Raw genomic sequence first — 214,760 nt, 5'->3', positions numbered from 1 at the left:
CACCGCAAGCTCGCCGCCTAACATCAACCCCCAGACGAGGCCCGCACTCCGCTAATCTACGCCGCGAGTTGTGCCGAATGTTCTGACGACGAACAGCGCGAAGAATCTGGGAGACGTGATCGACCTTAACCTCAAGCGCGATTTCGGTCGCGAGTTGGTTGCCCTGGCGATCGCAGAGCTCAATGACGGGGCCATGGAGCTGCTGCGAGAAGATTGCATCTCCTGTTTGGAAGCTGCCGTTTTTTACTCATTCAGTGGGCATAAGGCCTGGGCGAAGGCAGGAAACCGATGGCTGACTCCGTTCGTCGATACGTGGCTGGCGGACTGGCTGCGCCAGCGTCCCGTGATCGAAGAGTTCGCCCGGCTTTTGAGGGTCCTTAGGCCCTCGGCTGCGACTTGGTTGAGAGCTTAGAGGCTGCTCGTCATGGCCAAGGCACAAGACAAGGGCATCGAGCTCGACGAGGGCAAGTCGATCCTCGGGGCCGGTAACCAGAAGCAGGTCGAGCGCCTCCTGAAGAAAGCTGCGGACCAGGCCACCAAGGCGGCCAAGCGCAGATGGAAGCGTTCAGGCGGCAACCCCTTCTCAAACAACGCCCACGCGCGCATGGGTGGCATCGAGAGGGCGCTGACGAACGCGCTCACGGGTGCCCTGACGTTCCATAGCAACAACTCGGGACAGCGCCCCTCAATTAGGATGACCGCCCCCGACACGGGCGGCAGGCCGTTCCACTTCGACCACACCGCGGTGTCCTCGCAGACGATAAAGCTGAAGCCGGGCGAGACGGCCAAGGCCGTGCGCAAGTCGGGTAAGTTCGAAGCCAGGCCCAAGCGCCACACCAGCAGCAGCAGCGCGCACATGGCCTACCTCGAGCGCGACGGCGCAGCCGAGATGATCGAGGTCGACCTTGAGGACGCGGCTAGGATCCGAGCCGCGATCGGGGCGGCTGGTCGCGAGATCGCACCGGGTGGCATGCAGGGGTACCTTGAGGACCCGTCCAAGGCCGAGGACCTCGAGCAGCCGGCCGACGTCAAGCCACCGAAAGCGCTCGTCTTCTCCTACGGGACGCCGGAGATGGGCAAGACGCTTGAGGAGCGAATGGCCTTCTGGGACCTCGTCGAGGAGCACGCCAAGGGCGAGAGCGGCACGATCCAGCACCGCTTCATCATAGAGCTGCCCCACGAGGCGTCGCCCGAGGATCGACTGGCGATCATGGAGGCCTTCACCGCGAAGTTCGAGGCGGACGGCATCCCCTTCTATGCGGTGCTGCACGCGCCGACGGCTAAGAACGACAGCCGAAACTATCACGGTCACATCGTCATGTTAAACCGGCCGGCCAAAATGATGAAGTGGCCCCTCGGAGGCAAGGTCAAGGTCGGCCCGGAAGGCCCACTGGTGGACACCTGGGACTTCGCCGCCAAGAGCTTCCTGCCCGACGATTTCCGCGTCACGAAATGGCGCTACCCCAAACGCCAGACGATCCTCCCCGAATATCGAGCGACCTTCGTCAAGGACCAGCGCAAGCGCTTTTCCGACATCGTAAACGAGAGGATGGCCGCCGTCGGGAACCCCGTCCGCTACGACCACCGCAGCTACAAGGCGATGGGCCTCGAGGTCGACTCGATGAAGTCCATCTCCCGCATCATCAAGGACAAGGCCAAGGCGGGCGACCGCGTCGTGCTGGACTACGCACAGACCAAGAGAGACGTCCAGGCGGAGATCCAGAGGCTCGCTCGTGAACGCGCGCCGGACTATTCCGAGGTTTCGCAGATCCGCGCCGCTGTCAGGGCTGGCGACCGAGAGCTGCGCCAGCTCGAGAAGGAGGGCGACTTCCTCAAGAAGAAGCCGATCCTGCGGCGCGGCGCGCACGCGGTGAAGACCTTCGTCAAGCGCAAGGCGCTCGACTACGCCCGCACGCGGGCGCTGCACGTCGAGCGCTCGATCGAGGCGGCCCAGGAGATCCGCTCGGTCGAGCGCGTCGTCGAGGCGACGAAGCCCGAGATCGTCGCGCTCCTCCAAGCCAGGCTGGCGCGAAGCCTCCTCGACGCCCGCGCCAAGGGCAACAAGAAGGAGGTCGCCCGCCTCAAGAAGGAGATGGCGGTCGTGCCGAAGACCGCGCTCGCCGCGCTCCTCAACGACGTCGCCCGCTCCGAAGTCGAGATCCTCAAAGCGCGCCACGAGCGCGCCAGCGCCTCGAGGATGGCACGCGTGCGCCAGGCGATGCGCGACTGGCGCGCCGCCGCGCTGGGCGCCAGGCCGGACCTGACGCCGACCGCTTGTGTTTCGGACCTTTAATTGCGGAGAGCTGTCAACCTCGGATTTCGCGCCGTCATCGCCGGGGTCATGGTCCTTTCCGAGGTCAAGCGCCTCATGATGATGTTCGGGTCGGGTGCCTCAACGTGTGCAACGACGTTCCAGTGGACGTCAGCCGAAACAACGAGGTCACCACAACCGCCGTCCCGGCGGGGACATCGCGAGTACCGAGATTGGCACCCGTGAGCGGGAATGCAGGAAGCGCCTACGCCGTCTTTTCGCTCCCCCATTGGAAGCTGGTGCCGTCGACCCAGATGCAGTGGAGAAGCACGGCCATTTTGCGTGCGACGGCGACCTTGGCCTTCTTCATCCCGATCCGCTTGGAGAGACGAATGCCCCATGCTTTCAGCGCTGACCATTTCTTGGTTCGATGCATCAGGACACTGGCTGCCTCGTAGAGATATGTTCGCAGCAGGCGATCTCCCCAATGCGAGACACGGCCGCTGACATCCGTTTCCCCGGATTGTTTTCGCCGCGGCGTCAGGCCCAGGTAGGCACCGACATCGCTGGCCGAGGAAAAGCGCGAGGGATCATCGATCGTGTGGCGGTAGGTCAGCGCCGTCACCACGCCGACGCCGGGAACCGTCATCAGCCGGCGCGTAGTGCAGTCGCCATGAGCGAGACGCCGGACCTGACGATCAAGTTTTTCCTGTTCCTCGCAGGTTTGCTCATGGACCCTGAGGAGCGTCCCGATCACGGATCGGAGCGGATGATCCTCGGCAAGCAGCTCCAAGACCTTTCGCCGGAACTGTGATCCAATCGATCGGCTGAACTGTAGCCCATGCTCCTTCAGCATCGAACGGACTTGGTTCTCCAGATCGCGGCGGATGGCGACAAGCCTGGAACGCGCGACGAGCAGGGACCGGGTTGCCTGACTCTCCGGACTCTTCACTTTGACTTCTCGGTACCAACCGACCCGAACCAGCTCCGCCAGGCCTTGGGCATCGTTCTCGTCGCTCTTGTTCATTCGAACCGACAGCACTGCCTTCGCGTGACGGGCATCGATGCACACGACGGGCAGACCGATCCGGTTGAGTTCATGCCACAGCCAGCTCGACATGGCGCCGGTCTCGAAGCCGATCCGCTCGGCACCCGGCGCGCGCTTGCTCAATAGTTCCGCCAAAGCGCCGGGATCGGATCTCGCGCGGCCTTGAAAAACGACCTTTCCAGATTCATCGACGACGCAAACGCTGGTCTCTTTCTGCGATACATCCAGACCGACATACTGTTTCATGACGACCATCCCGTGCTCAGGCCGGCGCCGCTGCCGGCCGTCCATCAATCTGATGTCACGCCTCGACGGCAGCAATTACCTCATCGTGTGCAAGTTTGACCCCTTGAGGCGGGGGATCGGCGTCCAACTTTGGGTCTGACTCAAATCTGCTGCAGGTCGGGGCTGTTTTGATGCTGGTTTCCAGAAGGAATCAGCGCGATGAAGCAGCGATTTCGACCAGCCAGCTTGGTTCCCGCAGGTTTGATTGTCGACGGTATCACGATCGAAGGCGATCGCGTTGTTGTCCGAACCCGGTCCGCCGTCAGCGCCTGTCCATGTCCTGACTGCGGGGCGTTCTCGCAACGGATCCAAAGCCGGTATTTCCGGCGTGCAAAGGACCTGCCGCTCAGCGGCCGACGCGTCGAGCTCCAGGTCCTCGTTCGGCGCTTTCGCTGCGATGCCGTCCTGTGCGGCCGCCAGATCTTCGCGGAGCGCTTTGGTGACCGCGTCCTCGCGCCGCGAGCGCGTCGGACCGATCGTCTCGATCATATCGTCCAGCATCTCGGCCTCGCCTTGGGTGGCAGGCCCGGAGCAAGTTTTGCCGCGAGGATGATGCTACCGGTCAGCAACGACACGTTGCTGCGCGTGGTCCGGCAGCGTGCCAGGGTGCCGAGCGAGCCGCTGCGCGTGATCGGCATCGATGACTTCGCCTGGCGGCGCAATCACCGCTACGGCACGATCGTCTGCGACTTGGAGAGGCGTCGGCCGGTCGCGCTTCTTTCCGACCGGGAGCCAGCAACATCGGAAGCTTGGCTCCGCCATCAGCGGCTGGTCCATACAGTCGCTCGTGACCGTGGCGGTGGCTATGGAGAGGCGGTGGCACGGGCCCTGCCGCAGGCCGTCCAGGTTGCCGACCGCTGGCACCTGATGGAGAATGCCAGCCGCGCTTTCCTCGATGCCGTGCGCAAGTCGATGCGCCAGATCCGTAGCGCCATTGGTGCCACCGTCGTCAATCCTGCGCTCCTGACGGCGGCGGAGAAGCTGCAATACGATGGATATCTGCGGCGGGAAGAGATCAACGCGGCGGTCCTCGCCCTCTGGCGGGAGGGTGTGCCGATCAAGCAGATCGTCAAGCGCACCGGCCATCACCGCCAGACTGTCAGGCGGATCGTCCGCGGCGAGCGCAGCGACGTCTTCCGACCTCGCCAGAGTTCGTTGGATGCGCATCTGCCCTGGCTCGATGCGCAATGGGACGCGGGAACTCGGAACGCAGCTGCTCTCTGGCGCTCGATGAGGACGAAAGGCTTCCGGGGAAGCCTCAGGGTGATCTCGGAATGGGCGACACGCCGCCGCCGCGCGGAGAAAGCGGACGCAAGCAGCCTCGCGCGTGTCCCGTCGGCCCGGACCATCGCGCGGTTGATGACCACCGGTCGCGACAATCTCACAAAGGCTGAAACCGTCACGATCGCGGCGATCGAGGACGGCGTGCCGGCATTGGTCGAGGCTCGCGAGATCATCGCCGACTTCCATGCCATGATTAGGATGAAGCGGGCCGAGCCCTTGTCATCTTGGATCGATCGAGCCTCCCAAAGCCTGGTCGCCTCCTTGGCCAATGGCGTCCGACGAGACGAGGCCGCTGTGCGAGCAGCAATCCTCTCGACTTGGTCGAACGGTCAGACAGAAGGCCAGATCACCCGCCTCAAGCTCGTCAAACGCCAGATGTACGGCCGCGGAAAGATCGATCTTCTCCAGGCGCGTCTGATCGGCGCGCAATGATCTCAAATGTCAGCGGGATTGCGTCAGACCCAATATTGGACGCCGATCTGGAGTGCGCCCCTGCGGGTAGACAGGATCAGGCTGCGGATTTGACCGCTAGCCGGGCGTGTTGATCCTCGAACTGCTGCGGGCTGAGATAGCCGAGAGCGGAGTGCAGTCGGTTGGCGTTGTAGACGTGATCGATGAAGCGTGGAAGGTCGGCGGCGATATCCTCGAAGGTGTCATATGCCATCGGATAGACGGCTTCGACTTTGAGCGTCTTCATGAAGCTCTCGGCCTTGGCGTTATCGTAGGGGTTGCCGCGGCGCCCCATCGATCCGACGAGACCGTGTTCGGCCAGAGCGTGCCTATAACGCCCCGCAGCATATTGCGATCCGCGGTCGGTGTGGTGGACGCAGCCGGGCGGCGGTTTTCGCTTTTCGATGGCGGAGTGCAGTGCGGCCAGTGTCAGCCGGACGTCGATCGAGCGGCCGATGGCATACCCGACGACCTTGCGCGACCAGGCGTCGAGGATGACGGCAACGTAGACGAAGCCCACGGTGATCGCGACGTAGGTGATGTCGGCCACCCAGAGCTGGTTCGGCCCATCCGGCACGATATCCTTCGCCAGGTTCGGGAAGATCGGCAGTTCATGATCGCCATTGGTGGTGGCGACGTAGCGCCGGCGCCGACGCGGTTGAAGGTCATGCTCGCGCATCAGGCGCCTGATTTTCTTGTGGTTCCGGCGGCTCTGGCGCGGTCGGTGCCGCGACGGGCTTCTCGGGCTGCGGCGCGGGTGGCGTGGGCGGTCGGGTTGGTTCCTCGGCGGGGCGGGGCTCCGGCGCGCGCCCGGCTGCGACCCTGGCCGCGAACTCGGCCCGCTGGGCCCGGACGACCTCAGCGGCACCCCTGGGGACGCCGGCGAGCGGGCTCCTGTCGCGGGGCCCGAGCGTGAGCGCGAGCTCGCCGTGGGCCGGGCCCTGCTTGAAGGCCGCGACGAGGGCCTTGACCTCGTCCATCACGACCTCGGCGGTCTCCTTGCCCGGGACCTTGATCTTGGCGGCCTCCTGGATGTGGTCGCTGATCCGGTTGGTCAGCTCGAGGGCGATCCGGGACTGCGGCGTGTTGAACATCTGGTCGATCATGTCGTGCGCCGACTCGGGGTAGTGCCGGTAGAGGCTCTTGGGGGCCTCCGGCTCGTCGCGCGGCGCGTAGTTCGGCACGGGGGGCGCGCCGGCGTGCTCGGTGTGGGCCGGCAGTTCGACGGGCGCCGGCCTCTCCGCCAGCACGCCCCAGGCCCGTAGGGCCCGCGCCATGCGCGATTCGGTGCGCGCCAGGGCCTCGGCGTGCTCGCGCTCCGCGCGCTTGAGCTCGGCCTTGGCCTCCCTGTGGATGAGGGTCACGATCTCCGGATCCGGGAGCGCGTCGAGTTGGGCCGTGAGGCCCTCGACGACTCTCTCCGTCTTGCGCTTGGGGCGCTCGGCCCCTTCGGGGGCCGGCTTGCGCTTGGGATCGGCCGCGTCGCGGGCGGCGGCCTCCTCGTCGGCCTTCTGGGCGGCCTTCAGGCCCCTCTCGATCTTCTCGCGCAGGGGCGCCGACGCCTGGGGGTCGGTGGCCTCGACGTAGCGCCTCAGGTTGAACGACTCGAGGCGCAGCTCGATCTCGCGCTTGACGTGGGCCTGCTTTGCCAGCGCGTAGCGCAGGGCGGCGTGGGCGTAGGCCTTCTTGAGCGCGTGGCCGGCGTGCCTGACGAGGCCCTTGCGGCCGAGGTGGCGCGCCTCGCGGTCGAGGTGCGTCAGCCGCGTCGTGCCGCTGCGGACGGCGCGCTTGATCCGCTCGACCTCGGAGAGGTCGACCTGGCGCTCGCGAGCGATGCGCTCGATCTCGAAGTCGACGAGCCGCTTGGTCTGGCCGGAGTCGAGGACCAGGCGCTCGCCTGCCTTCGCCTTCTCGAGGATCATGCCCTTGACGGACTTCATCGCCTCGACCGGCAGGCCCATGGCCTTGTAGCTGCGGTGGTCGTAGCGGACCGGGACGCCCGACGCGATCATCTGCTCGTTGACCGCCTGGGCGAAGCGCTTGCGTTCGCTGGCGACGAACTTGCCCCTGTAGTCCTCGAGCACGTTCTCGCGAAGCGGGTACTGCGTGGGGTAGTTGTCGTGCTTGTCGCGGATTTCTTCGGTCGCGGCGAACGTCCAGGTGTCGACCAGGGGCCCGTCCTCCCTGCGGAAGCTCTTCCCGCCTTCGGGGAAGGGCTCCTTCCAGGCGGGCCGGTTGAGCAGGACGATGTGGGCGTGGAAGTTCCTGTCGTCGTTCTTGCCCTCGACGGGGGCGTGGAGGACGCACCAGTAGGGGACGCGGTCGTCCTCGTACTTCTTCGTGAACGAGCGCATGACGGCGAGGCGGTCCTCGGCGGAGCACTCGTGGGGCAGCTCGACGATGAGGCGGTGCTGGATCGTGCCGTTGCCGCGCTCGGCGTGCTGCTCGGCCAGATCCCAGAAGGCCATGCGCTCCTCGAGCGTCTCGCCCATCTCAGGGGTGCCGAAGCTGAAGGCGACCTCGCGCGACGGCCCCAGGCCATTGGCCTTGTCGTTGGCGGCGAGCTTCTCCTCGTCCTCGAGGTAGCCCTGCATGCCGCCGGGCGTGCGCCCCCGCCCGCCCCGGCCCATGGCCGCGTCGAGCTCCTTGTCGAGGTCGAAGGCCTCGGCGGCGCCGTCGCGCTCGATGTAGGCCATGTGCGCCCCGCTCGTCGTCGTGTGCGACGTCGGCTTGGCGAACTCCTTCCTGCGCTTGCCGTAGGTGTTGGTCGCGGGCGCCGTCTCGCCCTGCTTCAGGGCGATCGACTTCTTCGAGACGGCGGTGTGGTCGAAGTGGAACGGGCGCCCGCCGGTGTCGGGCGCGGTCATCCGGATCGAGGCGCGACCGCCCTTGGCCTTGGCCCCGTGGTTCCTCAGCGCCTTCGAGAGCGCGGCGGCGAACGCTGATTCAGTGGTGTGCCCGAGGCCCTTGAAGGGATTGCGCTTGACGGCGTTCTCGACGCGCTTCTGGGCCTGCTTGGCTTGCCTGTCGGAGGCGCGCTTGAGCATCCGCGCAATCACGTCGGCGTCGGGCGAATTCATCATGAACCCGGCCACCCGTCAGTGTTCCGGGTCTTCGTGTAACTTTCGAGAACGTGAGCCCAACACTCGGCAACGCGCTTGGCGCGTTGAGCCCGAGGGAATAGCGACGCGCGCATCGATGCCGATTTGGGAGGAATGATTTTAAACGTGCGTATTATGGGGATATGTCGAGAATATGACCGGAAGTCTCGCAGCAACGCCAAAATAATGACAGCCAACGTCGAACAATCATATTGTATCAATTTACCATTTCTTGTTGAACGAAAACTCAAATTAAAATCAAATTGTTCGTCATCTCCAAAGTTGCCGAGCTCGACAAAAATATCGTCGCCTCTTTCAAGCGCCTGACTCAGAAATTGATCGTTCCACGCAAGCGCTTCTACCAACGGCTCCACAAACTGATCAAAATCCTGAAGTGGCTCAAATAAAGGGTGCGGCCACCGCTCCCCTTCCAAGCCACTCATCAAATGAATGCCGGGGTCATTATAGATTGAAGCCAACTCAGAGAACGCAGTAATATCTGATTTTTCTGTAGAATCCGCAGAGAAAGATCGCTTATATCCTGGTATCAAAGCGATTTTGGCTAAATATCGAAAGTATGATGCCTTTTTGATGGCATCGCGAGGATCATTCGCCCAGATCACCCAACGGTCATATTCCTCGTGAGATACAGAATGTAAAAACGTAACGCAGGACAAGAATCGGGGAACGCTGCTCGCGGTGCCGCAGTCATGCCCAAAATAATACATAGCGCTCTGGCCTCAATCCGTTTCTGCACCGGACCCTCGCCAGAGGTTGGGGAGACCCGCCGCTCTGGCGAGGGTCTCAACCTCATCACGTCGATTTCCAGGACCCAGTCGGCCCGAGGCTATTTTTGCCCATCGACATAGTCAGGGGTGTCTGATTCGGTTCGCTCGATCAACCCAAGAGGCGCGGTCGCCGGCCTTGGTCGCGCTTTTGGAGCGCTGAGCCAAAAGTCGGAAACAGGAAAGCTTCGACGTTGGTCTCTCGGCGCAATGTCGGAACAGGCTGGCTGTCGAATGGAAAGTAGGCTTGGCGCCAGGTCGGCGCCCCATCGCCAACTAAACGAGAGCGCTTGATCCTTACCGTTCGAAATGCACCGCGCGACGCACACCTGACGCCCCGTGGCTTGCGAGCGCAAGTGGGGGAAGTCGTCAATCATCATGAGCGAACGGCGTTCGGCCGTCGTTTCTATCGATGTCGCCACCAATTTGAGGAATTTGAATCACGTTGCTTGACTATTGTGAGCGGCATGGTTTATGTTACTTTTCGTATGCTGAATAGCGGCCGAGTGCTTGAGGTTGTCAGCATGGCCAGTCTCGCCTCTCACTCAGGCGCGATCAGGGGCAGGTGGAGTCCGCCCTCATGGCACTGCCGTGATGCGCGCCAGACGATCTGGCAAGGTGGCGACATACGCTGCGCTAGAAAGTCGGCTGGGATCCTAGGGGGTCTCGTTCTCCACGTTCACAGATCCGGTGAATGCAGACCCCTGGGAGAACCGCTATGGCCACGACGATCGGTGTTACCGCGAATAAGAAGGCTGAGAAGTCGCAAAAGCTGCAGAGTTTCCGTGTAAACCTTTACGGAGACCACAGTCGCGTACTTTTCCAGTGGTCTGGAAAAGCCGTCTCCGCAGACGCTGCAGAGGCATTGGGCTACAATGCCTACAAGCTCGCGGTGCGCGCGCTGTGCCAGGCACAGAGCGTGTCGGCGCAACTTAGTCAGCTCGATCTGGACATTAAATCATCAGAGGTCCAGGCATCGTCGGTACAGGACGGCTGGCGCATAAGCTTCGTCGTGCCACAACTGATCGCAAACTCCGAGGGCGCCTCCCTTGCGAAGCTGCCAGTCGAACAGCTGAGAGCGCTCGTCGCAAGTGCAGCGCTGACTGACCCGGCATCCCGGGAGGCGGCGCGCAACCTTGAGCCTATGCTCATTGGTTTTTGGTTCTGTCACGAAGGCCAATATGGGGGCAAAGGCAAGGGACTTAGGGAGGTCGGCACGTGTCTTTTGATCAAGCGCGAGAACAGGGAAGTCCGGCACTATTTTATAGATGCGGCGCTCCGGGACGCGCTCCGGCTCGTGACCTTACGCACTAGCTTGCCCTTTCGCGGGACCGCGCTACCCCGTTATCATCCTTTCGCAGGGCCAACCACAGAGTTATTGTTGCCCGCCAGCGCAACTATCAGGACCATCGTCCTGACGGATCCGCCCCAACCGCCGCTGCTCTTGCTTAACTGGCTCGACAGTGAAGGGTACGGCTCGGTGGCGGACCGGCTTCGCGCCAGATTCGAACCTGCTGTGGTGAAATAAGATCGAAGGATGTGGCTGTCGTCAGCATGCCAAGTACGAAATGCGCCAGAATTCCCCGTTGAAGGTTGGAAAAGAGAGAAGCGATCGGAGCTCTCGACCGAGTACCCCTGTGAGCTTTGTCCGGAGAGGGCGGCTGCGGGCCTGATCCTCCGACGGAATATGTCTCATGACCAGTTCGAACATGGGCGGCGACACCGCCTTGCCCGATGACGAGGAGCTGCGGCTCTATCAGCGCGCCTATCTCGCCCAGCAGCAGGCCGACACGCTTTATCTGCGCTGGGAGGCGTGCATGGCGCATGCAGTTCTGCTCGAGCAGAACCCCGGCAAGATCTACCACGATCATGCGGGGTTGAACGGGCGCCAGTTGGGCGAAGGCGCGCGGGCGGCCGCCCGTCGCTTTGCGCTCCTGCTTGCCGAGCCGCCGGCCTTTGCCGAAGAGATCCTGGCGCTGAAGATCGCAGTGTATGAGGCGATGGCGCGCGACGACGACGAGATGCGCCGCTCTCGCGCGGCGCCGATGATCGAGATGGCGATGCATGCCGATGCGAAGGATCTCGGCATCGTGCTGACGAAGGTTCCGATCGGCATGGACCCCGGCCAGGGAACGCACTGATGGCCGGGTACATCTTCTACGATCTGGAATGCACCGGCTTGTCGCCGGCCTTCGACGTTCCCGTTCAGGCCGCCTTCGTTCGGACCTGCGACGATCTCGTCGTTCAGGACGAGTTGGTCCTGCGGGCGCGCCCGCCCGATCACATCGTGCCGTCGCCCGAAGCCTTGTTGGTTACGGGCCTGCGGCCCAGTGACCTGATCGAGGCCCCGCTCGACCAGCTTGGCATGATGCAAGCCATCGCCGCGTTCATCGAGGCCGCGGCGCCAGCCACGATCATCGGCTTCAATAGCCTGAAATACGACGAGGAGATGCTGCGCCAGGCATTTTTTCAGAATCTGCTGCCGCCGTATCAGACCTCGCTTGGCGGTCACCGGCGCGCCGATGTGCTCGTGATGGCGCGGGCCGTGGCCGCGCTCGATCCCGGCGCGATCCGTGTTCCCGAGCAGAAGGGCAAGCCGTCCTTTCGGCTCGGCGAGCTCTGTCGTCTGAACGGCATCGGCCTCACCGAAGAGGACGCGCATGACGCGCTCGCCGACGTGCACGCGACGATCGAACTGTTCAGGCTGCTGCGGGAACGCTCGCCGACCCTGATGGCGGCGCTCTTGGAGAATGCCGACAAACGTCACGTCCAGGCGCGGCTCGATGCCGGCGGACTCCTCGGCTTGTTGGCATTTGGCACGATCATACCCGTCACGGGCCTGATGACGGCGCCCGCCAACCCCTCGAGCATGGCGGTCGCTGATCTCAGCGTTGATCCCGCCAGCTATCTCGATCTGCCGCCGGCCGAACTTGTGGCCGCGATGAACGCGCGGGGCGAGCGCCCAATCCGAATGGTTAAGCTAAACGCCCAGCCGGTTTTGCTGCCATGGAGTCTGTTTCGTCACGCTGCTGCACCGTGCGAAACCGACGCGGTCCATCTGGAGCGCATCCGGCAGATCAGCGCTCATGATGATATCTGGTCGACTCTGCCAACGGCACTCGAGATGCGTTTTGCCGACCGTGCGCCCAGCCCATGGCCCGAAGGCCAGCTCTACGATCACTTCATCCCCAATGGCGATGCCCGGGCCTGTGTCACTTGGCACCGGCTTGACTGGGATCGGCGAACTGCATTCGCCGCGGAAAACTTTTCAGACGAAAGGTTGCGCGCCTTCGCGAACCGTCACGCTTTCCTCACCGCACCGCAGACTCTCTGCGACAACGGTCGGCGAAAAGGGCAGGACTGGTTGCTGCACCGTCTGACGACGTCAGAGGACGTTCCCTGGTTGACGCTGCCGCGTGCGCTCGCGCGCTGCGTCGAGCTGAAGGTGGCCAGCAACAACGATAGCGAGCGTTCGCATCTCGACGAGATCGCGCTGTGGCTAGCCGAGCGCTTGAAGGCAGCCCAGACCTCGCTCTGACCGGCACGGCATCGGCACGGTTCCGAGACGGCGTTCTAACGGGAGTTCCCGTGCCGCGCCCGTCCCGGTGCCGTCTCGCTGCGGTCGGGCGCAATCGGCACGGCTCCGGCACGGAGTTCTAACGGATTTTGTGGTGCCGGGTCCGTCAGGGCTCCGACCCGCGGCGGTCGGACGCAACCGGCACGGCAACGGCACGGCTGCGGGACGGCATTCTAACCAAATTTCCCGTGCCGAGCCCGTCCCAGTGCCGTGCCGGTCTCGTGTTGTTGTTGGAAATAGCGGGTCCAAGGCGGCCGGGCTCGGCCGGTCGGGAGGAGAGGAAGGCGTGATGCCAGGAGGGAATGACCCCTCGGGAAAAAGGAAACACACCATGTCGAACACCATCGCCTCGCTCGCAGATCTCGAGCTCGAACTGCCGCTCCGCCCGATCACCGACGACCTCTCCGCGTTCACACGCAGCCTGTCGCTGTCTGGCAGCGCCGAGCAGGGCTATGCCGCCTTTGCGGCCCAGACCTGTGCCGTGGGTGACGTCGCCTCGCGCGCGCGGGGCTATGCCGAGGAGATCATGCGCTTCCTCGCGCTCGCCGACACTTCCAGCAAAAGCCAGGTCGCACTCTTCCTCGACATGCTGATCGCGCTCTCGCTGCTCAACACCGCATCGACAATCGCCGTCGCCCTCGCGCCGCCCCGCAGTGCTGCCGACTTCGCAACGCGCCAACGTGTCCTCGTCGACGTCCTCGCGGCAATAGGCGATGACGCGGGGTTCGCTAACCTGGCTCGAAAGGCATTCTTCCATGGAGGCGATGATGACGCTTCCGGTGGCCGTCACGACCTCCGCGCCGCCAGCGTTCCGGGGATCGAGGATACGCGAGACCGTATTCCCGCGGCGGTCGGCCTCGAACAGGGCATGAGCCTCGCCGCCTTCCTGAAGGATCAGGCTCCGGCGGGTACGCTGATCGAACGGGCCGCCCTGCAGCTCGACGACGCCGACGGCTTCGCGCGCGAAATCGAAAGTGCCGATCTCGATCAGGAGCGGCTCGACCGGCTGCAGCGCGCGCATCAGGGGGCCTGCCTCCTGGCAACCGCCGATCTGGCGCGCGCCTGCCTGATCGCCGCCGTCTCGAGCCGCAATGATCACCTGGGGGATCGCGTGGCGGATCTCTCTCGCCGCCTCGGTGAGGCGCGCCTGCGCGATATCGTCGCCTTCGCCGCCCAAGCCGCCGATCGCCTGAGCGATCTCCGGCGGATGCAGCACGAGGCCGCCGGTCGCTCCAAGCTGCTCTGAACCCAGGCATCTGTCGATCCTCCAACGCTCGCCGAGCTTGCGAAGGGCGCCGCGGACCGCGGCGCCCTTCGCGTTTCCAGGAACAGACGAGGGACAGCGTGGCCGCAAGGGCCATGACCCACGTGAGAACGAAACCGAAAATGACTGAACACGACCCTCAGCGCCCCATCACGCCGCATGACGGCGATGCGCACGACCGGCGGATCGGACCAATCCGCGATCCGCTTGCCTCCATTTCGGAGGCGATCGGCGACGACCCTACGATCGCCGAGCTTGTCGCCTTGCGCGCCAGCGCGCCGGATCTGAAAGAGGCCGCGCGCGACGCCAAACGCTGCGCCGACGAGGGCACGCGCGTGCAATTGGGTGGACCTCATCCCCACATCGTCTGCAACGCATCTGTGGCGCTGAAGCTCGCTGGCCTGTCCTGCGCCGCACTCGTCGCGATCTGGCCGTCTGATTCTCTGCAGGAGGCCGAAGCCAAACTGGCCTTGGCGGAGCATGGCGGTCCCTATGGCGCCGATACCGACCGGGACACGGCTGCGATGCTGGAGCCCGACACGGCCATCCGCATCCGTCATAAGCGCGCCGCCTTCGACCCGGGTTCGCTGATGCTGCAGCCAGGTCCCGTGGCTCCCACCAGCGGCGACCGTGGTCTCGCGACCTGGCCGCTGAAGCGCTTCGATCTCGTCGATCTGACGCCCCAATCTGGCGGCGAGGTTCTGCTCTCATCTCGTCAGATCGCGCGCTGGGGCGCGTTCCTCACGGCCGAGCCCGACTTCGAAAAGCTCGAGGCGCGTGTCGAGACGATGATCACCACGGCCGATCGTCTGAAAGCGCTCGCTCGGCAGACGATCGAGGATGCGACACATCTGCGACGTGCATCGGAAGCGGCGCTGATCCTGGCCTATCTCGCCGCGGCGCAGATCGCGATCTGGCCCGCCTTCAAAGGCTCGACCGGTGCAGCCGTTAAGCAGCGGCTGGTCAAGATCATCAATGACCGGGCATCCCGCAACGATCCGCTGCCCATGCAGGCGACGATCCGGCACCTCTATTCGGAGGCGATCTGGCCAGCGAAGCAGTGGCGGTATGGCGTGACCATCGAGCTTGAGCCTGACTGGCTGCCGATCGTCTGAAACAGGCCAACACAGCCGAGAAATCAAGGAAGGGCGGCGCCGTGAGGTGTCGCCCTTTTGCATGCCGAAGCGAGCGGGAAGGCGCTGCGAGGAGCAGATCACCCCTCCTGAAAACGGAACGAAGTCCATGAATACCAATACCGAATCGACGATCTGCGCCGACGACAATACGCTGAAGCGGTCGACCGAACTGGTCGGGATCTGCGACGAATTGGAAGCTCTTGAGTTCCTCATCGACGATGACGAGCCCGGGCTCCGTCGTGTCGCTGCAGTATCGCGCGATCGTCCCGCGCTGGTCCAGATCCGGGCGCGTGCGCAGTTCCATACGTCCGAGATCTCCCGCACGCTGGGTGACGTCCGAGACGGCACGGTTGCGCCGGATGAGGCTATTCTCGATAGCACAACGGCTCTGACCCTGCTGGTCGACAGCGCCAATGTCGCGTCGCTGCTGGTCGTACCTCGGGACTACGACGATCATCGCGCGCTCGCCGACCTGCGGCGCGCCATGCGCAAGGTGGCAAGTCGCTCTCGCGACCCTGACGTTCGTGCTCGCGTGACGCGGATCTGCGGCGGCGAGTTCGTCGCGATGAGCGAGCAGGGGATGAAGCCGCCGAGGCTGCCGTCACGCGTCTGCCAGGAGAGTGACGCGACGCCGGGCCAGCCTGGGGCATATCCGATCTCGACGACGCCATCGCTTCGGCTCTGGCTGGAGACAGGAATCGATCCCGCCGACCTGCTCGACGGCGCCCGCAGCCTTCTCGCGCAGCTCGACGTCTGGCGGCGGGTGCAGGGACGGATCTCTGAGCCGGGCCTGCTGGCAGATTCAATCCGGGGCGCCGAGCTTCTCGCCTACGCGCGTCTTGCTCGGATCTGTCTATGGCCGGCCCGCGATCCAGAAGAGGTTGCCATCCGGCAGGCGGCGCTCGCGGTGATAGCGCCGCGCTACCGTGACCCGGATCATCTACGTGCTGTCGTCGAGTGGGCGTTTGAGATTGGCGAGGCCCGGCTCCATCCAGGCTGACCCCGAGCCAATCCGTCATCGCTGTACTGGCCAAAAAGGCGCGACTGCTTCGTCGCGCCTTTCGTCATGACCGATTCCCGGGGGGGCAGCTCGACCGAGCCCGCCCACGGGATCAAGACCATGAACGATGAGATTTTTGATAGTGCCTATGCCGATGCGGACAAGACAGCGCTTCGACCCCACCTCAATGGTTCCAGAGGACCTGGGGAAGGTGATGGTGTACCAGCGCCAGGGCCATCAATAGAAGCGGAACCTCCGCATCACGTCGCCATCTTCGACCCCGGGGCGCTGCTGATCCAGCTCGAGCGCTGTTACGGCCGGGCCTATCAGTTCGAGGCCGAGACTGAACTAGGTCTTCCTCAGCCCAACCTTTCAACCGAGGAGCAGGTCCGGCTTGATAAACTGCGCTGGCTGGCCGACGACGAGCGCGGCCCGGCACGGCCGCTTCTGTTCGGATCGCAGGCGACGCGCGACCGGTTGGCGAAAGCCCGTCTGGCGTGCCCCGGTTTCGCCGTGGTCATCGACCTGGTCGATCGCTGCGTGGCGCTCTCGATGTTGTCCGGCGCCGCGCTCTCAGTTCCGCCTATCCTGATGCTCGGGCCACCTGGGATCGGCAAAACGCACGCTTCGAAGGCAATCGCGAAGGCGCTCGGGGTCGCCTCGCATGCTTTCTCCTGCGCGACCAATAGTGACGCTCAACAGCTTGTCGTTGGCCATCCGACCTCTTGGCGCGGCTCGCGCATGAGCGTCGTGAACGAGGCCCTGGTTGGCGGCGACACTGCGCAACCCGTCATCATTCTCGACGAAATCGACAAGTTCCAGACCCATCGCGACGAGCAGCCCTATCACGTCCTGCTGAATCTATTCGAGCCGGAAAACAGTCGGGCTCTCGAGGACGAGTACCTGCGCATTCCCTTCAACCTATCGTATACGATCGTCGTCGCGACGGCGAACGACGCATCGCGCCTGCCAGACTACATCTTGGACCGGCTGGCGGTTTTCGAGATTGCGCCACCGTCGGGCGATGAGCTCCTGGCCATTACCCGCCTGATCGTCGCCGCGGCCCTTGCCGAGGCGCGAGGGGCAATCGTTCCACCTGGAGACGATGTCCTCGCGCGGCTCGCCCGCGCCAATCCCAGACGCATCACGCGCATCGTCAGGCTTGCCCTCGGCTACGCCGCCGCCGCCGGGCGTGACCATCTCAACCTTGCGGATGTCGAGGCGGCCGATCGCCTGACCGCCGGGGCGGCGAAGCCGGAGGCGATCGGGTTTCTCGGCGCCGGCCGTGACGGCTGATGAGCCTCGGCGGGGATGGAGAGCTGAAGTGAGAAGGGAATCGCGAGGCGCTGATGCCTCACCCCACGGGACTTAGAGGAACTGACGATGACGACGAACACGAATGCCAGCCAGACCAGCAGCAAGCGCAGCTCCATGGCTCCGGGAACGCAAATCCTTCCCGATGGCTCTGCCGGCGTCGTAAGCCACTGGTGGGAAGTCCAGTGGCCACGCGTCGGGGGAACGATCTCCTGCCGCTCGCGGAGGACGCCTTCACCTCGGTGGCCTTCGAGATCCGGTATCAAGCGGGAGAGCTGGTCTTCATCTACGTCGCCGGCTGCCCGGAAAATCATCGCAACCCCTCGGTCGAGCGCGGGCTGCGTGGCGTGGCGGAGCGGCTCTACGCCTGTCTGCACAAGGTCTCGGTGACCGCCCAGGTCAATATCCGCAGCCGGCTGCGCGAGCTCTCCAAGGACCGGTACGGCTGTCAGACCCTCTCGGTCGATGGGTATGTCTGTAGCGACAGGGGCTTCGACAACTGGACCGCCCAGATGATCCTGCCTCACGGTGGGCCGCTCGAGGGCTCGCCGGTTCGCGTCGGTGACCGCTGTCTTCACGTCAGGCTGCCGCAGGATATGTCGAAGGACGAGTTCGATGAGCGCCTGCACGCGGCGATGCGCAACGCGTCACTCAACGACTGGCTCGATTCGGTAGAGGGGCAGGCGCATTGCGCCCAGATCGGGCGCAGTCCAGACGAGTTCCGACGGCTCACCGGCTACGGCTTCGCGAGGGACCAGCGCGTCTCGCTCGCAAAGGAGTTCTACTTCTTCAGGCCCAAATCGCGCGATGCCGACCGCCTCGTGCGCATCGCCGAGGTCATCATCCACGACTGGTGCACGACGCCGCCTAAGCAAAGGTCGCTCGCGAGCTACAAATCCCGGGGGCAGGGGTACTACGGCCAGGAGTCTGCGGCTGTCGGTGGTCGAATCGCGTAGGCGGCAATCGGTCGACGACGACCGGTGAATACGGCGTTACAACGCGCCGTATCTCATAGCGACGTTGGCCGGTCGGGTTGCCGCGAGAATCACCCCCGCGCAGATAGTCCGTCGCATAGGTGATTCGCTGCCGTTCGAAGACGATATCGCGGAGGCTTTCGCCGATGAGATCGGTCTCGCCCAACAAGCGGAACGCCGCTCCGGGCTCGGCGACGAACACCAGACCCTTAGCCTCGACGACATTGCCGGTCGGATCGGATTGCCAGCGCACCGAGACCAGAGCGAGCTTGCGGCTGTCGCCCTCCGCAGAGCCGTAGTGGACGTCGGCGTTGACGGCGTTGACGGCGAGCGCGCAGCGGGTCGGCTTGAAGTCCATACCGGTGCAAGCTTGCGCCCTCGCGGTCAAAGCCGCCCGGATCTCGGCTGCGGCAGGGCCCCGGGCGACGCCGAGCGCGTCATCGGTGTCGGCATAATGCTCGCCGACCTCGGCGCGCGCTGTGGCGATGGCCAGCATCAGGCCAAGCGTGGCCAGCCCGTATCGCTTCAGGTTCATCGCAGCGTGGCTCATCGGGCCGCCTCCAGCCAGCGCAGCTTGGCGTCGCGGCATTCGAAGGTGGTCATCCCGCTTCCGTTGAACAGATCGGCAAGGGTGACGACCGCCCCGGTGGCGAAGCCCACGCCGCGGACAACCGGCGTCGGGTCGTTGCGGTCGAGCGTGGTGGCCAGGCAGCCGACAAGGTCGGAGGCGGTGGTCAGCGGCGCCTTGCCCTCGAGATTGCCGAGCGCCCAGACCTCGACGCCGCCTTCGCGCGAAGCTTTGCGCAGCTTCAGGTTCACCGAGACTCCGCCCTGCGCTGGCCCGATCGTGATCGAGGGTGAGCCGAACCAGGAGGTCGTGGTCGTGACCGCGAACCCGTCGATCGTGGCAGCGCAGACCATGGTGTTGTAGTCGACCGGCCCCAGTGTCCCGTTGGCACGCGCAACCGTCATCAGCTTCGGCCCGCCCAGCGTCTCGATGCCGGCCTTGTCGAGCGCGTTCTTGCAGGCACGCTGGATGAAGGAAGCTTCCATGCTCTTGCAGGACGTGTCGATGGCGCGCATGCCGTCGTCCTGGCTGGAAAACAGAGTCTTCGACCAGACCTCGTTGCACGCCTGACGCGCCGTGCGGATCAGCTTGTCGGCGACGATCTTGTTGCCATACGCCTCTTCCAGGTTGTCAACGATCTCGTCGGTCACCTGCCGTCGGATCGGCAGGACCGCGGCCTCGTAGCGCTCCTTCGCGCTGCGGGCGAGCGCCGGGTCGCCAATCCCGAGATTGGGCATCGGCAACCACTTGGCAGCGACCATGGCTTCCAGCGTCCGATCGCTGCGCTCGGCTGTCGCAATCGCAGTCTGGAGCCGCGTCTCGGCCGCCTTGGCCAGCACGGCGTCGGCCCGGGCCGTGCAGCCGGCGATGACGGCATTGATCAGGTCGTCCGGATAGAAGCTCCGCAGCGGCCACCAATTGTCCTGCGCGCCGTAGCCGGTGCACCAGCCTCGCGCCGTGCCGATGCTTTCCTTCGCCGCCCTGATGGCGATCCAATCGAGCATGCCGCTGACGAGGACGTCCTTATTGGCAAGAAGATGCGCGTTGACGGCATTCCAGCAGCTGATGGTCAGGCCGCGCGCCGCGCGGGTCCGGGCATCGACCGGCGCCGCATTGGTGTCGAGCAGCGGCGGTCCGGCCGAGTACCACGGCCCAAGGAGTTCGGAGCAGACCTGGCCCGCCTTCGGGATCGCCGGCCGCGACAGGTCGAGCAGCGCGATCAACCGCGCGACCTGGTCCGATAGTCTGGCCGCCTGCGCGGGAACCTCGGCACCACGATCGCTGCCGAGCTGCTAGAAGCGCTGCTGCAGCGCCTTGGCCTGCACCGCCGCCCCATCGTCGCGGAAACGCAGGCCCGCATCTGGATAGGCTGCTGTCGCCGTTGCAACGAGGCAGAGGCTCGATGCGATCAGGAAGCGGGATAGGGTTTGCCGGATCATGCAGGTCTGCCCTCAGGCGCTGTCGTTCGACAGCTCGTAACATGGGACTATAGGCATCTTACTAATTGACGCTGAAACCGGTGTCGCTGGAGGCATCACCGGCACTGGGACTTGGGATTGAACTTAATAATGGGTCTAATTACCGTGGATAAATCGACCCTGATCCGTTGGACATCGCGCGGTGGACGCGCGCGAACTCCTTGCCTGGAACATGAGACGGCTGCGGGTCGAGCGCGGCCTGTCGCAGGAGAAGCTGGCGCTCGATAGCGCCATCGACCGAACCTATGTCAGCCGGCTCGAGCGGCGGATCGAAAACCCCTCGATCGCCATCGTCGAAAAGCTCGCGCTGACGCTGGATGTTCCGATCGCGCAGATGTTCGCCGAGCCCGGCCATGACGACCCTGCCCCGCAGCCGCTGCGGGCTGGCCGTAAGCCGAAGAGCTGAACGGCCGGACCTCGGCCGGAGATATCAGAGAGAAGGGCTCTCCCGCTCCAAACGGAAGGGAACCCCCATGAATCCAGCAAAGCCTTTGCCGGCCGCCGCGCTGCTCGCCCGCAATCTCAAGCGCCTGCGTGATGAGCGCGGCCTGAGCACCGAGGATGTCGTCCGCCTCTCCGGCATCGCCGCGATCCGCCTTGAAGCGATCGAGGCGGCAACCACTCAGGCCCACCTTGACGAGGTGGGCCTCCTCGCGCTCGCGCTCGGCGTGCGCATCGCGACACTCTTCGCCGCAGAATGAAGCAAACCGAACCGAAGCGCCCGACAGGTGCTTCGTCATCGGGAACCCAGAGGCAGCGCCTTCGCCGGCGCTGCCTTTTCGATTCCTGCAACGCCGGGCAGCGGCAAGCCATCAGGAGAAAGGAGAAAACCGACGGAATGACACCGTCACCCCCATGGATTGAAGGACAAGATCATGAATACCAAGACCCGCCGCGACGAGCTGCTCAGCACCATCGCCATCGACCCGAACCGCTATCCCGTCACCGACGATCTCGCGGGGCTGGAGGAGCTTGTCCCCGCTGCGCCAAGCGAGGCGGAGAGCCTCGCCATCTTCCGCAACCAGCTGCCCGGCCTGCTGGAGATCAGGGGTCGCGGCCAGGCTCACACCGAACAGGTTCGGCGCCTGATCCTGCTCCTCGCCCGCGAGAAGGGGCAGGTCGAGCGCTGGATCAATGTGGCCAATGCGCTGACGATCCTGACCAATGCGTCGAACCTCGCCCTGCTCCTGCTGCCGGACCGCTCGGCGGACGACGTCTGGGCGCGAGAGCAGTTCGGCCGCAACCTGCTGCGCCATGCCCGCCGGAACGGCGATGGCGAGGACATCGCCCTGGCGCGTCGTGCGGTCGGCGATCTCCCGCAGCGCCCCGCGCATCTGGCGCTGCCGACCAGCGCCAATGCGGTCGCCGAGATGATCGAGACCATGGCGCGACGGGTCGGCGCGCTCCAGCTGAAGCCGGGGGATGTGACCGAGGCCGGCGCGCCCCGCGCCTGGACGCTCGAACAGGCCGGCAGCCTGAAGGCGTACTTCGCCGCTGCGCCCGATCTCGGTGAGCTTCTAGACGGCGCCCGTCACCTCCTCGCACTCGTCGATGAGCTGCGCCGTGGTGACCAGCCGACCGGGATGGACGACGCCGCGATCGAGGGCGGGCTGATCCTCGCCTACGCCCGGCTGCTGCGCGTCGCGCTCTGGCCCGCCCGCAATGCGACGGATGTCGCCGCCAAGATCGCCGCCCGCGATCTCGTGCGCTCCCGCGATGCCGACCCCGACAGGCTCGGCGCGCTCTGGGAGATCGCCTTCGGGCAGGGCGAGACGGTGGCTGGCCAGAGCACCCGGTTCCTCAACATCGACGAGATCGACTGACGGCCGGATTGCAGTATCCGTCGCGGACTATGCGGAGGGGCGCGCCTGCAAGGGCGCGCCTTTCGTCATGGCGATGAGGAGGAGGTGAAAGGGCGGATAGGCCGACCCCTCAGGACAATCCAGATCATGACCGACAACACTGCACCGTCCCTGCGCGACCTCGTCTTCACAACCGATAGCGTGCCCGTCATCGACGAGCTCGCCGCGCTCGATACGCTTCTGCCGGAGCTGCCGGACGCGCTGGAGTGCCATGCCGCGCTGCTCGAGCGGCTCCCGCCGATCCTCGACCTTCGCGGCCGCGCACTGGTGCATACACGAGAGTATGAGCGCTTCCTCACCCTCGCGGAAGCCGATCCCTCGGCATTGGAACATCTGGTTGATATCGGCAACGCGCTCGCAGTCCTCGCCCATGCCGGCGGAATCGCGATGCTGCTCGTTCCGCCCGGCTCGGCCGAGGACCGCTTCGCGAAGGCCATGCTCGCGAAGGAGCGGGACCAGCAGTATCGCAACGGCGGCGGTGTTCATGATCCGAAGCTGATGGAGCGCGCGCTGCGGCGGTCTTTCGCCGACAGCGATTCGCGTCTCGTCATCGGCGCGCGCATCCTGGCCGGCATGGGCGAAGCCGCCCGGCACTTCAGCGGCGCCGTCCTGCCGCAGCCGGGTGCCGGCGACGGCACCGCACCCGACGTCTATCACCTCGAACATGGGCCGGCGCTGGAGGCCTGGTTCGACGATCCGCCCGATCTCGCTCTCCTGCTCGGCGAGGCGCGGGACCTGTTGGCGAGCGTCGAAGCCTGGTCGCAGGCCGAGCCTCCATCTCCCTTCTGGTACGGCGCCCGGCGGGGCGCGCTCATTCTCGCCTATGCAAGACTCTGCCGGATCGGGCTTTGGCCGGCGCGCACATCGGCCGATCTCGTCGCGAAGATGGAAACGGAGCGCCTGATCAGCGAGCGCACTGAGGACCCCGATGCGATGCGAGCCCTGGTCGAGATCGCGCTCGGCGTCGGGCGCCGCATCGCCCGGCAGGGCGGGCGCTTCGTGAGCGTCCTCGGCGGCGTCGAGCTGTGAGGTCGGTCATGAACACGATCCCGTCCTACGACGCCGAGTTCCTTGAGAACCGGCGCTATCTCGAACTCCAGGTCCAGCTCGGTCATCTGCGTGACCAGCGCCCTGATGGCGCACGCACTGACACGGACGCGGACGGTGCCAGTGAAGTCGGCGCCGGCGGCACCATCGAACCCGTCGGGCCGAAAATCGAAATCTATGATGCCGAGCGCTTGGCGCGCCGTCTCGGACACGGCGATGGCTTCGTCGGAGATCCTGCTGAGGCCAATAACGACGAGGATGCCGGTCAGGCCCGTCAGGTCAGGCTCTGGACCAAGATGCATGCCGACGAGCGCGGGCCCTGGCGCCGACTCGTCGTCCCCGACGAGGCCATGATCGCGCGTGTTGCCGGCCTCAACGCGATCTGTCCTCACTTCGGGGAGATCACGGCCTGGATCGTTCGGGCGGCCAATCTGGCCCAAGCCACCGGCACTCCGCTGCGGCTGGATCCCGCCGTGGTCGTCGGGCCACCCGGTACGGGCAAGACCTTCTACGCCCGAAAGCTCGCCGAGGCGATGGGCGTTCCCTTCGAGGTCATCGCCATGAACCTGATGACGGATCGCGGTTCGGCCTTCTCCGGGTTGACGCCGGTTTGGCGGGCATCCGGGCCCGGTAAGGTTGCAAAGCTTTTGATCGAAGGCAGCCATGCCTGTCCGCTCATCGTCATCGACGAGATCGAGAAGGCCTCGCCGATCAATCCGCGGGAGACCCCGGAGAATGTCCTGCACTCGCTGCTCGAGCGCGAGAACGCCGCCCGCTTCGTCGACGAATTCGTCGATCTGCCGATCCGCGCCGATCACATCTTCTGGTTCGCCACGGCGAACAGCCTCGATCCGCTGCCGACGAGCATCGTTGACCGGATGATCGTGTTCACGATCGAGCCCAAGCCCGCCGAGATGCTCGCCATCCAGAGAAGCATCTTCCATGAGGCGAATCTGCGGGTCGGCCAGAGCTTCGCCGAGCCCGGGGCGGAACTGTTTCGGGGCACCGCCAGCCACAATCCGCGGACTCTCTCGCGTCTCTGGGACATCGCCATGGGTTTTGCCTGCGAGGCCGGGCGGCGACACCTCGTCGCCGCCGACATCCGCGGGGCCGAGCAGGTCCTGCTCGCCGGGAGAGAAGGCGCGAGGAGGCCGATCGGGTTCATCCGCCAAGCCACCAAGGGAGAGAGGGGAGGAGAGTGAGGCGAGAACGGGAGTACCCCCGGGAAGCCCGAGACCGACAGGAAACGAAAACTATGATGACCAGGACGAACAGCGATGGCCAGACCATCCCGGCGATGCCTCGCCGCATCCGCGAGGAGGGCAGCACGGCCGCCGTCACGCACTATGTCGAGACGCGCTGGCCCGCCATCGGCGGCAAGGATCTCGTGCCGCTCCCCGAGGGCGCCTTCCTCGATCCCGAGTTCGCCGATGCTTACCAGCCCAGCCACGTCGCCTATGTCTATGTCGCCGGCTCCGGCGACACGCTGAAGGCGCCCGACCAGCCGACCGGTCTCCATGGCCTGGCGCGGCGCTTCGCGCTGCCGCTGTTCAAGATCTCCGCGACCGCCTCGGAGAACGCGCTCGCCCGGATCGAGGACATCAATCTCGAGCGCTACGCCGGGATGTACGAGGCCGAGGCCGGCCTCGCCTGTGATCCGGGCTACGACAACTGGCGCCTCGTCCTCATCCACCCCTCGCGCAAGCCTCTCCTGGGAGCTCCCGTCGAGGCGCGCCCGCGTGTCATCCGCGTCGTCCTGCCGAGCGGGCTCTCCCTGATCGGCTTCGAGAAGGAACTCCATGAGCGGCTGAGCCCGGCTGCACTGCGCGGCTGGATCGCCTCGCCGGCCGGACGCCGGCACTGCGCCGATCTGCGCCTCGACCCGCGCGAGGCCATCCGTCTCACCGGCTACAACACCGGCGAAGGCGAGCGCGTCAGCCGGGCCGATGAGATCTACATCTTCAAGCCTCGGCTCGATGGTGGGCGCCTGCTGACGATCATCGAGCGCATCGTCCATGAATTCGTCGTCCGCGACGCCGCCAACGATCGCCCGAGCTGGGGCTGGGTCGCCCCGAACCAGGGTCTCGGCGTCAGCCGCTTCACCCAGCTCGCGCGGAACGCTTCGCCGGTCGCCTGAACAGTCAGTTCTCGGACGGCTCGAGCCGAGCCGTCCGCATCTGGATGAGGCTGCCGTTGTTTCCCAACGCCGCGCCAGCTTCAGAAGAACACCCGTTCACGTCCTGGGAGGAGCCGCCTGAGAGCCGTGATGTGAGCCATACCTGCGACACAGAGATTTTGGCCGGCCTCCTGACCTAGGACACGTCCTGCGCTTTTTTCCGGCGCGCTGGAGGCCGCTCCGGCCGGATCAGAACCAGTTCTCCTCGATCCGCTCTCTCCTTGGCCAGCATCAGGATACCGCGCATTGCTTCGATGAGCGGCGTCTCGATACCCGTGATTTCGCGCAGTTCGCTGGTCGAGAGGAGGCCTTTCCGGCCGTAGTTTCCGGCGGCATTTGCGGCATGGGAATGCCCGAGGACCCGATCGCGCGTCCTTTGCGGCAGCCGGAGTTGATCGATCATATCCGCCATCATGTGGCGTGTGCTGTATAGCGTCACGTCCTGACGCGTGACGATTTTCTTCTGGTTCTTGAGATACTGCCAGCTCTTGGTGATGGCCTGGCTCCAGCGCATCCGTCCGTCCGGTTTTTGATAAGGCTCGAGGTCGGGCAGCAGGCGCGTCTTGCCGAGTTTTCTCATATGGTCGCGATGGTCGAGAAGGCCGAGCTCGATCAACAGCGGGTGGAGCGGCACGATGCGTGCCGAGGCCCCGGTCTTGAGGTCGCGCATCTCAGCCAACGTGACGCGTCCTTTGCGGGCGTCGAAGGGGCGCAGATCAAGATAGGCGAGGCCGTCGGCTTCCCCAATGTCATCAAGCGCGAGAGGGCCGACTTCACCTGGCCTCATGCCCGTCAGCAGGAGGATCAGATAGGTCCAGTAGAGGGACCCCTGGATGAGGTATTTGCCTTCCGTCCAGATGCGTTCGTGGCTGTGGCAGCCGGTGAACAGAGGCAGGCGTAGGATGGCGAGGACCTCGTCATCGTCGAAGCTGTCGCGCGGCAAGCTGGCCCGGTTCTGCTGAGTCACCATGTTCAGCGCCGGCTTGATCGTCATCAACCCATTCGCATGCAGCCAGCCGAAGAACCGATTGAGTCCGGAATGATAGTTGTTTCTGATGGTTGTTTTCGTCGCCTTTTCCAGAGGCGTCAGCGGGTTGTTCAGCGCGTGGAGATAGCGTGCATGGAGGGAACGTCCGATGGCGTTTGGGATGTTCTTTCGTGTTGGGATATTCGGAATTTCCAGATTGAGGGTCCGGAACTCTTCGTGACTGTAGGCCGCCGGGCGCTTGTTCCCGAGAAGGTCGAGCATGAAGGCGACGATCGGTCCGGTTTCGCTGCGGGCGCGATCATCGCCGTGGCGCTTGCGCTCATCGTCAAGGAACCTTTCGAAGTAGTCTCCCATGAGGTGCCCTCCGCCGCTACTCGCAACTGGAAGCTCGATCGGCGCAGTGGGCGTGGGGGAAGGTGTCTGCTCGCTCGTCGTCGACAAAGTCGGAACGAGAGACCAGGCGGTTTCGGCCGAGGAGGCGTGGATGTCGGGCTCGGTGGCGAACGGGGAAGTCTCAGGTGTCGGCGGGTGGGGCGTCAGCGCCGCAAAGCGGCGGTCCCGCGCTGCCCGCCACGCGCTGGCCCGTCCGGCTTCATAGGCCTCGGAGACATCGTCCGTCCGTTTCAGCGACCGTTCCGCGCTCAGGTTCCGTTCGCAGAAGTTCATCCAGAGCTCATTGAAGATCGGGTCCCGGTCGAGCGCAGGCATCTCGTCGATAAGCCGACGTACGACATGCTCGTAGGCCCGACGCCGCTCGAGCTTGTCCATGATCTCGCTAGGAGCGTCGAGGCGGAACATCCTCAACTGGGCCATCACGGCTTCGCGGCGCTCGGCCAGGTTGGTTGCGTTCTGCAAGGGAACGAGCCTCGTCAGATCATCCGCCAGGGCACGGCGGGCAGTCCGATAGTCGCTCGTTCCGAGTGAATATCGAACTAAGCGGCTGGATGAAGCCCCGGAGAAGGCCTTCAGTCGAATCTGCAGGTAGTAGCGACCGCCTTCGCGGCGGGTGAGATGGGAAGAGCGGGCCACGCGACGTCTCGCCAGCAAGCGGAATCGGTGTGAGACATCCCTGTGAGATGTCTCACAGTCCGCAGGTGTGAGGCGCTCGAAAAGAATCGATAGATTTCAAAACCTTGAACGCTGTCGGAGGTTCAAGGGAAATGGTGGTAGCGGGAGAGGGACTTGAACCCCCGACACGCGGATTATGATTCCGCTGCTCTAACCAGCTGAGCTACCCCGCCACAGGGTCCGGCCGCCGGAGGCGCCCGTCACAGGGGCGCGATATAGGCGGCGCCCCTTGTCCTCGTCAAGCCTCGCGGCGGGAATATTCCGTGTTCAAGAGGCCAGAGACGCCAGCTTGCGCAGGCGCACCACCTTGAAATAGCCGCGCCCGACATGGACCGTCTCATAGCGTCCGCTGGCCGCGGCCCAGTTGGTGAGACGGCTGACCTTGAAGTCGCTGCTCCAGCCGACGGCCTTCGCAAGCGGCGCGACGGCCGCCCAGAACGGCGCCAGGAGACCGCCATCGTCGACGAGGCGGCTGGAGATGATGATTTCGCCGCCGGGCTTCAACACCCGGTCCATCTCGGCCAGCGCCTGCTCGGGCTTGGGAACCAGCGTGATGACGAACTGGGCGGTGACCGCGTCGAAACGCTCGGCGGCGAAGCCGAGGCGGCAGGCATCCATGACGGTGAGCCCACGCACATGGGCGAGCTTCTGCCCGGTGACCTTGCGCTGGGCGACGCGCAGCATGTCGAGCGAGAGATCGGCCCCGACGACCCGGCTGCCCGGATCGAAATAGGCCAGGGTCAGCCCGGTGCCGACGCCGATTTCCAGGATCTCCGGTCCGCAGGCGCAGGCGGCGGCCACGGCCTCGCGCTGCGGGCGCGCCAGCATGCGCTGGTAGATCTTGTCGTAGAATTTGGCCCAGGTCGCATAGACGCGCTTCTGGCTGTCGAGGTCGTAAGTCACCGGCATCGGCGGTTCCGCATAAGAGAGACGCGCGGCTGAGCGCCGTCAGGACAGGGCGAGCGCGGCGGGGGAAACCGCATGCGGGATCAACGCCGGACGGCGCAGGATCGTACCGCCGCCGAGGACCCGGGCGCCGGGGCCGGCATCGGCGTAGATCACGCAGGCCTGGCCGGGCGAGACGCCCTCCTCGTCGTCGGCGAGCTCGACCCGCAGGCCATCCTCGTCGCGCGAGAGCCGCGCGGGGCGCGGGGCGCGGGTGGAGCGGACGCGCACAGCGACGTCGATCCCCTCGGCGGGCAGCGCGTCCAGAGCGGTTTCGCCCAGCCAGTTGACGTCGCGCAGCCGGATCTCCCGCACGCTGAGAGCCTCGCGCGGACCGACGATGACACGGGCGCCGTCGGCATCGAGGCGCAACACATAGAGCGGCTCGCCCGCGCTGATTCCCAGGCCCTTGCGCTGCCCGACCGTGTAATGCAGCACGCCGTCATGGTGGCCGAGCACCCGGCCGTCGAGATGGACGATCTCGCCCGGGCGGGCTGCACCGGGCTTCAGCCGCTCGATCACGTCGGCATAGCGGCCGTTCGGGACGAAGCAGATGTCCTGGCTGTCCGGCTTGTCGGCAATGGCGAGGCCGAGTTCGGCGGCGAGCGCGCGGGTCTGCGCCTTATCGATGTGGCCGAGCGGGAAGCGCAGCAGGTCGAGCTGCTCCTGCGTCGTGGCGTAGAGGAAATAGCTCTGGTCGCGGTTCATGTCCGCCGCGCGGAACAGGCCACGATGGCCGTCGCCAAGATCGCGGCTGACGACGTAATGGCCGGTGGCGAGCGCATCGGCCCCGAGCTCCTTCGCCAGATCGAGCAGATCGCGGAACTTCACCGTCCGGTTGCATTCGACGCAGGGGATGGGCGTCTCGCCGGCGAGGTAGCTCTCGGCGAAGCGCTCGATCACGGCGTCGCGGAAGCGGCTCTCGTAATCCAGCACGTAATGGGGAATGCCGATGGCTTCGGCGACGCGGCGCGCATCGTGAATGTCCTGCCCGGCACAGCAGGAGCCCGCCCGGTGAACCGCGGCGCCGTGATCGTAGAGCTGCAGCGTGACGCCGACGACGTCGTAGCCCTCGCGCTTCAGGAGGGCCGCGACCACCGACGAGTCGACGCCGCCCGACATCGCTGCGACGACGCGGGTCGCAGCCGGCGGCTTGGCGATGTCGAGGGAGTTGCGGGGCGTGGTCATCGACGAAAAAGGGTTTCCGGGGCGCGCTTGGATCTTCCAGGGCGCTCTTGGCGCCGATGGCGGCTTCTATACCGGCTTTGGCCGAAGCCTGCCAGCGCGATCGGCAATTCCTGCCGGGGGAGGGTCCGCGCCGAGCGATTCCTGCCGCTGGCGGAACCGGAGCTCTCGTCTAAGTCATTGCATTCCTTGAAAGCGGACATGGCTTGCAACTTGCTGCATCAGGGGCGGGCCACCTTATCCGGCTCGCCTCGCGGACCTGTCCATGGCTATCGATCCGGTGTTTTCCTCCCCCTCCGCAGCGGACCCGCCTCCGCAGCGCAGCCGTGCGCCCCAAACGGCGCGCGAGAGCCGGGACTTCGCGCTGCCGGATGCGCAGGACGAGAAGCGTCCCGCGCCGGACAAGAGCGCCGCCACGCGAGATTCATCGGCCCCGGCCGATGCCAAGACGCCCGATGCCGGCAAAGGTGACCCGCCGGCGGCGGAAGCGAAATCGCCCGGAACGGCGGTGCCCAAGCCCTCCGACGGTTCGTCCGCACCGCCGGCTGCACCGACGGGCGGACAGGTCGCGGCCGGGCAGAAGCCACAGGTTCCGGCCACCGATATCGGCGCCATTGCGAGCATCCTCGCGGCTGCCGAAGAAGCGACCGGCAAGGGCACGGGAACCCAGGCCGCCGGCGCCGAGGCTGCGGAAGCAGGGACGGTGCCCCTGGTGGTCAAGCCGGGCAAGAAAAAGGCCGGCGATGAGGCCGAGGTTGCCGGCCCCGCCCCGGAGCCGGCCTCCGCCCCTGCGCAAGCGGCGGGGACCGTTGCGGCCGCGCCCGATCTCGCGATTTTGCCCGGCACCGGAGCAACGGCCGTTGAGGGGCAAAGCGGTGCCGAGGCGCAGGGCGAGGCGGGTGCGGTCCCCGTGGGGGCGAACACGCGCGGCGCAACTGCGACCGTACTCCAGCATATCGGCAAGGGTACGCCCGGCATCGCTGTTGCGGGCGGACAGCCGGCGGAGGCAGGCAAGGTCGACGATAAGTCCGGCGGACTGCCCGCTGCGCAGCTGGCGGCCAAGGGTCATGCGGGACTCGGGGCCGCCGCTCCTGCCAAGACCGATGCCGGCCCGGCTCCCCTGACGCAGCCGAGCGGACAGCCTGCACAGGCTGAAAGCAAGCTGCCCGAAACCCTCCAGCAGGCGCTGGCGCCGATCGATCTCTCGGCGCTGGTCGCGCAGGCATCGGGCAAGCCCGCGGCCGCCCATCCGCAAGCGGCCGCCCTCCTGGACCCGGCCGCAGCGCAGGCGCAGCCTGCGCCTCAGGCACAGGCGAACGGCACTGCCGTGCCGACGCCGCTGCATCTCGTTCCCATCGAGATCGGCATGCGCGCTCTGGCCGGCGCGAAAAGCTTCGATATCCGGCTCGACCCGGCCGAGCTCGGCCGCGTCGACGTCAATCTCTCGATTTCAGACAAGGGCGAGGTCAGAGCGAGGCTCGTGGTCGACCGGGTCGAGACCCTGCACCTGCTGCAGCGCGATGCACGCACGCTGGAGCGCGCCTTCGAACAGGCCGGCCTGAAGCCGTCCGACAGCGGCGTCGATATCACGTTGCGGGACAATTCCGAGCAGGCCTTCCGCCAGCAACGGCAGCAGGACGAGGCCCCGCAACGGCAGCGGCACGCCCCCCAGAGCGACGAAGCCGATGCGATCGGCGGCGTGGCCGCCGTCGCGCCCCAGTCTTCACGCCAGATCGTCCGCCTTGGCGGCGTCGATCTCAGCATCTGAACGAGGACCGTCCCATGGCGATCTCGAACGTCTCCAACTCATCCTCGTCCAGCGGCACGAGCAGCTCGTCGAGCAGCTCCAGCAGCGCGAAGGGCATCGCCAACAATTTCGACCAGTTCCTGACACTGCTGACGACGCAGCTGAAGAACCAGTCCCCGCTCGACCCCCTGGATACCAACCAGTTCACGCAGCAGCTCGTTCAGTTCGCCGGTGTCGAGCAGCAGCTCAAGGCCAACGATACGCTGAGCTCGCTGCTCAGCCTGAGCGCGGCCGGAACCGCAACCAATGCGGTCGGCTTCATCGGCTCGACCATCACCGCGGATGGGGCGACGGCCCAGCTTTCCGGCGGCGCGGCCGCGTGGAAAGTGAACTCCTCGGCCGCCGGCAACGCCACGGTTACGATCAAGGATGCCAATGGCAGCGTCGTGCAGACGATGACACGCAGTCTCGTGGCCGGCGACCAGACCTTGACCTGGGACGGCAAGACCTCGATCGGCACCGCGGCGCCGGACGGGGCTTACACTGTCACAATCGACGGCCGCAGCGTGTCGGGCGATGCGCTGACCGTGAAGACGCAGATCGGCGGCGTGGTCGACGGCGTCGACTTCACCTCCTCGATCCCGACCCTCAAGATCGGCGCGATCAGCGTCCCGATCGACAAGGTCAAGGGTGTGGTGCGCACCAAGTGACCCGTCCGAATCACTCTCGGACATCCCGAGCCATCGTTTTAGCCAAATCTTAAAACCGCATGGATACGCTCATCTCCAGTAGGTCTGTTGAGTTGTGTGAGAGTATCATGACCGAGCCAATGCGACCGCGGGTGAAGTACGTGATCGGACCGGACGGAAGTCCGCTGACGATCGCGGACCTCCCGCCGATGAATACGAGGCGTTGGGTCATCCGGCGCAAGGCCGAGGTGGTCGCCGCCGTTCGCGGCGGCCTGCTGAGCCTGGAGGAGGCGTGTCAGCGCTATACCCTGACGGTGGACGAATTCCTCAGCTGGCAGATGTCGATCGATCAGCATGGCCTGGCCGGTCTGCGGACCACGCGCATCCAGCATTACCGTCAGTAACACCTGATTTCATTGCCGTTTCGGCGGACGCCGGTCTCATCGAGGCCGGCGTTTTCGCGTTTGCCCCTGCCACTTCCCACCGAAAGTTAACGCCGCGCCGGGAAAAATTAACCGGGCGCTAACCATGCACCGGGAAAAACTTGCCTAGTGGACCGTGCCGAACGCGCGGGAGCCACGGTCTTGTGGAACGGATGGCGGCGTGAACGCGGTTATCGAGCAGTTTGCCAGGTTCGGCGCGGCGCGGCTGGCGGCGATGCTGGCTGTCACGCTCGCGCTCGTGGGCTTCTTCGCCTTCGTGATGGTCCGCATGTCGCAGCCGTCGATGAGCGTGCTCTTCGCCGACCTGTCGAGCCAGGACGTCAGTGCGGTCGTGAAGGACCTCGACACCCGCGGGATCAAATACGAGCTGCGCGGAGACGGGCAGACCATCCTGGTGCCGAAGACGGACGTGACCCGGTTGCGGATGGACCTCGCCGGCAAGGGCATTCCCGCCGGCGGCGGCGTCGGCTACGAAATCTTCGACAAGGGCGACGCCTTCTCCTCGACCAGTTTCGTCCAGAACATCAATCACCTGCGCGCGCTCGAGGGCGAACTTTCGCGCACCATCCGTTCGATCAGCCGGGTGCAGGCGGCGCGCGTCCATCTCGTGATCCCGGAACGCCGGCTGTTCGAACGCGACCGGGAGCCGCCGCGGGCCTCGATCGCCTTGAAGCTCGCCGGCGAGCTCGACGCCGCGCAGGTGCGCGCCGTGCGTCATCTCGTGGCGTCGGCGGTCGACGGTCTGAAGCCGGAGCGGGTCTCGATCGTCGACGAGCGGGGCCGCCTGCTCGCCGATGGGGCCCAGGGGGATTCCGGCCTGGCGGGCCTCGGTATCGAGGAGCGCCAGACCGCGATCGAAAAGCGCCTCAAGGCGCAGGTCGAGGATATCGTTGCCAGCGTCGTCGGCTATGGCCGGGCGCGGGTGCAGGTCTCGGCCGCGCTCGACACCAACCGCATCGAAAGCCGGTCGGAGAGCTTCGACCCGGAGAGCAAGGTTCTGCGCTCCAGCCAGAACCGCACCGAGGCCTCGACCACGACCGATGGTAACGGCACCGTGACGGTCGGCAACGAGTTGCCCGGCGCACAGCAGGCGCAAGGGGCGCAGCAGAACCAGCGCGAGAATTCCCAGAAGAACGAGGAGGTCGCCAATTACGAGATCTCCAAGACCGTCCGCACCGAGATGCAGGAGGGCGGCCGGGTCAAGAAGCTCTCCGTCGCGGTGCTGGTGGACGGCGTCTATACCCGTGCGCCGAATGGCGAGGCCTCCTACCAGCCCCGCAGCAACGAGGATCTCGACCGGATCGGCGAGCTGGTGCGCACCGCAGTGGGCTTCGATCAGAGCCGGGGCGACAAGGTCGAGGTCGTGAACCTGCGTTTCGCAGAGGCTCCGGCCGCGCCCAGCGATCTCGTCGAGCAGAGCTTCGTGCAGCAGCTCATGTCCTTTACGCGAGAGGATCTGGTGCGCTTTGCCGAGCTCGGTGTCATCTCGCTCATGACCCTGGTCGTGCTGATGACGGTCGTCCGGCCGCTGCTGAAGCAGGTTCTCGCCTCGGACAACAGCGGCGGCATGCGCCCTCTGCCGAGCTTCATGCGCACCGGCGCGATCGCTGGCCCGGCGGATGGGACGGGCGATCCGGCTGCCGCGCCTCGTCCGGCCACCAGAGAGGTCAGCATGGCCGACTTCGAGATGCCGTCCGAAAAGATGCTCGCCATCGCCCAGGTCAAGGGCCAGCTCAAGGCGCAGTCCGTCGAGAAGATTGGTGCGCTCGTCTCGCAGAACCCGGCGGATTCGGTTGCGGTCCTGCGCAGCTGGATCCACGAAAAAGCGCCCGCGTAACCGGCCGGTTGAACCATGGCAGAACCCAACCCCATCGCAACCCGCAACACCGGCATGATCGACGGCATCGAGGGCTATGCCGGCGGCGTGACCACCGTTGCCGAGATGACCGGCCCGCAGCGCGCGGCGGTCATCCTGCTCGTGCTCGGGGAAGAGCACGGCCGCACCATCTGGCAGCAGTTCGACGACGACGAGATCCGCATCATCACCCGCTCCATGGCCGAACTCGGCACCGTCGATGCCGACGAGGTCGAGAGGCTGATGCTCGACTTCGTCGGCAAGCTCTCCAGCGCCGGCGCCGTGACCGGCTCCTTCGACCGCACCATCTCGCTGCTGGAGAAGATCCTCCCGAGCGATCAGGTTGCGCTGATCATGGAGGAAATCCGGGGTCCGGCCGGCCGCAACATGTGGCAGAAGCTCGGCAATATCGATGCCGTGGTCCTCGCCAACTTCCTCAAGAACGAGTACCCGCAGACCATCGCCGTCATCCTCTCGAAGATCCGGCCGGAGCACGCCGCGAACGTGCTGCGCAACCTGCCCAACGACCTTTCGATCGAGGTTGTCGGCCGGATGCTGCGGCTTGAATCGGTGCAGAAGGAAGCGCTCGACCATATCGAGAACACGCTGCGCACCGAATTCGTCTCGACGCTGACGCAGACGCGGCGGCGCGATCCGCACGAGATGATGGCGGAAATCTTCAACGGCTTCGACCGGCAGACCGAGATGCGCTTCCTCGCCGAGCTGGACGCCTCCAACCAGGAGGCGGCGGAGCGCATCCGCGCGCTCATGTTCACGTTCGACGATCTGGCAAAGCTCGACCAGGCCGGCCTGCAGACGCTGGTGAGCCAGGCCGACAAGGACGCGCTGGCGCGCGCGCTGAAGGGGGCGAGCCAGCCGATGCGCGACTTCTTCTTCGGCGCGATGTCCCAGCGCGCCGCCAAGAACATGCAGGACGACATGGATTCGCTCGGACCCTTGCGCCTCAAGGATGTCGACGAGGCGCAGACCAAGCTGGTGCAACTCACCAAGGAACTCGCGGAGAAGGGCGAGATCGTGCTCTCCAAGGGCGGCGCCGACGACGAGCTGGTGTACTGATGGCGGCTGCGACGAAATTCATGTTCGGCACCGATTTCCGCGAGGGCAGCCGCAAGGCGGCCGGCGAGGCGGAGGTGGCTGCGGCTCGGGCGGAAGGCTTCCGCCTCGGGCATGAACAGGGCCGCAACGAGGCGGAGGGGCAACTGGGCGGCCTGGCCGCGCAACTCGCCCGCTCGGCCGAGCGGCTCTTCGCGCTGGAAGAAGCCCGGGTGGCCTCGCTCGAGGAGCAGGCTGCAGATATCGCGATCGCGGTTGCAAAGGCCATTGCCGGCGCGGCGCTGGACGAAAAACCGCTGGCGACGCTCGCTGGAGCCGTGCGCGAATGCCTGAGCCACGCCCGGCAGGCGCCGCATCTGGTGGTGCGCGTCCATGAATCGGCGGTCGAAGCGGCCGAGGAACTGGTGAAGCGGCTGTCGCTCGAACACGGCTTCTCGGGCCGCCTGATCGTGCTCGGCGAACCCGACATCACGCCCGGCGACGGACGGATCGAATGGGCGGACGGCGGCTTCGTCATGGATCGCGAACGGCTCTCGACCCTGATCGAGCAGGCCGTCGCCACTGTTTTTCCTGCCCGCGCGGGTCATTGAAGGTCTGAGCCATGAGCCAGGACAGCGATCTCAACCTGCCGCCGCTGAACAATGCGGATCTCTCCTTCGATCACGAAGGGTCCGTGGCGCGGTCCGGCCCCGTGCCGGTCAAGACCGCCGAGGACCTCGAGCAGGTCTTCGACGTGCCGGTCACGGTCTCGGCCGTGCTCGGCTCCTCGAAGGTCGCGGTCGGCGACCTGCTCCAGATCGTGCCGGGGGCCGTGATCGAGCTCGACCGGCGCGTCGGCGAGGCCATCGACATCTTCGTGAACGAGCGGCTGGTGGCGCGCGGGGAAGTCGTCGTCGTCGAGGACCGCCTCGGCGTGACCATGACTGAAATCATCAAGGCGGACCGGTGAGAGCCGTGCCCGCCTGTTCTGCATCGCATGAAAGGACCTGAGCCATGCGCCTCATCATCGCCGGCGGTCTCAAGGGCCAGATCATCGCAGCGGCCAAGATCGCGATGTCGAAGGGTGCCGCGGTCACCCATACCGAGTCGCTGGACCAGACGCTCGCCGTGCTGCGGGCGAAGGGCGCCGACCTGCTGATGATCGACGTGGTGCAGCCGATCGCGGCCTATGTGGCGGCGCTCGAGGCCGAGCGCATCCGCACGCCGATCATCGCCTGCGGCACCTCGACCGATGCGCGGGCGGCCGTCGCGGCGATCCAGGCCGGCGCGCGCGAATACGTGCCGCTGCCGCCCGATCCGGAGCTGATCGCGGCGGTTCTGGAGGCGGTGGCCTCCGACCAGACGAGCCTGATCTGGAAGGATCCGGCGATGGAACGCGTCGTCCAGCTCGCCACCCAGATCGCGCGTTCGGAGGCGCCGGTGCTGGTGACCGGCGAGAGCGGAACCGGCAAGGAGGTGATCGCGCGCCATCTCCATCAGAAATCAGGCCGCAAGGACAAGCCCTTCGTCGCGGTGAACTGCGCGGCGATTCCGGACAACCTGCTGGAATCGGAGCTTTTCGGACATGAGAAGGGCGCCTTTACCGGTGCCATCGCCCGGCGCATCGGCAAGTTCGAGGAAGCGAACGGGGGCACGCTGCTGCTCGACGAGGTCTCGGAGATGGATGTCAGGCTGCAGGCCAAGCTGCTGCGCGCCCTGCAGGAGCGGATGATCGACCGCGTCGGCGGCACCCAGCCCGTGAAGGTCGATATCCGCATCATCGCGACCTCCAACCGCAACCTCGGCGATGCCGTCCGGGACGGCCTGTTTCGCGAAGACCTGTTCTATCGGCTGAACGTCGTGCATCTGCGCCTGCCTGCGCTGCGCGAGCGGCCGGGCGACATCCTGGCGCTGGCCGACCATTTCGCGAAGAAGTATGCCGAACTGAACGGCCTGCCGATCCGCCCCGTGGCCGCAGATGCGCGCAAGGTGCTGCTGGCCAATGGCTGGCGCGGCAATGTGCGAGAGCTGGAGAACACCATCCACCGCGCGGTGCTGCTGGCGAGCGGTCCTGAAATCGGCGCCTCCGCGGTGCTGACGCCGGAAGGCGAGGCGCTCGGCCCTGTGGCTGGACGCGATACGGCGTCCCGCGCGGCTCAGACCGCGGAGGCGATGACGCGGTCGCTGGTGGGGAACACGGTGGCCGATGTCGAGCGGGAGCTGATCCTCGACACGCTCGACCACTGCCTCGGCAATCGCACTCACGCGGCGAAAATTCTCGGGATTTCCATCCGCACGCTGCGCAACAAGCTCAGCGAGTACAGCTCCGCGGGCATCACCGTCGCCGAACCGGGTCAGACGCGCATCAGCGCCGCCTGACCCGGCCGGTCACCGGAGACTACCAGTAGCGGCGGCGGCGGTAATAGGGCCGCGGGCGATAGTAATATCGCGGCCGATAATAGGGGCGCGGCCGATAATAGGGCCGGCGGTAATAGCCATATCGCGGCCGGCGGTAATAATAGTACTGACTGAATTCGGCGTCGGTCCTGTCCAGCGCGTCCTTGGTCTCGGCCAGCACTGCCTCATCGGTCTCGGCCGGGCCGGGTTCGGGCTTCAGGGCCGGCTTTGGCTGGGGTGCAGCCTCGGCTGCGGCGATGCCGCCCATGCCGGCGGCGGCAAGGCCCCCGACCAGCGTCATCAGGAATGAGCGTCTGTCCACGACGACCTCCAGAGAGTTTCCACCACATCGTCCACGATCCTAAACGGAGAAGGCGGACAGACCATAATGCATTCGAAGGATGCTTTGTTCCAGCCGGCGCCTGTCGCGCTGCCATCCTTCAGTCCGCCGCGGTCAGCGGCCGGGCCACGCTTTCCAGCGGCTGCCGCTCGGCCCTGACGGCGAAGCGGGCGGCTACGAAGGCCGCCGCGAGCATCAGCGCCGCACCGAACAGATAGCCGCCGAAGACGCTGCCGCGCGAGCCGGTGTCGATCAGGGCGCCGAAAAGCCAGGGCCCGGCGACGCCGCCGGCCCCCGTGCCGACGGCGTAGAACAGGGCGATGGCGAGCGCCCGCATCTCGACCGGGAAGGTTTCGGACACGGTGAGATAGGCGGAACTCGCCGCGGCCGAGGCGAAGAAGAACACCACGCTCCAGCACGCCGTCAGCTGGCTCGCGCTCAGCAGGTCGCGCCAGAACAGGTAGCCCGTGCCGGCGAGGAGCAGGCCGGACAGGGCGTAGGTCGCGGCGATCATGGCGCGCCGGCCGACCGTGTCGAAGAGCCGGCCGATCAGCAGGGGCCCCAGGAAGTTTCCGGCGGCGAAGGGCAGGATGAACCAGCCGATCGAGGCCGAGGGGATCTGGTAGAAATCGGTCAGGATCAGGGCGTAGGTGAAGAAGATCGCGTTGTAGAAGAAGGCCTGCGCCACCATCAGGGCCAGGCCCACGAGCGCCCGGCTGCGGTGAACCACGAACAGCGTATGGAAGACTTCCGCGAGCGGCGTCGCGGCCCGCGGGCGCAATCGCGTCAGGGGCAGCACCTCGCCCGGCGGTGGCGTGAACCCGGCCCGCCGCTCGATGTCGGCGACGATGGCGGCGGCGCGCTCGGGCTGGCCGTGGCTGATCAGCCAGCGCGGGCTCTCTGGCAGCCATTGGCGCAGGAACAGGATGAACAGGCCGAGGACCGCACCGATGAAGAAGGCGAGGCGCCAGCCATGCTCAGGATTGAAATGCGCGGGGTCGAGCAGCACGATCGCGCCTGCCGCGCCGATGGCCGCGCCGATCCAGAAGGAGCCGTTGATGACGAGGTCCGTCCAGCCGCGAACGCGCGCGGGGATCAGCTCCTGGATCGTCGAGTTGATCGCCGTGTATTCGCCGCCGATCCCCATGCCGGTCAGGAAGCGGAAGAGCAGGAAGCTCCAGAGGTTCCAGGAGAAGGCGGTGGCCGCGGCCGCCACCAGGTAAACCAGCAGGGTGATCGTGAAGAGCTTCTTGCGGCCGAGCCGGTCCGTCATCCAGCCGAAGAGCACCGCGCCGATCACCGCGCCGGCGATATAGGCGGCGCCCGCCATCCCGATTTCCGTGTTGGTGAAGCGGAGGACCGGGCTTTCCTTCAGCGCGCCCGAGACCGCGCCCGCCAGCGTCACTTCGAGCCCGTCGAGGATCCAGGTGATGCCGAGCGCGGCCACGACGAGGGTATGGAAACGCGACCAGGGCAAGCGATCGAGACGGGCAGGCACGTCGGTTTCGACGATGGCAGTGTGCTGGGCCTGTCGCACGGTTCCCCCGATCCGTCCGTGCCTGCGGCACGCCTCAACGGCCGGCTACACTCCCGGCCTGTCTTTCGCAGCGACAACAAGGGGTGCGCATCAAATGTTCCTGATCGGGCGAGCCTCCGAATCTTAACCACTCGTTCACCATAAGCCCGGCAAGAATTGCCGGGCTGCGCGTGCGACCGTGAGGGGCGCGCGGCGGCTTGGCGAAAGCGGGGCGGTCGATGACCGATGTGACGGCAGGGCAGGCGACAGGCGGGTTCGGCATGCCGAATCGCGGCGGCCTCGCCAAGATGTTGAGCCGGCCGGACCTGTTCCTCGCCGCGGGCGTGATGGGCATCCTCGTGGTGCTGATCTTCCCCATGCCAGCGGTGATGCTCGACCTGATGCTGGCGCTCTCCATCATCGTCTCGGTGCTCGTGCTGATGACGGCGCTGTTCATCGAAGAGCCGTTGGAGTTCTCGTCCTTCCCGACGGTGCTGCTGATCGTCACGATGTTCCGTCTGTCGCTGAACCTCGCCTCGACGCGCCTTATCCTGGCCCATGGCCATGAGGGCGGCGCGGCGGCCGGCCACGTCATCGAGGCCTTCGCCGGCTTCGTGATGGGCGGGAATTTCGTGATCGGCGTGATCGTCTTCACCATCCTGCTGATCGTCAACTTCATCGTCATCACCAAGGGCTCTGGCCGCATCGCCGAGGTCGCGGCCCGGTTCTCCCTCGACGCGATGCCCGGCAAGCAGATGGCGATCGACGCCGATCTCTCGGCCGGCCTGATCGACCAGGACACGGCCAAGGCGCGGCGCCGGGCGCTTGAGGACGAGTCCTCCTTCTTCGGCTCGATGGACGGTGCCTCGAAGTTCGTGCGCGGGGATGCGATCGCGGCGCTGCTGATCACCTTCATCAACGTGCTGGGCGGCATCATCATCGGCGTCGCGCAGCAGGGGCTCAGCTTCGGCCAGGCCGCCACCAACTACACCCAGCTCACCATCGGCGACGGCCTCGTCAGCCAGATCCCGGCGCTGATCGTCTCGACCGCGGCCGGCCTGCTGGTCTCCAAGGCCGGCGTGCGCGGCGCTGCCGACAAGGCACTCGGGGAGCAGCTCTCGGGCTATCCGAAGGCGCTCGGCATGTCGGCGGCAGTGATGCTGCTGATCGCGCTCCTGCCGGGCATCCCGATGGTGCCCTTCCTCGCGCTCGCCGGCGGGGCCGCCTATCTGGCGCGCCGGTTCGGGCGGCTGGCGAAGGAGCGCGAGGCCGAGGCCGCGGCTGCTCCCGGCGCTGCCCAGGCCGGCGGCGCTCTCGCGGCCGACGGCACGCCGCGCGAGGAGACGCTGAACGATCTCCTCAAGATGGACGAGCTCAAGATCGAGATCGGCTACGCGCTGCTGCCGCTGGTCAATTCGACCAGCGGGCAGGACCGGCTGACCGACCAGGTGCGGGCGCTGCGCCGCCAGCTCGCCGCCGAGCTCGGCTTCGTGATGCCGGCGGTGCGGATCGTCGACAACGTCCAGCTCGAGGCGAACCATTACTACATCAAGATCAAGGAGATCGATGCGGGCCACGGCATCGTCTATGCCGGCCAGTACATGGCGATGGACCCGATGGGCGGCGCGGTCGGCCTGCCCGGCCACAATGTCCTGGAGCCGACCTTCGGCCTGCCCGCGACCTGGATCGACGGGGCGCTGCAGGACGAGGCGCAACTGCGCGGCTACACCGTCGTCGACGCCGCGACCGTGATCTCGACGCATCTGACCGAGGTGCTGAAGTCGAACATGCCGGAGCTGCTCTCGCATGGCGAGGTGCAGAAGCTGCTGCGCGAGCTGCCGAAGGACCATGCCGATCTCGTCAAGGAGATCGTGCCTATGCAGATCTCGACCACCGGCATCCAGCGCGTGCTGCAATTGCTGCTGTCCGAACGCATCTCGATCCGCGACCTGCCGACCATCGTCGAGGGCATCGCCGAGGTGGCGGGCGGCATCAAGAACCCGCGCGACATCGCCGAGCATGTCCGTGCCCGGCTGGCCCGGCAGATCTGCGCGCAGTTCTCCGATGCGAACGGGACGCTGCCGATCATCACGCTCTCGCCGGCCTGGGAAAGCGCCTTCGCCGAATCCGTCATCGGGCAGGGCGAGGATCGCCATCTGGCCATGCAGCCCTCGCGGCTGCAGGACTTCGTCCGCCATGTCCGCGAGCGCTTCGAGGATGCGGCGCGCATGGGCGAGATGCCGGCGCTGGTCACCTCGGGCCTGGCGCGGCCCTTCGTGCGCCAGATCATCGAGCGCTTCCGCCGCGAGACGCCGGTGCTGTCCCAGGCTGAGATCCATCCGCGCGTGCGGCTGCGAACAGTTGGGAGCGTCTGACTTTCCACGGGGCCGCGATGCCCGCCGCGCAATGGTCAGGCCGGTGCGGCAGGGCTAAGCGAGGCGGATGAGCCGCAACGCCACCCTTTTCGCCCTGATGTGCCTCGTCTGGGGCCTGACCTGGCTGCCGGTGAAGGTCGGCGCGGCGCATGTGCCGCCGGTTTTCCTCGCTGCAGCGCGCTTCTCCATCGCCGGGCTGCTGATGCTGCTCTGGGCCGGGCGCGACGTCGTAAAAGTGCCGCGCGAGGCCTGGCCGCGGCTCGTCTTGACCGCCCTGCTGCTCAACACAGGAAATTACACGCTGCTGTTCTGGGGTACCGCGCATGCGCCGAGCGGGCTCGCGGCCATCGTGAATTTCGCGACGATCCCGATCTTCACCCTGCTGGCGAGCCGCGCCATCGCCGGGGAGCCGATCGATGGGCGCAAGCTCGCGGCGATCGCGCTCGGCACGGCCGGGCTGGGCTTTCTTTTCGCGACGCGAGCGCTTGGCGGTCTCTCGGTCGCGCAGGGCGATCCGCTCGAGGCGATCGCGCTCGGCGCCGTCGCCGCCGGGACGCTGCTTTATTGCACCGGCGCGGTTCTCTCGCGCCCCATCGCCGGAGCGATGCCGACGCTGACGCTCGCCGGCTGGCAAACCCTGATCGGCGGCATCGGGCTGACCGCTGTGTCGCTGTTGCTGGAGCCGGTCGCGTTCACCGATCTTGCCAAGCTCGCCAGTTGGCCGGTGCTGCCTGCTCTGGCCTTCCTGATCGTCGGCGGCTCGCTGATGGGGTTCACCATCTATATGCGGTTGCTGCGCGACTGGGGCGCCTTCCGGGCCGGGCTCTACGCCTTCGTCAGCCCGGCCATCGCCGTGGCGGTCGGAGTGTTCGCGCTGTCCGAGCCCTTCGGCTGGTCGGAGGCGCTGGGCGCGCTGATGATGTTCGGGGCCGCGGCGATCGCGCTGAAGCGACCTGAGCGCGGGCACGCGTAAGATCGATCGGCTCTCTGCTTGTCGTCATTGCGAGGAGCGAAGCGACGAAGCGATCCGCAAGGGGCAGGGCGGAACGATCCAGCTTGCCCCTGGCCTGCTTTGCCGCGCTCGCAATGACGCCTTGCCTCAGGGAGCCGGTGCAATCCGCGTGTTGCGCTTGAGCTGGGCCCGCTCGAAGGCGAGGACGACCGGCAGCGAGATCACCAGCGGAATGATCAGATAGAACAGCCGCCAGATCAGCAGCGCGGCAAAGACGGCCGGCGCCGGCACGCTTGGCATCACCGCGAGGAAGACCGCCTCCATCACGCCGACGCCGCCGGGAACCTGGCTGAGCAGCCCCGCGGAGAAGGAGAGCAGGAAGGCCCCCAGCACGATCATGAAGCCCGGATTGCCCTGCGCGGGGAGGGCGAAATAGATGATGCCGGCGGCGCCCGCGAGTTCGAGCGGGGCGGCGAGATACTGCCGCGCCACAATGGGCAGGCGCGGATAGATGACCTCGAACTTGCCGATCCTGAAGGGCTTGAACTTGAGCCAGGAACCGACGGTGTAGAGGGCGACGAAGACGAGCATGCCGACGCCGATCATCCGCGCCGTGCCGTCCCCGATGGCGAACCATTTCGACATGCGGGTCAGCGGCCGCAGGATCTCGGGCTCGTAGATCAGCACGATTCCCATCAACAGCAGCGTGCCGAAGGCGAAGGTGAAGGAGCAGAGCGCGATCAGGACCGCGACTTCGCCCGCGCTCAAGCCCTTCGCCGTGTAGGCGCGATAGCGCACCATGCCGCCGGAGAAGACCGACGCCCCGATATTGTGGGAGAGGGCATAGGTCACGAAGGAGCAGAGCGAGATGTAGAACCAGGAGATGCCCTTCTGCTTGCGCAGATGGATCAGGGCGATGCGGTCGTACCAGGCGAGCGCCGCATAGGCGACGAGGGTGGCAAGTGCCGCATGGACAAAGGCATCGTGCGGAATCACCGCGATCTTGTGGCCGATCCGGTGGGCGATGATCTTGATGCTCTGCCAGAGATTTGCGTTCTGCAGCAGCGCCTCGATGGCCGCGTCCGAGCCGGCCTCGGCCTTGAGCTTGTCCCAGAGCAGTTCGACGGACCAGACGACCGCGACGAGCCCGACGATCGGCCAGAGATAATCGAGATAGCGTTTCATCAGGCGCCGAAGCTTGGTGGACCGGGGCGGAGGCAGGCGGCCCACGGCCAACCGTACCGGCGCGAACCTTACAAAGCCGTCTTGCCAGCGGGGGAAGCCGAGAGCAAGCGGCAGAGGCCGGCGGCGTCGCCGCAGCCGGCCTCTCGGAGGGCGGCGCTACTTGCCCAGCTTCTTCAGCATCTCGCGCATCATCGCGACTTCCTTCTCCTGGTCGCGGACGATGGCCTCGGCGAGCTTGCGCACCTCAGGATCCTTGCCGTTGGCCAGGACGATCCTCGCCATGTCGATGGCCCCCTGATGATGCGGGATCATGCCGCGCAGGAAGTCGACATCGGCATCGCCGGAATAGGCGATGTCCATGTCCTTGTGCATCTTCATGTTGGCCTGCTTGAAGGCCTTGGTCGCAGCGCCCTCGGCGGGAGACGCCTTTGCGGCCGGCATCGCGCCGTGTTGGTGCGATTGCTGGGCCTGTGCCGCGCCTGCCAGGCCGAAGCCGAGCGTCAGGGCGGCGAGAGTCGAAACCATGCGGTTCATCGTGACATTCCTTCGAAGATCGGCTGACGAAGCGCGCGACGCTGCGCGGGGGGCTCCGTCGGGAACAGGTTCTAAAGAAAAGCGGCCTTCAGCCGCGGCGGCGGCTTGGCCGGCTCGCGGGAGATTCCAGCGAGCATGCGCGCCTGCGGCGGCTTGGGCTGCATCCAGGCGACCCCGCGGACGGGCAAGGCGAGCGCGGGTGTCTCGGCGATCACCGCACAGCCGATGATGCAACAGGCCGGCAGCGTGGAGGCATGCGAGGGGCGCGAGGACTGCTCATGGCAGGGCACGGTGCCATCCGCCTGGACCGCGACCGGCATGCCATGCGCCATGCGGGCCACCGGCGCACCGGGCGGCGACGCGGACAAGGTGAGATGCGGCACCACGGCTGCGAGCATGACGAACAGGGCAAGCATCAGGCGCCAGCGCCCGTCCTGCCCCTGCCGCCCGCCCTGCGGCTCGCTCGCCCTGCCATGCATCATCGCATCATGATCTTTCCGCCCCGATCATGTCATGATCGCGACCGGATTCTCAATGCGGACGATTGCGTATGAGCCAGACGCTGACCATCAGCCTCACCGGGACCACCGACCTGCCGCCCGGCAAGATCGCGGCGATCGTGACCTCGCTCGAAATGCTGGCGCCGCCGCCGGCAAAGAGCGATCCGCCCGGGACCGAGGCGTTCGCGCTGGAACGGCTGGATGGCAGCGAGACCGGGCGCTATCTCGCGATCTACCGCGTGCTCGGCGAGCGCTGGATGTGGTTCAGCCGGCTGGTGAAGCCGCGGGCCGAGCTGGAGGCGATCCTTTCTGACCCGGCGGTGGAGCTCTACGTGCTGCGCCACGATGGCCGCGATGTCGGGCTGCTCGAACTCGATTTCCGCGTGGCAGGGGAGGGCGAGCTCGCCTTTTTCGGCATCGACGAGCCGGTGCTGGGAAAAGGCGCGGGGCGTTGGCTGATGAACCGGGCGCTGAAGCTCGCCTGGGCCAGGCCGATCCGGCGCTTCTGGGTGCACACCTGCACGATCGACCATCAGGGCGCGGTCGAATTCTACCAGCGCTCCGGTTTCACCGTGTTCAAGCGCGGGGTGGAGGTGGACGACGATCCTCGGCTGAAAGGCTTCATGCGGCGGGACAGCGTGCCGCATCATCCCGTGGTGGGAGGGGCGTAAGGATCGGCAAGCCTGTGCCGGCACGGGGCGGAGTCGCCGCGTGTGATCTTGCCCCTGCTCAACTAACAATTGTTACTGAAGCGCCACAGAGGCGCAGGTTAGGTGCTTCCGTCGGCGGGGGCCCCCGTTCGCTGGGTGATGGGAAGACGATGAAGCCTTTCCGTATGATGCGGGAATGTTCATGAGCCAAGCCCATGCCGATGCGCTGGACCAACTCGTCCGCAAGGTGAATGTGGTGACGAGGCTCACGGAATCCGAAGAGCGGGCCCTCAGGGCGCTGCCGCTGATCGCCAAGACCTTCGCCGCCGGCCAGGACTTCGTCCGCGAGCACGACCAGCCCGACCACTGCGCGCTGATCGTTCGCGGCTGGGCCTCCCGCTACAAGACGACATCGGTCGGTCGGCGCCAGATTCTCTCGCTGCATTTTCCGGGTGAGATTCCGGACCTTCAGAGCCTGTTGCTCTCCACCATGGACCACAGCCTCGCCGCACTCACCGAGTTGGCCGTCGCCTTCATTCCGCATGCGGCGGTCAGGGCCGCCATCCAGGCCGAGCCCCACCTTGCCGTTCCCCTCTGGCGTCTGACCCTGATCGACGCGGCGCTCTATCGGGAATGGCTCATGGTGATGGGGCGGCTCAATGCGGTTCAGCATATGGGCCATCTCTTTTGCGAGCTGCAGATGCGCCTGGAAGCCGTCGGCCTGGCTTCTCGCGAAACCGGATTCGACTTTCCGATCACGCAGACGGAACTCGGAGATGCGGTCGGGATGAGCCCGGTCCATGTCAACCGCACGATTCAGGACATGCGGCGGCTGGACCTGATCACCTGGAACCAGGGCCGCCTTCTCATCCACAATTTCGAGGATCTCGCCGATCGCTCGGACTTCGACCCCACCTATCTCCATCAGTCACCCAGTATCGGTGCGTTTTAGACATCTCGGGACAGTCAGGCGTCGGTTGGAGTTGGATAGCAGCCGCATTCGTAGAAGTTGGACAGCCATGCCGCACTACTTCTTCATGACAAGGGCTGGTGCCGCCGTGAGCGACGGCATCGATCCCGTCGAGCTGCCGGACGACGGTACGGCACTGGCCGAGGCCATCCGCAGTCTCGGCGAGATGGCGAAGGACGAACTCCCGCTCGGTGTCCGCGAGATTTCGGTCACGGTCCGGACTGCCCAGGGAAAGACGATCTACGACGCGCGGCTTGCGATATCGGTGACATCCAGGAGCGATTGAGGCGCATCGCCAGCGGCCTGGCATGGATACGCAAGGCCGCTGCCGCCAACCTGCGACGGGTCCATCTCCGGCGCCGACACCCGGGCAAACAAAAACCCCGCAGGCGCGAGCCTCGGGGTTTGTCTTGGATGATGGCAGGCTGGTGTCAGGCGCGCGAGCGCAGCCCGATGGCGTCCATCGTCGCCTGGTCGCGGGCGGCCTCGGCGGCGCGCTCGGTGGCGCGTTCGCGGTCGTCCAGGATCTCGACCTTCTTCATGTCCTCGAAGGCTTCCTGCAACTCGGCTTTGGCCTCGTCGAGCTGGCCCTTCAGGTTGTCGGCCGACTGGCGGAGGTTGTCGCGGCGCCCGAGCGCCGCCTTGGCGTAGGTCGGATAGGCGAAGTGCCCCGGATCGGAGATGCCGGCGCGGGATTCTTCAGCATGGATTTCGCGGTCGAGATCGGCCGCCATGCGGTGGAAATCGGCGATCATCATCTCGATCTGGCTGACACGCCGACGCTTCTCGTCGACCTGGAAGCGCTTAAGCCGAAGCAGCGTCTCTCGCGACTTCATATCGTTTTCAACTCCTGATAACGCATCGGCCGCGACCGACCCCTCGATCGACGACCGGAACTCCATCCGCGAGACCGGCACACCATGGCGCAAGGAGGTTGACCTTTCCTTACCGGAACGGCCTGCCTTTGGCGCATGTTCAGGCCGCATTCAGGCTGCTGCCGCCGGCTGGCGGGATGATCTAGGAGAGCTGTCGGCCGCATGCCGGCGCTTATGGATCTGTCTGCCTTGGCCCCCTCCTCATCGCGCTTCGCCGGGCATGGCCCGCTGCTCGGCGGCCTCGTCGTCACCCGCCTGATCGGCTGGGGAACGACCTTCTATTCGCCGGCCGTGCTGGTGCGCGCCTTCGACCGGGAGCTGGGGCTGAACGCCGAGATCGTCTTCGGCGGCATCACCGTGCTGCTCATCGTCGGGGCGCTGGTGGCGCCGATGATCGGCCGCCGGCTCGATCGCCACGGCACGCGCGGGACCATGTGTCTGGGGGCTATCGTCTGCGCGTTCGGCTTTGCGGTACTCGCCGCGGCGCAGGGGCCGTGGAGCTATCTTGCGAGCTGGGGGGTGATCGGGCTCGGCCATGCGATGTCGCTCGCCAATGTCGGCAATGTCACCGTGGCGCAATTGATGGGCGAGCGGACGCGGCGCGTGATCGGGCTGATGATGCTGGTCACCGGGCTCGCCTCGAGCCTCTTCTGGCCGATCACGGCCATGCTGATGGACCGTTTCGGCTGGCGGGCCACCGTTCTGGTCTTCGCCGCACTGCAACTGGCCGTCGTGCTGCCGATCTATGCGATGGTGCCGCGCTATCGCGGCCATCCGGCGCCGTCCCAGCCGGAGCTGGCGGCGCCCGCTTCGGTGCTTGAGACGGGCCGGATTCCGGCGGAGCGGAGGCGGCTTGCCTTCTGGCTGACCGCCTGCGCCTTCTCCGCGAGCGGGCTGGTGTCCTGGGGGCTGCCGCTGCACCTGATCGGCCTGTTCCAGGGCAGCGGGCTGACGCAGGCCCAGGCTGTCTGGATCGCGACGCTGAGCGGGCCGGCAACCATTGCCGCCCGGGCCATCGATGCGACGCTGGGCGAGCGTCTGCCGGCCGAGCGTGTCGCGCTGCTGGGGCTGTTGCTCGGGCCGCTGTGTTGCCTGGCCCTGCCGATGGTGCCGATGTCGGTTGCCGCGGCCTGCGTCTTCATCGCGGTGTTCAGCGCCGCGCTGGGGGTGATCTCGGTGGCGCGCGCGACGCTGCCGCTGGCCCTGTTCGGGCGGCGCGGCTTCGCTTCCATGCTGGGGCGGCTCACCGTGCCGCAGAACATCGCGTTCGCGGCGGCGCCGCTGCTGTTCGCCGTGCTGATCGAGCGGTTCGGGCCGAGGGAGACGCTGCTGATCTCCGCGGCGATCCAGTTCCTCGGCTTCTTCGCCATGCTGGCGCTGGTCCGGGTGCTGGAGCGCCCGGCGGTTCAGTAGCCGGCGACGAGTGCCGCCAAGGCGAGCGCAGCGGGCAGGGCCTGGACATACAGGATCTTGCGGCTGGCCGTTGCAGCGCCGAACAGACCGGCGACCAGCACGCAGCCGAGGAAGAACAGCTTGATCGCGAAGCCGGCGGCACCGAGCCACAGACCCCAGGCGAGCCCGGCGACGAGGAAGGCGTTGTAGAGCCCCTGATTGGCCGCAAGCACCTTCGTCTGACGCGCGAACTCCTCGGTCAGGCCGAAGGCGGCGCGCCCGCGAGGCGTCGTCCACAGCACCATCTCAAGGATGACGATGTAGACATGGATAAGGGCGACGAGACCGGTCAGGAATGCGGCGATCATGACGTTCCTCCGTCGTGGCGGGGCTCAGCCCATGATCTCCGCGAGCCGGGCATAGCTCTCGGGCAGCGATGTCGCATCGTCCTTGGCCTGCTTCAGGAAGGCTTCCAATGCGGGGTTGAGACGGATCGCCTCGTCGACCTCGGCTGAGGCGCCCTGGCGATAGGCGCCGAGCCGGATCAGCTCTTCCATGTCGGCATAGGTCGCGAGGGTCGCTCGGGCCTTCTGCACGACAGGGTAGTAGGCCGGATCGCAGGAGCGAGGCATCGTTCGCGAGACCGATTTCAGGATGTTGATCGCCGGGTAGCGGCCGCGCTCGGCGATCGACCGCTCCATCACGATGTGGCCGTCGAGGATGCCGCGCACCGCGTCTGCCACCGGCTCGTCATGGTCGCCGCCATCGACCAGCACGGTGAACAGGCCGGTGATCGCGCCATCGCCCGTGCCGGGGCCGGCCCGCTCGAGCAGGCGCGGCAATTCGGCGAAGACGGTCGGCGTATAGCCCTTGGTGGTCGGCGGTTCGCCGGCGGCGAGCCCGATCTCGCGCATCGCCATGGCGAAGCGGGTGACGGAATCCATCAGGCACATCACCTGCAGGCCGCGGTCGCGGAAATACTCGGCCAGTGCCAATGTCGTGAGCGCCGCCTGCTTGCGCATCAGGGCCGGCTCGTCCGAGGTCGCGACCACGACGATCGACCGGGCAAGGCCCTGCGGACCCAAATCCTCCTGCAGGAACTCCTGCACCTCGCGGCCGCGCTCGCCGACGAGCCCGATGATGTTGACGTCGGCCTTGGCATAGCGCGCCAGCATGGAGAGCAGCACCGACTTGCCCACGCCCGAGCCTGCGAAGATGCCCATGCGCTGGCCGAGGCAGCAGGTCAGGAAGGCGTTGAGCGAGCGCACGCCGAGGTCCAGCGGCCGGCCGACGCGGCGGCGGGAATGGGCGGGCGGCGGATCGGCCCGGAAGGGATACAGAACCTCGCCCTCGGGCAGCGGCGCACCGCCGTCGACGGGATTGCCGAGCGCGTCGATCACGCGGCCAAGCCAGGCCGGCGTCGGCTTCAGGCCGGGCTGGACGCTATCGACATGGGCTGGGCAACCCCTGCGCACGCCGTTCAGGCTGCCGAAGGGCATCACCAGCGCCTTGTCGCCGGAAAAGCCGATGACCTCGCAGGGAACGCGCTGGCCGGGCGCCACCTCGATGCCGACGCGCCCGCCGAGGCTCATCGCCCCGATCGGGCCGGCGACCTCGACCAGCAGGCCGCGCACGCCGGTGACGCGCCCATAGAGCCCGACCCTGTCGATCCCCTCGATCGTGCGGGCGAGCGCCGCAAGGCGGCCATGTCCGGATGTGCTGCTCATGCTCTCGGTGTCGATCCTCTGCAGGGACGGCGAAGGAGAGTGCCGGTCGCCCGCCACATCATGATTTGGCCGCAGGAGACAAGGCGTGGCGGGCAGCGTCCATCTTCTGTTGATCTCTCCTAACAAATTGCGAGGATTTACGCTTCATTAAGCTGTGTGATTAACACTGGGCATCGAGAGCTGCGTCGTGTCGCGGGCCGAAAAGGTCCGTTACCGGGGCTGCCCTCCGCGAAAGGGTGCTTTCGCGGAAAACTGCGCGACGATCCGTGTCAAATTCGACTCACCTCGACAAGGATCGTGCACTTTTTCCGAGACAGCGCTTGCGCACGGGAATCACGGTTTGTTAACCAATTCGCCGTTAGCGTGTCGCGTGGCGTTTCATCGGGCAAGTGCGTCGGCGCCCAGGGCCGTTCCGGTCCGGGCGAGAAGAACGATCAACCTGCCCTGCGGGCGAAATTGGGGACGTGGACATGCGGGTTCTGCTGATCGAGGACGATAGCGCGACCGCTCAGTCGATCGAGCTGATGCTCAAATCCGAGAGCTTCAACGTCTATACGACGGATCTCGGGGAGGAGGGTGTCGATCTCGGCAAGCTCTACGACTACGATATCATCCTGCTCGACCTGAACCTCCCCGACATGTCCGGTTACGAGGTGCTGCGGTCCCTGCGGGTCGCCAAGGTCAAGACGCCGATCCTGATCCTCTCCGGCCTCGCCGGCATCGAGGACAAGGTGAAGGGCCTCGGCTTCGGCGCCGACGACTACCTGACCAAGCCGTTCCACAAGGACGAACTCGTCGCCCGCATCCACGCCATCGTGCGTCGTTCGAAGGGCCATGCCCAGTCGGTCATCACGACGGGCGACCTGGTCGTCAACCTCGACACCAAGACCGTGGAAGTCGACGCCGCCCGCGTCCATCTCACCGGCAAGGAATATCAGATGCTGGAGCTTCTCTCGCTCCGGAAGGGCACGACGCTGACCAAGGAGATGTTCCTCAATCATCTCTATGGCGGCATGGACGAGCCCGAGCTGAAGATCATCGACGTGTTCATCTGCAAGCTGCGCAAGAAGCTGGCGAACGCGTCCGACGGCAAGAACTACATCGAGACGGTCTGGGGCCGCGGCTATGTGCTGCGCGAGCCCTCCGATGTCGAGGAGCGGATTCCGGCCTGAGCCGAACAGACTCGGCCGCGACCGTCACGCTCCGGTCACGCAGAGGCTGCACAAGAGTTTTGACCTGATCGTCGGATGTACACGACAGGTTGACGGGACCCCGCCGAAAGGCGGGGTTTTTGTTTGGGCGCTGCTTGCCGTCCGGGAGAGGGTACCGGCCGTCAGCTGCGCCAGCCGGCGGCAAGGCTGGCCTGGTGGCGTCGATCGAGCGGCGTCGTGGCGGGGGTGGACGGCCCCGCGCGCCGGAACAGGCCGCGGTTTTCCCGGTCCGGCGTGAAGGCGCTGTCCAGCCCGAGCACGGTTTCCGCCGCGCCCAGGATCAGCGCCCCGTTGGGGTCGATGTGCTGCGCGAGCCGCGCCAGCACCCGTGCCCGGGTCGGCAGATCGAAATAGATCAGCACGTTGCGGCAGAAGATGACGTCGAAGCGGCCGAAGGATTCGCTCGGCTCCAGCAGATTGTGCTGGCGGAACCGCACCATCGCGCGCAGCTTCTCGGAAACGTGCCATTTGTCGCCGCGCTGGGTGAAGTGCCGGAGCAGCATCTGGACCGGCAGGCCGCGCTGCACCTCGAACTGGCTGTAGGTTCCCGCCCGGGCCTTGTCGATGATCTCGCCCGAAATGTCGGTGCCGAGGATCTCGACCCTCCAGCCGGCCAGCTCGCCCGCCATCTCGTCGAGGATCATCGCCAGGGAATAGGCTTCCTGCCCGCTCGAGACCGCGGCGCACCAGATGCGCAGGCTGCGCTGCGCCCGGTTGGCAGCGAGCTTTTCCGGCAGGAGCACGTCGCGGAACAGGGCGAAGGGGGACTGGTCGCGGAAGAACAGCGTCTCGTTTGTGGTCATCGCGTCGACGACCGCCATTTCCAGCTCGCTGTCCCGGCCCTGCCGCACCTGCTGCATCAGGGCGTCGATCGTGTCGCCGCCGCGGCGGCGGCAGAGGATGCTGAGGCGGCTTTCCGCCAGGTAGAGCTTGTCGCTGCCGAGAGCGATGCCGGCCTTTTGCTGCAAGAACCTCTGCAGGAAGGAGAAGTCGGAGGCGTTCATCGCGCAGCACTTCCGCCGACCAGCGACCGGACCGCCGCGCCGATCTCGTCGAGCGCCAGGACCGTGCTCGCCTGCTGCGCCCGCACCACCGAGCCCGGCATGCCCCAGATGGTGCTGCTCGCCTCGTCCTGCGCAATGACCGCGGCTCCCGCCTGGCGGAGCGTTGCCGCGCCGTCTGTTCCGTCGCTGCCCATGCCGGTGAGGACCAGGCCCATCGCGGCCGCGCCGAGATGGCGTGCGGCATCGGCGAAGAGCACATCGACGGCAGGCCGGCAGAAGTGCACGGGCGGTCCGTCGCTGACCGAGGCGACGATGTGGCCGAGGCGGCGATCGATGCCGAGATGCCGTCCGCCGGGCGCGATATAGACCGTGCCGCGATTCAGGCGCTCGCCGTCGTAGGGCTCCCGAGCCGGGATGCCGATCTGGCTGGCGATCTGGTCCGCGAAGGATGCCGTGAAGAGAGGCGGCATGTGCTGGACGACGAGGGTCGTCAGCTCGCCCAGCCCATCGCCGATGTCGAACAACACTTTCGCAACCGCACGTGGTCCCCCTGTCGAGGCTCCGATGACGAGGTAGCGCGGCACAACCGAAACCAGCGGAGAGAGTGTCGGCCGGCCGGGCTGCGGCCATCCGACGTCGACCTCCTGCGGCAGGGCGCCGAGCCGAGGCGGAGACTGCGCGACCGAGCTGAACTTCATCAGGAATTCGCTGCGGAAGTCGAGCGAGACCGTCATCCCCCTGCGGCTGTCGGGCTTCGAGACGAGGTCCATCGCGCCCTTGGTCATGCATTCCAGCGCGAGGCGGGTGTTGCGCTCGTTCAGAGTCGCCGCGAGCAGGATGCTCGTGCGCGGGCTCTCTCGCAGGATCTGCGGCATCGTGCCGGCGCCTTCGATGCCCGGCATGTCGAGGTCGACCACCATCACGTCCGGCTTGAAGCGACCCGCATGCGCCAGCGCTGTTTCCCCGTCGCCCGCGACGGCGACCACGCGAACATTGCCGACCTCGCCGAGCCAGCGCGCGAACAGCCCGCGCACGACGACGGAGTCGTCGGCAATGACGACGGTCTTTTGCCGCGAGGCCGGTTGGGCTGAAAGGCGCGCGTCCATGAAAGGATCCGATCGGTCGCAGGCGGTGCGCTCCGCTTAGAGCAGCCCGACCTGGTGGAATTTCGAGGCAACGATCTCCTTGTCGAAGGGCTTCATGATGTACTCGTCAGCCCCGGCATGCATGGCGCGCGCGATATGCGCGATGTCGTTTTCGGTGGTGCAGAACACGACCTTGGGGCGCTTCCCGCCCGGCATCTGGCGGAGCGTGCGCAGGAATTCGTATCCGTCCATGATCGGCATGTTCCAGTCGAGGAGGACGGCATCCGGCATTTCGCCCTTGCAGGAATCGATGGCGCGCGCGCCATCCTCCGCCTCGGCGATGCGGAACTGCAGCCCTTCGAGAATGCGCCGCGCCACCTTCCGGATCACGGCTGAGTCATCGACTACGAGGCAGTATTTCATGGTTGGTCTCCGGAGCGCGTGGGGGGCGCCGTCAGGCGGCCGCTTGAAGGTCGAGATCGAGCACGGCATCCAGGTCCAGGACGACGAGCAGTTGATCGGGCAGGCGGTGAACCCCGGTCGCGAGGGCCGACCAGCTCCGGTCGAGATGGCCGGGAAGCGGCTCCAGAGTGCCGTGATCGAGCCTCATCACCTCGCCAACCGAGTCGACGATGAGGGCATAGGCCTCGCCCTGGTGATCGAGGCCGACGGCGGTCAGCTCGGTGCCCTTCTGGAAGCGGGGAGGAGGCGGGTATCCCAGCCGCCTGCGCAGGCAGAGCGCAGTTACGACGCGGCCGCGCAGGTTCAGCAGGCCGACGATATCCGCCGGCGAGCCCGGAACGATGGTGATCCGGTTCGTCATGAAGACGTCGCGAACGCGGCCGATCGGCAGCCCCAGGAGCTGCTTTTCGATCCTGACCGTCACATAGTCGAGCGAGGCCTCGAACTGGCCCGGCACCGTATCGCTATCATCGGATCGAAGGGTCATGCCGCATCCCTGAGATCGCTGGCGCGGGCATTGATTTCTCCGAGCACGGCGCGTCGGTCGAACTTCGCGTGGACGTCGTCCGCGCCGGCCTGGCCGGCCCTGACCTGCAGCTCGGGCGTGACGAGGGCGGTGAGCCCGAGAATGCGCGGGCGCACTCCGCTCTCGGTCCTGCGCAGCGCCGCCATCAGGCCGAAGGCCGCTTCCGGGTCGCGATCGAGGTCGACGAGGGCCACACCGATGGCCTGCTCTCTGGCGAGGTGCAGGGCGGTCGCGGCGTCAGCGGCGGCGAGGACCTGGCGGCCGGAGGCCTTGAGGACCGGCATCAGCATCTCGCGCAGGAAATCCGAAGCTTCGACGAGGAGGATATGACCCGACTCCAGATCGGTTCGCCCCGACCCCAGCCATCCGGGCTCGTGGAGCGGCAGATAATGCGCAAGATCGACGATGTCGGTCGCCCGGTTCCGGATCATCGCGGACCCGATGACCCCACGCTCGCTGCCCGTCGCCATCTCCGGCTCGAAGGCCTCTTCGACGATGTCGATGATCGCGTCGACAGCCAGGGCGGCGCTGCGCCCGCCGTTGGAGACGATGATGAGGGGCTGCAGTCCTTCCGTGCGAAGCTCGGTCCGGCCGAGCGGCAGCACCGGCACGAGCCGATTGCGGTAGTGCAGCAGCGTGCGTCCCGCGCCATGCTGGAAGCTGGAAGCCTCGACCTCCTCCAGCCGGGTGACCAGCGAGAGCGGCAGCGCCTGGACCCGGTCCCCCCCTGTCCGGAAGACCAGCATCGTCGTCCGGTCGGCGACTGCGGCGGGGCTGCTGGCGGACGGCTCCCGCTCGATGGTGCCGGCTTCGTCCGGGACGCCCATCATGGAGGCGACGCCATTGGGGTCGACGATGAGGACGACCGCGCCGTCGCCCAGGATCGTGTTGCCCGAGAAGAGCGGCAGCTTGCGCAGGCGGCTCGCCATCGGCTTCACCACGATTTCCTCGGTGTGGAAAACGCTGTCGACCAGGATGCCGAACTGGCGTTCGCCGATCTGGGTGACGACGATGAAGCCCTCGGCCTCCGTGTGACGCTCGGTCCCGAGCAGATCGCCCATCACCACGATCGGCAGCAATCGGCCGCGCAGCCTGAGAACGGGTGCGCCGTTGATCTGCTCGATGCGGTTCTCGTCATGGCCTTTGACCCGCACCAGCTCGCGGACGCCGGTCTGGGGGATGGCGTAACGTTCTTCGCCGATGACGACGATCAGGGCCGAGATGATCGCGAGCGTCAGCGGGATCTTGATGGTGAAGGTCGTGCCGAGGCCCGGCCGGCTCGCGATCTCGATCTGCCCGCTGATCGCATCGACATTGGCCTTGACGACGTCCATGCCGACGCCGCGCCCGGAGACGGCGGTGACCTGTTCGGCGGTGGTGAAGCCCGGCTGGAAGATGAAGCGGCTGATCTGCGCGTCGCTCAGGCGCTCGGCCTCGACCTCGCTGACCAGGCCGCGGGCCACGGCCCTGCGCCTGATGCGGTCGATGTCGAGGCCCCTGCCGTCATCGGTGACGGAAATGGTGACGGATCCGCCCTCGTGATAGGCGCTGACGCGGATCGTTCCGTGGCCCGGCTTGCCGGCGGCGCGACGCTCCTCGGGCATTTCGATCGCGTGGTCGGCGCAGTTGCGCACCATGTGGATGAGCGGATCCTTGATCAGGTCCAGGATCTGCCGGTCGAGCTCGGTATCGGCACCTTCGGTCACGAGTTCGATACCCTTGCCGAGTTCGGCGCTGAGATCCCGCACGATGCGCGGCAGCCTCGACCAGGCGTTGCCGATCGGCTGCATGCGCGTCTTCATGACGCCGTCCTGCAGCTCCGCCGTGATCAGGGAGAGCCGCTGCAGGGGGGCCTTGAGCCCGGGGTCCTCCTTCTGGCGCGAGACCTCGAGCAACTGGTTGCGGGTCAGCACCAGCTCCGAGACCATCGTCATCAGATGCTCGATCGTGTCGACGGGGACGCGCAGCGTCGCCGGCCCGCCGCGGGCCGCCGCCTCCGTCTTCGACACGGTTTCGATCCGGCCATCCGGTCCGCGCTCGGGATCCGGCGCGTGCTGGAAGACGATATCCTCGGGCGCGGCAATGGCCGGAGCCGCGTGCCCATGCCGGGCGAGATAGGCCGCGACCGGGTCGACCGTCGCGTCCGAGGCTGGCTCGCTGGCTTCGGGCTGGGCCTTTTCGAGTTCGCTCTTGGCGATCGATGCCAATGCCTGGAGTTCGGCGATGAGCGTGGCGTCGTTGCCCTGCGGTTCCTGCCCCTTCTCGGCGAGCTCGGCAAGGATGTCCTTGACGCGGTCGATGGTCTCGAGGATCGCGGTCACCGCCATCGGGCGGACCGTGGCGCCGTCGCGGAACTGGCCGATCACGGATTCGGCGGCATGGGTCAGGGCTTCCAGCCGTGGCAGGCCGATAAAGCCGCAGGTTCCCTTGACCGTGTGGACCAGCCGAAAAATGTTGCGCAGGATGTCGCGGTTATTCGGTTCCTGCTCGAAATGGACGAGCTCCCGATCGACCGTGTCGAGGTTCTCGCCGGTCTCCGTCAGGAACTCTTGCAGCAACTCGTCCATGCAGGACCATCACCCAACGCGACACATGGCCTGAACTAAAGCGCCATAAGGGTTGATGATCGGTTGAGGAGTTGGCGCAAACGCGCGATTTCCTCAGGCCGCTTTGGCGGTGATGGTGACCGTGTCGCCCTCGATCGCGACTGCGATGGTCATTCCCGCAGCGCGAGCGACCATGCCGGTGTAGAGCGGCTGCACCGCATGCGCGTCGATGACGCCGCTCTCGGACTCGCCGGCGAGAAGGTCCTCGACATGCGCCGGAATACGGGCGTGGGAGCCGGTCGCGGTGATCTGGAAGCTGCCCTGCTCGCCCTCGACGGTCGCGCGGGAGACAAGCTTGCCGCCGCGCGGCACGGCCTGGGTGGCGATCACGAGAAGGTTCAGCAGCAGCTTGACCTGGTTTTTCGGCAGCAGGGCCCGCGGCGCCTCCCAGTCGAGCGAGAGCTTGTCGTCGTTGAGGAAGCCGTTCGCGACGTTCCCGGCGTCGCCGAGGTCGATCATCGCCCCGGCAGAACCCGCCGCACCGAAAGCCAGCCGGGCGAACTGCAGGCGCGCCGAGGCGCTGCGCGCGCTCTTCTTGATCAGCTCCAGCGCGAAGTCGCGCATCGAGGGGTCGTCCTCCTCCAGAACTTCCAGCGCATTGACAATCGCGCCGACCGGGCTGATCACGTCATGGCAGACGCGGCTGCAGAGAAGCGCGGCCAGGTCGAGCGAATCGAGCGAGATGGCGGTCATGGAGGCGAAATCCCGGGGTGAGCGCTGCGCCGAGAGCGTGGCGCCATTGCGCTCTGATATGCTGCCGTCTTGGTTTTCATGTGGTTAATCCCCATCTTCCGAGCGCCATGATCAAGGATGGGCCGCAATGATCGGCCGCGACGATCCCCGCCTGCGCGATCGCGATGCCATCGCCAGGAAGCTTGCCGAAGCCGCACGCGCCGCCGCGATTGTGCTGCTGCAGAAGCGTGCCGCCTACGAGGTCAAGCTGAAGATGGACGGCTCGCCCGTCTGCACCGCCGACCTCGCGGCAGACGATGCCGCGAAGGCGGCTCTCGCGCGTCTGGCGCCGGGCTTTCCGGTGGTCAGCGAAGAGACCGTGGAGAGCGCGGTGCCCGGCCCGGTCTTCATCCTGCTCGACCCGCTCGACGGAACGCGCGAATTCCTCGCCGGGGGCGACAGCTATTGCGTTGCCATCGCCGTGGTCGTGGATGAGCGCCCGGTTGCCGGAGCCATCGCCGCGCCGGCTTTGGGCAGGCTCTGGTTCGGTGGCGAGCACGCCTACACCCAGGAATTCGGCCCCGACGGCGCGGTGAGCGGCGCGGCGCGGCAGGTCGAGGTGCGGGCGCTTCCTCCGGAAGGCCCCCGTGTCCTGGTCAGCCGCTTCCATGGCGGCGGCCATAGCGAGGGCGTCGCCGCCTCCCTTTGCAAGGGGGAGGCCGTCCCGATGTCCTCGGCGGTGAAGTTCGGGCTGATCGCCTCGGGCGAGGCGGATCTCCATGTCCGCTGCGGACAGACCATGGAGTGGGACACGGCGGCGGGGGATGCCATCCTGGCGGCGGCGGGCGGCGTGGTGCTGACGCTCGACGGGGCGGTACCCCGCTACGGCGTGGCGGAACGCCAGTTCCGCAACCCGCCCTTCGTCGCCGCATCCAGCGAAGCCCTGGCGCGCCGCGTGATCGACGGTGACGCGGCCGCCTGCTGCTGAGCACTGTCGCCTGAACTAGCGGGCGACGGTCCGCTCGACGGTGGGCCACAGCCCCTGTGCGGTCGCCAGCATCGCCTTGTCCCGCAGGAAGCGGTCCCGGTTCGCAGCCGAGTGGAACAGGAAAAGCCGGGTCTCGACGATCGCAAACTGCATCGGGTCGGTATCGACCGCCACCCCGGCGGCCACTCCGGTCGGGTCGAAGCCGCCGAAGGCGGGTGCGTAGATCTCCGGCGCCTCGCGGAAGGCGGTGAGGTTGGCCGCGGAGGCAAAGCGCCAGACGATGCCGTCCACGACCAGTTCATGCGCGGCCGTGCCCGCCACGGGCTTGCCCAGCCGGTAGGTCACCGGATCGAAGCCGTTGAGCGCCAGGCCGAGCCACAGGCTCCGCTGCATCGCCTCTCCGAAAGACGGAAGGTCCGGCAGCCCTGCCGGGAGCCTGCTATTCTGCCCATGAGCGCTCGACGTCAGGGTGGGCGCCTGACCCGCCCCCGGCGTGTTGGCCAGGGCAGGGTGAAGCAGCGCGCCGAGCGACATGATGCCCGCGCCGAGCGAAATCCAGCGCTGCCTTGGTACGGCCTTCATCGACACAAATCCTCTGGGGCCCGACCACGCCGGACCCGGCAATCCCGGAATCTTCACGCCTTGGATAGATTTGCGGCCTATCAATCGCGTAACCGAATTGATTCGGATTGTTCGGATTGTCGTTTTTCGACAGTCCGCCCAGCGGCGGCAAGCCCAGGATCGGCCCGCCTTCCGGCCCGCGGCCATGCCTTTCCCGCTTCCATCGCCGTGCAATCGGCCGGGACGGAAAGGCCACGGGCTTCACAGCGTTCCGCTGCCGGCTCGGCCGGTCGCCCTGTTCGGAGATCGCTTCCATGATCCAGACCCGTCGCAATCTCATCAAGGGCGGCCTTGCGGCGGCTCTCGCCGGGACGAGCCTCTCCACCCTGCCGCTGCCCGCGCTGGCGCAGAATTATGACGGCCAGCGCTCCTTCTCGCAGAACGAGCTCGTCGGTTCCGGCCACAAGTTCTTCGGCAACGTTTCCCGCGGCCTTGCCCTGGCCATCGAGGAGGCGGTGCGGCGCTGGGGCGAGCCAAACGGCTATATCCTGGGTCAGGAAGCGTCCGGCGCCTTCGTCGGCGGGCTGCGCTACGGCGAGGGCACGCTCTATACGCGCAATGCCGGGGATCGCCGCGTGTTCTGGCAGGGCCCCTCGATCGGCTTCGATTTCGGCGGCGAGGGCGCACGCACCATGATGCTCGTCTACAACCTGCCGAGCGTCGATGCGGTCTACCAGCGCTTCGCCGGCGTCGACGGCTCCGCCTATTTCATCGGCGGCTTCGGTTTCACGGCGATGACGGCCGAGGGCATCACGCTCGTCCCGATCCGCACCGGCGTCGGCTGGCGGCTCGGCGTCAATCTCGGCTACCTCAAGTTCACCCAGCAATCGACCTGGAATCCCTTCTGAGGCCAAGGCGCTGGCCATGTGCCTGATCGCATGGCAGAATTCGGGCCTGCTCGACCTGCGGAGGCGCTGGCCTTGATCGAAGCCGCCATGCTGATCGCGCTCGGCTTCCTCTGCGCCGCGCTCATCGCGCTTGCCCTGGTTCCGGCCCTGGCCCGGCGGGCCGACCGCCTTGCCCGCAGGCGGGCAGAGGCGGCGTTCCCGCTGTCGCTGGCCGAGATCGCGGCCGACCGCGACCATTTGCGCGCCGAACTGGCGGTCAGGATGCGCGCCGCCGAACAGCAGGCCGAACGGGGCTTCGCGGCCAAGGCCGATGCGCTGCGGGACCTTGGCCGGCGCGACATGGAGATCGCCGGGCTCAAGCAGGAGCTGGACGGGCGGGCGCATCGCATCGCCGCGCTGGAGGCCTCCCTGTCTGATCTGCAGGGCGAGCGCGAAAGGCTCGAACGGGACCTCGCTGCCGAGCGCGAGGCCCATGGCGAAACGACGGCGATGCTGGCCCAGCGCACGGACGAGCTTGCTGGCCGCGAACGGACGCTTGCACAGACTGCCGCGGACCTTGCCGCCACGCGAGCGGACCTTGACGCCCTCTCCACCGCTCTGGCCGACGAGCAGGCGCTCCGGCAAGCGCGCGAAATCCGGCTCGGCGAAACAGAGGCGACGCTTGCCAAGCTGCGCGACGACCATGAGCGGCTGCGCGTGGCGCAGGTCGAGGATCGCACGAAGATCATGGTCCTCGAAGGCAAGCGCGACGAACTGGCCGACGCCCTGGCCGCGACGGGGGCGAGCCTCTCGCGGGCGGAGGCGGAGCTGCTGGTGCTGGCGGCCGAGCGCGACGGCCAGCGAGAGCGCGGAGACGCTTTCGCGGCCCGGATCGCCCAGGCGGAAGCGGGGCTCGCGGCCGCCGATGCCCGCGCCAGCGCCGCCGCAGCCGAGGCGCAGCAGCTGAAGCGACGCCATCAGGAGGAGGCCGCGGCCATGCAGGACGAGCAGCGCGAGCGGGAGGGCCGTATGGAAACGTTGCGGGCCGAGCTCCAGATGCTGGAGGGCGCGCTCGCCCAGGCGCGCGCCGACGGCATCGAGGCGCGGACGGAGCTGGCGGCCTTGCGCAGGATGGCGGGCCCCGACGGCAGCGGACGCCCCGAGCTGCGCCGCGAAATCGTCCGGCTCGCCGACAGTCTCATGGAGACGCCGTCCAAGCGGCAGGCGGCCGAGTAGGGCAACAAGCGCGTTTCGCTTTTCGGCCCGATGATCTAGGAAGGCGCTGCCTCAGACCATCGCGCGTCCACCGGACGCGATAACGATGATCTATCTCATTGCTGGCGCATAGGATTCGTCCGAAAAGCGGATTCCACTTTTCGGTCCGATGCGCTAACGCTTTCGCGCCGTTTCAATGGTTTGAAATCCCGTGACCGACAGCCATTACGACCTTCTCTGCCTCGGCGAGCCGCTGGGCGAATTCAACGCGACGCGGGCGGAAACCGGCGCGTTCCAGTTCGGCCATGGCGGCGACACCTCGAACTGCGCCGTGGCCGCGGCCCGGCAAGGGCTCTCGGTCGGCTATCTCGGCGCGCTCGGCGACGACAGCGCCGGCCATTCGATCCGTGCCATGTGGCGGCGCGAAGGGGTCGATGCGCGTCATGTGACGACGCATCCGACCGCGCCGACCGGGCTCTATTTCGTCGAGCACGGCCCCTCCGGCCACGTCTTCTCGTATTTGCGGGCGGGTTCGGCCGCGAGCCTTTACGGCCCCCGCGACCTGCCGGAGCAGACGATCCGGTCCGCGCGGATCGTGCAGGCCTCCGGCATCAGCCAGGCGATCTCGGCCGCGGCCTGCGATGCCGTGTTCGCGGCCTTCGAGACGGCTCGCAAGGCTGGCGTGACCACGGCCTACGACACGAATCTGCGCCTCAAGCTCTGGCCGTTGACCAGGGCGCGCGCCATCATCCATGCCGCCTGCGCGATAGCCGACATCATCCTGCCCGGCCTCGACGACGCGGCGCAGCTCACCGGCCTCGACGATCCCGACCGGATCGTCGATTTCTATCTCGGCCTCGGCGCGCGGGTGGTGGCGCTGACGCTTGGCGCCGAGGGCTCGCTGGTTGCGACGCCGGTAAAGCGCGAGCGCTTCCGGCCCATCAAGGTCGACGCGATCGACGCGACCGGCGCGGGCGACTGCTATGACGGCGCGTTCCTGGCCGAATATCTGCGCACCGGCGATGCGTTCCTGGCGGGGGCCTATGCCAATGTCGCGGCAGCGCTCTCGACGCAGGGCTACGGCGCGGTGGCGCCGCTGCCGAGCCGGGCCGATGTCGAGGCGCGGATGGCCGTGGAGGCGAAGCGCTGATGGCGGTTCCCGTCCTGAAGCAGGCGGGCTCGCTTCTCGCCCGCTACGACGTGCTGATCAGCGATGTCTGGGGGGTCGTCCATGACGGGCTCTGGGCGCTGGAGCCGGCCTGTGAGGCGCTGACGGCGTTTCGCGAGCGGGGCGGGGCGGTCGTCCTGCTCTCCAACGCGCCGGGGCCTTCGCCGCAGGTCGCGAGCGTGCTCGACGCCAAGCGCGTGCCGCGCCAGTGCTGGGACCGGCTCGTGACCTCGGGCGACGTCACCCGCGCCCTGATCGCCGAAAGCCACCACAGCAAGGCCTATCATATCGGCTGGCAAAGCGACCGTTCGGTGTTCGAAGGGCTCGGGGTCGAGCTGGTGGACGCCGCCTCGGCCGATCTCGTTGTCGCGACCGAGCTCAATGACTACCGCACCGAGACGCCGGAGCAGTACCGGCCGCTGCTGGAGGATTTCGCCCGGCGCGGGCTGCCCTTCATCTGCGGCAATCCCGATCTCGTGGTGCATGTCGGCGAGGATCTGCTGCCCTGCGCCGGGGCCCTGGCCACGATCTACGAGGAGCTCGGCGGCTCCGTCGCCTGGGCCGGCAAGCCCTACCGGCCGGCTTACGATCTGGCTCTCGCAGCCGCGTCCGAGCTGCGCGGCGGCCGGACGGTCGATCCGGCCAAGGTGCTGGTGATCGGCGATGCGGTGCGGACCGATCTCGCCGGCGCGCGGCTGATGGGCTTCGACAGCCTGTTCATCGCCGGCGGCATTCATCGCGAAGAGACGATGCGCGGCGGGCAGGTCGATCCTGCCGGCCTGGCGAAGGTGCTGGACGGGCTCTCGGTGCAGCCGGTCGCGGCGATGGCGGCCCTGGCCTGATCAGCCTTTCGGCGCAGGACGGCGGCGCTCCAGCTCCGCCGTGACATCCCGCCACAGGCCTTCCAGCGGCCGGAACATGAAGCGCACGGTCGAACGGCCGGGCGGGACCGCGACGGCGCGGAACAGGACATTGGCGCGCAGCATCTCGGCCGGGCGGCCGTCGACCTCGACCTGCCACCAGGGGTGCCAGACGTCGTTGAGCACGACATAGCCGCCGGCCGGCGCATCGACCGCGAGCGTGACCTCGGTGGTGCCGTAGTCGCGGATCGCGACCGATCCGGCTGCAGCGGGGCCCGCCGGCTGCGACGGAATCCGGTCGAGCAGCACGGTGCGGCCCGGATCGAAGCCTTCGGGCCAGCGGCCGGTCTTCAGGATGTCGTCGAAATCGGCCTGCCGCGCCTCCGGCACGAGCAGAACGCGCGGCAGGGCGCGCGGGTTCTCATAGACATAGGCGTCCCTGGTGCGCGCGATCTGCCTCAGGTCGCCGGGCCTCAGCGTCTTGTCGATCTGCTCGATCGGCACTCCGGTCGCGATGAAGCGCAGGCCGAGCATGTCGGCGAGCAGCGAACGGTAGCCCGGCATCAGCGGGGTGAACCTGCGCTGGTCAGGCAGGGCGACCTGATCCTCCGCGCCGGTCGCCATGGTGTAGAGGCCCAGGCGCAGCGGGTTATAGCCCAGCGTGTTGTCGAGCTGGTGGACGAGGCTCGCGTTCGGCCAGTGGAAGTCGATCGCCGCCAGTTCGATGCGGTCGCGACGGTCCGGGGCGGCGGTGCGGGCGGTCTCCCGCTTCAACAGGGCGATGGTCTCATTGGCCGTGTCCTTGCGGAGCACGTCGAACATCGCCGAGGGTAGGGCGGTCGACTCGCTCGGCCCGTTGTTGACGGAGAGATCCACGGTCATGGTTCCGGCCAGCACGATCGCTGCCGCCAGGGCCGAGCCGCGCTGTGCGAGCCCGCGTGCCGCGACGAGCGCGCCCATCACGAGAATGCCGCAGAGCAGGGCGGTGACCAGCGGCACGGCCGCGACATGAACCCGCCCGACCGTCCAGGCCAGCCAGAGCGAGAGAGCGAAGGCACCGGCGAAGATCAGGGCTTCCACCGCGCGCTGCCAGCGCCTCGGCCGCAGCGCCTGTCCCGTGAGGATGAGATGGGTGAGATAGCCGCCGAGGATGGCAAGGAGCGCGCCGAGAATGAACAGCGCATCGGCCGGCCTGCGATAAAAATCGATCCCCGGCAGCGCGAAGAGCAGGCGGAAGCCCGGGGTGTAGCGGCCGAGCGCGAAAACCAGCACGATCGCGGCCGCTATCGTCAGCGCGACGATCTCGCGGCGGAAGAGCGCGCCGCGCACGAGCCCGACGGTCAGCACGAGCCCCATCGGCAGCAGGCCGAGATAGAGCTGGCTCATGTTGCGGGCGAGGAAGAGCTGGAGCGGGCCGAAGCGCGCCTCCCAGGCCGGGCTCGGCGCACCCCAGAAATTGGCGAGGGGGCCGGCGGCGCCGTAAAGGTTGGCGACGAGCCCGGTCAGCAGCGCCGCCGGATGCAGCGAGCCCTTGCCGGCCTCGACGAAGTCGATCACCGGCCGGTTGGATTCCTGTGCCATGAACAGCGTGAGAAGGATCGGAACCGTGGCGATCAGAACGCCGCCGAGCGCCCCTGCAAGGAGCGGCTTCAGGCTGGCGCGGAAGGCGTGCCAGGGCCGCCGCGCCATCAGGATGGCGGCTGCGACCAGCCCGGCAAGGACATAGACACCGATCAGCGCCACCTGATCCCGGCCCAGCACCATGAACCCGGCGACGACCCCGGCCGCAAAGCCGTATCCCGCCGAGCCGCGCTCCAGCGCGCGGGCGAGCAGCGCCAGCGTCACCGCGAAATAGCCGAGGCTCAGCACCTGGCCGATATGCTGGATGCGCCAGGCGGCTGCCGCGCCGAAGGCGAAGGCGAGCGCCGCCACCACGGCGCCGGCCGGGTGCCAGTCGCGGTCGCGGAACAGGACCACGATGGCCAGCGCACCGGCGAGCAGGGTGCCCAGTGCGGCGCCGTCGAAGAGTCGGAAGCCGGGATCGGGATCGAGCGCCGCGGCAAGCGCGTAGGGCGGCGAGAAGATAAGCGACTGCGGATCGGCCACCTGCGGCGATCCGGAAAAGACGTAAGGCGTCCAGAAGGGCGACAATCCCTGATGCCAGCTCGAGGCCAGGAACTGGAGCTGCGGATAGAAATGCGCCTTCGCGTCCCAGGGGATGGTGAGGGCGCCGGACAGCCACGGCCAGGACAGGCAGAGCCAGGCTGCGCAGACGATCGCGACCACGCCGGCCATCGGCCAGCGTGTCGAGGTTTCGGGCGGCTGGTTTGGGTCCTCGGGCGTCGCCATCACGGCTGGCCTGTCGGAAAACCGGGCGGCGGTCAATCCGCCCGTTCAGTCCTTCGGCGCGGCACGCGCCATCAGGGCGTCCATGTCGATGATATGGCCGGCCCGGTCGCGCTTGGAGGCGAGATAGCGGACGTTATGGGCGTTCGGCCGCCCCAGCACGCGCTGGCTCGCTGCGACATCGAGACCCGCGGCCTCGATCGCGCCGATCTTCTGCGGATTATTGGTCAGGGCGATGACCTGCGAGACGCCGAGCTGCTTCAGCATCGTCGCGGCGAAGTCGAAATGGCGCTGGTCGAGATCGAAACCCAGCACCTCGTCGGCGTCATAGGTGTCCCAGCCCTGGCTCTGGAGCTTGTAGGCGCGCATCTTGTTGGAGATGCCGTTTCCGCGGCCCTCCTGATCGAGATAGAGCAGGACGCCGCCCTCCCTCTGCGCCATCCAATGCACGGTCTCGCGCAGCTGGTCGCCGCAATCGCATTTCAGCGAGCCGAAAAGGTCGCCGGTCAGACAGGCGGAGTGCAGGCGCACCGGCACGGGCTGGGTCAGATCCGGCTTGCCGACAACGATCGCGACCTGGTCGCGCAGGCCCTCGCCGCCGCGGAAGACGACGAATTCGGTTTCGGGCGCGCCTTCGAGGGGTACGGGGGCGCGGCCGACGATCTTGAGCGTCGCGGCCTGGGCGGCGCGATAGCCTGAGATGGCGGCAAGCTCCACCTCGACGAGCGGCTCGCCCGCGACCTGCTCGGCCGACACATAGACGATGAGCACCGCCGGCAGCACCAGCGACAGGCGGGCAAGCTCCAGCGCAGCGTCATCGAGCGCGGAGGCCGGCGCAACGGGCGCGTCCATGCGGGCGTCGAGCTTCAGCGCGAGGCTCTCGACGCGGTCGAGATCGATCCGGGGAAGGGCGAAGATGCCGGCTTCGGTGCGGCCCTTGGCCCCCAGCCGGCGCAGGCGCGCGGCCGACAGCACGACATGGGCGCCGCCCGAAGCCAGCTTGTCCAGACGCTGCACGAGGTCGGGATCGGCGAGTTCAGCCGAAAGCGCCAGAGCGAGCGTTCCGTCGTCGCGCAGCAGGACAGGCCGCCCGGCACGGAACTCGGAAATGGCCCTGTCGACCTTGACGAGATCGGCCTCACTGGACAGGCCAAGAAGACTACGCGACTCAGGCATGGAACGATCCATCAGCACGGGCCGACGAGGGCCGGGAATTTCTCACTATACGTCCGGTGCAGGATATAGGATCACGCGGTGCACCCCGCCATGAACGTTTGCGGTCGCGGCCGGGTTCCTTCGATCAAAACTGCGTCAGCCGCCACCGCCGGACGATATCTGTCGCAGCCGGCATATAGGCCGATACGATTGAACATGGCATGAATGGGTCCGCATCCGCGCCGCGGGGGGCTCCATGGACCAGAACGACGACGGCGCCAGCCAGACCTACACCGCGACGGCGCGCGCGCTGCACTGGATAACGGCCCTGGGCGTGTTGGTGATGCTGCCGCTGGGCCTCACGATGAGCTATCGGGGCCAGGTCCTGAACCTCTGGGACGGCACGACCGAGGCGCTGTACAGCACGCACAAACTGCTCGGCTTCCTGTTGCTCTGGCTGGTCGCCGGACGCCTTGTCTACCGCCTCGTCCACGGCGCCCCGCCAGACGAACCGGGGCTGGCGCCGTTGCAGCGATGGGGTGCCCATCTGGTGCATTGGCTGCTCTACGGCCTGCTGATCGTGGTGCCGCTCCTCGGCTGGATCGGCGTTTCGCTCTTCCCCGCGCTGGAGGTGTTCGGGCTGTTCAGCCTTCCGGCGCTGGCTGCGCCGGACGAAGCCGCTGCCGGACGCGTCCTCGGGCTTCACGGCAAGCTGGCGCTGGCGACAGGCGCGCTGGCCGCTCTGCATATCGTCGCGGCGCTCTATCACCGCTTCATCCGCCGCGACGGCGTGCTGCGCCGGATGTGGCCGGGAAGGGGGTAGGCCGAGCCGCTGGAGCGCCTGCTCAGACCGGCCTCGCCCAGAGGTCGTGATGGCCGACCAGTGCGTTGGTCGCCTTCTGGCGCGCGGCCAGCCAGTCGGCCAGCAGGGCCTGGTCGAGATGACCGGTCTCGGCCGCCGCATCGGCGATGCCCTGCGCCAGCATGTCGCGCAGCGGACCGTGCCGCTCATCGATCAGCCAGGCGCTGTCGCCCGTCGAGACGGCGAAGCCCGATTTGCGGAAGGCCTCCGCCATCAGGTCGCAGGCATCGGGGCCGGCGGCGGGGCCGAAGCCCTTGTCGCCGTGCTGATGATGCCGGAAGGCGGCATGGACGCCGGCATCGGCCCGGTGGGCGGGCTTCCAGCGCTCGCGGCCATCATAGTTCAGCGCCGCATAAAGCGGCAGCTTCAGACTGGTGAGAACGGCGACGAAGCGCTCGATCCAGCGCTTCGAGACGAGGTCGAACAGGGCCGCCGCGGTGACGAGGTCAGGCTGCCAGCCCAGCACCCATTCGAGATCCTTGGAAAGATCGACCTGCCGGGTATCGACGGTGATGGTCTTGCCGTCCTTGGCGAGGACCAGTTCCTCGCCCTGCTCGCGCGCCTCGTCGGCCCAGCGCGACAGGGTTTCGCGGGCCCGGCCGAGGAGACCGGCGTCGTAATCCACCAGCGTCCAGTGCTGCCGATCGGGCAGGGCGGCGAAGCTGCCGCGCAGATTGGACCCGGCGCCGCAGCCGAGGTCGAGCACCGACATGGACGGCTTGCCAGCAAAATGCGCCCCCACGGCGCCGAGCACCTGCGGGTTGCGCGCCGCATGGTCCACCGGCTCGCGCAGAGCCAGCCAATCCGCCGAAAACCCAGCCATCAGTCCATCCTTGGGCCGCCACCGAGGCACGCCTCCGCGACGGTTCGTGCCGTGTCCCGCCAGCAGGGGAGCGTTGCGGCTCCCGCCCAGGCGGCATCCGCTCGCGCTCGGCGCTCGGACGGCGCATCAATCAGCCTTGCGAGCCCCTTGGCAAGTGCCATTGCGTCACCGGGCGTCACCTTCAGCGCCGCAGCGTCGGGCAGCGCGTCCGCCGCTGCGCCGCTGCGGGTGCAGACGATCGGGAGGCCGCGGGCGAGGGCTTCGGTCAGCACCATGCCGTAGCCCTCGTAAAGCGACGGCATCACAAAGATGTCGGCAGAAGCGTAGAGCGCCGAAAGCCGATCCTGATCGACGGCGCCGGCCAGCTTTATCCTTTCGGCGAAGCCGGCGTCGCGGATCGCATCCCGCAGCGCCGCTGCCGTTGCAGGCGCGTAATCGGGGGAGCCGGCAATGGTGAGCAACCAGCCGCGATCGGCGATCTGCGCCAGCGCCGCGAGAAGCACGTCATAGCCCTTGCGCGGAACGATCGAACCCACCGCCAGCAGCCTGGCGGGGCCCGCGCCGAGGCGCGGTTCGGTCCGGGGCGCGGGATCGGTCCCGGGCAGTGCGACCGCGATCTTGTCGGGAGGCACGCCGAACTCGGCTGACAGCACCTCTTTCGTGGGCGGACTGGTCACCACCACGGCGCGGGCATGGCGCAGCGCCAGCGTCTCGCTGTCGCGCAGACGCCAAGCGGTGGCGGCATCCAGCCCGGTCTCCAGTGCCAGCGGATGGTGCACCAGCGCGACGATTCGTCCGCCGAAGCGGGCGGCGAGCGCTTCCGGAAAGGCGCCGAAGGCGAGGCCATCGACCAGCAGCGTTTCCTCCGGTCCGGCGGAGGCCAGAATCCGCTCGGTCAGCGCGACATCATCGGCCGTCGGAAACGGGAAGGCGCCGGGGAGGGCGAGATGCCGGGCCGGGATCCCGGCCTCGCGCCATTCCTTCAGGAGACGCCGGTCATAGCCATAGCCCCCCGTCGGCAGGTCGATGTCGCCGGGGATCGCGAAGGCGATGGCGCTCACGCGAGCGCGCCCTCATAGGTGGCGCGGGCGAGATCGGTCTCGTGCAGCGTCACGCGGATGCGTGCGAGGCCGGCACCATCGGCGCCGAGCGCCCCGGAGGTCGCAGCCGCCTTCATCGCGTCGAAGATGTGCTTGCAGAGGAATTCGGTGGTCGTCAGCACGCCGGCGAATTGCGGCAGCACATCGAGGTTCTGGTAGTTCAGCGGCTTCAGGGTCTTCGACAGCACGTCGAGCGCCGCCCCGATGTCGACCACGACGTTCTGCCGGTTCAGCTCTTCTCGGAAGAAGGCGACGTCGACCACGAAGGTGGCGCCGTGCATGGCCTGCGCCGGGCCGAAGAAGGGATCGGGCAGTGAATGGCCGATCATGATGCGGTCGCGGACCTCGACGGAAAACATGCGATCTCCTGTTGGCTCAAGCCTGGCCCGCCCGGGATGGGCGCCGGCCGAGCGATTGCGAGAAACGCAGCAGATAGCCGTCCGGGTCCTGAACGAGGAATTGATGGACGCCGACCTCCTCGGCATCGGCGCGATACCAGCGCTCTTCCGGCCCGAAGAAGAGGGGCCAGCCGGCCTGCTCCAGCGACGATATCAGCACGCCGATATCGGAGACCGTGATCTCGAAATTGATGCCGCGCCCATAGGGCTTCTCCCGCGGGCCGGTGTCCCAGATGCCGAGGCGCTCCTGCGGGCCGGTATCGTATTCCTCCAGCATGAACTCCACGCCCTCGCGCTCGATCGCCGCAAAGCCCTGTTCTGGCCGATCGTAGAGAATGCGAAAGCCGAGCAGATCGCGCCAGAAACGAAGGCTCTGCGGCAGGGACGTGATGTTGAGCTCCGGTACGAGGAGCGGGCGGGGAAGGTCGCGGGATACCGTCATGCCACGCTCAATAGCGGATTGCGGCCGTCAATGCGCGCGAATCCGGCGCGAGGATGTGCGGCAGTTCGGACGGCGTGTTCGCGAAGGCGATCTCGTCGCTGATCAGGGCGTCGAGCCGGTCGTCTGCCAGCAGCGCCAGCGCCGCCTGCGTCCGGCGTGCATAGTCCCAGCGCGGCCGGCGCGAGGGCGCGATCATCCCGACCTGGGAGGAAATGAGCTGGAGGCGCCTGGCATGGAAGGCGCCGCCGAGCGAGGCCGGGATCTCCCCCTCGCCATACCAGCTCAGCTCGACGATGCGCGCCTCGATGCCGGCACAGCCGATGGCCGTGTCCAGCCCGGCCGAACTCGCGCTGGCGTGGAAGACGAGGTCGGCGTCGGCAGGCGCATCCGCCGGCAGGGCGAAGCCGAAGCCGAGATGCTCGGCGAGCTGCCGCCGCGAGGGCTGGACATCGACCAGCGTGACGCGCGCGCCGGGCAGCCGGCCGGCCAGCCAGGCGACGAGCAGGCCGAGTACCCCGCCGCCGACCACGACGATGGTGTCCGCGGGGCCGGAGGCGGCGTCCCAGTGCGCGTTGAGCGCCGTCTCCATATTCGCGGTGAGGATCGCGCGGCGGGGCGGGACGTTCTCCGGGAGCGGAGAAAGGGCACTTGCCGGCGCCACGAAGCGGTCCTGATGCGGATGCAGGCAGAAGACCTCGTGGCCGATCATCCCGGCGGGGCCGTCCTCGACGCGGCCGACGGCGCAATAGCCGTATTTCACCGGAAAGGGGAAATCTCCCTCCTGGAATGGCGCGCGCATGCGCTCATGCTCGGACACTGGCACGCGCCCCTCGAAGACGAGCCGCTCGGTGCCGCGGCTGACCCCACTCCACAAAGTCGTGACGAGGCAGTCTTCTGCCTTTCGGGCCGGAAGCGGCTGCTCATTCAGACTGCATTCACGGGGCGCTGTGTACCAGAGCGCACGGGCTGCCGCCCGCGTCTCTCCAGAGGTGGCCGGCTTCATCTCGAGGGCCATCGCTTCCGATCTCTTCCGTCCCAGCCTGCCTGCGAGCCATGACCGATACCGTCACGAACCCGCGCGTTGCTCCGACCACGTTCCCGCGGCCGGCGCAAGCCGTCGACGCCCTCGGCCTCACGCCTGCGGGTATCGAGAGCGAGGCCGTGCTGCGCCGTCGCCGGCTGCTGGTGCTCGTGCTGAATAGCACCACCCTGGCGGTGCTGCTGCTCGGGCTGGCTCATGTGCTCGGAGCGGGCGGGTGGAGCGCGGCGGACGTCGTCATTGCCGTGGCCTTCCTGTTCGGGGCGCCCTGGACGGTGCTCGGCTTCTGGAACGCCGCGATCGGCCTCTGGTTGCTGCATGGCCGCCGCGACGGCCTCGCCGAGGTCGCGCCCTTTGCCGTATGGGGAGAAGAGGGGCAGCCGCTGACGCTGCGCACCGCCGTGCTCATGACGCTGCGCAACGAGGACCCGGCCCGCGCCTTTCGCAGGCTGCGGGCCGTCAAGGAGAGCCTGGACGCCACCGGCGAGGGCGTCTGGTTCGACTATTTCGTGCTGTCCGACACCAATGATCCGCAGGTCGCCGCGGCCGAGGAGGCGCTGGCCAGCGCCTGGACGCGCGAGATCGGCGAGCCGGCGCGACTGACCTATCGCCGCCGCAGCGACAATGCCGGGTTCAAGGCCGGCAATGTCCGCGACTTCTGCGAGCGCTGGGGCGATCGCTACGAACTGATGCTGCCGCTCGATGCCGACAGCGTGATGTCCGGAGAGAGCATCCTGTCGATGGCGCGGATGATGCAGGCCTATCCCAAGCTCGGTATTCTGCAGAGCCTGGTGGTGGGCATGCCCAGCCGCTCGGCCTTCGCGCGCATCTTCCAGTTCGGCATGCGCCAGGGCATGCGACCCTATACCATGGGCTCGGCCTGGTGGGGCGGCGATTGCGGCCCGTTCTGGGGTCACAACGCGCTGGTGCGCGTCGCGCCGTTCCGCGAGCACTGCCATCTGCCGGTTCTGCCGGGGAAGGCGCCTCTGGGCGGGGCCATCCTCAGCCACGACCAGGTCGAGGCGGTGCTGATGCGCCGCGCCGGCTACGAGGTGCGCGTGCTGCCGGTCGAGGCCGGGAGCTATGAGGAAAACCCGCCGACGCTGCTCGACTACGTCAAGCGGGACCTGCGCTGGTGCCTCGGCAACCTGCAATATCTCAAGCTGATGGGCCTTGCCGGCCTGAAGCCGATGAGCCGCTTCCAGCTCGCCTGGGCCGTCCTGATGTTCCTCGGCCTGCCGGCCTGGACGCTGATGATCGCGCTCGTGCCGCTGAAGGTGGTGGAGGACCGCGCGCTCGCCGGTTATCCGGCCGGCGTTGCCATCGGCCTCTATTGCGTGTTCCTCGCGATGTATCTGTCGCCCAAGCTCGCCGGCTTCCTCGACATCCTGATCAGCAAGGGGGCGGTCGCGCGCTATGGCGGCCTGCCGCGCTTCCTCTCCTCCATGGCGATCGAGCTCGTCTTCGCCTTCCTGCAGGGCGCCGTGTCGTCCTTCCGGACCACGGTGTTCATGATCGGCCTCGTCTTCGGCCGCTCGCGGATCGGGTGGAACGGTCAGGCGCGGGATGCCCATGCGCTGTCCTTCGCCACGGCCTTCGCCGGGCTGTGGCCGCATCTGCTCTTTGGTGCCTATCTCTTCGCGACGCTGGCGGTGCTGTCGCCATCGGTGCTTCTCTGGTCGCTGCCGATGACCGCAGGCTATGTGCTGGCGATCCCCTTCGCGATGCTCACGGCCCTGCCGGCGCTCGGCGCCTGGCTGGAGCGCCGCGGGCTCTGCGGCATCCCGGAGGATTTCGAGACGCCGCCGGTGCTCGCTGCCATCGCTCAGGCCGAGGAACCGCGCGACGAGCCGCCGCTGCGGGCCGCCGCCTGATCCGTGGCCGGGGTTGCGCGCGGGCGCCGCCTCGGGCCATCTCTGCCGACACGCTTCCCCTGACGACGAACGGGACCGACCAGCAATGATCGTTTCGCGCCTCAGCGCCGCCGCCTTTTTTCTCTGCCTCGGCCTCGCCGCGCCGGCCCATGCCGCAGGCGACGTCGCCGTCGAGGTGAAGAACGAGTCCGAGCCCGTCGCCTGCGCGGAGAAGGACAACGTCACCATCAAGGCGATCTCGCCGGAGGTCCGCCGCTTCCAGATCGAGGCCGCGCACCCCGCCTACGCGGCCGGCCTCGTGCGCGACAACTGGGACGCCGACTGGACCAATTGCGACATGAAGGGAGACCCAGCCTTCGCGCCGCCCACGCCACCCCGGCGCGTCACCTTCTGGGAGAGCATCGACTACTGGCTGGTCGGCTACACCTTCCCGACCTTCTGGCGCCCGGCCGACACGACGTTCCGCGTCGGCGACCGGGTCGAGAAGGGGCTGCATCTCGTCCAGCTCTGGAAGCTCGGCAAGGACAAGTCCTACGAGGTGCTGGTCGTCTATCCGCAGGACGGCTACTGGCGCGCCCGGCCGATGCCGCCGCAGACCCTCGGCTTCAACTCCTATGGCTCTTCCTTCCTGTTCGGGCCGATCGAGCAGGAGGGGCGCCCGGTCGTGAACATCAAGGAGATCGAGTTCGACCCGAAGACGATCTCCTTCAAGATGCACTACAAGGACGGCAATTCCGGCACGCTGACGCTCGCCAGCGTCGACGAGAACCGGATGGTGCTGGACGCCGTGCTCGACAAGCCGGTGGGCGAGGGCAAGGGCTTCGTCGCGCTGCGCTCGATGTACGTCACCGAGTTCAACAACGATGTCGCCCGCATCGCCATCCGCGAGCCCGGCGCCAAGGGCTGGCGCGAGGAGCCGCTGATGCCGTTCCAGGGCGGCAAGGCGACCGATGTCTGGATGGGGCGCACCAACTACTCGCGCCACAACACCTCCTCGCCGGACATGGTCTTCCGCCACTTCTCGGCCGATCCCAATCCGCCGGCAAAGCCGGAGAAGAAGTAGGTTCTCGTCCTCGCTCCACTGGCGAGCGTTGCTCCAGCTCGAGTCATCCCGGACAAGCCGCGGCAGCGGCGCCGGTCCGGATTCCATGCCGGAACCCTGATCGGAAGCGCTCCGGCATCGATCCCGGGCCTCCCTGCGGTCGCCCGGGATGACGGCGCGGGGTGTGGATCGCTGCCTCATCATCGGAACGCGGGACCACCCCCTCGCGTTGTGGCATGACGCGGGCGTCTTCACAGGCTAGCCTGCGATCAACGATGCCTCGACGCCTGGGATGACCATGCCGCGCTTTGCCGCCAACCTCTCGATGATGTTCACCGAATGGGATTTTCTGGATCGCTTCAAGGCGGCCGCGGAGGCCGGCTTCGAGGCGGTCGAATTCCTGTTCCCCTATGACCACGCTCCCGAGCAGGTGGGCCTCGCGCTTGCCGGCGGGGAGCTGGAACAGGCGCTGTTCAACCTGCCGCCCGGCGACTGGACCAGGGGCGAGCGCGGCATCGCGGCGCTGCCGGGGCGCGAGGCAGAGTTCCGCGCGTCGCTCGATACGGCGCTGCCCTATGTCCATGAGACCGGCGTGAAGCGTGTCCACATGATGGCCGGCATCGCCGATCCGAACGATCCGGCCGCCGAGAAGGCCTATCGCGAATCGCTGGCCTATGCCGCCGACAAGCTGGGCGAGCACGGCATCGACCTGCTGCTCGAGCCGATCAACGGCAAGGACATGCCGGGCTATTTCCTCAACGATTTCGAGCGCGCAGCGGCTTATGTGCGGGAGGCCGGCCGGCCCAACGTCAGGCTCCAGTTCGACATGTATCATTGCGAGCTGATCCATGGCGACGTGCCGGGCAAGCTCAGGGCGCTCTATCCGCTCGTCGGGCATGTGCAGATCGCCAGCGCCGCCGGACGGCATGAGCCGGATGCGTCGGGCCCGGATTATCCCGCGCTGTTCTCCGAGCTGGACGGACTCGGCTATGGCGGCTTCGTCGGCTGCGAGTACCGGCCGGCCCATGGCACGCTGGAAGGTCTCGGCTGGTTCGCGCCGTTCCGGAAGCCGCTGTGATGCGCCCGCCCTCGATCGCCTATCCGGTGCTGATCGCCGATATCGGCGGCACCAATTGCCGGCTGTCGATCGTCGAGGACCCGGACCGGCCGCACCGTCATCTGGCCCGCATCGGCACGGGCAGCTTCATGACGGCAGAGGAGGCCTTCGAAAGCGTTGTCGCGACACTGCCCCAGCGGCCTCTTTCCGCGCTCCTGGCCGTGGCGGGGCCGCTCGAGGGGCGCACCGCCCAGCTAACCAATGCGAGCTGGAGCTTCGACGGCCCGCGCATCGCCGAGGCGCTCGGCCTCAGGCAGGGACTGCTCGTCAATGATTTCGAGGCGCTGGCCGCGTCACTTGCCGTGCTCCGTCCGGGCGATGTCGAGACGCTGATCGCCGGCGAGCCGGAGGCCGGCGGCGTTCGCCTGGTCCTCGGGCCGGGGACCGGCTTCGGCGCTTCCGCGCTCCTGACGCATGGCGAGCGCGGCTTCCTCATCCCGACGGAATGCGGCCATATCGGCCTCGGTCCCGAGGACCCCGCCGAACAACGCATCTGGCCGGCCCTGATGGCGAAGGAGCCGCGGGTCACGGTCGAGACGCTGCTCAGCGGCGACGGGCTGGTGCGGCTGCACAAGGCCGTGGCCGCGACCTCGGGCATGCTGGAGCCGGATGTCAGCGCCGCCGACATCAGCCGCCTCGCTCTCGACGGAAACCCGGCAGCCTTGATGACGGCGGTCTGTTTCTGGCGCCTGCTGGCGCGCGTGGCGGGCGATCTGGCTCTCGCCTTCAAGGCAACCGGGGGGGTGTTCATCGCCGGCGGCATCGCGCCGCATCTAATGCCCCTCGCAGACAGGGCGACGATCAGGTCCGTCTTCACCGGCAAGCCGCCGATGGAGGAGCTGATGGCGCGCATCCCGCTGCATGTCGTGACGGCGCAGGACGCCGCCGAGCAGGGCCTTGCCGCCATCGCCGCCCATCTGCAGCGCTTCGGCCTCGACGATCCCAAGCGGTTGTGGTTTGGCTGAGCGGGTCCGCTCGCCAGCCCGAACGAAGATCCCGCGTGCAGCCCATCTCCTCCATCCAGGTCCTGCGCGCGCTCGCGGCGCTCATGGTCGCGATCCATCATGTGCAGCCCGATGCCGCGCTGCTGGCGGAGGCGACCGGACACTCCTTCCAGCGCAGCGATCTCCTGCCCTGGATGGCGGGCGTCGATATCTTCTTCGTCGTGTCCGGCTTCATCATGGTCCATGCCTCGCAGGACCTGTTCGGCCGCGCCGGAGCGAGCGGCGTCTTCCTGAGGCGCCGGCTGGCGCGGATCGTGCCGCTCTACTGGGCGATGACCAGCGCTTTCCTGCTCATCGCCCTCGTCAGTCCGTCGGTGCTGAATTCGGGTACGCCGAGTCTCGCGCAGATCGCCGGCTCCTACCTGTTCTGGCCGATGCTCTCGACGCAAGGCGTGGTGCAGCCAGTCTATTCCCTGGGCTGGACGCTGAACTACGAGATGCTGTTCTACGTCGTCTTCGCCGGCGCCCTGTTGCTGCCGGCGCGGTGGACCCTGCCGGCCGTCGTGCTGGCGCTCGCGGCGCTGGTGGCGAGCGAGAGCCTTGCGGGGCCGCTGCCGCTGCCCTTCGGCTTCTGGGGCCAGCCGATCGTGCTCGAATTCGCGGCCGGGATGGGCATCGCGCTGCTCCGCCGGAGAGGGCTTCGCCTGCATGGCGCGCTGCGCGTGCTGGTCGCCCTCGGCGGGATCGCGGTCTTGGTAGCCGCCGCGCATCGCGGTGAGGGGGCGGGGACCTGGAGCGTCGTCGCCTGGAACGGCTCGGCCGCCATCCTGCTCGTGCTGGCGGCCGCCTGCGGGCGGGACGGGCCGATGCCGCCGCAGCCGGTGCGCACGCTGGCGATGATCGGCGACGCGTCCTACGCGCTCTATCTCGTCCACCCCTTCGTCATCCGCGGCCTGCGCGAAATCGCGCTGCGGGCCGGCGGCCTGTCTCCGGAGCTTTACATCCTGATCGCGCTGACCGGCGCGATCGTGGCCGCGCTGCTGATCCATCGCTGGTTCGAGCGGCCGATGACGCGGATCTTCCGGCGCCGGCTCGGCGGCTAGTCCAGCTTGGCGCGCTTCAGCGATTGTCCGACGACGCCATTGTCCCGGATCCGCTGCGGGCGCATGGCCTTGATCGTCTCGACATGCTCGGGCTGCGGATAATAGCCGCGCTCCATGATCTCGAGCGCATATTCTTCATAGGTCAGGCCGAGCGCGTCCGCGTTCTCCTGCCGGCGGATGGCGATTTCCCGTGGCTTCTTCCAGGCCTTGCGGTGGGCGAAGCGCCAGTCGAAGGTCCGGCCGATGGCACCCGGTCCCAGCGTCGAGCGGCGCTTGCGCTCCTTCAGGGGTGGGCCGCCATTATGGCCGATCCCGATCGGGCGCTTGCGGGCTGAAGGCATGGCTGGCGTTCCGTGGTGCGTCGAGGGCAGGATAAGATGTCCGGCGCCCTCCGCAAGCGCCGTGCCATTGCCGCCCAAGGTGACAGGGAGGCCCCGCCGGTCTATCCCGCTCCCCTGTTCACAGGACCAGACGTCCTGCTCATCGGAAGAGACATGGCCCCCTTGCTGCATCTGCGCGACGTCGCGCTCACCTTCGGCGGACAGCCGCTGCTCGAGTCCGCCGAGATCGCCGTCTCGGCCGGGGAGCGCGTCTGCCTCGTCGGGCGCAACGGCTCGGGGAAGTCGACCCTGCTCAAGATCGCGGCCGGCATCGTCGAGCCCGATCATGCCGAGCGCTTCGTCCAGCCCGGCGCGACCATCCGCTATCTGCCGCAGGAGCCGGACTTCACCGGCTACAAGACCTCGCTCGCCTATGTCGAAGCCGGGCTCGGGCCGGGCGACGATGCCTACCGCGCGCAATATCTGATCGACGAACTCGGGCTCACCGGGCTGGAGGACCCTGCCACCATGTCGGGCGGGGAGTCCCGCCGCGCCGCGCTCGCCCGCGTGCTGGCGCCGGAGCCCGACATCCTGCTGCTGGACGAGCCGACCAACCATCTCGACCTGCCGGTGATCGAATGGCTGGAGCAGGAGCTGAAATCGCTGCGCTCTGCGATGGTGCTGATCAGCCATGACCGCCGCTTCCTGACATCGCTGTCGCGGGCCACCATATGGCTCGATCGCGGCGTGACACGGCGGATGGAGAAAGGCTTCGGGGAGTTCGAGGCCTGGCGCGACGAGGTGCTGGCGCAGGAGGAGCTCGACCGCCACAAGCTCGACCGCAAGATCGCCCGCGAGGAGGACTGGCTGCGCTATGGCGTCAGCGCGCGGCGCACCCGCAACCAGCGGCGGCTCGGTGAGCTGCATGCCTTGCGCGATCAGCGGCGCAACACGCGCGGGGCCCAGGGCAATGTCCGGCTGGAAGCGAGCGAGGCGCAGACCTCCGGCAAGCTCGTCATCGAGGCTATCGACGTCTCCAAGGCCTATGGCGACAACGTCGTGGTCAAGAACCTGTCGCTGCGCGTCGCGCGCGGCGACCGGATCGGCATCGTCGGGCCGAACGGCGCCGGCAAGACGACGCTGATCAACCTGCTCACCGGCGGGCTGAAGCCCGATACCGGGAAGGTGAAGCTCGGCACGGCGCTCGAAATGGTGACGCTCGACCAGCGCCGCGAGAGCCTCGATCCGGCGACGCCGCTGGGCGATGCGCTGACCGGTGGTGGCTCGGACCAGGTGATGGTCGGCGGCCAGCCGCGGCATGTCATCTCCTACATGAAGGACTTCCTGTTCCAGCCGCTGCAGCGGGGTACGGCGGTCGGGGCCCTGTCGGGCGGTGAGCGCGGCCGGCTGATGCTGGCCCGCGCTCTGGCCAAGCCCTCAAACCTTCTGGTGCTGGACGAGCCCACCAACGATCTCGACCTCGAGACGCTCGACCTCTTGCAGGAGCTGCTGGCTGACTACCAGGGCACGGTGCTGCTGGTCAGCCATGACCGCGACTTCATCGACCGCGTCGTCTCGGCCGTGCTGATCTCGGACGGCGATGGCGTCTGGACCGAGTTTGCCGGTGGCTATTCGGACATGCTCAGGCAGCGCGGACGCGGCGTCGGAGCGAAGGCGCGCACGCCAGAGAAGCCGGCGCCTGCCGCGGTCAAGGCCGCCCCGGCGGCTGCTCCCGCGTCGGTCGCCAAGCGCAAGCTCTCCTTCAACGAGAAGCATGCTCTGGAGACGCTGCCCAAGACGATCGAAGCCTTGCAGGCCGAAGCCGCCAAGCTCAACGCGGCCGTGGCCGGCGATCTCTATACCCGCGACCCGAAGCTCTTCGCCAAGGCGACGGCGCGGCTGGAGGAGGTTGCGCGGGAGATCGGCACGGCCGAGGAGCGCTGGCTCGAGCTGGAGATGCTGCGCGAGGAGCTGGGGGCGTAGTCTCTCCGTCGCACTCGGGTTTCAGCCGAGGATGGCGCGCCGCGCCGCCCGAGAATGACGGCGAGCCATCCCATTTCCGTATCCGTCCCTGCGTCAAAACGCATTTACCGCCGCGGCCGATCGCTTCAAACATCGCGCAACCACACAGCACGAGGACTGGACCATGAGACTCAAGGGCAAGACGGCGCTGGTGACCGGCGGGGCGCAAGGCTTCGGGCTCGGCATCGCGCAGGCTTTTCTGCGCGAGGGCGCGCGGGTCGCGGTGCTCGACATCAATGGCGAGAAGGCCGAGGAGGCCGCCGCCGCGCTGGGCGAGGGCGCCATCGCGGCGACTTGCGATGTCGGGCGGGCGGCGAGCGTGGACGCTGCCGTTGCGGAGGTGCTCGCGGCCTTCGGGCGCCTCGACATCGTCGTCAACAATGCCGGGATCAGCCACCGCAACCAGCCGATGCTCGACGTGACGGAGGAGGAGTTCGACCGGGTCTTCGCCGTCAATGTGAAGTCGATCTACCTGATGGCCAAGGCGACGGTCCCGCATTTCCGGGAGCATGGCGGCGGCGTGATCCTCAACATCGGCTCGACGGCCGGCGTGCGGCCCCGGCCGGGCCTCGCCTGGTACAACGGCTCCAAGGGGGCGGTGAACCTCTTGTCGAAGTCGATGGCCGTGGAACTCGCCCCGGACCGCATCCGCGTCAACGCCATCGCGCCCGTGGCGGGCGAGACACCGCTGCTGGCGACCTTCATGGGCGAGGACACGCCCGAGAAGCGCGCCCAGTTCCGCGCCTCGATCCCGTGGGGCCGGCTCTCGACGCCGCAGGACATGGGCCACGCCGCGGTCTTCCTCTGCTCGGACGAAGCCGAGATGGTGACGGGCACGGTTCTGACGGTCGACGGCGGCCGCTGCATCTGAGGGAGGAGCGGCAGTGGGCTGTAGGCAGTAGGCCGGAAAGGACGCCCGACGGCCTATTGGCGATTGCCGACTGCCTCGCCCATCAGCGCAATTTCCTGCCGGCGCACCACCAGGCCGGCGAGGTCGCAGCCCCGCTGGTCCAGCGTGATGCGCGGCGCCTTGCCGTCCCCCGCGATCCGGAAGAGGTGCCAGGCGGCGAGTTCGCCATGGCCGCGGGGGCCGAGCGACGCCGAGGGCACGCCGACGATCGGGAAATCGCGCTCCGGCCCCTGCCGCCAAGCCAAAGAGAAGGTGTGGTTGTGGCCGTGCAGGACGAGGTCCGCGCCCTTCAGCCGCAGCATCGTCTCGAAGCGCTCGGCATCGACCAGTTCGCGGGAGCGCCGCGCGCCGCCGGGATAGGGCGGGTGATGGATCAGCACGACGCGGATCAGGTTCTCGTCGCGCGCACGGTCGAGCAGGGCGGCGGTGCGCGCCGTCTGCTCGCGGCCGACGCGGCCTGTCGCCAGCAAAGGCAAGGTCGGCACCGCGCTGCTGACGCCGATCAGCGCGACCGGGCCGCGGCGGCGATACCAGGGATAGCCGGCGCCGCCATCGTCGCTGCCGCTCCAGGGCGCCAGCAGCTCGGCCAGGGCCTTCAGCGAGGAACGGGCATAGGCGTCGTGGTTGCCGGGGACGAAGCTGACCGTCTCGCGCGGGCCGAGCGTGTCGAGGAAGGCGACGGCGGTCTTGAATTCGTTCGGCAGGCCGATATGCGAGACGTCGCCGGTGCAGGCGATGTGGTCCGGCGCCTCGGCATGGATATCGGCGACGATGCGCGCCAGGACATCCATGTCATGGGCGTGCCGTCGCTTGCGGCGCCAGTTGATGTAACCGGTGGCGCGCTTGCCGAGCAGTTGATGCAGAGAGAAGCCCGCGAGCGGGCCGAGATGCGGGTCGGACAGATGCGCGAGCTTAAACACGCTCCAGCGCTTGCCCCCGCGGCAGCCCGCCCGTCAAGCGCGCAAATCGGCGCGGTGCGGGCGGCAGCTGCGGGCGATCAGTTGGCGGCGCCGGTCAGTTCCGACACGATCCGCGAATCGGTCATGGTGACGGCGGGCTTCCAGGTGTAGGCGGGCTTGGCCCTCAGGCGGGCGATGATGAACGAGAGCAGCATGATAAGGGTCCCCGGTGATGACGACGGCGGTATCTGCTCTATTTGTGCCGCGCGTGTGACAAGACAACGGGGTCTGCCCCAGGTCCGTTATGCGTCAATTGCATAGACAATTAACCCGCCGTTGAGAATCGCGCGAGGACAATCCGGATGCAGCATGAGCAAGAGGCAGCACGATCGCTTCCGCAGCGCGTCCTGACGCGCCTGCTGCATCTCTATTTTCGCATGACGCGGGCGATGACGCTGGGCGTGCGCGTCGTGGTGATCCGCGAGGAGCGGGAGGTCCTGCTGCTCAGGCATACCTATGTCGATGGCTGGCATTTTCCGGGCGGCGGGGTGGAGGTCGGTCAGACCATGCTCGAGGCTGCGGTGCGGGAATTGATGGAAGAAGCGGCGATAGACGCAGCGGGTCCGCTCTCCCTCCACGGCATCTTCTTCAATCGCGGCATGTCGCGGCGGGACCATGTCGCGGTCTTCACCCTGCGCGACTTTACCGTCACTGCGATCAAGCAGCCTGACCGGGAGATCGCCGAGATCGGCTTTTTTCCGCTCGACGCGTTGCCAGCCGGAACGACGGCAGCGACGCGCCGCCGTCTCCACGAGATCTCGACCGGGGCCCCGCCGACCGCCGACTGGTAGGCGATGGCGGGAGTGCCGAGAGGTCAGGGTGCGTTAACCAGCTTCGCGAAATCCCCGTCGAGTCTGGCCAGCCCGTCGGCGATACGCTGGCGCTTTTCCTTGATCCAGCTGTCGTGCCGGTCGAGCCGTTGGCGCGCCTGAGCCAGCATGCGGTCCATTTCGGCCGGCTGCGGGCCGCCAGAGGTGGCGCGGTTCCTGACGATCGCGACGGGGTCCAGCGTCGCGCGGAATTCCGCCTCGCTCATCGGCAGCTCGGCAGGCGACAGCTGCGCCTCGGCCGCCGCCTTGCGGTAGATCGCCTGCGCCTGCGGATAGGGGAAGTCGGTCGGCCTGATGCCGTTGGCCTTGGCGTAATCGACGACCTCGGACGCGAAATGGTGCCCGGCACGGAAAGGCAGGTGGTATTTGCGCATCAGCACGTCGGCGAGTTCCTGCGAGGCCGTCCAGTCGCTGTTGAGCTCGTCCAGCGCCCTTTGCGGGTCGATGGCCAGCGCCTTCAGGATGCGGTCGAGCCGCTGCAGCGTGCGCGTGCCGGCGTCGATCATGGCGCTGTTGGCCTTGGCGCTCTTGGCGTCGGGCATGCCGGGCGGGATATTGTGGGCCTTGAACACCGGCCCCGTCGCCAGCGCCAGCGCTTCGGAAGCCTCCTCACGCGTGCCGTTGAGCAGGCCCGGATTGCGCTTCTGCGGCATCGCGCTGGAGACGTAGGTGGTGCCGCCGCCGGTCATGCCGCCCTCGTCGCGCAACAGGATCCAGGGACGGGGTTGCGCATATTGCGTCATCACGTCCTGGATGAAGCCGCCGGTGTGAAGCGCGATGCTCGTGACGATGGCGCCTGTCTCGACCGGCAAGTCGGCCGCTGCGATCTGCGAGGCGTCATAGGCATTGTCGACGAGGCCCGCGAAGCCGAGATAATCGGCCATCCGCGCGCGGTCGAGCGGCCAGCTCGTGCCGTTCAGCACGGTCGTGCCCATCGGCGAGAGATCGACACGGGCATAGGTCTCGCGGATGCGCTGGGCGTCGCGGTCGAAGCCGGCGGCGAGGCCGAGCAGATAGTGCCCGTAGCTGTTGGGTTGGGCGGCGACGCCGTTGGTGTAGTTCGGCACGACCGTGTCCCGATGGGCGGCCGCGAGCTCGACCATGGTGCGCGTGGTGCGGGCGAGCTGGTCGGCCAGCGCCAGCAGCCGGTCGCGCATGATCGCGGCGCGATAGGTCGCGTGCATGTCCTGGCTCGAGCGGCCGGCATGGATCAGCGTGACCTCGACGCCTGCCTCCTTGATCATCAGCGGCTCGAAGGTGATGACGGTGGAGGGGCGCCTGGCGCCGGGCTGGTTGCCGGCCTCGATCACCCTGGCGATGCCCTTCGCGATCTTAGGGGCCAGAGCCTTGTCGAGCAGGCCCTGCTCGCTGTTGATGACGGTGCTCGCCTTGTTGAGCTCGCCCAGCCAGAAGAATTCGTCACGTGGCGGGCTCTTCCGCTCCGGCGACGGTTGCTGGGCGAGGGCGGGCAGGGCGCAGCTCGCGACCAGCGCCGCCAGCCCCGCGCGCATCAGCATCTTGACCATGATGTCCTCCCATAAGGCTTGCGAGCGGGATCGGGCGCCTGAGCGAGGCGCTCACCGCGTTTGGTTCGTCTGGTCCCGGCCTCGGAACGAATGGACCGCATCGCCGCCCTGGCCGCAAGCTGCCGCAAGGTTGCCGATGAAGCGATGGACGTGGGCGGGCCGCTCTGTTACAGGCCCGCTCCATGACCGCTCTGCACAGCCCCAGCGACCTGCGACGACCGACGCGCTGAACGCGCCTTTCGGGTTCGTGCGCTCGCGCGCCGGCCTTCGTCCTTCCCGCTGCCGCTGTGTTTCCCGGTCGCCATGACATCCCTGCCTTTGACCATCCGCCACGAACTGCCCGTGGACCAGGCCGCCATCGAGCGGCTGCATGAACGCGCCTTCGGGCCGGGCCGCTTCGCGCGCACCGCTTTCCGCCTGCGCGAGGGCGTGCCGGCCGATCCGGCGCTGTCCTTCGCCGCCCATGTCGGCACCTTCCTCGTCGGCGCGGTCAAGGTCACGCCCGTGATCGCGGGCGGCCACAAGGCGCTGATGCTGGGGCCGCTGACGGTCGATCCCGCCTTCGAGGGGCGCGGCATCGGGGCGGCGCTGATGAACCGGTCGATCGAGGCTGCGCGCGAGGCCGGGCACGATCTGATCATGCTGGTCGGGGACGCGCCTTATTATGCCCGCTTCGGCTTCAGGGTGATCCCGCCCGGGCAGCTCGTCCTGCCGGGCCCGGCCGATCCGGCGCGGTTCCTGGCGCTGGAGCTGGTCGAGGGCGTCATGGCGCAGCGCAAGGGTGCGGTCACGTCGGCGCGGTAGACGATCGTCATTCTCGGGCGATGCGGAGCATCGACCCGAGAATTTCATGCAGGGCGAAGCGCCAGAGCGCTTCTGCGATGCTCGGGCCGAACCCGGGCAAGGCGTCCTGCTCTCTCAGGCCTTGCGCCCGAAGCGCCGCCCGCTTTCGCCGACCCAGCCGGCGACGAGCGCGCCGAACAGCACCACGAGCCCGATCAATCCGATAAAGAGCGGCGAGATCTGCACGCCCCTCACGATGCCGGAATCGCTGATCCTGAGCCCGACCCAGTCGGCCCCGGCAAACTGGCTGCCCGAACGGATCGGCACGATGCGCGGGATATTCACGCCCGAATCGCCCTCCCGGCCGATGCGGCGGGAGGAGCCGCCGGTGGCCTGGGCGAGGGCCGCCAGAGCCTGCGGGTCGCTGACGACCTCCATCAGCTCGCGCGGGTTTTCGGGGCCGACGCTGGCGAAAGCCGTGAGGTTGTCGGCGGTGAGGCGGTGGAGCCCCTGTTGCGTCGTCGGGATGCGGGCGGTGAAGAGACCGGGCCGGCCGGCTTCGAGCGGCACCTGCCGGCTCTTGCCGTCGGGGCCGGAGACCGTCACCGGTCCCGGGTTCTCGCCCAGCGTCTGGCGCTCGACCTCGATCTGCCCGTTGCGCACGCTGGCGCGCAGCGCCTCCTCCTCGAGCTCGGGTTCCTTCATCAGCCAGTGGCTCAGGCGCCGCAGCAGGTCGAGATAAGGGCCGCCATTGCGGAAGCCGCGCGCCCACAGCCATTCATGATCGGAGAGGAAGAGCGCGACGCGGCCCTTCTGCTCCCGCGAGAGCATCAGAAGCGGCTTGTCGCCGGGGCCGGTCATGACCGGGGTGGCGCCGGCCCGGGCCTGGGCGCCGACCATGCGCAGCCATTCGCCCCAGCGCGGGGGCTCGACCTCGGAGCCCGGCAGATCGCGGGTGACGGGGTGGCGCTTGCCGAGATCGCTGACGCGGGCCTTGTAGGCCTCGTCGATGACGCTGCCATCCGGCACCGCCGGCAGGATCTGGCCGAGCGGGGTGCGCGCGAGCGTCTGCTGGCCGGCATATTCCGGGCCGGCGGCGACCATGAGCGCGCCGCCGTCGCGGACATAGCGGACGATGTTGTCGAAATAGACCAGCGGCAGGATCGACTGGTTGGCGTAGCGGTCGAAGATGATCAGGTCGAATTCCTTGATCTTCACCTGAAACAGCTCGCGGGTCGGGAAGGCGATCAGCGACAGCTCGTTGATCGGCGTGCCGTCCTGCTTCTCCGGCGGCCTGAGGATGGTGAAATGGACGAGGTCGACATTGGCGTCGGCCTTCAGCAGGTTGCGCCAGGTGCGCTCGCCCGGATGCGGCTCGCCCGAGACGAGCAGGACGCGCAGCTTGTCCCTGACGCCTTCGATGGTGATGACCGCGCGGTTGTTGGCGAGCGTCAGCTCGTTGTCGAGCGGCGAGGCCTCGATCTCGACCACGTTCGGCCCGCCCCGGTCGATCCGCACCGGGACCTGGACGACCTGCCCGGTGGCCACCTCGCGGCGCGCGATCACCTCTCCGTCGCGGCGGATCGTCAGCCCGGCGCGGCCGGGGCCGCCCTTGTCGACGACGCGCAGCCGGATGATCTGGTCCTTGCCGACGATGCCGAAGCGCGGGGAATCCACCGGCACGATGCGCCGGTCGATCTCGGCATTGCGGCCGGTGGCAAGGACATGCAGCGGCGCCTTGAGCCCCAGCGCCTCGGCATTGGGGGGAGTGTCGTGGGCGAGCCCGTCGGTGATGGCGATGGCGCCGGCGACACGCTCCGAGGGGACATCGGAGAGGCTGTTGGTCAGCGCCTCGAAGAGGCGCGTCCCGTCGCTGGAGCCTTGCGCGTCCTGCACTTCGACGACGCGCGGCTCGATGCCCGGAATGCCGCGCAACTGCCGCTCGACCTCGGCGACCGCCGCGTCGGTCTGGGCCGTGCGATCGGCAAGGCGGTTCGAGGCCGACCGATCGACCACGATCGGGACGACGTCCTTGACTGGCTCACGGTCCTCGAAGACGAGCGACGGATCGGCGAGCGCGACCGCCAGGATCAGGAGGGCGACCGCGCGCAGAACGGCGCTGCGGCCGGCCAGAGCGATGGCGGCGCCGGCGGCCAGCGCCGCCAGAACGGCAAGCCCGATCAGCAGCGGCAGCGGCACCAGCGGCGTGAAGGAGAGGCTCCACATCGCTACTGCCCCAACCTTTCGAGCAGGGCCGGGACATGGACCTGGTCTGCCTTGTAGTTGCCGGTCAGCGCGTACATCACGAGGTTGACGCCGCCGCGCAGGGCCATTTCGCGCTGGCGCGGGTCTCCGCCGGAGAGCGGCACGAGCCCTTCGCCGCGCCGGTCGATCGCCCAGGCCGAGGCGAGATCGTTGGAGGTGATGACGATCGGCGAGACATTGTCGCCGGCGCGCGCCGGGCGGCGGCCTTCCTCATCGGCCGGCGGGAGCGCCTCGACCCAGGTGGTGCCGGTGTCGTAGCGGCCGACGAGGCCGTCGAGCAAATAGAAGGTCTTGGTCAGCACATGGTCGCGCGGCAGCGGCTCCAGCTCAGGGATATCGAGAGTCTGCAGCATGCGCTTGAGCTGGTCGCCTTCGGGAGTCGTCCCGCCGCCCGGCCTGGCGCTCATCGCATCGCGCGTGTCGAAGATCACGAGGCCGCCGCCTTTCATGTAAGCTTCGAGCTTGCGCAGCATGTCGGGCGCCGGGATCGGGCGGCCCGCCACGATCGGCCAGTAGAGCACCGGGAAGAAGGCGAGCTCGTCGCGCTCGACATTGACACCGACCGGATCGCCCGGCTCCAGCGCGGTGCGGGCGGCAAGGATGGTGTTGAGCCCGGTCAGGCCCGCTTTCGACATGTCGTCGACCGCCCTGTCGCCGGTGACGGCATAGGCGAGTCGGGTCATCGCGCCATTGGCGAGCAGCTCGCGCGGGATCGGCGGCAGCGCCTGCTGCTGGTTCGGTTGTGGTGGCGGCGTCTGGGCACGCGCGGCATCCGGCAGGCCGAAGCCGCCGACCGTCAAGGCGAGCAGGATCGCGGCCGGCGCGACGGCTTTTCGCGCCCGGCGCAGTCCGAGCCGGCCGCCGAGCCAGAGTGTCGCCAGCGTGTCGGCCACAAGCAGCAGCAGGGCCAGCACGAGGAGCAGCGGGCGCATGTCGCGCGCCACCGGCTCGCTGATCGGCAGGACGGGCGCGCCGAGGCCGGCTAGGTCCAGCGCGGCGAGCTTGTCGGCGGGAGCCAGCGCGTTCACGGACAGAGAGCTTTCGCTGGGGCCGTAGAGCCCGGGCGGATGCAGCAGGCTGGCGCGGCCGGTGAAGCTGCGCGCGACCGGCTGGCTCGTCGGCGGCGGCGTGCGGAACTGGCCCAGGCCGTCGAGGACACGGGTGGGCGAGAGCGTCTCGACACGGGTTTCGTCGCCCTGCGTCGCAGGGGCGGGGCCTGTTCCCGAGAGATTGACGACCTTGCGTAGCATCTCGACGAAAAGGCCCGAGAGCGGCAGGTTCGACCAGGTGGTGTCGGCGGTGACGTGGAACATCGCGATCAGGCCGTCTCCGCGCCGCTCGCCGGTGACGACGGGCGTGCCGTCCTCCAGCGCCGCCCAGGTCTTGCGGGAGAGCTCAGGTTCGGGCTCGGCGAGGATCTGGCGGTTGACGCGGAGATCCTCGCCGATGGTCAGGCCGTAGAAGGGGCTCTCGCGCGTGAAGGCGGCAAGCTTGCGCGGTGTGTCCCAGGAGAGGCCGCCGCCCAGCGTGCGGCCGCCGCGCCGCAGCCGGACCGGCGTCAGCTCGTCCGAGGCGGTGGCGAGGCGCGGGCCGGCGAAGCGCAGCAGCACGCCGCCGCGGCGCACGAAATCCTCGACCTTGCCCGTGGTGTCGCGGTCGAGCGCGCCGATATCGGCCAGCACCAGCACGGAGAGATTCTGGGCCAAGAGCTCGCCGACCGGATCGGTCGAGCCCTGCCGCGGCTGGCGGACATCGGCATAGGGCTGGAGCGCGCGGGAGACGTAATAGGTCGGCGACAGCAGCGGCTGCGCGGTGTCGGCGGTGGTGCCGGAGACGATGCCGACCCGGCGGCGCTTGGCGCTGTCGTCGAGCAGCGCCACGGCGCCGGCGCTGCGCTGGCCCAGCACCTCCAGCCGTGAGACCGCGTTGCGGACCTCGATCGGCAAAGTGAGACGGGCGCTGGTCTCGAGCGCGTTGCCTTCGAAGATGAACGGCGCCTCCCCGAGCGAAAGGCCCTTGAGGTCGAGCGCGCGAACCTGCCCGGTCGCCGCGGCGGCGGGGTTCGGACGTAGCACCTTGACCGTCAGCGCGCCGGCCTGGTTTTCCGGGGCCGCAAGCGCGATCTGGTCAGCGGGGGCGGCATGGATGGCGAGGCGGCCGGCATCCGCCAGCGGCTTCAGTTGCGCGAGGAAGGGGCTCTCGTCGCGGATCGCGAGGCCATCCGTGACCCAGACCAGCTCGGCCTGCGGCTGGGCGCGCAGGAAATTCTCGATGCGGGGCCCATGCGCGGCCCGGTCCGGCGCATGCGGCTCCAGCGGCAGCGCGCGCAGCTTCTCCAGCGCGGCGCGCGGATCGGACAGCGCGATCTCGGCCGGGTTTTCGGCCAGGCCGAGAACCGCGACGGTGCGACCCTCGCGGGTGGCGGCCGCGATGCGGGATTCGGCCACGGCGATGCGGTCGGACCAGTCGCCGGCCGCGCCGAAGCCGTTGTCGATCACCAGCAGCATCGGCCCGCGAACAGCCGCGGCCTCGCGCGGCGGGTTCCAGACCGGGCCCGCGACGGCAAGGATGGCCAACGCCGCGATCGCCATCCGCAGGGCCAGCAGCCACCAGGGCGTATGGGCCGGCAGCTCACGCCTGGCGACGAGATCGGCCATGATCTTCAGCGGCGGAAAGTCGATCCGGCGCGGCCGGGGCGGGGTGACCCGCAGGATGAGCCAGAGCGCCGGCAGCAGGGCCAGCGCGGCCAAGGCCAGCGGCGCCGAGAAGGTGAAGGGCAGGGCGCTCAGCATGGGTGAGCCTTGAGGTCGACCGCAGCCATCAGTTCGCCCCCCGCGCGGAGACGAGGCTTGCAACCCGCAGCACGGCTTCGCTGGTCGGGCGGTCGGTGCGGTGGAGCGTCAAGGTCCAGCCGGCCTTGCGGCAGGCCTCGCGAATCGCCTCGCGATGGGCAGCGAGGCGCTGGCGATAGTCCTCTCCCCAGGACCCGGCGTCGCCGACGCGCAGCGCCAGCCCATCCTCCAGGTCGAAGAGCTCGGCCTGCCCGGTGAAGGGGAAGGTTTCCTCGATCGGGTCCGCGATCAGCAGAACATGACCGCGGGCCCCGCTGCCGGAGAGCGCCCGGATGCGAGCGGCCAGGGAATCGGCTGGCGAAAGCCCATCGGTGACGATGATGGCGTCCGAAAGCCGCTGCAGCGGTGCCGCCGGGGGCAGATCGTCCTCGGCGCCCTGGCGATCCGCTGCGATGGCCTGCGCCAGCAATTCGATGATGTTGCGAGAGGCCATCGGCCGTGTCAGGCCGAGATGGCCGACGCGCTCGCCGCCCTCGACCAGCGTCTCCGCGAGCGCGAAGCCCGCCACCAGCGCCCGGTCGATCTTCGGCGCCTGAGCCAGGGACGAGGCGAAGCCCATCGAGGCGGAGCGGTCGATCCAGAGCCAGACGGTGTGCGAGGCTTCCCACTCCCGCTCGCGCACGAAGAGGTGGCCGTCACGGGCCGATCGCCGCCAGTCGATGCGGGAGGCGGATTCGCCAGCGACCAGCGGCCGATACTGCCAGAAGCTTTCGCCGGGTCCCGCGCGCCTGCGGCCATGGATGCCGTGGACGCTGGCCGAGACGCGGCGCGCTTCGAGGATGAGCCGCGGCAGGCGCGCTGCCAGATCGAGCGAGGCGGTGAGGACCGGCCTCGCCGGCTGCCGTTCGGTCTGGCTGAGAACACGCGTGCGCAGCATCAACCTATCCCAGCCGTTCCACGAGACGGCTGATGACGCCCTCGACGGTCTCGCCATCGGCGCGGGCGGCGAAGGTCAGAGCGACGCGATGCTTCAGGACCGGCACGGCGAGCGCTGCGACATCATCGATGGAGGGCGCGAGCCGGCCTTCGACCAGGGCGCGGGCGCGGGCGGCCAGCGTCAGCGACTGGCTGGCGCGCGGGCCGGGACCCCAGGCGAGCTTTTCGGTGATGGCGGCGTCGCCCTCGCCGGGGCGGGCGGAGCGGACGAGATCGAGAATGGCATCGACCACGGCCTCGCCGACCGGCAGGCGGCGCACGAGACGCTGGACCGACATCAGCGTCTCGGCGGTCATCGCGGGGGTCGGCCGGTATTCGGCGGCGCCGGTCGTCTCCAGCAGGATCCGGCGCTCGGCCTCGCGGTCGGGATAGCCGACGTCGATCTCAAGCAGGAAGCGGTCGAGCTGGGCTTCTGGCAGGGGGTAGGTGCCCTCCTGCTCGATCGGGTTCTGCGTCGCCAGCACATGGAACGGGGCGGGCAGGTCGTAGCGCTCGCCGGCCACGGTGACGTGGTGCTCCTGCATCGCCTGCAGCAAGGCCGACTGGGTGCGGGGGCTGGCGCGGTTGATCTCGTCCGCCATCAGCAACTGGGCGAAGACAGGGCCCTTGATGAAGCGGAAATGACGCCTGCCGTCGGCGCTCTCGTCGAGAACCTCGGAGCCGAGGATGTCGGAGGGCATCAGGTCGGGCGTGAACTGGACGCGCCGCGCCGAGAGGCCGAGCACCGTACCCATCGCCTCGACCAGCTTGGTCTTGGCGAGGCCGGGCACGCCGACGAGCAGTCCGTGGCCGCCGGCCAGCAGCGTGATCAAGGACAGGTCGACGACCTTCTGCTGCCCAAAGATGACCTGGCCGATCTCCTTGCGGGCCGCGCCGATCGCGCCGAGTGCCGCTTCCGCCGCCTCGACGACGCCGCTGTCGAGATCGATCGGGGCGTTGCTCTCGTTCATGCGGGCCTGCGCCACCATGTCGATCTCCTTCGTGTCGGCGCATCGCGCTTGTCGCTGCCGAATTCCGGCGATACCGAATTCGAACCGTTGCGGCGCTTCCCGGTTGAATGTGGACGGGCCGGTTTGCTGGCTCAAGCACCGATTGCTGCGGTACACATAAACAGCGCTTCACGATTATGTGGAGTTCAAGGCGGAAACGCGATGCAACCACGATGCCACAGGCGGCCGAGGCGGGGCAGGCGATGAGTTCGGGGCCTGCGATGGAACGGCTCATGGCTGCGCTGGGCGACACCAAGCGCCGGGGGGCGCCGCCCGTCGAGCGCTGGAACCCGCCATTCTGCGGCGATCTCGACATGCGGGTGGCGGCGGACGGCACCTGGTTCTATCTCGGCACGCCGATCGGCCGGCCGGCCCTGGTGAAGCTGTTCTCCTCCGTCCTGAAGCGTGAGGGCGACGAGCACTTTCTCGTGACCCCGGTGGAGAAGGTGCGCATCCAGGTTGAGGACGCCCCCCTGCAGGCGGTGGAGATGCAGGTGGATGGCGAGGGCGACGGGCGCGCCATCGCGCTGCGCACCTCGGTAGACGATCTGGTCAGTGTCGGCCCGGATCATGGCCTGCGCTTCGAGCGGGCGGCCAAGGACGGGCTGAAACCCTATGTCCATGTCCGCAGAGGTCTGTGGGCACGGCTGACGCGGGCGCTGACCTATGATCTGCTCGCGCTGGGCGAAATCCGGGAGGTCGGAGGCGAGGCGCAGTTCGGCATCGCGGCCGGCGGTACCTTCTATCCGGCATTGCCGGCACGCGAGATCGAGGGCCTCGATATCTCATGACCACCGGCAAGGCTCTGAATCTCAGCGCCGAGCGCTTCGCGGCGCTGGCCCGCGAACGTCTGCGCCCGGACCCGCCCACCCTCGGAGACGTGATCGCGCGTCCACGCGGCGACCATGAGGGGCAAGAGCATCCCTTCCCGATTCCCGACGAAGAACGCGCCATTCCGGCGGCCGTGCTCATCGGCGTCGTGCCGCGACCGGAGGGGCCGACGGTGTTGCTGACCCAGCGCGCGGCGGCCCTGCGGAGCCATTCGGCACAGGTCGCCTTTCCGGGCGGGCGCGTCGATGCGGTCGATGGCTCCCCGGTCGTGACCGCGCTCCGGGAAACCGAGGAGGAGATCGGGCTGTCGCGGGAGCGGATCAGCACGCTCGGCTTCCTCGATGCCTATCTGACCGGCACCGGCTATCGCATCGTTCCGGTCGTCGCGCTGGTCGAGCCGCCCTTCTCGCTGACGCTCAACCCGAGCGAGGTCGATGCGGCCTTCGAGACGCCGCTGTCCTTCCTGCTCGACCCTGCCAACCACAGGCGCGAGGGGCGGGAGTGGAAGGGCCATTTCCGCACTTATTATGCGATGCCGTTCGAGGATCGCTATATCTGGGGAGCCACCGCCGGCATCATCCGCAATCTCTACGAGCGGCTGGCGGGCTGAAAGAGAAGCCATGCTGCGCGCCATCATCGAAGAGGTCCTGCTCTTCGTTCTGCCCTTCTGCATCTTTGCCGCTTATCTCGTGGTGAAGCGGCGCAATCCGCTCGATATCGCGCATTGGAGCCGGCATGCCTTCCTGCTCGCCGTGGCGGGGCTGGTGCTGGCGATCGGCCTCCTCGTCGTCGAGGGCTTCGTGGCGAAGCGCGACCGCGGGGCCTATGAGCCGCCGCATATGGAAAACGGGGTTCTCGTGCCCGGCCGGTTCCGATGACACCCGAGATGCGGGCGCGGATCACCGCTTTCCTTGAGCGCCCGGCGCTGGCGCGTGTGCTCGCGGCGCTGAACGGAGAGGGCGAGGAAACACGCGTCGTCGGCGGGGCGGTGCGGAACCTCTTGCTCGGCACGGAGGCGAGCGACGTCGATCTCGCGACCACGGCCCTGCCGGAGGAAACGATGCGGCGCGGGCGGGCTGCGGGGTTCAAGCCGGTGCCGACCGGTATCGAGCACGGCACGGTGACGCTGGTCGGCGAAGGCGAGAGCTTCGAGGTCACCACGCTCAGGCATGATGTCGAGACGGATGGGCGCCGGGCCAAGGTCATGTTCGGGCGGGATTTCGCCGCCGACGCCCTGCGGCGCGACTTCACCATCAACGCGCTCGGCCTCGACCGCGCGGGCCAGGTGCATGATTATGGCGATGGCCTCGCCGATCTCGCCGCCCGGCGCATCCGCTTCATCGGCGATGCGAGGGCGCGCATCCGCGAGGATTACCTGCGCATCCTGCGCTTCTTCCGCTTCCAGGCGCAGTATGGCGTCGGCGAGCCGGACGCGGCCGGGCTCGCCGCCTGCATCGCCGGGCGCGACGGGCTGGAGGGGCTGTCGCGCGAACGGGTGCGGGCGGAAACGATGAAGCTCCTCGTCGCGCCGCGCGCTGCCGAGACCGTGCGGGCGATGGCCGGCGCCGGGCTGCTGATGCCGGTCATCGGCGGCGTGCCGCATCCGTCGCGCTTCGCAGCCGTGGCCGAGGACGACGGCGCCGACGTCTTTCCGGCGTTCCGGCTGGCAGCGCTGGCTGTCTGCGTGCGGGAAGATGCTCTCAGGCTGCGTGAGCGGCTGCGGCTCTCGAATGCGGAGTTCGATCGGATCGAGCGGATCGGGCGCGCGCTGGAGCGCCTTGCGGGTCAAGCTGGCGCGCCGGCTCTCGCAGCCTTGCGCCATGCGGCATTCGCCCTGGGCTCGGACGCGGCTGCCGCCGCGCTCGTCCTGCTCAACACCTCCGCAGATGATGCTCGAAGGGGAGGTGTGCAGTGCCTGATCGCGGAACTCGCCCGCACGCCGGTCTTTTCGCCCACGGGCAAGGACGTCATCGGGCTCGAGGTGCCGCCGGGCCCCCGCATCGGGCAGATCCTGGAAGCCGCACGGCACCGCTGGATCGAAGCCGGCTGCCCACCCGGCTTGCAGGAGCAGATGGCGCTGCTCGGTGCCGCGGTGGAAGCGCTTCGTCAGGCCCGGGCTTGACGCCGTGGCGCCTTACGGCCAGCGCACCGTGGGCGGCATCGAGGACAGGATCGAATCGACGTTTCCGCCTGTCTTCAGGCCGAAGATCGTGCCGCGGTCGTAGAGCAGGTTGAACTCGACATAGCGGCCCCGGCGCACCTGCTGCTCGTGGCGCTCGGCCTCGCTCCAGGGCTTGGCGAGATTGCGCGTCAGGATGTCCGGGTAGATGCCGAGGAAGGCCTCGCCGACCGCGCGGGTGAAGGCGAAATCCGCCTCGGCGTCGCCTGTCCAGACATAGTCGTAGAAGATGCCGCCGATGCCGCGCGGCTCGTTGCGGTGCTTCAGGAAGAAATACTCGTCGCACCAGGCCTTGAAGTCCGCGTAATCGGCCACGGCCGGGAAGGCATCGCAGGGAGCCCGCAGCGCGTCATGGAAATCGCGGGCATCGGCGTCCTGCTGGCTGCGCCGTGCGTCGAGCACGGGCGTCAGGTCGGCGCCGCCGCCGAACCAGGGCCGTGTCGTCACCACGAAGCGGGTGTTCATGTGCACGGTCGGCGCGTGCGGATTCCAGGGATGGGCGATCAGCGAGATCCCGGTGGCGTGGAAGCGCGGGTCTTGCGCCGCGCCCGGAATCTGGCCGGCAAAATCCGGGTGGAACGTCCCGTGGACGGTCGAGACATGCACGCCGACCTTCTCGAAAACGCGGCCCTTCATGATCGACATCACGCCGCCGCCGCCGGGCGTCCCGTCATGGTTGGTGCGCTGCCAGGGCGTGCGGACGAAGCGGCCGGGGGTATCGGCCTCCGGCGGGAAGGGGCCGGTGGCCTCGTTCTCGACCTGCTCGAAGGCGGCGCAGATGCGGTCGCGCAGTTCTGCGAACCAGGCGGCGGCGCGCGGCTTCAGCGCCTCGACGACCGCCGGATCGGCGGGGGCTGCGGGGTCGGCGGGGCGGCGGGGGGTCATCGGCCTATCCATCGCGGTGCGGGAAGGCGCCTGTCTGGCGCAAGGCTTCGCCCATGACAATCGCTGCGGCGAGCGCGACATTGAGCGAGCGCAAGCCGGGGCGCATCGGAATATGCAGGCTGGCGCCGGCGGCGGCCTGGACCTCGGCGGTGACGCCGGCCGATTCGCGCCCGACCAGGACGATGTCGCCGGGCTGGAACGAGAACTCGGGCAGCGGCGTCTCTCCATCGGTTTCCGCCAGGACGAGCCGATGTCCTTGCGCGCGTCGCCAGAGATCGAAGGCGGCGAAGGAATCGTGCCGGGTGACGGCGGCGCGCTCCAGGTAATCCATGCCCGAGCGGCGGAAATGCCGGTCCGAGACGTCGAAGGCCGCGGGCTCGACGATGTCGACGGGAAAGCCGAGGCAGGCCGCCATGCGGATCAGCGTGCCGGTGTTCTGGGGAATGTCGGGCTGGAACAGGGCGAGGCGCGTCGAGGTTGCAGACATCGCTGCTGTCATGAGGCGGCAGAGCGACATGCGTCAAGCAGGCTGGCGCGCGAGCCATGCCCAGCCCATATGACGCGCTGAATTGCACCACGATGCCGGCCTAGGAGGGCGGTTCATGTTCGCCCCGCTGTTCCGCTGGCTCGAGAGCCGCATCGACGTGTTCGCCCCGTTCGACGAGCGGGAGGTGCCCCCCCGCGGCGTCTGGCGTTTCATGTGGCATCACATCAAGGGCGTGAAGGGCTGGATGGCCCTGATCATGCTGACGGGCCTCGGCTTCAGCGGCATCGAGGCGCTGATGTACCTGATGGTCGGCTGGTTCGTGGACCTTCTGACCCACAGCACGCCGGAGGCGATCTGGCGCGACCAGGGCTGGCTGCTGATCGGCGCGGCGTTCCTGCTCGTCGTGGTCAGGCCGCTGATCTATTTCGCCAACCACGCCATCGTCGACCAAGTGGTGGTGCCGCAGATCACCAACCAGATCCGCTGGCGCAACCATGTCTACACGCTCGGCCACGCGCTCTCCTATTTCCAGAACGACTTCGCCGGCCGGCTCTCGGCGCGCGTCATCCAGGCGGGGCAGTCGATCCGCGGGGCGACGATCGAGGTCATCGACGATCTCTGGTACGCGCTGATCTTTGCCACCGTCGCGCTCGGTTTCTTCGGCAAGACCAGTCTGTGGCTGGCGCTGCCGGTCGTCCTCTGGCTCGGCGCCTATGTGGCGCTGCTGGCCTATTTCGTGCCCCGCGCGAAAAAGCGCTCCGAGGCCAATTCGCTCGGACGCTCCAGCACGACGGGGCGCATCGTCGATGCCTACACCAATATCCTGACGGTGAAGCTGTTCGCGCGAGCCGATGCCGAGCGCTCGGCCGTGCGCGAATCGCTCGGCTGGTGGAACGAATCCTTCCTCAACCTGTCGCGGCTGATCACCGGCGTCAGCGTCATCCTGCAGACGATGAACTCGATGCTGGTGGTGGCGACGGCGGCGCTCTCGCTGTGGCTCTGGAGCCATGGCGCGATGACGCCGGGAGCGGTCGCCGCTGCCATCGGCCTCGTCCTGCGGCTGGTGCAGATGTCGAGCTGGCTGATCCATCTGGTGCGCGGCATCTTCGAGAATCTCGGCTCCGTGCAGGAGAGCATGGAGACCATCGCCAAGCCGCACGATCTGCCGGATGCGGCCGATGCGGTGCCTCTGTTGGTGGAGAGGGGCGAGATCCGCTTCGAGAAGATCCGCTTCAACTACGGCAAGGCCGGCGGGCTGTTCGAGGGGCTCGACCTTGCCATCGCGCCGGGCGAGCGCATCGGTCTCGTGGGGCCGTCCGGTGCCGGCAAGTCGACGCTGGTGAACCTGCTGCTGCGCCTCTACCCGCTGGAGGGCGGGCGCATCCTGATCGACGGGCAGGACATCGCCCATGTCACGCAGGACTCGCTGCGGGCGCAGATCGGCATGGTGACGCAGGACAATTCCCTGCTGCATCGCTCGATCGGCGACAACATCGCCTATGGACGCATCGGCGCCGGCGATGAGGAGATCGCGCGTGCGGCCCGGCAGGCGGCGGCGCATGACTTCATCCTCGGCCTCGGCGACCAGGATGGCCGCAAGGCGTTCGAATCGCGCGTCGGCGAACGAGGCGTGAAGCTCTCCGGCGGGCAGCGCCAGCGCATCGCCATCGCCCGTGTGCTGCTCAAGGACGCGCCCATCCTGGTGCTGGACGAGGCGACGTCGGCCCTCGATTCCGAGGTCGAAGCGGTCATTCAGCAACAGCTCTCGACGCTCATGCAGGGCAAGACCGTCATCGCCATCGCGCACCGGCTCTCGACCATCGCGGAACTCGACCGGTTGGTGGTGCTCGACAAGGGCCGGATCGTCGATATCGGCAGCCATGCCGAACTGATCGCGCGGGAGGGTCTTTATGCGCGGCTCTGGTCGCGCCAGTCCGGCGGATTTCTGGCCGCCGCGGATCCGGAAAAGCTGCCGGTGTGAGGTCCCCGGCCGGCGCCTGTGCGCCATGCGCCGATCACGCTTTCGCGACAGTAGACTTCGTCCAATCTGCATGTCAAAGAGCCGAGCGACGCGCGGCCGCATTGCGGCTGGAGCGACGCGCCCCTATGAGGGCGAATGGCGATGAATTCGAGCTGTTCCAGCTCGCAAGACGTGTAAGAGGGATTGGATCGTGGCGCACGCGACCGATACGAAGAGCGGAACCCGCCGCGACTTCCTGCTCCTGGCGACCGGTGCGGCTGGTGCCGTCGCGGCCGGCTCCATCGTTGTTCCGCTGATCAGCCAGCTCGCGCCCGACCAGCAGACCATCGCGGCCGGCGCGCCGGTCGATGTCGACCTGGCGCCGATCGCGGAAGGGCAGGCCATCAAGATCTTCTGGCGCGGCAAGCCGATCTTCGTCCGTCATCGGACGAAGAAGGAGATCGACGAGGCGCTGGCCGTCGATGTCGCGACCCTGCGCGACCCCCAGACCGACCAGCAGCGCACCAAGGCCGGCCACGAGCCGATCCTCGTTGTCTTCGGCAACTGCACCCATCTCGGCTGCATTCCTCTGGGCACCGCACCTGGCGAGCCGAAGGGCGATTTCGACGGCTGGTTCTGCCCCTGCCACGGCTCGCACTACGATTCCTCCGGCCGCATCCGCAAGGGCCCGGCGCCGCTCAACCTGCCGGTGCCGCCCTATGCCTTCACGTCGGACACCAAGATCAAGATCGGCTGAGCGATGCGCTCGATGCTTTCCTGCCAAGATGAGACAGCCTTGAGGCATTCTTCATGAGTGGTCACAGCTCCTACGTCCCGAAGAGCGGCTTCGAACGCTGGCTCGATGCCCGCCTGCCGATCATCCGGCTGGCTCACGACTCGGCGGTCTCCTATCCGGTTCCCCGGAACCTGAACTACATGTGGACCTTCGGCGGCATCCTCGTGTTCATGTTGGTCGCGCAGATCATCACCGGCGTGGTCCTGGCGATGCACTACACCGCCAATTCGCTGCTGGCGTTCAACTCCGTCGAGCACATCATGCGCGACGTGAACTATGGCTGGATGCTGCGTTACCTGCACGCCAACGGCGCCTCGATGTTCTTCATCGCCGTCTACATGCACATCTTCCGCGGCATCTACTACGGCTCGTACAAGGCCCCCCGCGAGGTGCTCTGGATCCTCGGCGTCGTCATCTTCCTGCTGATGATGGCCACCGCCTTCATGGGCTATGTGCTGCCCTGGGGCCAGATGTCCTTCTGGGGCGCGACCGTCATCACCAACCTGTTCTCGGCATTGCCCGTCATCGGCGAGGTGATCGTCAGCTATCTGTGGGGCGGCTACTCCGTCGACAATCCCACCCTGAACCGCTTCTTCTCGCTGCACTACCTGCTGCCGTTCATGATCTTCGGCGTTGTGATCCTGCACGTCTGGGCGCTGCACCATGTCGGCCAGAACAACCCGACCGGCGTCGAGGTGAAGAACGTCCAGAAGGACACCGTGCCGTTCACGCCCTATGCGACGATCAAGGACGTGCTCGGCATGGTCGTGTTCATGATCGTGTTCGGCTGGTTCGTGTTCTATCAGCCGAACTTCATGGGCCATGCGGACAACTACATCCCGGCGAACCCCGCCGCGACGCCCGCCCACATCGTTCCGGAATGGTACTTCCTGCCGTTCTACGCGATCCTGCGCGCCATCCCCGACAAGCTCGGCGGCGTGCTCGCCATGGGCGGCGCCATCGTGATCCTCGCCTTCCTGCCCTGGCTCGACACCTCCAAGGTCAAGTCGATGAGCTACCGGCCGATCGCGCGCCAGTTGTTCTGGGTCTGGGTCATCGTCTGCATCGGCCTCGGCTATCTCGGTGCGATGCCGCCGGAAGGTGGATACGTCATCGCCTCGCAGATCTTCACGGTGCTGTATTTCGGCTTCTTCGTGGCGCTCTTCGTCGTGGGTCTCTTCGAGCGGCCCAAGGCGCTGCCGACCTCCATCGCCGATGCGGTGCTGGCTTCCGCCAAGGGCGGCTCGGCCGTCCGCATGGCGGGCGCCGCCACTGCCGAACCGAACGTCAAGGGCTGACGGAACCATGAGCAGAACCTCTCTCCGTCTGGCCCTGGCGGGCCTCGCCGCCGGCCTCGCGGCCTCCGCCCTGTCGCTGACGGCCGTCCGCGCGGCCGAGGGACGCGTCGAGCCGCCGGCTCTGAGCTGGAGCTTCTCCGGCCCGGTCGGGAAGTTCGACCGTGCCCAGCTGCAGCGCGGCTACAAGGTCTACAAGGAAGTCTGCGCGAGCTGCCATGCGGCGAGCCTGGTGCGCTTCCGCAACCTGGCGCAGCCCGGCGGGCCGGAATTCACGGTCGGCCAGGTCAACGCGCTGGCCGCGACCTACCAGGTCAAGGACGGCCCGAACGAGACCGGCGAGATGTTCGACCGGCCGGGGCGGGCTGCCGATGCTTTCCCCTCGCCCTTCGCCAATGAGCAGGCGGCGCGCGCGGCCAATGGCGGCGCCTATCCGCCCGACTTCTCGGTTCTCGCCAAGGCGCGCACCTATGAGCGCGGCTTCCCGCGCTTCGTCTTCGACATCTTCACGCAGTACCAGGAGCAGGGGCCGGACTATATTCACGCCCTGATGGTCGGCTATGAGGAGCCGCCGGCCGGCACCACGCTGCTGCCGGGCCAGTACTGGAACAAGTACATGCCGGGCCATCTGATCGCGATGCCCAAGCCCCTCAATGACGGGCAGGTCGAATATCCAAAGGGAGCCGACGGCCAGCCGCAGGTGCCGGAGACGATCGACCAGTATGCCCGCGACGTCTCGGCCTTCATGGTCTGGATGGCCGAGCCGCATATGGAGCAGCGCAAGCGGATCGCGCTGTGGTTCATGCCGTTCCTGGTGATCTTCGCCTTCCTGCTCTACTTCAGCAAGAAGCGGATCTGGGCCCGCATGCCGGACGGATCGGCGACGCACTGAGCGGCCCGACAATTCCCCCCAAAAGGCCCCGGCGACGGGGCCTTTTCATTTTGGCGCCCGCGCGGCGGGGGACGATCGCGCTGTAGCGTGACCGTCATCGAAGGATGATCCTGTCCGCGCCCGCATAAGGATATGAACATGAGCCAAGCCGTTCTGGGAATCATCGGAGGGTCGGGCATCTACGATCTGCCGGGCCTGACCGACATCCGCGAGGAGCGTATCGAGAGCCCCTGGGGCGAGCCTTCCGACGCGCTCCGCATCGGCCGGATCGGCCAGACAAAGATCGTCTTCCTTCCCCGGCACGGGCGTGGGCATGTGCTTTCGCCGTCGGACATCAACTACCGCGCCAATATCGACGTGCTGAAGCGGGCCGGCGTCACCGATCTGGTCTCGCTCTCGGCCTGCGGCTCCTACAAGGCGGAGCTCTATCCGGGCCTGTTCGTGCTGGTCGACCAGTTCATCGACCGCACGGTGCGCCGGGACAGCTCCTTCTTCGGCAAGGGCTGCGTCGCGCATGTCTCGGTTGCGCATCCTGTCGGGCCGGCGCTTCAGAGCCGCATCGCCGAGGCCGCACAGGCCGAGGAGCTGCCCTTCGTGCGTGGCGGCACTCTTGTGACGATGGAGGGGCCGCAGTTCTCGACCTATGCCGAATCGATGAGCTATCGCGGGCTCGGCTTCGACCTGATCGGCATGACGGCGATGCCGGAAGCCAAGCTCGCCCGCGAGGCCGAGATCACCTACGCCACCGTCGCGATGGTAACCGATTTCGACTGCTGGCACGAGCTGCACGGGGTGGTGGACGTCGCCTCCGTCGTCCAGGTGATGCACGAGAATGCCGACAAGGCGCGGCGCCTCGTGGCAAGGCTGGCGGCCGATTTCCCGGCGCAGCGGCAGGACTGCCCGGCGGGCTCGCATCGCGCGCTCGACAACGCCATCATCACGGCGCCGGGCTTCCGCGACCCCGCCTTGCTCGCCAAGCTCGACGCCGTCGCAGGACGGGTGCTGGCGCAGGCGTGACGGTGATGGCCTTGACGAGGGCGCTGCATCGTCCGACCAAGGCAGTCGCTCCTGCCTCCGGACCTCAGCTCATGAATCTCGCCGACACGATCCGCGCCATCCCGGATTATCCGAAGCCCGGCATCGTCTTCCGCGACATCACCACCTTGCTGGGCGATGCGCGGGCCTTCCGGCGGGCTGTGGACGAGCTGGTGCAGCCCTTCGCCGGGCTCAAGATCGCGAAGATCGCCGGCATCGAGGCGCGCGGCTTCATCCTCGGCGGGGCGGTGGCACACCAGCTTTCCGCCGGCTTCGTCCCGGTCCGCAAGAAGGGCAAGCTGCCGGGCGAGACGCTGCGCGTCACCTACGCGCTGGAATACGGAACCGACGAGATCGAGGTGCATCGCGACGCGGTGCAGCCCGGCGAGCGGGTGCTGCTGGTGGACGATCTCATCGCGACGGGCGGCACGGCGGAAGGCGCGGTCAGGCTGCTGACCGAGCTGGGGGCGGAAGTGGTCGCGGCCTGCTTCATCGTCGATCTTCCCGACCTCGGTGGCGGCGACCGCATCCGCAAGCTCGGCGTGCCGGTGCGGACGCTGGTTTCCTTCGGCGGGCACTGAGCGCGGCATGAAGATCAACGGCCAGCATTACCGGACGATCTGGCTGGCGCAGGATGGCTGGCGCGTCGTCGTCATCGACCAGACGCGGCTGCCCTTCCGCTTCGAGACCGTGGCGCTGGGCTCCGCCGAGCAGGCGGCCGACGCGATCCGCAACATGGTGGTGCGCGGCGCTCCGCTGATCGGCGCGACCGCGGCCTATGGGGTCGCGCTGGCGATGCGCGCCGACGCCTCCGACGCGGCGCTGGAGGCTGCTCTGGTGCTGATGGGCGGCACCCGGCCGACCGCTGTCAATCTGCACTGGGCCCTGGCGCGGATGCGCCGCGTGCTGCTGCCGGTCGCCGCTGCGGACCGGGCTGCGCTCGCCTATGCCGAGGCGGCGGCGATCTGCGACGAGGATGCCGCACTCTGCAGCGCCATCGGTGAGCATGGCCTGCCCCTGATCCGGGATGTCGCCGCGCGCAAGCTCTCCGGCGAGGCGGTGAACATCCTGACCCATTGCAATGCCGGCTGGCTCGCCACGGTGGATTGGGGCACGGCGCTGGCCCCGATCTATCGCGCGCATGATGCCGGGCTCGCCGTTCATGTCTGGGTGGACGAAACCCGTCCGCGCAACCAGGGCGGCGCGCTGACCGCCTACGAGCTCGGTGCCCATGGGGTGCCCCACACTGTCGTCGTCGACAATGCCGGGGGACACCTGATGCAGCGCGGGCAGGTCGACATGGTCATCGTCGGAACCGATCGCACCACGGCGAACGGCGATGTCGCCAACAAGATCGGCACCTATCTCAAGGCGCTCGGCGCCCGCGACAACGACGTGCCATTCTATGTCGCGCTTCCGTCCCCCACCATAGACTGGACGATGGATGACGGGCTGCGCCAGATTCCGATCGAGGAGCGCGCGGCGCGCGAGGTCACGCATGTGCAGGGTCTCGCCGAGGACGGGGAGGTGAGGGCGGTGCGCGTCATGGCGCCCGGCAGCGCGGCTGCCAACCCCGCCTTCGACGTCACGCCCGCGCGGCTGGTCTCGGGCCTGATCACGGAGCGCGGCGTCTGCGCCGCCAGCTCCGAAGGGCTGGCGGGCCTGTTTCCGGATCTGGCCCGAGGACAGCCGGCATGAGCGAGCGAGCCTTGCGCGAGGAGATCGTCGCGGTCGCCCAGGCGATCGACAGGGCCGGGTACTGTCCGTCGAAATCGGGCAATGTCTCGGCCCGGCTCGGCGACGACTTGCTGATCACGCCCTCGGGCCTGCCCTATGCGCAGACGACGCCGGAGGACCTGATTCACCTCTCGCTCGACGGGCGCATCCTGTCGGGCGTGCGCAAGCCCTCCTCGGAATGGCCCTTCCACACCGCGATCTACCGGGCCCGGCCGGATGCCCAGGCGATCGTGCATACCCACTCGCCGCGCGCCACCGCGCTCTCCTGCGCGCGGCGCGGAATCCCCGCATTCCATTATATGATCGCGCTGTGCGGCGGGCCGGATGTGCGCTGCGCCGACTACGCCACCTTTGGCACACCGGAACTGGCCGAGAACGCGGTCCAAGGCCTGGAGGGCCGCAAGGCGGTGCTGCTCGCCAATCACGGCGTGATCGCGCTCGGCGCTTCGTTGGCCGGGGCGCATCAGATCGTCGCGGAGGTGGAGAATCTCGCCGGGCAGTATCTCGATCTGCTGGCGGCCGGGCTCGATCCTGTGATCCTGGACGACGGGGAGATGCAGCGCGTCGCTGCGCGCTTCGCCGGCTACGGCAAGGTCGATTGATTGCAGGTCAGTGATCTTACTTAGCGTTAAGCATTGCCGCCTAGACCTGTGGCATGATCCTTTCGCGCTATCTGCACGATTCACTGGACATGTTGGGGATCGGCGCATGCGAGTATGACGCCGAGCTCAGGGCCGTGAGCTGGAACAGCGCGTTCCTCCGATTCTTCCCGGAGCACGAAGGCCATATCCGCGTCGGCGAGGCCTATGCCGACAATCTGCGCCGCTTCTACGCAGCCGGTCTTGAGCCCGGCGAACTGCCGGATATCGAGCGCTGCATCGCCGAAGGCGTGGCTCGTCACCTCAATCAGACGCAGCCTTTCGAGTTCCTGCACGGCGGTCGGCGCCTGCGAGCCTCATCGCTGCCGTCGCCATCCGGCGGGCGGGTCCGCCTCTGGCAGTCGCTCGACAGGCGGGCCGAGGTGGTCGCCCTCACAGATGCGATGCTGCCGGTTTTCGAGGCCCTGCGCTTCATTCCGGACGGGGCGACCATCGTCGACGGCGACGATCGCATCATCGTGGCCAACGACGCCTTCCGGCAGCTTTACGACCTGGCCGAAAACCGGGTCATCGTCGGCGAGAAACTAGACCAGGTCCTTGCGGAGGCCTGGGGCGACGAGGCGGTGATCGCGGACCGGCGCGCGACGATCCGCGCCGGGCTGCGTTACGACGGTGCGCCCTTCGAGGTGGAACTGCCGGGCGGGCGTTGGCGGCGCGTGCTCTCGCGGCACAGCGTCGAGGGAATCGGCTGTTTCATCCATGCCGACATCACATCGGGCAAGCGCCAGCATATCGAGCTGCTCCAGGCTCAGGAGGCGCTGCACCGGGCCAATGCCGATCTCAGGCTGCTGTCGCAGACCGATGCGCTGACCGGACTGGCCAATCGCCGACATTTCATGAACGTGCTCGCCGGTGAAGCCGCCAGGGCGCAGAAGCTGGCGCTCCTGATCGTCGATGTGGATCACTTCAAGGGCGTCAACGACCAGTTCGGCCATGTCGTGGGCGACGCCTGCCTGAAGAAGGTCGCAAGCCTGATCGGCGCGCTGCCCGTCCCGCAGGGCTGTACCATCGCGCGTCTCGGCGGCGAGGAGTTCGGGCTGCTGTTGCCCGGTCCTGCCTCCGAGACCGCGCTGTTGCTGGCCGAGGCCGTCAGAGGTGCCTTCGCGCAAGAGCCCTGGCACCGTCTCAGCCCGCGCCTGCACGGCCTGACCGTCTCGATCGGCCATTGCTGCGCCGGTGGCCCGCTGGACGGGGATGCGCTCTATGCCTCCGCCGACGATGCCCTCTACGTGGCCAAGAGGCGGGGGCGCGACCGGGTCGAGACCGCGGCCGTGCCGCTGGCACCGGCGCCGGCGCAGTTGCGGACGGGCTGAGCGGAGCAGCGGCAAACGGTCCGGCCCGGACGGGGCGCGCGCCGCGCATTGCGATCGTCCGTGATGGCCCTATCTTCATGCGATGGTCGCCATCGCATTCGACAATTCCTATGCCCGCCTGCCGGAGCGCTTCTTCGCCCGGCTCGACCCGACGCCTGTCAAGGCGCCGGTGCTGGTGAAGCTCAACGGGGCGTTGGCCGCCGAGCTCGGGCTCGATCCGGACTGGCTGGGCAGCCCCGAGGGTGTCGCGATGCTCGCGGGCAATACCATTCCCGGCGGCGCCTTCCCGATCGCCACCGCCTATGCCGGGCATCAGTTCGGCGGCTTCAGCCCGCAGCTCGGGGATGGCCGGGCGATCCTGCTCGGGGAGGTCCTGGGGCTGGACGGACGGCGCTTCGACATCCAGCTCAAGGGCTCGGGGCCCACGCCGTTCTCGCGCAATGGCGACGGACGTGCGGCGCTGGGGCCGGTCTTGCGCGAATACATCGTCAGCGAGGCCATGGCGGCCCTCGGCGTTCGCACCACCCGAGCGCTCGCGGCCGTGACCACCGGCCAGCCGGTCAGGCGGGAGACAGCGCTGCCCGGCGCGGTCCTGACGCGTGTCGCGTCGAGCCATATCCGGATCGGCACCTTCCAGTATTTCGCGGCCCGCGGCGATGTCGAAGGGCTCCGGGCGCTCGCCGACCATGTGATCGCGCGGCATTATCCGGCCGCAGCGCAGGCTTCGAGCCCTTACCTCGGCCTGCTCGACGCCGTGATCGGGGCGCAGGCGAACCTGGTGGCGCATTGGATGACGCTCGGCTTCATCCATGGGGTGATGAACACGGACAACGTGTCGATCGCGGGCGAGACCATCGACTACGGCCCTTGCGCCTTCATGGACAGCTATGATCCCGCGACGGTGTTCAGTTCCATCGATGAGCGTGGCCGCTACGCCTATGGCAACCAGCCACCGATCACGTTGTGGAACCTGACGCGGCTGGCCGAGGCGATGCTGCCGCTTCTCGATGAGAATCAGGATGTCGCCGTCTCACTCGCACAGGAGGCGCTGGGACGTTTCAGCGGTCACTTCCAGCCGGTCCTGCTCGACCGCTTTCGCCGCAAGCTCGGCATGGCGACGGCGGGCGAAGACGATGCGGCGCTGGTGCGCGGCCTGCTCGAGGCGATGCAACGGGGTCAGGCGGATTTCACCCTCACCTTCCGACGGCTGGCGGACGATGCCGCGCTCGTGCAGGGCGGGACGTGCCGGGAGCTTTTCCAGGAGCCGGAGGCATTCGATGTCTGGGAGGCGCGCTGGCGGCAGAGGCTGAGGGGCGAGGAGGCATCCGGCGCGGAACGCCGGGACGCGATGCGCCGGGTCAATCCGTTGTTCATCCCGCGCAACCACCGTGTCGAAACGGCTCTGGAGGCGGCTGTCGAGCGCGGCGATTTCGGCCCTTTCGAAACCCTGCTTGCCGTCCTCGCGAAGCCTTTCGACGATCAGCCTGGCCATCAGGACCACGCGGCGCCACCGCAGCAGCATGAGCGGGTCCTGGCGACGTTCTGCGGGACATAGCGCTGCATTTTGTTTCAGAGGTCGGGTCGCCGCCGGCCCATCAGCGCGTCAATCCTTTTCCTGCGCGATCCAGAGCGCGCCCGAGTTTGCTCCAAGTCAAACTCGCCGGGTTGCGATAGATGACGTAGGGCGATGGGTAAAATCGAGCCTATCGTTACCGGCGGTTAACATGGGAACGGTACGGTGATGCTTCTGTCAATTCGCAGCGTATCCCGTGTTTTCGTTCAACATCATGATAAGGCCGTTGGCGGCGCCAGGCGTGGAACCGGGCGCCAGCAGGCGCCGCTCGTTGCTGTGGTCAATCCTGCTGCCGATGGCTGTCGCGAGCGCGCTCGTGATTGCCGCGGTCGTGCGTTATCTTCCGGACTTCATTCTCTCGACAGAGATCAGAGCCGTCCGCGAGCGTGCGCTGGTGACCGCAGAGCAGCTGCTGAAACTGCGCGGCTTCTACTCGGATAACACGCTGTCCAAGATCGCCGGGTTGCCCGGGGTGACCGTGTCTCCGAGCTATATCGGGATCGACCGCACCGTGCCGGCGCCGACGACGTTCCTTGCCGACTTCGCGCAATATGCGTCCAGCAAGGATACGAGGCTTGCGCTTCTCAGCCCTTTCCCCTGGCCGTCCCGGCACGGCCGCAAGCCGTTCGATGCCTTTCAGGAAGAGGCGTGGAATACGGTGTCCAAGCAGGCTGGCGCGGCGTTCTGGCGTGTCGAGGGCCAGGGCGACCATTCTGTCTTGCGTCTCGCCGTGGCCGACCGCATGACGCAGAGCTGCGTCGACTGCCACAACTCCCATCCGGATTCCCCCTTCAAGGCCTGGAAGGTGGGGGATGTGCGCGGCATGATCGAGGTGACCCAGCCGATGGCCACAGCGATCGCCGAAGCCGAGGGCATCACCCGACGCATCTGGGTGATCGGCGCAGGCTCGATGGCGCTCGTGCTGGTGTTTGTCCTGTTCCTCACGCTGCGCGTCGTCGGGCCGTTGCGAGAGCTCAGCGGAATCATCGGCCGGATCGCCAAGGGCGAGGCGAGGGTGACGATCCCGCACACCCACCGCAAGGACGAGATCGGCGTTGTCGCTACGGCCCTGTCGAGCCTGCAGGAGACCCAGCGGCAGGCGAGGGCTCTGCAGGACGACGTGCAGCGGGAAGCAACCATGCGGCTAGCGCGGGCGACGCGTCTGGAGCGGCTCAACACGGCGCTCGCAGGCGATCTGCATCGGCTTCGATCGCATGTTGCGGCGTCATCGCAGACGATCCGCGATGCGACGCATGCAGTCAGCGGCCTTTCGGGCAAGAGCATTGCCTATCTGAAGGACGCCGAACTTCACGCCGCATCGCTGGAAACGGCGGGCTCCGCCGTGCTGGGGCGATCGCAGGCGATCGCGGAAGTGATCGACCGTGTGCACATGCATCTGGACGCGATCGGCCAGCGCAGCGATCAGGCCGCCGCCGCAGCGCTCTGCATGGAGGAGCGCGTCGTTCGCCTGAACGCTGACGCGGCCGGCATCGACGACGTCGTCGCGCTGATCCGCCAGGTCGCCGGCCAGATCAACCTTCTGGCGCTCAATGCGACGATCGAAGCCGCCAAGGCGGGTGAGGCCGGCCGGGGCTTTGCCGTGGTGGCCAACGAGGTGAAGGTCCTGGCCGGTCGCACTGCCGCAGCAACGAAAGACATCGAGGGGCGCAGCCTGAAGATCCGGTCTGCGATCCAGGACGTCACCGGGCAGATCGGCGTTCTCTCGGCCAGCCTGGCTGCCGATGGCGAGGCCTCGGATCGGTTGGCGGGGGAGCTGCGCCGCGATGTCAGCGTCTCCGCCGACATCGCGAGCCATATGCGGACCGTCTTCGAGGAGGGACGTTCGATCCTCTCCGCTCTCGAGCGCCTGAGGCACGAGGCCATTCTGACCCAGGACAGCGTCACCGCGCTCGACCACGCCTCGCAGCAGGTCGAGGAGGCGATGCGGGCCCTCGACAGCCAGACGGCCGGCCTCTCGCGGGAGCTGCTGGACTGGCGCGGTTTCAGCGAGGCCTGAGGCTCCGAGGGATGCGCGGAGCGAATCACGCCTAGCCGGGCTTGCGCTCCACGAACACGCAGCCGTCGAAGCTGAAGACCTCTTCGCCGTTCTGGTTCACGCCGGTGTTGCGGTGGAAGAACAGGCCCCAGTCCGGGCGCGAGGCGCTGGGGCGCTTGTCGGCGATCTCGGAGAAATAGGTGATGCGGTCGCCGGCGAGAACCGGCTTCGACCAGCGAAGGTTCTTGAAACCGGGCGAGGGGCCGAGGCGTGCGGGCCGGCCGATGGTCGCGGCGAGCTGGCGCTTGCGGTGGGACACCATCGTCGCCATCCAGACCGCCGCGGTATGCCAGCCCGATGCGGCGAGGCTTCCGAACAGGCTGGTGCGCGCAGCGGCCTCGTCCAGATGGAAAGGCTGCGGGTCGAAGCTGCGGGCGAAGGCGACGATCTCTTCGGATGTGAAGACGAAGCTGCCGAGTTCGTGCCGGCGGCCGATCTCCAGCTCCTCGAAGAAGCGCGTCGGTTCGGCCGGCCCGGCAGGGGCTTCCAGCGGGCTTTCCGGGAGCGGGCGCTGGTAGCGAGGTCCGTGCGCGAGCCAGTCGCCCCTGGGCTGCGGACGCGCACCGCCGCCCTTGCGGCCGAACATGATCCAGTTCGTCTGAAGCAGGATCGCCTCGTCGTCCTGGCCCAGCAGCTCGAGCTTGAAGCGCACAAGCCCCATCTCGGGACGCGAGCGCGAGGCCTTGGTCTCGAGCACGGTTCGTCGGGCGCTGACGGCCTGGCCCGGCAGCAGCGGGCGCAGCCACTTCACCTCGTCGATGCCCGGCGCGCCCATGCCGGTGGAATCCAGCAGGAAGTCCTCGGCGATCAGGCGCATCAGCAGGGCGCAGCTGTGCCAGCCGGACCCGATTAGCCGGCCGACGAAACTGGTGCTGGCCGCCTCCGGATCGACATGGAAGTCCTGTGCGTCGTAGCGCGAGGCGAAGGCGACGAGATCATCCTGCGAGACGGCGATGCTGTGGGTACGGACGCTCTCGCCAACGACGAAATCCTCGAAATGCAGCATCGCCTTCCTCGCCCGGTCGCTCAGTTGGCGAAGCGGAAATGCAGCACGTCGCCGTCCGCGACGACATACTCCTTGCCTTCCAGCCTGAACTTGCCGGCCTCGCGCGCGCCGGCCTCGCCCTTGCAGGCGATGTAATCGTCGAAGGCGATGGTCTCGGCGCGGATATAGCCCTTCTCGAAGTCGGTATGGATCACGCCGGCGGCCTGCGGGCCCTTGGTGCCCTTCTCGATCGTCCAGGCACGCGCCTCCTTCGGCCCCACCGTGAAATAGGTCACGAGGTGCAGCAGGCTGTAGCCGGCGCGGATCACGCGGTTGAGGCCGGGTTCCTCCAGGCCGACCGCCTCGAGATAATCCTTCTGGTCGGCCTCCGGCAGGACCGCGATCTCGCTCTCGATCTTGGCCGAGACGACCACCGCGACGGCGCCTTCCTCGGCGGCGCGCTTCTTCACCAGCTCGGAGAAGGCGTTGCCCTTGTCGGCGCTCGCCTCCTCGACATTGCAGACATAGAGGACGGGCTTGGAGGAGAGCAGGCCGAGCAGCTCGAAGGCGCGGCGCTCATCGGCCGCGACCTGGACGAGGCGGGCGGGCTTGCCGTCGCGCAGGAGGACGAGGCAGCGGTTCATCAGCTCGGCCAGCTCCTTGGCCTCCTTGTCGCCGGCCTTGCCCTTCTTCTCCAGCGGCAGCACACGCTTCTCGAGACTCTCCAGGTCGGAGAGCATCAGCTCGGTCTCGATCGTCTCGATGTCGTCGATGGGCGAGACCTTGCCCTCGACATGGGTGATGTCGCCATCCTCGAAGCAGCGAACGACATGGGCGATGGCGTCGCATTCGCGGATGTTGGCGAGGAACTGGTTGCCGAGGCCCTCGCCGCGCGAGGCGCCGCGCACCAGGCCGGCGATGTCGACGAAGGTTAGCCGTGTCGGGATGATCTCCTTGGAGCCGGCGATGGCGGCGAGCTTCTCAAGGCGTTCGTCCGGCACGGCGACGTCGCCGACATTCGGCTCGATCGTGCAGAACGGATAGTTTGCCGCCTGGGCTGCCGCGGTCTGCGTCAGCGCGTTGAAGAGGGTCGACTTGCCGACATTCGGCAGGCCGACGATACCGCATTTGAAGCCCATGATCGCCTATCCGATGCGACGCCCTTGCGGCTGCCGCGACAATTGAGATTTTGGCGTCTTATTGCGGGGCGCAGCGCGCAAAGACAAGTGCCGCACATCTTTTGATGCGCAGGACGATCACGGGAAAGTGCATGGCGGTGCGTTCGGGGCGGGCGTCGGCGCCAGGCCACAGCCGGACGGAACGCTGCTTGCGGTGCAGGTCTTCGTCTTTCCGGATGCGACGATGACGAACGCCACGGTCGCCGGGACCGTCTCGCGGGTCGACGGGGCAGGGCTGGTGCTGAGCTACCCGGGCGGCGAGCAGAAGGTGACACTCACGCCCGACACGACCATCCTGATGGCCGCTCCGGCCGAGGCCGCAGAGATCAAGCCGGGCGCCCAGGTCGCCATGATCGCGACCCGGCAGACCGACGAAAGCTCCGGGACGAGCCCGGTCACGATCGCGAAAGGCGGCGCGAAGCTGCCCTGCTGAGGCTCAGTCGCTGGCCTTTTCGCCCAGCCGCTTCACGGCGCCGTGGCCGCGTGCCTCCATGAACAGGTGGACCTTGTTCTGGAAGCCGGCATCGTCATGGGCGGCGAGCGCGGGGGCGAAATCGGCGCAGGCGGTGCAGAGATCCTCGACCCAGGGCTGCTCGGCCTTGCCGAAGTCGTTCAGCACATAGGCGTGGACGAGTTCCTTCGCGCCGGGGTGGCCGATGCCCATCCGCACGCGGCGGTAGTCGTTGCCGATCGCGGCGGTGGTGGAGCGCAGCCCGTTATGGCCGGCATTGCCGCCGCCGAGCTTCACGCGGAGCTTCGCTGGGGCAAGGTCGAGCTCGTCGTGGAAGACGATCACGTCCGCGGGGGCGACCTTGAAGAAGCGCGCGGCCTCGCCGATGGAGCGGCCGGATTCGTTCATGTAGGTCTGCGGCTTCAGCAGGATGACCTTCTCGGTTCCGATGGTCGCCTCGCTGGCCTGCGCCTGAAAGCGCGAGCGCCACGGCGCCGCGCGGTGCGTGCGGGCGATCTCGTCCAGCGCCAGAAAGCCGATATTGTGGCGGTTGCGGGCGTAACGCGCGCCCGGATTGCCGAGCCCGGCGAAGATCAGCATCTCATCGACCTCTGCAAATGAAGACGGCCGGGAAAACCCGGCCGTCTGGCATTCTGCGAGAAGGGAAGCGGCGTGCCGCTCACTCCTTGGCGGCAGTCGCTTCGGCAGCGCCTTCCTCGGTCGCCTCGGGCTCGGCCTCGACGGTCGGCGGGGCGATCGTGACGATGGTGGCGTCCGAGCCGACGGTCAGCTTGGCGCCGGCCGGAAGCTTGATGACCTTGGCCTCGAGCTGGTCGCCAATGTTGAGGCCGGCGACGGAGACCTCGAAGGCGTCCGGGATGCGGTCGGGCTCGACGGTGATCTCGAGCGTGTGCTCGACGATCTGGACCAGGCCGCCGTTCTTGACGCCGGGGCTGGCATCCTGGCCGGTGACGTGGATCGGAACCTGGACCGTGACGGTCTGGCCCTTGGCGACGCGCAGGAAGTCGACGTGGAGCGGGAAGTCCCTCACCGGATCGAGCTGATAGTCGCGCGGAATGACGCGCTCCTTCTTGCCGTCAACGGCGATCTCGAAGATCGTGGTGAGGAAGTGGCCGCCGAAAATCATCTGGCGGGTCTTGTTGGCGTCGAGCGCGATGGCGACGGGGGCGGTGTTTCCACCATAGATCACGGCAGGCGTCTGGCCCTGGCGACGAACGGCACGAGCGGCCCCCTTGCCGACCTGTGCGCGCGCCGAAGCCTCGATTTGCTTCACGGCGGTCATGTTGATGTCCTTGACTTCACGAAAATGAGAAGGCCGCCAAAAAGGCGGCCATCGGCTTCAGCGTCCAGAGCCTCCAAGGGTGTCAGCGGGACGCTGGGCGTGCTCATAAGCGAAAAGCGCCGCGATCTCAAGTCCGCAGGCGCAGCGCGTTCAGGCGGCGGTCGCGGTGAGGTCGGCCAAGGGCGGCGCTTCCGTTCCAGTCATAGGTCCGAGGCGCTGCAGCAGCTCGGCGACCATCCCGGCCGGCATGGCCTGCGCATAGAGGAAGCCCTGGCCCAGGTGACAGCCCATGGCTCTCAGCCACTCGGCCTGGTCGGTCGTCTCGATGCCTTCGGCGATGACCTTCATGCCCAGCCTGCCGGCGAGACCGACCATGGCCTCGACGATCGCGCTGCTTCGCGAACCGGTCCTGGCTGCGGCGATGAAGGAGCGGTCGATCTTGATGACGTCGACGGGAAAGTCGAGCAGATGGGTCAGCGATGCGAAGCCTGTGCCGAAATCGTCGAGGGCGACGGCAATGCCATGGCCCCGCAGCTGCTCGATGGTGCGCGCGACGCCGTCCTTGCGCGCGCCCATGAAGACCTGCTCGGTGATTTCGATGACGAGATGCGCCGGGGCGACCCGCACCCGGTCCAGCGTCCGCAGAATGCGCTGGACGAGATCGCCCTTCTTGAAGTCGGCCGAGGTGACGTTGAGCCCGATATGCTTGAACTGGACGCCCGCGCGCGACCACGTCGCCATGTCAGCCGCGATCGCAGCCAGCATCTGGCCGGTGATGCGGTAGGCGATCTTGGGGTCCAGCATCGCTTCCTGGAATTCGCCTGCCGTGGCGACACGTCCATCCGGCATTCGCATCCGCGCCAGAGCCTCGACCCCTGCGATCTCGCCGGTGTCCAGGTTGATGACGGGCTGATAGTAGGCGACGATGCGCCCCTCGGTCAGCGCGTCGTCGACATCGCGCTGGCTCTGCAGGCGGCGGGTCATCGAGGTCCGCAGGCCGTTGCTGAAGCGGACATAGCCGCCGCGGCGAACTTCCTTGGCATGGTAGAGGGCGAAGTCGGCATTCTGGCGCAGCGTCACGCTGTCGTCGCCATCCTCTCCCGCCAGAACCGCGCCGATGGTGACGCTGGGAACGAGGGCGTTGCCTTCGTGATCGAGGGGGGCGGCCACCGCCGCGAGGATCGAGCAGGCGAGGGCGCGGATCCGGTTCGCCTGGTTGCAGTCCGGCAGCAGCACGGCGAACTCGTCGCCGCCGATCCGGCAGGCGGTGGCCTCGCCGATCACGGCCTGCAGCCTGGCACCCACGGTCGCGATCAGCGCGTCGCCGGCGGCGTGGCCCATGGTGTCGTTGATCGCCTTGAGGTGGTCGATGTCGATCAGCATCAGGCCGAAATTAAGCGGCAGCTCCGCCGTCATCCGGGTGATCGCCTCGTTGAAGGCGACACGGTTGGGCAGCCCCGTCAGCGTGTCCCAATAGGCGAGCCGATGATTCCGGGAGCGCACCTCTTCATGCTCGATCGCGATCGCACAGAGGTGGACGCAGGTCGCGACGATCCGTTGCTCCAGTTCGTCGGGCCCGCGGACCTGATCGTAATAGAAGGCGAAGCTGCCGATCACGAGGCCGTTGCGGGCCCTGATCGGGCTGGACCAGCAGGCCCGCAGGCCAAGCGGCAGGACGAGCTGCTTGAACCCGGCCCAGAGCGGATCGTTTGCGATATCGGTGACGCAGACGGGCTCGCCGCGATAGATCGAGGAGCCGCAGGAGCCGACGTCCGGGCCGATCGGCAGGCCGGTGATCGCGGCCGTGTAGTGCGCGGGCAGGCTCGGGGCAGCCAGGGCCACGAGCCGCCGCTCTGGATCGACCGTGACGACCGAGCAGATGACGCCCGGCGCGACGGCTTCGACACGGCGGCAGAGCCGCTCGATGATGGAAACGAGAGGCTCCCCGCAGGCGATCGCCTCGAGGATCTCGTTCTGCAGGGCTTGCAGGCGCTCGGCCGAACCGTCCGCAAGCTCTCTGGGGTTGATGCTGACCATTGGTCAGCTATGCCACGCGCTCGTAAACTCTTGGTTTCAGCGGTATTTCAAACTGTGCCCGAGATGTGGGGCTCAGCGGTGAAACCGAAAACCGTGCCGATCCGGCGTTCAGGCCGCGACCAGTCCCAGCCTCTCGTCCCGGCGGCGCAGGAGGTGCATCAGCGGCAGCGCCAGGAGGATCATCCAGATCTTGCCGATGACCTGTCCGGCCAGGAAATCGAGGCTGCCGAAGGCGAGGTGCAGGAAGACGATCGAATCGACGACGAGGCCGACGACGCCCGAGGCGAACACGGCCGTGACGAAGCGGCGGCGCTGCAGGGGGGTGTAGACCGCGAAATCGGCCAGCTCTGAGAGCAGGAAGGCGCTGACGGAGGCGATCACGATCGCTGCCGGGGCGAGCCAGGCCGAGATCAGCGTGCCGACCACGATGGCGCCGAGCCCGAACATCGGCCCGAGGCGGCGCTGGACGATGTCGCGCAGCACGAGCGCGAGCCCGATCATCAGCACGCCGCTGGGAGCGGCGATGCCCGGCCAGACCGGCACCAGGCAAGGGCCCTGCGGCACGCAGACCGTGCCGACATTGCCGATCATCCAGTTCGCGGTCGGGATGGTCAGGCCGAAGAGAACGAGTGCGATGGCGCCTTCGAGGACGCGCTGGCGGTCACGGGTCATAGGTAGGTCCGCTGTCGTCGGGAGCTGCGAGATAGGCCACGAAGCCTTTAGCTCGCAAATCGCATGCCGGGCAATGTCCGCAGCCATAGCCCCAGCCATGCCGCGTCGTCCGGTCGCCGAGATAGCAGCTATGGCTGTCCTCGATCACCAGATCGAGCAGCGCCTGGCCGCCGAGCTGTCTCGCGAGCGCAAAGGTCTGCGCCTTGTCGCGCCACATCAGCGGGGTGTGCAGCACGAGGCGCCGGTCGAGGCCCAGGCCCAGCGCGACCTGCATCGCCTTGATCGTGTCGTCGCGGCAGTCGGGATAGCCGGAATAGTCGGTTTCGCAGACGCCGAGCACGATGTGCTTGGCGCCGCGGCGATAGGCCAGCGCGGCGGCGAAGGTCAGGAAGATCAGGTTGCGGCCCGGCACGAACGTCGTCGGCAGGCCGGTCTCGGCAAAGGCGATCTCGCTGTCGCGGGTCAGCGCCGTCTCGGAGATCGCGCCGAGCGCGGCAAGGTCGACGAGATGGTCGGGGCCGAGGCGCTCGGCATAGCGGGAAGACAGGGCCGGCAGCTTGCCGCGGATCGCCAGCCGGCAATCCATCTCGACGCGATGGCGCTGGCCGTAGTCGAAACCGACCGTCTCGACGCTGTCGAAGCGGTCGAGCGCCCAGGCGAGGGCGGTGGACGAATCCTGGCCGCCGGAGAACAGGACAAGGGCGCGGGAGGTCATGAGCGTCCTTCGGACGCGGGCAGTCGATCGTAGGCAATCGGCAGTGGGTTTGCCGAGTGAGCCTGGTGCCGCTGCCGACTGCCCATTGCCGACTGCCGCATCGTCCTCAATCGAACAGGCTGGAGACGCTGGTCTCGCTCGCGGTGCGCTCGATCGCCTCGCCCATCAGCTGGGCGATGGAGATGACGCGGATGTTGCGGGCGACCTTCACGGCCTCGGTCGGCATGATCGAATCGGTGATCACCAGCTCCTTCAGCTTGGAGCCGGCGATGCGGGCGACAGCGCCGCCCGAGAGCACGCCATGGGTGATGTAGGCGAAGACCTCCTTGGCGCCCTGGTCGAGCAGCGCCTCGGCCGCATTCACCAGCGTGCCGCCCGAGTCGACGATGTCGTCGATCAGGATGCAGGAGCGCCCCTCGACGGAGCCGATGATGTTCATCACCTCGGATTCGCCGGGCCTGTCACGACGCTTGTCGACGATGGCGAGCGGGGCGTCGATGCGCTTGGCCAGCGCGCGCGCACGGACGACGCCGCCGACGTCCGGCGACACGACCATCGCGTTCCTCCATTCCAGCCGGTCCTTGATATCGCGCGCCATCAGCGGGGCGCCGAACAGGTTGTCGGTCGGGATGTCGAAGAAGCCCTGGATCTGCCCGGCATGCAGGTCGAGCGTCAAAACGCGGTCGACGCCGGCATGGGTGATCAGGTTGGAGACGAGCTTGGCCGAGATCGGCGTGCGGCCCGAGGCGCGGCGGTCCTGGCGGGCATAGCCGAAATAGGGGATCACCGCCGTGATGCGCTTGGCGGAGGACCGACGCAGCGCGTCGGTCACGATCAGAAGCTCCATCAGATGGTCGTTGGTCGGGAACGAGGTCGACTGGATGACGAAGACATCCTGTCCGCGCACATTCTCCTGGATCTCGACGAAGACCTCCATGTCGGCGAAGCGCCGGACCGAAGCCTTGGCAAGCGGGATGCTCAGGTGATTGCAGATGGCTTCGGCGAGCGGCCGGTTGGAATTACCGGCGACGACTTTGAAATGAGAGGCCATGCCGTGGCGTACCGTTGCAGAAGGCGGGACGGGGCCGGGCGAGCCGGCTCAGTTGGAAGCGCTCTTAACAGCGCGTCCGCAGGGAGTCGACCGCTGCGCTGCAATATCGGCATGTAAATCGCGTGACGCCGGCCAAGCGACCGCGTCAGCGGGTGGCGAGCCGGTGTCGAGGGCTTCAGAGCCGCTTTCGGTCGCTCGCCGAAGCGGTCGCCGTCTTGGCCGCCTTCTTGTCGTCCGGCCTGGCCTTGTCGGCCGGGCCGAGCGCGGCCTCGGCCGCCGGCGCGGTGACGAGGAAGCCCGCGATCGCATCCATCGAATCGGAGGCCGCCTTGGCGACGACGGTGCGGTCGATCCCGGCCCAGGGATCGGAGCCGCCGCTGCGCTTGCCGATGCTCTCGCCCTGCACGCGCTGGGCACGCTGGCGGGTGGAGTCGTAGACATCCCAGACGAAGGCGAGCGCGGTCTGTCCATCCTCGGTCGGCTGGGCGGTGAGGTAGCCCTTGACGCGGAAGCGCGCGGGCTTGTCGCCCGGGACGATTTCCATCTTGCGCTCGGCAGCAGCTTCTCCGAGCAGCCCGGCGAAGCTGGTGGTGACGTCGTCGGGCGCACCCGAAATGCTCTGCACCGAGACCGGAACGCCCGGCGCATCGATGCGCGGGCGCGCAGTCTGGGTGGTTTCCTGGCAGCCGGCGAGCGCCAGCGCGACAACCGGCCCCCATACGAGGCCGCTCAAACGGTGGATCATGACGCCTCCCGCCCTTTGGGCTGTGGATCGCTTCGAGACTTCCCTGTGACTCGATGTTCTAGGCGGGATGAGGCTCGCGGTCCAGATCATGGCTCTGCTGCCGGGATCCCGGCTGCGTCGAGCGGGCGCAACCGGCTTTCGATTGCGGTTGCGCCAGCCTTCTCCCATATAGCGCGCAGGCGGATTTCGAGGCTCGGGTGAGGCCGGCCGCGCGGGAGACACGATCATGGTGGGCACCAGCAACCGATTCCTGGACGACATCGCAAGGCTGGCGACAGACGCCGCCGGCGCGGCCCAGGGCGTGCGCCGCGAGGTCGAAACCGTGGTGAAGACGCAGATCGAGAAGCTCTTGCGCGAGCTCGACGTCGTCTCGCGCGAGGACTTCGAGGCCGTGCGCGAGATGGCCCTGATCGCCCGCGAGGAGAATGACAAGCTCGCCGCCCGCCTGGCCGAGCTGGAGGCAAAGCTGCCCAAGGCCTGACGCGGCGCCCTGCCTTCGTCCACAGCCATGTGCTGTGGACAGGCCGTTCGAGGGATTGAGCGGGCACCCCGAATCCGGGGAGCGTCGGCGCCGTGTTGGGAGCGTCACAGCGCCTGCGCTATCGTCGTTGGAAAGTCTTGATTCGCCGGGCGGATTCGTTTGCGCCGGATGGATGGGAGCGCTCCTGCCGGAGCGTTCCGGAGGTGTGTTGCGTTCCTTCCGCTTTCCTGTCGCCGTGTTCCTCTTCTCGAACGCGCCGGGCCCTGCCCGGAGGTGGACCAAAGGGCATGATGGACCTCGACCTGGATGCCGATCTCGACCGGCCCGCCAACCCTCTCGATCTTTTCGAACGCCTCGCCTCCCTCAACGACTGGACCTTCGACCGCGACAGCGAGGACGAGCTCTCCGTTGCCGTGACCGGCGGCTGGTCGGAATACCATGTCGCCATCACCTGGCTGGCCGAAGTCGAGGCGTTGCACATCGCCTGCGCCTTCGACCTCAAGGTGCCGGACCGGCGCCGGGGCGAGGTGCTGCAGCTGGTGAGCTACGTCAACGAGCAGCTCTGGCTCGGCCATTTCGACCTGTGGAGCAGCGAAAGCGTGGTGATGTATCGCCACGCGCTGTTGCTTTCGGGCGGGGCCGAGCCGACCGGCGAGCAGGCGGCGGCGCTGATCAAGGCTGCGATCGACGCCTGCGAGCGCTATTATCAAGCCTTCCAGTTCGTGGTCTGGGCCGGCAAGAGCGCGAAGGAAGCGCTCGAGGGTGCCATGCTGGAGACCGCCGGCGAGGCATGAGCCCGCGGCGCCCGGCTTGACCCGGCTGCGCCGGCAGGCTCTGCTCCCCGGGACGCGCCGGCGCCGACCGGCATCCTCCTTCATTCCGAGCGATGAGCACCGGTCATGTCCGCACCCCTTCCGCAATCGCTTGTCCTGATCGGCGCCGGCAAGATGGGCGGGGCGATGCTGGAAGGCTGGCTGCGCATCGGCATCGACCCCAAGGCCATCAGCCTGATCGACCCCAAGCCCTCGGACGAGATGGTCGATCTCGCGGCCGAGAAGGGCATGCTGCTGAACCCCTCCGCCAAGGAGATCAAGCCGGCCGAGGTCGTGGTCCTGGCGACGAAGCCGCAGATGCTGGATACGGCGGCTCCGGCCGTGCAGGCCTTCATCCACCCGAAGACGCTGCTGATCTCGATCCTCGCCGGCAAGACGATCGGAGATCTTTCGGCCCGTCTGCCGGGCGCTTCCGCCATCATCCGCGCGATGCCGAACCTGCCCGCCTCGGTGCAGCGCGGCGCCACCGCCGCCACGCCCGGCAAGGGCGTCAGCTCGGCGCAGATGGCACTCGCCGATGCGCTGCTGTCGAGCATCGGCAAGGTCGAGTGGCTCGACAATGAGGGGCTCATCGATGCGGTGACCGCAGTCTCCGGTTCGGGACCGGCCTATGTCTTCCATATGGTGGAGTGCCTGGCGAAGGCCGGTACCGAGGCGGGGTTGCCGCCGGATGTCGCCGAGCGGCTGGCGCGCGCGACGGTTGAAGGGGCGGGCGAGCTGCTGTTCCAGTCGCCGCTGCCTCCGGCGACCCTGCGCCAGAACGTGACCTCGCCGGGCGGCACCACCGCCGCGGCGCTCGAGGTGCTGATGGCGCAGGACGGGCTCGGGCCCCTCATGGGCCGGGCTGTGGCTGCCGCGAAACGCCGCGCCGGGGAATTGTCGGGCTGATCGGCCTTTCCCCCGCCATCATGGATGCCTAACTTGATCTTCGACAGCGAAGCGCGAGGAGCAGTCCGATGACCAGCACAGCCGTTTCCGCCACACCCGGCGCCGACGAGCCGGCCGCGAGCAAGCCCGTCGATCCGCGCCGCCGCGCCGTCGACGCGCTGATGCGGCTCGCGGCCATCCGCCCCTGGGATGCGATCGAGCTGCCGGACATCGCGAGCGAGGCAGGGCTGACGCTGGCGGAGCTGCGTGGCCTCTTTCCCTCCAAGCTCGCCATGCTCGGCGGTATCACCCGCATCGTCGACGATGCCGTGCTGGCTGAAAGCACGGGCGAACTCGCCGCGGAGCCCATCCGCGAGCGCCTGTTCGATCTGGTGATGCGGCGGCTCGATGCGATGGAGCCCTACAAGGCGGGCCTGCGCAGGATCGCGCCGGCGATCCGCCGCGATCCGCTGGCCCTGGCGGCGCTGAACAAGGGCGCGGTCAATTCCTGGCGCTACATGCTGGCCTCGGCCGGCATCCCGACCGAGGATTCGCTGGGGCATCTGCGGGTCCAGGGGGCCGTGCTGCTGATGGCCCGCGTCTCCGAGGTGTGGCTGGACGACGACGAGCCGGAGCTGTCCCGGACGATGGCGCGGCTCGACAGCGAGCTGAAGACGGCGGGACGGATCATGGCGCGCGTCGAGGACGTGCACCGGCTGACGGCACCGCTGCGGGGGATCGCGCGGGCGCTCTGTTCGGGCCGGCCCTTGAAGGCGCGCCGCCGCGAACGTGCCGCGAGCGGCGAAGAGAACGACGACTACGCCCCGGCGATCTGAGCCGGGCGGTGACGAGGGGGCATCGTGGAGACAGTTGGCGAACCAGCCGCGACAATCGGCTATGATGACTTCCTGAAGGTCGACATCCGTGTCGGCACCATCGTCGAGGCGCAACCCTACCCGGAAGCGCGCAAGCCGGCGATCAAGCTGGTGATCGATTTCGGCGGCAGCATCGGGCGCAAGACCTCCTCGGCCCAGATCACGAAGCACTACGAGCCCGAGGGGCTCGTGGGCCGGCAGGTGATGGCGGTTGTGAATTTCCCGCCGCGCCAGATCGGCAAGTTCCGCTCCGAGGTGCTGACGCTCGGCGTTCCGGATGCGGATGGCGAGGTGGTGCTTCTCGGGCCGGGTCACGCCGTGCCGGATGGCGGGCGGATGTTCTAACGTCGAGTTTCGACCGCACTGCCGCCGGGACGAGGCTGTCGCTGGGGCGTTCGCTCGCCTGTCTCCGGCCGGCGGCCATCATTGACCGACCTGGGCGGGCGCCAAAGCCGGAGCATTGTCGGGAGCCGGCTGGGCGGACAAGTCCCTGATCAACGCCTTCATCTCAGCGATCTCGCGAACCTGCGCGCTCAGGATGCCGTCCGCCAGTTTCCTGACACGCGGATCGTGGATCCGGGCTCGATCGCTCGTCATCACGGCAATCGAGTGGTGCGGTATCATCGCCTTCATGTAGGCAACGTCCGACACGGTGGCCTGCGACCGGACGAGCGCGAGGCAAGCGCCGCCGACGATGGCAGCCCCCAGGACGACGCCGAGGTTGATCGTGGATTTCGGGTACATGCTCCACATGAAGGCCATCATGAGGATGGCCATGACCGATCCCATGAGAAGCGCCATCCAGGCGCGTGTCTGGCTGAAGAAGACGTGGTCGACGGCCCAGGTGTTCAGATACATCAGTCCGAACATCACGACGGTCGAAGCGACGATCATTGCGGCGAACCTGCCGTATGACATCGGGTCCTCCATGCCTCAGGGTACGGTCTAACCGCCAAACGCGGCGCATCCGCATCCGTTCCCGAGCGGAATGCCGCGGGTGACCCGGCGTCGGGGACCTGGCGTGGCCGATCTCGCGCTGGCGCAAGTCAGGGTCATGTGCCGGTTGCCGACCCCTACACCGGCAGCCTGACCGTCGCGCGCAAGCCTCCGAGGGTCGAGTCGGACAGGATGATGTCGCCGCCATGGGCGCGGGCGATGTCGCGGGCGATGGCGAGGCCGAGCCCCGTCCCGCCGCCATCGACATTGCGCGCCTCGTCGAGCCGGAAGAAGGGGCGGAAGACCTCCTCGCGCTGGTCGGGGGGGATGCCCGGCCCGTCATCGTCGATCATCACGATCAGGTAGCGCGCATCATGCGTGGCGCGGATCGCGATGCGGTCTCCGTAGCGGGCGGCGTTGGAGACGAGGTTGGTCAGCAGGCGCCGGAAGGCGTCGGGGCGGATCACGACGAGCGGGTCGCCCACGACCTCCAGCTCGGTCTGGTGGCCCTGCCGCTCGGCATCGGCCTTCAGTTCCTCGAGCAGCGAGCGGATATCGGTCTCGACCGGAGCCTCGCCGGCATCGCCGCGGGCGAAGGCGAGATAATCCTCCAGCATGCGGCTCATCTCGTCGACATCCTTCTCCAGCGCCTCGATCTCGGAGGAGCGCTCCATCAGGGCGAGGGAGAGTTTGAAGCGGGTGAGGATGGTGCGCAGATCGTGGCTGACGCCGTTCAGCATCGTCGTGCGTTCGCCGATCGCGCGCTCGACGCGGCGCTTCATCTCGATGAAGGCGGCGCCGGCCCGGCGGACCTCGCGTGCGCCGCGGGGGCGAAGCTCCGCATCGCGTCCCTTGCCGAAGGCCTCGGCCGCGTCGGCGAGCTTGAGGATCGGCCGGATCTGGTTGCGCAGGAAGAGCACCGCGATGGTCAGCAGGATCAGCGAGGTGCCGATCATCCAGAGCAGGAAGATGTGGCTGTTCGAGGCATAGGCCGAGTTGCGCCGTGTCAGGATGCGCATCACGTCCTTGCCGAGCTTGATGCGGATTTCGATCAGGCTGGAGCGGCCGACCGTGTCGAGCCAGAAGGGCCGCGCCACCTGCTGGCTCAACTCGGTCGACAGGGTGTTGTCGAGCAGCGAGAAGAAGGGCCGCGGTCCCGGTGCCGGCAGATCGGCAGCGGGGATGATGTCGACATCCATGCCGAGCCGCTCGGCTGCGATGCGCGAGAGCGTCGAGATGTCGGCATCCTGAGGGTAGCTCTCATAGACGTCGATCAGCATGGCGATGTCGGCCGAAACGGAGGCCGAGAGCCGCTGCGTCACCGTCTGCCAGTGCCGCTCCATGAAGACATAGGCGATGACCGACTGGAGGATCACCACCGGCGCGATGACGATGACGAGCGCGCGCGGATACAGCCCCTTGGGCATATAGCGGGCGACGATATTCAGCGGCCGGCCGATCCTGCGCAGAACGGGCTTGACGGCCGCGTTGGTATCGCTGGCGGCCGCCGCCAGGGCCGTTCTGGCGCGCCGCAGGGGCGCCGCGATCACCCCGAGCCGCTGTCTTCCGCCGTCTGGCCGGGGGGTCGTCACGCCCGATCCGTGATGAGCCGGTAGCCCACGCCGCGCACGGTCTGCAGATAAAGCGGATCGGCCTGGTCGCGCTCGATCTTGCGGCGCAGGCGGTTCATCTGGACATCGACGGTGCGGTCATTCGCGGCCGAGCCTTGCGCCGCCAGCTCCTCGCGCGGCACGACCTCGCCCGCGCGCTCGGCCAGCATGGTCAGGATCTCGCGCTCGCGCTCGGTCAGGCGGATCGTCTCCTCGCCCTTGCGCAGTTCCCCGCGGGCGAGCCCATAGATGAAGGGCCCGAAGCGGACGAAATCCGGCCGGGCCGACGCGGATGCCGTGTCGGCAATGGCGGTGCGCTTCAGGATGTTGCCGAGGCGCAGCAGGAGCTCGCGCGGCTCGAAGGGCTTGGCGAGGTAATCATCGACGCCGATCTCCAGCCCGTTGATCCGGTCCTTGCCGTCGGCGCGGGCGGTCAGCATCAGGATCGGCACGGCCGACGCCACGCGGAAGCGGCGGGCGAAGTCGAAGCCGTTTTCGCCCGGCATCATCACGTCGAGCACGATCGCGTCGAAGACCAGGTTGCCGAGGCGCAGATCGGCCTCCGCCGCATTGGCCGCGGTGGTGACGCGGTAGCCATTGTCCCCTAGGAAGCGGGCGAGCAACTCGCGCAGGCGCCGGTCGTCATCGACGACGAGCACATGCGGCGCCTCGTCCGGCAGGATCTTCCGGGCCGGCCTTGCAGCGGTGTCGGTCAGGCTCATGCTCTCCTCGGCCAGTCCGCGTGACGACGGCGTCTCAGCTGCGGCGCAGCATAGGCCGCGGCGGGGGCGGCGGCTAGATCGCGGGCGTCCGCTTAGGGGCGCGTCAGCAATCCGCGCACATTCGCCTGCTCCGGCGGATCGATGAGCGCCGTGAGATAACGCGCGACGGTCCCCGCCGTTTCGGGGCCGACACTGTCGAGCGCCCGGAGAATGCGCTTCGATTGCAGCTGGACCAGCCTCAGGGCGAGGTCCTGGCCGGCGGCGGTGGTGTGGAGGTGGCGCTGGCGCTTGTCCTGCCGGCCGGTGCGCAGCTCGATATAGCCCTTCTCGACCAGCTCCTTCAGCACGCGGTTGAGGCTCTGCTTGGTGATCTTCAGGATGTCGAGCAATTCGGCGATGGTCATGCCGGGCCGCCGCTGGACGAAATGCAGCACGCGGTGATGGGCTCGCCCGAAGCCATAATCGGCCAGGATGCGGTCGGGGTCGCTGACGAAGTCGCGATAGGCGAAGAACAGCAGCTCGATCAGGTCGTGGGGAACCGATGCCGCGGGGTCCGCTTGCGCGGCCGGGCCTTGCTCTCCCAAGCGCGAAGTCTCGACCAAATCGGCTCTCCAAAAATTTAGGTCAAGGTTGTTGACATATCTCAGACGCAAGATTACCGGTCAAGCGCGCTCAGCGAACGATTATTTCAAAGCCGGTCGTTGCAGCGCAGCAATCGACCATGCTTGCGTTCCAGACGCGGCCGTGCCGCCGTCCGAACGAGGAAGCACCCAGGAGAAGGTCCATGTCAGTCATTCCTTTCGACCAGCGCGATGGCGTCATCTGGTTCGACGGCAAGCTCGTGCCGTGGAAGGACGCCAAGGTCCACGTACTGACCCATGGACTGCATTACGGCTCCTGCGTGTTCGAGGGCGAGCGCGCCTATGACGGCGTCATCTACAAGTGCACGGAGCATTCGCAGCGCTTCCACAAATCGGGCGAGATCATGGATTTCACGATCCCCTACTCGGTCGCGGAGCTCGACGAGGCCAAGTATCTCTGCCTGAAGGAGAACGGGCTGAAGGACGCCTATGTCCGCCCGGTCGCCTGGCGCGGCTCGGAGATGATGGCCGTCTCCGGCATGAACAACACGATCCATACGGCGATCGCGGTGTGGGAGTGGCCGAGCATGTTCGACATGGCCGCCAAGCTGAAGGGCATCCGCCTCGACGTCGCCGAGTATCGCCGGCCCGACCCGGCCTGCGCGCCGGTCCATGCCAAGGCGGCGGGGCTCTACATGATCTGCTCGCTCTCCAAGCACAAGGCGGAGCGGGCGGGCTATGCCGACGCCATGATGCTCGACCATGAGGGCAATGTCGCCGAATGCACCGGCGCCAACATCTTCTTCATCAAGGATGGCGTGATCCACACGCCGATGGCCGACCGCTTCCTCAACGGTCTGACGCGCCAGTCGGTGATCGACCTGTGCCGGGGGCGCGGCTTCGAGGTGGTGGAGCGGCGCATCCGGCCGGAGGAGCTGGAGGGCTTCAACGAGTGCTTCATCACCGGCTCGGCCGCCGAGGTGACGCTGGTCGCCGAGATCGGCCCGTACAACTTCATCACCGGCAATATGGGCAAGGTGATCATGGAAGACTATTCGGCCGCGGTGCGCCCGCAATCGAAGGCGGCTTGAGACCGGAATGGCGCCGCCGAAGCGGCTTCGCCAACCACTTTGTCATTCCGGGGCTTCGCATAGCGAAGAACCCGGAATGGCAGCTGTGATCACTTCGCCCGGCTGCGATAGAGCGTGAACCAGTCGTCCGGGCCGATGCCGCGGCATTCGCCCATCATCGACAGTTCCGTGCGCGCGAAGCTCGTGCCGGTCCAGGCATAGCCGCCGCTGACGCCGCAATCGCCGATGCCGCGCCCTTTCGCGAAGAAGGAGAGGTGGCCGGTGCGCGGATCGAAGCTCGCATTCGTCAGCTCGTTGCCGTCGTCGCCATCGCCATCGGGGAAGCGCATGGGCTTCGCCTTGGCCGGTTCGTTCTCCGGCATCAGGAAGAAGGACGAGGAGACGTTGTAGGCGCCGCGCGAGCAGGCGAGCGCGACGAGCATGCGTTTCTCGCCGAGCGCCCAGGCCTCGTCGCCCTCGGCGGCATCGTCCTCGCAGGCATCGGGCTTGCGCTTCTTGAGATCCGCCCTCAGCCGCGCGGCCTGAACCTTGCCGAGCTTCATGTCGAGCATGGGCGGCGCCGGCCTGGCGACGACCAGCGGCGGCTCGGGCGCCGGCGGCACGGCGGCCCCGTTGCCCTTGCGGATCAGCGCCGATGGCGTGCCGAGGCGGCCCTGCTGCTCGTCGATCCAGAGCATCGAGGCCACCGAGCCGGCGAGCGAGACGCTGGCCTTGGTGCCGGCCGCCGCGACGGACAGGCTCGTCGCCTTGCGGGCGGCCTCGATCAGGGCGGCGGTATCCTCCGGCGAGAAGGCGAGCGTGGCGAGGTCGTCCTCGACGGTGACCGGCAGCGCCTTGCCGGCAGCGGGGAAGGGTGCCCCGTCGAGCTGGAGCTGCAGCGCCCTGGGCGGGCTCTTCCACTCCCCGCGCAGCCGCAGCACGAGCCGGGCGGCTCCGGTCGGGCCGGCGGGCCGCTCGAGCCGCAGATAGGCGATCGGGTCGGCCGCCTCGGCGGGAAGCGAGAGCGCCGCGCAGCCCTTGACGTTGTCGCAGGCCGCCATCCAGTCGCGGAAGGCCTTGGGATCGGGAAGCTTGGGCTCGCCGGCGGCGAGCGCCGGGCCGGCCCAGACCACCGCCGCGAGCATCAGGGCGGTGCGAGCCTCAGATCGTCCAGCGCTGCGCCGCATCGTCATCCTCGCTCCTGGCTTCGACCCAGCCGCCCAGCGTGCCGTCGGCGCGGTGTTCGCGCTTCCAGAACGGGGCACGGGTCTTGAGATAATCCATCATGAAGTCGGCGGCCTCGAAAGCGGCGCGGCGATGGGCGGAGGCCGCGAGCACCAGCACGATCTGCTCGCCCGGCCTGACCAGGCCATGGCGGTGAATGGCGAGGAGGCCCATCAGCGGCCAGCGGGCCGCGGCTTCAGCGGCGACGCGGGCGATCTCGGCCTCGGCCATGCCGGGATAATGTTCGAGCTCCAGCGCCGACAGCGTTCCGGCCTCGTCGCGGCAGAGGCCGCTGAAGGAGACGACGGCCCCGATATCGGTCCGGCCCGCCGACATCGCGGCGATCTCGGCGGCGGGATCGAAATCCTCGCGCTGGATGCGGATGGTGGGGGTCATCGACGCTGCCTGTCATTCCGGGGCGCGCCGCCGGCGCGAACCCGGAACCCAAGACCGGGTGTCGTGGTGAGGACAGCATATCGCGGCCCGCTCGCCCGGTCGTGGGTTCCGGGTTCCGCGCTATGCGCGGCCCCGGAATGACAGAGCATCGGCGCCATCCCTCATCCTCCCGTCATCGGCGGGAAGAACGCGATCTCACGGGCATCGCCGAGCGGCGCCTGCGGCTTGGCGTGGACATGGTCGAGCGCGGCGCGGACCACCGTCTCGTCGGCGAAGGCGGCTTCGTAGCCCTCTCCGCGCGTCTTCAGCCAGCGGGCGAGGTCGGCCACGGTCGCAAGGCTTGCAGGGATCGCGAGCGTCTCTTCTGGACGCCCGACGCGCTCGCGCACCCAGGCGAAGTAAACCAGCTTGACGCTGCGCGTGTCGGTCTGCGCCTGCGGAGTGTCGCTCATCTCGAGCCGGTGCCTTCGGTCACGGCACGCGCTCGTCTTCCTCGACGAGATAGCGGATGCCGGCGTTGAAATAGTCCCAGCCGGTATACATCGTCAGCGCCGCGGCGGCCCAGAGCAGGGCGATGCCGATCTGGGTGTTCGCCGGCAGCACCTTGTCGCCGGCCGGGCCCGCGATCAGGAAGCCGAGCGAGAAGAGCTGCAGCGTCGTCTTCCACTTCGCAACCCTGCTGACCGGCACGCTGACCTTGAGATCGGCCAGAAACTCGCGCAGGCCCGAGACCAGGATCTCGCGGCAGAGGATCACGATGGCCGCCCAGAGGGTCCAGCCATGGACCTGCCCGGTATAGACCAGCATCAGCAGCAGCGCGGCGACCAGCAGCTTGTCGGCAATCGGGTCGAGCATGCGGCCGATGGCCGATTGCTGGCTCCAGGCGCGGGCGATGTAGCCGTCGAGATAATCGGTGATGGCCGCGAGCGTGTAGATCGCCAGCGCAATCCAGCGCATCCAGTCGTCGGTCGGCCAGAACAGGATCGCGACCAGGGCCGGAATCGCGAGGATCCGGCCGTAGGTGAGCAGGTTCGGGAGCGACCAGGGGCCGCGCCGCCTGATGGCGTCTGGAAGAATCGTCACGTTGAGCACCAAAGCAATCCTGCCATTGCGGCGTCAACACGCAAGACCGGGAATGTGACGGAATGATCAAGCATCATGAAAAAAATCATGCACGGCCTTCGCTGTAGCGGCGTTGACGCCGGGCGTACGCATCAGATCGTCGAGCTTGGCGCGCTGGATCGCCTTCACCGTACCGAAATGCAGCAGCAGCGCACGTTTCCGCGAGGGACCGATGCCGGGGATCTCGTCGAGCGGGTTCTTCATCGTGTCGCGCTTGCGCTTGGCGCGGTGCGTGCCGATCGCGAAGCGGTGAGCTTCGTCCCGCAGGCGCTGGATGAAATAGAGAGCCGGGTCGCGCGGCTGCAGCTTGAAGGGCTCGCGGCCGGCCATGTGGAAGGTCTCGCGCATCGCGTTCCTGTCCTCCCCCTTGGCGATGGCGACCAGCGGGATGTCGGCCGCGCCAAGCTCCCGCATGATCTTCAGCGCGGCCGAGAACTGGCCCTTGCCGCCATCGACGATGACGAGATCGGGCCGGGAGGGGAAGCCGTCGCGGTCTTGCAGGGCGCGTGCCCGGCGGGAGGGCGCCTCCTTTCCCCCTTGTGGGGAAGGGGGAGGCATGGGGGCAGCCCCGCTCGGCGAGAGTTCACCAGGCGGCGCGACCCCGACCTCCAGCTCCTCCTCACCGGGGGGAGGAGAGCCGGTCGCGTTTTCCTTCGCCAACCTGGCGAAGCGCCGCGTCAGCACCTCGCGCATCATGCCGAAATCGTCGCCGGCGATGGTGTCGGTCGAGATGTTGAAGGTGCGGTAGTGGCTCTTCATGAAGCCCTCCGATCCGGCGACGACCATGCCGCCGACCGCGTTCGTGCCCATGATATGGGAGTTGTCGTAGACCTCGACGCGTCGCGGCGGCGTCTCCATGCCGAAGGCGGCGCCGAGCGCTGCGAGGAGCGACTGCTGCCCCGCATTCTCGGCGAGCTTGCGGGAGAGGGCCTCGCGCGCGTTCTTCACGGCATGGGCCATCAGGTCGGCGCGCTCGCCGCGCTTGGGATTGGCGACCTCGACCTTGCGGCCCGCGCGGGCCGACAGCGCCTGGCCGAGCAGCTCGATCTCCTCGACCGGATGGGAGAGCAGAACGAGCCTTGGCGGGGGCTTGTCGTCGTAGAACTGAGCGACCACCGAGGCCAGCACCTCGGTCGGCGTCAGCGAGCGGTCGGCGCGCGGAAAGAGGGCGCGGTTGCCCCAGTTCTGGTGGTTCCGGAAGAAGAAGATCTCGACGCAGAAATGCCCGGCCTGCTCGTCGATGGCGAAGACATCCGCTTCCTCGACGCCCTGGGTGTTGATGTCCTGCCCGGCCTGGACCGCCGAGAGCGCGGCGAGGCGGTCGCGATAGCGCGCGGCCTTCTCGAATTCGAGTTCCTCCGCCGCCTCCTGCATCCGGGCCGAGAGCAGCTGCTTCACCGCCGAGGAGCGGCCCGACAGGAAGTCGCGCGCCTGGCCGACGAGGGCCTGGTAGTCGGAAATCTCGATTTCGCGGGTGCAGGGGCCGGAGCAGCGCTTGATCTGATAGAGCAGGCAGGGCCTGGTGCGGTTCTCGTAGAAGGAGTCCGAGCAGGTGCGGATCAGGAAGGCCTTCTGGAGCGCGTCGATGGTGCGCTTGACCGCCCAGACCGAGGCGAAGGGGCCGAAATAATCGCCCTTGCGGTGCCGCGAGCCGCGATGCTTGAACAGAGCGGGCGCCTCGTGGTCGCCGCTCAGCAGGATGTAGGGGAAGGACTTGTCGTCCCTGAGCAGCACGTTGTAGCGCGGCCGCAACTGCTTGATCAGGTTGGATTCGAGCAGCAGCGCCTCGGTCTCGGTGCCGGTGGTGACGAATTCCATGTTCGCCGTCTCGGCGATCATCCGGGCGACGGCGTTGGTGTGGGCCATGCCGCGGGCATAGGCCGTCACCCGGTTCTTCAGGCTCTTGGCCTTGCCGACATAGAGCACCTCGCCCGCACGATCGAACATGCGGTAGACGCCGGGCTTGTTCGGCAGATGCCGGGCGAATTGCTGGATGACCTCGATGCCGGCCTTGAGCGCGCCGGGTGCCGCCTCGGCAAGATCGACCGCAGGCTCGGAAGCGGGGAGGGCGTCCTCCTCGTCCTCGTAGTCCTCCTGGGGCAGGTCGTCTTGGCGCTCGCGATTCATGGGCCTCATGTAGGATGCCGCGGCGGCTTCGTCATGTCAGGAGGCGCGGGGCGTTCCGAACAGGCGCGATGCGAACCGGCAGCGGGACTGCGAGCCGCATAGCGCTCTGGAATCCGGCAGATTTCTCTCGGGGAATATCAATTCAGCGCAAGATTTTCTGGCAGATTTCACTTGGAGGAAGCGTACAACAATCGCTATTCGATTTTGGTGCTTTTGGTCGGGGTTTGACAAATTGCGGCCGGTCGCTTAGATATTGGTCTCGATATCGGGCCTGATGACTTGGCCGTTCGCGCCTTCGGCGCCGCACGCTGACGATTTCTTCCTTTGATCGAGTTTATGCAACCGCGCATTCCTGCGCGGATTGGACAATCGTTTTTAAAGGAGTTTTCGATGGCTTCGGGTGCTGTGAAGTGGTTCAACGCGACCAAGGGTTTCGGTTTCATTCAGCCTGACGATGGCGGCCAGGACGTGTTCGTCCATATCAGCGCCGTCGAGCGGGCCGGCATGCGCGAGCTGCGCGAAGGCCAGAAGATCTCCTACGAGCTCGTCCAGGACAAGCGTTCGGGCAAGAGCTCTGCGGACAATCTGCGCGCCGAGTAACCGCATCACGCGGAGCGGCGGAGATATGAGGCGACCACGGATGTACTGGCGCCACGACGCGAACGTTCTGCGACAGCGGTGATCGAAGGGTCGGGATTAGTCGCCCGGCCCTTTTGTTTTTTTGATGAGAGAAGGACGACCATGCAAGTTCTCGTGCGGGACAACAATGTCGAACAGGCGCTGCGCGTCCTGAAGAAGAAGCTGCAGCGCGAAGGCGTGTTCCGCGAGATGAAGCAGCGTCGTGCCTATGAGAAGCCGTCGGAGAAGCGGGTGCGGGAAGCCGGCGAGGCCGTGCGCCGCGCCAAGAAGCTCGCCCGCAAGCAGGCGCAGCGCGAAGGCCTGCTGCCGGCGCCGAAGCGCAAGCTGCCGCTCAAGCCGCGGGCTGGAGCCCCCCGTCCGCCGGCGGCGTGATCACGTCCCCCCTTTGCCGAAAGGAGCCTGTCATGTCGAGCCGCAACATGAAGCTGGATGAGATCAAGGCCCGGGCGCAAGCCGCTTTCGAGACGACGGAGCAGCGCAAGCGCGACGCGCTGCTCGCCTGGCAGGCGCTGGACGACGCGGCCAGCCAGACGAGACTGAAGACCGAAAAGCTGAAGGCGTTGCGCATGGCGCGGGATGCCGAAGAGGCCGCGGCCAAGGCCGCTGCGCCGCCGAAGGCGAAGTCCTCTCGCGCCAAGCCGACCGCCAAGGCCGCGCCGAAGCCCAAGGCTGCACCCAAGGCCAAGCCGGCGGCGAAGACGGCCTGACATTCTCCGCCTGCAGGGCGCTCCTTGCCCCTGCAAGGCGCCGCTTCATCCGATGAAGCCGGTTTGCTTGTCCTTGACGCAGGGCGGCTCGTTCGCCATCCATCCGCGCCTCCCGCGCGCCGTTTGGTGCGCCGCGATCCGGAACAGCGCGCATGGCGGATTTGTCGTCTCCCCGCGATTTGCAGACGGGCCTGCCGCCCGGTCGCATCCTCCTGATCAACGGCGCGTCCAGCAGCGGAAAATCCACGCTAGCGCGGATGCTTCAGGCCCGAATGCCTGGGCCGTTCTGGCATATCTCGATTGATCATCTGCGCGATTCAGGCGTCCTGCCGACAGCGCGGATCCGCAGCAGGGAATTCGACTGGCGCGCGCTGCGCGAGCCGTTCTTCATCGGCTTCGAGCGTTCGCTCGTCGCCTATGCCGAGGCGGGCAACGACCTGATTGTCGAGCATATCATGGAGAGCGAGGCCTGGCTGACGCGGCTGGCCATGACGCTCGCCGGGCTCGACGTCTTCTTCATCGGCGTTCACTGCCCCCTGGATGAACTGGAGCGGCGCGAGATCGCACGCGGCGACCGGCCGCTCGGCGACGCGCGGCGCGACTTCCACCGCATCCATTCCTACTGCACCTATGACGTCGAGGTGGACGGCACGGTCGATGCCGCCGCGAATGCCGATGCCGTCATCGCCGCCTGGCAGGCGCGCCGACAGCCTCTTTCCGACCATCCCCGAGCCCTGGATCGCCTCCGCGAAAGCTCGTGAGCAAGCCCTGCGCCGGCAGCCCCGAGCTACCTTATCGGCGCGGCCGCCCTGTCATTGTCGAAGTCCGGTCCCAATATGCGACGGAATGGCGCGCCCCGCGCCTCCAGCAAGGATCGAACAGCTCATGTCGCAGCCCGATGGCACCCGGATCGTCCTCGCCTCCCGGCCCGAAGGGCGCCCCGACCCCGGGAACTTCCGGCTCGAACGCGCCCCGATCCCGACGATCTCCGACGGGCAGGTGCTGCTGAAGACGCTCTATCTCTCGCTCGACCCCTATATGCGCGGGCGGATGAGCGCCGCGAAATCCTATGCCGCGCCTGTCGAGATCGGCCAGGTGATGGAAGGCGGGACGGTCGCGGAGGTGATCGAGAGCCGCGACCCGGCGTTCAGGGCGGGCGACATCGTGCTCTCCTATTCCGGCTGGCAGAGCCATGCCGCCGTCGCGGCCAAGGGACTGCGCAAGCTCGACCCCAAGGCCGCCCCGGTCACCACGGCGCTGGGCGTGCTCGGCATGCCAGGCTTCACCGCCTATGCCGGGCTGCTGGCGATCGGCCAGCCGAAGCCGGGCGAGACAGTGGTGGTGGCCGCCGCCAGCGGGCCGGTCGGCTCCGCCGTCGGCCAGATCGCGAGGCTGAAGGGCGCGCGTGCGGTCGGCATCGCCGGCGGGCCCGAGAAGTGCGCCTTCGTTCGCGAGACCTTCGGATTCGACGCGGTCATCGACCATCGCGATCCCGACATGGCGAGCCAGCTCGCCGCCGCCTGCCCGGACGGCATCGACGTCTATTTCGAGAATGTCGGCGGCCATGTCTGGGACGCGGTGTTCCCGCTGCTCAACACCTTCGCCCGCATTCCGGTGTGCGGCTTGGTGGCGCAGTACAATGCTACCGGCGATTTCCCCGGGCCGGACCGGTTGCCGCTGCTGATGCGGCAGGTGCTCTCCAGGAGCCTGACGATCCGCGGCTTCATCCAGCGCGAATTCGTTCCCACGCAAGGCAAGGCCTTCCAGGACGAGATGACCCGCTGGGTCGCAGACGGCACGGTCAAGTACAAGGAGGACATCGTCGAGGGGCTCGAAAAGGCGCCCGAGGCGCTGATCGGCCTGCTCGAGGGCAAGAACTTCGGCAAGCTGATCGTGAAGCTCTGACAGTCGCGGGCTAGCCCGAGCCTCATGCTGCGAGTTGTGGCAGATACTTGGCCGACGCCGAAAAAGTGATCCTCGGGTTGTGCAACGGGTCATCCCGGGCCTCCCTGCGAGTCGCCCGCGATGACCCGCGTTATTCGTTGGCCGAAACGTCCTTTGATGTTCTCGACGGCAGGCCGCCGCAGCGAAGCCTTTTTTCTTGACCATTCGGCGGCCAGGCGGCCATCTGCCCCGCCTGCCGCCGGACTGAGCCATGCCCGTCTTCGCCATTCCCTTTCCGATGATCGATCCGGTTGCGGTCCAGCTCGGGCCGCTCGCGATCAAATGGTATGGGCTCGCCTATGTCGTCGGGCTGCTCGGCGGATGGTGGTATGCGCGCCGGCTGGTGGCAACGGACCGGCTCTGGGGCGGGCTCGCGCGGCCGAGGCCGGAAGAGCTGGACGACATGCTGCTCTTCGTCGCCTTCGGCGTCGTGCTCGGCGGACGCACCGGCTTCGTGCTGTTCTACGACCTGCCGCGCTATCTCGAACGGCCGCAGGACATCCTGGCGATCTGGCAGGGCGGCATGTCCTTCCATGGCGGGCTGATCGGCGCCACGCTCGGGCTGTGGACCTTCGCCAGGCGCCGCGGCTATCCGGCGCTCCCGGTCTTCGATCTGGCGGCGGCCGTCGTGCCGATCGGCCTGTTCCTCGGCCGCATCGCCAATTTCATCAACAGCGAATTGTGGGGCCGGCCGGCGCCAGACTTCCCCTGGGCGATGGTGTTCCCCAATGGCGGGCCAGAGCCGCGCTATCCGAGCCAGCTCTTCGAAGCCTTCGCCGAAGGCATCCTGCTCTTCGCGGTGGTGAATGTGCTGGTCTGGTCCGGCTGGTTCCGCCGGCCGGGGCTGGTCGCGGGCGTCTTCGGCATCGGCTATGCGATCGCGCGGATCGTCTGCGAGTTCTTCCGCGAGCCCGATCCCCAGCTCGGCTTCCTGTTCGGAACCTCGGTCGATGCGCTCTCCGGGGGGATCACCATGGGCATGCTGCTCTCTCTGCCGGTGCTGTTCGCCGGGATCTGGCTGGTGCTGCGCTCTCGCCGCGAGGCCTCGGCTTGAGTGCGCTGAAGGCGGAGCTCACCCGCCTGATCGCGGCAGAGGGGCCGCTGCCGATCTCGCGCTTCATGGCGCTGGCCCTCGGCCATCCGCGCCATGGCTACTACATCACGCGCGACCCCTTCGGTCAGGAGGGCGATTTCACCACCGCCCCCGAGATCAGCCAGATGTTCGGCGAGCTGATCGGGCTCTGGGCCGCTCACGCCTGGCAGGCGATGGGCGCGCCGGCCCGTTTCCGGCTGATCGAGCTCGGCCCCGGCCGCGGCACGCTGATGGCCGATCTGCTGCGGGCGACGCGGATCGTGCCCGGCTTCCGCGAGGCGGCTTCGGTGCATCTGGTCGAGACAAGTCCGACCTTGCGCGCGAGCCAGGCGGCTTCGCTGCACGCGGCCGATCCGGCCTGGCATGATTCGCTCGGCTCCGCGCTCGACGGGCCCGTCGTCGTGATCGGCAACGAGTTCCTCGACGCGCTGCCGCTCGACCAGTTCGTGATGACGCAGCAGGGCTGGCGGGAGCGGCTCGTCGGATTGGACGCGGCGGGGGGGCTGACGTTCGGGCTCGCCCCGGCGGTCGAGGATGGATTCAAGCTTCGCGCTCAGGCCGGCAGTGTGTTCGAGCAGCCGGCGGCTGCCCTCGCAGTCACCGCGGAGGTTGCTCGGCATCTCGCCTCGGCAGGCGGCGCAGCCTTGTTCATCGACTACGGCTCGGCCCGCTCCGGCTTCGGCGACACGTTGCAGGCGGTGAAGCGGCACGCCTTCGTCGACCCGCTGGCGGAACCGGGGGAGGCCGACCTCACCGTTCATGTCGATTTCGAGCGGATCGGCCAGGCGGGTCTTCAGGCAGGCGCGGCGCTGCACGGGCCCTCAACGCAGCGGGACTTCCTGCTGGCATTGGGCCTGGCTGACCGGGCGCAGCGCCTGTCCCAGAAGGCGGGGCCGGCGCAGCGCGACGGAATCTCTCAGGCCTTCGACCGCCTGACGGCGACGGGAGCGACGGAGATGGGCGAGCTGTTCAAGGCGATCGCGCTGACCCATCCCGCGATGCCGCCTCTGCCTGGATTTGACCTTCATCGGCTGCCAGAGCGGGGCTGACGCTTTTCGACGCCGGCCGCGCCGGACAGGATTTTGTGCATGTTCATCATCTCTCCCGAGCTTGCGGCCGAGCCTGGCATCCGCCACGCCTTCTTCACGCGCGAGGGCGGCGTCTCGGCGGGCATCTACGCCTCGCTCAATGGCGGACTGGGCTCGAACGACGATCCCGCGGCGATTGCCGAAAACCGGGCCCGCATGGCCCGGCATCTGTCGGTCGAGCCCGATCATCTGGTCAGCCTCTGGCAGGTCCATTCGCCGGATGTCGCGGTCGTCACCGGTCCCTGGCAGGGCGATCGGCCGAAGGCGGACGCCATGGTCACGGTCTCGCAAAATGTCGCGCTCGGCGTCTCGAGCGCCGATTGCGGGCCGATCCTCTTCGCCGATGCCCAGGCGCGGGTGATCGGAGCGGCCCATTCCGGCTGGAAGGGGGCATTCACCGGCGTCGTCGGCGCGACGGTGACCGAGATGGAGAAGCTGGGCGCGCGGCGCGAGCGGATCGTCGCCGTGCTCGGACCGACCATCAGCGCCAAGGCCTATGAGGTCGGGCCCGAATTCATCGAGCGCTTCAAGGCGGAGAATGCGACCTATGCCCGCTTCTTTGCGGGCTCCGAGCGCGCGGCGCATGCGATGTTCGACCTGCCGGCCTTCATCGGGCTGAAGGCGCAGGAGGCCGGCATCGGCCGCTTCGTCGATCTGGGCCTGTGCACCTATGGCGATGAGCAGCGCTTCTTCAGCTACCGCCGCACCACCCATCGCGGCGAGCCCGATTACGGGCGCCTGATCTCGGCGATCACCCTCGTTTGACCCTCTGTGCGCGGCGCGATCAGCCGCCGGCCGAATCGCCACCGGATTTGGGGGCGTCGATGCCGGAATTCCGGCGCAGCCGGCGTTCCCAGTGCTTCGCCGCACGCAGATAGCGGTAGAATGCGTAGTTCATCGCCGTCATGAAGCCGTAGATGCCGCGCAGGGCGTGGCGGCGGCCGATATAGGCCTTGATGAAGTTCGCCGGAAACTCCGTCACCAGCCGGAACCCCGACACGGTAATGCCGCGCGCGTCGAGATCATCGGCCTGCGCGTCGCTATAGGCGTTCAGCTTCTCCATCTGCTCGCCGAGCGAACGGACCGAGAAGTGGTGGACCGTTCCCTTCAGCTTGCCGATTCGTGCGTCGGGGACGAGGTCGACCCGGTCATGAACGGGTGAGGGAGAATAGCGGCCCTTCGATTTCCGGTAGAGGCGCACCGGGGCCAGCGCATAGGCGAATCGGTGCGGCGCCTTCTCGCCCGGGAAAATCTCGGCGATCCGGAGCTTGTAGGCGTCGAGCGGCGGCGCGCCGCGCTGAAAGAGCGCGGCGATCTCGGCAGCGAGATCGGGCGGCAGCACCTCGTCGGCATCCAGATTCAGCAGCCAGTCATGGCGGCATTGCTCTTCCGCGAAACGCTTCTGCCCGCCATAGCCGGGCCAGGCGTTGAAGATCACCCGCGCACCATGTGCCTTCGCCACATCCTGCGTGCCGTCCGTCGAGCCCGAATCGACGACGATGACGTCATCGCTCAAGCCGCGCACGGCCTCGAGCGTGCGACCGATCCGGTCGGCTTCGTTCAATGCGATGATGAAAATGGAAAGAGGCGCCACGACCTGATCTATCCGTTTGATTTCAGGGCTTAAGCATGGGCGGCCAAGCTCGGCAAGTTTGCCGGCCCAAACATTCTCGACCTCCAGCGGAACCACAATGGAACGAACGCGTTGTCAGGACGGTCGTCCACGGTTCCGCTCATGTGGAACCGTTTTCGATTAGTATTCGATTTACCATACGCGCAAGCTTCCCCTTGGTTAACCGTTCTTTACCTATTTGCGTCCAGTCATCGCATTCGTGCCGCATTTCTGCCGCGGTTCGCAACATGGCTGTGCTTCCGGCGCAACAGACAAAGCCGGCATCCGGGACTATACAGATGCCATCGAAATCACCCGCCGGGTCCACCGGCAAAGCGACGACTAAGGAGTTTGTCATGAAGAAGTATCTGCTCGCGAGTGTTGCCGTCCTCGGCCTCGTCGCTGCCGGCGCCGCCTCGGCCGCCGACCTGCCGTCGCGCAAGGGCCCCGTCGCCGCCCCGATGTACGTCCCCCCGGCGTTCACCTGGACCGGTTTCTACGTCGGCGCCAACGCCGGTTACGCCTGGGGCAACGTCAACAGCTCGGGCTTCCAGGTCACCAACACCGGTGATCTCGACGGCTTCGTCGGCGGTGGCCAGGTCGGCTACAACTACCAGATGGGCCAGTTCGTGCTCGGCGTCGAAGCCGACATCCAGGGCGCTGACCTCAGCACCGGCAGCAACCTCGGCCTCGTCCGCGTCAAGACCGACTACTTCGGCACCGTCCGCGCTCGCGTCGGCGTCGCCTTCGACCGGTTCATGCCCTACGTGACCGGTGGTTGGGCTTACGGCAACGTCAAGACCTCGATCCCGGCTCTCGGCTTCTCGGCCGACAACAGCCACACCGGCGGCTTCGCCGTCGGCGGCGGTCTCGAGTACGCTCTGACCAACAACATCATCGCTGGCGTCGAGTACCTCTACGTCGACCTGGGCGAGAAGCGCGTTCAGAACACGGGCGCCAAGATCGGCACCGACTTCTCGGTCGTCCGCGCCCGTCTGAGCTACAAGTTCTGATCCAGCTTCCTTCGGGAAGTCAGAACGACCCGGTGGCCTCTGGCCACCGGGTTTTTTGTTGCCTCGAACACCGAATCCGGCGTGCAAGAAAAAGGGCGGCTGCCGGATGGCGCCGCCCTTTTGCGTTGGTCATGGCTCTCGGCGTTGCCGCCGCGGGCCGTCAGCCGGTGAAGCGGGTCTTCTCGAAGGCCGGTACGCGGGCGGCGAAGTCGTCGAGCCAGGCCACCAGCCTGGGATGCTCCGCGCGCTAGGCGCCGGCGAACCGCAGGTCGAGGTAGCCGAGTGCGCAGGCCAGCGCGATCTCCCCGATGCGCGGGCGGTCCGGGAAGGCCGGAGGAGCAGCTTCCAAAGCGGCCAGGCCACGGGCGACCTTGCCATCCTGATGAGCGACCCAGTTCGCGCTCCGCTCGGTTTCGGCCCGGAAGCGGCCCTCATAGACCTTGAGCAGGGCTGCATCCGCGATGCCATCGGCCAGCGCCTGGAGCCGCAGCTGCGCGAAGCGGGCCTCGCCGGCCGGGATGATCTTTCCGCCGCCGGCCAGATGGTCGAGATAGTCGACGATCACGCGGGAATCGAACAGCGTCACCCCGTCTTCGAGAACGAGCGTCGGGATCTTGCCCAGCGGGTTCTGCTCGCGCAGCACCTCGTTGGGGTCGGTGGTGTCCGCGGCGACGATCTCGATCTTGTCCATCAGACCGAGTTCGAGGGCAGCCATCTTGACCTTGCGGCCGAAGGGCGAGGCGGGGGAGGAGCGCAGCACGAGCATCGTCGTCATCCGTCGAGGGAGAGAAGGCGGGCGCGATCAGCCGTCGGGCCGCATCGCCTCGCAGTGATAGCGCGGACGCTGCCCCTGCGCGAGCCGCTCCGTCAGCGCCGGCAGCAGCGTCTCCATCTCCTCCGCCAGGCGCCAGGGCGGATTGGCGATCAGCAGGCCGGTCGCGCTCAGGCCGCCGGCGGCCTCGGGACGGTCGACGTCGATCTCCAACTGCAGCAGCCGGCCGATGCCGGCATCGAGCACGTCGTCGACCATCGTCGAGACGGCGTTCCGGTCCTTCAGCGGGTACCAGAGCATGTAGATTCCGGTCGGCCACTTGCGATGGGCGGCGATGAACTGGCTCGTCAGCGTGGCGAACTCGTCCTTCTCCTCGAAGGGCGGGTCGATCAGGACGAGGCCGCGTCGCTCCTTGGGCGGAACATTGGCGCGCAAGGCCGTCCAGCCATCGATGGCGAGCGGCTTGCAGCGCGAATCGCGGGCCAGCGTCTCGACCAGCTTCGTGTAGGTCTGCGGATGCAGCTCGGCTGCGATCAGCCGGTCGAAGGGCCGCATCGCATGGCGGCAGAGCCAGGGAGAGCCGGGATAGGCCTCGGCGCTATGCTCGGCGCGGATCGCCGAGAGCGCCGTTCGATAGGGCGCGAGCAAGGCTTCGGCTGCCGGTGCCAGAGGCGAGCGGTCGAGCCGGGCGATGCCGTCCTTCCACTCATGGGTGCGGGAGGCGTCGTCGGCGTTGAGATCGTAGCGGCCGCTGCCGGCATGGGTATCGATCAAACGATAGGGCGTCGGCTTGCCGTTGAGATGCAGCAGGATGCGCGCCAGCACCGCGTGCTTGAGCACATCCGCGAAATTGCCGGCATGGAAGCTGTGGCGATAGTTCATGGCGCGCTTATCGGCCGCCCGCGCGCCGCAGGCAACCGGGGCCTTGCACGGCTACTGCGGTGCCGGCACGCTGAACTCGCGACTGCGGCAGCCGGAGCGATCGACCTCGGGGCAGGAGCGGAAATTGCGCAGGTCCCTGGTCAGGCAGATCCGGACCTCCTGCAGCACGCCGCGCTTGCAGCTCACCGACATCATATCGGTGCGCAGGCCGGGATTGGCAGCGGCGAAGGCGCGTTCGAGATCGATCGCGGTCCAGTTCTGCTCGCGCTGCGGCTTGGCCAAAGCGGGCGGAACCGCCACCTTGTCACGGGCACGGCGGGCATCGCGGAAATAATCGGACGGGCTCGATCCAGAGCAGGTGCCGTGCTTGCGCCATTCGTAGCGGGCGAGGCCCTCTGTGGGGTAGACGCCCTTGGCCTCCTCCAGCGCGATGCGCGAGGGGGAGCGACCGGCCGGGCCGCAATCGCTGGGATAGCCGCGTTCATATTGCGGCCAGAGCCCGTGAACCACGAAGCCGAGATTGGCGCCGTCCGAGCACTGCTCGCGGTTGCGGTCGTTGCCGCCGTCCAGCCGGCAGAAGCCCGGCGACCAGGAGAGCGCCAGCACATAGAAATCGAATTCGCCGGCTGCGCCGCCGCGCTGGCCGAAACCCTGCGCCTGCACGCCCCCCGCCATCGAGAGGGCGCCGAGCCCCGCGAGGGCCAGCAGCCTGGCGCGCCGAAGCCTCATCGCCGGCCGGCTCAGGGGCGGGCCATCTGGCAATCGGGCGCATAGCTGCGCTCGCGGTCGAGGCCGGAGACGCACCAGTTGACGTTCCAGCCGCGGGCGAACAGGCCGAGATTCTCGCGCACCGAATAATCGACGCGGTGGAACAGGCCGTTGTTCAGCAGTACGCGGGCGGTGCAGAAGCGCCGCGGAATCGTGTCATCGCCCCAGGGCCGGTAGCCGAGCTGGCCGATGCGGTCATAGGAGAGGGTTTCGAGCGGGCCCCAGAACGTCGCCTCGCGGGCGTTGAACGAGCTGGAGAGGCTGCCGAGGACGGCCGGGTCGGCGCAGCCCGGCAGGTCGCCATACATCGGGATGATTCGCTCCTCGGCGCGGTCGACGGGCGCGACGATGCGGCGGCTGCTAGCCTCCGCGGCAAAACCGGTCAGGCAGGCGAGCGAAACCAGGGCGGTGGAGAGCCAGGCGCGGGACATGGGAATCGGCCTCATCAAGGCAAAACGGTTGGCGGGTACGATGGCTGCGGGGCCGCGACAAATCAAGGCGTTGTCGCCGGTGGAAGAAGCGCGCAGGCCTGACAGGCGATGCGCCCGGCTGCTGCGGCCATGTCGCCGCGGGGCTGGCGATCCGCTGCCCATCCGGCGACACTGCCGGCAGGAGGGCCCAGCATGACAACCGGTTTCGACGATCCCCAGGCCTGCGTCACCGATGCCGAGGCCTTGCGCGAGCATATCGGCCCGGTCAGCCCGGTCGTGCGGAGCAAGGTGCTCGACCGGCTCGATTCCTTCTGCCGGGACTTCATCGCCATCTCGCCCTTTCTGGTGCTGGCGACGAGCGATGGCGCCGGAAACGCCGATGCCAGCCCGCGCGGCGATGCGCCGGGCTTCGTGCGTGTGCTGGACGAGCGGACGCTGCTGATCCCCGACAGGCGCGGCAACAACCGCGTCGACAGCTTCGGCAACGTGCTGGCCTCGCCCGGCATCGGCCTGCTCTTCATGGTGCCGGGCATCGCCGAGACGCTGCGGGTCAACGGCAAGGCCCGCGCGACGCGCGATGCCGCGCTGCTCGCGCCCTCTGCGGTTCAGGAGCGGCCGCCGCTGACGGGGCTCCTCGTCGCGGTGGAGGAAGCCTTTTTCCATTGCGGCAAGGCGCTGATCCGCTCGAAGCTGTGGGACCCGGCGGCGCAGGTGCCGCGCAGCAGCTTCCCGACGCTCGGCCGGATCGTGGCGGAGCAGACGAAGATGGTCGATGCGGAGGAGGCCGACCGCAATCTCGCCGAGGCCTATCGCAGCCGGCTCTATTGAAGCCCCGCGCGCGCCCTGCGTGGCACCGCTCTCAGGGCACGGAGGCGGGCGTGACCTCGATCTTCGCCGAGAGCGAAGAGGCTCGGCGCTCCAGGACGAGCAGAGCGAGGCCCGCCACAATGATCAACCCGGCGCCGGCCAGCATCGCCGGTGTCGGCCAGTCGCCAAAGACGAACCAGCCGAAAACCAGCGCCCAGATCAGCAGCGTGTACTGATAGGGCACCACGACCGAGGCTTCCGCCAGCTTCAGCGAGCGCGTGACGCACAGATGCGCCACCATCGCGACGATCCCGAGGAGGGAGAGAAGCGCCGTATCACGCAGGCTCGGAGTGACCCAGCCGAAGGGGAGCAGGGCGAGGCCGATGAGCGCCGCGCCTGCCGTCTGCCAGGCGACGAGCGTCACGTCCGGCGTGCCGCGCAACTGGCGTCCCGCGATCATCATGGCGGAGAAACAGAGGCTGCCAAGCAGGGCCATGCCCGCGGGTGCCGAAAGGCTGGCTGCGGACGGGCCGAGCGCGACGGCCACGCCGGCAAAGCCGACGACCACGGCGCCCCAGCGTGCCGCATCGACAGTCTCGCGCAGAATGACGGCCGCCAGCACGACGACGAAAACCGGCGCCGCGAGCCAGATCGTCATGGTGTCGGCCAATGGAAGATGGCTGACCGCCGCATAGAACAGGGCGACATCGCCGCAGCCGAACAGCACACGCAACGCCTGCGCCCCGGGCCGCGCGGGCCGCAAGGTCCGGCGCCAGCCCTGGGCGATGACGAAGGGCGCGAGCACGATCAGCCCTGCGATGCTGCGGATCAGCAGGACCTGCCCGACCGAATAGGTCGCGACCAGCCATTTGCCCATCACGTCGTTGACGGAGAACAGCAGGATGCCGAGCAGCATCATGCCGATGCCGGCGAGGGAGGCGTTGCGCGTGGCAGTCATGGGATCCGGCCAGAGGGGCGCCCTCTCTGGCTGAACCTCTCTGGCGTGACAAGCGGCAGTCCGCATCCGTGCCATTTATTTCGTTATTGACTTAATTAAGTGAATAAGAAAATATTGGGCCATGGATCGCTTCTCAGCCCTCGCCGACAGCACCCGCCGCGACATCGTCGAGATGCTCGGCAGCGGCCCGCTCTCGGCAGGGGAGATCGGCGGGCGCTTTCCGCTCAGTGCGCCGGCTGTCTCGCAGCATCTCAAGGTCTTGCGCGAAGCGGGACTGGTGAAGGTTTCGGTCGAAGGGCAACGGCGGATCTATCGCCTCGATCCGGAAGGGCTCGCTGCGTTCGAGGCCTGGATCGCCAAGGTGCGCGGCTTCTGGAGCGCGAGCCTCGACCGGCTGGAAGCCGAACTGTCGAAACAAGATGCGGATCAGGGAGACGCAGGATGAGCAGCTACGGCACGGTTCTGGAAAGCGGCGCGGTGCGGTTCGAGCGGCTGTTGCCCGGCCCGATCGAGCGGGTCTGGGCCTATCTGACAGACGGCGACAAGCGGGCGACATGGTTCTGCGGCGGCGATACCGAACCGCGTGCCGGCGGCCGGATCGACCTCTTCTTCATGCATTCGAGGCTCACGAATGAACGCCCGCCCGAGCATGCCCGCAAGATGAACGACGAGGGCGCGCTGATGCACGGCACGGTGACAGCGTGGGATCCGCCGCGGCGCCTGGCCTTCAGCTGGGTCGGCATGGGCGAGCCGGACTCCGATGTCGACATCGCGCTCTCGCAGGAGGGCGACAAGGTGCGGCTGGTGCTGGTCCATCGCCGCCTCGCGACGAAGGAGCGCATGGTCCTGGTATCGGGGGGGTGGCACCTGCATCTCGACCTGCTGGAGGACCGGCTGTCAGGCGTGGAGCCGCGCGGCTTCTGGTCGCTCCACGGCGCGCTGTCCGAGGAATATGCCGAGCGCCAGAAGGACGTCGCGATCTGAGGGCGGCGAGGCGGCGGCGCCGCTACAGGCTCGCCGCCGCCCGTGCCGCCTGATCGTACTGGCCGGAAAGGGAGCGCATCGCCGCGGCGATGTCGGAGAGGCGCCCGGCATCGGCGCCCGAGGCCAGGACGGATTTGACGAGGATCTGCTCGCGCACCTGCGCATAGCGGCGGCAGGCATCCTCGCCCGCCGAGGTGATGGCCACCGTCTTTTCCTTGCCCTTGCGGCCCGACTTCATCAGGCCCAGCTTTTCCAGCTTCTTCAGCGAGTAATTGACCAGATGGGTGTCCTCGATGTTGAGGACGAGGCAGATATCGGCGAGCCGCTTCGCCTTGCCGCGGTGGTTGACGTTGTGAAGCACGATCACGTCGAGCGGGGACAGGTCGGGCAGTCCCGCCGCCGCCATGCCGCGCACGATCCAGCGCTGGAAGGCATGGGCCGTCATGCTCAGCGCGAATTCGAACTCGGACAGGGCCGGCATCGCGCCGGCCGCGAGATGGCCGGAGGAGACGATGGGGCCGAGGTCGTCGGGGAAGGGCTTGAGGTCTGCCATGGCTGAAGCGCTCGTCATTCTCGGGCAGCGCCGGGGCGCCGACCCGAGAAGCGTTTGCAGGGGATGGTCGGGCCAAGCCCGACCATGATGCCCGTCCTCACATCTTCTTGTAGGCGTCGACGATGGCCTGCCCGTCGGCCCCGGCCTTCTTCAGCCAGTCGGAGGTGAGGGTCTCGCCGGCCTTCTTGAAGCCGGCGGCAAGCTCGGCGGACGGCGGCTGCACCTTCATGCCCTTGGCCTTCAACTGCTCCAGATACCAGCCGGCCTTCTCCTGCCACATCTTCCAGCCGCGTTCCTCGGCGCTCGCGGCGGCCTTCAGGATGGCGTCCTGCGTCGCCTTGTCGAGGGCGTTGAAGGCGGCCTTGTTGACCAGGGTCGCGTCCTTCGGGATCCATGCCTGCACGTCGTAGAAGTGGTCGAGCGATTCCCAGACCTTCGAGTCGTAGCCGGTGCCGCCCGACGACATGAAGGAGTTGACGACGCCGGTCGCCAGCGCCTGCGGCAGCTCGGCCGCCTGGATGGTGACGGACTGCATGCCGAGCAGTTCGCCGAGGCGGGCAGTGCCGACATTATAGGAGCGCCACTTCAGCCCCTTCATGTCCTCGATCGTGTTGAGGTCCTTCTTGGCGTAGACGCCCTGCGGCGCCCAGGGGACCATGAAGAGCAGCTTGACGCCCTGGGCATCGAGCTTCTTCTCCACCGCCGCCTTGGACGCGGCGTAGAGCTTCTTCGCCTGGGGGAAGCTGGTGGCGAGGAAGGGCACCACGTCGATGCCGAAGACGGGATCCTCGTTCTCGTGCAGCGACATCAGGACTTCGCCCATCTGGGCCTGGCCCGAGGCGACGGCGCGCTTGATCTCCGGGGCCTTGAACAGGACGGCGTTGGCGTGGACCGTGATCTGGAGCTTGCCACCGGTCGCCGTCTCGACGTCCTTGGCGAAGAGCGCGAGGTTCTCCGTATGCGGATTGTCCGCCGGGTAGGCGTTCGGCAGGTTCCATTTCGTCTGCGCCGAGGCCGGCGCCGCGAAGGCGAGCGCGCTCACCCCGATGGCGAAGGCGGCAGCGGTCAGTGTCCGACGATTGAGCATGTCATTCCCTCTCTGTTTATGATTGGTCAGCGGTCTGGAAAGGCGAGCTTGGGCAAGTAGAGCACGATATCCGGGAAGGTCGTGATGATGATCACGGCCGCGTTCAGGAGAAGGAAGAACGGCAACGCCGCCTTCGCGATCGTCATCGTGTCCTTGCCGCTCATGTTCTGCAAGACGAACAGGTTGAAGCCCACCGGCGGGGTGATCTGCGCCATCTCGACATGGATGACGAGATAGACGCCGAACCAGACGAGATCGAAGCCCGCTTCCTTCACCATCGGAAGGACGATCACCGCCGTCAGCACGATCATCGAGATGCCGTCGATCAGGCAACCCAGGATGATGTACATGAGGGTCAGCGCCAGCACGAGCATATGCGGCGAGAGCGACTGGCCCTTGACCCATTCCGCGAGCGCGGCCGGGATGCCGGTATAGGCCATCGCCGCCGTGCAGAAGGCCGCCCCGGCCAGGATCAGCATGATCATGCAGGTGAGGCGCGTCGCGCTCATCACGCTCTCGAAGAAGGTCGTCCAGGTCAGCGTGCCGCTCCACCAGGCGAGCAGCAGCGCGCCCGTGACGCCCCAGGCCGCGCATTCCGTCGCCGTGGCGAAGCCGAGCACGAGCGAGAGAAACACCGCGGCGATCAGCAGCAGGCAGGGCGCGAGCTTGGCCGACTGGCGGACCTTGGCCAGGAAGGGCATTGGCGGGTCGCGCGGCGGCACCTTGCCGGGGTTCAGCAGCGACCAGATGATGACGTAGCCCATGTAGAGCGCCATCACGAGCAGGCCGGGCAGGAAGCCGCCGAGGAAGACCTGCAGCACCGAGACATTGGCGGTGACGGCATAGACCACCATCGGGATGGACGGCGGGATCAGCAGGCCGAGCGTGCCGGAGCCGGCGAGCGTGCCGATGCTGATGCTCTCGTCATAGCCGCGCTTCTTCAGTTCCGGCAGGGCGATCTTGCCGATGGTCGCGCAGGTCGCGGCCGAGGAGCCGGAGACGGCGGCGAAGATGCCGCAGCCGACGATATTGGTGTGGATGAGGCGTCCCGGCAGCCATTGCAGCCAGGGCGCCAGCCCCTGGAACATCTGCGCCGACAGCCGGGTGCGGAACAGGATCTCGCCCATCCAGATGAAGAGGGGCAGCGCTGCCAGCGTCCAGGAAGCCGAGGCGCTCCAGACGGTCGTCGCCAGCACCTGGCCGATCGGGATGTCGGTGACGAGCACCATGGCGAGCAGGCCGACGAGGCCGAGGCCGACCGCGATCCAGACGCCGCTGGCGAGGATCACGACCAGGAAGCCGAGAAGGACGATGGAAAGAGCGGGAAGGCTCATGCTCAGACGCCTCCGCCCTGCGCGACGCGCTCGATCAGTTCTTCGGTGGTCTGCGGCGGCTCGGGCTCGTAGCTCGGCTTGCCGCCGCGCGCCACGATCAGCCACTCCTCGACGATGGCGATGAGCAGGATCGCGAGGCCCAGCACCATGCCCATCTGCGGAATCCAGAGCGGGACCGAGACGACGCCGGTCGACATGTCGAAGAAGCGCCAGGAATCGTAAGCGAGGCCGCCCGCCTGCCAGGTGAAGAAGGCGATGAAGGCGGCTGCGATGGTCAGTGAGACGAGCTCCGCGATGCGTCGCGCGGGGCCGTGAAGACGCTCCAGCAGCAGGCCGACCCGGATCATCTCGCCCTTCTTGAAGGTATGGGCGAGGCCGAGAAAGGCCATGGCGACAAGCGACCAGGCGGCGAAATCGTCGCCCGAGGGGACGTTGAGATTGATCTCGCGCCCGATCGACAGGAGCATCATCAGCGCGAAGATCGCGACGAGGAACACCCCGGCGAGGTAGCCCGCGGATAGATAGAGAAGGTCCAGGCCGCGCCTCAGCATGGGGCGGCCTCCCCGGCTGGCCCGCAAGCGGGCAGGCGCGGTTCGCTCATATCGCTCTCCCTTCGCGGCGCGTCACCGCGACATGGCCGTTGGCCCCTCTGCCATTATCCGGCCATAATCGGGATCGTAACGGCCGAAATCGGCTTGTCAACAGAACATCGACGATTTATCGATGAAACCTCAGCGAGGACAATTCCCGCTGGTTTGGATGGGGTAGGCCATGTCGGCGACACGCTGGGATTTCTGGATCGACCGCGGCGGCACCTTCACCGACGTGATCGGACGCGATCCTTCTGGCAAGCTCCATGCCAGGAAGCTGCTCTCGGAAAATCCCGGCGCTTATCGCGACGCGGCCGTGCAGGGCATCCGCGATCATCTCGGTCTCGCCAAGGGTGCGCTCATCCCCGCCGACGCGATCGGCGAGGTGCGGATGGGCACCACCGTCGCGACCAATGCGTTGCTGGAGCGCAAGGGCGACCGGACGCTGCTGGTCACGACGAAGGGTTTCCGCGACGCGCTGCGGATCGGCTACCAGGCGCGGCCCGACATCTTCGCCAAGCAGATCATCAAGCCCGAGCAGCTCTACGAGGATGTGCTGGAGGTCGAGGAGCGCGTGCTGGCCGACGGCGCCGTCGAGCGGGCGCTCGACGAGACGGTGCTGCGCGCCGCGCTGCAGGCGCAATACGAGGCGGGTTTCCGCGCCGTCGCGATCGTCTTCATGCATGGCTACCGCTTCACGGCGCATGAGCAGGCCGCGGCGCGGATCGCGCGCGAGATCGGCTTCCCGCAGGTCTCCGTCAGCCACGAGGTTTCGCCGCTGATCAAGCTCGTCGGGCGCGGCGATACCGCCGTGGTCGACGCCTATCTCTCGCCGATTCTGGGCCGCTATGTGCAGCAGGTGTCGGAGGAACTCGACGTCGCCCGCACGGGGGCGCGGCTGATGTTCATGATGTCGTCGGGCGGGCTGACCGCCGCCGAGCTGTTCCAGGGCAAGGACGCGATCCTCTCCGGCCCCGCCGGCGGCGTGGTCGGTCTTGCCGAGACCGGGCGCTCGGCCGGGTTCGACAAGGTGATCGGCTTCGACATGGGCGGCACCTCGACCGACGTCGCGCATTTCGACGGCGAATATGAACGCGCCTTCGAGACCGAGGTCGCCGGTGTGCGGATGCGCGCGCCGATGATGCTGATCCACACGGTCGCGGCCGGTGGCGGCTCGATCCTGCATTATGACGGCGCGCGCTTCCGCGTCGGGCCCGATTCGGCCGGTGCCAATCCCGGGCCGGCCGCCTATCGGCGGGGCGGGCCGCTGGCGGTGACCGACGCCAATGTCATGGTCGGCAAGCTGATCCCGTCCTATTTCCCGGCGATCTTCGGGCCGAGGCAGGATGAGGCGCTCGACGTCGAGATCGTGCGCAACAAGTTCGCGGTGCTGGCAGCCGAGGTCGGCGACGGGCGCTCGCCCGAGGAGGTCGCGGACGGCTTCATCCAGATCGCGGTCGCCAACATGGCCGAGGCGATCAAGAAGATCTCGGTGCAGCGCGGCTACGACATCACGCGCTATGCGCTGAACTCGTTCGGCGGCGCGGGCGGGCAGCATGCCTGCCTGGTTGCCGACGCCCTCGGCATCAAGACCGTGCTGCTGCATCCGTTCTCGGGGCTTCTCTCGGCCTATGGCATGGGGCTCGCCGAAATCCGCGCGACGCGGACGGCGGCGCTGGACGTGCCGGTCGATGGGCAGGCCGAGAGCCGGATCGCGGCACTGGCGGCCGGGCTGATCGCGGAGGCGAGCGCCGAGGTCGCGGGGCAGGGCGTTTCGGCGTCTGACATCGCGATCCACACCCGTGCCCATATTCGCTATGCCGGAACCGATACGGCCATCGCCGTTCCGGCAGGGCCGGAAGGGACGATGCGGCAGGCCTTCCAGGCTGCCCACAAGGCCCGCTTCGGCTTCATGGACGAAAGCAAGGGGCTGGTGGTCGAGGCGATCGAGGTCGAGGCGATCGGCGGCGGCGCGAAGTTCGAGGAGGACAGCGCGAGCGAGCAGGAGGGTCACGCGCCCGTCGCGGAGCGGACCCGTTTCTTCGCCAAGGGCGTCTGGCACGATGCGGCGGTGGTGAAGCGCGAGGCGCTGGCGCCCGGGCAGAGCGTTGCCGGTCCTGCGATCATCATCGAGCCGAACCAGACGGTCGTCGTCGAGCAGGGCTGGGCGGCCAAGCTGACGGCCAAGGACCATCTCGTCCTGACGCGGACCGAGGCGCTCGTTCAGCAGGCGGCGATCGGCACCAGGGCCGACCCGGTGATGCTCGAGATCTTCAACAACCTGTTCATGTCGATCGCCGAGCAGATGGGCGTGACGCTGCAGAACACCGCCTATTCGGTGAACATCAAGGAGCGGCTCGACTTCTCCTGCGCCGTCTTCGACCAGACCGGGGCATTGGTGGCCAATGCCCCTCACATGCCGGTGCATCTGGGCTCGATGGACCGTTCGGTGGAGACGGTGATCGCCAACAACCCGGTGATCAGGCCCGGCGACGTCTACTGCCTGAATGCGCCCTATAATGGCGGCACGCATCTGCCCGACATCACGGTCTGCACGCCCGTCTTCGACACGCAGGACAGGGACATCCTGTTCTGGGTGGCGAGCCGCGGCCACCACGCCGATGTCGGCGGCACGGCTCCGGGCTCGATGTCGCCGCTGGCGACGAATATCGAGGAGGAGGGCGTCTATATCGACAACTTCAAGATCGTCGACCAGGGCCGCTTCCGCGAGGACGCGCTGATCGCGCTGCTGACCGGGGCGCGCTATCCAGTCCGCAACGTCGTGCAGAACGTCAACGACCTCAAGGCGCAGATCGCGGCCAACGAGAAGGGCGTGGCAGAGCTGCGCAAGATCATCGGCTCCTTCGGGCTCGACGTCGTGCAGGCCTATATGGGCCATGTGCAGGACAATGCGGCCGAGAGCGTGGCGCGGCTGCTGACCAAGCTCCACGATGCCGAATTCACCTATCCGATGGACCAGGGCTGCGCGATCAAGGTGAAGATCACCATCGACCGCGACAAGCGCGAGGCGACCGTCGATTTCACCGGCACCTCCGAGCAGCGCCCGGACAATTTCAACGCCCCCGCGCCCGTCACGCGCGCGGCGGTGCTCTATGTCTTCCGGGTCATGGTCGACGACGCCATCCCGATGAACGCCGGCTGCCTGCGGCCGATCCGGATCGTGGTGCCGGACGGCTCGATGCTGTCGCCCCGCTATCCCGCCGCCGTCGTCGCCGGCAATGTCGAGGTCAGCCAGGCGGTGACGAATGCGCTCTTCGGCGCGCTGGAGGCGATGTCGGCCTCGCAGGGAACGATGAACAACCTGACCTTCGGCAATGACCAGTACCAGTATTACGAGACGATCTGTTCCGGCTCGCCGGCGGGGCCGGGCTTTGCCGGCACGGCGGGCGTGCATGTCCACATGACCAATTCGCGCCTGACCGATCCTGAAATCCTGGAGACGCGCTTCCCGGTGGTGCTCGAGGATTTCCACATCCGCAAGGGCTCGGGCGGCAAGGGGCAGTGGGCCGGCGGCGACGGCACCAGCCGCACCATCCGCTTCCGAGAGACGATGGACTGCGCGATCCTGGCCTCCCACCGCAGGGTGCGCCCGTTCGGGGCCGCCGGCGGAGAGCCAGGCGAACTCGGCCGCACCCTCGTGCGGCGGCTGTCGGGAGCGGTCGAGGAACTGCAGCCGTCCGACCAGACGCTGCTGCAGGCGGGCGAGGCAGTGACCGTGATCACGCCGACGCCGGGCGGATATGGGAGCGTGAACGGATAACGAGGGGCTGGCCCTGCCGCACCGGATGAAGCGTCCGTCGAGCAACGACCGGCCGGCTGCAGACGCCTCATGCGCAGCGGCAGGCAAGGAGCCCTGCTGCTCGCGGTTAACCGAACGGAAGGTCCTGCTGTGACAGGAAAGGGGTCGAAAAGCAGACCATGGCTTTCCTGAAATCCTGATCCGCCCCTGCCATTCGGCTTCGGTGTCCCCTGGGAGATCGTCTCATGAAGAAACTGCGCGCCATCGGCTCGATCGCCTGCGTTGCGATCGCGCTGGGGAGCGTTGCAGGCAATGCCTGCACGCGCTTCATCTATGAGACGGGGAACAAAACCTTCGCCGTCGGCCGTTCGATGGACTGGATGGAGGACCCCAAGACCGACCTGTGGGCCTTTCCCCAAGGGATGAAGCGGGATGGCGGGCTGGGTCAGGGGTCGCTGAGCTGGACCTCGAAATATGGTTCCGTGATTTCGTCGTTCTATAACGTGGCCACCGTCGAAGGCATGAATACCGCCGGCCTGGTCGCTAACACCCTTTATCTTGCCGAAGCCGACTACGGGGACGCCAAAGCCGCTGGCAAACCGCTCATGTCGATCGGCGCATGGACGCAGTATGCGCTCGATAACTTCGCCACCGTTGCCGAGGCCGTCGATGCGCTGTCGAAGGAGCCCTTCGCGATCGTCGCGCCGACGCTGCCGGATGGCAATGCGGCGGGCGGGCATCTCTCCCTCGCGGATGCGACGGGCGACAGCGCGATTTTCGAGTATGTGAAGGGCAAGCTCGTCATTCATCACAGTGCGAAATATCGAGTGATGACGAACTCGCCGCCCTTCGACGAGCAACTGGCGATCTCGACCTACTGGAAGAACATCGACGGCCTGTCTTTTCTGCCTGGAACGATCAACTCCTCCGATCGATTTGTCCGGACGAACTGGGCTCTCAACGCAGCGCCCAAGGAGAAGGATAATCGCCTGGCGATCGCCACTGCCTTTTCGCTGATCCGCAGCATATCGGTGCCGCTTGGTCTCGCTGAAGCTGGAAAACCGAATATCGCAGGCACCATCTGGCGGTCGGTTTCCGACATCAGCAGCAAGCGGTATTATTTCGAATCGTCCTATAATCCCTCGATCTTCTGGGTCGACCTCGACAAGCTGACGCTTGCGGCCGGTTCGAAGCCGGCCCGTCTCGATCTCACCAACCATCCGATCTATGCCGGCGAGGTGTCGGGCAAGTTCGTCGCCGCCGAACCGTTCAAGTTTCTGTCGCAGTAGCTGGGCACGAGAGCGGATCGTCGCTGCGCTCGACATGCGCTGCGCGGGGGCTTGAGCGGCGAGGCCATTGCGTCGATCTCTGACCCTGTACCAGGCCGAAGGCTGTGAACGCGCTTTTCGGCTCGCTGGCGGTCGCCTCGCAAGGCGCGATGACCACCCAGGCCAGCGGGAACCTGTCCGACATGCAGCTAAACCGGCTAATCGACTGATTTCGCTTATGTTGCCGTCGCGTCATTAACTTCGTGTTCGTTCGCTTCTGCGAAGACGCCTCGGGACGGGGGCTATGACTGACGATGCGGCGACTGGGACTGACGGCGAAGATCATGTGTCTCTTCGCGGCTCTGAGCCTGGCTGCCACAGCCGGGCTGGTGAGCGTGCTGCTCGGAGGCGCCGAGGTCCGCAGCATCGATCGACAGGCCTTCTCCAGCATGGCGCTTGCCGGATCGGCCTCGCTGCTCGCAAGCCGCGTCGCCCATGCCTCGCTGCTGGCGCGCCTCGACGCCGATTCCACGAGCAGCGAGATCACCGCCGCGCTCGAACAGATCGATGCAGCCACCGAGCTCGTCGATTCCGCCCGTGCCCAGTTCATCAGCGCCATGCCGGCTGAGCTGCGCGAGAGGAATCCGACGCTCAATGCCCGGGTCCAGACCTTCATCGCCTTTCAGCGAGGCCTCGTCGATATCGGCCGGCGCGTTTCGGTGAAGGCCGCCTTGCTCGAAGCGCAGGCGGAGGAAGCCCGACTGAACGCAACGCAGATCATCGCGGCGACATCGGCGATCCGCGACCAGCTTGGCCTGGATGCTTTCGCAACGACGACGCTGGCGACCAGCCGCGCCGAAGGCGTGCGTTTCCGCATCCTCGTCCTGGCACTGCTTCTGCCGCTTGCCACGGGGGGGCTCGCCTTCTTCGTCCTGCGCCGGCATCTGACCCGGCCCCTGCGGGCGATCATGCAATCGATCCGCCTGGCGACCGCTTCCTCCGCGGTGATCGAGGTGCCGTATTGCGGGCGCTCGGACGAGATCGGCGAACTCGCACGGACCGTCCGGCAGCTCAGCGAAACCCGCGCGACGCTGGTGACGCGGGAGACCGAGGCGGAGCTGGCGCGCGACCATCAGCAATCCCGCAGCCGCGAGCTGGCCCGCATCGCCGACGAGTTCCAGTCCAGGCTCGGTGTCCTGCTCGCCGAGATCGGCGAGTCCAGCGAGACGCTTCGCGCGGCGCTGCAGGACGCCGCGGTGCGGGTGACCCAGGTCTCGAAAAGCTCCGACATCGCCGCGGCCTCCGTCAACGGTGCGGGCGCGGATGCCAACCGCACGGCCGAGGCCGCCCTGCAGATGGAGTTCGTGGTCGGGCAGATCAGCGCCGAGGTCGAACGGGTTTCGACCCTTGCCAGCGCGGCAACGCAGCAGGCGAGCGGCACCCACGCGCTGGTCGAGCAACTGACGAACAAGGCCGGCCAGATCCGCGAGGTGATCGCGATGATCGAGGAGGTGGCCCGCCAGACCAATCTGCTGGCGCTGAACGCGGCGATCGAGGCGGCGCGGGCCGGGGTCCACGGCCGGGGCTTCGCGGTGGTGGCGGCCGAGGTCAAGACGTTGGCCGGGCAGACGGCACAGGCCGCCTCGGTGGTGCAGCGGCGCATTGCGCAGGTGGACGACGCGCTGTCGCAGGCCGCGACGGCGATCTCGACAATCGGCGCCGGCATCGGCAATGTCGAGCAGGCGGCGACGGAGATCACCACCATGGTCGGCTCCAACGCGAAGCTGCTCGGCTCGCTGGGCGACACCGTCTCGCGCATCTCCGACGTCACCGGCACGGCGGCGATCGCCATGGCCGAGATCGCGGAAGCCAACATGCAGTCGGTCACCCAGGCGGATATGGGTGCGCTCAGCGCGCGCGATCTGGTGCAGCGGATCGCGGCGCTCCAGACGGAGGCCGGCGCCTTCGTCGCGAGATTGCGCGCCGCCTGAGGCGCGCGGCCGCCGCCGATGTCTCCTGTGGTCTTGCCTTCGGCGCGCGACTCGGCCCCATCTGCGGCATGTCCCTTCGCATGATCTTCCGATGAGCTGGTCGGTCCAGCAGGATGGAGCCCTGTCGGCCGTGGCGCGCTGGCTGCAGGCCGGCTCGCCGCAGGTTTTCCGCCTGTTCGGCTATGCCGGCACGGGCAAGACCACGCTCGCGCGCCATATCGCCGAGGCGGTGGACGGAGACGTCGTCTTCGCCGCCTATACCGGCAAGGCCGCGCTCGTCCTGCGCAACAAGGGCGCCGCCGAGGCGCAGACGATCCATTCGCTGATCTACCGTTCTCGCGGCGTCGACGAGGAAAGCCCGACCTTCGTCCTCAACCGCGAGAGCACGGCCGCAAAGGCCAAGCTCATCGTCATCGACGAGTGCTCGATGGTCGATGAGGAGCTGGGGCGGGACCTTCTCTCCTTCGGCACGCCCGTGCTGGTGCTGGGCGACCCGGCGCAGCTGCCCCCGGTGAAGGGCGGTGGCTTCTTCACCGAGCAGGAGCCCGACGTGATGCTGACCGAGGTCCACCGCCAGGCGGCGGACAACCCGATCGTGCGGATGTCGATGATCGTGCGCGAGGGTGGCCGGCTCGAACTCGGCGAGTACGGGCCGAGCCGGGTGATCCGACGGGCCGAGGTCAATCCGGAGATCGTGATGGGCGCCGGCCAGGTGCTCGTCGGGATGAACAAGACGCGGCGCAACTACAATGCCCGCATCCGCCAGCTCATGGGCCGCACCGAAACCAATCCGGTGGCAGGCGAAAAGCTGGTCTGCCTGCGCAACGACAAGAGCAAGGGGCTGCTCAATGGCGGCTCCTGGATCGTGCAGGAGATCAAGACCTCGAAGAAGGGGCTCGTCACCATGCGGGTGACCCCGGAGGACGATGCCAAGGGCAAGGCGGTGAAGGTCTCGGTGCTGCCGAACTTCTTCGACGGCACCGAGGAGGAGATTCCCTGGGAGCTGCGCAAGCACACCGACGAGTTCACCTTCGGCTATGCGCTGACCGTGCATAAGTCGCAGGGCTCGCAATGGGACGACGTGGTGCTGTTCGACGAGAGCTTCGCCTTCCGCGAACACCGGGCGCGCTGGCTCTATACCGGCCTGACGCGGGCGGCCGAGACGATCACGGTGGTGGTCTGAAGGCGGCGATCGGCGCCGACTGACGCAACTGTCATGAACGGCTTCGGCTTTTCGCCATCGTCACGATCACGCCGATCCTGCCGCCGCTCACAGCGGAGGCTTTCGCCCGTGGCTGGAACCGAGGACGTCGTGGCGAGCGGGTTTTCTCAGCCGCGTCACCGCAGGCGATGGCTGTCGCTCCGCCGGCTGCTGCGCCCCGCCAGGGGCTGGTGGTGTGAGCCCTCTGCGGCCTCACGACGATCTGGTCATCCCGGGTCAGGCCCGGGATGACCAGGTGGCTCCGAGCAAAGTCTGCAGCGCGTCCTCGCGCCTCAAGCCCATTCGCGCTGCTTGAGCTTCTCTTCGAACGCCTCGATCTTCGTGGCCTTCTCCATGGTCAGGCCGATATCGTCGAGACCGTTCATCAGGCAGTGCTTGCGGAACGGGTCGAGCTCGAAATGGATCTCGCCGCCGTCCGGACCCTTGATGGTCTGGTTCTCGAGGTCGATCGTCAGCGTGGCGTTGGAGCCGCGCTCGGCGTCGTCGAACAGCATGTCGAGCTGCTCGGGCGTGACCTTGATCGGCAGGATGCCGTTCTTGAAGCAGTTGTTGTAGAAAATGTCGGCGAAGCTGGTCGAGATCACGCAGCGGATGCCGAAGTCGAGCAGCGCCCAGGGGGCATGCTCACGCGAGGAGCCGCAGCCGAAATTGTCGCCGGCGACAAGGATTTCCGCCTTGCGATAGGCCGGCTGGTTCAGCACGAAATCCGGGTTCTCCGAGCCGTCCTCCTTGTAGCGCATCTCCGAGAACAGCGCGGTGCCGAGGCCGGTACGCTTGATCGTCTTCAGATACTGCTTGGGGATGATCATGTCGGTGTCGACATTGACCACCTTCAGCGGGGCGGGGGTGGAGGTCAGGGTGGTGAAGGGCTGCATGGTTCTCGTCCTTGCTTGAGGCCGGCTCAGCCGGCCGCCTGTTCGATGGCTTCCATATCCTCGTCGGAGAAGCCGAAATGGTGGCCGATCTCGTGGACCATGACGTGGGTGACGATGGAGCCGAGGCTCTCGTCGTGCTCCGCCCAGTAGTCGAGGATCGGCCGGCGATAGAGGTGGATGGTGTTCGGCATCTGGCCGGTCTGCGGTCCGAAGCCCTGTTGCGGCAGGCCGACGCCCGAGAACAGGCCGAGCAGGTCGAAGGGGCTTTCCGCCTCCAGCTCCTTGAGGACGTCGTCCTCGGGAAATTCGGTGACGCTGAAGATCACATCGGCGCAGAGCGCGCGGAATTCGTCCGGCAGGCGGTCGAAGGCCGCTTGCGCCAGAACCTCGAACGCCTCCAGCGACGGCGCCTTCGCGCCATCCCAGTCGATGTCTGCGGCCGGTGTCACCGAGGCCTCCATCGCGTCACCAGAATTTGAGCTGATGGCCGAGCCACCAGCCGAGCACGACCACGCCGAGCAGCGAAAGCCCGCGGCCGATGCGCCGGCCCCAGAGCTCGATCCGGTCGTTCTCCGGCGCGTCCGCGCCGGCGAAGTGATCGGCCGCCCGGCCCATCGACGAGCCGAGCATGGTCTCGCTGTCACGCTTGACGCGTGCCAGCGCGTCTTTGGCCTCGGCGGCGCGGGCGGAGTCGCGGGGATCGTTCGACATGGCGTTCTCCCCGCGTCTTCGCGTCAGCCCAGCGTGCGCACGTCGACGAAGTGGCCGGTCAGGGCCGCCGCCGCCGCCATGGCGGGCGAGACGAGATGCGTCCTGCCCTTGAAGCCCTGCCGGCCCTCGAAATTGCGGTTCGAGGTGGAGGCTGCGCGCTGGCCGGGCTTGAGCTGGTCGGGGTTCATGCCGAGGCACATCGAGCAGCCGGGCTCGCGCCATTCGAAGCCGGCGGCGATGAAGATCTTGTCGAGGCCTTCGGCCTCGGCCTGTTCCTTCACCAGGCCGGAGCCGGGGACGATCATGCCGTAGTCGAGGCTCTCATGGAGCTTCTTGCCTTCGACGATCTTCGCGACGGTGCGCAGATCCTCGATGCGGCCATTGGTGCAGGAGCCGATCCAGATCACGTCGAGCGGGATCTCGGTCATCTTCGTGCCGGCGGTGAGGCCCATATACTCGAGCGCGCGCTTCTTGGAGGCGCGCTTGACCTCGTCCGCGATCAGCTCCGGATCGGGCACCGCGCCCAGCACCGAGATGACGTCCTCAGGGCTCGTGCCCCAGGAGACGATCGGCGGCAGGTTGCCGGCGTCGAGCTTCACGATGCGGTCGAAATGCGCGCCCTCGTCGGTGCGCAGCGTCTCCCAATAGCGGACGGCGGCGTCCCAGGCGGCGCCCTGCGGCGCCTTGGGGCGGCCCTTGAGATAGGCGAAGGACTTCTCGTCCGGGGCGACCATGCCGGCGCGGGCACCGCCCTCGATCGACATGTTGCAGACCGTCATGCGGCCTTCCATGGATAGGCCGCGAATGGCCTCGCCGGCATATTCGATCACCGAGCCGGTGCCGCCGGCGGTGCCGATCTCGCCGATGATGGCGAGCGTGATGTCCTTGGCGCCGACGCCGGGCGCGGGCGTGCCGTCCACCTGGACGAGCATGTTCATCGCCTTCTTCTGGATCAGCGTCTGGGTCGCCAGCACATGCTCGACCTCCGAGGTGCCGATGCCGTGGGCGAGGGCGCCGAAGGCGCCATGGGTCGAGGTGTGCGAGTCGCCGCAGACGATGGTGGTGCCGGGCAGGGTGAAGCCCTGCTCGGGGCCGACGATGTGGACGATGCCCTGGCGCTTGTCGAGCTCGTGGAAATACTCGACGCCGAAGTCCTTCGCGTTCCGGGCCAACGCCTCGACCTGGATGCGGCTTTCCTCTTCCTGGATGCCCTTGGAGCGGTCGGTCGTCTGGATGTTGTGGTCGACGACGGCGAGCGTCTTCTCAGGGCTGCGGACCTTGCGGCCCGTCATGCGCAGGCCCTCGAAGGCCTGCGGGCTCGTCACCTCATGGACGAGGTGGCGGTCGATATAGAGCAGGCAGGTGCCGTCATCCTGCCGGTCGACGACGTGGTCGTCGAAGATCTTGTCGTAGAGGGTACGGGGCGCGGAGGTCGCAGTCATGGCTTCGTCTCGGTCTGCATGAATTGATTCTTGAAAGCGAGAAATCCGGCAGGGCCGGCTCGATGTCACGGATCGCCTGTCGCCGGCCGCGCGAAGCGGCCGGTCTCAGGCGCCGGTAAGGCCTGCGGCAATCGAGGCGGTAAAGCGGCCGAAAAAGCGCCAGGGCAGGCGGGCATGGTCATGCAGCGCGACGAAATCCTGCGTCGTCGGCAGAGGGGGCAGATGGCCCTCTCCCTGCACGGCGCAGAAGCGCTGGAACGGATGCACGCATGGCGTCATGGCCCAGCGTGTAGCAGTTCCAAAGAGGCGCGACAATCGGCGCAGGCGCAACCGTCGCATCGCAGCGATGCAGGGCCCGAGGCCGTCACAGCTCGCTGCGCAACTGCCAGAGCTCGGGGAAGAAGGAGCGCTCCAGCGCCGTGCGCAGGAACCTGACGCCGCTGGACCCGCCGGTGCCGGTCTTGAAGCCGATGATGCGCTCCACCGTCTTCATGTGGCGGAAGCGCCATTGCTGGAACTGGTCCTCGACATCGACCAGCTCCTCGGCGAGTTCGTAGAGATCGAAATGGGTTTTCGTGTCGCGGTAGATCGAGAGCCAGGCGGCCTTCACGGCCTCGTTCGCGGCATGCGGCACGCTCCAGTCGCGCTCGATGCAGTCGGCCGGGACCGGCAGGCCGCGGCGCGCCAGCAGGCGCAGCGCCTCGTCATAGAGGCTCGGCGCGTGGAGGAGCGTCTCGAGATGGGCGTGATGCTCGGGATGGTGGCGATGCATCGCCATCATCCGCGGGTCCTTGGCGCCGAGCCGGAATTCCAGCGCGCGGTACTGGTAGGACTGGAAGCCCGAGGACTGGCCGAGCGTGTCGCGGAAGGCGAGGTAATCGGCCGGCGTCATGGTCGAGAGCACGTCCCAGGCGGCGACGAGCTGCGACTGGATGCGCGAGACGCGGGCCAGCGACTTGAAGGCCGGCTGCAACTGGTCTGACCGGATCGCCGCCATGGCGCCGTCGAGCTCATGGGCCGCGAGCTTCAGCCAGAGCTCCTGCACCTGGTGGATGGTGATGAAGAGCAGTTCGTCAGGGGCGTCGCTGAGCGGCTTCTGGGCGGCGAGCAGCATGTCGAGCCCGAGATAGGAGCCGTAATCCATCCGCTCCTTGAAATCGGTCTGCATGCCAGCCTCGATCCGGCTGCCTTGCTCGCCCGTTTCGCGTTCCATCGCGCTGCTCCGACGCGGCGCCTTGACGAAAGGTCGGCGCCAATTATTTTAAGCTTAAAGTATTTTGAGGCGCGGGCAAGGTTCGGGGCGAGCGGCGATGCAAAGCGATGCGATCTCGACCGGAGGCGGCCTGCCGGGAGCGGCGGCGCTGGACCTCACCGCCGCCTTCTCGCAGTTTCGGCAGAACTGGCCCGCGCAGCTGCATTTTGCCGCGCACAGCCACCATTTCTGGCCGGACGTGACCCGCGAGGCCCAGCTTCGCTGCTGGGACGATGCGGCCCGCCTCGTCGACGGCAAATGGGAGGAGGTGCTGGGGCCGGTCTGGACGAAGGCCGCGACCGGCATCGCCAGGCGCCTCAACCTGCCGGGCACCGACGGCCTCGTTCCCGCCAACAACACCCATGAGTTCGTCAACCGGCTGATCTCCTGCCTGCCGCGGGGGCGCACGCCGCGCATCCTGACCAGCGATGCCGAATTCCATTCCTTCCGCCGCCAGATCGAGCGGCTGGCCGAGGAGGGGCTGGTGGCGCTGACGGTCGTCCCGGCGGAGCCTTTCGACACGCTGCCAGGGCGCATCGCCGAGGCGGCCAAGGCCGGCGCGCCCGACATGGTCTTTCTCAGCCAGGTGCAGTTCAATTCGGGCCATGCGCTGACCGATCTGGACGCCCTCGTCGAAGCCGTCTCCGCGCCCGGCCGCCTCGTCGTCATCGATGGCTATCACGGCTTCATGGCCCGGCCGACGGACCTCTCCGCCATTGCCGACAAGGCGTTCTATCTCGCCGGCGGCTATAAATACGCGATGGCGGGGGAGGGCGCCTGCTTCCTGCACTGCCCGCCGGGCTTCGCGCCGAGGCCGCGCGATACCGGCTGGTACGCCTCCTTCGGCGCGCTGGCGGGGCCGCAAGGCGAGATCGGCTATGCGCCGGGCGGCTGGCGGTTCATGGGCGCCACCTTCGACCCCTCGGGGCTCTATCGCATGGCGGCGGTGTTCGACTGGCTCGACGGGCAAGGGCTCGACGTGCCGGCGATCCATGGCCATGCCCTGGCCCTGCAGGAGCTCTTTGTCGCCGGGATCACGCAAAGGCCCTGCGGCATCCTCGCGCCCGGGCATCTGGTGCTGCCGCTCTCGCAGCCGGCGCGGGGGAATTTCCTGACGTTCCGCCATGCGGATGCGCCGGCCTGGCATGAGCGCCTGGCGCAAGCGGGCATCACGGTGGATCTGCGCGGCGACCGCCTGCGCGTCGGCTTCGGCCTCTACCAGAATGCCGGCGACGTGGCGTTGCTGCTGGAGAGACTTGCCGGCCTGGCATGATCCGAGAGCATGCTGGTTCTCGGAACCATGCCGTCATCCTGGGCTTGCCCCGGGATCCATCGGAGAGCTCCGCAACTCCATGATGGATCCCGGAGCGGCGCCGCTCCGCAGCTTGTCCGGGATGACACCCCGTTTCCTCGAAAAATCGGCACGGTCTAGGTCCGGCCAAAGCCGTTCCCTCGGAGGCCCATCGGCCCTTGGTCAACGCCAACAAAAAACGCGGCCCCGAAGGACCGCGTTTGAAATCTCTTCGGCTGATGCCGGAGCTTACTTGGCCGCGCCCTTGGGGCCCTTGGCCGGACGAGCCTCGACGCGCTCGGCGATACGGGCCGACTTGCCGCGACGGTCGCGCAGGTAATAGAGCTTGGCGCGGCGCACCTTGCCCTTGCGGACGACCTTGATGGAATCGAGGTTCGGCGAGAAGAGCGGGAAGACGCGCTCGACACCCTCGCCATAGGAAATCTTGCGGACGGTGAAGCTCTGGTTGAGCCCGCCGCCGTTGCGGGCGATCACGACGCCCTCATAGGCCTGCACGCGCGAACGCTCGCCTTCCTTGACCTTCACGTTCACCTGGACGGTGTCGCCCGGCTGGAAGGGAGGAATGGTCTTGCCTTCGCTGAGCTTGGCAATCTGCTCGGCATCGATCTGCTCGATGATGTTCATCAGTCTCTCCATTGCCGTGATCGCGTTTGGACACGCGGGCGTTACGGCGCGCTGTTTTCAGTTGAGAGCGCGGCCATACAGGAGAGGGGGGGCTTTGTCGAGCGGCAAAGCGCGGGCGGCAAGCTGCGCGGGACCCGGCTTGCCCCTCACGCCGATCGCCATTTAAGCCTCTGGCCAATGGTATCACATCAGCTCGGGAAACGCTCCATGCCTGCCTCTGCCAAGGTCGTCCTCGTCACCGGCGCCGCGCGCGGCATCGGGCTCGCGACAGCGAAGCGGTTTCTCGAAGATGGCTGGCGCGTCGCGCTGCTCGATATCGACGGGCCGGCGGTGGAGGCGGCGACGGCCGGGCTTGGCGCGGGCGAGTCGGCGCTGGCGCTGACCTGCGACATCGCCCTGCCGCAGCAGGTCGAGGCCGCCTTCGCCCAGATCGTCGCCCGCTTCGGCCGTCTCGACGCGCTGGTCAACAATGCCGGCACGGCGGTGTTCAAGCCACTGCTGGAGACAACCTATGAGGAGTGGCAGCGTGTGCTGGCGGTCAATCTCGGCGGGCCGTTCCTGGCGACGCAGCTCGCCGCACCGCTGATGGCCGACCAGGGCGGCGGCGCCATCGTCAACATCACCTCGATCTCGGGCCTGCGCGCCTCCACCCTGCGCGTCGCCTACGGCACGTCGAAGGCGGCGCTGGCGCATCTGACCAGGCAGCAGGCGGTGGAGCTGGCGAGCCTCGGCATCCGCGTCAATGCCGTGGCGCCGGGGCCGGTCGAGACGGCGATGGCCAAGGCCGTCCATTCGGCCGAGATCCGCGCCGATTACCGCGACGCCATCCCGCTCGGACGCTATGGGCTGGAGCAGGAGCTGGCGAATTCCATCCTGTTCCTCTGCTCCGACAAGGCGAGCTACATCAGCGGGCAGGTGCTCGCCGTCGATGGCGGCTTCGACGCGGCCGGCATCGGCCTTTCGACGCTGCGGGGAGAGCGGCGGAATCTGTGAGGGTAGCGGCGGTTCGGCGGTTAGGGTGGTGGCCCGTAGCGGACCTAGACTCACTTTGGCGGCGGCCAACCCTGCCTGAAATCGCTGGAAGTAAGAGAATTCGCGAATGGGGTTCCTGGGCGATAGGAGCCGTATTTCTCGCCGTCCAAGTGACCGTTATAGTGCGGGCCAATCAGCCAGGGCAAAATCTTGACGATCACTTCCGTCGCAGGATCGCTCGTCGTCGTCAGCGTGACATCCCGTAGACGCACCCCAGCACCAAAACTTGCCGGTAGGTCTCGTGGATCGACGGACTCTACCGATGCAGGCACGGAGATATCGCGAAATCGTACCATCAGCGGCATCTGCTCGGGCCTTAGCTGCGCAGAAAGGCTCTCTGTGCGGTAGCGCGGAGCATCATCAGGTATGTTGCCGGGGCGTCCGTCTGTCGCTCGAAAAACGTGGAAAGCTATGCCATCAGCCGATGATGCGTAGTTTTTCATTGGATTGCCCTTAAGCAGAACGAAAAGAAATCCTCGTTGCCCAAGGTTAACCGCAACCGCCTCTCCTTTGATCGAGCTAGACCAGCTTGTGCTTTCCCCGAATTTTAGCTGCTTTTGCTCCGTGAGCCTAACAACGCTTGAGCCTGTCTTTAACCCCTCTGGTGTTTCCACGTTCACCGTAAGGCGATACCCGAAGGTGTATCGGGGGAAAGCCGTGATCCAGCAGCCTGTAACGGCAACGGCGACCAGCAACAGCAAACCGCCCAAGACGCCAAAATATCGAGCCAGAGCGGCAATGATACCCACGTTATTGCCTCTCCGAGCCACGAGCCCTCCCGGGGAGCATACAATCCCCGATTTAAGGGCGGGCTAATTCGAATCGGCAATTTCGGCTAATGGCCCGTTGCGGACATTCCCGCCGCCATTGATAGTGTGCGGCACCGCACCCCAGCTTCGTAGGGAAAGCAGATGGAAGTCGTCGTGGTTTGGAGCATGCTGATCGGGAATGAGGCACACACCCCTCTCACCGACCGGCTTTCCGTCACCATTACCGACAATAATTTAGTTGAGGCAGCTTAGACCGATTCTTAAAGCAGCATTAGAAAATATAAAACTATCACCTTTGAGTGTTAGTCGATGGCAAAACGAAAAGATTTCAGCAATGGTTACATAGAGCACTTCAATCCGGAGCCGACGCGATTCGTCATATCGGCTAATTTTCATAGATTATTGCTGTATATTGCATTCATCGCATTCATTAAGATTTTCGATGTAAAAAATTACGGCAACGTCATTAATTTCGCTACAATATATATTGTAGCTAATTTACTGCATAGCTTATTAGTTTCACGCACAATATACTATATAATTACATCAAGATCTGTTAATATATCTTATCCGAATTACTTTTACCTAAAAAGAAAACGACATAGGCCCTTTTTTCAAAGGTATAGACCTGATGAAGTCGAGTTCGTATATGATTACAGGTTTTTATCCATTGTATCGATTTTGAATTTCAATTTACTTGGAAAACATTCCAAAGAATTTCTATTTGGAAAAAGAATAGGAATTGATATTGATTATAATGAAAATCGAGAAAACTTTAAATATTATACTAAAAAGTCCAATTTTTTGTTCCCTCGCCATCTAACAATAGGTATGAATTTAAGGAATACTTTATTCGGGGTCAAAGAGATGGATCGCTTATCTCAATTGCTCATGCATATGAAGCTACGTTCCTGAAAAGACCGCTTTCTCAGAACTTATTGTCCTGAAGGGTTCGTTGATTTTGGCATAGTCGAAGGCGAAGGCTGAAGCCGAATTCGGTGCAGTTCAGGTAGGTGAAGATAGGCATCCGGGGCTGGGACTAATACGTCGCGATCGAGCCGGAGCGTCAAGGCGCTAGTTAAGGGCGGGCGGCGATCAACCCCGCTGAGGACTGGCTTCTGGCCCGAGGCATATGGAAGCTGAACTTGCTCCGCTGAGGTCTGCTACCGGCCCACTGCAGAAATTCGGGAGGTCCGCTCTCAGGCCCCTGATGAAACCCTGCTAAAGTCGCGCGATGAAACACGCCCATTCGCATCTCTGGCCAGGAGTGCCGCTGGCGCTCGTTTCGGCCGTCCTATTCGGGGCCTCGGCCCCGTTCGCCAAGCTGTTGCTCGGTGAGTTGTCCCCGCAACTGCTCGCCGGGGTGCTCTACCTTGGTGCAGGCGTTGGTCTGGCGGTCGTGCATGGTAGCCGGGCTGCACTCGGCATCCCGGCTCCGGAGGCTCCCCTGCGTCGTCATGATCTGCCGTGGCTGGCGGCCGTGGTGCTGTTCGGCGGACTAGCTGGGCCACTTCTGCTGATGCTGGGGCTCTCGCACACCTCTGCTGCTTCCGGATCGCTGCTGCTCAACCTCGAAGGGTTGGCGACCATGCTTATTGCCTGGGTGGTCTTCCGGGAGAACGTGGATCGGCGGCTGCTTCTGGGAGCCTTCGCCATCCTCACGGGCGCAGTCGTTTTGTCGTGGGAAGGAGGAGGCGTGCGCCTTGATGCAGGGGCGGCTCTCATCGCGGCGGCCTGTCTGGCCTGGGGCATCGACAATAACCTGACGCGCAAGCTGTCCTCAGCTGATCCGGTGGTGACGGCCACCATCAAGGGGCTGACGGCGGGCAGCGTGAACGTCGCTATAGCGCTGCTGCTGGGCGCGTCCGTGCCACCTGTGGCGACGGTCGGTGTGGCGGCCGTGGTCGGCTTCCTGGGCGTTGGGGTGAGTCTCGTCCTGTTCGTGCTGGCGCTGCGTCACCTCGGCGCGGCGCGCACCGGGGCCTATTTCTCGCTTGCTCCCTTCATCGGCGCGATGATCGCCGTCACGCTGCTGCACGAGCCAGTGACAATGCAGCTTGTCGCGGCCGGTCTGCTGATGGGAGCGGGGCTATGGCTGCACCTCGCGGAGCGGCACGAGCATGAGCACGTCCATAACGTGATGGAGCACGAGCACGTCCACGTCCACGACGAGCACCACCAGCATCATCACGACGGACCTGTCACGGAGCCGCACTCGCACTGGCACCGACACGAGCCCCTGACGCACACCCATCCGCACTATCCCGACCTACATCATCAGCACGATCACGCCTGAATGGTCGGATGCGGCGTCGGCTTCAGGACGGAAGGTCGAGGTATGGTTGCAGCCCAAAACCGGCCGTCTCGCGGGTCAAGAAAGCTCCTTCAAACCCGCAGGAGTCTCGACATGGGCCCGATAGCGGAATTCCGGGCCCTGTCGGATCGTCAGCATCGGATCGAGGCCGATCTCCTTCAGCCGGATGGAGATCGCGTCGGCGTCGGGATGTTCGAGCGAGAAGGTTTTCAGCCGCGCGCCCAGGTCGGCGATATTTGCCATGGACCTAGCCTTGCCTCGCCGGTCGATCAAGGAGGGAACGGCCCCGTCCAGGGGCAGCGAGCCGTCTTCGGGGATTGCGAAATCGAACGAAGGATCAGCGGCGGGCAGGGCGACCTTCCTGCCGAAGACGGCCTCACGTCCCCCGAGCACTTCGTCCATACGGTCGACTCTGGCGACCCAGCCCCGCAAACGTTGTCCGGCGTCCCATTCACGCCTGACCTTTTTGGGGTCGTTCAGGCCGAACCAGCGCGCCGTTTCACGCGGATCGGCATCGGGGTCGAGCGCCACGATTTCCAAATAGATTGAACCCCCAAGTTGAAGAAGATGATTGCAGGAGCCCATGCCGACATGGCGTTGGCCGAAGGGGACATCGAGGTCGAGGCACGCGCGAACGTGCCGCACGCCTTCATCCAGGTTCGGGGCGATCACGGTGAGATGGTCGAGTGTCAGCATATCCGAACGGAAGCATACCCTTCGTTTCGCTGTCGACCCATAGCCGACCCGCAAAAATGCGCGCCGGAACTTATCCCCGCTCCCCGCAGCGCATTTATCCTCGCGTCCGTCCCGCCCGACCAAGGGGGCTTCGCGAGGCATCGTGCGGCCGGGCTGGATGCGGTGTTTCGGGTTTTGCGCCATCATGCGGGTGGCCTTGATCCGGAGGGGTTCTCGCCGCCGGGCCGAACAGGCAGGCCCGGTTTCGCCCTGGCGAACAACCTCACAAGACAACCGCGCGCGGGGTTTCGGGCGGGGCCGGCAGGCGCCGCATCGACTTCGACACTCGACATCGACATCGGCACGCGGCCAAAACCGCGCGCCGCCCTTAACCCCGCGCATCCCCTTGGGATCGCCCCATCCGAAACCCCGCGGCGACAGCCGGACGGGGCTTTCGGTGCACGCTCTCTCAGCTTCTCCCAGAGCGCGCGTCATCCCGGGCGAAGCCCTCGGGTCCGATCTGCGATCGGCCCAGGGATAAACTCCGCGCAGACCCGGGACCCATTCCGGATGCTTCCGACGCGCCCTTTGCCCAGAGGGCTTGCCACCCCGCCGTCAAAACAGTTTATATCTAAACCGTTAGGTTGCGTTCGGGTGCTTGCGCTCTTTCGCGTGGTTCCGCACTCTGACGACGGCAAAAGAACGGCCGGCGCCGCCCTCTGGCGGAAAGCCAAGGCCACTGGAGGGAACATGGCGAGCAACGTCTTGCAGGCCCAGCAGCGCGACCAGCATCCGTGGCTGGCGCATTATCCGCCGGCGGTGCCGCCGACGCTCGATGAGGCGAAGATCGGCACGCTGGTCGATCTCATCGGCTCGGCCTGCCGCACCTATGCGGAGCGGCCGGCTTTCGAGAGCTTCGGGAAGGCGATCACCTTCGCCGAGACCCTCCGCGCGGCCGAGGCTTTCGCGGCGTGGCTTCAGGCGCAGGGCCTGAAGAAGGGCGACCGCGTCGCGCTGATGATGCCGAACATCCTGGCCTATCCGGTGACGATCTTCGGAACGCTGCTGGGCGGCTTCACCGTCGTCAACGTCAACCCGCTCTACACGGCGCGCGAACTCACCCACCAGGTCAACGATTCCGGCGCGCGCATCCTGGTGGTGATCGAGAACTTCGCGCATGTCGTCGAGGAGGCGAAGCCTCATCTGACCCTCGACCGGATCGTCATCGCGACGCCCGGCGACCTGATGGGCTTCAAGGGCACCATCGTGAATTTCGTCTCGCGCCATGTGAAGAAGGCGGTGAAGCCGTTCGACCTGCCCGGATCGATCCCGCTCGGTACGCTCCTGCGTGGCCGCGGCCCGATGACCCCGGTCACGGTGGCTCCCGAGGACGTCGCCTTCCTGCAATATACCGGCGGCACCACCGGCGTGGCGAAGGGCGCGACGCTGACGCACCGCAATGTCGCCGCCAATGTCCAGCAGGCCGGGTTCTGGCTGGAATGGGTGCTGGAATCCCCGCAGGGCCGGCCCGACTACCAGCATGTGATGGTCACGGCCCTGCCGCTCTACCACATCTTCGCGCTGACCTGCTGCTGCATGTTCCTGCTCCGGATCGGCGCGAAAAGCCTGCTGATCGCCAATCCGCGCGACATCGGCGGCTTCGTGAAGATGCTGAAGGGCAGTCGCTTCACGCTGTTCTCCGGCGTCAACACGCTCTACAGCGCGCTCGCCAACCATGCCGAGATCGGCTCGGTCGATTTCGGCGAGATGCGCTTCGCGGTGGCCGGCGGCATGGCGACGCAGGCCGCCACCGCGAGGCAGTGGAAGGCGGTCACCGGCAAGCCGATCATCGAGGGCTACGGCCTCTCCGAGACCTCGCCGATCGCGACGATCAACCGGCCCGACATTTCCGAGTTCACCGGCACGATCGGCTATCCGATTCCCTCGACCGAGATCGCGATCCGCGACGCGGAAGGCAACGACCTGCCGATGGGCGAGGCCGGGGAGGTCTGCATCCGGGGCCCGCAGGTCATGGCCGGCTACTGGAACCGGCCGGACGAGACGGCGAAGTCGATGACCCCGGACGGGTATTTCCGCAGCGGCGATGTCGGCATCATGCTGCCGGACGGGCAGATCAAGCTCGTCGACCGGATGAAGGACATGGTGCTGGTCTCCGGCTTCAACGTCTACCCCAACGAGGTGGAGGACGTGCTGGCCTCGCATCCGGGCGTGCGCGAAGCGGCGGTGATCGGCCTGCCGGACGAGCATTCCGGCGAGGTCGTCGCGGCCTTCGTCGTACGCAAGGACGCCACGCTGACGAGCGACGAGCTGCGGGCCTACTGCAGGGAGAACCTCACCGGCTACAAGGTGCCCAAGCAGATCTTCTTCCGCGAGACGTTGCCGAAGACCAATGTCGGCAAGGTGCTGCGGCGGGCTCTGCGCGAGGAGGTGGTGGCAGGCGCGGCTGTGCGGGAAGGGTGACAGGCCGGGGCTGCGCTGGTCTGTTGGGCGACGTTTCTCCTGCGCCGCTACGGCGCCGAAAGAGAAGGTTCTTCCTTGTCTCGCCGATCCGACGAACTCGCCCTGCTGGCCAGCGCCAAGCCCCGCCTGCACATCCATGAGGATGCCGCGCTCAATGCCGAGCCGCCGGTCGAGCAGCTCGATTCGCTGCTGACGCCCATCGCCTCCTTCTTCATCCGCAACAATGGCGTGCTGCCGGAGCCTGCCGATCCGGAAAGCTGGAGGTTGACCATCGACGGCGAGGTGGAACGGCCGGCCGAATGGACTCTCGCGGGGCTGCGCCAGCGCTTCGAAACCGTGACGATCCCGGCCGTGCTCGAATGCGCCGGCAATGGCCGCGGCCAGTTCTCGCCCGCGACGGACGGGCTGCCATGGGGGCTGGGCGCCGTCGGCTGCGCGCGCTGGACCGGCGTCAGGCTCGCCGACGTCCTCGAGCCCTCGGCGCCGAAGCCGGGAGCGGTCTATACCGGACATCACTCCCCGGACCGCTCCGCCGCCAACCCCGACAAGGACGCGATCTCGCGCGGGCTGCCGATCGGAAAGGCGCTGGCGCCCGAGACGCTGATCGCCTTCGGCATGAATGACGGGCCGCTGCCGCATCTGCATGGCGGGCCGCTGCGGATCGTGGCGCCGGGCTATCCGGGCTCGGCCTGGCAGAAATGGCTCTCCCGCATCAGCCTGCGCACACAGGAGCATGACGGCGAGAAGATGCGGGGCACCGATTACCGCTTGCCGGTCCGGTCGATCGCCCCCGGCGAGCCGCTCGACCCGGCCGATTTTGCCGTCATCACCGACATGCCGGTGAAGTCGCTGATCACCCGGCCGCTCTCCGGCTTCGCCGTGACGTCGGGCGAGCCGCTGCGCGTGGCCGGCTTTGCGTGGAGCGGCGCGACGCCGGTCGCCTCTGTCGCGGTGTCCGCCGATGACGGCCTGTCCTGGCGGGAGGCTGAACTCGAGGCGGGCGAGGGGCCCTTCGCCTGGCGGCCTTTCTCGGTCGAGCTGAAGGGGTTGGGACCCGGGCCGGTCACCCTCATCGCGAGAGCGACCGATATCAGCGGGCGGTCGCAGCCTCTCGCAATGCCATGGAACCCGCGCGGCTACTGCAACAACGTGGTGCAGCGCGTCACCGGGCAGATCATCCCCTGAAACCGCCGAGGCGCCTGCCCGATGGGCATGACAATCGCGGAGGGCCTTGAACTTTTCCGCGCTGATGCGTCCAACCGCCGGGTCGGCCATTGCGGGCATGGCTTGGCCGCCCCGGTATCTCCCTCCCACTGGCCACCGGGCGGCCCTGTCGTCTTCCTGCCGATCAGGCTGCCAGCAGGGCGCGCCCGTCATCGGCATGGCCGATGGCCGGGACGATCAGGCCGGGCTCGACCGGGCCTTCAAAGCGGACCAGCGTGAAATCCTCGGCCCGGCCGCTGTTGCCGCGCTCGGTCAGCACGCTGAGGGGCTTGCCCCGGCGCGCGGCGAGATGGCGGCGATGGGCGGCGGAGGCTGCCTCCCGCAAGCGCGCCGCCCGTTCGGCGACGAGGGCAGCCGGCGATTGCGGCATGCGGGCGGCGGGGGTGCCCGGGCGCGCCGAATAGGGGAAGACGTGGACGAAGCTCAGCCCGCATTCCTCGATCAGCGCGAGCGAACGGGCGAACATCGCCTCGTCCTCGGTCGGGAAGCCGGCGATCAGGTCGGCGCCGAAGACGATGCCTGGACGCAGCGCCCTGAGTTCCGCGCAGAAACGGATCGCATCCATCCGGCTGTGGCGACGCTTCATCCGTTTCAGGATCAGGTCGTCGCCATGCTGGAGCGAGATGTGCAGATGCGGCATCAGGCGCGGCTCGCCGGCGATCAGCGCCCGCAGCGCGTCGTCCGCCTCGACCGCGTCGATCGAGGAGAGCCGCAGTCGCGTCAACTCGGGCAAGGCGCGCAGGATCGCCCCGGCGAGGTGGCCGAGCGAGGGAATGCCGGCGAGGTCCCGCCCATAGCTGGTGAGATCGACGCCCGTCAGCACGATCTCGCGGGCACCGCCCTCCAGCAGCGTGCGGCATTGCGCCACGACATCGGCGAGCGGCAGCGACCGCGAATGGCCGCGCCCGAACGGGATGACGCAGAAGGTGCAGCGATGGTCGCAGCCGTTCTGGACCTGCACGAAGCCGCGCGTATGCCCGGAGAGGCGGCCGGTCGGGGCCGGGCGGATGCGCGAGCGGGCCATGATGTCGCCGACCACGACCTTGTCGTCCGCAGCGGCGGTGGCTTCGCCGAGGCTGTTGGAGCGGGCGAGCCGGGACCAGATCTCCGGGTCGAGCTTCTCGTCATTGCCGAGCACGCGGGCGGCTTCCGGCATCGCCGCAAAGCGGGCGGGCTCGATCTGGGCGGCGCAGCCGGTCACGATCACCGGCCGGTCGGGCTGCTCGCGCTTCAGGCGGCGCACCGCCTGCCTCGCCTGGCGCGCCGCTTCCGCGGTCACTGCGCAGGAGTTGACGATCGCGGCGTCCTTCAACCCCGCGGCCTCCGCCTTCAGCCGCAGCGCCTCGCTCTCGACGATGTTGAGGCGGCAGCCGAAGGTGACGACCTCCAGCGCCATCAGGCGGCCGTCTCGAACAGGGCGGGATCGAGCGTATCCTCCCATTCGAAGGTCGCCGGGCCGGTCATGAGCACATGTCCGTCGCTTTCGCGCCATTCGATGGTGAGGTCGCCGCCGGGCAGGCTGACCACCGCCTTGCGCGCCGAGAGCTCGCGCCGGACCGCGGCGACCAGCACCGCGCAGGCGCCCGAGCCGCAGGCCTGGGTGATGCCGGCGCCGCGCTCCCAGACGCGCATGACGATGCGGTCGGGCGCCTTCACCGCCGCAAGCTCGATATTGGCGCGGTCCGGGAAGATCGGATGGTTTTCGAGCAGCGGGCCGATCTGCTCGAGATTGTAGGCGTAAGGGTCCTCGACGAAGAAGACCGCATGGGGATTGCCCATGTTGACCGCGCAGGGCGTGTGCAGCGTCGGATTGTCGATCGGGCCGATCTGCAGTTCGAAGCGGCTGGTATCCGCGAAGGGCTCGGCCAGCGGGATCTCGTCCCAGGCAAGGCGCGGCTCGCCCATATCGACGGTGAAGACATCCTCGCTCTCGCGGAGGGCGGGGAGCAGCCCGGCCCTGGTCTGCAAAATCAGCCGCGTCTTGGCAGCGTCGCCCATGGCGGCATCGGCGGTCATGGCCCAGGCGACGCAGCGCGTGCCGTTGCCGCAGGCGCCGGCCTCGCTGCCATCGGTGTTGTAGATGCGGATATAGGCGTCGGTGCCGGCGAGCCTGGGGTCGTGCAGCACCATCAGCTGGTCGAAGCGGGCGCGGGGCTCGGCCGCAATGGCGCGGGCCTCCCCGGCCGTGACGACATGCTTGCTGCCGCGCAGGTCGAGCACGGTGATCTGGTTGCCGAGCCCGTTCATCTTCAGGAACCGGCGATGTGCCAGGGCGTTCATGTCGTCACATACCCCACAGATGCGCGGTCTATGACGGAGGCGACGTGAAAAAGCCACCCTCATGCCCGCTTGTCGCGCTAGGTGGACATTCTATGTTGCGCCGCAAGGGGGCGAATCGCTTGAAGATCAGGGCCGTGACGATGCGGTATTTCCGGATGTGTTTCCTGGCTGGAGTCGGCGTCGCCGGGCTCGCGGCCGCCGCAGCGGCGCAGAGCACCGTCGCCTCGCCCTCCGCCGTGCAGGCGAGCCCGCTTGCGCCGCCTGCCGGCGTCGCTCCGGCGCAGGCTCAGTCCGCGCCGAACCAGGCGCCGCCCGCCGCCGTGCCGGACCCCCAGCCCGGCCCGCAACCGGTCCAGCCGGCCCCGCCCGCGCCAAACGTGACGCCGCAGCCCATGCAGCCGCCTCCGGCGCCTCCCGGTCCGCTCGAGCCGCAGCCGGTGCAGCCTCCGCCGACCCTGCCGGTGCCGGGACAGCCGGGACCCGCCGCGCCCACGCAGCAGCAGACCGGCTTGCCGGACCCGAACGCCACGCTCGCGGCCAAAGCCGCAGACACCTCCGATGTCGCGTCGGTGACGCTCGCGCCGAAGCCCGTGTTGATGCGGGCCGGGCAGGCCACCTGGGACCAGGGTTTCCAGCAGCTTTCCGAGGCGGTGGGTGCCCTTCGCGCCGAGGCGCAGCGGACCGGCCTTGCGGTGACGGGCCGGCCGCTCTCGCTCTTCGTCGAGACGACCGATGATGGCTTCCGCTTCGAGGCGATGCTGCCTGTGGCGATCGCGCCCGGCGGGCAGGCGCCGGCGCTGGGCCCGGATTTCAAGATGGGCACGTCGCCGGCCGGCGCGGCGCTGCGCTTCCTGCACCAGGCGCCCTATGACGACATCGACTCGACCTATGAGACGATCACCGCCTATCTCGAAGCCAAGAGTATCACGGTGAAGGACGCCTTCCTCGAGGAGTATGTCAGCGACCTCAACGATGCGGGCGATCCGAACCTCGAGATCAACGTCTACGTGCAGCCGAAATAGGCGCTCACGAGCGCAAAGGCGCTAGAGTCCGCGGGTTTTTCTCGAAAACACGCCGTCATCCCGGCTTGACCCGGGATCCATCGAAGGGCGCTCTCGTTCTACGATGGACCCCGGATCGGCGCGGCTTGGCCGCATGTCCGCGATGACGTAGTGGTTCCTTCTGAACTCAATGATGGTTGCGGTTACGCCGTCCAGCTCAATCCCGGCCGCATCGGCCTAAAGCGCTCCTCGGCCAGGCCTGCGGCGGCGAGCGCGGTCTTCAGCGCCTCGGGCGGGCGCTCGATGCCCTCGTCGGTAAGCTGGAAGGTGCCCCAATGGTGCCCGAGCGCCTGCTCGGCGCGCAGCGCCAGCATGACCTTCACGGCTTCCTCCGGGTTCATGTGGTTTTCGGCCATGAACCAGCGCGGCTCATAGGCGCCGATCGGCAGCACGGCGAGATTGAAGGGGCCGTGCTCGCGGCCGAGCCGTTCGTAGAGCGAGCCGTCGTGAAAGCCGGTATCGCCGACATGAAAGATCTTGATGCCCCCGGCTTCGAGGATGAAGGAGCACCACAGCGCCATGCGCCGGTCGAAGGCCCCGCGCGCCGACCAATGATAGGTCGGCGTCAGCGTGATCGTCAGCGCGTCGGAGAGAGCAAGCTTGTCCGACCAGTCATGCGCCTCCGTCCGGGCATCCGGGATGCGCGCCTTGACGATGGTGTCATTGCCCAGCGGCATGATCATCCGCGGCCGGTCGCGGCGGTGGATGCGGGCCAGCGTCTCGATGTCGAGATGGTCGTAATGGTTGTGCGTGACCAGCACGGCGTCGATCACCGGGAGGTCATCGAAGGCGACGCCCGGCGGGTTCACGCGCCTCGGGCCGATGAAGGTGAAGGGGCTCGCCCGCTCCGACAGGACCGGATCGACCAGCAGATTCAGGCCCGCCATCTGGTAGAGGAAGGAGGCGTGGCCGAGATGGACGATGCGCACACCCTCGACGCTGGCGGGCGGTTTGTCCTGCGGCGGGGCCGGATAGCTGACAGGGAAGGCCTCGCGTTCCCGCTTTCCGGTCTGCCAGCGCAGCACGTCGAGCAGGCCTTTGCTGGCCGTGCGTCCGTCGCTGAAGGCGAGCCCGTCGAAATGATCGCTGACCGGCCCCTGATAATAGGGGTTGCGCGAGCGTGAGACCGCCGCCCAGGCAGTCCCCGCCGAGGCGAACAAGGCGGCGGGACCAAGGACGGAGAGGAGCTTGCGGCGGTTCATGGCCCGGAAGAGGTAGGTTGTCGCGATCCGGGGTCAAGCCTGCCGGGGATCACGCCTGCTTGACCGCCAGGGCATGGAGCCAGCGCGTCGGCATGCCGTCATAGCCGCCGCCGGTATCCTCGTCGATCGCCAGCGAGGCCCAGCGCGAGGGCGGGGCGTAGGCTGCGGCGAGTTCGTCCCTGGAGAGGTAATTGAAGTAGCGGCCGAAGCCGTCGCGCCCTTCGGCCTCCCCGGCCTTGAAGCTGGCATAGAAGACGCCGCCTGGCTTCAGTGCGGTATGAATCCGGTCGATGATCCCGGGCAGGGCCGGGCGCGGCGCATGCAGCAGGCAGGCATGGGCCCAGACCCCGTCATAGGCGGCGGTCTCCGCCAGATCCTCGAACAGCAGCACGCGAACGGGCCGTCCGAGGCGCTTTTCCGCCTGCGCCGCCAGCTCCGGCGAGCCATCGGTAGGGACGACATCGAAGCCGCGCGCCAGCATCTCGGCGCTGTCCTGCCCGCCGCCGCAGCCCAGTTCGAGGATGCGGGCGCCGGCCGGCAGCCTCCCGGCGAAGCGGTCGATGCGGCGATGCTCGGCCTCGCGCGGGCGCCCGGCATAGGCCTGCGCTTCCGCCGCATAGAAATCGAGCGTTTGGGCGTCCTTGTCGTGCGTCATCGATCGATCAATGGCTGCCGGAGCGGATCGCCACCGTCGCGATGCCGGCCCCGATCAGCGCCGTGCCGCCGGCCTTGTTGAACAGGCCGATCGCGCGCGGATTGCGGATGACCGAGCGGGCGCGGGAGGCGACCAGCGCGTAGCCCAGCGCGTTGGCGAAGGCGAGGCCGACGAAAGTGGTCTCGAAGATCAGCATCTGCGTCCAGAAATCCGCCTTGGCATCGAGGAACTGCGGCAGGAAGGCGACGAAGAAGGTGATGCTCTTGGGGTTCAGGGCGGTCACCAGCCAGGCGTGGCCCAGCATCTTCCAGGCGGGGGCGGCATCCTCGCGCGGCTTGGCGTCGAGCGTGCCGCCGGCCCGGAAGAGCTTGATGCCGAGCCAGATCAGATAGGCGGCGCCGACCCATTTCAAGGCGGTGAAGACGCCCGCCGAGGTGGCGAGCAGGGCTCCGACGCCAAGCATCGACAGCGTCATCGCCGTGAAATCGCCGAGCGCGACGCCGATCGCGATCGGCAGCGCGGTGCGCCAGCCCTGGCCGAGCGCATAGGAGACCACCAGCAGGATGGTCGGGCCGGGAATGACGAGAAGGACCGCCGTCGCGGCGGCAAAGGTGGCCCAGGCTTCGAAGGTCATGGTGGTGGCTCCGCTTCAGCAAGGAGAGCCATCACCGGATTGGCGCGCTTGTAAAGGGGGCCTTGGAGGCTCCCTGCTCCGTCACCCCGGACAAGCCGCGTCAGCCGCGCCGATCCCGGGTCTGCGCTTCGCTTCGCCCGGGATGACGGCGCCAAGATGGACGGTGGCAAGATGGACGGTGGTCAGCGTACCGGACGCGCGTTGTTGCCGAACCACATGGTCTGCGTCGGGGCGGGGGCGCCCATCTCGCGACGCACCTCCGGCTCGCTCGCAACGATCAGCACCCACCAGGTGCGATAGCGCGTGCGCGGGTCCTTGGAGAGGGCAATGCCGTAGCGCGTCGCCTCCTTCAAGCGCAGATTCTGGTCGTGGCCCGGCGATTTGCGCCAGCCCTCGAACGCCTCCTCGGCCGAATAATAGCCGCCGCCGAGGTTCTCGGCGGTGCGGGCGGAATCGAGCCCGGCCGCCGTCACGCGGGAGGCGAAGCTGCCATCGGCATCGTGCGACAAGCTGTTCTGCGCGGCCATGGCGTCGGCCTGGCGCTGCGCCATCGCCATCAGCCGCGGGTCGGGCTTCAGCGGGTTCAGGCCGAGGCTCGCCCGATAGGCGTTGAGGATGCGGCCGGCCTGGGCCGGATCGAGCGAGACGGCGTTCAGCCGCTCCACGATGCGCGGATCGAGCCGGCCTTCGCGGCGCGGCTCGCCGGCGCAGCCGGCAAGGAGAGCGGTCGAAGCCAGGAGGATCAGGGCAAAGCGGCGATGCATCGGTCTTCGTCTCGCGATTGGTCGTGACAGCGCATGGGGGTCTTGGCAGCGCATGCTGTCCGATCCGGGCATTCTCAAGGCCGGATTGGACGAGGCAGGCTGAGCTGGACATGAACAGGTCGGGTAGGCCGGGATTGTGCGTGCCCAAAACTTGACTTTTGCGGCGGTCTCGCGCTTTAACGCGCCATCCGTTTCGCCGACATCGCCGAAACCACATCCGCCGACCGGGCCGCGCAAGCCGCTTCATGAGCCCGGAGGTCAACGTCCGACAGCGCGATTGCGCCCTCGGGCGCGAAACCGTTTGGGGGTGGGTTCTGGCGGTGAAGGCTTCCTGAAGCAAGGCAGGCAGGTCCGCATGTTCGGCACGCTGAGCGACAGACTCTCCGGCATCCTCTCGGGGCTGACCCGCAGGGGTTCGCTGACCGAGGAGGATGTCAACGCGGCTCTCCGCGAGGTGCGTCGCGCCCTGCTCGAGGCCGACGTCGCGCTCGAGGTCGTGCGCAGCTTCACCGACAAGGTTCGCGAGCGGGCCGTCGGCGCCGAGGTGCTGAAGTCGGTCACGCCCGGCCAGCAGGTCATCAAGATCGTCAACGACGTCCTGATCGACACGCTGGGCGGGGAGGGCGAGGTCATCGGCTTCGACGCCGTGCCGCCGGTGCCGATCCTGATGGTGGGCCTGCAGGGCTCGGGCAAGACGACCTCCACGGCGAAGATCGCCAAGCGCCTGACCGAGCGCAACAAGAAGAAGGTGCTGATGGCGTCGCTCGATACGCGGCGCCCCGCCGCGATGGAGCAACTCGCCATCCTCGGCACGCAGGTCGGCGTGCAGACGCTGCCGATCATCGCCGGCCAATCGGCCGTGCAGATCGCCAGGCGCGCGATCGAGGCGGCCAAGCTCGGCGGCTACGACGTGGTGATGCTCGACACCGCCGGCCGCGTCACGCTCGACGACATGCTGATGGAAGAGGTCGCGCAGGTGAAGGCCGCGACCGGCCCGCATGAGGTTCTGCTCGTCGCCGACGCGCTGACCGGCCAGGACGCGGTCAACACGGCGCGTGCCTTCGATGCCCGCGTCGGGCTGACCGGCATCGTGCTGACCCGCATGGACGGCGATTCGCGCGGTGGCGCGGCGCTCTCGATGCGCGCCGTCACCGGCAAGCCGATCAAGCTCGTCGGCACCGGCGAAAAGGTCGACGAGCTCGACGATTTCCATCCCTCGCGCATCGCCAACCGCATCCTCGGCATGGGCGACATCGTCAGCCTCGTCGAGAAGGCGGCGCAGACGGTCGATGCCGACAAGGCGCAGGCGCTGGCGCAGCGGCTGGCCAAGGGCAATTTCGACCTCGACGACCTGCGCATGCAGCTCCAGCAGATGGAGAAGATGGGCGGTCTCGGCGGCGTGATGGGCCTCCTGCCCGGCATGGCGCAGATGAAGAACCAGCTCGCCGCGGCCAAGGTCGACGACAAGATGATCGCCCGTCAGGTCGCGATCATCAACTCGATGACGCCGGCCGAGCGCAAGAACCCCGATCTTTTGAAGAACAGCCGCAAGAAGCGCATCGCCGCCGGCTCCGGCACCTCGCCGGAGGCGATCAACAAGCTGCTCAAGATGCATCGCGGCATGGCCGACATGATGAAGGCCATGAAGAAGCAGAAGGGCGGCATGCTGGGCAAGCTCGGCGGCATGTTCGGGCTGGGCGGCGGCATGGGCGGTGGATTGCCGCCGGGCATGCCCGACCCCTCCAAGATGGACCCGGCGCAGCTCGCCGAACTGCAGAAGCAGCTCGGCGCCGGCGGCGGCCTGCCGCAACTGCCGCCGGGCGGTTTCCCGGGCCTGCCCAAGGGCGTCACCCCGCCCGCCGGCATGATGCCGAAGCTGCCGGGCCTCGGCGGCGGCATGGGCGGCAACCCGTTCGGCAAGAAGAAGTAGCCTTTACCGTTCAACCCCAGATCAACGTTCAACCAAAGGAAGAAGACCCATGTCCCTCAAGATCCGCCTCACCCGCGGCGGCGCCAAGAAGCGCCCCTACTACCGCATCGTCGTCGCCGACGCCCGCTCGCCGCGCGATGGCCGCTTCATCGAGAAGATCGGCTCCTATGACCCGATGAAGCCGAAGGATTCGGCCGAGCGCGTCGTGCTCGACGCCGAGAAGGCCAAGGACTGGCTCGCCAAGGGCGCCCAGCCGACCGACCGCGTGCTGCGCTTCCTCGACGCTGCCGGCCTGACCAAGCGCCCGGCGCGCAACAACCCGCAGAAGGCCGTTGCCGGCGAAAAGGCCAAGGAGCGCGCCGAGAAGAAGGCCGCCAAGGCCGCCCAGCCGGCCGAGGACGCTTCCGCCGAGGCGTGAGCAGGTTCTGACATCGCGCTGGCGACCTTGCGTCATGGTCGGCCTTGTGCCGACCGTCTACGTCTTCGTTCGGCCAGCGCGGTGTTCAAGACATGGATGCTCGGGACAAGCCCGGGCATGACGGCGAGGCCTGCCACATGACTGACAGCTCCCTCATCCTGCTCGGGATCATCGGCGCGCCGCATGGCGTGCGCGGCGAGGTCCGGATCAAGGCGTTCACCGGCGATCCGCTGGCGATCGCCGACTATGGCGCGCTCAGCGACCGCAAGGGCCGCGCCTACGAGATTACCGATATCCGCCCGGCCAGGGAGGTCGTCGTCGCCCGGCTGAAAGGCGTGACGACGCGCGAGGCCGCAGAGGCGCTGAATGGCACCGAACTCCTCGTCCCCCGCGACAGGCTGCCGCCCTCCGAGGACGAGGACGAATTCCTCCAGGCCGACCTGATCGGCTGCGCGGTCGTCGATCCCGCGGGAGCCGTTCTCGGCACCGTGACCGCCGTCGAGAACTACGGCGCCGGCGACCTGCTCGACATCGAGACGCCGGACGGCCGGTCGGTGCTGATGCCGTTCACCAAGGCCTGCGCGCCGCGCGTCGACATCGCTGCGCGGCGGATCGAGGCGCAGCCCCCTGCCGGCCTGTTCGAGCCCGAGGAGGAGCGCCCCGATGACGCCGAGCGATAGACCGGCGCGCGCCCTCATCTTCGACATGGACGGCACCGTCGTCGACAATATGCGCTACCATGAGGACGCTTGGGGCCGGCTGCTCACCGAGCACGGCCTGCCCTTCGATGCCGATGCCTTCTTCAGGAAGACGGCCGGCATGGCCTCCTCCGAGATCCTCGCGCCGCTGTTTCCGGGCGCCGACCAAGCGCGCATCGATGCGCTCGGCCACGACAAGGAACTCTACTACCGCGAGGCCTACGGCCCGCATGTCGCGCCGGTGAGCGGGCTGCTCGACCTGATGGCTCGGGCCGACGAGGCCGGCGTGCCGATGGCCGTCGCCACCGCCGCACCGCCCGGCAATCTCGATCTCGTGATGGACAAGCTCGGGCTGCGCGAGCGCTTCGCCACGCTCGTCGCGCCCTCGCAGGGCTTTCGCGGCAAGCCGAACCCGGATCTTTTTCTCGAGGCGGCACGGCGCATGGACGTGCCGGCTGCCGATTGCATCGTCTTCGAGGATGCACCGAACGGCATCGAGGCGGCCAGGCGTGCCGGGATGCGGGCGGTCGCGCTGCTGACGATGCTGACCGCCGCCGATTTCGCCGGCTTCGACAACCTCATCGGCGAAGCGCCTGATTTCGCCGCGCTGGATGGGTTGCCGGCACTGCGGTTCGGCTAACCTGGCTCGCTCCGCGGGTCATCCCGGACAAGCCGCGTCAGCGGCGCCGATCCGGGATCCATGCCTGAACGGTTCCGGCATGGATCCCGGGTCTTCACTTTGCTCCGCCCGGGACGACGACGCGTTTCATCTCATGTCTGATACCATCCGAAACATGACCTTCCGCGCCTCCATCCTCACCCTCTATCCGGAGATGTTTCCCGGCCCGCTCGGCCTCTCGCTGGCGGGCGAGGGGCTGCGGAAGGGGCTGTGGTCGCTCGACACCCACCAGATCCGCGAGCACGGCATCGGCCGCCACCGCAATGTCGACGACAACCCGGCCGGCGGCGGGGCGGGCATGGTGCTGCGCTGCGACGTGCTGGCGGCGGCGATCGATGCGGCCGTGCCGGCGGAGGATACCCGCCCGCGCCTGCTGATGTCTCCGCGCGGGAGGCCCTTGCAGCAGGCGATGGTGCGCGACTGGGCGGTGGGGCCGGGCGTCGTCATCGTCTGCGGGCGCTTCGAGGGCGTGGACGAGCGGGTGATCGAGGGGCGCGGGCTGACCGAGATCTCTATCGGCGACTACATCCTCTCCGGCGGCGAAATGGCGGCGCTGACGCTGCTCGATGCCTGCGTGCGGCTGATCCCCGGCGTGATGGGCAAGGTCGCCTCCGGCGAGGATGAGAGCTTCGAGAACGGGCTGCTCGAATATCCGCATTATACGCGGCCCCGCGAATGGGAGGGGCGCGGCCTGCCCGAGGCGCTCCTCTCCGGCGACCACGCCCGGATCGCCAAATGGCGGCGGGCGGAGGCTGAGCGGATCACACGGGAGCGGCGGCCGGATCTGCTGAAGGCGCACGGCCAAGGCTGACTTCTGCCGTCAGTCTCGGTCGGCGCGCAGCGCAGATCCGAGAATCTCCTTCCGGGAGAGGCGCCTTTTTCCGCTCGAGATACTCGGGGCAAGCCCGAGCATGACGGCCGTTGCTTAAGGATACCCCACCACCGGCAGCTTCTCCGCCAGCCAGCCACCCGGGCCGAGCATACCGCCGCGCACCGCGACGAGATCGCGCCAGCCCCGGCCGCCGAGTTTCTGCACCGTCGCCGCGGCCTGGGCGCCTGTCCTGTCGATCAGGGCGATGCGCTTGCCCGGATTGTCGAGGCGCAGGCCGGCGAGCCTGACGTCGAAGGCGGTCGCATCCAGATCATAGGGAATGGCTCCCTGCGGCAGGCCGGTATCGGCCCATTCCCCGGGCGAGCGGATGTCGACCAGCACGATGCGGCCGGCCCGGAGCAACTCGAACGCCTCACGGGCCGGCAGGCCCGAAGGCGCAGGTGCCTGACCCAGAACGAAAGCGGCCGGGAGCGTGAAGCCCCCGGCCAGCAACAGGCGGCGCGTCAGGGCGCCCGCGAGCATCGGTCTCAGCGCAGCTCGGCGCAGAAGCGCTGGATGCGGCGGCAGGCCTCTTCCAGCTTCTCGTCCGAGGTGGCGTAGGAGATGCGGAAGTTCGGTCCGAGGCCGAAGGAGGAGCCGTGCACGGCGGCGACGGCCTCCGTCTCGAGGATGCCCATGACGAGGTCCTCGTCGGTCTCGATGACCTTGCCGTTCGGCATCGTCTTGCCGATCAGGGCCGAGCAGTCGGGATAGACGTAGAAGGCGCCTTCCGGCTTCGGGCAGACCAGGCCGCGCGTCTGGTTCAACATGGAGACGACGAGGTCGCGCCGGCGCTCGAAGGCCTTCTTGAAGACCGGGATGTGCTCCTGCGTGCCGTCCAGCGCCTCGACGGCGGCCCATTGCGAGATCGCCGAGGTGCCCGAGGTCTGCTGGCCCTGGACGAGGTCCATGGCGTTCATCAGATGCTGCGGGCCGGCCGCGTAGCCGATGCGCCAGCCGGTCATGGCGTAGGACTTCGAGACGCCGTTCATGGTCAGCGTGCGGTCATAGAGGCCGGGCTCGACCTGCGCCGGGGTGACGAACTCGAACTCGCCATAGACGAGGTGCTCGTACATGTCGTCGGTCAGCACCCAGACATGCGGGTGGCGCATCAGGACATCGGTGAGCTTCTTCATCTCGGCGCGGCTATAGGCGGCGCCCGAGGGGTTCGACGGCGAATTCAGGATCACCCACTTGGTCTTGGGCGTGATCGCGCGCTCGAGCTCTTCCGGCTGCAGCTTGAACTCGTTCTCGATCTTCGTCTCGGCGAAGGTCGGGGTGCCGCCGCACAGCGCCACCATCTCGGGATAGGAGACCCAGTAGGGCGAGACGCAGATGACCTCGTCGCCGGGATTCAGCGTGGCCAGCAGGGCGTTGTAAATGACGTGCTTGCCGCCGGTGGAGACGATGGTCTGGCTCGGCTTGTAGTCGAGCCCGTTCTCGCGCTTGAACTTGCGGGTGATCGCCTCGCGCAGCTGCGGAATGCCGGAAACCGGCGTGTACTTGGTCTCGCCGCGCCGGATCGCCGCGATGGCGGCTTCCTTGATATTGTCCGGCGTGTCGAAATCCGGCTCTCCGACCGAGAGCGAGATCACGTCCTTGCCCTGGGCTTTCAGGTCGCGGGCCTTCTGCGTGATCGTGATGGTCGCAGACGGCTTTACGCGCTTCAGGGCGTCGGCAAGAAAGGCCATGGGACTGATCTCCGGGATGCGGACTGCACGCGCCTGTCGGGCGCGTGCGTGCTTTAGGCTCCGCGCGCCGGCATCGCAAGCCAGACTGCGTGATGCCTGGCGTCAGCGTGGTGAATGCGACGCCGGGGCGCGGCGGGAGGGTGCGCTTCAAGCCCGATCAAGATGATGTGCGCCAGCCTGGCCGGAAATGTGTATGATGGCCGGGCTGGCGGGGGCCACCCATGACGGCGCGGATCGCCGCGCAGAAGGTATCGTGTGAAAATCAGGATCGGCTACGAGCTCGACTACGATCTTCCCCAACCCACCCCGATGATCCTGATGCTGAACGTGCATTTCAGCCGGTTCTCCGATCTCGTCACGCCCGACCACATGCGCATCCGCCCCTCCGTGCCGATCCGCGCCTATCGCGACGGGTTCGGCAATTGGTGCAGCCGGGTGCTGGCGCCGCAGGGCAAGGTCCGGATCTCCGCCGATGCGATCATCGCCGATAGCGGCCTGCCGGAGGCGTTCGACCGCAGCGCCGGCCAGGTTCCGGTCGAGGATCTGCCGGAGGAGTGCATCGTCTTCCTGCTGGCCAGCCGCTTCTGCGACAGCGATCGCATGCTGGACCTGGCCTGGCAGCTCTTCGGGCATACGCAGCCCGGCGCGCCCCGTGTCCAGGCGATCTGCGACTTCGTCCATCAGCGCATCGCCTTCGACTACAACGATGCCAGCGTGACGCGTTCGGCGTCCGAGGCCTATCGCGAAGGCCGGGGCGTCTGCCGCGACTACGCGCATCTGGCCATCGCCTTCTGCCGCGCGCTCAACATCCCGGCGCGCTACTGCACCTGCTATCTCGGCGATATGGGGACGCCCAAGCCCTGGCCGCCGGGCGATTTCGCGGCCTCGTTCGAGGCGTATCTGGAGGGTGGCTGGCAGATGTTCGATCCGCGCAACAACGTGCCCCGCATCGGCCGCGTGCTGATCGCGCGTGGCCGCGACGCGGCGGATGTGGCGATCGCGACCTCCTTCGGCCCCAACACGCTGACCGGTTTCAGGGTCTGGACGGATGAGGTGCCCGAGACCGACTGACGACCGGCCGGGCTATTTCTTCTTCTGCTTCTGCGTATCGGCCTTCGCCATCACGGCGGCGAGGCTGGAGGGTGCCGCGGCCGCGGCCTTGGGCTTGTCCTTCTTGGGCTTTTTCGCCTCGCGGTTGCCGCGCTGTTCACCTTTGGCCATCGTGCTGCTCCTTGCTGGTCAAATCACGCTTCGCTCAGGCCGGGAGGGGCTGAGCGCGCGAAGGCAGATCCGGGCCCGATCGCGCCGGATCCGTCGTCGGTAGACTATGGGAGGTTCCGCTCATGGCTGGCCGGCTTTCGCCTGCCGCGGCCGGTCCGGCGAAAGCCGGAGCACGTCATGTCGAAGCAGGAGGTGAGCCTAGGCTTTCGATGCAGCCGGCGCACGACAATTCTTTCATTGCGCGGCGGAGACTTTCAGGCTTGCGCGTTCGGGCGCCTGCTGCGATGCGCTCCTCGCCATGGAAGCCCCCACACCGATCGCGATCTATGTCGATGCCGACGCCTGCCCGGTGAAGGACGAGATCTACCGCGTCGCCGGCCGGCACGGGCTGCACGTCTATGTCGTGGCCAACAGCTTTCTCAACGTCCCGCGCGAGCCCTGGATCGAGCGCGTGATCGTGCCCGGCAATTTCGACGCGGCCGATGACTGGATCGCCGATCGCGTCGGCCGGGGCGCCATCGTGGTCACCGGGGACATTCCGCTCGCCGATCGCTGCATCAAGGCGAGCGCGGAGGTCATCGGCCCGACCGGCAAGCCCTTCACCGAGGCCTCGATCGGCATGGCGCTGGCGACGCGCGACATGATGGAGGATCTGCGCGCCATGGGCGTCGCCGGCGGCGGGCCGAAGCCGTTCTCGCCTAAGGACCGTTCCGCCTTCCTGCAGGCCCTCGACCTCGCCATCCAGCGGCTGAAGCGGGCCGGTTTGACACGCCACAGCTAGTCTTTCGCCTTGCTGGACGATTGCCGTCTTTCCCCTTAAAGCACCGACCAAACAGCCCCGCACCTTCAGCGGGCCTCGGGAGGAATGCCATGTCGCTGACCCGCCGCTCCACGCTCGGCCTGATGGCCGGCGCCATCCTTGCTCCGTCGATCGCGCGGGCCCAGAGCTTCCCGAGCAAGGTCGTGACGATGATCGTGCCCTATCCGGCGGGCGGCCCGACCGACGCGATCGCGCGCTTCGTGGCGCAGGATCTTTCCGCGACCTTCGGCCAGAACGTGCTTGTCGACAACCGCGCGGGCGCCTCGGGTGCGGTCGGCACCCGTGCCGTCGCCCATGCGGCGCCGGACGGCTACACCATCGTCTTCGGCAACAACCAGACGCATGGCAACAACATGTTCCTGCTGAAGGACCCTGGCTACGACGCGGTGAAGGATTTCGCGCCGCTCGCCGGCGTCGGGGCCTTCGAACACGCCTTCGTGGTGCGCAAGGACCTGCCCGCCAAGAACATCCAGGAGTTGATCGCGCTCGCCAAGGCCGATCCCGGCAAGCTCAATTACGGCTCGACCGGCGTCGGCTCCGGCTCCCATCTGGCGATGGAGCTCTTCATGCAGCGCACCGGCATCAAGATGACGCATGTTCCGTTCCGGGGTGCGGCGCCTCTGGTGCAGGAGCTGGTCGGCGGGCGCATCGACATCGCCAACTCGACGCTGCCGAGCGTTCTGGAGCAGATCAACGCCGGCACGCTGCGCGGGCTCGCCATCGCGAGCCCCGAACGCAACGCGCAGGCCAAGGCCCTGCCGACGCTGCGCGAGCAGGGCGTGACCAATGCCGACGCCGAATCCTGGGCCGCCTTCTTCGCCCCTGCGAAGACGCCGGAGCCGGTGCTCGACACGCTCTCCAAGGCGATTATCGCCTCGCTGAACAAGCCGGCGACCCGCGACGCGATCGTGAAGCTCGGCTTCAGCCTGAAAGTGCGCGACCCGGCGGCGTTCCGCCCCTACCATCTCCAGGAAATCGCGACCTGGAAGCGGATCATCGCCGATGCGGGCGTGAAGCCGGAATAAACTCGAGGGCGCGGCCGGCTCCGTCCTGACAAGGGCGTGAGCAACGATTGGCGCCCTGCCTCGTTCTCCCTATCTGCGGCGCAGACAGGGAGGATGCGGATGCGAAAGACCGGAACGATCGCTGCGGCGCTGGCGGCAGGGCTCTGCCTCGCCTTCTGGCAGGGGCCGGCCTCGGCCCAGAAGCGCTACCCGTCGAGCGCCGGGGACCTCGCCGTCGAAACCGTGGCGAGCGGGCTCGAGCATCCCTGGGCGCTCGCCTTCCTGCCCGACGGGCAGATGCTGGTGACGGAGCGGCCGGGCCGCCTGCGGCTCATCGCGAAGGACGGCAAGCTCTCGCGGCCGATCACCGGCGTGCCGAATGTCATGTCGCGCGGGCAGGGCGGTCTGCTCGATGTCGCGCTCGACCCGGATTTCGCCCGCAACCGCCTCGTCTATCTTTCCTTCGCGGAGCCTCGCGCCAACGGCAACGGCACCAGCGTCGCGCGCGGGCGGCTCAACGAACAGGGCACGGCTCTGGCCGATACAGCCGTGATCTTCCGGCAGATGCCGACCGTGAACTCCACCATGCATTTCGGCTCGCGGCTGGTCTTCGACCGAACCGGCGCGCTGTTCGTGACGCTGGGCGAGCGCTTCAGCCAGCGCGACCAGGCGCAGAACCCCGAGAACCATATCGGCAAGCTCGTCCGCATCCGCCCTGACGGCAGCGTGCCGGACGACAACCCGAAGAAGCCGGGCTGGGCGCCGGAGATCTGGTCGGTCGGCCATCGGAACGTGCAGGGCGCAGCGCTGCACCCGGATACGGGCCAGCTCTGGACGGCGGAGCACGGCGCGCGCGGCGGAGACGAGGTCAACACGCCGAAGGCGGGCCTGAATTATGGCTGGCCGGTCATCAGCTATGGCGTGGACTATTCCGGCACCAAGATCGGCGAGGGCACGGCCAAACCGGGCATGGAACAGCCGCTGTTCTACTGGGACCCGTCGATCGCGCCTTCAGGCGCGGCGTTCTACACCGGCGCGGTCTGGCCGGCCTGGAAGAACTCGTTCGTCGTGGGCGCGCTGGCCGGCAGCCAGCTCGCGCGGCTGTCTACCGATGGCGAAAAGGTCACCGGCGAGGAGAGGCTGCTCACCGATATCGGAGCGCGCATCCGGGATGTCCGGCAGGGGCCAGACGGTTTCATCTATCTCGTCACGGACGAGGATGATGGGAAGGTGCTGCGGGTCAGGCCGGCGAACTGAACCCTTACGGCCCGCAATCCCATTCGTTCTCCAGCACGAAGACGTTTTTCGTCGAGAGCCTGCCCTGCGCATCATAGAGGTCGCCGACATAATAGGTCATGCCGGCATCGTCATGGTCCTCCCGCTTCACCTGAAGCGACCAGCCATAGGCGACGCGCTTGTGGCTGAAGGCCGGATGCACGTCGCCGATCGTGGCGGAAGCGAGGATCTGGGCGGACGGGTCGCCCGGGCTGCAGGTCGGGCCGGCGAGCAGGGGCGCGGTGCCGGCGAGAAGCGCGGCGACGGCAAGCAGGGTGCGCAAGGGATGTCTCTTAAGTCTGCACGAAGGAAGTCGAGGATTGGCGGGAATCAGCCGAAGCGCAGCTTCATGCCGATGATGGCGAGAACGAGGGTGAGCGTCATGGCGTTCGCCGCGATGACCGGCCACGAAACGATCAGCACGCCATAGGCCAGCCAGAGCACGACGCCGCAGGCGAAGAGGACCTGCGTCCACAGCGAGATGGCGCGCGTGTCGCGGGTCCGGATCGTGCGCCAGGCTTGCGGCAGCCAGCACAGGCTGGTGAGCGTCGCGGCGGCAAAGCCGATGAGTTCGACGGGGGCGGCGGGCATGGCAGGCGAATCGCGGGGCGGCGGGAGACCCGCATAACGCGTTTTGCCGCGCCGCGCCGCTCTTGCGCCGACGTTAACCTCCCTTAACCATGACCGCCTAGCCTGCCGGCAACTGCCCTCGAATCGGTGGAGACCATGCGCGCCTCCCATATCGCTTTTTGCTCGGCTGCGGCCCTTGCTTTCGCCCTCAGTGCCGGCTCCGCCAGCGCGCAGGGCAGTTTCCAGTCCTGCCTGTCCGGCCTGCGCTCGGCCGCCTCGGCCGCCGGTGTCTCGACCAGCGTGTTCGACAGCGCCATGTCCGGCGTGGAGCCGGACATGAAGGTCATCGAGGCGATGAACAACCAGCCGGAGTTCAAGACGCCGATCTGGGACTATCTCGGCACGCTCGTCGATGACGAGAAGGTCGCGGAAGGCCGCACCATGCTGCGCCAATACGCCTCCGTCTTCGCCGCCGCCGAGCAGCGCTTCGGCGTCGACCGCCACACCATCGCGGCCGTCTGGGGCGTCGAGAGCGATTTCGGCAAGGCGCGCGGCAAGATGCCTCTGGTGCAGGCACTCTCCACCGGCGCCTGCTACGCGCCGCGCCGCAACGCCTTCTTCAGGGGCGAGCTGATCGCGACGCTGAAGATCATCCAGCGCGGCGACGTCCGGCCCGAGCGGCTGACGGGCTCCTGGGCGGGTGCCTTCGGCCACACCCAGTTCATCCCCTCGACCTATCTCAGGCTCGCCGTCGATGGCGACGGGGATGGGCGGCGCGACCTCGTCGACTCGGTCGCCGACGCGTTGCATTCCACCGCCAATTTCATGGACAAGGCGGGCTGGGTGACCGGCGCGACCTGGGGCTACGAGGTGCGTGTGCCCGACGGCTATCGCGGCCCGACCGGCCGCAATCCGAAGAAGCCGCTCTCGCATTGGGCGGCCGAGGGCATCGTCAAATACAACGGCGCCCGGCTCGATGGGACCGGCAATGCCGGGCTGCTGATGCCCGCGGGGCGGGAGGGGCCAGCCTTCCTCGTCTTCAAGAACTACGATGCCGCCTACAGCTACAACGGTGCGGATTCCTATGCGCTCGCCATTTCGCTCCTCTCCGACCGGCTGCGCGGGAAGCCGGGTGTGCAGGGGCAATGGCCGACCGACGACCTGCCGCTCTCGCGCGAGCAGCGCCGGGAATTGCAGCGCCTGCTGATCGCCCGCGGCTACAATGTCGGCGAGCCGGATGGGGCGGTGGGTTCGCTGACACGCGCCGCGATCAAGGATGTCGAAGCCAAGATGGGCATGCAGCAGACCGGGCGGCCTGGCGAGAAGGTGCTGCGCGCGCTGAAGAGCGGGCGGGTCTAGCATTCGCAGAAAACCGGTGGTCTGCGTCTTCCTTTCCTGTACGGCGAAAACCGCGTCATCCCGGACAAGCCGCGTGAGCGGCGCCAATCCGGGATCCATGCCTGAACCGGTGCGGCATGGATCCCGGGTCTCCTTCCGGTCGCACGGGATGACGGCCGTTTCATTCGGAGAACTCCCATGCGCCGCCTGATTTCCACCGGCTCGCCCTTCGAGCGCGCCTTCGGCTATTCGCGCGCCGTGATCGACGGCGACCTTGTCTTTGTCTCGGGCACCACCGGCTACGACTACGCCACGATGACGATGCCGGAGGATGCCGCCGAGCAGGCGCGGAACATCTTCCGCACGCTCGAGGGCGTGCTGGCGGACGCCGGGTCCTCGCTCGCGCAGGTGGTGCGTGCCCAGTATTTCGTCACCGACCGCGTCCATTGCGAGCCGGTGCTGACCGTCTGCGGCGAGGTCTTCGGCGAGATCCGGCCGGCGGCGGGCATCTATGTCGTTGCCGGGCTGCTGAAGCCCGAGATGAAGGTCGAGATCGAGGTGACCGCGCGACTGAGCCGATAGACGGGCTCCCGTCGGCGCCGATCTGGTATATCTCTTGCGTGCAACCGCTGGCTCAGAAGGCGGGCTACAGATCAGGGGAGACGATCATGACAACGAGCCGTCGCACGGTGCTCAAGGGGACGAGCGCGCTTGCCGCTTCTGCCTTCATGCCGAATGCCAGCTTTTCGCAAGGAAGTTCTGCTGCCCTGCGCTTCATCCCCTCGACGCCGCTGCCCTCGCTCGATCCGATCACGCTGACGAGCTATGTCATCCGGAACCATGGCTACCTGATATATGACACTCTGTTCGCGACCGATGCCCAGTTCGGCATCAAGCCGCAGATGGTGGAGAGCTGGGAGACCGCGCCGGACGAGCTGAGCTGGAGCTTCGCGCTGCGCGGAGGGCTCGCCTTCCATGACGGGCAGCCCGTCACGTCCAGGGACTGCATCGCCTCGATCGCCCGCTGGTCGAAGCGCGACGCCTTCGGCCAGACTTTCGCGACCTTCGTCGAGGCCTATGAGCCGATCGACCAGCGCAGCTTCCGCGTCAGGCTGAAGAAGCCCTTCCCGATGCTGCCGGCGGCGCTCGGCAAGCTCTCCTCCAACGTGCCCTTCATCATGCCGGAGCGGATCGCGCTGACCGATGCGATGAGGCCGATCACCGAAGCCATCGGCTCCGGGCCGTGGCGCTTCGCCGACAAGCAATGGGTGCCCGGCCAGAGCGCGGTCTATGAGCGCTTCGCCGAGTACAAGCCGCGCGAGGAAGAGCCATCCTGGGCCGCGGGCGGCAAGGTGGCAAAGATCGACCGGATCGAGTGGCTGGCGCTGACCGAGCCGGGCGCCGCGGTCGGTGCCCTGACCAAGGGCGAGGTGGACTGGTACGAGCAGCCGCCGGTCGACCTGCTGCCGGTGCTGTACAAGAGCAAGGATGTTGTGATCAGGAACGTGCCGCTGGGGCTGTTCCTGGTGATGCGCTTCAACCATATGCAGGCGCCCTTCAACAATCCGGGCGTGCGACGGGCGGTGATGGCCGCGATCCAGCAGAGCGACTACATGGACGCCGTGGTCGGCGACAAGGCCTACTATCAGGAAGCCAAGACCTTCTTCACGCCCGGCTCGCCGATGTCGACCGGCGCCGGCGGCAAGGAGGCGCTGCCGGGCGATCTGGAGAAGGCCAAGGCCATGCTGAGGGAGGCGGGCTACAGGGGCGAGAAGGTCGTGCTGCTTGCCCCGTCCGACCAGCCCATCGCCTATCAGCAATGCATGGTGACCCAGGACCTGCTGAAGAAGCTCGGCATCGCTTGCGACCTCGTCGCCACCGACTGGGCGAGCTTCATCGGCCGGCGCGCCAATCGCGGCCTGCCGGAGCAGGGGGGCTGGTCGATCTTCCATACGCTCTGGTCCTGCGCCGACACGCTGAACCCTGCCCTGCACCCGCTGATGCGCGCCAATGGCAGCTCGGCCTTCTTCGGCTGGCCGGACGACCCGACCATGGAAGGGCTGCGCGACCAATGGATCGCGACCCCCGAGGACGCCAAGCAGAAGGAGATCGCGGCACAGATCGAGCGGCGCGGCTTCGAGGTGGTGCCCTATGCGCCCTGCGGGCTGGTGCAGCAGCCGATGGCCTATCGCACCAGCCTCAAGGGCATGGTGCTGGCGCCCGTGCAGTTCTTCTGGAACATCGAGAAGACGGGCTGAGGTCTGCGAGCGCGGCCATCGGCGGCAGCGCCAATGGCCGCACACCCGCTCAGCCGAGCGGCTTGAGATAGACGTAACCCTGCTGGGCCAGCGACGCCGCCTCGGCGATGCCGGCCGGGACGATGTCGGCGGGCGCAACGCCATAGAGGTCCGCCGGATCCAGGTCATGCCCCATGATCGTGTTGCGGCAGATCAGGAAGCGCACGCCATCGCGTTTCAGCGCGTCGATGCGTGCGGCGAGATCCTTGTCGCTCCTGGCGAGTTCCAGCAACTCGATGCCGTCGCCCTGCAGGACGATGCGCAGATCGAGGCGGCCGACGCCGACCGCCTGCAGATGGTTGCGGGCGATCTGCAGCAGGTTGCGATAGCGGCCATGGCCGATCAGGCCGCTGCCCTCGGTGACATGATAGAGCGCCTTCTGCGTCGCATAGGGCGCGAAGGTCATCGCCTTCACGGCCTCGGGCGTATGGCCATGCGTGCTGCCGATGGCATAGCGCCAGCTCCCGAGTGCGGTTGCTGCCAGGATGGGCAGCGTCCAGAGCAGTCGTTTCGAGCGTGTCATCGTGAAGCCGGTCCGTCACATTCCGGGACGAAGCATGGGTTTCGCCCCTTTCCACCGCGTCAGGGTCCAAGCCTCGTGCCGATGCGCCCGGCGGTACGCCGGATTGCCGCCAGAGCATTCCCCTTTCCGGGCCGATGCTCTAAGCAGCCGCGCGAGGAAACGGATTTCCCAGACGAGGCGAGACGACCATGGCGACCCACAAGCTCCTGATGCTCCCCGGCGACGGGATCGGCCCCGAGGTGATGGGCCAGGTCGAGCAGATCGTCTCCTGGTTCGCCAAGCAGGGGCTCGGCTCCTTCGAGATCGAGAAGGGCTTGGTCGGCGGCGCGGCCTATGACGCGCACAAGCAGGCGATCTCCGAAGGCGACATGAAGCTGGCGCAGGAGGCGGACGCCGTGCTGTTCGGCGCCGTCGGCGGGCCGAAATGGGCGGATGTTCCCTACCAGCACCGCCCGGAAGCCGGGCTGCTGCGCCTGCGCAAGGATCTCGGCCTGTTCGCGAACCTGCGTCCGGCGATCTGCTATCCGGCGCTCGCCTCGGCCTCGTCGCTGAAGCCCGAGGTCGTCGAGGGGCTGGACATCCTGATCGTGCGCGAGCTCACCGGCGGCGTCTATTTCGGCGAGCCGAAGGAGATCGTGACGCTCGAGGACGGCTCGAAGCGCGGCGTCGACACGCAGCTCTACACCACACCGGAGATCGACCGTATCTGCCGCGTCGCCTTCGAGCTGGCGCGCACGCGCCGCAACAAGGTCTCCTCGGCCGAGAAGCACAACGTCATGAAGACCGGCGTGCTCTGGAAGCAGACGGTGACCGCGCTGCACGCCAAGGACTATGCCGATGTCGAGCTCGAGCATGTGCTGGCCGACAACTGCGCCATGCAGCTCGTGCGCTGGCCCAAGCAGTATGACGTCATCGTCACCGACAACCTTTTCGGCGACATTCTCTCGGACGTGGCGGCGATGCTGACCGGCTCGCTCGGCATGCTGCCCTCCGCCTCGCTCGGCGCCGAGGATCCCGCCACCGGCAAGCGCAAGGCGCTCTACGAGCCCGTCCACGGCTCGGCGCCCGACATCGCCGGCAAGGGCCTCGCCAACCCGATCGCGATGATCGGCTCCTTTGCGATGGCGCTGCGCTATTCCTTCGGCAATGGCGAGGCGGCCGACCGCCTCGAAGGCGCGATCGCCGACGTGCTCGGCTCCGGCACCCGCACCAAGGACATCGCCGCGCCGGGCGCCAATGCGGTGTCGACGACCGAGATGGGCCAGGCGATCGTCAAGGCGCTGGAGGCGCGGGGCTGAGTTCGGGGCCGTCGGCAATAGGCAATCGGGAAAAGTCCGATCGCCCATTGCCCTTCCTTCCTCTCCCCCTCGTGAATTGCCGCGTCTCCGCTTTCGTGGCCTAACGGCCTTCAACGAAAGCGGAGACAGGTCCGTCATGCTGATCAAGCGCCGTGCCGGCTGGGAAATGCCGGAAAGCGAGGCCACGCCGGAGAGCGTGTTCCTCAATCGCCGCGAGCTCATGGCGGGGGCCGCTGGCCTCGCCGGGGCGGCTGCGCTGCCAAGCCTCGCCGCCGCGCAGGCGGCCGACCCGACGCTCGATCTCTACCCGGCCAGGCGCAACGAGGCCTACAAGCTCGACGTGCCGCTGACCAAGGCGGAAGACGCGGCGAACTACAATAATTTCTACGAATTCGGCATGTCGAAGGACATTGTCGACGCTTCGCAGAAACTGCCGGTGCGGCCCTGGTCGATCCAGGTCGACGGCCTTGTCGAGAAGCCTTTCGAGATCGGTTTCGACGATCTCGTGCGCAAGCTGCCGCTCGAGGAAAGGCTGTATCGCTTCCGCTGCGTCGAGGCCTGGGCGATGGCGGTGCCGTGGACCGGCATTCCGCTGGCGTCCTTCGTGGCGATGGCGAAGCCGCTTTCCGGCGCCAAATACATCCGCTTCGAGACCTTCATGAATCCGCGCGTCGCACCGGGGCAGAACCAGCGCTGGTATCCCTGGCCCTATACCGAGGGGTTGACGATCGCGGAGGCCACGAACGAGCTGCCGCTGCTGGTCACAGGCATCTACGGCAAGCCGCTGCCGACGCAGCACGGCGCGCCGATCCGCCTGATCACGCCGTGGAAATACGGGTTCAAATCGGTCAAGTCGATCCGCAAGATCAGCTTCGTCGCGGAGCGCCCCAAGACCTTCTGGGAGGGGCTGCAGGCCTCCGAATACGGCTTCTGGGCCAATGTGAACCCGGCCGTGCCGCATCCGCGCTGGAGCCAGGCGAGCGAGCAGGTGCTGGGTTCGCGCGAACGGCGGCCGACACTGATCTACAACGGCTATGGCGAGCAGGTTGCCGGGCTCTACAAGGGGCTGGAGGGCGAGAAGCTCTTCATGTGAGCCGCTGACGGCGCTCGTCATGCCCGGGCTTGACCCGGGCACCGGCTGCCCATGACTCTCGGGTCAGCGCTTGCTCTGCCCGAGACTGATATCGTGACCCAGCATTTCCATCTCTTCGAGACCGCGATCGGCATCTGCGCGCTGGCCTGGGAGGGCGAGCGCTTCATCGGTGCGCAGCTCCCCGAGGGCGATGAGGGGGCTGCACGGCACCGGCTGGCACGGCGCTTTCCGGAAGCCAGCGAGGCGGCTGCGGAAGGCTTCGTCGCTGGGGCGGTCGCAGGCATCCAGGCCCTGTTCGCCGGGGAGAAGCGGGATCTTTCGGATCTTCCACTCGCGATCGAGACCGTCCCGGCGTTCCACCGCAAGGTCTACGAGATCGCGCTCGCGATCCCGCATGGCGAGACGCTGACCTATGGCGAGGTCGCGCAGCGCCTGGGCGAGCCGGGAGCGGCGAGGGCGGTCGGCGTCGCGCTCGGCCAGAACCCCTGGCCGATCATCGTGCCCTGTCACCGTGTCCTGGCGGCCGGCGGCAAGACAGGCGGCTTCTCCGCGGATGGCGGCGTCGAAACCAAACTCAGGATCCTGACCATCGAAAAGGCCCGGACCAGCGCCGAACCCAGCCTGTTCGATGCCTTGCCGCTGGCCGCGCGGCCCGGTTCGCGCTGAGCGCTTGCTGCTTGGGACGCTGCAATGATGGGCTTGCGGGCGAGCGCTTGCGTCCAGCCCCCGCGCCGCTAGTGTCGCGGCCTTCAACTCCGTTTCGAGGGTATCATGGCCAAACTGAAGCTCGCCATCGTCGTCGGCAGCAACCGCCGCGAGTCGATCAACCGCAAGCTGGCGCAGGCGCTGGCCAAGCTCGGCGAAGGAGCTTTCGAATCGTCCTTCGTTCAGATCGACGATCTGCCGATGTTCAACCAGGACCTCGAGCCCAACCGGCCCGAGCCGACGCTGCGGCTGAAGCGCGAGATCGAGGCGGCCGACGCCATCCTGATCGTGACGCCGGAACACAACCGCGCGATTCCCGCCGTGCTCAAGAACGCCATCGACTGGGCTTCGCGGCCCTATGGCAAGAGCTCCTGGGCCGGGAAGGTCGTGGCCGTCACCGGTACCAGCGGCGGCGCTGTCGGCACCGCCGCGGCCCAGCAGGAGCTGCGCATGATCATGACCAATCTCGCCGGGGTCGTCGTCGGCAGCCAGGTCTTCATCAACTACAAGGACGGGATGTTCGACGCCGAGCACAATGTGACGGACGAGACCACCCATGCCTTCCTGAAGGGCTTCCTCGACAACGTCGCCAAGATCGCGGGCAGGTTCGCGGCCTGACGGGCCCCGTCCGAGGGTACAAAGGCATCGCTCGAACGAGCGGTGCCTTTTTCTTTGAGCTCGGCCGAACTGGTGCCGGCCCGCCGCGTCATTCGACAGCAAGCCCAGCATGGCGGTGCGGCCTTCGAACGCAGACCGCGCGACAAAAAAAGAGCCGGCATCCCTTTCGGGAGCCGGCTTTGTAAGTTTGAAACATCTGGCTCAACCGCCAAACATCTCAGAGGGGAACGGCTGAAACGAACTCAACGCCGGGAGGAGATTGCGGAGCCCGTTTCGAACAACCGTGGCTTCAATATTGTGCAGGCCCTGCCGTTTTGCAATGCAGCATAGCTTGGGTCTGTCATGCGCAAATTGCATGGCTAGGGCCCGAATGGGACTAATTTGACTGTAAATGATTGAGAAATATGCGCTCGACGCAGATTGAGCACGATGGAATGCTCCGCAGAGGGCCAGTCGCAGACGGTTCGGCCCACCGGAGCGGCATATCGGCTCGAGGCTCGATCCGACTGGAGGGCGCCCCGAACGGAAAACCCGCCGCCCAAGAATCAGGCAGCGGGTTCAGGCTGACGAACGCTCGGTGCGTCGGCTCAATAGGTCCAGCGTTGCGCCTTCTGGATCAGGAAGTCCCGGAAGACCTGGACGCGCGCGACCGACTTCATTTCCTCGGGATAGACCAGATAGCTCTCGAGCTGCGGCATCTCGGTTTCCCGCATCATCTGCACCAGCGGCGAGCCCGGCTCGATCAGGTAGTCCGGCAGCACCGCGATACCCGCTCCGGAGTCCACGGCCCGCTTCATCGCCGTGATGTTGTTCACGGTCAGATGGACGGGGCGCGGATTGCGCTGGTCGCGGCCGATGGTGCCGAGCCAGTGCACCGCCGTCAGATAGGAGGGCGAGGTTCCACCGAAGGACAGGATGCGGTGGTTGTCGAGGTCGTCATAGCTCTTGGGCTCGCCGAAGCGCTTCACATAGGCCGGTGCGGCGTAGACGTGGAAATGCACCGTGAAGAGCTTGCGCTGGATCAGGTCCGGCTGCTGCGGCTGCCGCAGGCGGATGGCGATGTCGGCCTCGCGCATCGACAGGTCGAGTTCCTCGTCGGTCAGGATCAGCTCGACGCGGATGTCGGGGTACAGATCCAGGAACTCGGCCAGGCGCGGCGTGAGCCAATGGCCGCCCAGGCCGCGCGTGGCGGTGACCTTGAGCTCGCCCGACGGATGCTCGCGGGTCTCGGAGAGCTGCGAGCGGGTGCGCTCCAGCCGCTGCGTCATCTCCCGGGCCGCACGCCAGAGCAGCTCGCCCTGTTCGGTCAGGATCAGGCCGCGGGTGTGCCGGTGAAAAAGCGGCGCGCGCAGCTCACGCTCCAGCGCACCGATCTGGCGGCTGACGGCCGATTGACTCAAGCCAAGGACGTCGCCAGCCTTGGTGAAGCTGCCCGACTCCGCGACCGTATAAAAAATGCGAATGCGGTCCCAATCCACCGCGCGTCCCCCGTTATGCGTTTCGCGCATGTTGGGGGGTAAAGTCCTTGTGCGTCAATGTCTGCTTGGCGGAGATTGTTCTTTTTGGGACTGAATCTGGTGAGATGATCCATCAATTTGCGTGATGGATCATCCTCTCCGGCCTCACTCCGCCGCGTCACGCTGATCGAGGGCGCTGGCGAGCAGCCAACGCTCGGCGTCGAGCGCGGCCATGCAGCCCATGCCGGCCGCCGTCACCGCCTGCCGATAATGTTCGTCCGTGACGTCGCCGGCCGCAAAGACGCCGGGGATGTTGGTATTGGTCGTGCCGGGTTCGACGTCGAGATAGCCGCTCTCGCGCATGGTGAGCTGTCCCGCGAAGAGGTCCGTCGCGGGCTTGTGCCCGATCGCGATGAAGACGCCGTCGGCCTTCAGCTCGCTCTCTGCACCGCTCTTGAGGTTGCGCAGGCGCAGATGGGTGACATTTGGAGGCTGCGTCGCGCCGCAGATCTCGGCGATCTCGCTGTCCCAGACGAGTTCGATCTTCGGATGCTTGAACAGGCGCTCCTGCATCACGCGTTCGGCACGCAGCGAATCGCGGCGGTGGACCAGCGTCACCTTGCTGGCGAGATTGGCGAGATAGAGCGCCTCCTCGACCGCGGTGTTGCCGCCGCCGACGACCACGACCTCCTTGTTGCGGAAGAAGAAGCCGTCGCAGGTGGCGCAGGCCGAGACGCCGAAGCCCTGGAAGGCCTGCTCCGAGGGCAGGCCCAGCCATTTCGCCTGGGCGCCGGTGGCAATGATCAGCGCGTCGCAGGAATAGGTCTCGCCCGCATCGCCCCAGAGCCGGAAGGGTCGCTGCGACAGGTCGACCCTGGCGATATGGTCGAAGACCATCTTCGTGCCCATGTGCTCCGCCTGGGCGCGCATCTGCTCCATCAGCCAGGGGCCCTGGATCGGGTCGGCGAAGCCGGGATAATTCTCGACATCGGTGGTGATGGTGAGCTGGCCGCCCTGCTGCAGGCCGGAGATCAGGACAGGCTCCAGCATCGCGCGGGCGGCGTAGATGGCCGCGGTGTAGCCGGCCGGGCCGGAGCCGATGATCATGACGCGGGCGTGGGTGTGGGCCATCGTCTTTCTTCCTTCCGCGCGGCGAGGCCGCGCCCGATACCGTCAGATACGCGCGCGACGATGCCGGACAAGGAGCGCGCGGTTCAAGAGCCCGCGAGCCCCAGCTCGGATCGGTGGCGCAGCCATCCTCGTCTTATCGCATCGGCGATGACTGGCGTGGAGTCCATCGGCGCATAGGGGGAGCCGTCGAGCTGTCCACGGAAAGGATGCGCGGCGCCGGCGCGGATCAGATTGGCGATGAGCGCCGTGATCTTGGGATGGCCTCCCGAGGGCTCGAAGACCAGCACGGGTTTTCCGGTCGCGGTCGCCTCGCCGAGCATATTGGTGGAGTCGGCGGTGACGAGAATCGCGTCGGCATTGGCGAGCAGGGCGAGGAACGGGTTCTCCTCCTTGCCGTCCCACCACCAGCCGCCATGGCGGGCGAAAATCGCGGCGACCGCCTCTGCCAGCGGGGCCTGTGTGCGCCTGGATGGTGAGCCCATGAGGCTGGCGCCACTCGCTGCCAGCGCATCCAGACCCCCGGAGAGCCGGGCGATATCGGGAGCGGTGAAGCGGTGGTGCCGGCTGTCGCCGCCCACCAGCACGGCGACGCGCGGGCGGGGCAGGGCCGCGATGAAGGGCGGCGGGGCGGCGCGCGCGGCGGCCAGCTTCTCCTGTGTCAGCCGGTGCGGCGCTGTCGGGGTGACGAGGACGTTGTCGCCGCGCAAACGGTCGTGCTCCGCCACCCAGATCAGGTCTGCCGCGGAGGGGCCGGTGCGCGGGTCCTTGAGAAAGGCGGTGAAGGTCGCGCCGTTCGAGGCCTTCTTCAGCGCGCGCAGATAGGCCACCGCGCGCCGACCCGAGGCGATGGCGATATCGGGAAAGGGGCGCGAGAGGGGGCTGCCGGGGCGGTCCGGTGCCTCGCGGGGGTCGATCGGCCCGCGCGGCATCAGCCAGGCGAACGGCTTGCGCGGGGCGACGCGGCGGATCACCGGAGAGGGGGCCAGACGCTCGGCCACGCCCAGGCATTGCAGCTCGTCGCCGGCTTTTCCGTCGGTCAGCACCCAGACGGTCGGCTCGGGATTCGCGTGCATGGCGGCGTCGGACGGCGGCATTCGCCTTGTATCGCCCGGCGGCGGCGTCTACACCAGCGCGGTCTTTCCCCGCACCCGATCAGGGACGATCCTTGGCCGCCAAACGCGACGATATCGACCTGCGGATCCTGCGCGAGCTTCAGGCCGACGGGCGCATGACCAATGTCGAGCTCGCCAGCCGGGTCGGCATCTCGCCGCCGCCCTGCCTGCGCCGCGTGCGCGCACTGGAAGAAGCCGGGCTGATCCGCGGCTACCATGCCGATCTCGACGAGCGCGCGCTGGGCTTTGAGGTGGTCTGCTTCGCCTTCGTGCATCTGGCGAGCCAGGCGGAGGCCGATCTTTCCGCCTTCCAGGCGCGCATCCGCGAATGGGCGCCGGTACGGGAATGCTGGACGCTGTCGGGCGACATCGACTTCATCCTGAAATGCGTGGCGCCCGACCTGAAGGCGTTCCAGGATTTCGTCGGCGAGCTGACCGCGCTGCCGAATGTCCGCAACGTTCGGACCGGGCTCGCGCTCGACCGGGTCAAGGACGAGCCGATCGTTCCGTTCGGGTGAGCACGCCGCTTCGCGGCTGGTCTAGGATGACGGAGAAGGTGTCGCGGCCGCCGATCACCCGAGCGGCAGCCGGCGATCCCTGTCTCACGCCTCGACGTAGCGCTTGATCCACCAGGCGTTGTTGCGGGCCAGGGCTTCCAGACGAAGCTGGTCGAGGTTCGGCAGGCCGCGGGCCATGCCGTCTGCGAACTCGGTCGAGCGGATCGGCCAGGACCCGACCGCACGGCCAGAGGCGTCGTAGAGCGTGGCGACGCTTTCCATGATGTCTGCGGCGCCGCCGCCATCGCGGACCCGGCCGCCATTGCCGCCATTGCCGGAGAGCCAGAGGCTGTTCACCGACACCACGAGCCTGTGGCCGCTGCCGGCGAAGCGCGAGCCGAGGATGCTGGCCAGCGTCGATTCGAGCTCGGAGCGGACGAGGCCGAGATTGCGGCCCCAGGCTTCTGCGACACTCGGCGCGAAGATGATCGTGACGGGCCTCGCCACGGCACGCGCCGGGCGCGCCAAGGCTGGCGCGAGCGCCGCAGGCAGGAGGGCAAGGGCAGCACCGGCTGCGGCGAGGCCGAGAAAATGGCGGCGTGTGGTCATGACGGGTCTCCGAAGGTCGCTTGCTTCGATGTGGTCATGCCGTTGGCGCTTTGCCAGCCCGGTCGCAGCGGCGTGATCGTGAGGGGGCCATGCAGGGGCGCAGTCGAGATGCGCCCGGTGCGATCAGCGAAAGACGACGTCGACGATCTCGTAGGCCTTGCCGCCGCCGGGCGTGTTGACCTGCACCGAGTCGCCGATCTTCTTGCCGATCAGGGCGCGCGCGATCGGCGAGCCGATCGAGACCTTGCCGGATCTCACGTCCGATTCCGGCTCGCCGACGATCTGGTAGGACTTCTCTTCCTCGGTATCCTCGTCGATCAGCTTGACGGTGGCGCCGAACTTGATCGTGTCGCCGCCCAGCTTCGAGACGTCGATGATGTCGGCGCGGCCGATCAGCGATTCGAGCTCCATGATGCGGCCCTCGTTCAGGGACTGCGCCTCTTTCGCCGCGTGGTACTCGGCGTTCTCGGACAGGTCGCCCAATGCGCGCGCCTCGGCGATGGCCGTGATGATGCGCTGACGCTGGACCTGCTGCCGGTCCTTCAGCTCTGCTTCCAGGGCGGCGAAACCGCCGGCCGTCATGGGAACCTTTTCCATTCTTTCCGTCCCGTAAGCTTCGAAAGCGCGGGCCGCACCGGCCGCATCGGCCACCGGTGTCCCACGCTTCCGCTTCGACTTCTAAAACCGCGCGGAGCAACACCGCGCGGACTTGCCCGAAATCAGGCCACGTCTTCGAAGTAGGATTGCAGCGATCGTACCTCGAGATCGCCGCTGCTATAGGCCTTGATGCCTTCCGCTGCCGCGATCGCGCCCGCCAAGGTGGTATAATAGGGCACCTTGTGCAAGAGGGCCGCGCGTCGTAGCGAACGGGAATCTGTCAGCGCCTGCGGGCCTTCCGTGGTGTTGAAGATCAGCTGGATTTCGCCGTTCTTGATCGCGTCGACGACATGGGGCCGGCCTTCCAGCACCTTGTTGATGCGGGCGACGTCGATGCCCTCCTCCTGCAGCAGGCGCAGCGTGCCGCCGGTCGCGAGGATGCGGAAGCCGAGGCCCGCGAGCATGCGGACCGATTCGACAATGCGCGGCTTGTCGTCGTCCCGCACCGAGACGAAGAGCGTGCCCTTGACCGGCACCTTCGAGCCGGCGCCGAGCTGGCTCTTGGCGAAGGCGACGTCGAAGGAGCGGTCGAGGCCGATGACCTCGCCGGTGGACCGCATCTCCGGCCCGAGCAGCACGTCGACGCCGGGGAAGCGCGCGAAGGGGAACACCGCCTCCTTGACCCCGACATGGCCAAGCTTCTGCGCCTTCAGCCCGAAGCCCGCCAGGGTTTCGCCCGCCATGATCCGGGCGGCGATCTTGGCGATGGGCTTGCCGATGACCTTGGCAACGAAGGGCACGGTGCGCGAGGCCCGCGGATTGACCTCCAGCACGTAGATCACGCCGTCCTTGATCGCATATTGCACGTTCATCAGCCCGCCGACATCGAGCGCCAGCGCCATCGCCTTGGTCTGGCGCTCCAGCTCGGCGATGATCTCAGGCGCCAGCGAGCGCGGCGGCAGCGAGCAGGCCGAGTCGCCCGAGTGGATGCCGGCCTCCTCGATATGCTCCATGATGCCGGCGATGAAGGCGTCCTTGCCGTCGCTGAGGCAATCGACATCGACCTCGATCGCATCCGACAGGTAGCGGTCGAACAGCAGCGGGTTCTTGCCCAGGACCGTGTTGATCTGGCCCGTCTTGTCGTTCGGGTACTTCGCCTTGACCTCGGAGGGGATCAGCGAAGGCAGCGTGCCGAGCAGATAATCCTCGAACATCGGCTCGTCGCGGATGATCGCCATCGCCCGTCCGCCCAGCACATAGGAGGGGCGCACGACGAAGGGCAGGCCGAGCTCGGCCGCGATCAGGCGCGCCTGCTCCACCGAATAGGCGATGCCGTTCTTCGGCTGCTTCAGCTGCAGCTTGTCGAGCAGGCGCTTGAAGCGATCACGGTCCTCGGCGAGGTCGATCATGTCCGGAGACGTGCCGAGGATCGGGATGCCGGCCTCCTCCAGCGCATTGGCGAGCTTCAGCGGGGTCTGGCCGCCGAACTGGACGATGACGCCGTGCAGCGTGCCCTTCTGCTTCTCGGTCTCAAGGATTTCCAGCACGTCCTCGGCGGTCAGGGGCTCGAAATAGAGCCGGTCCGAGGTGTCGTAGTCGGTCGAGACCGTCTCCGGATTGCAGTTGACCATGATGGTCTCGTAGCCCGCATCCTTGAGCGCGTAGCAGGCGTGGCAGCAGCAATAGTCGAACTCGATGCCCTGGCCGATGCGGTTGGGGCCGCCGCCGAGGATCACGACCTTCTTGCGGTCGGACGGCTGCGCCTCATCGGCCGCCTTGCCCACGAAGGGCATCGCGTAGGTCGAGTACATATAGGCGGTCGGCGAGGCGAACTCGGCCGCGCAGGTGTCGATCCGCTTGTAGACCGGGCGGACCTCCAGCGAGCGGCGAAGCTCGCGCACCTCGGCCTCGCTCTTGCCGGCGACGGCGGCGAGCCGCTTGTCGGAGAAGCCCATCGCCTTGATCTGGCGGAAGGCGCCGGGCGTCGTCGGCAGGCCGAACTTGCGGATCTTCTCCTCGGTCTCGACGATGCCGCGCATCTGGGCGAGGAACCAGGGGTCGATCTTGCAGCTCTCATGGATCTGCTCGTCGGTGAAGCCGAGGCGCATCGCCTGCGCGACATGCAGGATGCGGTCGGGCGTCGGCGTCGAGATCGCGGCCTTGACGGCGTTCTTGTCGTCGCCGAGGCCGAGGCCCTCGACCTCGATCTCGTCGAGGCCGTCGAGACCGGTCTCCAGCGAGCGCAGCGCCTTCTGCAGCGATTCCTGGAAGGTGCGGCCGATCGCCATCGCCTCGCCGACGGACTTCATCGCGGTGGTCAGCGTCGGCTCGGAGCCCGGGAACTTCTCGAAGGCGAAGCGCGGGATCTTGGTGACGACGTAGTCGATCGTCGGCTCGAAGGAGGCCGGGGTGGCGCCGCCCGTGATGTCGTTCTCGATTTCGTCCAGCGTGTAGCCGACGGCGAGGCGGGCGGCGACCTTGGCGATCGGGAAGCCGGTGGCCTTCGATGCCAGCGCCGAGGAGCGCGAGACGCGCGGGTTCATCTCGATGACGATCATGCGGCCGGTCGCCGGGTCGATCGCGAACTGGACGTTGGAGCCGCCGGTCTCGACGCCGATCTCGCGAAGCACCGCCAGCGAGGCGTCGCGCATGATCTGGTATTCCTTGTCGGTCAGCGTCAGCGCCGGCGCCACCGTGATCGAATCGCCGGTGTGGACGCCCATCGGATCGAAATTCTCGATCGAGCAGACGATGATGCAGTTGTCCTTCCTGTCGCGGACGACCTCCATCTCGTATTCCTTCCAGCCCAGCACGCTCTCCTCGATGAGGACCTCGCTGGTGGGGGATGCGTCGATGCCGCGCTCGACGATGTCGATGAACTCGCCCTTGTTGTAGGCGATGCCGCCGCCCGTGCCGCCCATGGTGAAGGAGGGGCGGATGATGGCGGGCAGCCCGATATCCTCCAGCGCGTCCAGCGCCTGGCCGAGCGTCTTGATGTGGTGCGAGCGCGGCGTGTCGAGGCCGATCTTGGTCATCGCCTCGCGGAAGAGCTCGCGATCCTCGGCCTTGTCGATCGCCTCGGCGGTGGCGCCGATCATCTCGACGCCGAATTTCTCCAGCACGCTGATCTTGCTGCCGTCGGGCTGGAGGATGGACTTCTTGTTGAGCGACAGGGCGCAGTTCAGCGCGGTCTGGCCGCCCATCGTCGGCAGCAGCGCATCGGGGCGCTCCTTCTCGATGATCTTGGCGACGACCTCCGGCGTGATCGGCTCGACATAGGTGACGTCCGCCAGGTCCGGATCGGTCATGATCGTCGCGGGGTTCGAGTTGACCAGGATGATCCGGTATCCTTCGGCCTTCAGCGTCTTGCAGGCCTGGGTCCCGGAATAATCGAACTCGCAGGCCTGGCCGATGATGATGGGGCCCGCGCCGATGATCAGGATGGACTTGATGTCTGTGCGCTTGGGCATGGTCTCGACCGTCTCGGCGGGCGCGCGCGAGGCCGGTCCGTTCGGGCGAGCGGAGGCCTGGCGAGCGTCGGAATGAATGCTAGGCGCTCGCTATAGATGGGCGAGGCGGCCGGGGGAAGGGAAAAGCGCGCCTCCACCCGATCAACGCACAGGTTGGAAACGCGCCGGAGCGTTCCGCCGATCCCGTTACGCCATGGCAGGCACGCGGGCCTGCGGGGCCGGGCGCTGCGCCTCGGCGAGCCATTGCTCGAAGGCGGGCAAAGGCATCGGGCGGCCGAAATGAAAACCCTGGAAGCCGGTGCAGCCATAGGCCTGCATGATCCGGTGCTGCTCTTCCGTCTCGATGCCCTCGGCGAGAACATCGAGGCCCAGATCGTGCCCGATCTGGACAATGGTCTTGGCCAGTGCGGCCGCGCGGCGGCTTTCGGCCACGCCCCGCACGAAGCTGCGATCGACCTTGATCTGGTTCAACGGGAGTTGGCGCAGATAGCTCAGTGACGAATAACCGGTGCCGAAATCGTCGAGCGAGATGGCGAAGCCCGCGTGCCGCAGGAGCAACAGCTTCGTGACGATGGCGTCCACGTCGTTGACGAAGACGGTCTCGGTCAACTCCAGCTTCAGCCTGTCGGGGGCAATCTCGCTTCTGTCGACCGCCTGCCGCAGCGCGGCATAGAAGTCGGGCTGGATGAACTGGTCGGCCGTGACGTTGATCGAGAGGGTAAGGGCTCTCCTCGACTCATCTGCTCGCCAGTCGGCGAGCGTTCGGCAGGCCTCTGTGATGATCCAGGTCCCAAGCTGCGGCATGAAGCCGACCTGCTCCGCCAGGGGAATGAACTCGGCCGGAGGAACCTCGCCCCGTTTCGGGTGGGTCCAGCGCAGCAGCACCTCCGCGCCGAGGACCTTGCCCTCGGCATCCACCTGCGGCTGATAGACCAGCCGAAACTGCCGCTTCCAAAGCGCTTTCTGCAGTTCGCTCGCGATGTCCGTGCTCCGCGACAGGTCGATCTGCATCGCGACGATGCAGGCGCCGAGCATGCAGATCGAGACGCTGGCGTTGATCCAGGCTCCGGCGGATCTCACGCTCTCCGACATCGGAATCGCAATGGCGACGGACGGGTTGACGGCCGCGATGGCGATAAACGCCACCAGGCAGGCGACGATGATCGGCACTTGAAGCAGCAAGGGTTCGCGCCGGTAGTTGATGAAGCCGACCACCGCGATCACGAGCAGGTAAAGATGAGTGGTGCGCGGGATCGCGGTGGTCGGGATATCGAAAACCAGCGCGAAGAAGACGATGTAGGTCAGGCAGACGATCTGGGCCAACATCAGGCCGAGAGAGAATTTGCCGCTGCGCCCGATGAGCCAACACGGGATTGCCAGGATTCCGAGCGTCGCAAGCCCGATTGCGGCTGTCCAGTGCTGCGAAACCACAAAAATCGATAACCAAAAAAGGCCGAGAAACACGCCGAACATGCTGCCGCATCGGCAAATGTTGATCAGGTGGTCGGCTCGTTGAATGTGACGAAATCGAGCATTGCGTGGCATAGAGGCGCTTTGCACTAACATAAATAAGGTCTAATGCATGGACGGCTCGCCCGTGCGATTGTTGCATACGCGGAAATAATGAACATTCTGTTCGGCTTTCGTTTAGAATGTGCGCCCGTGAGTTGCGCGGCCGCGGTGCCGGCATCGATGACCGTCCCTGGCCCGTAGGCAGCCTCGATCTGCTGGTCTATAGGCTGCGGCGATGTCGTCCCGCCGCTATCCGCGCCAGTTCCGCCAACTTCTCGTCTACGGCTTTGCCGGCGGGCTGACCGCGATCGCCCATTACGGTGTGCTGGTCGGTCTCGTCGAACTCGGGCGGTTCGACCCCGTCCCGGCGACGCTCGCCGGTTTCGTCGTCGGCGCGCTGGTCTCCTATACGCTGAACCGCTGGATGACCTTCGAGGCGACGCGCAGCCATGCGCAGGCCGGCTGGCGGTTCGGACTGATTGCCGCCGGTGGCTTCGCGCTCACCGGCGTCCTGATGCACCTCTTCGTTACGCGGCTCGGCCTGCCCTATCTGCCGATGCAGCTCGTGACGACGGGCCTGGTGATGGTGTTCTCGTTCCTCGGGCACAAGTTCTTCAGCTTCGCCGACCGCGGCGCCTGATGCTCAATGCTGGGGCGCGACCGTGAGGGTCAGCTGCCGGCGGCCGATTCGGCCTTCCTTGTCCATCGCCTCGATCTCGATCACATGCGTGCCGGGGGGCACGACCACCGAGGGGGCGTCGATCCCGGCCGGGGTGATGAAGGACTTGATGCGCTCGGTGATGTCGACCGGCGGCTGGCGGCGATAGTAGACGCGCACGCTGGCAGGATCGACCGGCACGCCATTGCTCGGCATGAAGCGCACGGCGAGGCGGAACGGCTTGCCGTCGACGCCCTTGTCCGGCGTCGGCAGCGTGTCGATGCCCGGGCCGCGGGTGAGATTGCGCGTGCTGCCATTGCCCATGGCCGATGTCGGCATGCCCGCCTCGCTGGGGGTGATGAGCTGGATCGGCTCCGCGGCGCCGGCGGCGCTCAGGCTGGCGGCGACAAAGGCGGCAGACAGGATGTGCCGGACGAGCACAGGCGTGATCATCATTCTTATTTCACTCCCAGGATGCCGGCGACGAGGCCGGCGATGGCGGATATGACCGTGCTGACCATGAGAATGGTGGTTTCGATGGTCTTCAGCGTTTCCATCGGCACCTTGCCATGCACGGCCAGCAGCCCTTTCCGCAGTTCCGGCAGCGAGACGAGGCCGCGCGCGGCGAGCGCAGCCTGCGTGACGCGCAGCAGCATGCCCGAGAACATCGAGGCCGCGATGCTGAGCGCGTAGAACGCCGTCTCGCGCCAGGCCGCCGGGCCCTGCGGAAGGAGCGGTATGTTGTCGTGCCAGCCGAGCAACGCGTTCATGGTCGCGACGGAAAAAATCGCGAAGGCGATCGCAACGCCCAGGTCGAAGGCGATCAGGCGCGGGCGGATGCCGAAATAGATCGCACCGGTGACGAAGGGGATCGCGATCGAGGCCAGCCGCAGCACCCAGAGCGGCAGATCGAGCCAGAGCACGACGGCGCAATAGGCGAGCAGCAGCAGCACGAGCCCGAAGGGCAGCACCCAGAAGCGGCGTCGTGCGGCCGGAAGGACGTGTGGCGCGGCGGGGAGGGCCTCCGCCGCTTCGGCCTGGTTCCCAGAGGCGGCGGCAATCTCGGCTGGCGCGGGCCGGTCCGCGAGAGCCGCCAGGGCCGCGCGGTCTTCCTCCGCGCTCTTTTCGAAGGCCGCGAGACGGGCCTCCAGCGCATCGAGGCGGCTCAGCAGCGGCAGAACGGGTGTCAGATCGCGCCCGCAGCAGCGGCAGGACAACACGCCCCGGTTGAGCGAGGCCTCACAATAGGGACAGGCGAAGGGGTCCTGCACGGCGGCCTCGGCATGGGAGCAAGGCGCGCTCAAGCCATATTTTCCGGCTTAGATCAAGCGGTTCGGGCGACATCGATGCGCTGGCGACCTTTGGCCCGGCAGATGGACCGGCCGATCAGTCCGGCTTGTTCGCCTTGAAGGTCATGCGATGCGGATTGTGCCCGAAATTGGCGTCGCGGCGGACCTCGACGAAGCCTGCCTCGCGGACCAGCGCCATGGCATCCTCGGCCGCATAGGTCGCAAGCCCATATTGCGCCCGCAGCTTGCGGTAGTCGGAGAAGGCGGTGCGGACCAGCCCGGCCAGCGCAGCGGTGAGGAAGCCGCCGCGCCAGGCGAAGCCGAGGAGCTGGGTCGCATCGGTCAGCGGGCTGACATCGGGCGGGATGACGTCGGCGAGGACGAGCGCGCCGCCGGGCTTCAGCTTCTCGCGCCAGGTCACGAGCAGCGCCTTCAGCTCGTCGCGGGAGAGGTACTGGATCAGCGAATTGGCGACGACCAGGTCGAGCGCGTTCTCAGGCAGGGCCTCGACCTCTTCCGGCGCGACGACCGCGATGGTGTCGATGCGCCCGAACTGGCTGCGCAGCTTCTCGCGCACGCTGGGCGCCGCTTCGCAGAGATAGAGCCGGCCGCAGGCCGCGGCAACGCGGGCGGCGTCGAGGGCCTCGCCGCAACCATGGTCGAGCACGACAGCCTCGCGCGAGGGGATATGTCCGATCAGGTCGGTTGCGATCTGCCGGTAGTGCAGGGCCTTGTGGCGCGGGGACACATAGATGGCGTGCTCGCCGTTCCAGAAATCGCGCCAGGACATGCTTCGCCTTTATCCCCTGCGGCCGCGCGTGCCGGCCTGTGCTCTCGACTAGCCATAGAGGGCGGGCCGGCGCAACCGGCAGGGGCTTCGCCCGGCCGGAACCTGTGCAGGCCCTGCGCCTTGCTCCGCGCGGGACGGCCCGCGTTTTCGCAAACGGAGAGTGCGGCTATCGCACGCTGTGCCGCGGCCCTGCCACCTCACCGCGCTGGCTGGCGCGGGCCATTTCGAAGCTGTCGGCGATGCGGCGGGCGCGGATGATGAAGGCCCAGGCGATATCCGGCGGGCAGATCTCATGGGCCGTCGCCTCGAAGAGTTCGAGCCAGCGGTCGAAATGCGCGGCCGTCAGCGGCAGGATGAGATGGGGGCGCATCGGCCGGCCTTCGTAGCGGCCGGTGCGCAGCATCACATTGCTCCAGAAATCGGTGATGCGCGTGATGTGGTCTTCCCAATCCTCCACTGCCGCCTCGAAGATGGGGCCGATGACCTCGTCGCGCCTCGCCCGCGCATAGAAGATGCGGACGAGATTTGAGATCATCTGCTCCCGCAGGTCGGGATGGGCGGCGCCGGGATGCGCGAGCGGGTTGTCGGTCATGAATTGCAGTCCGGCAGGGAATGGCTCCCGATATGGCGGGGTGCTCCGCCCTTGCATAGGGCTGTCGGCGTCGCAGGCGCGCTACGACGCCTGCTCCAGCGAGGCATCGTCCGGGGCGCGTGTCTCGGCTGCGTCATGCCCCCGCTCCAGGAAGAGCCGCATCTCCTCCGCCAGGCTGAAGAAGCGGTCCCGAACCGCCTTGGCATGCGGATTGGCGCGCTCGATCGCCATGAAGACGTTGGGCGCGTCGTAGCGGACCATGTCGGTGGCCTGCATCAGCAGGTCGAAGCTCGCTGTCGTCATCCGGCGCGGCAGCGGCTCCATCCGCACCAGGATCTTGGCGATGAGATGGGTCAGGCCCTGAACCATCGCGACCTCGCGGTCATGCGCGTCGGGCGTGGTGACGATGACCTCGAGCTTCAGCACATGGCGCAGGAAGGCGGCGATGCGGGGCGTGGCGCCGCCGCGAATCGGACAGAGCGCGATCTTCAGGCCGGCGAGGCCGTTGCGGGCGCTCTGCGGGCCGAACAGCGGATGCGTGCCGACGATGCCGACATGCGTCGGCAGGCCTTCGACGAGAGCCCGGGCCGGCCCGATCTTGACCGAGCCGACATCCAGCACGACCGTGCCGGCGCGCAGATGGGGGTGCAGCGCCGCGATGGCGTCCGGAATGGCGGGAACGGGCACGGCGAGAATGACGAGGTCGCAAGCCGCGACCTCGTCTGCAGTGGCAGGAGACAGGCCGCGCCCACCGTCATCCGGCGAGGGCGGGCAATGCAGGTCGTGGATGCGCAGTGCGAAATGCGGCTGAAGATGGCGGGCCATCAGGCGGCCGAAGGCGCCGAAACCCATGATCCCGATGGTGGAAACGCTTCTGAGAGACGGTGACATCGCTTTGGTCCGGAAGGTGGGCCGCGATGTCGGAGAAGAGCCTGAAGTTCAACCGCCAGCGCGGCGGTTGAGCATGGGAACGCCACCGCCTCTATGAGGACGGGGCGTAATAGCTGCGGAGGCTGGCCATCAGGCTGGTCATGAGCTGCTTAAACCGCGAGGCGCGCGCGCGGTCAAGCAGGTTTGCGCGGAAGCGGCGGCTCAGGCCGCCTTCGCCTTGTCCATCAGCTCGACGAAGCGAGTGAACAGATAGTGGCTGTCCTGCGGGCCGGGCGACGCTTCCGGATGGTGCTGGACGCTGAAGGCGGGCCGGTCGGTCAGCGCGATGCCGCTGTTGCTGCCGTCGAAGAGCGAGACATGGGTCTCGACCGCGTTGGCGGGCAGGCTGGCGGGATCGACGGCGAAGCCGTGGTTCATCGAGACGATCTCGACCTTGCCCGTGGTCTTGTCCTGCACGGGGTGGTTGGCGCCGTGATGGCCCTGCTTCATCTTCATGGTCTGGCCGCCGATGGCGAGCGCCATCATCTGGTGGCCGAGGCAGATGCCGAAGGTCGGCACCTTCTTCTCGAGCAGTTCCTTGATCACGGGCACGGCGTATTCGCCGGTCGCGGCCGGGTCGCCGGGGCCGTTGGAGAGGAAGATGCCGTCCGGGTTCAGCGCCAGGATCTCCTGCGCGGTGGCGGTCGAGGGCACGACGGTGACCTCGCAGCCGGCCTTGGCGAGCAGGCGCAGGATGTTGCGCTTCACGCCATAGTCGATGGCGACGACCTTGTGCCTGGCCGTCTCGCGCTTGCCATAGCCTGCCGGCCAGACCCAGGGGGTCTCCTCCCAGTCATAGCGCTGGGTCGAGGTAACCAGCGGCACGAGGTCTAGACCCGCCATGGAGGGCAGGGCGGCCGCTTCCTTCTTCAGGCGCTCAATGTCGAAGACGCCGTCCGGGCTGTGAGCCAGGATGGCGTTGGGCATGCCGTTGTCGCGGATGAGCGCGGTGAGCGCGCGGGTGTCGACGCCGCAGATGCCGACGATGTTGCGCATCTTCAGCCAGGTGTCGAAATGCCGGGCGGAGCGCCAGTTCGAAGGCTCGGTGATGGCGGCGTGCAGCACGCAGCCGCGCACGCCGGAGGAGGCGGCGGCGTTGACCGTCTCGGTGTCCTCCTCGTTGACGCCGACATTGCCGACATGCGGGAAGGTGAAGGTGATGATCTGCCCGGCATAGGAGGGGTCGGTCAGGATTTCCTGATAGCCCGTCATCGCCGTGTTGAAGCAGACCTCGCCCGGCGCTTCGCCGACGGCACCAAGGCCGAAGCCTTCCAGCACCGTGCCGTCCGCCAGCACCAGGAGCGCAGTCGCGCGCGGTTCGGTCCAGCCGGTCTCGGCGGGGTTTCCTTCGTGAGCGGTCATGTCTATGTCTCGGTCCAGGCCGCTGATCGCGGCAGAATGCGGTGGCGGGGCTTGCGAAATCCGCTCCGCCGGTCTGGAACGCGAGCCTTAAAGAGGCGGGCCCGGCCCGTCAATCGAAGCTGGCGCAGGCCGCACACACAAAAAGGAACGACAGATGACGAGCCTGCGCGAGCGCTTCATGCCCGATATGAAGGAGGCGATGAAGGCCGGCGATAAGGACAAGGTGGCCGCGATCCGCTTGATCATCGCAGCGCTGAAGGAAAAGGACATCGAGGCGCGCGGCGCCGGCAAGGGCGAAGCGACGGAGGACGAGATCCTCGGCGTGCTGCAGAAGATGATCAAGCAGC

At 67.2% G+C, this 214,760-nt stretch carries 212 protein-coding genes, 1 tRNA gene and 1 pseudogene (1 of these 214 running past the window's edge); 110 read left to right on the top strand and 104 right to left on the bottom strand.

The genetic code is table 11. The annotated features are described in order from the left end of the window. Positions 1-115: 115 nt before the first annotated feature. The gene (locus BW981_RS07595) at positions 116-412 is read left to right on the top strand and encodes a hypothetical protein (RefSeq protein ID WP_076437718.1); all 297 of its coding nucleotides are present in this window, start codon (positions 116-118) and stop codon (positions 410-412) included. 12 nt (positions 413-424) lie between these two features. Beyond that, a complete protein-coding gene (locus tag BW981_RS07590) occupies positions 425-2,293 on the top strand; it encodes a MobA/MobL family protein (RefSeq protein ID WP_076437716.1) in 1,869 nt (622 codons plus the stop codon). Between the two features lie 223 nt (positions 2,294-2,516). Here the strand turns inward: BW981_RS07590 and BW981_RS07585 are convergent, their stop codons facing one another. Continuing rightward, positions 2,517-3,545 (bottom strand): IS110 family RNA-guided transposase, encoded by a 1,029-nt coding sequence (locus BW981_RS07585; protein WP_076437823.1) that lies wholly within the window; start codon positions 3,543-3,545, stop codon positions 2,517-2,519. 198 nt (positions 3,546-3,743) lie between these two features. Here BW981_RS07585 and BW981_RS07580 point away from each other — a divergent pair, with 198 nt between their 5' ends. Beyond that, a complete protein-coding gene (locus tag BW981_RS07580) occupies positions 3,744-5,300 on the top strand; it encodes an ISL3 family transposase (protein ID WP_076437715.1) in 1,557 nt (518 codons plus the stop codon). 76 nt (positions 5,301-5,376) lie between these two features. On the opposite strand, the gene BW981_RS07575 is transcribed toward BW981_RS07580, so the two are convergent. The 3 genes from BW981_RS07575 to BW981_RS22505 are packed head-to-tail and all read right to left on the bottom strand — an operon-like array spanning position 5,377 to position 9,042. Next, on the bottom strand, positions 5,377-5,997 hold the full coding sequence (locus tag BW981_RS07575) for an IS3 family transposase (protein WP_076437713.1): 621 nt from the start codon (positions 5,995-5,997) through the stop codon (positions 5,377-5,379). Continuing rightward, on the bottom strand, positions 5,984-8,401 hold the full coding sequence (locus BW981_RS07570; RefSeq protein WP_139333666.1) for a MobA/MobL family protein: 2,418 nt from the start codon (positions 8,399-8,401) through the stop codon (positions 5,984-5,986). Before BW981_RS07570 ends, BW981_RS07575 begins: the two co-directional genes overlap by 14 nt. Next, complete coding sequence (locus BW981_RS22505; protein ID WP_139333665.1) at positions 8,398-9,042, bottom strand: hypothetical protein; 645 nt, start codon at positions 9,040-9,042, stop codon at positions 8,398-8,400. Before BW981_RS22505 ends, BW981_RS07570 begins: the two co-directional genes overlap by 4 nt. A gap of 880 nt (positions 9,043-9,922) precedes the next feature. Between BW981_RS22505 and BW981_RS07565 the strand changes: the two genes are divergently transcribed. The 8 genes from BW981_RS07565 to BW981_RS07530 all read left to right on the top strand — a co-directional run bounded on the left by BW981_RS07565 (position 9,923) and on the right by BW981_RS07530 (position 18,451). Next, positions 9,923-10,732 (top strand): hypothetical protein, encoded by an 810-nt coding sequence (locus tag BW981_RS07565; RefSeq protein ID WP_139333664.1) that lies wholly within the window; start codon positions 9,923-9,925, stop codon positions 10,730-10,732. A 166-nt stretch (positions 10,733-10,898) separates the two neighbouring features. Then, positions 10,899-11,345, top strand: coding sequence for a hypothetical protein (locus BW981_RS07560; protein WP_076437708.1), 447 nt, complete (start codon positions 10,899-10,901; stop codon positions 11,343-11,345). Further along, positions 11,345-12,742 carry an exonuclease domain-containing protein gene (locus BW981_RS07555; protein ID WP_076437706.1) on the top strand — a complete coding sequence of 466 codons (1,398 nt, stop codon included), beginning with the start codon at positions 11,345-11,347 and terminating at the stop codon, positions 12,740-12,742. The genes BW981_RS07560 and BW981_RS07555 overlap by 1 nt, the downstream gene beginning before the upstream one ends. 370 nt (positions 12,743-13,112) lie before the next feature. Beyond that, positions 13,113-14,027 (top strand): hypothetical protein, encoded by a 915-nt coding sequence (locus BW981_RS07550; RefSeq protein ID WP_076437704.1) that lies wholly within the window; start codon positions 13,113-13,115, stop codon positions 14,025-14,027. A 140-nt stretch (positions 14,028-14,167) separates the two neighbouring features. Next, on the top strand, positions 14,168-15,160 hold the full coding sequence (locus BW981_RS07545) for a hypothetical protein (protein ID WP_076437702.1): 993 nt from the start codon (positions 14,168-14,170) through the stop codon (positions 15,158-15,160). Between the two features lie 127 nt (positions 15,161-15,287). After that, the gene (locus tag BW981_RS07540) at positions 15,288-16,181 is read left to right on the top strand and encodes a hypothetical protein (RefSeq protein WP_076437700.1); all 894 of its coding nucleotides are present in this window, start codon (positions 15,288-15,290) and stop codon (positions 16,179-16,181) included. Positions 16,182-16,301: 120 nt separating this feature from the next. Beyond that, positions 16,302-17,477: an AAA family ATPase gene (locus tag BW981_RS22280; protein ID WP_175624072.1), complete on the top strand. Its 1,176-nt coding sequence runs from the start codon at positions 16,302-16,304 to the stop codon at positions 17,475-17,477. A 203-nt stretch (positions 17,478-17,680) separates the two neighbouring features. Then, positions 17,681-18,451 (top strand): hypothetical protein, encoded by a 771-nt coding sequence (locus BW981_RS07530; RefSeq protein ID WP_076437696.1) that lies wholly within the window; start codon positions 17,681-17,683, stop codon positions 18,449-18,451. Here BW981_RS07530 and BW981_RS22500 read toward each other — a convergent pair. From BW981_RS22500 to BW981_RS23020, 3 genes are all read right to left on the bottom strand, one after another. Beyond that, entirely contained in the window at positions 18,363-19,019 is a 657-nt protein-coding gene (locus BW981_RS22500; RefSeq protein ID WP_139333663.1) for a hypothetical protein, read from the bottom strand. The two genes, BW981_RS07530 and BW981_RS22500, sit on opposite strands and share 89 nt — an antisense overlap. Further along, on the bottom strand, positions 19,016-20,260 hold the full coding sequence (locus BW981_RS07525) for a hypothetical protein (RefSeq protein WP_076437694.1): 1,245 nt from the start codon (positions 20,258-20,260) through the stop codon (positions 19,016-19,018). Before BW981_RS07525 ends, BW981_RS22500 begins: the two co-directional genes overlap by 4 nt. A 69-nt stretch (positions 20,261-20,329) precedes the next feature. Next, the gene (locus tag BW981_RS23020) at positions 20,330-20,476 is read right to left on the bottom strand and encodes a hypothetical protein (RefSeq protein WP_175624071.1); all 147 of its coding nucleotides are present in this window, start codon (positions 20,474-20,476) and stop codon (positions 20,330-20,332) included. Between the two features lie 181 nt (positions 20,477-20,657). Between BW981_RS23020 and BW981_RS07520 the strand changes: the two genes are divergently transcribed. From BW981_RS07520 to BW981_RS07495, 6 genes are all read left to right on the top strand, one after another. After that, positions 20,658-20,921 (top strand): helix-turn-helix domain-containing protein, encoded by a 264-nt coding sequence (locus BW981_RS07520; RefSeq protein WP_076437692.1) that lies wholly within the window; start codon positions 20,658-20,660, stop codon positions 20,919-20,921. 85 nt (positions 20,922-21,006) lie between these two features. Beyond that, positions 21,007-21,216: a helix-turn-helix domain-containing protein gene (locus tag BW981_RS07515; protein ID WP_139333662.1), complete on the top strand. Its 210-nt coding sequence runs from the start codon at positions 21,007-21,009 to the stop codon at positions 21,214-21,216. A 174-nt stretch (positions 21,217-21,390) separates the two neighbouring features. Beyond that, entirely contained in the window at positions 21,391-22,338 is a 948-nt protein-coding gene (locus tag BW981_RS07510; protein ID WP_139333661.1) for a hypothetical protein, read from the top strand. A gap of 126 nt (positions 22,339-22,464) precedes the next feature. Further along, positions 22,465-23,406 (top strand): hypothetical protein, encoded by a 942-nt coding sequence (locus BW981_RS07505; protein ID WP_076437688.1) that lies wholly within the window; start codon positions 22,465-22,467, stop codon positions 23,404-23,406. Positions 23,407-23,414: 8 nt separating this feature from the next. After that, positions 23,415-24,626, top strand: coding sequence for an AAA family ATPase (locus tag BW981_RS07500; RefSeq protein WP_076437687.1), 1,212 nt, complete (start codon positions 23,415-23,417; stop codon positions 24,624-24,626). Positions 24,627-24,682: 56 nt separating this feature from the next. Continuing rightward, positions 24,683-25,561, top strand: a complete 879-nt coding sequence (locus BW981_RS07495; protein WP_210188650.1) for a hypothetical protein — start codon at positions 24,683-24,685, stop codon at positions 25,559-25,561. Positions 25,562-25,736: 175 nt separating this feature from the next. Here BW981_RS07495 and BW981_RS07490 read toward each other — a convergent pair whose 3' ends face one another. The 4 genes from BW981_RS07490 to mnmA form a co-directional block, all read right to left on the bottom strand. Further along, complete coding sequence (locus BW981_RS07490; RefSeq protein ID WP_139333660.1) at positions 25,737-27,617, bottom strand: site-specific integrase; 1,881 nt, start codon at positions 27,615-27,617, stop codon at positions 25,737-25,739. 135 nt (positions 27,618-27,752) lie between these two features. Further along, a tRNA-Met gene (locus tag BW981_RS07485) sits at positions 27,753-27,829 on the bottom strand. Between the two features lie 94 nt (positions 27,830-27,923). Next, entirely contained in the window at positions 27,924-28,565 is a 642-nt protein-coding gene (locus BW981_RS07480) for a class I SAM-dependent methyltransferase (RefSeq protein ID WP_076437681.1), read from the bottom strand. Positions 28,566-28,604: 39 nt separating this feature from the next. Beyond that, positions 28,605-29,789: a tRNA 2-thiouridine(34) synthase MnmA gene (mnmA, locus tag BW981_RS07475; protein WP_076437679.1), complete on the bottom strand. Its 1,185-nt coding sequence runs from the start codon at positions 29,787-29,789 to the stop codon at positions 28,605-28,607. A gap of 262 nt (positions 29,790-30,051) precedes the next feature. Here mnmA and BW981_RS07470 point away from each other — a divergent pair, with 262 nt between their 5' ends. From BW981_RS07470 to BW981_RS07435, 8 genes are all read left to right on the top strand, one after another. Next, positions 30,052-31,554 (top strand): flagellar hook-length control protein FliK, encoded by a 1,503-nt coding sequence (locus BW981_RS07470; RefSeq protein WP_076437677.1) that lies wholly within the window; start codon positions 30,052-30,054, stop codon positions 31,552-31,554. 14 nt (positions 31,555-31,568) lie between these two features. Continuing rightward, positions 31,569-32,243, top strand: coding sequence for a flagellar hook assembly protein FlgD (locus BW981_RS07465; protein WP_076437674.1), 675 nt, complete (start codon positions 31,569-31,571; stop codon positions 32,241-32,243). Between the two features lie 107 nt (positions 32,244-32,350). After that, a complete protein-coding gene (locus BW981_RS07460) occupies positions 32,351-32,626 on the top strand; it encodes a CtrA inhibitor SciP (protein WP_076437672.1) in 276 nt (91 codons plus the stop codon). 199 nt (positions 32,627-32,825) lie between these two features. Beyond that, entirely contained in the window at positions 32,826-34,502 is a 1,677-nt protein-coding gene (gene fliF, locus BW981_RS07455; RefSeq protein WP_076437670.1) for a flagellar basal-body MS-ring/collar protein FliF, read from the top strand. A gap of 54 nt (positions 34,503-34,556) precedes the next feature. Beyond that, positions 34,557-35,597 carry a flagellar motor switch protein FliG gene (gene fliG / locus BW981_RS07450; protein ID WP_244560264.1) on the top strand — a complete coding sequence of 347 codons (1,041 nt, stop codon included), beginning with the start codon at positions 34,557-34,559 and terminating at the stop codon, positions 35,595-35,597. After that, on the top strand, positions 35,597-36,184 hold the full coding sequence (locus BW981_RS07445) for a FliH/SctL family protein (protein WP_076437666.1): 588 nt from the start codon (positions 35,597-35,599) through the stop codon (positions 36,182-36,184). Before fliG ends, BW981_RS07445 begins: the two co-directional genes overlap by 1 nt. Before the next feature lie 11 nt (positions 36,185-36,195). Beyond that, positions 36,196-36,543: a flagellar motor switch protein FliN gene (fliN, locus tag BW981_RS07440; RefSeq protein WP_076437663.1), complete on the top strand. Its 348-nt coding sequence runs from the start codon at positions 36,196-36,198 to the stop codon at positions 36,541-36,543. 44 nt (positions 36,544-36,587) lie between these two features. Further along, entirely contained in the window at positions 36,588-37,952 is a 1,365-nt protein-coding gene (locus tag BW981_RS07435) for a sigma-54-dependent transcriptional regulator FlbD (protein WP_076437661.1), read from the top strand. A 19-nt stretch (positions 37,953-37,971) separates the two neighbouring features. On the opposite strand, the gene BW981_RS23015 is transcribed toward BW981_RS07435, so the two are convergent. Then, a complete protein-coding gene (locus tag BW981_RS23015) occupies positions 37,972-38,292 on the bottom strand; it encodes a hypothetical protein (protein WP_175624070.1) in 321 nt (106 codons plus the stop codon). A 118-nt stretch (positions 38,293-38,410) separates the two neighbouring features. Further along, a complete protein-coding gene (locus tag BW981_RS07425) occupies positions 38,411-39,847 on the bottom strand; it encodes an MFS transporter (protein WP_244560251.1) in 1,437 nt (478 codons plus the stop codon). 260 nt (positions 39,848-40,107) lie between these two features. Here BW981_RS07425 and flhA point away from each other — a divergent pair, with 260 nt between their 5' ends. Together flhA and BW981_RS07415 are read left to right on the top strand one after the other, a co-directional pair. After that, positions 40,108-42,201 carry a flagellar biosynthesis protein FlhA gene (gene flhA, locus BW981_RS07420; RefSeq protein WP_244560262.1) on the top strand — a complete coding sequence of 698 codons (2,094 nt, stop codon included), beginning with the start codon at positions 40,108-40,110 and terminating at the stop codon, positions 42,199-42,201. Positions 42,202-42,268: 67 nt separating this feature from the next. Then, entirely contained in the window at positions 42,269-43,174 is a 906-nt protein-coding gene (locus BW981_RS07415) for a DMT family transporter (RefSeq protein ID WP_076437653.1), read from the top strand. A 126-nt stretch (positions 43,175-43,300) separates the two neighbouring features. Here the strand turns inward: BW981_RS07415 and BW981_RS07410 are convergent, their stop codons facing one another. The 3 genes from BW981_RS07410 to BW981_RS07400 all read right to left on the bottom strand — a co-directional run bounded on the left by BW981_RS07410 (position 43,301) and on the right by BW981_RS07400 (position 45,354). Further along, the gene (locus tag BW981_RS07410; RefSeq protein WP_076437651.1) at positions 43,301-44,338 is read right to left on the bottom strand and encodes a lysylphosphatidylglycerol synthase transmembrane domain-containing protein; all 1,038 of its coding nucleotides are present in this window, start codon (positions 44,336-44,338) and stop codon (positions 43,301-43,303) included. A 156-nt stretch (positions 44,339-44,494) separates the two neighbouring features. Then, entirely contained in the window at positions 44,495-44,863 is a 369-nt protein-coding gene (locus BW981_RS07405; RefSeq protein ID WP_076437821.1) for a CopM family metallochaperone, read from the bottom strand. An 80-nt stretch (positions 44,864-44,943) separates the two neighbouring features. Beyond that, positions 44,944-45,354 (bottom strand): hypothetical protein, encoded by a 411-nt coding sequence (locus BW981_RS07400; RefSeq protein WP_076437649.1) that lies wholly within the window; start codon positions 45,352-45,354, stop codon positions 44,944-44,946. Between the two features lie 68 nt (positions 45,355-45,422). Here BW981_RS07400 and BW981_RS07395 point away from each other — a divergent pair, with 68 nt between their 5' ends. From BW981_RS07395 to BW981_RS07385, 3 genes are all read left to right on the top strand, one after another. Then, positions 45,423-46,043: a GNAT family N-acetyltransferase gene (locus BW981_RS07395; protein ID WP_076437647.1), complete on the top strand. Its 621-nt coding sequence runs from the start codon at positions 45,423-45,425 to the stop codon at positions 46,041-46,043. Between the two features lie 181 nt (positions 46,044-46,224). Beyond that, positions 46,225-46,974 (top strand): Crp/Fnr family transcriptional regulator, encoded by a 750-nt coding sequence (locus tag BW981_RS07390; RefSeq protein WP_076437820.1) that lies wholly within the window; start codon positions 46,225-46,227, stop codon positions 46,972-46,974. A 67-nt stretch (positions 46,975-47,041) separates the two neighbouring features. Beyond that, positions 47,042-47,278 carry a DUF6894 family protein gene (locus BW981_RS07385; protein ID WP_076437645.1) on the top strand — a complete coding sequence of 79 codons (237 nt, stop codon included), beginning with the start codon at positions 47,042-47,044 and terminating at the stop codon, positions 47,276-47,278. Between the two features lie 145 nt (positions 47,279-47,423). Here the strand turns inward: BW981_RS07385 and fliJ are convergent, their stop codons facing one another. Then, positions 47,424-47,828, bottom strand: a complete 405-nt coding sequence (gene fliJ, locus BW981_RS07380) for a flagellar export protein FliJ (RefSeq protein ID WP_076437643.1) — start codon at positions 47,826-47,828, stop codon at positions 47,424-47,426. A gap of 228 nt (positions 47,829-48,056) precedes the next feature. Here fliJ and BW981_RS07375 point away from each other — a divergent pair, with 228 nt between their 5' ends. Next, positions 48,057-49,280, top strand: a complete 1,224-nt coding sequence (locus BW981_RS07375; protein ID WP_175624069.1) for an MFS transporter — start codon at positions 48,057-48,059, stop codon at positions 49,278-49,280. Here BW981_RS07375 and BW981_RS07370 read toward each other — a convergent pair. Beyond that, positions 49,274-49,627, bottom strand: coding sequence for a DUF1304 domain-containing protein (locus BW981_RS07370; RefSeq protein ID WP_076437639.1), 354 nt, complete (start codon positions 49,625-49,627; stop codon positions 49,274-49,276). The genes BW981_RS07375 and BW981_RS07370 overlap by 7 nt on opposite strands. Positions 49,628-49,651: 24 nt before the next feature. Beyond that, positions 49,652-50,986 (bottom strand): flagellar protein export ATPase FliI, encoded by a 1,335-nt coding sequence (gene fliI, locus BW981_RS07365; RefSeq protein ID WP_076437637.1) that lies wholly within the window; start codon positions 50,984-50,986, stop codon positions 49,652-49,654. Between the two features lie 470 nt (positions 50,987-51,456). Here fliI and BW981_RS07360 point away from each other — a divergent pair, with 470 nt between their 5' ends. Then, the gene (locus BW981_RS07360) at positions 51,457-52,158 is read left to right on the top strand and encodes a response regulator transcription factor CtrA (protein WP_038359314.1); all 702 of its coding nucleotides are present in this window, start codon (positions 51,457-51,459) and stop codon (positions 52,156-52,158) included. Positions 52,159-52,319: 161 nt separating this feature from the next. Here BW981_RS07360 and BW981_RS07355 read toward each other — a convergent pair whose 3' ends face one another. The 6 genes from BW981_RS07355 to BW981_RS07330 form a co-directional block, all read right to left on the bottom strand. Then, positions 52,320-53,201, bottom strand: a complete 882-nt coding sequence (locus BW981_RS07355; RefSeq protein ID WP_076437635.1) for a CheR family methyltransferase — start codon at positions 53,199-53,201, stop codon at positions 52,320-52,322. Continuing rightward, complete coding sequence (cheB, locus tag BW981_RS07350; RefSeq protein WP_076437634.1) at positions 53,198-54,307, bottom strand: chemotaxis-specific protein-glutamate methyltransferase CheB; 1,110 nt, start codon at positions 54,305-54,307, stop codon at positions 53,198-53,200. Before cheB ends, BW981_RS07355 begins: the two co-directional genes overlap by 4 nt. Before the next feature lie 36 nt (positions 54,308-54,343). Then, positions 54,344-54,709: a response regulator gene (locus tag BW981_RS07345; protein WP_076437632.1), complete on the bottom strand. Its 366-nt coding sequence runs from the start codon at positions 54,707-54,709 to the stop codon at positions 54,344-54,346. Positions 54,710-54,740: 31 nt separating this feature from the next. Beyond that, positions 54,741-55,235, bottom strand: coding sequence for a chemotaxis protein CheW (locus tag BW981_RS07340; RefSeq protein ID WP_076437630.1), 495 nt, complete (start codon positions 55,233-55,235; stop codon positions 54,741-54,743). Beyond that, positions 55,232-57,841, bottom strand: coding sequence for a chemotaxis protein CheW (locus tag BW981_RS07335; RefSeq protein WP_076437627.1), 2,610 nt, complete (start codon positions 57,839-57,841; stop codon positions 55,232-55,234). Before BW981_RS07335 ends, BW981_RS07340 begins: the two co-directional genes overlap by 4 nt. Positions 57,842-57,934: 93 nt before the next feature. Continuing rightward, positions 57,935-58,573 (bottom strand): histidine phosphotransferase ChpT, encoded by a 639-nt coding sequence (locus BW981_RS07330; protein WP_076437625.1) that lies wholly within the window; start codon positions 58,571-58,573, stop codon positions 57,935-57,937. Positions 58,574-58,700: 127 nt separating this feature from the next. Between BW981_RS07330 and BW981_RS07325 the strand changes: the two genes are divergently transcribed. Then, positions 58,701-59,540: a 3'(2'),5'-bisphosphate nucleotidase CysQ family protein gene (locus BW981_RS07325; RefSeq protein ID WP_076437623.1), complete on the top strand. Its 840-nt coding sequence runs from the start codon at positions 58,701-58,703 to the stop codon at positions 59,538-59,540. Between the two features lie 15 nt (positions 59,541-59,555). Here the strand turns inward: BW981_RS07325 and BW981_RS07320 are convergent, their stop codons facing one another. Beyond that, positions 59,556-60,122, bottom strand: coding sequence for a YHS domain-containing (seleno)protein (locus BW981_RS07320; protein WP_076437621.1), 567 nt, complete (start codon positions 60,120-60,122; stop codon positions 59,556-59,558). A 293-nt stretch (positions 60,123-60,415) separates the two neighbouring features. Here BW981_RS07320 and BW981_RS07315 point away from each other — a divergent pair, with 293 nt between their 5' ends. The 4 genes from BW981_RS07315 to BW981_RS07300 all read left to right on the top strand — a co-directional run bounded on the left by BW981_RS07315 (position 60,416) and on the right by BW981_RS07300 (position 64,213). Next, entirely contained in the window at positions 60,416-61,009 is a 594-nt protein-coding gene (locus BW981_RS07315; RefSeq protein ID WP_076437619.1) for a DUF1134 domain-containing protein, read from the top strand. Between the two features lie 72 nt (positions 61,010-61,081). Then, a complete protein-coding gene (locus BW981_RS07310) occupies positions 61,082-62,224 on the top strand; it encodes a coiled-coil domain-containing protein (protein WP_139333659.1) in 1,143 nt (380 codons plus the stop codon). Positions 62,225-62,414: 190 nt separating this feature from the next. Beyond that, the gene (locus BW981_RS07305; RefSeq protein ID WP_076437615.1) at positions 62,415-63,353 is read left to right on the top strand and encodes a sugar kinase; all 939 of its coding nucleotides are present in this window, start codon (positions 62,415-62,417) and stop codon (positions 63,351-63,353) included. After that, positions 63,353-64,213: a TIGR01459 family HAD-type hydrolase gene (locus tag BW981_RS07300; protein WP_076437613.1), complete on the top strand. Its 861-nt coding sequence runs from the start codon at positions 63,353-63,355 to the stop codon at positions 64,211-64,213. Before BW981_RS07305 ends, BW981_RS07300 begins: the two co-directional genes overlap by 1 nt. On the opposite strand, the gene BW981_RS07295 is transcribed toward BW981_RS07300, so the two are convergent. Both BW981_RS07295 and ribA read right to left on the bottom strand, forming a co-directional pair. Then, entirely contained in the window at positions 64,214-66,616 is a 2,403-nt protein-coding gene (locus BW981_RS07295; RefSeq protein WP_244560250.1) for a glycosyltransferase family 39 protein, read from the bottom strand. A 9-nt stretch (positions 66,617-66,625) separates the two neighbouring features. Beyond that, a complete protein-coding gene (gene ribA, locus BW981_RS07290; RefSeq protein ID WP_175624068.1) occupies positions 66,626-67,753 on the bottom strand; it encodes a GTP cyclohydrolase II RibA in 1,128 nt (375 codons plus the stop codon). A 235-nt stretch (positions 67,754-67,988) separates the two neighbouring features. On the opposite strand from ribA, the gene BW981_RS07285 reads away from it, so the two are divergent. After that, the gene (locus BW981_RS07285) at positions 67,989-68,555 is read left to right on the top strand and encodes a cytochrome b (RefSeq protein WP_076437609.1); all 567 of its coding nucleotides are present in this window, start codon (positions 67,989-67,991) and stop codon (positions 68,553-68,555) included. Between the two features lie 22 nt (positions 68,556-68,577). Here BW981_RS07285 and BW981_RS07280 read toward each other — a convergent pair whose 3' ends face one another. From BW981_RS07280 to BW981_RS07260, 5 genes are read right to left on the bottom strand one after another with little or no spacing between them, the layout of a single operon-like run. Continuing rightward, entirely contained in the window at positions 68,578-69,417 is an 840-nt protein-coding gene (locus tag BW981_RS07280) for a class I SAM-dependent methyltransferase (protein ID WP_076437607.1), read from the bottom strand. Beyond that, positions 69,417-70,478, bottom strand: a complete 1,062-nt coding sequence (locus BW981_RS07275; protein WP_076437605.1) for a glycosyltransferase family 4 protein — start codon at positions 70,476-70,478, stop codon at positions 69,417-69,419. Before BW981_RS07275 ends, BW981_RS07280 begins: the two co-directional genes overlap by 1 nt. Further along, positions 70,475-70,876: a 6-pyruvoyl trahydropterin synthase family protein gene (locus BW981_RS07270; protein WP_076437603.1), complete on the bottom strand. Its 402-nt coding sequence runs from the start codon at positions 70,874-70,876 to the stop codon at positions 70,475-70,477. Before BW981_RS07270 ends, BW981_RS07275 begins: the two co-directional genes overlap by 4 nt. A gap of 16 nt (positions 70,877-70,892) precedes the next feature. After that, positions 70,893-71,357, bottom strand: coding sequence for a bleomycin resistance protein (locus BW981_RS07265; RefSeq protein WP_076437601.1), 465 nt, complete (start codon positions 71,355-71,357; stop codon positions 70,893-70,895). A 7-nt stretch (positions 71,358-71,364) separates the two neighbouring features. Continuing rightward, entirely contained in the window at positions 71,365-72,372 is a 1,008-nt protein-coding gene (locus BW981_RS07260; RefSeq protein WP_244560249.1) for a zinc-dependent alcohol dehydrogenase, read from the bottom strand. Between the two features lie 38 nt (positions 72,373-72,410). Between BW981_RS07260 and mdoH the strand changes: the two genes are divergently transcribed. The 5 genes from mdoH to BW981_RS07235 all read left to right on the top strand — a co-directional run bounded on the left by mdoH (position 72,411) and on the right by BW981_RS07235 (position 78,476). Next, positions 72,411-74,270, top strand: a complete 1,860-nt coding sequence (gene mdoH / locus BW981_RS07255; protein ID WP_076437599.1) for a glucans biosynthesis glucosyltransferase MdoH — start codon at positions 72,411-72,413, stop codon at positions 74,268-74,270. Positions 74,271-74,355: 85 nt separating this feature from the next. Then, positions 74,356-75,333 carry a hypothetical protein gene (locus BW981_RS07250; protein WP_076437597.1) on the top strand — a complete coding sequence of 326 codons (978 nt, stop codon included), beginning with the start codon at positions 74,356-74,358 and terminating at the stop codon, positions 75,331-75,333. A 277-nt stretch (positions 75,334-75,610) separates the two neighbouring features. Next, positions 75,611-76,390: a 2-oxo-tetronate isomerase gene (gene otnI, locus BW981_RS07245; RefSeq protein WP_076437815.1), complete on the top strand. Its 780-nt coding sequence runs from the start codon at positions 75,611-75,613 to the stop codon at positions 76,388-76,390. Continuing rightward, positions 76,390-77,394, top strand: coding sequence for a glucokinase (locus BW981_RS07240; RefSeq protein WP_076437595.1), 1,005 nt, complete (start codon positions 76,390-76,392; stop codon positions 77,392-77,394). The genes otnI and BW981_RS07240 overlap by 1 nt, the downstream gene beginning before the upstream one ends. Positions 77,395-77,429: 35 nt before the next feature. Continuing rightward, complete coding sequence (locus tag BW981_RS07235) at positions 77,430-78,476, top strand: acyltransferase family protein (protein ID WP_244560248.1); 1,047 nt, start codon at positions 77,430-77,432, stop codon at positions 78,474-78,476. Here BW981_RS07235 and BW981_RS07230 read toward each other — a convergent pair. Next, positions 78,473-78,817: a hypothetical protein gene (locus BW981_RS07230; RefSeq protein ID WP_076437594.1), complete on the bottom strand. Its 345-nt coding sequence runs from the start codon at positions 78,815-78,817 to the stop codon at positions 78,473-78,475. The genes BW981_RS07235 and BW981_RS07230 overlap by 4 nt on opposite strands. Before the next feature lie 153 nt (positions 78,818-78,970). Between BW981_RS07230 and BW981_RS07225 the strand changes: the two genes are divergently transcribed. After that, complete coding sequence (locus BW981_RS07225) at positions 78,971-80,779, top strand: ABC-F family ATP-binding cassette domain-containing protein (RefSeq protein WP_076437592.1); 1,809 nt, start codon at positions 78,971-78,973, stop codon at positions 80,777-80,779. 163 nt (positions 80,780-80,942) lie between these two features. Continuing rightward, entirely contained in the window at positions 80,943-81,689 is a 747-nt protein-coding gene (locus BW981_RS07220; protein ID WP_076437590.1) for a glucose 1-dehydrogenase, read from the top strand. Between the two features lie 53 nt (positions 81,690-81,742). Here BW981_RS07220 and BW981_RS07215 read toward each other — a convergent pair whose 3' ends face one another. Beyond that, positions 81,743-82,648, bottom strand: a complete 906-nt coding sequence (locus BW981_RS07215; RefSeq protein WP_076437588.1) for a metallophosphoesterase family protein — start codon at positions 82,646-82,648, stop codon at positions 81,743-81,745. 341 nt (positions 82,649-82,989) lie between these two features. Between BW981_RS07215 and BW981_RS07210 the strand changes: the two genes are divergently transcribed. Then, positions 82,990-83,478 carry an NUDIX domain-containing protein gene (locus tag BW981_RS07210; protein ID WP_076437586.1) on the top strand — a complete coding sequence of 163 codons (489 nt, stop codon included), beginning with the start codon at positions 82,990-82,992 and terminating at the stop codon, positions 83,476-83,478. Between the two features lie 23 nt (positions 83,479-83,501). Here the strand turns inward: BW981_RS07210 and BW981_RS07205 are convergent, their stop codons facing one another. Then, a complete protein-coding gene (locus BW981_RS07205; RefSeq protein ID WP_076437584.1) occupies positions 83,502-85,043 on the bottom strand; it encodes an argininosuccinate lyase in 1,542 nt (513 codons plus the stop codon). Positions 85,044-85,346: 303 nt separating this feature from the next. On the opposite strand from BW981_RS07205, the gene BW981_RS07200 reads away from it, so the two are divergent. Then, positions 85,347-85,847, top strand: coding sequence for a GNAT family N-acetyltransferase (locus tag BW981_RS07200; protein ID WP_076437582.1), 501 nt, complete (start codon positions 85,347-85,349; stop codon positions 85,845-85,847). A gap of 114 nt (positions 85,848-85,961) precedes the next feature. Here BW981_RS07200 and BW981_RS07195 read toward each other — a convergent pair whose 3' ends face one another. From BW981_RS07195 to BW981_RS07180, 4 genes are read right to left on the bottom strand one after another with little or no spacing between them, the layout of a single operon-like run. Next, positions 85,962-88,052, bottom strand: coding sequence for a hypothetical protein (locus tag BW981_RS07195; protein WP_076437580.1), 2,091 nt, complete (start codon positions 88,050-88,052; stop codon positions 85,962-85,964). 2 nt (positions 88,053-88,054) lie between these two features. Next, complete coding sequence (locus BW981_RS07190; protein WP_076437579.1) at positions 88,055-90,883, bottom strand: DUF4159 domain-containing protein; 2,829 nt, start codon at positions 90,881-90,883, stop codon at positions 88,055-88,057. A gap of 28 nt (positions 90,884-90,911) precedes the next feature. Continuing rightward, positions 90,912-91,820: a DUF58 domain-containing protein gene (locus BW981_RS07185; protein ID WP_076437577.1), complete on the bottom strand. Its 909-nt coding sequence runs from the start codon at positions 91,818-91,820 to the stop codon at positions 90,912-90,914. Positions 91,821-91,824: 4 nt separating this feature from the next. After that, positions 91,825-92,847 carry an AAA family ATPase gene (locus BW981_RS07180; protein WP_244560247.1) on the bottom strand — a complete coding sequence of 341 codons (1,023 nt, stop codon included), beginning with the start codon at positions 92,845-92,847 and terminating at the stop codon, positions 91,825-91,827. Positions 92,848-93,101: 254 nt separating this feature from the next. On the opposite strand from BW981_RS07180, the gene BW981_RS07175 reads away from it, so the two are divergent. From BW981_RS07175 to BW981_RS07160, 4 genes are read left to right on the top strand one after another with little or no spacing between them, the layout of a single operon-like run. Continuing rightward, positions 93,102-93,659, top strand: coding sequence for a DUF1285 domain-containing protein (locus tag BW981_RS07175; RefSeq protein ID WP_244560246.1), 558 nt, complete (start codon positions 93,102-93,104; stop codon positions 93,657-93,659). Further along, complete coding sequence (locus BW981_RS07170; RefSeq protein WP_076437573.1) at positions 93,656-94,309, top strand: CoA pyrophosphatase; 654 nt, start codon at positions 93,656-93,658, stop codon at positions 94,307-94,309. The genes BW981_RS07175 and BW981_RS07170 overlap by 4 nt, the downstream gene beginning before the upstream one ends. A 10-nt stretch (positions 94,310-94,319) precedes the next feature. Continuing rightward, positions 94,320-94,577 carry a DUF6111 family protein gene (locus BW981_RS07165; protein WP_076437571.1) on the top strand — a complete coding sequence of 86 codons (258 nt, stop codon included), beginning with the start codon at positions 94,320-94,322 and terminating at the stop codon, positions 94,575-94,577. Further along, positions 94,574-95,821 carry a CCA tRNA nucleotidyltransferase gene (locus tag BW981_RS07160; RefSeq protein WP_076437569.1) on the top strand — a complete coding sequence of 416 codons (1,248 nt, stop codon included), beginning with the start codon at positions 94,574-94,576 and terminating at the stop codon, positions 95,819-95,821. The genes BW981_RS07165 and BW981_RS07160 overlap by 4 nt, the downstream gene beginning before the upstream one ends. Before the next feature lie 12 nt (positions 95,822-95,833). Here the strand turns inward: BW981_RS07160 and hemF are convergent, their stop codons facing one another. Continuing rightward, entirely contained in the window at positions 95,834-96,763 is a 930-nt protein-coding gene (gene hemF, locus BW981_RS07155; protein WP_076437567.1) for an oxygen-dependent coproporphyrinogen oxidase, read from the bottom strand. A 4-nt stretch (positions 96,764-96,767) separates the two neighbouring features. Then, entirely contained in the window at positions 96,768-97,250 is a 483-nt protein-coding gene (locus tag BW981_RS07150; RefSeq protein ID WP_076437810.1) for a tRNA (cytidine(34)-2'-O)-methyltransferase, read from the bottom strand. Positions 97,251-97,365: 115 nt separating this feature from the next. On the opposite strand from BW981_RS07150, the gene BW981_RS07145 reads away from it, so the two are divergent. The 11 genes from BW981_RS07145 (at position 97,366) to BW981_RS07095 (ending at position 110,527) form a co-directional block, all read left to right on the top strand. Further along, entirely contained in the window at positions 97,366-99,231 is a 1,866-nt protein-coding gene (locus BW981_RS07145; RefSeq protein ID WP_076437565.1) for an ABC transporter ATP-binding protein, read from the top strand. A 190-nt stretch (positions 99,232-99,421) separates the two neighbouring features. Beyond that, a complete protein-coding gene (gene petA, locus BW981_RS07140; RefSeq protein WP_076437563.1) occupies positions 99,422-99,967 on the top strand; it encodes a ubiquinol-cytochrome c reductase iron-sulfur subunit in 546 nt (181 codons plus the stop codon). A gap of 53 nt (positions 99,968-100,020) precedes the next feature. Beyond that, positions 100,021-101,304 (top strand): cytochrome b, encoded by a 1,284-nt coding sequence (locus tag BW981_RS07135; RefSeq protein WP_076437561.1) that lies wholly within the window; start codon positions 100,021-100,023, stop codon positions 101,302-101,304. Between the two features lie 7 nt (positions 101,305-101,311). After that, on the top strand, positions 101,312-102,193 hold the full coding sequence (locus BW981_RS07130) for a cytochrome c1 (RefSeq protein WP_076437559.1): 882 nt from the start codon (positions 101,312-101,314) through the stop codon (positions 102,191-102,193). A gap of 138 nt (positions 102,194-102,331) precedes the next feature. After that, positions 102,332-103,210: an S-methyl-5'-thioadenosine phosphorylase gene (locus BW981_RS07125; protein ID WP_076437809.1), complete on the top strand. Its 879-nt coding sequence runs from the start codon at positions 102,332-102,334 to the stop codon at positions 103,208-103,210. 71 nt (positions 103,211-103,281) lie between these two features. Further along, on the top strand, positions 103,282-103,809 hold the full coding sequence (locus tag BW981_RS07120) for an adenine phosphoribosyltransferase (protein WP_076437557.1): 528 nt from the start codon (positions 103,282-103,284) through the stop codon (positions 103,807-103,809). Between the two features lie 7 nt (positions 103,810-103,816). Beyond that, a complete protein-coding gene (mtnA, locus tag BW981_RS07115; RefSeq protein WP_076437556.1) occupies positions 103,817-104,926 on the top strand; it encodes an S-methyl-5-thioribose-1-phosphate isomerase in 1,110 nt (369 codons plus the stop codon). Next, positions 104,923-105,567 carry a class II aldolase/adducin family protein gene (locus tag BW981_RS07110; protein WP_076437554.1) on the top strand — a complete coding sequence of 215 codons (645 nt, stop codon included), beginning with the start codon at positions 104,923-104,925 and terminating at the stop codon, positions 105,565-105,567. The genes mtnA and BW981_RS07110 overlap by 4 nt, the downstream gene beginning before the upstream one ends. 53 nt (positions 105,568-105,620) lie before the next feature. Continuing rightward, positions 105,621-106,937 carry a sensor domain-containing diguanylate cyclase gene (locus tag BW981_RS07105; RefSeq protein WP_076437552.1) on the top strand — a complete coding sequence of 439 codons (1,317 nt, stop codon included), beginning with the start codon at positions 105,621-105,623 and terminating at the stop codon, positions 106,935-106,937. 82 nt (positions 106,938-107,019) lie between these two features. After that, a complete protein-coding gene (locus BW981_RS07100) occupies positions 107,020-108,492 on the top strand; it encodes a protein adenylyltransferase SelO (RefSeq protein ID WP_076437551.1) in 1,473 nt (490 codons plus the stop codon). A 289-nt stretch (positions 108,493-108,781) separates the two neighbouring features. Then, a complete protein-coding gene (locus BW981_RS07095) occupies positions 108,782-110,527 on the top strand; it encodes a methyl-accepting chemotaxis protein (protein ID WP_175624067.1) in 1,746 nt (581 codons plus the stop codon). A gap of 31 nt (positions 110,528-110,558) precedes the next feature. Here the strand turns inward: BW981_RS07095 and BW981_RS07090 are convergent, their stop codons facing one another. Together BW981_RS07090 and ychF are read right to left on the bottom strand one after the other, a co-directional pair. Further along, on the bottom strand, positions 110,559-111,572 hold the full coding sequence (locus BW981_RS07090) for a MaoC family dehydratase (RefSeq protein ID WP_076437547.1): 1,014 nt from the start codon (positions 111,570-111,572) through the stop codon (positions 110,559-110,561). Between the two features lie 20 nt (positions 111,573-111,592). After that, a complete protein-coding gene (ychF, locus tag BW981_RS07085) occupies positions 111,593-112,690 on the bottom strand; it encodes a redox-regulated ATPase YchF (protein ID WP_076437545.1) in 1,098 nt (365 codons plus the stop codon). Positions 112,691-112,817: 127 nt separating this feature from the next. Between ychF and BW981_RS07080 the strand changes: the two genes are divergently transcribed. Further along, the gene (locus BW981_RS07080) at positions 112,818-113,162 is read left to right on the top strand and encodes a hypothetical protein (RefSeq protein ID WP_076437544.1); all 345 of its coding nucleotides are present in this window, start codon (positions 112,818-112,820) and stop codon (positions 113,160-113,162) included. 3 nt (positions 113,163-113,165) lie between these two features. Here the strand turns inward: BW981_RS07080 and pth are convergent, their stop codons facing one another. The 7 genes from pth to BW981_RS07045 all read right to left on the bottom strand — a co-directional run bounded on the left by pth (position 113,166) and on the right by BW981_RS07045 (position 119,703). Further along, positions 113,166-113,780, bottom strand: coding sequence for an aminoacyl-tRNA hydrolase (gene pth / locus BW981_RS07075; protein WP_076437542.1), 615 nt, complete (start codon positions 113,778-113,780; stop codon positions 113,166-113,168). A gap of 79 nt (positions 113,781-113,859) precedes the next feature. Further along, positions 113,860-114,483 (bottom strand): 50S ribosomal protein L25/general stress protein Ctc, encoded by a 624-nt coding sequence (locus tag BW981_RS07070; protein ID WP_076437540.1) that lies wholly within the window; start codon positions 114,481-114,483, stop codon positions 113,860-113,862. A 150-nt stretch (positions 114,484-114,633) separates the two neighbouring features. After that, positions 114,634-116,520, bottom strand: a complete 1,887-nt coding sequence (locus tag BW981_RS07065; RefSeq protein ID WP_076437539.1) for a putative bifunctional diguanylate cyclase/phosphodiesterase — start codon at positions 116,518-116,520, stop codon at positions 114,634-114,636. Between the two features lie 108 nt (positions 116,521-116,628). Next, a complete protein-coding gene (locus tag BW981_RS07060; RefSeq protein ID WP_076437537.1) occupies positions 116,629-117,192 on the bottom strand; it encodes a VUT family protein in 564 nt (187 codons plus the stop codon). Then, positions 117,182-117,907: a 7-cyano-7-deazaguanine synthase QueC gene (queC, locus tag BW981_RS07055; protein WP_076437535.1), complete on the bottom strand. Its 726-nt coding sequence runs from the start codon at positions 117,905-117,907 to the stop codon at positions 117,182-117,184. Before queC ends, BW981_RS07060 begins: the two co-directional genes overlap by 11 nt. Positions 117,908-118,013: 106 nt before the next feature. Next, positions 118,014-118,958 (bottom strand): ribose-phosphate pyrophosphokinase, encoded by a 945-nt coding sequence (locus BW981_RS07050; RefSeq protein ID WP_076437533.1) that lies wholly within the window; start codon positions 118,956-118,958, stop codon positions 118,014-118,016. A 175-nt stretch (positions 118,959-119,133) separates the two neighbouring features. Then, positions 119,134-119,703, bottom strand: a complete 570-nt coding sequence (locus BW981_RS07045; RefSeq protein WP_076437531.1) for a hypothetical protein — start codon at positions 119,701-119,703, stop codon at positions 119,134-119,136. Between the two features lie 226 nt (positions 119,704-119,929). On the opposite strand from BW981_RS07045, the gene BW981_RS07040 reads away from it, so the two are divergent. From BW981_RS07040 to BW981_RS07020, 5 genes are all read left to right on the top strand, one after another. After that, positions 119,930-120,184, top strand: a complete 255-nt coding sequence (locus tag BW981_RS07040; RefSeq protein WP_076437529.1) for an accessory factor UbiK family protein — start codon at positions 119,930-119,932, stop codon at positions 120,182-120,184. A 287-nt stretch (positions 120,185-120,471) separates the two neighbouring features. After that, positions 120,472-120,978, top strand: coding sequence for a type III secretion system chaperone family protein (locus BW981_RS07035; protein WP_076437527.1), 507 nt, complete (start codon positions 120,472-120,474; stop codon positions 120,976-120,978). 105 nt (positions 120,979-121,083) lie between these two features. Then, positions 121,084-121,905: a pyrroline-5-carboxylate reductase gene (gene proC, locus BW981_RS07030; RefSeq protein WP_076437526.1), complete on the top strand. Its 822-nt coding sequence runs from the start codon at positions 121,084-121,086 to the stop codon at positions 121,903-121,905. A 68-nt stretch (positions 121,906-121,973) separates the two neighbouring features. Continuing rightward, positions 121,974-122,720, top strand: a complete 747-nt coding sequence (locus tag BW981_RS07025; protein WP_076437524.1) for a TetR family transcriptional regulator — start codon at positions 121,974-121,976, stop codon at positions 122,718-122,720. Between the two features lie 24 nt (positions 122,721-122,744). Continuing rightward, complete coding sequence (locus BW981_RS07020; protein WP_139333656.1) at positions 122,745-123,104, top strand: tRNA-binding protein; 360 nt, start codon at positions 122,745-122,747, stop codon at positions 123,102-123,104. Positions 123,105-123,182: 78 nt separating this feature from the next. On the opposite strand, the gene BW981_RS07015 is transcribed toward BW981_RS07020, so the two are convergent. From BW981_RS07015 to BW981_RS07000, 4 genes are all read right to left on the bottom strand, one after another. After that, positions 123,183-123,677: a DUF305 domain-containing protein gene (locus BW981_RS07015; RefSeq protein WP_076437807.1), complete on the bottom strand. Its 495-nt coding sequence runs from the start codon at positions 123,675-123,677 to the stop codon at positions 123,183-123,185. A 155-nt stretch (positions 123,678-123,832) separates the two neighbouring features. Beyond that, positions 123,833-125,164, bottom strand: a complete 1,332-nt coding sequence (locus BW981_RS07010; protein ID WP_244560261.1) for an ATP-binding protein — start codon at positions 125,162-125,164, stop codon at positions 123,833-123,835. A 119-nt stretch (positions 125,165-125,283) separates the two neighbouring features. Continuing rightward, positions 125,284-126,027 carry a response regulator gene (locus tag BW981_RS07005; protein ID WP_076437520.1) on the bottom strand — a complete coding sequence of 248 codons (744 nt, stop codon included), beginning with the start codon at positions 126,025-126,027 and terminating at the stop codon, positions 125,284-125,286. Positions 126,028-126,119: 92 nt separating this feature from the next. Continuing rightward, a complete protein-coding gene (locus BW981_RS07000; RefSeq protein WP_244560260.1) occupies positions 126,120-126,611 on the bottom strand; it encodes a MarR family winged helix-turn-helix transcriptional regulator in 492 nt (163 codons plus the stop codon). Positions 126,612-126,811: 200 nt separating this feature from the next. On the opposite strand from BW981_RS07000, the gene BW981_RS06995 reads away from it, so the two are divergent. Beyond that, a complete protein-coding gene (locus BW981_RS06995) occupies positions 126,812-127,699 on the top strand; it encodes a branched-chain amino acid aminotransferase (protein WP_076437517.1) in 888 nt (295 codons plus the stop codon). 89 nt (positions 127,700-127,788) lie between these two features. Here BW981_RS06995 and BW981_RS06990 read toward each other — a convergent pair whose 3' ends face one another. The 5 genes from BW981_RS06990 to uvrC form a co-directional block, all read right to left on the bottom strand. Beyond that, entirely contained in the window at positions 127,789-128,871 is a 1,083-nt protein-coding gene (locus BW981_RS06990) for a DUF1176 domain-containing protein (RefSeq protein WP_083712214.1), read from the bottom strand. Beyond that, positions 128,840-129,298, bottom strand: coding sequence for a molybdenum cofactor biosynthesis protein MoaE (locus tag BW981_RS06985; RefSeq protein WP_076437514.1), 459 nt, complete (start codon positions 129,296-129,298; stop codon positions 128,840-128,842). The genes BW981_RS06990 and BW981_RS06985 overlap by 32 nt, the downstream gene beginning before the upstream one ends. 161 nt (positions 129,299-129,459) lie before the next feature. Beyond that, positions 129,460-129,750, bottom strand: a complete 291-nt coding sequence (gene moaD / locus BW981_RS06980; protein WP_076437512.1) for a molybdopterin converting factor subunit 1 — start codon at positions 129,748-129,750, stop codon at positions 129,460-129,462. A 19-nt stretch (positions 129,751-129,769) separates the two neighbouring features. Then, a complete protein-coding gene (gene pgsA / locus BW981_RS06975) occupies positions 129,770-130,390 on the bottom strand; it encodes a CDP-diacylglycerol--glycerol-3-phosphate 3-phosphatidyltransferase (RefSeq protein WP_083712229.1) in 621 nt (206 codons plus the stop codon). A gap of 57 nt (positions 130,391-130,447) precedes the next feature. Then, the gene (gene uvrC, locus BW981_RS06970) at positions 130,448-132,547 is read right to left on the bottom strand and encodes an excinuclease ABC subunit UvrC (RefSeq protein WP_083712213.1); all 2,100 of its coding nucleotides are present in this window, start codon (positions 132,545-132,547) and stop codon (positions 130,448-130,450) included. Between the two features lie 390 nt (positions 132,548-132,937). On the opposite strand from uvrC, the gene BW981_RS06965 reads away from it, so the two are divergent. The 8 genes from BW981_RS06965 (at position 132,938) to pgeF (ending at position 138,783) form a co-directional block, all read left to right on the top strand. Continuing rightward, positions 132,938-133,147 carry a cold-shock protein gene (locus BW981_RS06965; protein ID WP_076437509.1) on the top strand — a complete coding sequence of 70 codons (210 nt, stop codon included), beginning with the start codon at positions 132,938-132,940 and terminating at the stop codon, positions 133,145-133,147. 141 nt (positions 133,148-133,288) lie between these two features. Next, a complete protein-coding gene (rpsU, locus tag BW981_RS06960) occupies positions 133,289-133,558 on the top strand; it encodes a 30S ribosomal protein S21 (protein ID WP_076437507.1) in 270 nt (89 codons plus the stop codon). A gap of 32 nt (positions 133,559-133,590) precedes the next feature. After that, positions 133,591-133,893, top strand: a complete 303-nt coding sequence (locus tag BW981_RS06955; protein WP_076437506.1) for a hypothetical protein — start codon at positions 133,591-133,593, stop codon at positions 133,891-133,893. A 152-nt stretch (positions 133,894-134,045) separates the two neighbouring features. Beyond that, positions 134,046-134,654 (top strand): chloramphenicol phosphotransferase CPT family protein, encoded by a 609-nt coding sequence (locus tag BW981_RS06950; RefSeq protein WP_076437504.1) that lies wholly within the window; start codon positions 134,046-134,048, stop codon positions 134,652-134,654. A gap of 124 nt (positions 134,655-134,778) precedes the next feature. Then, on the top strand, positions 134,779-135,798 hold the full coding sequence (locus tag BW981_RS06945) for an NADP-dependent oxidoreductase (RefSeq protein ID WP_076437503.1): 1,020 nt from the start codon (positions 134,779-134,781) through the stop codon (positions 135,796-135,798). A gap of 250 nt (positions 135,799-136,048) precedes the next feature. Continuing rightward, entirely contained in the window at positions 136,049-136,891 is an 843-nt protein-coding gene (gene lgt / locus BW981_RS06940) for a prolipoprotein diacylglyceryl transferase (protein ID WP_076437501.1), read from the top strand. Beyond that, positions 136,888-137,979 (top strand): class I SAM-dependent methyltransferase, encoded by a 1,092-nt coding sequence (locus BW981_RS06935; protein ID WP_076437499.1) that lies wholly within the window; start codon positions 136,888-136,890, stop codon positions 137,977-137,979. The genes lgt and BW981_RS06935 overlap by 4 nt, the downstream gene beginning before the upstream one ends. A gap of 39 nt (positions 137,980-138,018) precedes the next feature. Then, on the top strand, positions 138,019-138,783 hold the full coding sequence (gene pgeF / locus BW981_RS06930) for a peptidoglycan editing factor PgeF (RefSeq protein ID WP_076437498.1): 765 nt from the start codon (positions 138,019-138,021) through the stop codon (positions 138,781-138,783). Positions 138,784-138,802: 19 nt separating this feature from the next. Here pgeF and BW981_RS06925 read toward each other — a convergent pair whose 3' ends face one another. Continuing rightward, complete coding sequence (locus tag BW981_RS06925) at positions 138,803-139,612, bottom strand: glycosyltransferase family 2 protein (RefSeq protein ID WP_076437496.1); 810 nt, start codon at positions 139,610-139,612, stop codon at positions 138,803-138,805. A 374-nt stretch (positions 139,613-139,986) separates the two neighbouring features. Between BW981_RS06925 and BW981_RS06920 the strand changes: the two genes are divergently transcribed. Continuing rightward, positions 139,987-140,643, top strand: coding sequence for an outer membrane protein (locus tag BW981_RS06920; protein ID WP_076437494.1), 657 nt, complete (start codon positions 139,987-139,989; stop codon positions 140,641-140,643). 160 nt (positions 140,644-140,803) lie between these two features. Here the strand turns inward: BW981_RS06920 and BW981_RS06915 are convergent. The 4 genes and pseudogenes from BW981_RS06915 to BW981_RS06900 all read right to left on the bottom strand — a co-directional run bounded on the left by BW981_RS06915 (position 140,804) and on the right by BW981_RS06900 (position 143,496). Beyond that, positions 140,804-141,409 (bottom strand): annotated as a pseudogene (locus tag BW981_RS06915) (glutathione S-transferase). Positions 141,410-141,445: 36 nt separating this feature from the next. Next, positions 141,446-142,297: a 23S rRNA (adenine(2030)-N(6))-methyltransferase RlmJ gene (gene rlmJ / locus BW981_RS06910; RefSeq protein ID WP_076437493.1), complete on the bottom strand. Its 852-nt coding sequence runs from the start codon at positions 142,295-142,297 to the stop codon at positions 141,446-141,448. Positions 142,298-142,348: 51 nt separating this feature from the next. Further along, entirely contained in the window at positions 142,349-143,026 is a 678-nt protein-coding gene (locus tag BW981_RS06905; RefSeq protein WP_083712212.1) for a ribonuclease T2 family protein, read from the bottom strand. An 11-nt stretch (positions 143,027-143,037) separates the two neighbouring features. Beyond that, positions 143,038-143,496: a hypothetical protein gene (locus tag BW981_RS06900; protein WP_083712211.1), complete on the bottom strand. Its 459-nt coding sequence runs from the start codon at positions 143,494-143,496 to the stop codon at positions 143,038-143,040. Positions 143,497-143,688: 192 nt separating this feature from the next. Here BW981_RS06900 and BW981_RS06895 point away from each other — a divergent pair, with 192 nt between their 5' ends. Then, entirely contained in the window at positions 143,689-144,324 is a 636-nt protein-coding gene (locus BW981_RS06895) for a pyridoxamine 5'-phosphate oxidase family protein (RefSeq protein ID WP_076437490.1), read from the top strand. Between the two features lie 31 nt (positions 144,325-144,355). On the opposite strand, the gene BW981_RS06890 is transcribed toward BW981_RS06895, so the two are convergent. Continuing rightward, complete coding sequence (locus BW981_RS06890; RefSeq protein ID WP_076437488.1) at positions 144,356-145,261, bottom strand: DMT family transporter; 906 nt, start codon at positions 145,259-145,261, stop codon at positions 144,356-144,358. Positions 145,262-145,382: 121 nt separating this feature from the next. Here BW981_RS06890 and BW981_RS06885 point away from each other — a divergent pair, with 121 nt between their 5' ends. Both BW981_RS06885 and BW981_RS06880 read left to right on the top strand, forming a co-directional pair. Further along, positions 145,383-145,706 carry an ArsR/SmtB family transcription factor gene (locus BW981_RS06885; RefSeq protein ID WP_076437486.1) on the top strand — a complete coding sequence of 108 codons (324 nt, stop codon included), beginning with the start codon at positions 145,383-145,385 and terminating at the stop codon, positions 145,704-145,706. Next, on the top strand, positions 145,703-146,245 hold the full coding sequence (locus BW981_RS06880) for an SRPBCC family protein (RefSeq protein WP_076437485.1): 543 nt from the start codon (positions 145,703-145,705) through the stop codon (positions 146,243-146,245). Before BW981_RS06885 ends, BW981_RS06880 begins: the two co-directional genes overlap by 4 nt. Before the next feature lie 22 nt (positions 146,246-146,267). Here the strand turns inward: BW981_RS06880 and BW981_RS06875 are convergent, their stop codons facing one another. The 4 genes from BW981_RS06875 to BW981_RS06860 all read right to left on the bottom strand — a co-directional run bounded on the left by BW981_RS06875 (position 146,268) and on the right by BW981_RS06860 (position 149,770). After that, entirely contained in the window at positions 146,268-146,798 is a 531-nt protein-coding gene (locus BW981_RS06875) for a winged helix DNA-binding protein (RefSeq protein ID WP_210188649.1), read from the bottom strand. 97 nt (positions 146,799-146,895) lie between these two features. Further along, a complete protein-coding gene (locus tag BW981_RS06870; RefSeq protein ID WP_076437482.1) occupies positions 146,896-147,885 on the bottom strand; it encodes a TRAP transporter substrate-binding protein in 990 nt (329 codons plus the stop codon). Between the two features lie 26 nt (positions 147,886-147,911). Then, positions 147,912-149,219 carry a TRAP transporter large permease gene (locus BW981_RS06865; RefSeq protein WP_076437480.1) on the bottom strand — a complete coding sequence of 436 codons (1,308 nt, stop codon included), beginning with the start codon at positions 149,217-149,219 and terminating at the stop codon, positions 147,912-147,914. Between the two features lie 2 nt (positions 149,220-149,221). Further along, on the bottom strand, positions 149,222-149,770 hold the full coding sequence (locus tag BW981_RS06860) for a TRAP transporter small permease (RefSeq protein WP_076437478.1): 549 nt from the start codon (positions 149,768-149,770) through the stop codon (positions 149,222-149,224). Positions 149,771-149,990: 220 nt separating this feature from the next. On the opposite strand from BW981_RS06860, the gene BW981_RS06855 reads away from it, so the two are divergent. The 4 genes from BW981_RS06855 (at position 149,991) to BW981_RS06840 (ending at position 158,011) form a co-directional block, all read left to right on the top strand. After that, positions 149,991-153,590, top strand: coding sequence for a hydantoinase B/oxoprolinase family protein (locus tag BW981_RS06855; RefSeq protein WP_076437477.1), 3,600 nt, complete (start codon positions 149,991-149,993; stop codon positions 153,588-153,590). A gap of 224 nt (positions 153,591-153,814) precedes the next feature. Then, entirely contained in the window at positions 153,815-154,858 is a 1,044-nt protein-coding gene (locus BW981_RS06850; protein ID WP_076437475.1) for a linear amide C-N hydrolase, read from the top strand. A 323-nt stretch (positions 154,859-155,181) separates the two neighbouring features. Continuing rightward, positions 155,182-156,828: a methyl-accepting chemotaxis protein gene (locus tag BW981_RS06845; protein WP_175624066.1), complete on the top strand. Its 1,647-nt coding sequence runs from the start codon at positions 155,182-155,184 to the stop codon at positions 156,826-156,828. A 91-nt stretch (positions 156,829-156,919) separates the two neighbouring features. Further along, positions 156,920-158,011, top strand: a complete 1,092-nt coding sequence (locus BW981_RS06840; protein WP_076437472.1) for an ATP-dependent DNA helicase — start codon at positions 156,920-156,922, stop codon at positions 158,009-158,011. A gap of 311 nt (positions 158,012-158,322) precedes the next feature. On the opposite strand, the gene leuD is transcribed toward BW981_RS06840, so the two are convergent. The 6 genes from leuD to kynA all read right to left on the bottom strand — a co-directional run bounded on the left by leuD (position 158,323) and on the right by kynA (position 162,291). After that, a complete protein-coding gene (gene leuD, locus BW981_RS06835) occupies positions 158,323-158,925 on the bottom strand; it encodes a 3-isopropylmalate dehydratase small subunit (protein ID WP_076437470.1) in 603 nt (200 codons plus the stop codon). A gap of 26 nt (positions 158,926-158,951) precedes the next feature. After that, entirely contained in the window at positions 158,952-159,386 is a 435-nt protein-coding gene (locus tag BW981_RS06830; RefSeq protein ID WP_076437469.1) for a metallopeptidase family protein, read from the bottom strand. Positions 159,387-159,390: 4 nt separating this feature from the next. Continuing rightward, complete coding sequence (locus BW981_RS06825) at positions 159,391-159,636, bottom strand: hypothetical protein (protein WP_076437467.1); 246 nt, start codon at positions 159,634-159,636, stop codon at positions 159,391-159,393. Positions 159,637-159,659: 23 nt separating this feature from the next. Continuing rightward, positions 159,660-161,078 carry a 3-isopropylmalate dehydratase large subunit gene (gene leuC / locus BW981_RS06820; RefSeq protein WP_076437466.1) on the bottom strand — a complete coding sequence of 473 codons (1,419 nt, stop codon included), beginning with the start codon at positions 161,076-161,078 and terminating at the stop codon, positions 159,660-159,662. Between the two features lie 105 nt (positions 161,079-161,183). Beyond that, positions 161,184-161,357 (bottom strand): hypothetical protein, encoded by a 174-nt coding sequence (locus BW981_RS23010; protein ID WP_175624065.1) that lies wholly within the window; start codon positions 161,355-161,357, stop codon positions 161,184-161,186. Between the two features lie 85 nt (positions 161,358-161,442). Next, positions 161,443-162,291: a tryptophan 2,3-dioxygenase gene (kynA, locus tag BW981_RS06815; protein ID WP_076437464.1), complete on the bottom strand. Its 849-nt coding sequence runs from the start codon at positions 162,289-162,291 to the stop codon at positions 161,443-161,445. 97 nt (positions 162,292-162,388) lie between these two features. Between kynA and BW981_RS06810 the strand changes: the two genes are divergently transcribed. Further along, positions 162,389-163,603, top strand: a complete 1,215-nt coding sequence (locus BW981_RS06810; protein ID WP_139333655.1) for an aminotransferase class V-fold PLP-dependent enzyme — start codon at positions 162,389-162,391, stop codon at positions 163,601-163,603. Positions 163,604-163,870: 267 nt separating this feature from the next. Here the strand turns inward: BW981_RS06810 and rplS are convergent, their stop codons facing one another. Beyond that, positions 163,871-164,266 carry a 50S ribosomal protein L19 gene (rplS, locus tag BW981_RS06805; RefSeq protein ID WP_076437798.1) on the bottom strand — a complete coding sequence of 132 codons (396 nt, stop codon included), beginning with the start codon at positions 164,264-164,266 and terminating at the stop codon, positions 163,871-163,873. A gap of 207 nt (positions 164,267-164,473) precedes the next feature. Here rplS and BW981_RS06800 point away from each other — a divergent pair, with 207 nt between their 5' ends. Then, on the top strand, positions 164,474-165,259 hold the full coding sequence (locus tag BW981_RS06800) for an SDR family NAD(P)-dependent oxidoreductase (protein WP_076437463.1): 786 nt from the start codon (positions 164,474-164,476) through the stop codon (positions 165,257-165,259). 50 nt (positions 165,260-165,309) lie between these two features. Here BW981_RS06800 and BW981_RS22490 read toward each other — a convergent pair whose 3' ends face one another. Further along, entirely contained in the window at positions 165,310-166,047 is a 738-nt protein-coding gene (locus BW981_RS22490) for a hypothetical protein (protein ID WP_139333654.1), read from the bottom strand. 1,255 nt (positions 166,048-167,302) lie between these two features. Here BW981_RS22490 and BW981_RS06795 point away from each other — a divergent pair. Continuing rightward, positions 167,303-168,364 carry a DMT family transporter gene (locus tag BW981_RS06795; protein ID WP_076437461.1) on the top strand — a complete coding sequence of 354 codons (1,062 nt, stop codon included), beginning with the start codon at positions 167,303-167,305 and terminating at the stop codon, positions 168,362-168,364. Positions 168,365-168,439: 75 nt separating this feature from the next. On the opposite strand, the gene BW981_RS06790 is transcribed toward BW981_RS06795, so the two are convergent. Then, positions 168,440-169,078 carry a VOC family protein gene (locus tag BW981_RS06790; protein ID WP_076437459.1) on the bottom strand — a complete coding sequence of 213 codons (639 nt, stop codon included), beginning with the start codon at positions 169,076-169,078 and terminating at the stop codon, positions 168,440-168,442. A 729-nt stretch (positions 169,079-169,807) separates the two neighbouring features. Here BW981_RS06790 and BW981_RS06785 point away from each other — a divergent pair. Together BW981_RS06785 and BW981_RS06780 are read left to right on the top strand one after the other, a co-directional pair. Further along, positions 169,808-171,538 (top strand): AMP-binding protein, encoded by a 1,731-nt coding sequence (locus tag BW981_RS06785; RefSeq protein WP_076437458.1) that lies wholly within the window; start codon positions 169,808-169,810, stop codon positions 171,536-171,538. 75 nt (positions 171,539-171,613) lie between these two features. Further along, complete coding sequence (locus BW981_RS06780; RefSeq protein ID WP_076437456.1) at positions 171,614-172,723, top strand: sulfite oxidase; 1,110 nt, start codon at positions 171,614-171,616, stop codon at positions 172,721-172,723. A 163-nt stretch (positions 172,724-172,886) separates the two neighbouring features. Here the strand turns inward: BW981_RS06780 and mtaB are convergent, their stop codons facing one another. Then, the gene (gene mtaB, locus BW981_RS06775; protein ID WP_076437454.1) at positions 172,887-174,158 is read right to left on the bottom strand and encodes a tRNA (N(6)-L-threonylcarbamoyladenosine(37)-C(2))-methylthiotransferase MtaB; all 1,272 of its coding nucleotides are present in this window, start codon (positions 174,156-174,158) and stop codon (positions 172,887-172,889) included. Next, the gene (dapF, locus tag BW981_RS06770) at positions 174,158-175,042 is read right to left on the bottom strand and encodes a diaminopimelate epimerase (protein WP_076437452.1); all 885 of its coding nucleotides are present in this window, start codon (positions 175,040-175,042) and stop codon (positions 174,158-174,160) included. Before dapF ends, mtaB begins: the two co-directional genes overlap by 1 nt. Positions 175,043-175,161: 119 nt before the next feature. Here dapF and BW981_RS06765 point away from each other — a divergent pair, with 119 nt between their 5' ends. Continuing rightward, positions 175,162-176,064 (top strand): GyrI-like domain-containing protein, encoded by a 903-nt coding sequence (locus BW981_RS06765; RefSeq protein WP_139333653.1) that lies wholly within the window; start codon positions 175,162-175,164, stop codon positions 176,062-176,064. A 182-nt stretch (positions 176,065-176,246) separates the two neighbouring features. On the opposite strand, the gene BW981_RS06760 is transcribed toward BW981_RS06765, so the two are convergent. From BW981_RS06760 to BW981_RS06745, 4 genes are all read right to left on the bottom strand, one after another. Beyond that, positions 176,247-177,305: an MBL fold metallo-hydrolase gene (locus BW981_RS06760; RefSeq protein ID WP_076437449.1), complete on the bottom strand. Its 1,059-nt coding sequence runs from the start codon at positions 177,303-177,305 to the stop codon at positions 176,247-176,249. A gap of 49 nt (positions 177,306-177,354) precedes the next feature. Then, complete coding sequence (locus BW981_RS06755) at positions 177,355-177,960, bottom strand: class I SAM-dependent methyltransferase (protein WP_076437447.1); 606 nt, start codon at positions 177,958-177,960, stop codon at positions 177,355-177,357. A 7-nt stretch (positions 177,961-177,967) separates the two neighbouring features. Further along, entirely contained in the window at positions 177,968-178,594 is a 627-nt protein-coding gene (locus BW981_RS06750) for a LysE family translocator (RefSeq protein WP_076437445.1), read from the bottom strand. A 182-nt stretch (positions 178,595-178,776) separates the two neighbouring features. Continuing rightward, on the bottom strand, positions 178,777-179,358 hold the full coding sequence (locus BW981_RS06745) for a CAP domain-containing protein (RefSeq protein WP_076437444.1): 582 nt from the start codon (positions 179,356-179,358) through the stop codon (positions 178,777-178,779). A gap of 355 nt (positions 179,359-179,713) precedes the next feature. On the opposite strand from BW981_RS06745, the gene ffh reads away from it, so the two are divergent. From ffh to trmD, 5 genes are all read left to right on the top strand, one after another. Next, a complete protein-coding gene (gene ffh / locus BW981_RS06740) occupies positions 179,714-181,288 on the top strand; it encodes a signal recognition particle protein (RefSeq protein WP_076437442.1) in 1,575 nt (524 codons plus the stop codon). A 49-nt stretch (positions 181,289-181,337) separates the two neighbouring features. Continuing rightward, complete coding sequence (gene rpsP, locus BW981_RS06735) at positions 181,338-181,706, top strand: 30S ribosomal protein S16 (RefSeq protein WP_076437440.1); 369 nt, start codon at positions 181,338-181,340, stop codon at positions 181,704-181,706. 137 nt (positions 181,707-181,843) lie between these two features. After that, entirely contained in the window at positions 181,844-182,386 is a 543-nt protein-coding gene (gene rimM, locus BW981_RS06730) for a ribosome maturation factor RimM (RefSeq protein ID WP_076437797.1), read from the top strand. Then, positions 182,370-183,044 carry an HAD family hydrolase gene (locus BW981_RS06725; protein ID WP_076437438.1) on the top strand — a complete coding sequence of 225 codons (675 nt, stop codon included), beginning with the start codon at positions 182,370-182,372 and terminating at the stop codon, positions 183,042-183,044. The genes rimM and BW981_RS06725 overlap by 17 nt, the downstream gene beginning before the upstream one ends. A gap of 133 nt (positions 183,045-183,177) precedes the next feature. Further along, positions 183,178-183,894 carry a tRNA (guanosine(37)-N1)-methyltransferase TrmD gene (gene trmD / locus BW981_RS06720; protein ID WP_076437436.1) on the top strand — a complete coding sequence of 239 codons (717 nt, stop codon included), beginning with the start codon at positions 183,178-183,180 and terminating at the stop codon, positions 183,892-183,894. Positions 183,895-184,008: 114 nt separating this feature from the next. Here trmD and BW981_RS06715 read toward each other — a convergent pair whose 3' ends face one another. Both BW981_RS06715 and BW981_RS06710 read right to left on the bottom strand, forming a co-directional pair. Next, on the bottom strand, positions 184,009-184,437 hold the full coding sequence (locus BW981_RS06715; protein WP_076437435.1) for a rhodanese-like domain-containing protein: 429 nt from the start codon (positions 184,435-184,437) through the stop codon (positions 184,009-184,011). Between the two features lie 5 nt (positions 184,438-184,442). Beyond that, complete coding sequence (locus tag BW981_RS06710) at positions 184,443-185,645, bottom strand: pyridoxal phosphate-dependent aminotransferase (protein WP_076437433.1); 1,203 nt, start codon at positions 185,643-185,645, stop codon at positions 184,443-184,445. 255 nt (positions 185,646-185,900) lie between these two features. Here BW981_RS06710 and BW981_RS06705 point away from each other — a divergent pair, with 255 nt between their 5' ends. After that, a complete protein-coding gene (locus tag BW981_RS06705; protein WP_076437431.1) occupies positions 185,901-186,716 on the top strand; it encodes a transglutaminase-like domain-containing protein in 816 nt (271 codons plus the stop codon). Positions 186,717-186,728: 12 nt separating this feature from the next. On the opposite strand, the gene BW981_RS23005 is transcribed toward BW981_RS06705, so the two are convergent. Then, positions 186,729-186,866 carry a hypothetical protein gene (locus BW981_RS23005; RefSeq protein ID WP_175624064.1) on the bottom strand — a complete coding sequence of 46 codons (138 nt, stop codon included), beginning with the start codon at positions 186,864-186,866 and terminating at the stop codon, positions 186,729-186,731. Positions 186,867-187,164: 298 nt separating this feature from the next. On the opposite strand from BW981_RS23005, the gene BW981_RS06700 reads away from it, so the two are divergent. From BW981_RS06700 to BW981_RS06690, 3 genes are all read left to right on the top strand, one after another. Next, entirely contained in the window at positions 187,165-187,647 is a 483-nt protein-coding gene (locus BW981_RS06700) for a YaiI/YqxD family protein (protein WP_076437430.1), read from the top strand. An 89-nt stretch (positions 187,648-187,736) separates the two neighbouring features. Next, a complete protein-coding gene (locus BW981_RS06695) occupies positions 187,737-188,711 on the top strand; it encodes a Bug family tripartite tricarboxylate transporter substrate binding protein (RefSeq protein ID WP_076437428.1) in 975 nt (324 codons plus the stop codon). A gap of 93 nt (positions 188,712-188,804) precedes the next feature. Beyond that, the gene (locus tag BW981_RS06690) at positions 188,805-189,947 is read left to right on the top strand and encodes a PQQ-dependent sugar dehydrogenase (RefSeq protein WP_076437426.1); all 1,143 of its coding nucleotides are present in this window, start codon (positions 188,805-188,807) and stop codon (positions 189,945-189,947) included. Between the two features lie 4 nt (positions 189,948-189,951). Here the strand turns inward: BW981_RS06690 and BW981_RS06685 are convergent, their stop codons facing one another. Both BW981_RS06685 and BW981_RS06680 read right to left on the bottom strand, forming a co-directional pair. After that, positions 189,952-190,248, bottom strand: a complete 297-nt coding sequence (locus BW981_RS06685) for a hypothetical protein (RefSeq protein WP_076437425.1) — start codon at positions 190,246-190,248, stop codon at positions 189,952-189,954. Positions 190,249-190,295: 47 nt separating this feature from the next. Then, entirely contained in the window at positions 190,296-190,556 is a 261-nt protein-coding gene (locus BW981_RS06680) for a SemiSWEET family sugar transporter (RefSeq protein WP_076437423.1), read from the bottom strand. Between the two features lie 135 nt (positions 190,557-190,691). Between BW981_RS06680 and BW981_RS06675 the strand changes: the two genes are divergently transcribed. The 3 genes from BW981_RS06675 (at position 190,692) to BW981_RS06665 (ending at position 194,131) form a co-directional block, all read left to right on the top strand. Then, positions 190,692-191,894, top strand: a complete 1,203-nt coding sequence (locus BW981_RS06675) for a lytic murein transglycosylase (protein WP_076437795.1) — start codon at positions 190,692-190,694, stop codon at positions 191,892-191,894. Between the two features lie 177 nt (positions 191,895-192,071). Then, entirely contained in the window at positions 192,072-192,455 is a 384-nt protein-coding gene (locus BW981_RS06670) for a RidA family protein (RefSeq protein ID WP_076437421.1), read from the top strand. Positions 192,456-192,541: 86 nt separating this feature from the next. Then, positions 192,542-194,131, top strand: a complete 1,590-nt coding sequence (locus BW981_RS06665) for an ABC transporter substrate-binding protein (protein ID WP_076437420.1) — start codon at positions 192,542-192,544, stop codon at positions 194,129-194,131. A 49-nt stretch (positions 194,132-194,180) separates the two neighbouring features. On the opposite strand, the gene BW981_RS06660 is transcribed toward BW981_RS06665, so the two are convergent. Then, entirely contained in the window at positions 194,181-194,693 is a 513-nt protein-coding gene (locus tag BW981_RS06660) for a DsrE family protein (protein WP_083712209.1), read from the bottom strand. Between the two features lie 188 nt (positions 194,694-194,881). Between BW981_RS06660 and leuB the strand changes: the two genes are divergently transcribed. From leuB to BW981_RS06640, 4 genes are all read left to right on the top strand, one after another. Further along, positions 194,882-195,991: a 3-isopropylmalate dehydrogenase gene (leuB, locus tag BW981_RS06655; protein ID WP_076437418.1), complete on the top strand. Its 1,110-nt coding sequence runs from the start codon at positions 194,882-194,884 to the stop codon at positions 195,989-195,991. 136 nt (positions 195,992-196,127) lie between these two features. Next, positions 196,128-197,084 (top strand): protein-methionine-sulfoxide reductase catalytic subunit MsrP, encoded by a 957-nt coding sequence (msrP, locus tag BW981_RS06650; protein WP_076437416.1) that lies wholly within the window; start codon positions 196,128-196,130, stop codon positions 197,082-197,084. A gap of 51 nt (positions 197,085-197,135) precedes the next feature. Then, a complete protein-coding gene (locus BW981_RS06645; RefSeq protein ID WP_175624063.1) occupies positions 197,136-197,750 on the top strand; it encodes a methylated-DNA--[protein]-cysteine S-methyltransferase in 615 nt (204 codons plus the stop codon). Between the two features lie 105 nt (positions 197,751-197,855). Next, positions 197,856-198,407 carry an NADPH-dependent FMN reductase gene (locus BW981_RS06640; RefSeq protein ID WP_076437414.1) on the top strand — a complete coding sequence of 184 codons (552 nt, stop codon included), beginning with the start codon at positions 197,856-197,858 and terminating at the stop codon, positions 198,405-198,407. A gap of 587 nt (positions 198,408-198,994) precedes the next feature. On the opposite strand, the gene BW981_RS06635 is transcribed toward BW981_RS06640, so the two are convergent. The 3 genes from BW981_RS06635 to BW981_RS06625 form a co-directional block, all read right to left on the bottom strand. After that, the gene (locus BW981_RS06635; RefSeq protein WP_076437413.1) at positions 198,995-199,885 is read right to left on the bottom strand and encodes a LysR family transcriptional regulator; all 891 of its coding nucleotides are present in this window, start codon (positions 199,883-199,885) and stop codon (positions 198,995-198,997) included. A 144-nt stretch (positions 199,886-200,029) separates the two neighbouring features. Continuing rightward, a complete protein-coding gene (gene trxB, locus BW981_RS06630) occupies positions 200,030-200,995 on the bottom strand; it encodes a thioredoxin-disulfide reductase (RefSeq protein ID WP_076437411.1) in 966 nt (321 codons plus the stop codon). 83 nt (positions 200,996-201,078) lie between these two features. After that, entirely contained in the window at positions 201,079-202,068 is a 990-nt protein-coding gene (locus BW981_RS06625; RefSeq protein ID WP_076437791.1) for a mitochondrial fission ELM1 family protein, read from the bottom strand. A 92-nt stretch (positions 202,069-202,160) separates the two neighbouring features. On the opposite strand from BW981_RS06625, the gene BW981_RS06620 reads away from it, so the two are divergent. After that, positions 202,161-202,625 carry an Lrp/AsnC family transcriptional regulator gene (locus BW981_RS06620; RefSeq protein WP_076437409.1) on the top strand — a complete coding sequence of 155 codons (465 nt, stop codon included), beginning with the start codon at positions 202,161-202,163 and terminating at the stop codon, positions 202,623-202,625. Between the two features lie 84 nt (positions 202,626-202,709). Here BW981_RS06620 and BW981_RS06615 read toward each other — a convergent pair whose 3' ends face one another. The 4 genes from BW981_RS06615 to BW981_RS06600 form a co-directional block, all read right to left on the bottom strand. Next, positions 202,710-203,213 carry a hypothetical protein gene (locus tag BW981_RS06615; RefSeq protein ID WP_076437407.1) on the bottom strand — a complete coding sequence of 168 codons (504 nt, stop codon included), beginning with the start codon at positions 203,211-203,213 and terminating at the stop codon, positions 202,710-202,712. Between the two features lie 123 nt (positions 203,214-203,336). Further along, a complete protein-coding gene (greA, locus tag BW981_RS06610; protein ID WP_076437405.1) occupies positions 203,337-203,810 on the bottom strand; it encodes a transcription elongation factor GreA in 474 nt (157 codons plus the stop codon). Positions 203,811-203,932: 122 nt separating this feature from the next. Continuing rightward, positions 203,933-207,280 (bottom strand): carbamoyl-phosphate synthase large subunit, encoded by a 3,348-nt coding sequence (gene carB, locus BW981_RS06605; RefSeq protein WP_076437404.1) that lies wholly within the window; start codon positions 207,278-207,280, stop codon positions 203,933-203,935. A gap of 186 nt (positions 207,281-207,466) precedes the next feature. Beyond that, positions 207,467-208,606, bottom strand: coding sequence for a putative bifunctional diguanylate cyclase/phosphodiesterase (locus tag BW981_RS06600; RefSeq protein WP_244560245.1), 1,140 nt, complete (start codon positions 208,604-208,606; stop codon positions 207,467-207,469). Positions 208,607-209,027: 421 nt separating this feature from the next. Here BW981_RS06600 and BW981_RS06595 point away from each other — a divergent pair, with 421 nt between their 5' ends. Next, positions 209,028-209,432, top strand: a complete 405-nt coding sequence (locus BW981_RS06595; protein WP_076437400.1) for a GtrA family protein — start codon at positions 209,028-209,030, stop codon at positions 209,430-209,432. A 3-nt stretch (positions 209,433-209,435) separates the two neighbouring features. On the opposite strand, the gene BW981_RS06590 is transcribed toward BW981_RS06595, so the two are convergent. From BW981_RS06590 to carA, 6 genes are all read right to left on the bottom strand, one after another. Further along, a complete protein-coding gene (locus BW981_RS06590; RefSeq protein ID WP_076437399.1) occupies positions 209,436-209,906 on the bottom strand; it encodes a hypothetical protein in 471 nt (156 codons plus the stop codon). A 2-nt stretch (positions 209,907-209,908) separates the two neighbouring features. After that, a complete protein-coding gene (locus BW981_RS06585) occupies positions 209,909-210,754 on the bottom strand; it encodes a hypothetical protein (protein ID WP_076437397.1) in 846 nt (281 codons plus the stop codon). An 82-nt stretch (positions 210,755-210,836) separates the two neighbouring features. Then, positions 210,837-211,529 carry a class I SAM-dependent methyltransferase gene (locus BW981_RS06580; protein ID WP_076437395.1) on the bottom strand — a complete coding sequence of 231 codons (693 nt, stop codon included), beginning with the start codon at positions 211,527-211,529 and terminating at the stop codon, positions 210,837-210,839. A gap of 166 nt (positions 211,530-211,695) precedes the next feature. Continuing rightward, a complete protein-coding gene (locus BW981_RS06575; protein WP_076437394.1) occupies positions 211,696-212,121 on the bottom strand; it encodes a group III truncated hemoglobin in 426 nt (141 codons plus the stop codon). An 81-nt stretch (positions 212,122-212,202) separates the two neighbouring features. After that, a complete protein-coding gene (locus BW981_RS06570) occupies positions 212,203-213,012 on the bottom strand; it encodes a prephenate dehydrogenase (RefSeq protein ID WP_076437392.1) in 810 nt (269 codons plus the stop codon). A 201-nt stretch (positions 213,013-213,213) separates the two neighbouring features. Beyond that, positions 213,214-214,413, bottom strand: a complete 1,200-nt coding sequence (carA, locus tag BW981_RS06565) for a glutamine-hydrolyzing carbamoyl-phosphate synthase small subunit (protein WP_076437390.1) — start codon at positions 214,411-214,413, stop codon at positions 213,214-213,216. 154 nt (positions 214,414-214,567) lie between these two features. Here carA and BW981_RS06560 point away from each other — a divergent pair, with 154 nt between their 5' ends. Next, positions 214,568-214,760, top strand: partial view of a GatB/YqeY domain-containing protein gene (locus BW981_RS06560; protein WP_076437389.1) — the beginning only. 269 nt of this gene lie beyond the right edge of the window; the window shows 193 of its 462 coding nt (coding positions 1-193); the start codon lies at positions 214,568-214,570; its stop codon lies off the right edge, out of view.

The sequence above is a fragment of the Allobosea sp. TND4EK4 genome, from assembly GCF_900156025.1.
Classification (GTDB): Bacteria; Pseudomonadota; Alphaproteobacteria; order Rhizobiales; family Beijerinckiaceae; genus Allobosea.
Note: the sequence above shows the minus strand (reverse complement) of the source record. Positions and strands in the feature narration are given on the sequence as shown.

Excerpts from the sequence above, each read along its gene's own strand:
- BW981_RS07590 (WP_076437716.1), top strand. The coding sequence starts at position 425 with ATGGCCAAGGCACAAGACAAGGGCATCGAGCTCGACGAGGGCAAGTCG.
- BW981_RS07585 (WP_076437823.1), bottom strand. The coding sequence starts at position 3,545 with ATGAAACAGTATGTCGGTCTGGATGTATCGCAGAAAGAGACCAGCGTT.
- BW981_RS07580 (WP_076437715.1), top strand. The coding sequence starts at position 3,744 with ATGAAGCAGCGATTTCGACCAGCCAGCTTGGTTCCCGCAGGTTTGATT.
- BW981_RS07575 (WP_076437713.1), bottom strand. The coding sequence starts at position 5,997 with ATGCGCGAGCATGACCTTCAACCGCGTCGGCGCCGGCGCTACGTCGCC.
- BW981_RS07570 (WP_139333666.1), bottom strand. The coding sequence starts at position 8,401 with ATGATGAATTCGCCCGACGCCGACGTGATTGCGCGGATGCTCAAGCGC.
- BW981_RS07565 (WP_139333664.1), top strand. The coding sequence starts at position 9,923 with ATGGCCACGACGATCGGTGTTACCGCGAATAAGAAGGCTGAGAAGTCG.
- BW981_RS07560 (WP_076437708.1), top strand. The coding sequence starts at position 10,899 with ATGACCAGTTCGAACATGGGCGGCGACACCGCCTTGCCCGATGACGAG.
- BW981_RS07555 (WP_076437706.1), top strand. The coding sequence starts at position 11,345 with ATGGCCGGGTACATCTTCTACGATCTGGAATGCACCGGCTTGTCGCCG.
- BW981_RS07550 (WP_076437704.1), top strand. The coding sequence starts at position 13,113 with ATGTCGAACACCATCGCCTCGCTCGCAGATCTCGAGCTCGAACTGCCG.
- BW981_RS07545 (WP_076437702.1), top strand. The coding sequence starts at position 14,168 with ATGACTGAACACGACCCTCAGCGCCCCATCACGCCGCATGACGGCGAT.
- BW981_RS07540 (WP_076437700.1), top strand. The coding sequence starts at position 15,288 with ATGAATACCAATACCGAATCGACGATCTGCGCCGACGACAATACGCTG.
- BW981_RS22280 (WP_175624072.1), top strand. The coding sequence starts at position 16,302 with ATGAACGATGAGATTTTTGATAGTGCCTATGCCGATGCGGACAAGACA.
- BW981_RS22500 (WP_139333663.1), bottom strand. The coding sequence starts at position 19,019 with ATGAGCCACGCTGCGATGAACCTGAAGCGATACGGGCTGGCCACGCTT.
- BW981_RS23020 (WP_175624071.1), bottom strand. The coding sequence starts at position 20,476 with ATGATCCGGCAAACCCTATCCCGCTTCCTGATCGCATCGAGCCTCTGC.
- BW981_RS07510 (WP_139333661.1), top strand. The coding sequence starts at position 21,391 with ATGAATACCAAGACCCGCCGCGACGAGCTGCTCAGCACCATCGCCATC.
- BW981_RS07505 (WP_076437688.1), top strand. The coding sequence starts at position 22,465 with ATGACCGACAACACTGCACCGTCCCTGCGCGACCTCGTCTTCACAACC.
- BW981_RS07500 (WP_076437687.1), top strand. The coding sequence starts at position 23,415 with ATGAACACGATCCCGTCCTACGACGCCGAGTTCCTTGAGAACCGGCGC.
- BW981_RS07495 (WP_210188650.1), top strand. The coding sequence starts at position 24,683 with ATGACCAGGACGAACAGCGATGGCCAGACCATCCCGGCGATGCCTCGC.
- BW981_RS07480 (WP_076437681.1), bottom strand. The coding sequence starts at position 28,565 with ATGCCGGTGACTTACGACCTCGACAGCCAGAAGCGCGTCTATGCGACC.
- mnmA (WP_076437679.1), bottom strand. The coding sequence starts at position 29,789 with ATGACCACGCCCCGCAACTCCCTCGACATCGCCAAGCCGCCGGCTGCG.
- BW981_RS07470 (WP_076437677.1), top strand. The coding sequence starts at position 30,052 with ATGGCTATCGATCCGGTGTTTTCCTCCCCCTCCGCAGCGGACCCGCCT.
- BW981_RS07465 (WP_076437674.1), top strand. The coding sequence starts at position 31,569 with ATGGCGATCTCGAACGTCTCCAACTCATCCTCGTCCAGCGGCACGAGC.
- BW981_RS07460 (WP_076437672.1), top strand. The coding sequence starts at position 32,351 with ATGACCGAGCCAATGCGACCGCGGGTGAAGTACGTGATCGGACCGGAC.
- fliG (WP_244560264.1), top strand. The coding sequence starts at position 34,557 with ATGATCGACGGCATCGAGGGCTATGCCGGCGGCGTGACCACCGTTGCC.
- BW981_RS07445 (WP_076437666.1), top strand. The coding sequence starts at position 35,597 with ATGGCGGCTGCGACGAAATTCATGTTCGGCACCGATTTCCGCGAGGGC.
- fliN (WP_076437663.1), top strand. The coding sequence starts at position 36,196 with ATGAGCCAGGACAGCGATCTCAACCTGCCGCCGCTGAACAATGCGGAT.
- BW981_RS07435 (WP_076437661.1), top strand. The coding sequence starts at position 36,588 with ATGCGCCTCATCATCGCCGGCGGTCTCAAGGGCCAGATCATCGCAGCG.
- flhA (WP_244560262.1), top strand. The coding sequence starts at position 40,108 with ATGCCGAATCGCGGCGGCCTCGCCAAGATGTTGAGCCGGCCGGACCTG.
- BW981_RS07415 (WP_076437653.1), top strand. The coding sequence starts at position 42,269 with ATGAGCCGCAACGCCACCCTTTTCGCCCTGATGTGCCTCGTCTGGGGC.
- BW981_RS07410 (WP_076437651.1), bottom strand. The coding sequence starts at position 44,338 with ATGAAACGCTATCTCGATTATCTCTGGCCGATCGTCGGGCTCGTCGCG.
- BW981_RS07405 (WP_076437821.1), bottom strand. The coding sequence starts at position 44,863 with ATGGTTTCGACTCTCGCCGCCCTGACGCTCGGCTTCGGCCTGGCAGGC.
- BW981_RS07400 (WP_076437649.1), bottom strand. The coding sequence starts at position 45,354 with ATGATGCATGGCAGGGCGAGCGAGCCGCAGGGCGGGCGGCAGGGGCAG.
- BW981_RS07395 (WP_076437647.1), top strand. The coding sequence starts at position 45,423 with ATGAGCCAGACGCTGACCATCAGCCTCACCGGGACCACCGACCTGCCG.
- BW981_RS07390 (WP_076437820.1), top strand. The coding sequence starts at position 46,225 with ATGAGCCAAGCCCATGCCGATGCGCTGGACCAACTCGTCCGCAAGGTG.
- BW981_RS07385 (WP_076437645.1), top strand. The coding sequence starts at position 47,042 with ATGCCGCACTACTTCTTCATGACAAGGGCTGGTGCCGCCGTGAGCGAC.
- fliJ (WP_076437643.1), bottom strand. The coding sequence starts at position 47,828 with ATGAAGTCGCGAGAGACGCTGCTTCGGCTTAAGCGCTTCCAGGTCGAC.
- BW981_RS07370 (WP_076437639.1), bottom strand. The coding sequence starts at position 49,627 with ATGATCGCCGCATTCCTGACCGGTCTCGTCGCCCTTATCCATGTCTAC.
- fliI (WP_076437637.1), bottom strand. The coding sequence starts at position 50,986 with ATGAGCAGCACATCCGGACATGGCCGCCTTGCGGCGCTCGCCCGCACG.
- BW981_RS07360 (WP_038359314.1), top strand. The coding sequence starts at position 51,457 with ATGCGGGTTCTGCTGATCGAGGACGATAGCGCGACCGCTCAGTCGATC.
- BW981_RS07355 (WP_076437635.1), bottom strand. The coding sequence starts at position 53,201 with ATGAACGCCTCCGACTTCTCCTTCCTGCAGAGGTTCTTGCAGCAAAAG.
- cheB (WP_076437634.1), bottom strand. The coding sequence starts at position 54,307 with ATGGACGCGCGCCTTTCAGCCCAACCGGCCTCGCGGCAAAAGACCGTC.
- BW981_RS07345 (WP_076437632.1), bottom strand. The coding sequence starts at position 54,709 with ATGAAATACTGCCTCGTAGTCGATGACTCAGCCGTGATCCGGAAGGTG.
- BW981_RS07340 (WP_076437630.1), bottom strand. The coding sequence starts at position 55,235 with ATGACCCTTCGATCCGATGATAGCGATACGGTGCCGGGCCAGTTCGAG.
- BW981_RS07335 (WP_076437627.1), bottom strand. The coding sequence starts at position 57,841 with ATGGACGAGTTGCTGCAAGAGTTCCTGACGGAGACCGGCGAGAACCTC.
- BW981_RS07330 (WP_076437625.1), bottom strand. The coding sequence starts at position 58,573 with ATGACCGCCATCTCGCTCGATTCGCTCGACCTGGCCGCGCTTCTCTGC.
- BW981_RS07325 (WP_076437623.1), top strand. The coding sequence starts at position 58,701 with ATGATCGGCCGCGACGATCCCCGCCTGCGCGATCGCGATGCCATCGCC.
- BW981_RS07320 (WP_076437621.1), bottom strand. The coding sequence starts at position 60,122 with ATGAAGGCCGTACCAAGGCAGCGCTGGATTTCGCTCGGCGCGGGCATC.
- BW981_RS07315 (WP_076437619.1), top strand. The coding sequence starts at position 60,416 with ATGATCCAGACCCGTCGCAATCTCATCAAGGGCGGCCTTGCGGCGGCT.
- BW981_RS07300 (WP_076437613.1), top strand. The coding sequence starts at position 63,353 with ATGGCGGTTCCCGTCCTGAAGCAGGCGGGCTCGCTTCTCGCCCGCTAC.
- ribA (WP_175624068.1), bottom strand. The coding sequence starts at position 67,753 with ATGCCTGAGTCGCGTAGTCTTCTTGGCCTGTCCAGTGAGGCCGATCTC.
- BW981_RS07285 (WP_076437609.1), top strand. The coding sequence starts at position 67,989 with ATGGACCAGAACGACGACGGCGCCAGCCAGACCTACACCGCGACGGCG.
- BW981_RS07280 (WP_076437607.1), bottom strand. The coding sequence starts at position 69,417 with ATGGCTGGGTTTTCGGCGGATTGGCTGGCTCTGCGCGAGCCGGTGGAC.
- BW981_RS07270 (WP_076437603.1), bottom strand. The coding sequence starts at position 70,876 with ATGTTTTCCGTCGAGGTCCGCGACCGCATCATGATCGGCCATTCACTG.
- BW981_RS07265 (WP_076437601.1), bottom strand. The coding sequence starts at position 71,357 with ATGACGGTATCCCGCGACCTTCCCCGCCCGCTCCTCGTACCGGAGCTC.
- BW981_RS07260 (WP_244560249.1), bottom strand. The coding sequence starts at position 72,372 with ATGGCCCTCGAGATGAAGCCGGCCACCTCTGGAGAGACGCGGGCGGCA.
- mdoH (WP_076437599.1), top strand. The coding sequence starts at position 72,411 with ATGACCGATACCGTCACGAACCCGCGCGTTGCTCCGACCACGTTCCCG.
- BW981_RS07250 (WP_076437597.1), top strand. The coding sequence starts at position 74,356 with ATGATCGTTTCGCGCCTCAGCGCCGCCGCCTTTTTTCTCTGCCTCGGC.
- otnI (WP_076437815.1), top strand. The coding sequence starts at position 75,611 with ATGCCGCGCTTTGCCGCCAACCTCTCGATGATGTTCACCGAATGGGAT.
- BW981_RS07240 (WP_076437595.1), top strand. The coding sequence starts at position 76,390 with ATGCGCCCGCCCTCGATCGCCTATCCGGTGCTGATCGCCGATATCGGC.
- BW981_RS07230 (WP_076437594.1), bottom strand. The coding sequence starts at position 78,817 with ATGCCTTCAGCCCGCAAGCGCCCGATCGGGATCGGCCATAATGGCGGC.
- BW981_RS07225 (WP_076437592.1), top strand. The coding sequence starts at position 78,971 with ATGGCCCCCTTGCTGCATCTGCGCGACGTCGCGCTCACCTTCGGCGGA.
- BW981_RS07220 (WP_076437590.1), top strand. The coding sequence starts at position 80,943 with ATGAGACTCAAGGGCAAGACGGCGCTGGTGACCGGCGGGGCGCAAGGC.
- BW981_RS07210 (WP_076437586.1), top strand. The coding sequence starts at position 82,990 with ATGCAGCATGAGCAAGAGGCAGCACGATCGCTTCCGCAGCGCGTCCTG.
- BW981_RS07205 (WP_076437584.1), bottom strand. The coding sequence starts at position 85,043 with ATGGTCAAGATGCTGATGCGCGCGGGGCTGGCGGCGCTGGTCGCGAGC.
- BW981_RS07200 (WP_076437582.1), top strand. The coding sequence starts at position 85,347 with ATGACATCCCTGCCTTTGACCATCCGCCACGAACTGCCCGTGGACCAG.
- BW981_RS07195 (WP_076437580.1), bottom strand. The coding sequence starts at position 88,052 with ATGTGGAGCCTCTCCTTCACGCCGCTGGTGCCGCTGCCGCTGCTGATC.
- BW981_RS07190 (WP_076437579.1), bottom strand. The coding sequence starts at position 90,883 with ATGCTGAGCGCCCTGCCCTTCACCTTCTCGGCGCCGCTGGCCTTGGCC.
- BW981_RS07185 (WP_076437577.1), bottom strand. The coding sequence starts at position 91,820 with ATGCTGCGCACGCGTGTTCTCAGCCAGACCGAACGGCAGCCGGCGAGG.
- BW981_RS07180 (WP_244560247.1), bottom strand. The coding sequence starts at position 92,847 with ATGGTGGCGCAGGCCCGCATGAACGAGAGCAACGCCCCGATCGATCTC.
- BW981_RS07175 (WP_244560246.1), top strand. The coding sequence starts at position 93,102 with ATGGCTGCGCTGGGCGACACCAAGCGCCGGGGGGCGCCGCCCGTCGAG.
- BW981_RS07170 (WP_076437573.1), top strand. The coding sequence starts at position 93,656 with ATGACCACCGGCAAGGCTCTGAATCTCAGCGCCGAGCGCTTCGCGGCG.
- BW981_RS07165 (WP_076437571.1), top strand. The coding sequence starts at position 94,320 with ATGCTGCGCGCCATCATCGAAGAGGTCCTGCTCTTCGTTCTGCCCTTC.
- BW981_RS07160 (WP_076437569.1), top strand. The coding sequence starts at position 94,574 with ATGACACCCGAGATGCGGGCGCGGATCACCGCTTTCCTTGAGCGCCCG.
- hemF (WP_076437567.1), bottom strand. The coding sequence starts at position 96,763 with ATGACCCCCCGCCGCCCCGCCGACCCCGCAGCCCCCGCCGATCCGGCG.
- BW981_RS07150 (WP_076437810.1), bottom strand. The coding sequence starts at position 97,250 with ATGTCTGCAACCTCGACGCGCCTCGCCCTGTTCCAGCCCGACATTCCC.
- BW981_RS07145 (WP_076437565.1), top strand. The coding sequence starts at position 97,366 with ATGTTCGCCCCGCTGTTCCGCTGGCTCGAGAGCCGCATCGACGTGTTC.
- BW981_RS07135 (WP_076437561.1), top strand. The coding sequence starts at position 100,021 with ATGAGTGGTCACAGCTCCTACGTCCCGAAGAGCGGCTTCGAACGCTGG.
- BW981_RS07130 (WP_076437559.1), top strand. The coding sequence starts at position 101,312 with ATGAGCAGAACCTCTCTCCGTCTGGCCCTGGCGGGCCTCGCCGCCGGC.
- BW981_RS07125 (WP_076437809.1), top strand. The coding sequence starts at position 102,332 with ATGAGCCAAGCCGTTCTGGGAATCATCGGAGGGTCGGGCATCTACGAT.
- BW981_RS07120 (WP_076437557.1), top strand. The coding sequence starts at position 103,282 with ATGAATCTCGCCGACACGATCCGCGCCATCCCGGATTATCCGAAGCCC.
- mtnA (WP_076437556.1), top strand. The coding sequence starts at position 103,817 with ATGAAGATCAACGGCCAGCATTACCGGACGATCTGGCTGGCGCAGGAT.
- BW981_RS07110 (WP_076437554.1), top strand. The coding sequence starts at position 104,923 with ATGAGCGAGCGAGCCTTGCGCGAGGAGATCGTCGCGGTCGCCCAGGCG.
- BW981_RS07105 (WP_076437552.1), top strand. The coding sequence starts at position 105,621 with ATGATCCTTTCGCGCTATCTGCACGATTCACTGGACATGTTGGGGATC.
- BW981_RS07100 (WP_076437551.1), top strand. The coding sequence starts at position 107,020 with ATGGTCGCCATCGCATTCGACAATTCCTATGCCCGCCTGCCGGAGCGC.
- BW981_RS07090 (WP_076437547.1), bottom strand. The coding sequence starts at position 111,572 with ATGCTGCATTTCGAGGATTTCGTCGTTGGCGAGAGCGTCCGTACCCAC.
- ychF (WP_076437545.1), bottom strand. The coding sequence starts at position 112,690 with ATGGGCTTCAAATGCGGTATCGTCGGCCTGCCGAATGTCGGCAAGTCG.
- pth (WP_076437542.1), bottom strand. The coding sequence starts at position 113,780 with ATGCTGATCTTCGCCGGGCTCGGCAATCCGGGCGCGCGTTACGCCCGC.
- BW981_RS07070 (WP_076437540.1), bottom strand. The coding sequence starts at position 114,483 with ATGACCGCCGTGAAGCAAATCGAGGCTTCGGCGCGCGCACAGGTCGGC.
- BW981_RS07065 (WP_076437539.1), bottom strand. The coding sequence starts at position 116,520 with ATGGTCAGCATCAACCCCAGAGAGCTTGCGGACGGTTCGGCCGAGCGC.
- BW981_RS07060 (WP_076437537.1), bottom strand. The coding sequence starts at position 117,192 with ATGACCCGTGACCGCCAGCGCGTCCTCGAAGGCGCCATCGCACTCGTT.
- queC (WP_076437535.1), bottom strand. The coding sequence starts at position 117,907 with ATGACCTCCCGCGCCCTTGTCCTGTTCTCCGGCGGCCAGGATTCGTCC.
- BW981_RS07050 (WP_076437533.1), bottom strand. The coding sequence starts at position 118,958 with ATGGCCTCTCATTTCAAAGTCGTCGCCGGTAATTCCAACCGGCCGCTC.
- BW981_RS07045 (WP_076437531.1), bottom strand. The coding sequence starts at position 119,703 with ATGATCCACCGTTTGAGCGGCCTCGTATGGGGGCCGGTTGTCGCGCTG.
- BW981_RS07040 (WP_076437529.1), top strand. The coding sequence starts at position 119,930 with ATGGTGGGCACCAGCAACCGATTCCTGGACGACATCGCAAGGCTGGCG.
- BW981_RS07035 (WP_076437527.1), top strand. The coding sequence starts at position 120,472 with ATGATGGACCTCGACCTGGATGCCGATCTCGACCGGCCCGCCAACCCT.
- proC (WP_076437526.1), top strand. The coding sequence starts at position 121,084 with ATGTCCGCACCCCTTCCGCAATCGCTTGTCCTGATCGGCGCCGGCAAG.
- BW981_RS07025 (WP_076437524.1), top strand. The coding sequence starts at position 121,974 with ATGACCAGCACAGCCGTTTCCGCCACACCCGGCGCCGACGAGCCGGCC.
- BW981_RS07015 (WP_076437807.1), bottom strand. The coding sequence starts at position 123,677 with ATGTCATACGGCAGGTTCGCCGCAATGATCGTCGCTTCGACCGTCGTG.
- BW981_RS07005 (WP_076437520.1), bottom strand. The coding sequence starts at position 126,027 with ATGAGCCTGACCGACACCGCTGCAAGGCCGGCCCGGAAGATCCTGCCG.
- BW981_RS06995 (WP_076437517.1), top strand. The coding sequence starts at position 126,812 with ATGTCAGTCATTCCTTTCGACCAGCGCGATGGCGTCATCTGGTTCGAC.
- BW981_RS06990 (WP_083712214.1), bottom strand. The coding sequence starts at position 128,871 with ATGACGATGCGGCGCAGCGCTGGACGATCTGAGGCTCGCACCGCCCTG.
- BW981_RS06985 (WP_076437514.1), bottom strand. The coding sequence starts at position 129,298 with ATGACCCCCACCATCCGCATCCAGCGCGAGGATTTCGATCCCGCCGCC.
- moaD (WP_076437512.1), bottom strand. The coding sequence starts at position 129,750 with ATGAGCGACACTCCGCAGGCGCAGACCGACACGCGCAGCGTCAAGCTG.
- uvrC (WP_083712213.1), bottom strand. The coding sequence starts at position 132,547 with ATGAATCGCGAGCGCCAAGACGACCTGCCCCAGGAGGACTACGAGGAC.
- BW981_RS06965 (WP_076437509.1), top strand. The coding sequence starts at position 132,938 with ATGGCTTCGGGTGCTGTGAAGTGGTTCAACGCGACCAAGGGTTTCGGT.
- rpsU (WP_076437507.1), top strand. The coding sequence starts at position 133,289 with ATGCAAGTTCTCGTGCGGGACAACAATGTCGAACAGGCGCTGCGCGTC.
- BW981_RS06955 (WP_076437506.1), top strand. The coding sequence starts at position 133,591 with ATGTCGAGCCGCAACATGAAGCTGGATGAGATCAAGGCCCGGGCGCAA.
- BW981_RS06950 (WP_076437504.1), top strand. The coding sequence starts at position 134,046 with ATGGCGGATTTGTCGTCTCCCCGCGATTTGCAGACGGGCCTGCCGCCC.
- BW981_RS06945 (WP_076437503.1), top strand. The coding sequence starts at position 134,779 with ATGTCGCAGCCCGATGGCACCCGGATCGTCCTCGCCTCCCGGCCCGAA.
- lgt (WP_076437501.1), top strand. The coding sequence starts at position 136,049 with ATGCCCGTCTTCGCCATTCCCTTTCCGATGATCGATCCGGTTGCGGTC.
- pgeF (WP_076437498.1), top strand. The coding sequence starts at position 138,019 with ATGTTCATCATCTCTCCCGAGCTTGCGGCCGAGCCTGGCATCCGCCAC.
- BW981_RS06920 (WP_076437494.1), top strand. The coding sequence starts at position 139,987 with ATGAAGAAGTATCTGCTCGCGAGTGTTGCCGTCCTCGGCCTCGTCGCT.
- rlmJ (WP_076437493.1), bottom strand. The coding sequence starts at position 142,297 with ATGAACTATCGCCACAGCTTCCATGCCGGCAATTTCGCGGATGTGCTC.
- BW981_RS06905 (WP_083712212.1), bottom strand. The coding sequence starts at position 143,026 with ATGAGGCTTCGGCGCGCCAGGCTGCTGGCCCTCGCGGGGCTCGGCGCC.
- BW981_RS06900 (WP_083712211.1), bottom strand. The coding sequence starts at position 143,496 with ATGTCCCGCGCCTGGCTCTCCACCGCCCTGGTTTCGCTCGCCTGCCTG.
- BW981_RS06895 (WP_076437490.1), top strand. The coding sequence starts at position 143,689 with ATGACAACCGGTTTCGACGATCCCCAGGCCTGCGTCACCGATGCCGAG.
- BW981_RS06890 (WP_076437488.1), bottom strand. The coding sequence starts at position 145,261 with ATGACTGCCACGCGCAACGCCTCCCTCGCCGGCATCGGCATGATGCTG.
- BW981_RS06885 (WP_076437486.1), top strand. The coding sequence starts at position 145,383 with ATGGATCGCTTCTCAGCCCTCGCCGACAGCACCCGCCGCGACATCGTC.
- BW981_RS06880 (WP_076437485.1), top strand. The coding sequence starts at position 145,703 with ATGAGCAGCTACGGCACGGTTCTGGAAAGCGGCGCGGTGCGGTTCGAG.
- BW981_RS06875 (WP_210188649.1), bottom strand. The coding sequence starts at position 146,798 with ATGGCAGACCTCAAGCCCTTCCCCGACGACCTCGGCCCCATCGTCTCC.
- BW981_RS06870 (WP_076437482.1), bottom strand. The coding sequence starts at position 147,885 with ATGCTCAATCGTCGGACACTGACCGCTGCCGCCTTCGCCATCGGGGTG.
- BW981_RS06865 (WP_076437480.1), bottom strand. The coding sequence starts at position 149,219 with ATGAGCCTTCCCGCTCTTTCCATCGTCCTTCTCGGCTTCCTGGTCGTG.
- BW981_RS06860 (WP_076437478.1), bottom strand. The coding sequence starts at position 149,770 with ATGCTGAGGCGCGGCCTGGACCTTCTCTATCTATCCGCGGGCTACCTC.
- BW981_RS06855 (WP_076437477.1), top strand. The coding sequence starts at position 149,991 with ATGTCGGCGACACGCTGGGATTTCTGGATCGACCGCGGCGGCACCTTC.
- BW981_RS06850 (WP_076437475.1), top strand. The coding sequence starts at position 153,815 with ATGAAGAAACTGCGCGCCATCGGCTCGATCGCCTGCGTTGCGATCGCG.
- BW981_RS06845 (WP_175624066.1), top strand. The coding sequence starts at position 155,182 with ATGTGTCTCTTCGCGGCTCTGAGCCTGGCTGCCACAGCCGGGCTGGTG.
- BW981_RS06840 (WP_076437472.1), top strand. The coding sequence starts at position 156,920 with ATGAGCTGGTCGGTCCAGCAGGATGGAGCCCTGTCGGCCGTGGCGCGC.
- leuD (WP_076437470.1), bottom strand. The coding sequence starts at position 158,925 with ATGCAGCCCTTCACCACCCTGACCTCCACCCCCGCCCCGCTGAAGGTG.
- BW981_RS06830 (WP_076437469.1), bottom strand. The coding sequence starts at position 159,386 with ATGGAGGCCTCGGTGACACCGGCCGCAGACATCGACTGGGATGGCGCG.
- BW981_RS06825 (WP_076437467.1), bottom strand. The coding sequence starts at position 159,636 with ATGTCGAACGATCCCCGCGACTCCGCCCGCGCCGCCGAGGCCAAAGAC.
- leuC (WP_076437466.1), bottom strand. The coding sequence starts at position 161,078 with ATGACTGCGACCTCCGCGCCCCGTACCCTCTACGACAAGATCTTCGAC.
- BW981_RS23010 (WP_175624065.1), bottom strand. The coding sequence starts at position 161,357 with ATGACGCCATGCGTGCATCCGTTCCAGCGCTTCTGCGCCGTGCAGGGA.
- kynA (WP_076437464.1), bottom strand. The coding sequence starts at position 162,291 with ATGGAACGCGAAACGGGCGAGCAAGGCAGCCGGATCGAGGCTGGCATG.
- BW981_RS06810 (WP_139333655.1), top strand. The coding sequence starts at position 162,389 with ATGCAAAGCGATGCGATCTCGACCGGAGGCGGCCTGCCGGGAGCGGCG.
- rplS (WP_076437798.1), bottom strand. The coding sequence starts at position 164,266 with ATGAACATCATCGAGCAGATCGATGCCGAGCAGATTGCCAAGCTCAGC.
- BW981_RS06800 (WP_076437463.1), top strand. The coding sequence starts at position 164,474 with ATGCCTGCCTCTGCCAAGGTCGTCCTCGTCACCGGCGCCGCGCGCGGC.
- BW981_RS06795 (WP_076437461.1), top strand. The coding sequence starts at position 167,303 with ATGAAACACGCCCATTCGCATCTCTGGCCAGGAGTGCCGCTGGCGCTC.
- BW981_RS06790 (WP_076437459.1), bottom strand. The coding sequence starts at position 169,078 with ATGCTGACACTCGACCATCTCACCGTGATCGCCCCGAACCTGGATGAA.
- BW981_RS06785 (WP_076437458.1), top strand. The coding sequence starts at position 169,808 with ATGGCGAGCAACGTCTTGCAGGCCCAGCAGCGCGACCAGCATCCGTGG.
- mtaB (WP_076437454.1), bottom strand. The coding sequence starts at position 174,158 with ATGGCGCTGGAGGTCGTCACCTTCGGCTGCCGCCTCAACATCGTCGAG.
- dapF (WP_076437452.1), bottom strand. The coding sequence starts at position 175,042 with ATGAACGCCCTGGCACATCGCCGGTTCCTGAAGATGAACGGGCTCGGC.
- BW981_RS06760 (WP_076437449.1), bottom strand. The coding sequence starts at position 177,305 with ATGAACCGCCGCAAGCTCCTCTCCGTCCTTGGTCCCGCCGCCTTGTTC.
- BW981_RS06755 (WP_076437447.1), bottom strand. The coding sequence starts at position 177,960 with ATGACGCACGACAAGGACGCCCAAACGCTCGATTTCTATGCGGCGGAA.
- BW981_RS06750 (WP_076437445.1), bottom strand. The coding sequence starts at position 178,594 with ATGACCTTCGAAGCCTGGGCCACCTTTGCCGCCGCGACGGCGGTCCTT.
- BW981_RS06745 (WP_076437444.1), bottom strand. The coding sequence starts at position 179,358 with ATGCATCGCCGCTTTGCCCTGATCCTCCTGGCTTCGACCGCTCTCCTT.
- ffh (WP_076437442.1), top strand. The coding sequence starts at position 179,714 with ATGTTCGGCACGCTGAGCGACAGACTCTCCGGCATCCTCTCGGGGCTG.
- rpsP (WP_076437440.1), top strand. The coding sequence starts at position 181,338 with ATGTCCCTCAAGATCCGCCTCACCCGCGGCGGCGCCAAGAAGCGCCCC.
- rimM (WP_076437797.1), top strand. The coding sequence starts at position 181,844 with ATGACTGACAGCTCCCTCATCCTGCTCGGGATCATCGGCGCGCCGCAT.
- BW981_RS06725 (WP_076437438.1), top strand. The coding sequence starts at position 182,370 with ATGACGCCGAGCGATAGACCGGCGCGCGCCCTCATCTTCGACATGGAC.
- trmD (WP_076437436.1), top strand. The coding sequence starts at position 183,178 with ATGTCTGATACCATCCGAAACATGACCTTCCGCGCCTCCATCCTCACC.
- BW981_RS06715 (WP_076437435.1), bottom strand. The coding sequence starts at position 184,437 with ATGCTCGCGGGCGCCCTGACGCGCCGCCTGTTGCTGGCCGGGGGCTTC.
- BW981_RS06710 (WP_076437433.1), bottom strand. The coding sequence starts at position 185,645 with ATGGCCTTTCTTGCCGACGCCCTGAAGCGCGTAAAGCCGTCTGCGACC.
- BW981_RS23005 (WP_175624064.1), bottom strand. The coding sequence starts at position 186,866 with ATGGCCAAAGGTGAACAGCGCGGCAACCGCGAGGCGAAAAAGCCCAAG.
- BW981_RS06700 (WP_076437430.1), top strand. The coding sequence starts at position 187,165 with ATGGAAGCCCCCACACCGATCGCGATCTATGTCGATGCCGACGCCTGC.
- BW981_RS06695 (WP_076437428.1), top strand. The coding sequence starts at position 187,737 with ATGTCGCTGACCCGCCGCTCCACGCTCGGCCTGATGGCCGGCGCCATC.
- BW981_RS06690 (WP_076437426.1), top strand. The coding sequence starts at position 188,805 with ATGCGGATGCGAAAGACCGGAACGATCGCTGCGGCGCTGGCGGCAGGG.
- BW981_RS06680 (WP_076437423.1), bottom strand. The coding sequence starts at position 190,556 with ATGCCCGCCGCCCCCGTCGAACTCATCGGCTTTGCCGCCGCGACGCTC.
- BW981_RS06675 (WP_076437795.1), top strand. The coding sequence starts at position 190,692 with ATGCGCGCCTCCCATATCGCTTTTTGCTCGGCTGCGGCCCTTGCTTTC.
- BW981_RS06670 (WP_076437421.1), top strand. The coding sequence starts at position 192,072 with ATGCGCCGCCTGATTTCCACCGGCTCGCCCTTCGAGCGCGCCTTCGGC.
- BW981_RS06665 (WP_076437420.1), top strand. The coding sequence starts at position 192,542 with ATGACAACGAGCCGTCGCACGGTGCTCAAGGGGACGAGCGCGCTTGCC.
- BW981_RS06660 (WP_083712209.1), bottom strand. The coding sequence starts at position 194,693 with ATGACACGCTCGAAACGACTGCTCTGGACGCTGCCCATCCTGGCAGCA.
- leuB (WP_076437418.1), top strand. The coding sequence starts at position 194,882 with ATGGCGACCCACAAGCTCCTGATGCTCCCCGGCGACGGGATCGGCCCC.
- msrP (WP_076437416.1), top strand. The coding sequence starts at position 196,128 with ATGCTGATCAAGCGCCGTGCCGGCTGGGAAATGCCGGAAAGCGAGGCC.
- BW981_RS06645 (WP_175624063.1), top strand. The coding sequence starts at position 197,136 with ATGACTCTCGGGTCAGCGCTTGCTCTGCCCGAGACTGATATCGTGACC.
- BW981_RS06640 (WP_076437414.1), top strand. The coding sequence starts at position 197,856 with ATGGCCAAACTGAAGCTCGCCATCGTCGTCGGCAGCAACCGCCGCGAG.
- trxB (WP_076437411.1), bottom strand. The coding sequence starts at position 200,995 with ATGGCCCACACCCACGCCCGCGTCATGATCATCGGCTCCGGCCCGGCC.
- BW981_RS06625 (WP_076437791.1), bottom strand. The coding sequence starts at position 202,068 with ATGCACGCGAATCCCGAGCCGACCGTCTGGGTGCTGACCGACGGAAAA.
- BW981_RS06615 (WP_076437407.1), bottom strand. The coding sequence starts at position 203,213 with ATGACCACACGCCGCCATTTTCTCGGCCTCGCCGCAGCCGGTGCTGCC.
- greA (WP_076437405.1), bottom strand. The coding sequence starts at position 203,810 with ATGGAAAAGGTTCCCATGACGGCCGGCGGTTTCGCCGCCCTGGAAGCA.
- carB (WP_076437404.1), bottom strand. The coding sequence starts at position 207,280 with ATGCCCAAGCGCACAGACATCAAGTCCATCCTGATCATCGGCGCGGGC.
- BW981_RS06600 (WP_244560245.1), bottom strand. The coding sequence starts at position 208,606 with ATGTTGGCCCAGATCGTCTGCCTGACCTACATCGTCTTCTTCGCGCTG.
- BW981_RS06595 (WP_076437400.1), top strand. The coding sequence starts at position 209,028 with ATGTCGTCCCGCCGCTATCCGCGCCAGTTCCGCCAACTTCTCGTCTAC.
- BW981_RS06590 (WP_076437399.1), bottom strand. The coding sequence starts at position 209,906 with ATGATGATCACGCCTGTGCTCGTCCGGCACATCCTGTCTGCCGCCTTT.
- BW981_RS06580 (WP_076437395.1), bottom strand. The coding sequence starts at position 211,529 with ATGTCCTGGCGCGATTTCTGGAACGGCGAGCACGCCATCTATGTGTCC.
- BW981_RS06575 (WP_076437394.1), bottom strand. The coding sequence starts at position 212,121 with ATGACCGACAACCCGCTCGCGCATCCCGGCGCCGCCCATCCCGACCTG.
- BW981_RS06570 (WP_076437392.1), bottom strand. The coding sequence starts at position 213,012 with ATGTCACCGTCTCTCAGAAGCGTTTCCACCATCGGGATCATGGGTTTC.
- carA (WP_076437390.1), bottom strand. The coding sequence starts at position 214,413 with ATGACCGCTCACGAAGGAAACCCCGCCGAGACCGGCTGGACCGAACCG.